This is a genomic window from Niabella beijingensis (genome assembly GCF_020034665.1).
In the GTDB taxonomy this organism is placed as follows: Bacteria; Bacteroidota; Bacteroidia; order Chitinophagales; family Chitinophagaceae; genus Niabella; species Niabella beijingensis.
This window is the reverse complement of the sequence record NZ_JAIQDI010000001.1, coordinates 2183781-2414466: the sequence shown is the minus strand read 5'-3', so window position 1 is coordinate 2414466 and position 230686 is coordinate 2183781. Positions and strand designations below refer to the sequence as shown.

The following is a 230686-nucleotide window of genomic DNA, read 5'->3' as shown; positions in this document are numbered from 1 at the left end:
AAATCCTTGCGTTCCTTAGCGTCCCTTGCGGTTGTATTGAACCGCGAAGTGCGCAAAGTATCGCAAAGGGAAAGAACCTGTAGCCCGTAGAGCGGAAAAATCCTTGCGTTCCTTAGGTCCCTTGCGGTTGTATTGAACCGCGAAGTACGCAAAGTATCGCAAAGAAAAAACAAAGACCCCGTAAAGCGTAGAACAAAGAACCTTTGCACGTCTGCACCCTATAGCATATCTTGCTGTTAGTTTAAGCGGAAAAATACGGCACCGGATAAAAGCTACACTATTTGTTAAACATCAAAATAACTGCTTGTGACAGAAAATGAATTATCAAAAATCGTATTTGATGCTGCGTTGAAAGTTCATCAGCATCTGGGACCTGGATTGTTGGAAAGCGCGTATGAAGAATGTCTATTCTTTGAATTATGCAAAAAGGGACTCTTTATTCAACGACAACGCGCGTTGCCATTGATATACGAGGACGTTAAGCTGGATGCAGGGTATCGAGTGGATCTGCTGATAGAAAATAAGCTGATTGTGGAAATAAAAGCGGTACAGGTGCTAAATGATATTCATCTTGCACAACTGCTTACGTATTTAAAACTTTCGGGTTGCAAACTTGGCCTGTTGATAAATTTTAATGTAACCCTGATTAAGAATGGAATAAAAAGAGTTGCAAATAATCTGTGAACAGGTATGATCAACCGCTAGATCTATCGTGGATAAATAAAGCAGCAGTAGGATGTAGAGCGAAAAAATTTGCGCCACCTTGCGTCCCTTGCGGTTGTATTGAACCGCGAAGTACGCAAAGTATCGCAAAGAGAAAAAAAAGAGCCTGTAGCCCCCAGAGCGAAAAAATCCTTGCGTTCCTTAGCGTCCCTTGCGGTTATAATAAACCGCGAAGTGCGCAAAGAGCCCTTGCGTTATAAACTTACCCCCTGTGTTGTTTCAGCCGCTCCACCAGTTTGGAGGACCGGTACCCGAAATCTGCTCCAAAACTGTTGATCACGGTGCCTTTGATATTGTGTTTTTGGGAAGAGATCGCAAATACAATGCTTTCATCGGCAGGATCGGTCATGCCCTCAAACCGGTAGATCTCATCGATCTCAAAATCTTCGGGGGAAAGCTCAAGAGAATTACGGTTACAATAAAGACAATCCTTTTCTTCCATCGCAAGAAAATCTTCGGTATAGCCTCTGCGGATCAGATCGTCTACTGCTTCGCTCAATGTATCATAATTGTAAAGGGGTGCCTGGGCATTCATAACAGGAATTTTTGTATGGATCAAAGATACTTCTTTTTATGCAGCGCGCAGGGCATCCGCCGGCGCAAAAAATACCCGCGAGACAGGGCTGCTGTCTCCTCAACAGAAGGCATCCGGACTGATGGCAGGAAGGGGTTACTTCAGGATCAGTTCATATTTCTTCCGGTTATCGATAATGATCCAGATAAGGATCACTGCGAGGAGTAAGGCCATTGGAAGCCCGGAAGGTTCCATAGTACCGTGGTGCAGGACAATGCCAACCATTATAGGGAAAAGGATCAGTGCGCCCAACGCCCTTGTTTTTGGAAGGATCACCAGTAAACCGCCCACCGTTTCCATTGTTCCCAGCAGGGGCATCAGCCATTTCAGTTTCATAAAAGCCCCAACAACTTCCATTTGCTCCGGAGTGAGCTTCGGAGGCGGCATGTAGTTAAAGAATTTGTTGAGGCCGAAAATAATGAATACCAATGCAAAAAGGGTAAAGAGGATTTGTTTTACAATTTTCATTTCGTTTGGTTTTTAATTTTCAAAATTAAAATCGTTTTCCTGTAAATGCTGCGTACTATACTCCGTTATAGTTAGTATATTTTAATACAGTTGTTCCTTTCTGATATAATTGAAACTGGCAATCACTCTGTTCATCCCGTCTGTAGCGGCTGAAGGGGTTTCCACGATTCCGCACAAAAATCCGGCCTGTTTTTTCATCTGGTGTAATAAATGAAAATTTACGACCCCTTCCCCCACATTTACAGCCGCCCCGCCGGCATTCACATCCCGCAGGTGCCACAGCAGGAAGCGACCGGGAAATGTATTGAACAAAGCCTCCGGAGCCTGACCGGCCTGTACCATCCAGCCCAGGTCCGGTTCAAAGAAAACGGTCTCCTTATCTGTACGCTCCAGTAAGATGTTATACGGCAATAGGCCATTGATCATTTTGAACTCATAATTGTGATTGTGATAGCCCAAGCGGATCCCTAGGGAAGCGGCGCGTTCACCAATTATATTGAGATCATCTGCGATGCGTTTATAATGATCAAGAGAATGGCGCAAATCCTCCGGTATGGCCGGAATAACCAGGCAGGATGCACCGAGAGCGGCAACGTCTTCCAGTACCGGTTCCATTTCTTCTTTTGAAAAAAAAGGAATATGTGCGCTGAGCGGTACCATTCCGCAGCCATCGAGTTGCTGCTTCATCAGTTCGGGAGAACGTCCATGTATGGTCCGGGCATCCGGGTCATAACCGGCAGTTTCTGCATAGGTATAGCCCGTGGTTGCCAGTTGGTGTAGTGTTTCGTCAAAATCACGGGCCAGGTCGTTTTTTACCGACCAGAGCTGAACACCAAGCGGGAGGGCTGCTGTATTTAAAAAACCGGACGTTGGAGGTCCGGTTGCTGAAAATGGCCTTGCTGTCATATTGTTGATCTGTTAAAGCGCGGCTAGAAATTGGTAAAATCCCAGGTTCCCCGATAGGGACGGCTGCGCAGGATGTTGGCAAAAGCATCATCAAAGGCCTCTTTTGCCGGATCCCATTTCAGTGGTCGTTGTAATTCGTAAGCGATATTTACGGCATTACAAACCGAAGCGGTCCGGTGTCCGATCTCCACATCACAGATCGGTTTGGAGCGTTTTTTTATAGCATCCACCCAATCCTGGTAATGATTATCGCTGAAATAAAGTCGTTTGTCTCCTGTTTTAAATTTCAGGGAAGCCAGGTTCTCCGGGCTGGTCCGCAGGAATCCCCTGCTTACTTCAATCTTTCCTTTATCACCCAGGAACTGGATGGCATTTCCTTCACCCCAGTTCCTGTGGTTCACTTTTATGCCATTGGCGTATACGAATGACAGGCCTTCCTTTGCACCCGGAGTTGCCGATGGAATGAATTTTACAGGGCCGGACTGATCCATACCCAGGGCCCATTGTACAATGTCGAACATGTGCGCGCCCCAGTCAGTGATATAACCACCGCCAAAGCCGCGGTAGCCCCGCCACCAGGCCCATTCCTTGGCTTCCAGCGGCGGCGCCAGGATGGCGTTATAACCCCTGAACAGGGAGGGTCCCACCCAAAGATCCCAGTCGAGATTGTCAGGGACGGGTTCTGTCGGCAGATCGCATTGCTTTACCGGTTCTCCTACTGAAACATTGATCTCGCTGATCTTGCCGATATAGCCATTGGTAACCAGTTCGGCCGCCTGCCGGAAATTAAAGGAGGAGCGCTGCATGCTGCCGGTTTGAAAAACCCGCTTGTACTTGCGGGTGGCATTCACCATGGCCCGTCCTTCGGCAATGGTAAGCGCCAGGGGCTTTTCGCAATAGATGTCCTTACCGGCCTTTGCGGCGTCTACCGCAACCTGTGCATGCCAGTGATCCGGTGTTGCAATCACAACGGCATCGATATCCTTTCGCTCAAGCAGCTCCCGGTAATGTTTATAGCCTTTTACGGGTGTGGCCACTTTTTTCTCATTTGCTTTTTGACCGAGTCCGATAAAATGATCCAGCTTCCTGGAATCCACATCGCATGCGGCCAGCACCAGGGTTTCCTTGCAGCCATTGATGGCATTTACAAGTCCATAAGATTGTTTTCCTGTACCGATATATCCCAGGTTGATACGGTCGCTCGGGGCTACAGTTCCGTTACCTCCCAGAACCGACCGGGGAATAATGGTAAATGCAAGCGCTCCTTTGGCGCTCTGGCTGATGAATTTTCTTCTTTTCATTTTTTGAATGGCATAAGCAGGCGGTACCGAATCGTTCAAGGGCTTGCCTGTTGTTTTGTTTCAAATTTAAACTGACCACTCAAAGCTACTGAATTGAATTTAAACTTCTTTTAAGAAGCCCGACTTTCTGCCAGGGCACCCCTGGCTGCAGATCCGTTTACCAACGGCTGCCGAGCAACTGGTCAACAGACCATTTTCCGCTTCCTGAAAGAACAATGGCAATGCCGAGACCAATGGCCAGCAGATGGTATTCAAAGCCTTCTCCTTTCTGGTTCCCAAACCAGTTCATAAAAAATCCATGTTGCCAGTGGTGCCCCGCAAAAACGGCTCCTGTCATCAGCAGGATGAGTAGCAACGCCATTGCACGGGAAGCGAGACCAGCTACCAGCAAGACCGGAGCAATGAACTCCGTCAGGATTACAAGAACCGCCACCAGCCAGGGTAGGTGATAATCCTGTTGCAGGTGCATCAGCGTGTTATTAAAATGGGCCATTTTCTGCCAGCCGTGTGGCAGCATTACAAGACCGAGAGTGAGCCGGAGTATCAGGGAGGTGAGCCCGGTTGTTTGTGTAAAGAGTTCCATATTCATTTTTTTTAGATGATCAAAAGGCAAAACTGTCATTTGCCGCATTTAAAAAAAATGAAGTACTACAGAAAAAATGATTGAACTGGATTAAGATCTTTTTACAGCAATACCATGACGGATCTTGCTGAGGAATTCTGCCGTCATACCCAGGTAGGCCGCCAGCTGGTATTGGGGAACACGATGCACGATCTCCGGGTACCGGTCTGCAAACTCCAGGTAGCGCTGTTCGGCGGTCTGACTTATGGTCGCGATCACCCTTTTCTGAAGCATGATAAAGCTGCGCTGATAAAGGATGCGAAAGAAGCGCTCCAGCTGCGGCACATCCCGGTAAAGGGCTTCAAGAGCCGGCCGGTCGATCTGTAACAGCGTTGTGTCTTCAAGTGCCTCAATGTTGAATTGGGAGGGGGTATTGAATAAAAAACTTTCATTGTCGTTCAGCCACCAGCCCTCAATAGCGAACTGGATTATGTGTTCCTGACCCTTTTCACTGGTGAAATAAGAACGCAGCACTCCTTTTGTAACAAAGCCCAGGTAGCGGCAGGGGTCTCCTTCCTGTACAAAGAATTGCCGGCGCTTTAGCCGTTTCTGCTGAAAGGCTGCTATGATCAGGTCCTCCTCCGCTTCCGCCAGCGGAACCAGGGCCCTGATATGTTGAATTAACAAAGTATGCATGTACCGGTTTTTCCTGTTGTGGAATAGGATCCACGGGGCGATCTCCGTTCTAAAGATAACGGATTTGGATCGGGTGCGGTACTGAAGTAATAAAAGATCATAAGAGCAAACGATCCGCCGGTTTTTAAAATGCAGGCGCGCTCCGGCGTTGTTTTAAAACGGGAAGCGTATTTTTAATCCCGGGAAGGACAGCCTCCTCAGTCCTGAAATAACAATAAACAAATACCAATATACAAATGGAACAGATCCGGAAGATTTTTGAAGAGAAAGTGCCGCTGAGTGATGCGGACTGGATGCTTTTTGCTTCAAAACTGGTAAGACAGCCGTTCAGAAAAAAGACGCTGCTTTTAAAGACCGGCCAAACAGAACGGTATTTGTCGTTTGTTGAAAAGGGCGTAGTACGTTTTTATATGGAGCGGGAGGAACGGGAACTTACGTTTTCTTTTGCCTTTGCCAACGGTTTTGTAAGCGGCTATGACTCATTCCTTACGCAATCGCCCTGCGGTTATCATATTGAAACCCTTACGGAGACGGTACTCTGGCGGCTGACCTATAAAGACCTGCAGGATGTGTACCGGCAAACAGCAGCGGGCAACGCTATTGGAAGATATGCGGGAGAGGAGCTGTTCCTTAAAAAATCCCGGCGGGAACTCTCATTGCTGAATGAAACGGCCCGGCAACGTTACCTGAATCTTTTTACCGGACAGCCGGAACTGCTGCAAAGGATCCCGTTAAAATACATTGCGTCCTACATCGGCATTACACCCCAGGCACTGAGCCGCATCCGCAAGCAGATTTATTAACCCGGGTTCATTGTCTGACGTTTCCGGGTGCCGGAACTTTGTAAAAAAACAATGAAACCAGTAATAATTTTGATAACGGTATTTGCAGGGGCCCTTGTAGCGGGGAGGATTTTTAAGGGGCATTATTCGCCTGCAGCAGCCGGCAGGATCGCAATGGCTGCGATGTTACTGTTTACCGCGGCCGGACACTTTGCTTTTGCAAAGGGGATGTCAATGATGCTGCCCGCCTTTGTTCCGGCCAGAACGGCACTTGTATATGGTACCGGCATCCTTGAGATCGCGGCAGCCGTGGCATTGCTCATACCCGCACTGAGGCTGCCGGCGGCCTGGTTCCTCATCCTGTTCCTGGCATTGCTGCTTCCGGCAAACATCTATGCAGCAGTTAAACAGGTCGATTATCAGCGGGCCACCTTTAACGGGAACGGCCCTTCCTACCTGTGGTTCCGGGTTCCCTTACAGCTGTTTTTTATGGCATGGGTTTACCTGGCGGCAATAAAGGCATAAAACCGGTTAATTTTGTAATTCAGACCCGGCAAAGGGTAACGTTAAACCTTCGCGTATGGAAATCTGCATTACAAAGACAACATCCGATGTTATTGAACCGTTGAGGATCCTTTTCCTGAATGAAGGCGGGTTTCAGTTCATCTGTAATAAATGCCATACGTATGGCTGGGCCGATACCTATCTCTTTACAGTTGACGGCACCGGGGCAGGCTATGGCGCCGTATGGGGATCGGAGCGGCGGGAGGACCGGGATACCATTTTCGAATTTTATCTGCTTCCTCCGTACCGCGGAATGGCAGGTCGTATTTTCCGGGAGTTTCAGGTTGTATGCAAGGCCGGCCTGGTTGAAAGTCAGACCAACGACCTGCTGCTTACATCTATGCTGTATGAACGTACCCGCAATATTTATGCGGAAGCGATACTTTTTGAAGACCATTATGCCACAGGCCTGACGGTACCCGGTGTCTCTTTCCGTAAACGGACTGAAGGGGATGATATGGGTGACGACGACAGTACACATGTGCTGATCCGGGACAGAATAATTGTAGCCAGCGGCGGATTGATGCTGAACTACAATATGCCTTATGCAGATATTTACATGCAGGTAAGGGAACCCTATCGCAAACAGGGCCTGGGCGCATTGATGGTACAGGAGTTAAAGAAGGAAGCGTATCGCATGAACCGGGTACCGGCTGCGCGGTGCAATATTGAAAATCCGGCATCCAAAGCAACACTGTTAAAAGCGGGATTCCGCATCTGCGGCTTTCGTATCAAAGGAGTGATCAAACCGTAAAATGAAAACAAAAAGGGAACTGAAGGAGCAGTATAAACAGAAAAAATTCCGGATGGGTGTGTTCCGGATAAGGAATACAGAGAATGAAAAGATCTTTATCGGAAGCAGCACCGACCTCGTTTCCATCTGGAACCGGCTCCGCTTCCAGCTCAATAACGGACTTTGTTCCAATGCCGGGCTCCAGGCCGACTGGAGCCGGTCCGGCGAGGAAAAATTTGTTTATGAGATCCTCAGCGAAATAAAAGAAGAGGAGCGCATAACGGATTATAAAGGAGAAACAGAACAGCTGGAGAAAATGTTTATCGAAGAACTGCAGCCATTTGGTGCCCGCGGCTACAATATAGAAAAACGCTCCGGCTGAGCGGTCACGGACCGGCAACTTGCGTGACGCAATGATTTTTTTTGTAAATTCGGGAAGTGCATGTGGTGTGGAAAGGGAACAAACCGGAATTCAGGCCCTTCCGGTTTTTATGGTAACTGTCAAACAGGTGTCAGGTTATGCTGGACTCTCTATGGGTGATCGGTATTTACATTATTTTATTGTTTCTTACCATTGCAGGTGGTATCTGGTATGCTGTCCGTTACAGGAAGCGCTTCCGTTGGGAAAGTTCGGGTATTGAAAATTCCATTGTTGGCATTTTTGGACTCATTATCTCCTTTACTTTTTTGCAGGCGGGGAATGCCCACCGCGAGCGGTATACTTATTTGCATGAGGAGGCCAATTGTATTGATGTACTTTACCGCTACAGCAAAGAGCTGCCGGACTCGTTCCACCTGTATACAAAAAATAAGCTGCAGCAATTTTTGGAGAACCACCTGGCCTACGAACAATCAGGAGACGTTCGGTTTTTCTATAAGGCCAAAGCTCAAAGCGATGAATACTGGAATAAATTTGTTGCCTATAAAAAGCAGCACAACAATGTAACAACAGATAAAATCGCAGATTATTTTGACCGGCTTCAGGCAACGGTTGCTCTTTTTGCTTATTCCAATTATGAAAGAACCCCCGCCTTTGTAGTCTTTCTTTTAATAGTGGTATCCATGCTGATCGGTTTTTTGGTCGGCTTTATGAATGGTGTAAAGGAACGGATCCACTATATGGTTCCTGTTATCTATTTTGTAATGGTATCGCTTACCATGCTGGTCATCAGTGATCTTAATAATCCCAGGGTGGGGCTGATAAGGCCGAGCTACTACCACCTCCAGTTGACGCTGGAATACATCCGGACCAGCTGATAACGGGATCTGAAATCAAACAGTACAAGCATCATGAATAGTAATACAACAAAACGCTGGCTGGTAGTTGTAATAGCCATTGTTGCCTGGTTTGCAGTAATACTCCAGGGGTACCTGATGTTCCTGAATACAAAGAACCCGCCGGGGGAAACGCTGTTACGCTTTTTCAGCTACTATACCATCCTTACGAACATACTGGTTGCGGTTTATTGTACCGTACTGCTTATAAGACCGGGGGGGCGGACCGGCACGTTTTTTTTACGACCCGGACCGGCAACGGCAGTCGCGGTATATATAACTATTGTAGGCCTGGTATATAACCTGGTATTACGTCAGTTGTGGAACCCCGGTGGCTGGCAGTGGCTGGTGGATGAGTTGCTCCATGTAGGGGTGCCGCTGTTGTTTATCCTGTACTGGCTGATAGCGGTTCCCAAGTCGGGGCTGCGTTATAAAGGCATCAGCGCGTGGCTGATCTATCCGGCGGTATACGCTGTTTGTATCTTTCTCCGGGGAGCACAGTCGGGTTTTTACCCGTATCCTTTTGTGGATGTGGTATCGCTGGGGTATCAGCGTGCGCTGCTGAACAGCATTGTTTTGGCAGGCGGTTTTCTGCTGATGTCTGCAGCATTTATTGCGCTTGGCCGGTTGCTGTCAGGAGGTGGCCGTTGATCCGGGAAGTGCGGTTCATGGTTGTATAACGGTCAGTCCCTCATGGGTCAGCTCCAGGCTTTCCATGGCCAGTTGCCCCGTTCCTGCATAAAGTACCGGTCCTGTATATTTTACCGGGAAGGCATTTTTAGCCCGCCATACAACAATAGGCTCATGATGCTCATTCAACAGGGAGATGGTAATATCCCTTCGCTGGATATTGTTCATCTGTTTGGTATTGATCCAGTCAAAAAAGTCATTGTCGCCCTTCAGTATATTTCTTTTTAGTAGGATATTAGAGTAGCTGCGCAGGCCGGGTATCTTTCGCATCTGGTCTTCCGGACTGGCACCTTCTCTGAAGAGGACCGGTTCTATTTCAATATTCAGACCGGATATTTCAGCAAACCCGGTACGGGCTCCGCCCCAGTCGGCAGTAAAATGATAGCGGGAAACAGGTTGTGACATAGCTTGTTTTTTGAGTTTATCAGGAGTATTCATTGCCTGATCTTGGGATAAAGAACCAATGTACAACAAACGGACGGGCCTGCCCATCGCTGATTTTATTGATGACCGGTCCGCACAGGCAATGCGGCCGGCTATATGTATATTTGGAAATGGGAAGTACAGAAGCAATACCATCAGATGCGCTGCTGCATGAGCTGGATGCCAATGGATTTGCGGTGGCACCGGATATCTTCATCCCCGATGAACTTGCGGCGATTGCGGGGAAGATCGAACAGGCGGACCCGTCAAAGGACACCTTCCGCAAATCAGCTGGTCTTTTTGCCATCCGGCAATTCCTGAAGGAGCTCCCGGAAACACGGGCAATGGTCTTCAACCCCCGGCTGAAACAACTCATCAGCCGCCTCTCCGGCGACAGCTTTTTCGTGGTAAAAAGTATTTATTTTGATAAACCTGCTGCATCCAACTGGTATGTCAGCTACCACCAGGATCTTACGATCTCGGTTGACAGGAAGGCTACGGTTCCCGGATATGGACCCTGGACCCTCAAGCAGAACCAGTTTGCGGTTCAGCCCCCGCTGCCCGTTCTGGAAAACATTTTTACATTACGGATACACCTGGATGATACAGATGAACGAAACGGCGCATTGAAAGTGGTCCCCGGCTCTCACCGTCATGGCATTCTCCGGCCGGAACAGATCGATTGGTCTGCAGAAGAAGAACATTCCTGTTCTGTTCCCCGGGGTGGCGTAATGATCATGAAGCCGCTGCTGCTTCACAGCTCGGGCCGAACTGTGAACAACCGGCCGCGGCGGGTGCTTCATATAGAGTTTTCAAATATGGAATTACCCGCCGGATTGAATTGGGCGGAACGGTTGGATATCGTATAACAGATCGCCGGATATGAAATGCTAAAGGGATAACGGTACCTTTACAGGATGAGACCGGTTATTGAAGAACAAATGGCCGCTGCCGGGATCCGGCTGTTGCCGGAAAAACAGGAGTTGCTGGTGACGGTAACCACGGCGCTGGCGGATGTAAAGGGTGTTGCGGCCATTGTGCTGGGCGGCTCTTATGCACAGGGTACCGCCACCGATACCTCGGATATGGATATCGGCATTTATTATACTCCGGCTGATCCGTTCGATACCAGGGATATCCGGGAGATCGCCCGGGATTTTGCAACAGAAGCACCAACAGTCACCGGCTTTTATGAATGGGGCCCCTGGGTAAATGGGGGCGCATGGATCCATACCCGGGCCGGAAAAGTCGATTTTCTTTACCGGAACATTGAACAGGTGACCCGCACGATCGGAAAGGCACAGAACGGGGAGTGGGAGCATCATTTTGAACAACAGCCCCCATATGGATTTTCTTCGGTCATTTATCTTGCAGAAACAAAATATTGTATCCCGTTACTGGATCCTTCAGGCATCATCCGGAGGCTGAAAAAGGCAGTAGCGGTCTATCCGTTCAAACTTAAGGAAACAGTAATAGGGCAATCCCTGTGGTCGGCGGCATTTACGTTGTGGAATGCAGATCATTTTGCACGATCCGGCGATGTGTACAATACTGCCGGATGCCTGACAAGAGCTGTAAAGAATATCGTTGACGCATTATTCGCGCTGAATGAACAGTACCCGATGGGCGATAAGCGGGCCGTGGCACAACTGGAAAAAATGCCGCTGACCCCCGCGAATCTTAAAGAAAAAATAGAACAGGTGCTCGGCGGCAAGAACAGTCCGGGTAAAAATGTTGCATTACTGGATGCATTGCACAAAGAAGTAACGGCGCTGGCCGGCAATCTTTATCAACCGTTGTTCCGGCTGCCATAAGCGGGGGGTATAATAACGGTAAGGAACTGGTAGTGTTCAACCGGGAATTGGGTCCGCTGTGGATTTATTGAAGAGGAACCGGCAATGCCGGCGCATTATTTGCTACCTTTACAACGTATTTTCCGGCAGGGCGGTGCACTGTTGTGCCGGGAAAACGGATATATCCATGGCCACCGTAAAACTATCATTAAATACCGATCAGATCACGGAAGAGTTTTTTGAAGACACAAAGCTCCTGGGGATCGTGACGACGGTAAAGGATTATAAGTTTTGCTGGAACCTGAATAATTTACTGGAACTGGACTTCCGGATCAATCATGATATTGAAATAAAACTGAAAAGAAAGCGGCGGCTTTATTTTTTTTCTGTTTACGAATACCGCGATCCCAACAGCTCACTTTGTCATTATTTATATAATAACCTGCACGACGGGGAATTTTTATTGCCGGAGTTTAAGCATCTTGACTTTTTGTGGCTGATGAAAAATGACACAGTTACGGACGAATACCTGGAGCAGGTAAAAGCCTGGCTGCGGGAAATACCCGGAGTGCAGCTGATCACCGAGCTGACCAATGAAAAAATAAAAAATAAGGATTACCTGATCTTTTAAAATTTTTGTTATGTGGACAGAGAACGACAACAAATTGTATAAAAGCTTTTCCTTTAAAGATTTTAATGCCGCTTTTGGTTTTATGGCCCGCGTGGCGCTTGCGGCCGAAAAAATGGACCATCATCCCACCTGGACCAATACCTATAATAAAGTGGAGATCTGGCTTTCTACACATGATGCCGGAGATATTGTTACAGAAAAAGACCATAAACTGGCAGAAAAAATAGATAAATGCCTTTAATTGCTAAATTTTTAAATAATGAGAACTATATGCTTGTTGACCGCCTGTTTGCTCACAGGTACATTTTTATATGCACAACCTCCTGCCGGTGAGGCAAAGAAAGGAGATACTTATGGTGAAACGATCACGGAAAAAGGAGCCGTTTCCCTGGATGAACTATCCCGCAAACTGGACAAGGAGGAAAAAATAACCGCCAAAATAAAGGGAACCGTTTTGGCAGTCTGTCCGAAAAAAGGCTGCTGGATGACCATGGAGCTGCCGGACAAGACCAAAATGCTGGTCAAGTTTAAGGATTATGCCTTTTTTGTACCAACTGCCGTTACCGGAAAAACCGTGGTACTGGATGGCATCGCGCGTCAGAAACTGGTGTCTGTGAACGAATTAAAACACTATGCGGAGGATGCCAAAAAGCCGCAGGCGGAGATCGACGCCATTACAAAACCGGAAAAGCAGGTGCGTTTTGAAGCCAGCGGAGTGCGGGTGCTTTAAGATTTCTTCAACCCGGAAAGCCCGGCTTTATGAATAGGATCAGGTCCTTACCGGGGGCTTGGGGGCTGTGGTTTTGCCGTAAGCTGCGCAGCTGTTTTGCGGGGTTAAAAAAGCAGATTCCCGTTAGGGGAATAAAAATGAAGATCCGGTTTATTTTTTTGTTCTGATTGTGGTAATACACTACTTTTGCAGCCTGAAAACGGGCGTTAGGCCGTTTTTTAAGAACAAAACGTATTAAATATCATTATTTATGCCGGAAATAAAACCAGACGAAATAAGTGCCATCCTGCGGGAACAGCTGAGCAACTTCAACGCCCAGGCCGATTTAGAGGAAATAGGCACCGTATTACAGGTGGGTGATGGAATTGCCCGCGTTTATGGCCTTGGAAACGTAAGGTATGGTGAGCTTGTTGAGTTTGAAGACGGTGTACGCGCAATTGCCCTGAACCTGGAAGAAGACAATGTGGGTGTGGTATTGATGGGTGAAGGAAAAGATATCAAGGAAGGTTCCAAAGTACGCCGTACCAACCAGATCGCGTCCATTAAGGTGGGCGAAGGCATGACAGGCCGTGTGGTAAACACCCTGGGTCAGCCGATTGATGGTAAAGGACCGATTTCCGGCGAGCTGTATGAAATGCCGTTAGAGCGGAAAGCACCGGGGGTTATTTTCCGGGAACCGGTAAAGGAACCGCTGCAAACCGGTATCAAAGCGATCGATGCGATGATCCCCATCGGCCGCGGGCAGCGGGAGCTGATCATCGGCGACCGTCAGACCGGTAAGACCGCGATCGCGATCGACACCATCATCAACCAGAAAGAATTTTTCAAAGCAGGTAAGCCTGTATATTGTATCTATGTAGCTATCGGACAGAAAGCATCAACCATTGCCGGTGTGATGAAAACGCTGGAAGACAACGGCGCGATGGAATATACCACCATCGTTGCGGCTTCTGCTTCTGATCCTGCTCCGCTGCAATTCTATGCTCCGTTTGCGGGTGCTGCTATCGGGGAATATTTCCGTGATACCGGCCGCCCGGCGCTGATCATCTATGATGACCTGTCCAAACAGGCGGTGGCCTACCGTGAGGTATCCCTGCTGCTGCGCCGTCCTCCGGGCCGTGAAGCCTATCCGGGTGATGTATTCTACCTGCACAGCCGTCTGCTGGAAAGAGCGGCAAAAGTGATCAATAATGATGAGATCGTTAAGAACATGAACGATCTGCCGGATTCGATCAAACACCTGGTAAAAGGTGGCGGATCTTTAACCGCCCTGCCGATCATCGAAACGCAGGCGGGTGACGTATCGGCCTACATCCCTACAAACGTGATCTCCATTACCGATGGTCAGATCTTCCTGGAATCTTCATTGTTCCTTTCCGGTATCCGTCCTGCAATCAATGTAGGTATCTCGGTAAGCCGTGTGGGTGGTAACGCACAGATCAAATCCATGAAGAAAGTTGCCGGTACCCTGAAACTGGACCAGGCGCTGTACCGCGAGCTGGAAGCCTTCTCAAAATTTGGCGGAGACCTGGATGCGGCCACCAAGAATGTAATTGATAAGGGTGCCCGTAACGTGGAGATCCTGAAACAGCCGCAGTATTCTCCCTATCCGGTGGAAAAACAAGTGGCGATCATTTACCTGGGTACCAACGGTCTGATCAAAGATGTTCTGGTAAATAAGGTAAAAGAGTTTGAAGAGCATTTCCTGCTGGAAATGGAAAATAAATACCCCGAAGTACTGGGAGAATTTAAGAAAGGGAATCTTCCGGAAGAAGGGCTGAAACAAATGGTGGAGCTGGCCAACAGCATCATCCCGCAGTATAAAAAGTAAAAAATACCCGAAATAGTTAAAAGGTCACTTATAGTGGCCTTTTTTTATGAACACAGGTGTTTTTGTATTAAAATATACTCTAATTTTAACCCGAAAGACTGTCCTAATTTTTTACAAATCATTAGTTTTTCGTAATTTTAACAAACTTTACATGTTATAAATGAATGCGAAGGGCCCTCTGATATGCTTATTGGTTGACGATAATAAAGTAGCTCGGGTTATTTTAAGAAAGATCCTTCGAAATGTGAATGCCGTGGAGGTAGTGGGGGAATGCGAAAGTGCGCTTGAGGCAAAGAGTTTTCTGGAATTCAATCATGTCGATGTGCTCTTTCTGGATGTGGAGATGCCGGAGATGAACGGATTGGAATTACTGAAGCTATTGCCGAACCGCCCGCACACAATTCTTACCACCGCAAAAGAACAATATGCCGTTGAAGCATTTGAGCTGAACGTTGTGGATTATCTTGTAAAACCTTTTACGCTTACAAGGGTGCTTGCCGCGATTGACAAGGTACAGGAGCTGATCCGGTTTAAACAATCGCAGCAGGCGGATGCCATAACTCCCAAGCATTTGTTTATAAAGGAAAACAAGGTGATCCGTAAGATAAATGTAGAAGATATCCTGTGGATGGAGGCCAAAGGCGACTATGTGCAGTTTAATTTGCCCGATAAAACCTATATGGTGCACGGAAGCCTGAAGACGATTGAGGATAAATTCTCTACAGACAAGTTTGTAAGGGTACACCGAAGCTATGTTATTGCCATTGATAAGGTGGAATACATCGAAAACAGGCTCGTTTATATTAAAAATCAACCGATACCCGTCTCTGAAAGTTATAAGGACGCACTGCTCGCAAAGCTGCATCTTTTATAAAAACAAAACGTTGAACCCTCTATAAAATTAAGCATGATGCTCCCCGGCATGATGCGTTTGAATGCCCCTGACCCTAAAAATAAACAGATTGACAAATGCTAGCAATCATGACAGAGCCCATGCCTAATAATAAAGAAGTACCATACACCAGCCTCCATTATCTGCGAGCACTGCTGGGCGATGATTCGTATGCGGTGAACGATATATTAAGGGAGATAAAAAGCCAATGGAAAAAAGACGCGTCCCAGTTAAGCACGGCCATGGCTCATCATGACATAAATGAGATGAAACGGCTGCTGCACCGGGTAAAATCCACATTTTCACCGCTGGGTCCGGGGCATGTACTTTACCACATGATACTGGGCAAAGGAGAGGCTTTTTTAGAAAAACGGGGAACACTCGATGGTGATGATGAATACTGGAGCGCGTTTTTGGAAAACATCAACACCCTGGTGAAAGACCTGAAACCAGAACCGGTTACCCGGCCTTAATTTTCCCGGATGATCTTTTGAATGTCCCGGTCCGGTTTCAGAAAATTCATTTGCTGTACAATTTGCCGGGCACGCCGGGATACTTCCGGTGCCATGGGTTTTACCTTCCGCTGTACCGGGTTGGGCAGTGCTGCGGCAATGGCAGCAGCCTCAAAGGCGGAGAGGTTTGCCGCCGGTTTATTAAAATAGTCCTGGGCTGCCTGTTCGATACCGAAGATGCCGCTGCCCATTTCTGCTACATTCAGGTACACTTCAAGGATGCGCTTTTTACCCCAGATTTTTTCGATCATAAAGGTGAAATAAGCTTCAAGACTTTTCCGGATCCAGCCCTTGCCCTGCCAGAGGAATACATTTTTTGCTGTTTGCTGGCTGATGGTGCTGGCACCCCGGATCCTGCCCGGTTTTTTCTGATTGTACTCAATCGCCTTCTGTATCTGTTTCCAGTCGAAGCCGTTATGGTCCGGAAACAGCTGGTCTTCCGATGCAATCACCGCCAGCCGGGCGTTTTCCGATACATAGGCAGCAGACCTGTTCTGCTGGTGAAAGCCCCTGCCATTCAGCATACTGCCGATCTGTGTAAGCGTAACAGGAGGATTGACCCATTTAAGCAGCACGATATAGATCAACTGGCCTACGAACAACACAACAAATAACCGCTTGCCCCATTTCCATATGCCTTTAAGAACCTTCATCTTATTTAAACAGCCCCATTGTTTTCATAAAAATAACAAAGCCGGCGCATTATTCCGTTTCTTTTTATATCACCAGCCGGATGATCAGGGCAATGCCAAAGCACATTAAAACAAAACCATTGACCCTGTTTAGTAAATGAATATTCCGTGGTGTAAGCCGCGTGCGGATTTTATTGGCCAGCATTACCTTGGCGATATCTGTAGCCAGAACAATAAGGAGTGCCGTTATAAAAATAACGATCCGTTCATTGATGGTATGTGTGATAAACGTGGTGGAAGCAGTAAGCCAGAAAATGAATATGCCGGGGTTGAGGGTATTGAGAAAAAAGCCGGAGAGGAACAGCTGCAGATAGTCGCGCTTCCGGAAAACCGGCGGCGTTCTTTTGATGCGGTCGCGGATCCGGATCTTTTTAAAAAAAGCATAGTAAATGCCCAGCACAATAAGGAAGGTGCTGCCCACTATGCTGATGGCTACCTTCTGCGAGCTGAGGCTTGTAAAAAACTGTGAAAAAAAATTGCTGATAAAGGCCAGGGTGGTGTCGCTTGCGGAAACACCCAGCACAAAGGCCAGTCCCCCGCGGTGTCCCACATTAATGCTGTGTTTGATGACTGAGAAGAGTACCGGCCCTACTGCAATGCAGAGCAGCAGACCCATGGTTATTCCTTTAATAAAGGCTTCAATCATAATTGCGTAACAATATAGCCGAAGTTTTTAAAAAGGACGTTAAATTCGTCCTGTTTTTAAAAAATTTTCCCAGTCAAGAAGCATACGGCCTTTCATCACCCTTGGAAATTTATGCTGGCTTCCGAGCTTGCCTTTGAGTTCCATAAATTTCATAAATGTTTCAGGGGGCAGCACTTCTATAAATACTTCCTTTAATGCACTGGTTCTCTCCGTGGCGTAATCATCATTGATCTCGCGAAGCTTATTATCAATAAACGCAATGAGCTCCTCATTGTTCACCGGATCACTGGTTGCTACATACCAGCGATGGGCAAAGTAGCCCTCATAGGGGAAGCCGATAACGGTATATTCCTGTATGCTGATATTAAAATGATCATTGGTATCCTGAATGGCCCGGTTCATATTCTCCACACTCAGGTGTTCGCCCACCAGGCTTAAAAAATGTTTGGTTCTTCCGGTTATGATCAGCTCAGCCTTTTCTTTATCCAGGAATTTTATGGTATCTCCGATAAGATAACGCCAGCTTCCTGCATTGGTGCTCATCAGCAGCGCGTATTCCTTCCCCACTTCCACTTCGTCGATCAGTTTTGCTTCGGGATGATCCACCATGGTGCCCTCCGCATCAAAATTGCAGTTATCAAAGGGTACAAATTCAAAAAAGATATTGTTATCGGTCACCAGCTGAATGCCGCGGTCTTCCTTCATTTTATATCCGATAAATCCCTCGCTCGACAGGTAGTTCTCCACATAAATGATCGGTTTGCCCAGCAATTTGTCAAAGGATTTTTTATAGGGCTCAAATGCTACTCCTCCGTGAACGAAAACACCAAAGTTTGGCCATATTTCATGAATATTTGCCAGTTTATATCGCTCAATGACCATTTCCATACACATTTGGCACCAGGCCGGTACACCCACAATATAACCGATATCCCATTTATGGGCATTGTCTACGATTTCATTCAGCTTCTGGTTCCAGTCGGCTATGGCTGCGATACGGCCACCGGGTTTATAAAATGTCTGAAACCAGAAAGGCCGTTTTTTGGCAAGGATACCGCTCAGATCACCGGCAAACCAGCCGGCCTCTCCCTTTTGAAGATTGGTGGCACCGCCGATAATAAGAAAATCTTTGGTCAGTGATTTTTTATTGGCCTGTTTATACCCGAAAACGCTGATCAGTTGTTTAATATAGTTGATGGTATTGCTTTTCAGCAGGTCTTCGGTTACAGGTATGTATTTGCTGGATGCTTCAGAGGTTCCGGAACTCAGTGCATAATATTTGATCTTTCCCGGCCAGGTAATATCCGGTTTGCCTTCCAGGGTTTTTACCCACCAGTGCTCATAGATCTTGTTATAATCATAAACAGGAACCAGTTTTTGAAAGCTTTTTTCGATGTTTTTTGAAAGCAGGATCTCATCAAACCGGTATTGTTGGCCAAATTCTGTAAATCTTGCCTTTTTTAAGAGTTTTTTTAGTACTCTTCGTTGCTGTGTTTTTGCATTACGCTTAGGAAGTCGCAGCGCACTGGCAATCGATCGTGGTAATTTAATATCTATTATTGATGCCATATTCTACTAACTACTGTAACCGGCAAAGATACGCTTTTGCTTGCCGATATACTAAATATAAACATAAACTGTACCGCTTGTGCATCTCCCGCTTACAGATATTGTATATTACCCTGATCTATGGCGGTATTCCCTGCAAAAGAGAACATTATAAGGGTTGCAAGGTAACTATAAAACCAATAGGAACCATACAGTTGTTAGCAACGCACGGAATTCCCGGCCGCGCAGCAGTATCCGGTAAAGGGGCCGTTCAACCTGAAGTGATCAGGCTGCGGCCGCTGTAAAAATAGAGCCGCGGGTGTTTGCTTTTTTCTGTGATCCGGATGAGCTCAGAAAAAGAAAGATCCGCTTCACACAGGTATACGGAAGCGGAGGGATCGGATCCCAACACGGTGTAAAGCTGTTCCCGACCCGGGGACAAAAGGAGAAAATCCGGCGGGACTGCAAAAAACTGCTGTGCCAGCCTTGCCGCTGTAGTTTCGGTGCCAACCACTATTTTCCGGTTTCCGGCCGGCGATGTCTTTTTCCTGGAGCGCAGTCCTTCTCTTATAAAGGTAAATGCTGCATGACCCCATATTCCGGGCTGTGCCATCAGACGAAGTCCGGCACCCTTTATACCCCGGTAATGTTTGCTGACAAAGATGCTCATGGCCCGGTAAAAATTCCTGATATACTGCAGGCTGTTCCTGGAAGTGCTTTCCCCTTTGAAATGAATGATGGACGGAGCGGAAAGATAATAGTTCTTATAACCGGCCTGCATAATGCGGTAGCTCAGGTCAATATCTTCTCCATACATAAAGAAAGCCTCATCAAACCCACCTGTTTTGTCAAGCACCCGCCTCGGGATCAGCATAAAAGCACCTGCAAGCACTTCCGTGTATTGATCTTTTTTATCGTCCAGATGTCCCAGATAATACCGGTCTGCTGTTTTTGAACCGGGAAAGAGCCGGCTGATGCCTGAGAGTTTAAAAAAAGAGGCTGAAAAGGAAGGAAAACCCCGTTTGGATTCTTTCAGGAAGGCTCCTTTGCCGTTGATCATCCGGATGCCAAGTGCTCCCACTTCTTCTTTTTGTTCAAAAACCTCCAGGCATTTTTCAAAACAATCTTCCGGGACAAGCGTATCCGGGTTAAGGAACAGCACAAAGGTTCCTTTCGAACGGCGCAGCCCCTGGTTACAGGCTTTTCCAAAACCGTAGTTTTTGCTGTTGCTGATGAACTGTACCCCGGGAAAAAGTGGTTTCAGGTACTCCGGGCTGCCATCGGCGGAGCAATTGTCGATCACGATCACCTCTGTGGCGATATCTTTTGCCGCACGTTGTACGGACAACAGGCATTGCTCTAAAAAATACTTGACATTATAACTGACTATGATAATGGAAAGGGTCATTGCTTGGCATATCAGGAGCAGTGTGCAAATGTAAATGAATTCATTCATCTGCAGGAATTGAGTATTGAGCGTTGAGATCCGGGAATTAAGCTATTTGTGTCTCAAATCTCAGCGCTCTATTCTGAAGTCTGAAAGCTAAATCGCTATCTTTGGCCCTATGTTAGCAACCGTTTTAGAAGCAGCAGTAAGGGCCGGCGCAGCAGAACTGACCCGTTATTTTCAACAGTCGTTTTCGATACAGCATAAAGAAGGGCGCAATAACCTGGTTACAGATGCCGACCATGCATCGGAAAGGGCCATTATAGAGGTGATCCGCAGCCATTATCCGGATCATTTTATTTTAACCGAGGAAAGCGGGGAACTGGTGCAGGAATCGGATTACAAATGGATCATTGATCCGCTGGACGGCACCATTAATTTTGCGCATGGGATCCCGATAAACTGTGTGTCGGTTGGAGTGGAATATAAAAAAGAGATCATTTTAGGAATGGTTTACAACCCGCACATGAATGAATTGTTCTTTGCGGAAAAAGGCAAAGGGGCAACGTTAAACGGCCTGCCTTTAAAAGTAAGTGAGGAAACAGAGGCGATGCGGTCCTGCCTGGTAACGGGATTTCCCTATGTGTATATAAATATGGAAAACGGACCATTACAGGTCTTTGAGCGGTTTATAAAGGAAGGAGTTCCGGTACGCCGGCTGGGTGCTGCGGCTATTGACCTTTGCTGGGTGGCTGCCGGCCGGTTCGACGGGTTTTATGAGCACAAGCTGGAAGCCTGGGACAGCGCGGCCGGGTACCTGATCGTGGAAGAGGCGGGTGGAAAAGTGACGGATTTTAATGGTGGTAAGTTCTCTCCGTACCAGCACCGCATCCTGGCTACGAACGGAAGGATACACGATGAGTTGCTGGCGATCATTAATAATGTTGCTGCCGCCAACGGCTGATAACCTCCCGGAAAAAGAGGAGCATTAAAAACGTATAAAAACGACCGATTAAAATGAGTGAACGTACAGAATTGTCGGAGCTGGGTGAATTTGGTCTGATCGACCACCTGACAAAAAATATAGAACTGCAGAACGTTTCCTCCCTGCTGGGGGTGGGTGATGATGCTGCTGTAATTGATCATTTTGGAAAACAGACCGTTGTTACTACCGACCTGCTTCTGGAAGGCGTCCACTTCGACCTGATGTATACGCCGTTAAAACACCTGGGGTATAAATCTGTTGTGGTGAACCTGAGCGACATATACGCGATGAATGCCACTCCTACCCAGATCATCATGGGTATCGGCATCAGCAACCGCTTCAGTCTGGAGGCACTGGATGAATTTTATGAAGGGGTATATGCCGCCTGCAGTCATTACGGAGTAGACCTGGTGGGCGGGGATACCACTACCTCTCAAAAAGGGTTTGTGATTTCTGTTACCGCCATCGGTGAAGTAACCCCCGATAAATTTGTAAAAAGAAATACAGCAAAAAAAGGAGACCTGCTCTGTGTCAGCGGCGATCTGGGAGCCGCCTATGTGGGCCTGCTGTTCCTGGAGCGCGAAAAGAAGATCTTCCTGGAAAGCCCGAAAGTGCAGCCGGATCTTGAAGGAGAAACCTATGTGATCGGCCGGTTATTGAAACCCGAAGCCCGAAAAGATATTGTTGAATTTTTTGCAGAAGAGTCCCTGTTGCCCTCGGCAATGATGGACATCAGCGATGGGTTGAGCTCGGAGATCCTGCATATCTGTAAGGACAGCCAGCTGGGTTGTGTATTGTATGAGGACAAGATACCGGTAGCCGATGAAACCCGGAATGCCGCATTCAAATTCGAAATCGATCCGACTGCCTGTGCACTGAGCGGGGGCGAGGATTATGAATTACTGTTTACCGTACCACAGGCCGACTATGAAAAAATTAACGCGAACCCGGCCATCAGCATCATCGGGTATATGACGGACGCAAGTGAAGGCGCTCATATTATTACCAAAGGAGGCAGCCGGCATGAGATCACCGCCCAGGGCTGGAACCCGATCGGGTAACCATTGGATGAAAAATAAACGATAGACAAAACCATGCTATACCTTACGGGGATCATTGTATCTGTATACCTGTTGATACTGCTGATAGCGAAGCCGCAAAAAACCACCGCCGATAAGATCCTTACGGCATGGCAGTTTCTGGCTACGATCCATCTGGGGTACCTCTACCTCTTTGTTTCGGGCAGCTACAAGAATGTGCCGGGGATATTAGGCTGGGAGCTGCCCTTTCCGTTTATCCATGGTCCGTTCCTGTATTTATATACCTTATATCTTACCAATCAGCAACAACATAAGTACCGGTGGATCTGGCATTTTCTGCCATTTTTTGCCGATTATGTATTGTGGGTTCCTTTGCTGTTAATGAACCCCGGACAAAAATTATATGCCTATGAGCATGGCGCGCCCGGGCTCAGGGGCATAATAATGGGGCATACCATCGCCCTTATCATTTCAGGAGTGGTATACATTATTGCGGCATTGGTATTGCTGAAACGTCACCGGAAAAATATTGCAGGACAGTTTTCTTACACCGGGAAAATCTCATTGAACTGGCTGCGCTACCTTATAGGAGGAATAGGGGTTATCTGGTTTTTTGTAATATTTTACCGCACTGAGCAAACCCTCTATATTTCCGTTTCCCTTTTTATATTTTTTATCGGATTTTTTGGGGTGCGGCAGGAAGGTATTTTTAACCGGAGAACTGCAGGCAGCGAACCGGCTCCGGGCCCGCCGTATGAAGATCCGGTACCCGGCGCTATGCTGCAGCCGGCAGCCCTGCTTATGAAAAATACGGTGCCTGAAAAAGTAAAATATGAAAAGTCGACACTGACCGGGGAGGAGGCAGCAGAGATACACCAGCGTCTCAATGACCTGATGCAGGATACCCGCTTATTTAAGAACGCGGAACTGACGCTGGGAGATGTGGCCGAACAACTGGATATCCATAGCGGCACCCTGTCGCAGGTCATCAACTCCCGGGTCGAAAAGAGCTTCTATGACTATATCAATGAATTGCGGGTAGAGGAGTTTAAAAAGATCGTAAGGCATCCCGATAATCAAAACTATACCCTGTTATCGCTGGCTTTTGAATGCGGCTTTAATTCCAAATCTTCTTTTAACCGGAATTTTAAAAAATTTACCGGCCAGTCACCGTCTGAGTATCTGAAAAACCGGCACATTGATTTGTGACCTGCTGACTCCGGTTTATTGTTTCAGATCAACAGCGCTCATGGATCCCCGGGGGCTTTAAGAATTCATTAACAAAAACAGTCGTTTTTAGAGGTGCCACCCTATTTGATGGGGCGATTTGCGCATTTCCGGCACCCATATTTGCAGAAAATCAATTCTTATCTCTTTTAAACTTGTTTTTGTGCAAATGAATCCGGCTGTTTTTTACAGGAGGGCAATCCTGTCTCTTTTTGCGCTGTTTTTTAGTCAATCCCTGTTGATGGCGCAAACCACCGGGACCCAGTCAGTGCGGGGGCGGGTTCTGGATGCTGTAACCCGGTTCCCGGTCGGGGATGCCACGATAGCTGTTTTGGATACTGACCCTGCAGAGTGCCGGTCTGATAAAGACGGCTATTTTAAATTGGATGTACCCCTGGGCCGGTACAGTTTTGTGATTACGCATACCGGTTATGAGTCCTATACCGTCCCGGAGGTACTGATAACCGCTGGGAAGGAGGAACAATTGACAATACTGCTGACGGAAAAAACCACCCTTTTAGATGAGGTGATCGTTCAAACCCGGGGCAAACAGGCATTGAATAATGAACTGATCGCGGTGAGCGGAACCCTATTTAATCCCGCGGATACCCGCCGTTTTGCCGGGTCGATCGGTGATCCGGCCCGTATGATCAGCGGGATGGCAGGGGTGGCCAATGCATCGGATGGCCGTAATGATATTGTGGTGCGTGGTAATTCTCCCCTGGGGCTGTTATGGCAGCTGGAGGGGATCAACATTGCCAATCCCAATCATTACGGATCCCTGGTGAGCACCGGCGGCCCCGTAAGTATCTTAAATGCCAACAACCTGGCAAAATCGGATTTTATTGCCGGTGCTTTTCCGGCGCAGTATGGAAATGCCCTGGGCGGGGTATTTGATCTGCGCCTGCGGAACGGGAATCCCGAAAGAACGGAGGCCGTTGGAGAGATCAGCTTTTCCGGGTTCGAGGCGGGCATCGAAGGCCCTTTTTCCCGGAAAAGCAAGGCCTCCTACCTGGTCAATTACCGGTATTCAACCGTTGGGATACTGCAGGCCATCGGGTTCAATGTGGGCACCGGTGCTGCCATTCCCCAGTATCAGGATCTGAACTTTAAGGTCTATATCCCGCTGTCGGCAAAGCATACGCTTTCCATTTGGGGAATGGGCGGCCCCAGCAAAATAGATTTCCTGGGCAATGAAGCCGATACGGTAAACAATAAGAATCTTTACGGGGCAGAGCATACCAATCTGTTTTCGCGTTTTTTTACAGGTATAGCCGGACTCAACCTGGAATCCAATTTCAGCCGGAGAACCTTCGGGAAGCTCAGCATTGGGGTCAACCGGGCTACAGAGAAGAACCTGGCTGACTCCATCAGTGAGCAAACCCGGGAAGCCTATCGCACCGGTGAAACTCATTTTAAAACCACCCGGTATGAGATCGCGTACACACTGGCGCATAAATTCAGCCCCAGAACAAATCTTCTTTCAGGGCTTAATGCAACTGCTTTTAAGTACCAGCTGTTTGATAAGCGGATCTATGGCGATGATGAATCAGAAACCATCCAGATCGATGAAAACACGAATACCGCACTATTACAGACATATAGCCAGCTCAAACACCGGTTTACGGAACGGTTAACCCTCATCGCCGGTTTGCATTACCAGCGGCTGATGCTGAACGGATCCGGTGCTGTTGAACCACGCGCATCCCTGCAGTACGAGCTGCCGGGCCGTCAAACGATCAGCGTTGCTTACGGGGATCATTCACAAATGCAACCCCCGGTTGTTTATTTTAAACGGTCCTATAGCAATGAGCAGCCCGTGTATACCAACCGGCAGCTGGGCTTTACCCGCAGCCGGCAATTTGTGCTGAGTTATGCCAACCGGTTCGCTCCCTCTGTGCAGCTGAAGACAGAGGCGTACTATCAACGACTGTCGCATGTGCCGGTGACGCGCTATCCTTCCGGTTTTTCGATGCTGAATGAGGGTAGTGGTTTTGGACTTATTTTAAAGGACAGCCTGGTGAATAACGGTACGGGCGCCAACTATGGTTTGGATCTTACCCTGGAAAAATCCTTCAGCCATCATTATTATTTTTTAATAACCGGCAGTTTGTTCCAGTCGAAGTACAAGGGCAGCGATGGCATAGAGCGGAACACCACTTTTAACAATAATTATGTTGCGAATATGCTTGCGGGAAAAGATTTCCGCCTGGAAGGCGATCAGCATATTTTTTCCGTAAGCCTCCGGATGACCGTTATGGGCGGGCGATATGCTTCGCCGGTGGATGTGGCTGCTTCTGCCTCGGGCAGGGGCACCATCTATGATGAGGAAAGGAACCCGTATTCCATAAAACAGGCGCCGTACTTCCGTACAGATCTTAAACTGGGAGGACGCCGGAATTTTAAACGCTCGACTCTTGAAGGCGGTGTTGACCTGCGCAACGTTACCAACCGCCAGCATCTTTTTGTACAACTGTACGACCGGAAAACACAAAGGGTAGTGAACCAGTACCAGCCGGGCATCCTGGTAGTGCCCTATTTCCGCTTTACGTTTTAGAAAATTTTTATTGTTTACACAAATTAATAGACCGAGAATGAAAAAAAGTATCCTTGTTATTACCTGCTTTGCCATAGCAGGCACCCTGTCCATTCTTTCCTGCAGAAAGAGCAAAACTGAAAAATCGGCTTTTGATAAAGTATATGAGCGGGTCAACGATCCGCAGAATCGTTATTTCTGGGAGCAGTTCCACAATGGGAGCGTTGAAAATGTAAAGACTGTGATCAGTAAGCTGGAACAGCAGTACCGGGAAGATTCCACCAACCTGATTGCCACTGCCCACCTGGGATTTGCCCGTTTCTGGCTGCTTTCCGAAGGGTTGCGGGGCGGCATACCCCCGCAGGAGATCCCCGGTCATGTGGCCGATGCCCGTAAGTATTTTGCAAAAGCGTACGAGATGAACCCCAACGACAAGCGGCTGCTGGGTTTCCTGGCAGATGCGGAAATGGCCCTGGCCTCCATTACCCAATCCGATGAACTGCAGCAGCAGGGATATGCCAAAGGGCTGGAGTCTATTACTGCCTGGCCGCAGTTTAATAAATTCACCATTGGGGTCACTTTTTCCGGCTTTCCCACACAGTCGCCTCCTTTCCAGCAGGCACTGGAATGGCAATGGACCACCCTGGAAGACTGTTATACGGCCTCTGTTGACCGGGCGAACCCGGCAATCCAGGAATTCATCAACAAGGATCTTTCGGGTCATAACCTGGGCAAAAAAAGGGCCTGCTATAACAGCTGGATCGCCCCGCATAATATTGAAGGCTATTTTTTAAACATGGGAGATATGATCGTACGAACGGGAGATCATGCAACGGCTAAAAAGATATATGCGCTGGCAAAAGCCTCGCCCAATTACAACAGCTGGGCGTTTAAGGAGGTGCTGGAAAAAAGGATTGAGAATGCCGAACGGAATACCACGGTATTTTTGGATCAGACCCAGCAGGGGATCGATAATGTCATTATCGCCAGTTCCGGCTACAACTGCTCCAGCTGTCATAAAATGAGCGCGGCTGACCAGGACCGGTTTAAGAACTATGATTGGGCAGGTTATTTTAGAACAAGGGACATCTATTCTGTTAACGGGTTAAAGCCCTGATGATATGTAACACATAAATTGTAGTTTGCACCCGTTTGAAAGGCCTCCGGCTAAAAACGTGTTTTAATGAAATGGTGGTGCATTTTACTTTTCGGATCAATGCTGGTTTCCTGTAGTACAGGCAGGCGGGCATTTGACCCCGGAAGGAAATTCAGTCCGCAGCAACTGGCGGCCGATTACCGGCTTTTCCGGAATATCCTGGAAGAACGGCATCCTTCTCTGTACTGGTACACTGCCAGGTCTTCGCTGGACAGTGTCTTTGAAGCAGGCCTCCGGCAACTGGGGGACAGTATGACGGAACAGGAGTTCCGTAAGATACTGACCCGGGTGGCTGCGCAGATACAGTGCGGGCATACCTCCGTAAGGGCATCAAAAAAATATACAAAGTATATCGATACATTGCGCAGCAAACCGGTATTTCCCCTGTATATAAAAACCTGGAACGATACGGTGGCGGTTGCCTACAATGTATTTAAGAACGACAGCAACCTGATCCGGGGTGTATTGATAGAAGCCATCGGAGACCGGCCGGTGGCCCGGGTGCTGGACAGTCTGCGGCAATACCTTTCTGCCGATGGCGGCAACCGGATCGCCCGCGATCAGCGCCTGAGCACCGGTACTTATTTCGGAACGCTGTACTCCTGGGTATACGGCTGGCCGAAAGACCTGCGTATCCGCTTCCGCGACAGCACCGGCACAGTACATGAGGATACGCTGAAGCCGTACAGGCAGCCGGTGGATACCACGCGAAAGCCGGTGGCGCAATCCAAACGCAAACAAAAACAGCCGCGCCGGGACCGGCTGAACGAACAGCGCTCGCTACAGATCGACAGCAGCGGCAGATTTGCCGTTATGGAGCTCAACAGTTTTTCGGAACATCTTGGGCTGCGCTCCTTTTTCAGAAGATCCTTCCGCCGGCTGAACCGTAAAAAAATTGAGCATCTTATTGTAGACCTGAGAAGTAATGGAGGCGGAAGGGTTAATAACTCCAACCTGTTTATAAAATACCTCAGCAGTAAGCGCTTTAAACTTGCGGACTCGCTTTATGCAGCGACAAGACACTCTGCCTATAGCAGCTTCATTAGTAACGACCGGGCCCTGAAGTGGTTCATGCGTTTTGTTACGCATAAAAAAGCGGATGGCTTTTATCATTTTTCCTGGTATGAAAAACATTATTTCCGGCCGCGGAAAACAAATCATTACAAAGGCACCGTTTACCTGCTGAGTGGCGGCAACTCCTTTTCGGCTACTTCACTTGCAATAGGCGCACTGCGGAAACAGGAAAACATCATCGTATTGGGCGAGTCTACGGGCGGCGGGGCATACGGAAATACGGCATTGCTGATACCCGATGTAACACTGCCGCATACAAAGGTCCGGTTCCGCCTGCCCTTATTCCATATGGTAGTTGATAAGACCCTTCCCAAAGACGGACAGGGTGTGCAGCCGGAGATATGGGTGGGGCCTACGGTTGAAGCCATCCGGAAGGGGATCGATTATAAAATGGAAAAAGCAAAGGAACGGATAAATAGCAGGTATAAGGAATAGCATTACGGGGCAATGAGCAGGTTGCGGATCTTTTCCGTCAACATCTTTTCTGTCTCCGGGCCCCAGCCGGTTTGCGCATAGGCCACATTCCCGGTTTTATCGAGAATGTAAAAATAGGGAGAGCCGGGCGCATTGAATTTCTTTTTGATCGCCCGCCCGTTAAAAATTATGGGATAAAGAAGGCTGTGCTGTTGTATATATGTTTGCAGGCTTTTCTTTCCGTCATCGTAAATACCAAAGATAACAAACCGGTCCGGAGCAAAGGTTGCAGCAATATGATTGATTGTCCGGATGGAAGCCTGGGCTGCCGGACAGCCGATACCAGACAAATACAGCAGTACCACTTTTCCCAAACCGCTTTCTGATGAAACGGAATCTCCTTGCACAGTTACTCCATACCAGGCTGGTGTTGGTGTACCTGCGCTTAAAAGTGTTTTCGGTACATAAGGAGTAAAGCCCGGCAGACCGGCAAAGGTTAATAAGGGATTAGTGTGAAGTTCATTGATGCGGATATTCGTATAGGAGGACTTCTCATAAAAGTCGACAAATGTGAATTCCGTCAGACCCGGCTTTTCCGCAAGGCCGCTGCCGGTGTGCAGCTGCATCAGGGGTAAGTAGCTTTTTTTATCAATGACAATTGTCTGGTTAGTGAAGTTCCGCCGGCCGTCGATGATCGAGTCAAAGCTGTTTACAAGCACCACGTAGCAGGCTTTATGCTGAATAACGGTATCTTTTTTTAACGATACACGACCGGGGTTGTTTGTAAGGATCTTTTTTAAGGAATACAACAGTGCGCCGATATCGGAAACGTTTCCCGAATACCCGTCAGATCCCGGCTTGCGGGTATAGGTACTGTCTTCAAAATCGTAAAAATATGCAGCCGAATCCGTTATGATTACTCTGTTTTTATAAAGCGCGGTACGGGTGGTTATATCTGCATTTTTTATGAAACCTTGCTCATCAAAGAAAAAAATATACCGGCTGTTAAGCAGGGTAGTATCCGTATTGAACGGGCTCTTTGATTCCCTTGTTTCTTCAAATTGCAGATTTTTGGCATCAGCAAATTTTGACAGCATCGTGTTCAGAATCTCCATTCCCTTATTTGAGCTGTTTTGTCCGTATGCATTTTCGGCATAAAGCAGGTACAAAGGGAGCAAAAAGTAAAGGCTGCGTTGCTTCATTTATTAAAGATAGAACGCATTTCATTTCATCATGATGGCGTCTGCCATGGTTTAACAAAGCCTTAAAAGGCCCCCTCTATTTTATACACCCATGCATAGGTACTGGGATTATTGGCCGGTGAAACCCCGGGAGCCTGAATGGTGATGCCGCCGGCTGTTGAACGGAATCTGACTTTTCCCCGAACGCCGAGCAACTCGATACCGGATGCTTTTTGAATGCCTTTTATCTTTAACACGTCTTTCCACGTAGTGGCAATGGCATAGAGCGTATTGCCCTTTCGTGTGAAGTAAAGGGTGGTGTCGGTTTGTCTTGGTGCCTTCTTCCAGGCGGTAGTGCCGTAAATGGCGTCCCCGTTCACTTTCAGCCAGTCGCCCATATCTTTCAGCCGCTGTTGCATGATCACCGGTATAGTGCCGTCGGCTGCCGGTCCGATATTGAGCAGGAGATTACCGCCGCGGGATACAATATCAATAAGCATATGTACCAGGCTTTGGCTGGTCTGGTACTGCTCCAGGTTTTCATTGCGGTTATACCCAAAAGATTCACCGATCCCGCGGCATTCTTCCCAGGGTTTTTCAAGACTGGCAGTACCATGACCGTATTCAGTAGTGTTAAAGCTGCCGTATTTTCTTCCGCCGCTTCCCCAGCGGTCGTTGATGACCACGGTGTTTTTTACAGGGGATTCATTATAAAGCCAGGCAATGAATTCGCGGCTTCGCCAGGTGGTGTCGGACTGGTCCCATTCCCCATCGGGCCATACGATATCCGGCTGATAACGGGTCACCAGGTCTTTCAGCTGTGGCAGCATGTGCTGGTCCACATATTTTTTTACATCGGTTTTATACAGGGGATTGTACCATTCGTACAACGAATAGTAGAAACCCATATGCAATCCGGCGTTTTTTACGGCTTTTGAAAGATCCCCGGCCAGATCGCGGTGCGGTCCCAGGTCCACGGCATTCCAGTTCCATGCTTCCGGGCTGGGCCAGAGTGTAAAACCGTCATGGTGTTTGCTGGTAAGCACAATATATCTGGCGCCGGCATCTTTAAAAATTTTTGCCCATAATGCAGGATCAAATAACTCGGCTTTAAACAGGGAGGCAAAATCCTGGTACTTAAAATCAGGTCCGTATACCCGGTTCTGAAAATCGACAAACTCTTTATGGATCTTTAGTTTGTCATTGATCAGCCGCTGCCAGTACCATTCAGCATAATTGCTGCCAAAGCCATCCGCGTTGGAGTTGGTGGCCCATGCGGGCACGCTGTACAATCCCCAATGGATAAAGATCCCGAATTTGGCATTGGTATACCATTCCGGAACAGGGCGGGTTTCCAGTGATTCCCAGGTGGGCTGGTATTGCTGGCTGTTAACGGTGGAGGCGGTTACCAGTAAGAGTGGAAGCAACATTAATTGCTGCAAAACAGGGGAGCTTCTTTTCATGACCGGCAAGTTAACAAAGAAGCGGGGTTCGGCAAAGGGAGGGATGCAGCCTGTGTTTTATGTTTTAAAGGCAAACGGATAATTAAAGCGTGCGTTCTCATAAATGGCTTTGTATGCAATATACTTTGCGAAAAAAAATAGCAGGAGTGCCACGCTGCAGCAGGCTATCAGCAGATCGAACCATAGTGCAAGTATAGGGGTCTTTAAAATGAATACCGCCAGATTATAATATAAATGAGGCAGCAGAAAAAGGACCTTCCATAACGAGGAAAGGCTCACCGCCTTCAGAGATAATAATTGCTTTTGAGGAGATCTGAATCGCACCCTTATAAAAAGATAGTAGATGGTACTTCCTGTCGCCATCAACAAGCAATAACAGATATAGAGAAGATGCGGAGCTATTTTATGCGAATGTAACAATGGATAGACCAACAGCAACAACAGGATGGTCAATAGTATTTTTGGAAATGAAAAAAAATTCTTGAATAGTCTGAACTCCAGTTTTTTGGCAGCCTTCCGGATGAAATTATACCGCTCTTCAACAATTTCCGAAAAACCGTAGCGGCCAAAAGACCGATACATTCTTTTTAGTGCGTCTTCAAATGAAAGATCCGGGTTCACGCGCAATTGCTCCTCAATGCCTTCCGCCATATGATCTACCAGCTCCTGACGCAGATCATAGTAATCGACGCCTCTTCTTACGCAAAATTGATCCAGTTTAAGTAGCTGTTCATTTGTTGTCATATGGCAACAGCTTTTATTGAAAATACATTATTCAAATGCCACCGGATACTGGTGCCGGGCATCGTTGTAAATTGTTTTGTAGGCGTGATACCGGGCCAGGGTAAACAGGATGGCCAATGTACAAAAAGCAGCCATTACAAGATGGAACCAGGGCGTACGATTAACGTCGATCTCAAATCCTTTAACCGCCAGATTAAAATAAAGATTCGGTACCTGGAAAAGCCCGATAAAAATGGTAAAGCTGCCGGTATGTTTTAATGACAAAAGTTTCTGGGCAGGTCGCTTAAAACGCCGGTGCACAAAAACCGCAGCAATGATGCTGAAGAAAAATAAGAAGAGACAATAGATACTGTATACCCCGTTTGCATTTTCTATTTTAAACAGGTATACGGGCGTGTTCAGCAACAGAAAAACCAACAGGGATACCGCTATTTTCGGAAATGTGAAGTACTCCCAGAAAAGCCGGAGCTCCTTTTGCCGGCAGGCTTTCCGGGCCGCCTCTTCCCGTTGCTGTACTACTTTTGAAAATCCCGAAATACCAAATGCCGCATACACCTGCTGTAACGCAGCGTCGAATTCCAGGCCCGGGCTGGCTGTCATTTTTTCTTCAATACCGGCTGCCAGATGGTCTACCAGTTCCATTTTAAGATCGTAATAGCGGACCCCTTTTTTCTGACAGAACTGATCCAGTGTTTGTATTTGTTCGTTTGTAAGCATATCATGCCAGTTTGGGTTGAAAAATCAGTTGCAGGGTATTCTTAAAGGCTTCCAGTTCGATCATCGACCGGGCCTGTTCTTTTTTTCCGGATGCCGTAAGGGAATAATACTTGCGTACGCGGTTGCCCAGGTTTTCCGTTTCCACTTCCAGGATGCCGGCTGCTTCCAGCCGGTGCAGGAGGGGATAAAGCGCGCCTTCGGTGATCTTTAACTCCCCTGCTGTAAGCTCTTTTACCCGCTGTGTGATCTCATAACCGTACATGCGGCCGTTTTCTTGCAGCAGCTTGAGCAGGATCGGCTCCAGGCACCCTTTATATAAACTGGTCTTATTCACAAAAAATCATTTTCAGGGCAAATATACATAAGAAATCGATACATAAGTAATTTATGTATTGATTTAATAAATCACAAAACCATCCGCATCCTTCCAGAAGGGGAATTTTGAACGGACCTCATCCAGTTTTGTTTTATGCAGGGTGATCGTAAAAATGTCTTCTTCATCCGTTTTTTCATACAAGATTTCTCCCAACGGATCGATCACCCGGCTGTCGCCGCTGTGGTAAATGCCGTTACCATCCTCACCCACACGGTTCACCCCCACCACATAACACTGGTTTTCAATGGCTCTTGCCTGCAGCAGGGTCTTCCAGGCCAGGCTCCGCCGCCGCGGCCAGTTGGCTACATTGATGAGCACGTCATATTCCGGACCGGATGCTGCGGCTTCTGGAGATGCGGGGTTCTGTCGGGTCCAAACCGGAAACCGCAGGTCATAGCAGACCTGCAGGTTTATTTTCCAGCCGTTAACGGAAGCAATGAGCCGTTTGCCCCCTGCGGCATAGTGCTGATCTTCTTTTGCAAAAGCAAAACGGTGCCGTTTGTCGTAAACCCCGTACTTACCGTTGGGCAGCATCCAGATCAGCCGGTTGTAATAATCGTTCCCGTCTTTGATGATGAGGCTCCCGGTGAGAATGATGTTCTTTTTTGCTGCGGTTTCCTTCATCCACTGTACGGAAGGGCCGTCCATGGTTTCGGCAAGCTGTTCCGGCTGCATGGAGAATCCCGTGGAAAACATTTCAGGAAGTATTACAACCTGTGTCCGTTCCTGAATGTTTTCGATCTTCTGCCGGAGCATGGCCAGGTTGGCGGCCTGATCTTCCCAGTGAAGCCGGGTTTGCACCAGTGTAATAATAAGCGACATAGGATCTAAAGTTCGGTTATTTTGAAGAAAAGCGGTCTTCAGCTTCTTCTTTTTCCATCTGCCGGCTGGTCTTGCGGCTGCCGTCATGGCTGTATCCCGGTGGCCCGAAAAGATAGCCCAGGCGTTGTTTTAACGTAAGACCGGTTTGCTTAACATCTTTATACACCTGTATCCATTCGTGAAATATGATGGAAAAAGCATTCGGATTTTCGAGATCCTTTGTAAGCCCGTACCGGACGGGACCATACTCTGCTTCCGGAAGTTCTTCCTGGAAGGTGCCAAAGAGTTTGTCCCAAACGATCAGGAACATACCCATATTCTTATCGAGGTACCGGGGATTGGAGCCGTGGTGCACCCGGTGATGGGAGGGGGTTACCAGTATTTTTTCCAGCCATCCCAGTTTTCCCACCAGCTCGGTATGCACCAGTGTACCCCATATCTGAGTGGCAGAATACATAAACAGGATGTCGAGCGGACGGAACCCCAGCCAGGCCAGGGGTATAAAGAATATAAAACGGTAGAGCGGTTCAAAGACCGAAGAGCGGAACCCGACACTGAAATTGAATTTTGTGGAGCTGTGGTGTGTAACATGCACGGCCCAGAGAAAACGGGTGGTATGGTCCATCCGGTGCAGCCAGTAATACACAAAATCTTCCAGTACCAGCAACAGCACCCAGTACAGCAATCCGTTCTTTACAGGCTGAAAATGACTGTGATGCGCTATAGCAGTAAGTACCCACAGATAGGATAATTTAAATAACATATCCACAGCGCCGTTGGCAAGGGTGAGGTAGAGATTGGTCAGTGTATCTTTTAACGTATAGATCTTCCGGTGAAAATGAAAGTTCGACAGCAGTATTTCCGCTCCGATGATGATGATATAAAAAGGAGTGGAAAACAGCAGCAGTAATTGTTCGTGGTATCCGTAACCGTTCATGACGTTGTTATTTGATCACCTGGAGCAGCGGTTGAAACAGCTCCGGTTCGTATCCCCGCTGGATAAGGAAGGCGGCTGTTTTTTTCATTTTTACAAAACGGTTGCGCTCTCCCTTCAGGCTTTGCCATTTTTGATGCAGCAACCCGGACAGGGTCTGTTCATATAGTTCTTCATCGATCTCCTTCATCCCCGACTTAATACAATACGGGCTGACCTGCTTTTGCTGCAACGCGGTTCTTATTTTATTGCGGCCCCATTTTTTCTGCCGGAAATGCCCGCCCGCAAAGGCTTTGGCAAAACGCTCCTCATTTAAGTAATGCTCTTCAATAAGGGCTGCGATGATGCCATCGTGTTCTTTTTTCCAAACCCCGAGTTCATATAATTTATTGACCACATCGCTGTGGCAGCGCTCGCTGTAGGCACAATAATGCTGTAACTTTTTTAATGCCTGCTCCGCAGAAAGCCGGGTATTCGGGGTCTCCGGTTTCATGGTCATTCCTCCAGGCGGGTGGTACAGCCAAATTCGTTCTTCAGGTAATCATCGTAATGATCGGCCTGCTCAAAAAGATTCTTAAACTCTTCAACGCCCGATTCCTTTGTCATATCCAGGTCGTAGAGCAGGCGGCTCAGCACAATATTGTTCTTATTACAACTCAGCACCAGTCCTGTGGATTTGTTGTTTTCCTGCAGAAGGTACTGGTACAGCGGTTTTATTTTAGCCGGCTCCGGTGGCATCTGGCAGAGGTAGGCATCACCGGCTATAAAATAATTATCCGGGTTATAGCTGATATTTATTTTTGCCGACCCTTGTTTTACGCTCCATTGGTTGGCGCCGTCGCGCGCCAGCCGTACATCTTTGCCCAGCTCCCTGAGAATATCTTCGATCAGTTTGGCCACACCCATCAGCTCTGCTTCCTTTTCGGGCATCTGCAGCAGTTTTACCTCTGATCCGCAATTGGGACAATATTTATTATTATCAATATTTTCTGCTGTTACCAGCGAATCGCAGCTGGGACAGCGGGTGGCCTCCCGGCCTTTGTGCGGCAGGTAAAGATCAATGGCTTCTTTGAGATAGCTCACCGGAAGGGCAAAACCCAGGTTATCGCCGCCCTTAATGATAAAGGAGTTGACGCCGATGACCTCACCGGCATAATCCACCAGCGGGCCGCCACTGTTACCGGGGTTGATGGCTGCATCGATCTGGATATACTTGAGGCCTTCGCGGATGCGGTCTACCTTTGAGATCACACCCTGTGTGGCGGAATAGCTCAGATTATAGGGGTGCCCGATAGCGATCACATTATCACCGTCCTTCATGGCCTCATAATTGCCGATGCTGATTTCCGGAAGTTCCACTCCCGCAGGCGGCTGCAAAAGCGCCAGATCGTGCTTCTGGTCGGTATACCATACATGGGAAAGTTGTTTTTCAAAAAGCTTGCCTTGTATGGTTACCTCGGGCGTATTGTTGATCACGTGATTATTGGTAACAATAAGATCATAACTCTTCAGATAAAAACCGGTACCGGTGCCGGTTTGCGTGGCAATCTGGATAATGGCCGGTTGGTATCTGTTAATGATTTCCTGTGCGTTCATAACTGTTCAATTAATAAAAAGCTAAGCCGGAACATCCATATTCAGCTTTTCTATCTGGGTGGTAAAGCTGTGGTTAAAGGCCAGCAGGCCTGTGTAGTTCAGCTGTTCTGTTTTAAAGCTCATATACGGATACCGCTCTTTCCACTGGACCTCAACCGCGCGGATGTATCGCGCAATGGCCTCTTCTTTAAAACGCCCTGTTGCGGTATCATACAGGTCTTCCTTATAACCCAGCGCTTTAAAGAAGGCCGGATAGTTCACCTGCATAAACAGGCGGAACAGCAGGGTAATGGGCCGGGGCAGGCTATAGGAGTACTGACAATAGGATAAGCCATATTCCATCAGCTTGTTTGCAAAGTATTCATATCCGTTATCCCGGTACCAGAGCATATTTTCGTTGGCCTCATGAATGGCATCTGCCAGCACTTTGTGTACCTGCGGCGTTACAATGGAAAATGTGTATTTGGAACGGAACAGGTTCCTGAAGATCTCGTCTTTGGGTTTGGCCCGCAGTTCCCGGAAGGCCTCGATCATGTCCCGGTTCTTGTCAACAATGGATCGTTCGTCCTTTTTAAAATAGATCGCCCCTATTTTTTCCAGCAGGTTCAGCAGCTGTCCTTCGGGCGTAATGAGGAAGTCGATGCGGTACACGAGGCTCAGCAGCAGGTAGGAGATCCCCCCGGAAAACTTATCGGCGTCCACCGCTGCGATCTTTTCCAGTGTTTCATCGATCCAGCTGAGGAGAAAATCACATTTTACCTGTTTTTCGCTTTCGGAAAGGGCGGAGATATGATCCTGGTCCACGGCCTCCAGGTGGGAAAAGTCTTCGATCAGCAGATCGTCCTGTTTATCGGATTTTGTCGCCAGTTCCTTCAGACCATAGTACAGTTTATTCGGATTGGCGGTGCTCAGGTCGGTGTCAAAACGCATGCACAGCTCATTGTTGCTTAATGCGAACCGGCTGTAGTAAAGGCCAAAGTTCATCTCCAGCAGGCGGCGCATCACGGGTACGGAAGGCTCTGCCATCAATGCCAGCTTCACGTCTGCAGACAGGCGGTTTTCCCGGATCTCGCCGCGGATGATCTTTGACCCCTGGAATAACTCAAACGTTGCGGTGTCTCCATTGCGGGCATACCGTACGTTTTGCACTGTATCGTCTTTCAGGTAGTCGAAAAAGGCATCCACAGAAGCCGCATAGTTTTTTTCCTTGAAAAGGTTGTCGGCTTCCTTCCAGCGGCGCACTTTACTGGAAACCTTGTTGTTATCAGAATACCGGCCAAAGTCTATGGAAGGGTTCCCCTCCGCAGCAGGTTCTTCTTTGCCCCTGACCCAATTTAAAAACTTATTAAGCATAGGTCCTTTTTTAAGTCGGGGAAGTTACTAAACCTTCACAAACTACCTAAAAAAATTTGCCCGGCGGAAAATCAGCGTTTTTCCTCCTATATTTACCGAAAAATGGGAATAGATTTTTCGAAACTTTACCTAATAAAATAGTAGTTTCGCTACCGCCATTTTGCCTTAGAGGGAACAGAAACGTAAAAATTAATATATAACAGATGAAATTTATTGCATCGTCATCGGCTTTACTGAAACAACTTCAAAATATTTCAGGGGTAATTAATGCGAATAACGTATTACCCATTTTGGAGGATTTCTTGTTTGATATTGACAAAAACCGCCTGACCATTGTAGCCACCGATCTCGAAACGGTAATGAAAACGGAGATGCAGGTAGAAGCAAAGGACAGCGGCCGCGTTTGTATCCCGGCAAAGATCCTGATCGATTCTTTAAAAAACATCCCGGAGCAACCGCTTACTTTTAATATTGATAAAAATTACAGCGTTGAAATTACCAGCGATAATGGTAAGTACAAGGTAATGGGCGAAAACCCCGATAATTTTCCCAAGGATCCTACGGCAGATGACGCTTCCCGCTTTACAATGACCTCCTCTGCCCTGGTAACAGCCATCAATAAAACGCTGTTTGCCACCAGCACGGACGATCTGCGTCCTGCAATGACCGGGGTCTTTTTTGAGCTGGATAAAAAAGGCATCCAGTTTGTAGCTACAGATGCACACCGCCTGGTACGTTATAAAAGAACAGATGTAAGTTCGCCCAATACGGACACTTTTATCGTTCCCCGTAAACCGCTCAACCTCTTGAAATCGGCCCTGCCGGATAATGAAGACGAGATCACCATTAACTATAATACCAACCATTTTTTTGTGATACATGGTACCACACAGATGAGCTGCCGTCTGATCGACGCGCGCTTTCCGGATTATAAGGTGGTGATCCCCTCTGAAAATCCTTACAGGCTTACCGTGAACCGGACAGAGTTTTTAGGGGCACTGCGCCGGGTAAGTGTATTCAGTAATAAAAGCACCTATCAGGTGGCGCTCAATATAAGCGGCAGCGAGCTGCAGCTGGCGGCGCAGGATGTGGACTTCAGCTTTGAAGGAAATGAGCGTATGAAATGCCAGTACAACGGTGAGGACCTGGTGATCGCCTTCAACGCCAAGTTCCTGATCGAAATGCTGAACGCAACAGACAGCGATGAGGTGTATATGGAGTTGAGCACACCTACAAAAGCCGGTTTGATCAAGCCGGTGGACCAGGAAGAGAACGAAGAACAGCTGATGCTGGTAATGCCGCTGATGCTGAATCAATAATGAATATACTATTTTTTAATCTGCCTGTTAGGGCGGTTGGGCCTGACAAACTTTTGCTGGTGGCGGAGTGGTCAGGCCCGGTTTATTAGAGCCTTCTGCAATGATTTCTGCTAAAGTTTGTGTTATCGGTGCCGGACCCGGAGGCGCCACAGCGGCCCTTCAATTAAATAAAGAGGGCATCGATTGTGTGGTGATTGACAAGGCGGTTTTTCCGCGGGATAAAGTATGTGGTGATGGCCTCAGCGGCAAAGTGCTGACCTGCCTCAAAAAGATCGATCCCTCGGTGGCCGAACGGATGAAAAGTGCCGGGTTTAAACTCAACAGCTGGGGCGTAAGTTTTGTTGCCCCCAACCGGCGGGTGCTGGAAGTAGGCTACCGGCCCGACTTTGATGCCGGTAACAACCAGCATAAGGAAGTGCCGATCGGCTATGTGTGCAAGCGCATGGACTTTGACCATTTCCTGGTTGAGGAACTAAAGCGCTGTGCGCACGTAACCCTTTACGAAGGCATCGCCATTACAGAATATACCCTGGAACCAGACGGGTACCTGGTGAGTGATGGTAACGGGTTTACAGTGAAGGCAGACCTGCTGATCCTTGCAAACGGGGCACATTCGTCCTTTACAAAAAAAGTGGCAGGCATCCAGATGGAACCGGCACATTATGTAGCCGGGCTCCGGGCCTATTATAAAAATGTGGAGGGACTGCACCCGGAAAATTTTATTGAGCTGCATTTTTTAAAGAGCCTGTTGCCGGGCTATTTCTGGATCTTTCCGCTGCCAAACGGACAGGCCAATGTAGGCGTGGGTATGCTCAGTGAGACCGTGAGCCGGAAAAAAGTGAACCTCAAAAAAGAATTGCTGCGTATTGTGGAAACAGATCCCGTATTTAAGGAACGGTTTAAACATGCAACGCTGGAAGGAGGAATAGAGGGATACGGGCTGCCGCTGGGAAGTAAAAAAAGAGTGCTTACGGGGGAACGGTACCTGCTGGTAGGGGATGCCGCTTTTCTTATAGACCCATTTACCGGCGAGGGCATTGGAAATGCCATGAACTCCGGACGAATGGCCGCATTGCAGGCCGCGCGGGCCATACAGGCACAGGACTATTCCGCTGCGGGTCTTGCTGCCTATGACGCGGATATCGAACGCGTACTGGGACCGGAATTGCGGCTGAGCACCCGCATTCAAAAGCTGGTCAATTATCCGCGGTTGTTTAACCTGCTGATCAATATCAGCGCGCGGAATAAGAAGGTACAGGAACTGCTCTCCTGCATGTTTTATGAGGTAGACCTTCGGAAAAAATTAACAAAGCCTTCGTTTTATATTGGGCTTTTGTTAAATAAATAAGAACCAGGGGGAAACCAATTCCGTTAATTTTGCATCAACCTAAAATCAATCTATGCAGCAAAAGGTTTTTTCCGGCATTTTGTTTTTAACACTGGGTCTGGCGTTGGCCTGCAACCCCGGCAAAAACCTGAACACGCAGGTACACAACAGAGATGCCGAAGGAAGAAAAACAAATATCCAATATCCCAAACAGCCGACCCCAACTCCGGATAACATTAATATGTCGTACGATTTTGAGCAATTATTTACCCCTGCTCAAAATCACCAGATCGACAGCCTGGTCCGGTTGTTTGAAAAAAGCAACCTGATCGCCATCAAAGTGATAACGCTTCCGGCAGATAGGGTCAGCGCGGACCAGTTTGCGAGCAACAATAAAAGCCTTCTCGAAGAGTGGGCCGGTGTACATGGCAATACCGACAAGGCCATGGTGGTCACCATCAGCAAGGCATTGAACAAAGTGGCTGTTGATTACGGCCCGTTTGTAGAGAAGTTGCTGTCAAAGGCGGAAGCCGATCAGATCATCAGCAACGACTTTCAGCCGGCACTTCAAAGTGGGGCTGTTTTTGAAGGTACCTGGAAAGGCGTGAATGATCTGATGGATACCATACGAAAAAATATTAAGTAGACCATCGCTGTCTTCAGCAGGAAAGACCTGAAAGATTTAAAACCTTTCAGGTCTTTTTGTTTTTTAATGCTACTTTTGCCGCGCATTGGTTAAATGTTCACTTCGATACGGGAACATTTATTAAAAGGGAATCAGGTGCAAATCCTGGACAGACCCGCTACTGTAAATCCCATGCAACATTCTGACAAATAGTGTCACTGTTTCTCCTCCGGAGAAATGGGAAGGCCGTTCAGAATGGGGATAAGTCAGGAGACCTGCCAACGCAGTTTTTATTTTAAGCTTTCGTGGAATAAGGCTTGGAATGCAAATGCGCAGGTAGCAATTACCCATTTGTTTTCTGGTTATTTCAGGTAAAGCTGTTTGATGAAGTCAAATAGTAATGAACCGATTTTATTTTTGGATCCGTTTTGCCGGAGTAACGGCTCTTTTGTACAGCCTTGGCTGCACGGACGGGATGGCCCAGGCCCCCGACTCTTTGGAGGCAAAGGAGCTGGATGGCGTATGGATACATTCCGGCAAAAACTCCTTTTTGCTCAACACCACCACTCCGGTTCAAACGCTTACGGGGAGCCGGCTGCAGCGGCTGAACAGTTTTTCGGTAGCGGATGCACTGCGCTATTTTTCGGGGATACAACTTAAAGACTACGGGGGTATTGGCGGATTGAAAACGCTGAATGTAAGAAGCCTTGGGGCACAGCACCTGGGTGTTTTTTATGATGGCTTACAGGTGGGAAATGCGCAGAACAGTATTGTAGACCTGGGGAAGTTCTCCCTTGATAATATTGAGGAGCTCCGCCTTTATAACAGCCAGAATACCTCCACGCTTCAATCTGCAAGAAACTTCGGCAGTGTTGCTGCGCTATATATAAAATCAAAACAGCCGGTATTTGAGCAGCACAGGAATTACAAGATAAAAGGGACATTTAAAACAGGTTCTTTTGGTTTAATAAACCCTTCGCTGCATTGGCAGCAGAAAATAACAGGGAACATTGCAGCCACCGTCAGTTTAGAAGCCATTCATGCGCACGGGAGATATAAGACGCGTTATCAGGGGCGGGCATATGACACAATCATTATCCGCCAGAATGCAGATGTGGCGTCGCAACGGGCAGAGCTTGCAGTGCAGGATCTGAATAAAGACTCCGCAACCAACTGGAAAATACAAACCTACTTTTATAATGCAGAACGGGGATTGCCCGGTGCCATTGTTGCAGAGCGGTTTTATAATTCGCAGCGGTTGTGGGACCGTAACTTCTTTACGCAGGCCATGTTGCGCAAGCAATTCAATACCCGTTATCAACTTTTACTACAGGGAAAGTATGCCAACGATGGCACCCGCTACCTGGACACCACCATCAAAAAAATCGGAGGGGCCCCGCTCCGCAATCAGTATTATCAGCAGGAATATAACGCATCATTGGTAAACGAGTATCTTGTTGCAGACGGATGGAAACTGTCCCTGGCCACCGACTGGATCGTAAATAAGATGCAGGCCAACCTCGACAATTTTGTGTATCCGGTGAGGAATACCGGACTGGTGGCCATTGCAACCGAATGGAAGCGGAAACGCCTGATTGCTGCCGGTAATCTGCTGGGAACATTTATTCATGAGAAAGTAAGATCCGGTGCGGCGGCTGAAAACAGGAACGTATTAACGCCGGCACTGAGTGTTTCCTGGAAGCCCTGGGATCAGCTGCCTTTCAGTATCCGCTCTTTCTACAAGCAGATTTTTAGGATGCCGACCTTTAATGATCTGTATTATACCATTGTTGGCAGTGTTACCCTAAAGCCGGAATACACCAGGCAATATGATATAGGGTTTCAGTATACAAAAAGCTTTGCCGACACCGGGGCCGGGATCAGCCTGCAGGCGGATGTTTACTATAGTGATATCAAAGACAAAATTATTGCCATTCCTGCTAATAACCTGTTCCGGTGGAGTATGATCAATCTGGGGAAGGTAGCAGTAAAAGGTGCGGACCTGCAGCTGACCTATACGGCTGCCATCCGGCAACGGATCTTTTTCAATGGTACCCTTACTTATTCGTTTCAAAAAGCGATCAATAAAACAGCAGGGCAACGGTCCTATGACCAGCAAATCCCCTATGCTCCGGAGCACAGCGGATCAGCCACGCTGCAAACCGCGTATCGCAGCTGGGGGCTTAATTACAGTTTTATTTATACCGGCGGGCGGTACCTGCTGCCGGAAAATGATCCGCAAAATTACCTGGAACCCTGGTATACACATGACCTGTCGCTTACAAAAACAATCCGGCTGAAACAGACACGTGCCGTACTGGCATTGGAAGTAAACAACCTTTTGAATCAATATTATGATGTGGTGGTCAACTACCCCATGCCCGGCCGTAACTGCCTGGTAAAAATTGCTTTTAACTTATAAAATAAAAAACATGAAACAAAAACAATGGCTGCCCCTTTGCATCGTTCTTGCTTGTTTACTGCTTTCAGGCGCATGCAGAAAGGAGCATGACCGGACACCTCCTCCACAGATAGCGGAGGCCGATACCACCAGCACGGGTTTCTATTTATTAAATGAGGGTGGTTGGGGTTATAATAATGCAACACTGGATTATTTTGATACCCACAATGGGGTATACGAGCGGGAGGTGTTCACAAAAGCAAACCCCGACGCGGTTTTGGGACTGGGGGATACTGGAAACGACATTGGTGTATATGGCAGCAAATTATACGTGGTGATGAACTGGTCGAAAAAAATAGAAATACTCGATGCCCGTACCGCCCGGAGAATAAAGGTGCTGACCGATCAGACACATAAGGCCATAGAAAATGCACGCTATATAACATTTGCCAATGGTTTCGCCTATCTCAGCTCTTATACCACTTCCGAAAAAGGAATGGTGCTGGAAATAGATACGGCTACACTCAGCATTACAAGAACGGTGGAAGTAGGCCGGCAGCCGGATGAGCTGGCGGTAGTGGGTAATAAATTATATGTTGCCAACAGCGGAGGCTACAGTCCGGCCAATTTGGAGCATACGGTTTCTGTAGTTGATCTGTCTGCTTTTAAAGTGATCAAAGCCATAACGGTTGCTCCTAATTTAAGACGGCTAAAAATAGACAGTAACGGATTTTTATATATCTGCCCCTGGGGTACCACCGATAAGTTGTATGTGGTAAATACCCAAACCGATCAGCTAAGCGACCCCATTCCTGTAATGGTGGAGGATTTTATCATTGTACGGGATACGGCATATATATATGGAACCGATTATGGCGGAGGGCAACATGCGTATACACGGGTGGATCTTAAAAGCAAAAGAGTAATTCCCGGATCTTTTATTACAGATGGTACAAAAATCACCATACCCTATGGTATTGCCGTGGATCCGAACAACGGCAGTATATACATAGCGGACGCCAGAAATTACAGTGAAGCGGGCGACCTGTATTGTTTTAACGCCAATGGAACATTACGCAATACCATTCAAAAAACGGGGATCATTCCCGGCCATATCGCCTTTTATAGCCGGAACGGATCATCTGCTCGTTGAACCTGTTATTTCAAACCGGAGTATTAGTATAGCAATCAAACAAAATATAAACAAATGAAACAAGTTCTCTTTTTTGCATTCCTTCTTTCGATCGTCATCATCGGTTGTAAAAAGGAAAAAGATGTAACAGCCGCTCCTGTATACGTTTTTTCTGTAACAACAGACACGATCAATACAGAAATTCAAAAGCCGGTGGCTATCGAGGCCAGCAGGACCGGTGGTACAGAAGCTGCCATCTCCTGGATGGTTGATGGTAAGGAATTGTCGGCAAACAATGCGTTTACGCATGTATTTGAGGTAGCCGGATTTTATAAAGTGCTTTTCAGGTCCCGGAATGAAGGGGGGGTATTTGAAAAGGAATTTATTATTGAGGTAACGCCGGTAGTGCGTGAAGGAGGTGAAAGCAAATATATTTCGCGGATATTAGAATATGTACCGGCTCCGGGTCAATTTATAAATGTGGCACCGGGCAATGTTGCAAGCGCCGAAGGCATTGTAGGAAAGAACAGCGGACTGGTAACATTGGGTGCTTACGGAGGGTACATCATCTTTACATTCGACCATTCCATCCAGAACAAAGAAGGGGCCGATATTGCGATTTACGGTAATCCTCTAAAGCCGCCAACGGACTGGAGCGAGCCGGGGATCGTAATGGTAAGCCGCGATGATAACGGAAACGGGATCGCCGATGATGCGTGGTATGAACTGGCCGGGAGTGAATATAATAGTGCCGAAACGATTAAGAATTACCAGATCACTTATTACAATCCTAAAAGCTACGCGAACGTACCGTGGAAAGATAACCTGGGCAATTCAGGAGCCGTAGAAGTCAATGCCTTCCATAAGCAACAATACTACCCCCTGTTTGCCGCCAACCAGGATTCCCTGGTGTTCACCGGTACGTTGCTGAAAAATACTTTTGGCCAGGCGAACGGGATCTGGATCAACGCCGGTTTCAGCTGGGGATATGCCGACTCCTATTCATCGGGAGATGACTATGATACGAAAAGATACAACTCCTTTGATATCACACGGGCGGTGGATGCCAGTGGCAAACCTGTTCAAATGAAGGCAATCGATTTTGTAAAAGTATATACCGCGCAAAACAATAAAGGAAACGCCTTAATGGGTGAGATTTCCACAGAGATCAAGGGTGCCGAAGACCTGCATTTTGGAAAATAAATTAAATAATAAAATATGTACAAAAAATTACTGCTGCAGCAATTACTACTGTTATTGACCCTTGGCTTCCTTTTGGGAGGCTGTACAAAAGATGATGACTATTTCCGGGAACCTCCCATTGTCGACCCCGTGGAAGAAGCTGGTCCTTATTCGAATGGATTTTTTATTATAACAGAAGGTTCTTACGGACAAACGGCAGGGACCGTTAATTTTTATGCCTATGGGGCCGATACCATTGTTACCCGGGCCTATGAAAAAGCAAACCCTGGCAAGATCACTGCAAATGCTTCTTTAGCCAGTACCCTGCAATTTGCCACACTCTACAATCAGAAGCTGTACCTGGCCAGCAAAATGAACGGACCCATTATCAGGCTGGATGCATCCACCCTTAAAGAAGAAGCCCGTTATAACCAGGAATCCAGCAACTGGAGAGGCCTGATCGGAGTAAAAGAGGATCAGGGACTGGTAAGCGCTGCGGATGGCGTCTATTCCATTAACCTGAATACGCTGGGAGTACAATATAAACTGACATCTGTTTCCGCTGTTAATACGGGCGACATGTTAAAAGAAGGAAATTATGTGTACCTGCTGCAAAGCAACGGTGCAAAAATAATTGATGCAGCGAATTACTCTTTTGTAAAGGGATTCACAAATATCAACCGGGGTTTTGCCCGGACACCGAATGGGAAAGTGTGGGCTTCTACCGGTACCCGTCTGATCTCCATTGACAAAAATCTGGATACAACAGGTATTACGTTGCCGGTTAGTATTGGCTCTTTCGGATTGGATGCGCCTACCCGCCTGACGGCCTCTACAAAAGAGGATGCAGTCTTTTATCATTCCGGTGCGGCTATTTATAAGTATGTAGAGGGTAATGCCGCTTCGCTCAACCAGCCATTTATTACCATCAGCGAATCGCCGTTTATGGTATACGGTGCCGTTCGGTATGACCGGAATAAAGACTACCTCGTTGTAAACGGTATTAAGGGATATGGAGGACTGGCCGGAGCGAATTTCCTTTTAATCTATAATGCTTCAACAGGAGCCCTGGTAAAGAAAATTACTTATGGAAATGATGGCTCCGTGGTGGATTTTAACCATATTTACTTCCCGGAACTTGCGGTCTTTTATTAGCCGGAAATGCGTTAAAGATGTGTTCCGGATCGTCGGAATGAACTCTTTTTAATAAACACAACCAATGCAACAATCAATAAAAAGCCGGTATCAGGTTATGATAACCGGTTTTTTGTTTTCATCCACTGCCACAAAAGAAAAGACGCCGCTGACGGCCTTTTCCCTTTGTGTGCTGTACATCTGCTCCACGTAAATATCCACCTGTACCTTCATACTGGTGTTGCCGATATGAATGATATTGCCATCCAGTTCAATGATCGTTCCGGAAGGGATCGGGTGTTTGAAGTCGATACGGTCGCTGCTTACCGTTACCATCCGCAGCCGGCTGTACCGGGTGGCGGTGATAAAAGCCACTTCATCCATCAGCTGCATGGCCATGCCACCAAACAGGGTATCATAATGATTAGTGGTGTTGGGAAAAACAGCTTTAAATATACGGGTCGCTGCCGCGGCGATCCGGTCTTGAGTATGCATGTACAATTGAATTTAAAAATAAAAGCGGAAGATAGATTTTTCAGGAGCCGGACGAATCCTTATAAAAGACGCCCAGAATGCCTTTGAGCTTGCGCTGGAATTTTTGCTTATGATAGACGGCCCTGAGCTCTTTCAGACAGGATGCACAAAGGCAATCTTCATATTGTTGATTGATAAAATCCCGTTCCTCGTCATTCAGGGACACTGTGCTGCACTGACAAAGAAGGATACTGCCCACTTTGCATTCAAAGGGTTGCTTACAACGCGGGCAGTATTTATCTTCATGTTTGCACATACTATTCCGGTACAGGGGCGATTATGTTTTTACGCAATGCTTTTGCTGCCTGTATCATCGCCGTCAACGCCTGTCGGGTCTCTTCCCAGTCCCGGGTTTTTAAACCACAGTCGGGGTTTACCCACAGGCGTTCTGCCGGGATATAGGTCAGTGCCTTTTCCATCAATGCGACCATTTCTTCTTTTGACGGAACACGGGGGGAGTGGATATCATATACGCCGGGTCCGATATCATTCGGGTACTCAAATGAAGCAAAGACGTCCAGCAGCTCCATCTGGGAACGGGAGGTCTCTATGGTGATCACATCAGCATCCATTGCTGCAATATCATTAATGATGTCATTGAATTCCGAATAACACATATGCGTGTGGATCTGCGTTTTGTCCTGAACACCGGAGGCTGCGATGCGGAAGGCGGTGACCGCCCAATCCAGGTACTCCTGCTGCTGTTCCTTTCTTAAAGGTAAGCCTTCCCGGATTGCCGGTTCGTCGATCTGGATGATTTTTATACCCGCTTTTTCCAGATCGGTCACTTCATCACGAATGGCCAGTGCTATCTGGTTGCAGGTAACACTGCGGGGCTGATCGTTCCGTACAAAGCTCCATTGCAAAATGGTTACAGGACCCGTAAGCATTCCCTTAACCGGCCTGGATGTTAATGATTGTGCGTAAGTACTCCATGCTACCGTCATGAAGTTGGGGCGGTATACATCGCCATAGATCACGGGAGGTTTTACACAGCGGCTGCCATAGCTCTGCACCCATCCGTTTTTGGTAAAAGCAAAACCTGCCAGCTGCTCCCCAAAATATTCCACCATATCATTGCGTTCAAACTCCCCGTGTACCAGTACATCCAGCCCTGTCTCCTCCTGCCATTTAATGGAGTTGCCGGTTGCTTCTTTCAGCAGTTGATAATAATCGGCATCCGAAAGCAGTTGCTTTTTCCATTGGGCCCGCCAGGCGCGTACTTCTTTTGTTTGAGGAAAAGATCCGATAGTGGTAGTAGGGAAAAGCGGAAGCCCCAGCTCCTGTTGCTGTTTCTCTTTCCGGGCAAAAAACGGGCTGTTCCTTTTGGCATCAGCGGGTGTTATGGCCGCTACACGGGTTTTTACCAGCGGGTTATGGATCAGGGGGGAACTATTGCGCGCTTCAATACAGGCAGCATTTTCACGGAGCAGTTTTTTTGAAGCGGCGGTTTCGGGGTGCAGGGTAATCTCCCTTAATGCAGCTACTTCCACCAGCTTTTGCCGGGCAAAGGCCATCCACTGCCTGATCTCCGCAGGAAGGCTTTTTTCATTGGTTTCCAGGTCCAGGTCGCAGGGTACATGAAGCAGGGAGCAGGAAGGGGCGATCCAGATACGCCCGGCGCCGATCTTATCGGTCGCCTTTCTGATCAGTGCAAGGGATCGTGTAAAGTCATTCTTCCAGATATTCCTTCCATCCACAACCCCTAGCGAGAGCAGGGTTCTTCCATTGATGAACTCCGGTTTATCAAGGATGTCATCCAGCTGTGACGGACAACGCACCAGGTCGAGGTGCAATGTATGAACCGGCAGTGAAACAACGGTTTTCAGATTGTCTCCGAAACAATCAAAATAATTGGCGAGAATAATGCGGAGATTGGGAAACCGCCGGAAAATAGCTGTATAAGCGGTTTGCAGTGCCTGTTGTGCCTTTTCGCCGAGGTTGAGTGCAAGGCAGGGCTCATCCATCTGAACATAATACGCACCGCTGTGGTCCAGCTTTTCAAGCACTTCAAAATAAACGGGCAGCAGGTTTTTCAGCAGGCCAATACGTTCAAAGCCGGGTTCTTTTTCTTTTCCCAGCAGCAGGAAGGAAACCGGACCGAGCAATACCGGCTTGCTTTTGAACCCCGCTTTTTTAGCTTCATTGAACTGATCAATGACCTTATTGCTGAACGCAGTAAATTTCTGGTCTCTTTTAAATTCCGGAACGATGTAATGGTAGTTGGTATCAAACCATTTGGTCATTTCCATTGCTGTAAGATCATATCCGTTTTTCTGATAGCCTCTTGCCATGGCAAAGAGGAGGTCAAGCGGATTGATGTGCTCTTTTTCGATCAGCGGGTGATACCGGTCCGGTATCGCACCGGTCATCAGGCAGGTGTCCAGCACCTGGTCGTAAAACGAAAAATCATTTGCCGGCAGCAGGTCCATACCGGCCTCTTGTTGCAACAGCCAGTTGCCTTCCCTGATCTTTTTTGCTGTCAGCTCCAGCTGTGCGGCGTTAATGGTGCCGGCCCAGTACAGCTCACAGGCTTTTTTCAATTCCCGGTTGCTACCAATACGCGGGTAGCCGAGGTTGTGCGTTTGCATCTCTTTTAACTTTTTTAATGAATAATAAGCTAAAAGCCCTTTGCAAGTTTCGCAATGCGATGGAGGTAAAAGATAAGAAAGACAGATGCCGGTAACCGGAACAGTGTGAGGAGGACTGACCGTTACAGAGGAGAAGATCCAAGACATCATGCAGACCCTTGCTTTATACCGCGAAAGCATTGCTCTTACGGATAAGGCAGGTCTCCTGGCTTGCAGCGGCGTTTACCGTCCTTCCCATTCCGCCAAGGCGGAGCAGTGGACATATAAGGTAAGGCCTTTTGCGCTGCTTACAGTTGCGCGACAGCTCGTGATTTTAACACGATTCCCTATTATCCCTGATCTTCATCAGGGACCTTTTCCGGTTGATGAAAAATGAAAGAACTTATTGAAGGGCAAATGTAGTTAAATCGGGGGAGTTCCGGTAGAAAAAATGCACGGAGGGTCTTCAGGCTGTCTGCAATCAGATTTGAACCGGATAAAGAGAAAGCGTAATTTTGAGTGACTGCCGGCAATGATTGCAAGCAGGTATGCCGCAACAAAACCTTAAATAAAATGAACAACACTAAACAGTTTATTTTTCTTTTTCTGCCCCTGATTGCCTTTGGTCTTTACTCCTGTAAGGATAAGCGGCACGACCTGAGCCGGGAGTACCGGCTGGATCATTACGCTTTTGTTTTGGTGTCGGCAATCAACGACCGCGAATTTTATTTAAGGATAATGCGGGAAACCCTGCAGGAGAAAAACAAAACAATACAGAACCCCAACAGGGCAGATACACTAAAGGGCGACCGGCAGCACCTTACAGCTTATGATGCCCTGTTCTCACAGTCGGAGGAACTGCTTTATGAACCGGTAAAGAAAATCAGCCCTGATGCCGTTGCTGATAATGCCCCGCCGGAGAATTTTACCCCGCAGGAAAAGGCCTGGCTGAATGAACAGACCGGGCGCCTGGTAACTGTATTCCGGCAAATAAACAATGCCTACGGACGCTTTGATCAATACTACGAAAATTCCGGTTATAAGGAAGATAAAGGCGTAAGAGGCCGGGAACTGACCGATTCGATCCGGATGCTGGACGATCAGTTCGGGGTCATCAGCGACAGCATCATACTCCGGTCGGATCGTATATTCAAAGACATCTACCGGGTACCGGAAAAGAAAAATGCGGGTGATACCACAGCGGCTTTAATGGAAAAGACCATGAAGGCCTGCAATACTTATATCCTGTTGCAGGAGCAGCTCCTGTCCGGAAAGCAACCAGGGGACATCCCGGATAAAGAACTCAGCGCTGCAAAAGATTCCATCCGGCAACAGATGGGGCAGCTGGTGCAACTGGGACTGTCCGGAACGGAACGATCAATCTGGGCAGATGTTCTGGTGCTGAGATTCCGCGACCTGCTTTTTGGCTTCAGCACCTATTCTGAGGTGCGGCTTCCCGATCCGGGTGAAAAAGGGCTTCTTCAGAAAACGGATCTGGATTTTCTGAAGGACCTGGAGAACCGGATGCGCAGGTGTTATAATGTGTTTGTGCAGTTGTAATGCCGTTGTTAACCCGTCCTACCTTGTTAAAATACGGCACCGGGGCTTTTTTTATCCGTCGTACTGCAATAACTTTAAGGTATGGACTTTATCATTGCGTCCACATATGACAGCTATATTGATGCCCATCTTGCAATGGGAAACCTGCTGAGTGAAGATATTAATTGCTGGTTAAAGGACGAGAACACCGTTACGATCGATCCTGTGCTGACCAACGCAGTGGGTGGTATAAAGCTCATGGTGGCAGCACCGCAGATCGGTCGGGCACTGGAAATACTGCAACAAACAAAACGGCAGTACCAGGAGCAGCATCCCTGTCCCAATTGCGGTTCTGCGAATGTGGAATACATCAGCACACCCAAAAAAGCATCCAACTGGCTGGGAACATTTGTGAGTGTGGTGCTTAATGCCGGCGCGCCAATGGCTGTGAAAAAAGTATATCATTGTTTTGATTGCGGTTTTGAATTCGATGATGCTGTTAAAAAGACCGAATAATGGAATCGATTGTAACTTATTTTTCTACCCTGGAACAGCGCCCGCTGGAGCGTATGGGGCTGCTGGTAGGGGGGCTGCTCCTTTTCTGGATCATAGAAGGCGCCATTCCTTTATACCAGCTGAAATACCGGAGATCGAAATTTTCGCATGCACTGGTCAATTTTGGGTTTACGGTCATCCACCTTATTATCCATACCGCCCTGGCCGTATTGATCGTGCTGTTATCCGACTGGTGCCGCGAGACCCGCTTTGGCCTGGTGTACTGGCTGCATGCCAACGTGGCGGGAGCGATCGTTATCGGCGTACTGGCGCTGGATTTCAGCAGCTGGCTGGTACACTGGAGCATGCATAAACAGGCCTATTTATGGCGGTACCACCTCATTCATCACAGCGATAACAAAGTGGATGTGACCACGGGTCTCCGGCACCATCCGGGAGACAGCCTGCTGCGGGGCATTTTTTTCCTCCTGCTGATCTTTGTGAGCGGAGCGCCGATGTACAGTGTGATGATCTACCAGACACTGGTGGTGATCACCACCGCTTTTACACACGCTAATATCCGTCTGAATCCCGGGCTGGACCGGGTACTCAGCTATGTGCTGATCTCGCCCAATATGCACAAAGTACATCATCACTGGAAGCAGCCCTATACCGATAGTAATTACGGAGCCGTTTTCTCCATATGGGACCGCCTGCTGGGAACCTATAAAGAACTGGATCCGTCTAAGATCCGGTACGGACTGGACCGCTATTATGACAATGCAAAGGATGAGGATTTTTTATCGCTGATGAAAGATCCTTTTGTAAAAAAAGACCGGTCAGCCGGTGTACCCCCGCTCAATACTGAAAAAGGAACCGCTTCAACCTGAAAGAGTTTCCTACATTTGAAAAATGATGAAACAGAAAGTTATAGCCGTCATCCCCGCCCGTTATGCCGCAACCCGGTTCCCGGCAAAATTAATGAAGCTGCTGGGCGACAGGCCGGTGATCGCACATACCTATGCCTCGGTGATCAGCAGCGGGTTGTTTGATGATGTTTTTGTAGTGACCGACAGTGAATTGATCTTTGATGAGATTGTATCACGGGGCGGTAAAGCCATTATGAGCGTTGCCGAGCATGAGAGCGGAACAGACCGGATAGCAGAAGCCGTAAAGGATATGGAGGTGGATGTGATCGTAAATGTGCAGGGCGACGAACCGTTTATGCAGAAGGATCCCCTTGAAAAAATTGTAGCGCTTTTCTGTTCTGATACAGTACAGGTGGGATCGCTGATGCGGAAGTTTGCCTCGGAAAAAGAAGCCCGGAACCCCAATGCCGTAAAAGTGGTGACCAATAAAAACGGGAAAGCACTGTACTTCAGCCGGAGTGTGATCCCTTATAAACGGGATGAAAAAATGGAAGTGCCTTATTATCTCCATATCGGTGTCTATGCTTTCCGGAAAAAAGCACTGCTGGAATTTACCGGCTGGCCGCCTTCGTTGCTGGAACAGACGGAGAAGCTGGAACAGTTGCGTTTTCTGGACAACGGAATGGATATTTACATGGCTGAAACAGACTATGAAACGGTGGCCATCGATACCCCCGAAGACCTGGAGAAGGCACTGGCACTGGTAAACCGGTAGCGTGCAATATGTGGTTAAACTATTGCTGGTAAAGGGCCGGTATCCTCAGGCCGTTGTGCATTAAAATAACTATCTTTCCTGTATGAAGATGCGCCCGGAAAAATATCTGCGGTACCTTTTTTTACCCAACCTGTTCGAATTGTTCGGAACAGAGCGTACCCGGGAGATCCTTTCGGTGAACCCGACCATTGTTCCCAAAAGGGAGGAGGCCCAACAGGTGATCATTACCGCCTACTGTTACAATAAAGAAACCATAGAGGAACGGAAGGGTATTACACTGGAAGAAGCGCTTGCACTAAAGAACTCCGATAAGATCGTATGGATCAATGTGGACGGGCTTCAGAAATCCGTTGTAGAGGAAATGGGTAGCCGGTATGGGATCCATCCCCTGTTGCAGGAAGATATTTTAAGTGTTAACCAGCGGGCCAAGATGGATGAAGTGGATGAGATCCTTTTCAGCCTCATGAATATGCTCTATTATAACGAGCAAAAGAAATCGGTAGACCAGGAGCAGATCAGCCTCGTATTGGGAAAGAATTTTGTGATCACATTCCAGGAAGACCTGAACCGGGATGTGTTCACCGCACTTCGCGAACGGCTGAAACTGCCTACCAGCAAAACACGCACCAAGGAAGCAGATTATTTGTATTATACCCTTCTGGATACCATCGTGGACCACTACTTTATTGTAATGGATAAACTGGGTGACGAGATCGAAGATCTTGAAGAGGAGATCATCCGGAGCGCCAGTAAGCGCACACTGGCCTACGTGAACTCCCTGAGAAAGGAGCTGATCGTTCTGAAACGGACCATCTATCCCGTGCGCGAAGTGATCGGCGGTATTATCAAAAGCGAGAATGCCCTGCTTGCCGAGATCAATGAGCGGTATTACAAGGATGTATACGACCATATTGTTCAGGCCATTGACCTGGTGGATAACTACCGGGATATGCTCACCGGCATGCAGGATCTTTACCTCAGCAATGTAAACCTGAAGATGAACGAAGTAATGAAAGTGATGGCGATTGTGACCTGCCTCCTGGCGCCTGCTACGGTAATAGGCGGCATCTTCGGGATGAATTTTAATGTACTGCCCCTCACTAATCAGCATTTTGGTTTCTGGATCGCTGTGGCAGCCATGATCCTGATCCCCATATGGATGCTGCTGATCTTTAAAAGGAAGGGGTGGTTTTAACCCCTTAAAATAACCGCTCTTCAGGAGGCTTTATTCCCGCCAGGCGTATATAAATGGTGGTTTGACCCCGGTGGTGGGTCTGGTGCTCAAATGTTTTGGCAATCCAGCCGGCGCGGCTTACGTTCATATTAAATAAGGAGACCTGCTCGCCCAGCTTTCCGGCATCCAGTTTTTTTAATCCATCGATCACAAAATCATAAGATGCGGTGACATAGTATACAACGGAATCCTTTGTTTGTGCGGTGCTGCTTTGCTCCAGGTCCCTTTTTCCAAAGAGCAGCGGCTGCTCAAGCGCCTTGGCGGTGAGTAATACATTGTCTGAGGCCAGGTGCAGCATCTGCCGGGCAAAGCTCCGGATACTGTCAACCGGTTTTAACGAATATTTGTCCGCCGGCATGGTGTTCAGGTATTCCAGGGTATAGGTTTTTGCCCGTTCCCAGTCTTGGATAAATTGGGCTTTGATGTCTTCGTTCGTAATGTTCTGCGCCGTTACTGTTGCCGGATAAAATATCACCAGGGCGATCACCAGAACGATCCCCAGCCGGGAAACCCTGGCAAGCATTCCCGCTAAGGCCGGATTGCTGCCTGCTGCATTGTGTTTCATAAAAATCTTTTCCTAAAATTAAGCAGAATGCCTGGCTTGCAAACAAAAAATGAGGGACTTGTTATTACCTGCCGGAAGACCGGTTTATTTCCGTTTGAATACCGGTACGGTACTGCAGGGTTCCCCGTACATAAGGCTTTTGACCACGGGCAACAGTTTCAAAGAGATCTGTGCATATGCATCTTCCGATACGGGAATATCTCCGCAACCTTTGATCACCACACGGGCATCTGTAAACTCCGCAGCATCAATGGCATCAATGCTTTTCAGCAGCCATTTGTTTTTAACCGAGGCAGCATCGCCAAGGGCTACAAATGCTGCTACCGGCTGCAGGTAACTCACAATCAGCATATATGCCCAAAGGGGAATAATGGCATCAGCGGAGCAGACGATGCCCACCAGCTGATTCTTAAAGGCCGACCAGTCCTGTTCCTTCAATGCTGCACGGAAATCTTTTTCCTTTAAGATCATACCCATAAAAAGAAAGTCCTTGATGTCGAACAAGACCACGGGCGCCGCAGGATAATACGACTCCAGGTTTAGCGTAATAATCCCGCTTTCTGCTACTTTATTTCTGATAACCGGTTCCATAATAGTAGAACAAAATTAAGCCGGCTTCGGTTTACTCCGGTAACCGGGAAGTAATTATATAATAAAAAAGCCCGCTTTTGCGGGCTTTTAAAAAGATATCAGCACTATTAATAGAATTTGCTTCTTAAATCCTTGATGGTGGCGGCTTCCCGGAGGGCCTGCATCGACAGGGACTGTGCCTGCTGCTTGGCCTGCATGTAGCGCATTTTCCGGGTCTCCTCTATATTTTCTACTGCTGCAGGCGTGCTCATCAGATTGTCTACCCGTACCACATATACACCCTGTGTTCCTGCAATGGCCTCCGGCACTACTTTTTGAAGGTTTGCTTTATTAAATGCGGCGCCAAGCACTTTGGGCTCAAAACCAACTGCAGATGGTGTTTGTCCGTTAAAGCGCAGGCTGTCGGAGGTTTCCACCTGTTTTTTAAGTGCGGTTGCGGCGGCTTCCAGGGTGGTAATCTTTCCGATTTTAGCCGTTATGATTTTTGCTTTCTTCTGGTTGATCAGGATCGGCTCTACCATCATCCGTGCTTTCGCCGGGCTCATGGTCCCTTCTTTATTGATTTCAGTTACCAGGCCTACTACATAATAATCGCCCACGCGCTCCGGCTGTACAACCGCCCCGAGGCTGGCTTTGTATACATTCTTTACAAAGTTTCGGGAGGCACCGATCCCCTGTATCATAGCACCTGTGGGAGGAATATCGGAAGCGATGGATTTCATGATGCCTTTTTCTGCCTGCAGTTTATCAGCTGCAGCATTGAAAGATTTCTGATTGGTGGCCTGGGCCGCAAAATGTGTTGCGGCATCACTTGCGGCATTATCAGTCTGCTGACTGGCCTCAATGGGTTTTGATACGTAAGCGATTTTATAACCGGTTGAACTTCCTTTGGTACCCAATACCTCAATGATATGATACCCATAATCCGTTTTTACAATACCCCGGCTGCCTACGGGATGGGTAAAGATATAGTCGTTAAAGGCAGGCATCATCTGACCGGAAGGAACATTATCATAAACACCACCATTCTGCGTACTGCCGGCATCCGTGGAGAATTTTGCCACCAGCGTATCAAAGCTGGAGCCGTTTTGTAAAGCCGTAAACAGACTGTCCGCCAGCTTCCGGGCATCAGCACTGTCCCTGATCGGGATCTGCTGGCCGGTTTGCGGATCCTGTTGTACGGTTCCTACCAGTATATGACGGATCTTCACGGTATCAGGGATGCCGGCGGTAGCAATGATTTTTGCAAGGGCATACGTATTGCCATCCACATAAGGACCATAAATATTACCGGCACCTGCTTTTAAAATGGAGTCCTTCATGGGAACCTGTATACGGCTGCTGCTGACGAATCCATCGTAATAATTGTTCACGCCTTCACTCACCAGGAAGTCCTTTACATTATGGGCGCTGTCAAACGCCGGTTTCAGATCCAGCAGGCGCTGACGGGCAGCGGTGCTGTCGGAGGCGCTGGGCTGTGCATTAAAGGCTACATAGGAAACACTGCGGCTTTCTTCCTGTTTGAAGTCGTTTTTATGTTTGTTGATGAATTCCTGGATTTCACCATCGGTTACCTTTACCGCCGAATCAGAAATGCTGGTATAAGGTTCTCTTACAAAGGATACTTTCGACAACAATGCGTTTTCTGCATTTTGCTTTTCGATCATCCATTTGGGAAAGTTAATGCTGGTGGACAGCAGGGCATTGTATTTTTCAGCGCTTTGCTGGAGTACGGTCTGGTCCAGGATCATGTTGAGCTGCTGCTTTTGTTCAGCAGTGCCCTTTGATTTGATATTCTTGATGATCTCCGATACCTGTCGGGGGTCGTACTGACCGGTTTGAGGATTTGAAAAATATTGCTGCATTACCTGTGAGGGCTCATCGCCATAGATCAGGTTATCCAGTTCTTTCCTTCCAACTTCCAGTCCCAGCTTTTTGGATTCCTGTGAAAGCAGGATCCGGTAAACCTCCTGGCCCCAGGCCATATCGTTTGCCTGCTGTGCCGCGCCTTCACCGCCGGCCATACCGCGGGACTGCATCATTTGGGTTTGCTGTTCTACTAAAGCGCTAAATTGCTGGATCTCAACTTTTTCTCCGTTAACTTTTCCTACGGTACGGACATCTCCCGTAAAAAGGCTGCCGCCGTTCTCAAAAGCAAGCATCACAACAAATATGACCAAAGCTATCCCAATGATTACGGCCATCACTTTGCCATATTTGTCCTGGATCTTCTGTATTACTGACATGTTATATAGATAGTTAATTAAAAGGTTGGCAAAAATAGCGTTTTTAAAGATATCAACAAACTGTGGAAAAAAGGCTGAAAATCGCTTAAAAACAGGCCCTCCGGGGTACCGGAAATGACCTGACCAGGTGTCTCCTAGCCCTTCCGGATCACTTCATATACATCGGTTCTCCGGTCTGCCAGGTTTTTAACGCTTCCGAATTTATGAAGGTGCCGCAACAGGTCGATGTCCACATCACCGATCACCACCATTTCTGTATTGGGGGTAGCTTCTGCTTCAATGCCATTGGAGGGGAAGGAAAAATCACAGGGGGTCAGGATCATCGATTGTGCATACTGGATGTCCATATTCTGTACCTGGGGCAGGTTGCCCACATTGCCGGCAATGGCTACATAGCATTCGTTTTCAATGGCGCGGGCCTGGGCACAGTGGCGCACCCGGAAATAGGCATTCTGGGTATCGGTAAGGAATGGCACAAACAGGATGTCCATTCCTTCATCTGCCAGCAGGCGGCTGAGCTCGGGAAATTCGGAGTCGTAACATACCAGGATGCCTACTTTGCCACAGTCTGTATCAAAGGCTTTTACCTGGCTGCCTCCCACCATGCCCCATACCCGTTCTTCATCGGGCGTTACATGGATCTTTTCATATTTATCAACAGAGCCATCCCTGTGGCAGAGATAGCCCACGTTGTAAAGGCGGCCGTCCGCCACCTCCGGCATACTGCCGGTGATTATATTTATATTATAGCTTACGGCCAGGGCGGCAAAGCGGTCTCTTATTACAGCGGTATATTTTGATACTTCCTTTACTGCATCTGCAGCGGAAAGATGGTTATATTCTGCCATCAGCGGGGCATTGAAGAATTCCGGAAATACGGCAAAATCACAACGGTAGCCGGAAACCGTGTCCACAAAGTATTCCACCTGTGTCATCATTTCTTCCAGATTGCCGTAAAGCCGCATCTGCCATTGTATCAATCCCAGCCGTACCACGCGTTTGAGAGGAAAGGCCTGTTCGCTCAGGTCTTCATAATAAATATTATCCCATTTCAGAAGAACGCCGTATTCATTCGACTGCACATCTCCGTGCAGGTAATTTTTTATAATACGCACCGGGTGAAAATCGTTGGAAAGCTGGAAGTCCAGTACCGGATCGTGGAGCTCTTTCTGCTTCACCTTCTGGATGTATTGACTGGGGGTCAGCTCCTGCGCGTATTTGTGATAGCCGGGGATGCGGCCGCCAAATACAATGCCTTTCAGGTTCAGGTGTTCCGCCAGTTCCTTCCGGTAGTCGTAGAGCCGACGCCCGAGACGCATACCGCGGAACTGGGGTTTGATGAACACATCGATACCATATAATATCTCACCCTCCGGGTCATGCGAGTTAAAGGAGTAGTTGCCGGTGATGCTTTTATAATTATGCCGGTTGTTCACCTTCTTTTCATCCACAATAATGGAAAGCGCACAGGCCGCCATTACACCATTTATATAGATCACTACCTGGCCTTCGGGAAAAAGGTTGATCAGGCGGTTGATTTGCTCCCGCTGCCAGTAGCTTTCCGGCATGCTCGGATAGCAGGCGATCATGGTTTCCTTGAGGGCATCGTACTGATCTTTCTCGAGTGCTTTTATTTCAATATTCAGGTCTGTCATGATAACAAATTTAGTGCAAATAATCTGCCTTGCGCGTTATGTATAAGTGGCCGCAGGCGTACGGATAACGATTTGTGGTAAAGGGCAATGACCGGCGGGAGTATAAAAAATCAGCGCATCAGCTGCAGCCTGTAACGAAGTGTCATTGCATCGCTTCCTGCCTGGATGAATGCAATCGGTTGAGCAGCGGAATCACGGGGTTTCACAATATATTCGCATACACACAAAAAATTACGCTTTATGAACCGTTCCGTGAAAGGATTGTTTGCAGGATTACTGCTTTTTTCTTCTGTTGTCAATGCCCAGCCGGTCACGCTGCCCATGGGAGGAAATGCCTGGGCGCAGCAAAGATCCGAAGACGGGGTACGGATACGTAATAGCGGCGTGAGCCACTGGACAAAGATCAACGATGGGTTTACTGCCTATATACGGGTAACACAGCCCGGCACCCTTAAGGTGTGGCTGGAAACCGGCGCCGTTACCGGCAACCCGGAAATCGCTGTGTCCCTGTTCGAACAGACCCGTAAGGCAACACTGAAAGACGGGGGAACTTCTTTTTACATCGGGGAATGGACCCTGAAGGACAGCGGCTATGTGCCGATCGTGGTGAAAGGGATAAAAAAAGAAGGCTGCTGTTTCCCGGATGTAACGGCCCTGAAGCTGGAGGGCACTGCGCTTACCGATAAAGCCGGTTATACCAGGAACAATGAAGGCAATTTTTTTCATTGGGGAAGAAGAGGTCCTTCTGTACATATGGGCTACCAGTTGCCAAAAGAGGTGGATGCTGAGTGGTTTTACAATGAAGTAACCGTACCGGAAGGCAATGATGTGATCGGTTCTTATTTTATGGCCAATGGCTTTGGTGAGGGCTACTTTGGAATGCAGGTGAACTCCGCAACGGAGCGCCGCATCCTGTTTTCTGTTTGGAGTCCCTACCAGACAGATGACCCCAAACAGATCCCGGAGGATCATAAGATCAAAATGCTGAAAAAAGGAGAAGGGGTTTATACCGGTGAGTTTGGTAATGAAGGCGCCGGGGGGCAAAGCATCCTGAAGTATAACTGGAAGGCGGCGGTCACCTATAAGTTTTTGCTGCATGTAGTACCGGATGGGGATAGTCATACCATTTATACCGCTTATTTTTATGACGGTGCAAAAAAGACCTGGTTACTGGTGGCCAGCTTCCGGCGTCCCAAACTGGCCACATATCTGAAGCGGCCGCATTCGTTTCTTGAAAACTTCAGTCCCAACCAGGGCGATATAGAACGGAATGTATTTTTTGGCAACCAGTGGGTGCGGGATACCAAAGGCAACTGGCAGGAGCTTACCAAGGCCCGCTTTACTGCCGACAATACGGCGCGTGTGGGTTACCGTAAAGATTATGCAGGTGGTGTAAAAGGACAACAATTCTATCTGAGGAACTGCGGCTTTTTTAATGACTATGTTCCATATGATACCATGGTGGAGCGTCAGCCTTCAGGAAAAGCACCGGAGGTGGACTTCAGCGCACTGCCATGAAACAGAATTTATATTTTATAAAGCCATCTCCGTTTAAGAGATGGCTTTTTTATGATGAGATCAGGCGCCCGGCCTGCCAACCTGAACAAGTCCGCCCGCTTCAGGCAATGCGGCTATTTCCGGCGAAGTCCCCCGTTCAGTAATTACCTGCGACTATGAAAATGAAGCCTTCATTAATAGTCTACTTATTTTGTAGAAATTTATTTTGTTAATAATAGTTTAGCAATTACCTTTGCTTTGTCTTAACGGACAACTTATCAAGAAAGACTGAGGGAAATGGCCCTGGGAAGTCTTAGCAACCACCATCAAGGAGCGGTGCTACATCCATCCAGAAAGGAAAGATAAGTGAGTGGTCAATGTTCCCTGCATTGTCTTCTATTCACGATTCTCTTTCCATAACAGATTTTTTAAAACGGCAATTTTTGAACATGAACACAAAAATGCAATCCCCGGGTCAGGACTACTGGTCTCCCAATTGCCGGCAGGCGAGCTGTCGTAACACACAAATGCTGCAACTCCTTACTATGGGTATAGGGTGTTGTTGCTGTTGATTTAATCTCTTTTTTTATTTCAGTTTCAGTTGACGGCCAGGGCCGAACGGGTTTCGTATGCCCCAGCCATCCGAATATTTTAAAATAGAATATAACAATGAACCATTTTCTAAGAAGACTCATCTACGCAGCGTTCTTTCTTTTTCCCCTGCTGGGAGCTGCTCAGTCTGTAACGGTCACAGGCACTGTACAGGAGCTTCAGTCCGGCGCGCCGCTGACAGGGGTGACCGTAGAAGTTTCAGGAACCAACCGGCGTACCTTAACCAGCGACCAGGGCCGCTTTTCAATAGCCGCCGGTCCGCATGCGGTCCTGCTTTTTTCTTATGTGGGGTATGCCAACCGCCAGGTCAATACGGACACTGTTCAGGGAGCGCTGGTAGTGCAGCTGGAAAGTTCCAGTAATGCGCTGGACGAAGTGGTGGTAACGGCCCTGGGTGTCACCAAGGCCAAAAAATCCCTGGGATATGCGACACAGGAATTAAAGGCAAAAGATATCTCCGAAGCAAAGGAAACCAATATTGTGAATGCCCTTGCAGGAAAGATCGCCGGGGTCCGTATCACCAATACACAGGGAGATATGGGCTCTTCGCGTATTGTAATAAGAGGCGAAACCTCTATCGCCGGAAATAACCAGCCGCTTTTTGTGGTGGACGGTATACCGGTAGATAACTCACAGCTGGGCGCCGGAGGCTCCCGGGATTTCCGTAATGCGATCTCGGATCTGAACCCGGAAGATATTGAAACCATCAGCGTGCTGAAAGGACCCAACGCTGCCGCACTTTATGGCTCAAGGGCCGCACAGGGAGTGGTGCTGATTAAGACCAAAACCGGGAGAAGTAAAAAAGGATTGGGGATCACCCTGAACTCAAATGTGAATGTCGCCAGTTTGCTGATCCTTCCGGAATACCAGAATGTTTTCGGACAAGGTTCGGAAGGCAAGTTCAGCTATGTAGATGGTAAAGGGGGTGGTGATAACGACGGAGTGGATGAGAGTTGGGGCCCAAAACTAGATGGCCGGCTGATCCCGCAGTTTTATTCAAACGGCCTGCCCGTACCCTTTGTGCCGCATCCCGATAATGTGCGGGATTATTTCCGTACCGGTGTCACCTACAGCAACGGGATCGCGCTGGCCAATGCCGGCGACAATTACGATTACCGGATCTCTTATAATAATGAGAAGCAGCTGGGGGTAGTGCCAAACAGCGAGGCTAAAAAAGATAACCTGTCTTTTAATGCCAACTATAATGTAACCTCAAAATTAAAAATAGGAGTAAACGCGAATTATATTCTGAATAATGCGCCCAATCTTCCGGGAGCCGGTGGCAAACGGGCAACCAGCACTATGCTTCAGTTTACCTGGTTTGGCCGGCAGGTGGATATCGACCAGTTAAAAAACTATAAAGACGCTAATGGCAACGGCATCAACTGGAACAACAGCTATTACAGCAACCCGTACTGGATCGCGTATGAAAATACGGTAAGCCAGCGGCGCAACCGGCTCATTGGTAATATCAATGTCAACTACACCATTCTCGATGGATTAAGCGCCAACTTCAGGTCGGGAACGGATTATTATAATGACCGCCGCAAGCTCCGCGTAGCTTATGGTACCAACGGTACGCCTTTTGGTTCTTATGAGGAAGATGCCTATGGTGTAAATGAGAATAATACGGAAGCAACACTCCGGTATAATAAAAATATCAGCAGCGATTTTAGCCTGGATGCCCTTGGGGGATGGAATGTGCGCACAAAAATTTATGAGGAGAATATACAGCAGGCTCCGCGCCTGGCAGTGCCGGATGTATATACCCTGGCCAATTCAAGGGATCCGCTGGTATCCAATAATTTTTATTCCAGGTCAAAGATCTATAGTGCCTTTGCTTCGGCGCAGGTGGGCTATAAAAATATTGCCTTTATTAACTTAACAGCCCGCAACGACTGGTCTTCCTCGCTGCCGGAACAGAACCTGTCCTATTTTTATCCTTCGGTAAATGCCAGCCTGATTCTGTCGGATGCGTTGAACATAAGAAGCAATACGCTGAATTTTCTGAAACTGAGGGGCGGATGGTCAAAAGTGGGCAGCTCCGCAGATCCCTACCAGCTGATCAATATCTTTAATTTTAACGCACCATTCCTGGGCAACCCGCAGCTGATCACTTCAACGGTAGATCTGAACCCCGAACTTAAATCGGAAACGACCAATTCTGCTGAGGCAGGACTGGAAGCAGCATTCTTTAATAACCGGGTGCGGCTGGATCTGAACGTGTACAATACCAATAGCATTGATCAGATATTAAAAGTCGATGTGACCGCTGCCACCGGCTATAACCAGAAACTGATGAATGCCGGCAAGATCAACAATAAGGGGATTGAAGTGCAGCTGGGCGTAATTCCTGTAAAAAATGATAATTTCCAATGGAACATCGATCTCAATTATGCTGCTAACCGCAGCCGGGTACTGATACTGGATTATGAAAAACGCTTGCAGAACTATGTACTGGGTTCCTATCGCAGCGTGCAGGTGCTTGCTTCTGTGGGACAGCCCTACGGTACCCTCTTTGGAAATGCCTACCTGCGGGACGCCAGTGGTAATATTGTGGTGAACAACAGTGGTATTCCCCTGGCCGACCCGAATAAAAAAGTGCTGGGTAAATTTACGCCGGACTGGGTAGGAGGCATCAGTAACAGCGTTTCTTATAAAAACTTTAGTCTTTCCTTCCTGGTGGATGCCAGTATCGGCGGCTCGCTGTTTGCCGGTACCAATTCTACCGGAAGCTATACCGGGGTACTGGCACTTACGCTTCCGGGACGGGATGCGGAACATGGAGGGCTTAATTATTATTATCCCGACAACAATAAGGCGAACGGCACGAGGGCCGGCGCCAGCGGGCCCAATGGCGAAACGGTGTACGACGATGGTATGATCTTTAACGGGGTTACCGCTAATGGTCAAAAGAATACGACGATCATCCCTGCCTCCCAGTATTACAAGGCGTCCCGGAGCATTGAAGAGGAATATGTGTACGATGCTTCCTATGTAAAACTGCGGGAGGTAAAACTGGGATACAACCTGCCGCAGCAATGGATCCGCAAGATCGGTTTTCAGGGTGCCTCTTTGTCTGTAGTGGGCCGTAATCTCTGGATCATTCATAAAAAAGTTCCGAACATCGATCCTGAAGTGGCGTTTAGCACCGGCAATGCCCAGGGACTGGAAGATCTCACACTTCCAACCGTAAGGAACATCGGATTTAACCTGAACCTTAAATTTTAAAACCGGCAGTTATGTATAAGAATAGATTTACCTTATTTGTTATTTTAATTACGCTTTTGATTACTGCCTGCAAAAAGAACCTGGCAGAAATCAACCGGAACCCCAATGCGGTGGAAGACCCGCAGCCGGACTATCTTTTAACGGCAGCAGAAAAAACAGCTGCGGATAATTACTGGGGTGCCGATAATAATTTTAATTCCAGTTTGCTCATCATCCAGCACTGGGCCAAGATCCAGTATACGGAACCCGACCGCTATATCTTCAGCAACAGCAGCTTTACATCGCTATGGAACGCGGGGTATGCACAGGTAATCACCAACCTGAATACGATTATCGGGTTTCCGGATGAAAAAGCGAATACAAACTATAAGGCCGTTGCCACCATTCTGAGATCCTGGACCTTCCAGCTGCTGACGGATGCCTACGGAGCCATTCCTTATAAGGAGTCCGGCAAAATAAAGGAAACGCTTACCCCGGTGTATGATTCACAGAAAGAGGTATACTTTGGACTGCTGGATGAATTGAAAACAGCTGCTGCAGCACTGAACCCGGCAGCAGGAACTATCTCCGGTGATGTTTTATACGGTGGAAGCCTGGACAACTGGAAAAAATTTGCTGGTGCGCTCCGGCTGCGTATTGCATTACGGATCGCGGACCGGGAGCCCGGAAAAGCAAAAGAGGTGATCACTGAGTTAACGGCCGACCCCTCCCTGCTGATCAGCAGCAACAGCGAATCAGCTCAGCTAAAGTATGACAAGCCGCCCCTGCAAAACCCAATGGCGGCCTGGTTCTCAACGCGGGATGATTACCGGGTGGGAAAAACGATCATCGATAAATTATATGCCCTGAACGACCCGCGGCTGGATATATATGCAGATAAACCCAGTGACACGTCCGTAAAAAAATATGTGGGAGTGCCCAGCGGACTTACCAATAGCGACGCGAATAACCTGGGATTTGCAAAAACATCCAAACCGGACTCGGTGTTTTTCCGGTCGGATGCCAATCCCGCGGTAATTATAAGCTATGCAGAAGTATTGTTTGCAAAAGCAGAGGCGGCAGCGCGCGGTTTGCTGGCCGGTACGGCTGCAGATCTGTACAAACAGGCCATTACTGCCTCATTCAATCAATACCAGATCACTGATACCGCAGCGATCAATGCGTATTTCGGTCAGCCGGCGGTAGCTTACAACCCCGCGAACTATAAAAAGTCCATCGGAGAACAAAAATGGATCGCGCTGTATGGGCAGGGACTGGAAGCCTTTGCTGAGTGGCGCCGGCTGGATTATCCGCAATTGGCACCGGGAGCATCCGGTGTGCTGGATGGAAAGATACCGGTGCGGTTTATTTATCCCGGCACGGAACAGTCGCTTAACGGCGCCAATTATAAAGCCGCAGTAGCCGCCCAGGGCACGGATGATCTGCTGACCCGGTTGTGGTTTGATGTAAAGTGATAACTTAGTGATGTAGTTCGTGCTGATGGAGATCGGGTATTCAGACCGGCATGCAATCAGATTGACCAACTAAAAGGAAACAATGTTGTTTTTTATTTTAACAGAATTAAAGATCATGCAAAAAATATATCGGCCCCTCTTTTTCCTTTTGATGCTGGCGGCGCCGGCGCTGAGTCATGCCCAACGTATAAAACCCGGTATCTGGCAGGGTGTATTACAGCGTCCCGACGGACGGCAGATCATTTTCAATTTTGAGTCGGCCACACTCAAAGGGAAGCCGGTATGGTATGTGATCAATGCAGGAGAGCGCTTACTGGTGGATGCTATAAAGCAAAAAGACGATTCGCTGTGGGTGCAGATGCCCTTTTTTGCCTCCGGATTTGCATTGAAGGTAGAGCAGGACGGTAATCTGAAAGGCGTGTATATAAAAAATTATGGTGCACGTAAGGAGGAGGTTCCCTTTTATGCGGTATATGGTGTCAAAGAACGGTATCCTCTGAAACAGCCGGCGGCAGTTGATATCAGCGGAAGATGGTCTGTAACTTTTGGTGGAAATGGAAAAAGCGAACAGGCGATTGGCGAATTTGTGCAGGAAGCCGGCGGCCGGATCACCGGAACCTTTCTTACGCCAACGGGCGATTACCGCTACCTGGAAGGATCTGTGAGCGGTGATTCCCTGCATCTCTCCGGTTTTGATGGTGGACATGCTTTTGTGTTTGCCGCATTATTGAACAATAAAGACAGCATCCGTCAGGCTGCAGTGTATTCCGGTCTGCGGGCTCCGCTGCCATGGACGGCAGTGCGGAATGATACGGCACAGTTGCCGGATGAAAATACATATACCAAATTAAGGGAAGGGGAAAGCCGGCTGAATTTCCGGTTCCGGTCTACCTCCGGCGAATGGGTATCCCTCAATGATGCCCGGTATAAGGATAAAGTGGTCATTGTTCAGATCCTTGGGTCCTGGTGCCCCAACTGTATGGATGAAACCGCTTACCTGAGCGATTATTATACCCGCAATAAGGCCGGCGGTGTGGAGATCATCGGACTGGCCTATGAACGTACCGGTGATTTTGAGGAATCGCGCAAGGCGCTGATCCCTTTTCAGAAGCGGTATGATGTAAAATATCCTTTCCTGGTTACCGGCGTTGCTGTATCCGATGAACAACGGACAGAAAAAACGCTGCCGCAGCTGGAAAGCCTCAAAGCGTTTCCAACATCCATTGTGATCGATAAAAAAGGAAATGTCCGGAAGATCCATTCCGGGTTTAACGGACCGGGCACCGGAAAACATTATGAGGAGTTCAAAAAGGAATTCGAATTTTTTATTGATGCATTGCTACGGGAACCTTCCTAAAAATGCACCATCGCCTTGATCACACCCGTGGCAGGATTGAGCCAGGAGGCAAACTGCGCGGGCACTTCATCAAAGTCAACCATGTGCGTGATATAGGTCTGCGGCCGGATGGCGCCTGCCTTCATAGACCGGATTACGTGCTCAAAATCTTCCTTTACGGCATTACGGCTGCTCATTAAGGTGGTTTCCCGTTTATGAAATTCGGGGTGACTGAAGGAAAAAGCTTCTTTCTGCAGTCCGATCAATACATAACGCCCGCCGTGTGCCAGGTATTGGATGCCGTTGTTGATGGCTCTCAGGTTGCCGGTGGCGTCAATGACCACCGTGGGAAAATCCCCGTTGGTGATGGCTTTTACCTGTTCCACTGCGTCGCTGTCCGCACCATTTACAACGGAATGTACGCCGAGCTTTTCCCTGCAAAAGCGCAGCCGGTCAGTATTGATATCCAGCGCAATTACCTGCGCACCTGCAATACGGGCCAGTTCCATAGTTCCCAGCCCGATGGGGCCGGCACCGATCACTAATACATATTCACCGGGCTGCACACCCGCCCGGCGTACTCCATGAGCCCCGATTGCCAGCGGCTCCACCAGGGCCAGTTCATCTGCATTCAATCCCTGGCCGTGCAGCAGGCTGCTGGTGGGCACAACAATCTCTTCCCGCATGCCACCGTCAACGTGCACCCCAAATACATTGATGGCAACACAGCAATTGGGCTTTCCTGCGCGGCAGGCGATACAGGTGCCGCAGCTGAAATAAGGGATAATGGTTACCAGCTCACCCGGCTCAAAACCTGCGGCTCCGCCGGCATCAATGAGCTCACCTGACAGCTCATGCCCCAGGATGCGGGGATAGCTGAAGAAGGGCTGGGTGCCTTCAAAAGCATGAAGATCCGTACCGCAGATACCTACCCGTTTCAGCCGGATACGGGCCCTACCGGCACCTGCTTCAGGGATTGGGTCTTCCCGAAACTCAAAATGACCGGGGGCTGTGCAAACAAGGGTTTTCATGTTGCAAAATTAATTGTTATTTCGACAATTGATAACATTGCGTTGAACTTGTTTCAACTTTTTGTAACAGCGTATATATGCCGCTCCTATGGAGCTTATTTCTGTATTTATTGATAATAACTACCTATATTATGCCCCTATGGGGCGCGATATATCGAAGAGCGGGCCGCGTGAGGGATTCGTTCCTTCTTTTTTTGTTATTTACTAGTGTAGCTGAAGCCTTCACCATTGCAGTGGCATCCTTTTGTGGCACTCATAGAGCAATTGGTGCAAAAACGGGGCACAGCAAAAGATACAGCGGAAAGCCCGACCAACAGGCATGCCCAAAAAATTTATTTTGATTTCGGCAACCGCTACAACCTGGCCATTATTTCAGTTTTTTTATTGCTTTACTTCCAATTAGTGATTTCATCTGGGTTATAGCCACCTGGTTCAGTTGAAGCAGTCTTTCACTTTGTGATAATCCTTGTTCTATAAGCAGCGCATTGATGCTTTCCATATTGCTCAAAACGACCAGCTGCTCCAACGTTGCGTAGTCCCTTATGTTCCCGGTTTTGCCGGGGTTCCTGTCCCGCCACTCTTTAGCCGTAATGCCAAAAAGGGCTACGCTGTAGGCTGGGGTGATAAGCTGACGAGTATGGTGCGGCCACGAAGTATGGCCGAGGACCCCCAGTCGGAAATGTGCCGTGCCTACGGCACTCTATCTCGTATTAGCGGGTTGTATCTCCGGAATAATCCGAATATTCGGATCCGGAGTTGGGAGCGGAATCAGGCCGATGGCCTTTATTGAATGCATACTGCTGCCCAGGAAAAACTGAATGACCCTTGTGAGGACGGGGAGGATTTGTGGGACAGGTGAAGGGAAGAGGCCGCGCTTCGTCTGAATGGCCAACAACAAACTGAAGTTTGTTGGTTAGCGTCATCCACAAGAAACAGAGAACCGTAGGCTCGGGTGATAAGCTGACGGGTATGGTGCGGGCACGAAGCATGGCCGAAGACCCCCAGTCGGAAATGTGCCGTGCCTACGACACTCTATCTCGTATTAGCGGGTTGTATCTCCGGAATAATCCGAATATTCGGATCCGGAGTTGGGAGCAGGGCAGGCCGATGGCCTTTATTGAAAGCATACTGCTGCCCAGGAAAAACTGAATGATCCTTTGTGAGGACGGGGGGACTTGTGGGACAGGTGAAGGAAAGAGGCCGCGCCTCGTCTGAATGGCCAACAACAAACTTCAGTTTGTTGGTTAGCGTCATCCACAAGAACCCGAGAGCCATAGGCTCGGGTCATAAGTTATAGTGCAAACACGAATCAAGGCGAAAGAACCGCTTTATCATCTTTCTTTCCTCCGCGTGAGGGATAGCAGCGGCATCCTTTTGTGAAGTGCAACGGAACAAAAGATATAGCGTATAGCCCGACCCCGGCCGTGTATTGCTTTTGCGCGCTGGCAGGGCTGGGGGCACGCCCTAAAAAATTATTTCTTTTCAATTAGTTTTTCCAGCTTGTCAATCATTTCTTTTTGCTGTTGTAACATCCGCTCGTACAGCTCAACCATTTTATCGATTGGATTAAATGTGCATTTGTATTGTCCCGCATAAGCTACTGCCTCATCAGTAAAAGTATTAGATATGATATTTACTGCCTGTTCCTCATCAAAATTCTGTATGGCCTCCGCAGGTATTTTTAAAGCAGCAGATATTTGTTGGAGCAGGGGTGCATCTATGGTTTCTTTTTGTTCCAACAGGGAGATTTTTTGCTGGTTCCTCCCGATAGCTATCGGGACATCGCCCAGCTCAAATGCAAGGGCATCCTGTTTTATACCCAGCATTTCGCGAAAGCGTTTGATGTTGCGGCCCTGATGTATTTTTTTGTCCATAGCATTTGTATTTGTCATAGGTTCAAATTTAAGCGTTAATAAGGAATGCTTCTTTTTTTAAAGATACGTAAAATACGGGGGTTAAAAACAACGCGCAGCCGGTACTTTACATCAGTTATATGGTGTTTACCTGTTACTATTTATAGTTTACAAATACGGATAATCTGCTGCGATCAATCCGTCTTCCTTTAACCGGTTCCAGAAATCGATGGGTATTTCCATATGGCCCATTTCCACATTTTTACGTACCCGGGCGGGGTTACTGCTGTTCAATGCAATGCTTTTTACCCCTGGTACATGAAGTCCGAAATAAATGGCAGCGGCGGCGGGGTCGATCTCAAACTCGCGGCAGATCTCATAATACCTATCGCGCCACTGGTAATAATGCGCATGCTCCGGGTTATTGCGATCCAGCAGGATATAATTAAAGTAATCGCTGCCCATCAGGAATCCTCCGTGGAAGACCGCAGAATTGATGATGGCAATGCCCTGCTGGTACAGGCTGTCCATAAAGGCGATCAGGTCTTTGGGATGATGGTAGATGGTAAAGCTGTTGGCAATCATTACCCAATCCAGTTTTATATCTTTTGCAATTTTTTCAATGGCCGTCCAGTCCTTTGCCCCGATGCCGATGCCGGCTACTTCTCCCTTTTCCTTTAATTCGGTAAGTGCCCGGTAGGCACCCAGGATATCATCGTACCGTTTTTGATAATCGGCCTCGTTTGTGGCGGCAGCCAGGTATTCGTCCGGATCATGCACAGAAACTAATTGTGGTATATAACCGCCCAATAATTCGTTTCCCTGCCGGAAACATTCTAAAATGCCTTCGTAACTGATCTTTTGTTCCGCATCATTCTTCAGGTTGTGCCAGATGCCTTTTTCAAAAGTGGGCTCGGGTGTGGTCAGTGGCTTTTGTACCCAGGCCAGTTTATTGCTGATTAGGACCTCATTTTTTGCAATGCCCAGGTCGTTTAAACATTTTCCAAGCTCCTCCAGGGCCAGCCCGGCGCCGTATTTGCCGGCGGAATCAAACAAGGGCGTATCACCTGCCGGTGTGGCAGCAATATATTCTTTTACAATGGCCAGCTTCTCATCATAAGGCAGTGCCCGGTACAGGTTGCCCAGCAGGCTGGTGCCGGAACACACCACAGGTAACTTTATTTGCATCTGTCAAAATTATCTGAAATGGGGAATAATCAACATTCAATATTTGCTGATTTCTATATTTAATTAACCGGTTTTGACCGTTTTGGAAGGAAGAGTTTTGATTCATCATTCTTCATTGTGGAAGTACAACTTATAAAACCGCCCTTTGTCGTCCTCGCCATGTTCGATCATGTTCCGGTCGCCGTGGATATAGATATGGAAATTCTTATCCAGCTTGATCACGCTTTTATAGGCCCGGTTCTGGCGCTTTACCGCTGCGGGGGAAATGGAGAAGTTGTCGGCTATTTCAATATCCCGCTCGGCGGAATAGTGTTGTTTATACCGGTCGAAGCTTTCCACATATTCTTTGTGGTGCAACACCTCGTTATTAAAGGTTTCCTGGTCAAAATGTTGTTTTTCTTTAAAAAAGCTGAGGCTCCGGTTCAACAGGTCTGCCTGATCTGCCTTGGTTACATTGTATTGTTCCGGCAAATGGTCCACCACATAGGATTTATACAGGGCCATGGTACTTTCTGTATTAAAATACTGGTCCTGCCGCTGCTGGATCCGGAGAAAACTGTCCGTCCAGTAACGGGCCTCCGGCGATTTATTCTTCGTATCTACAATGGAAATAATATAACCGTTTTCCTTGTCGGTATTAAAGATCATGCAGCCTTTGTCCAGTTTGTTGATGTTGATGCCTTCCTCGCTTTCTACTTCAAAGGCATCTTCTACCGGGAACACTTTTAAAAAAGGCTCCTTGTTTTCCGATTTGAACAGTCCGATGGCATCCACCGTTTCACCGTTCAGCAGCCCTTCCTTAAAATACACCACATAGAACTCGCCCCCTTTGATGCTGGGATGGGTGCCCTGGTTGTACAGGTGCTGGGCCAGGTTTTTGGATTGTGCCAGGGTCTGCTCCGGTTTTTCAAAAATGGCGGAAACATAGTTCCACGCCTCATTGGCACTGATATGTCCTTCGCTGTAAAACTGGAAATATTCTTCCGACTTGAACGGATTCAGAAAATAACGGGTCATCAGTTCCTTTACCTCGGGATCCACCGCCAGTTCCTTTTTGGAAAGGGTGAGGTATTCTTCCTCCGATTGATTACCCACTTTGTGCACGGCGATATGGGTGATTGCCGATCCTTCAAAATACTGCATGCTGCTGTTTTAAACGGCCTGCAAAATAATACAAAACCCGGGAAACCCTCGTAGGGTTGAATATTTTCAATCTCTACTACCCCAATTTGCGGGATTGGAAATAATATACTGCGCAATGCGCTGGTATTCCGCGCAGCTACGGATGATGTGATCATAATAGTCGCGTTGCCATATTTTGGCGTCGGTCGCAAAATCGTTCTCCTGTCCGCGAAACCATTTGGTAACGCCTATTTTGAATCCGCGGACAATGGACCCAATGGTTTGTGATGGTGAACGAAATGGGGTCATCCGTCGGGGTGAATCAATATGTACTCCAATATCGGGCGAATATTGATTCCCCCTGCGGTTATTTCAATAATGCCGTGAATATGATTGGGCATTACCTCCCATTCATGCAATAATGTCTGCGGAAAATGCTTGGGTATGGCCTGCCAGCAATCTGCGGCAATTTGCCCTGCTGCGTTTAATGGCATTTGTCCCTAAATGATACGTCCAAACAAATGGGCCCTGTCTTGTGTGCAGATGGTAATGAAATACAATCCTGCGCATAATCATATCCTTTCAGGCGTATGGATTGGCGGTTATTGGTCATTGTCATATGTGTTAGCTATTGTAAATATACAAAAGGATTAAAACCATTCTATCATATAGGCTATTGATAAGAGAAAAATGCTAAATTGCATTTGCAAACCTTATTCAATCGGCTATTATAACACCCAATACCGAAGCTTTTATACTAAAATACGATTATAAAAACGCATAATGCTTAACCGATGCAAACAGGAGAAATCATTATTTACCAGGCCCCGGATGGGCAAACAGCTATCGATGTACGGCTTGAAAATGAGACCGTTTGGCTAAGTCAGGCTCAAATGATCCGGTTATTTGGGCGAGACCAATCTGTAGTATCGCGGCATATTAAGAGCATTTTTAAGGAAGGAGAACTGGAGGAAAAAAGCAATATGCATTTTTTGCATATTGCAAATTCCGACAGACCAGTAGCAATATATAGTCTTGATGTAATCATTTCGGTTGGCTACCGGATAAAATCGCCCCAGGGCACCCAATTCCGCATCTGGGCCAATAAAGTGCTGAAAGATTACCTGGTAAAGGGGTATACGATAAATGAAAAACGCCTGAAAGAACAGAGCCAGCAACTGGAGCAGCTCAAACAAACAGTAAAATTGCTGGAGAATGTGCTGGAAAGCCAGCCGTTGAACTCGGATGAAGCATCCGGTCTGCTGAAGGTGATCACCGATTATACCTATGCCTTGGATGTGCTGGACCAGTACGATCACCAGGTGCTGGAAATAAAAGAAACCACCAAAGAAGAGTGGTTCCGGATCAATTATAAAGAGGCAATGGCTGCTGTTAATGGACTGCGGGAAAAATTTGGAGGCAGCTTCTTGTTTGGTAACGAAAAAGATGAATCCTTCCAGGGATCGCTGGGCGCCATTTATCAAACCTTTGGCGGGGAGTACCTGTACCCCAGCGTTGAGGAAAAAGCGGCCCACCTGTTGTATTTTGTGGTCAAAAATCACTCTTTTTCGGATGGTAATAAGCGGATTGCCGCCTTCCTGTTTGTATGGTTCCTGGAAAAAAATAAGATCCTTTATAAAGAAGATGGCTCCCGCAGGATTGCGGATAATGCACTGGTGGCCCTTACGCTGATGATAGCAGAAAGCAAACCGGAGGAAAAGGAAATGATGGTAAAAGTGGTGGTGAATCTTATTAATCTTAAAAACTAAAATAATATCAATGCAAAAGCTTATGATGATGCTCGCTCTCTTTGTTTCAGTAGGTTGCAAGGGGCAGAAGAATGATGGAACAAAAGAAACAGCTTTTAAGTTTGCAGATAGTTTAATAGGTAATAATAATTTTATATTACAGCGTTATGACCTGGTTTTTCCTGAAAAGGTACAACAGGTATTGCAAAAGGTGCAACAAGCAATGACTGAAAATAAGGGGTGGTTTCAGGAATACTTTAATAAAAATTATAAAGAGGGGGAAGGTCTACCTTATAACGAAAAGTTTGGGGTTACTGCCGAAGAGTATAAACTGATTAAAAATATTGATAAAACGCCTCCTTCTCCTGTTGCGGTTGCAGAAGATACCATTATTGTTTTAAGAACAGACTCCCGACTAAAGTTCAAATGTAAAAACAGGCTTTCTGTGCTTGATTTTCTGGAACTGGATCTTGGTAATCTTTGCCTGTTTGTGGATGCGGACATCATTCCCTACAATAAACCTATTCATGCATTACAATCTCCTTTTGGTGAATGGACAGGATATAACTGGAAATATGTTAAAACAAATCAAGAGTACGAGCTCAGAGCCGATTCCCTAACAGCCACGTTGATAGATGTAAGCGTTGGAAAGACTATCGATAACAGGAAACTTTTATTAGTGAAAGTTCAAAAGGTGAATTCAGGGATTAAAAAAGCTAATGTAGATGTTTTGGGAATATTGCTACCCTTGGTAGTGAAAACCGGCGACGGGCAACTTAAAAAATCTTTTTAACAGGGAATACTCTAATTATAACATCAGGATGGCAAAAACATCAAACTTGCAACAAATTGACCATAATAAAAGTTGGAGATTACAATATCTTATCAGGAGCAAATAAATGATAGATCTCACCAAGATACAGCCAACAGATTCTGCTACAGCAGTAGCGCTATCTTTCGTTTTCCTCCCCTCAAATTGTCGCATTCGCAACGCAAAACCCCAGGCCTTATAGGCGAGCTTTGTAATGAAAAAATTAGTTAGCTAAACTTCAAAAAGAAAGTATATGCGCAAAATAATTATATCAGAAATGATCTCACTGGATGGAGTGATGCAGGCGCCCGGCGGCCCGGAGGAAGATGTATCCGGGGGATTCAACTATGGTGGCTGGACAGCCGCTTACGGGGATGAGGAGTCGGGCAGGATTTTCCAAAAACAGATGCAGTCTGCCGACTATCTTTTGGGCAGGAAAACCTTTGAGATCTGGGAAGGTTACTGGCCGCAACATGACGATTTCTGGCCGGCTGTCAATGCGGGAACCAAATATGTGCTTTCTGCCACCCGGAAAAATTCGGATTGGAACAACTCGGTTTTCCTCGGAAATCCGGAAGAAATCAAAGCGCTCAAAAACACGGATGGTCCGGATATCCAGGTTTGGGGCAGTAGTAAGCTCGTTCAGTTGTTGCTGCAACAGGACCTGGTGGACGAGCTATGGCTCAAGATTTTTCCGGTAACGCTTGGCGCCGGGAAAAGGTTGTTTGAAGCCGGCCCCATTCCCGCGGCCTTTACATTAACAGAAGGCATCATTACCCCAAGTGGTGTGATTTTTGCTGATTACAAACGGGCAGGTGAGGTGAAGACAGGTACTGTTGGTGCCTAAAACGAAGCGTCCTGGCACCTGTAAGAAGCGCAATAATGAAGTCATATTATAACGAAATGATAATGGATAATATACTATTGCAGCCTACAGTGGTTGCTGATCTGGAACGGTTCTTTATCTTCCAGCTGGACAAAGAGGCCATCCACCTGGCGGCCTTTACACCTAAAGACCCGACAGACAAAACGGCTTACCTAACAAAGTATACAAAATTATTGAGCGAACCTACGGTACATATGCGCACGATACTGGTGGATAATGTTATTGCCGGCAGTATTTCAAAATTTGAAATGGAGGGCGATGCAGAAATTACCTACTGGATCGACCGGAGTTTCTGGGGTAAAGGAATTGGCACCACCGCACTGAAACAATTTCTGGTGCTTGAGAAAGCCCGTCCCATTTTAGGGCGGGTGGCCTTTGACAATTTCGGCTCCCAGCGGGTTTTAGAGAAAGGCGGTTTTGTAAGGATCGGCAGGGACAAAGGCTTTGCCAATGCCCGGCAGGCGGAAATTGAGGAATTTATCTATAAACTGAGCTGAAGTTGATGCATACAATACTGAGATCCTGAGTTTTCTTATGTATGTAGCAAAAAATCTAAATATTCGGATGAGGTGATGACAAGTATTTTGTCGTCACTTTGAACACAACAGGGCAGTCCCGATAAATCGGGATGAGGGGGTTTCATAATTTGAGGCGATGATTCGGCTAAGTTCAGCAGGATGAAAACAGGATCTTTAATATATGATGTAATTTGTCATTGGCAGACACAAATAAAGGGTTTAAGTTTTTTGAATAATAAACTCTATGTCACCCAGAGCGTGACGAAGGGTAATTCACGTAATAAGCTGTCCTTCAACAGACCCATCCGGGCGAACTCAGGGCAACTTCTGCGCCCATATTAAAGGAAAACAGTTGCTTGCCTCAGCAACTATTTATGAAAGGGGTAATATGAAAGGTACAACCACTGCTTCCTATGCCGCAGCAATTTATTTTATAGATCAATCCTGAAATCACTGGAAATAAAAGTAGCACATTTTAAAATTTCGCAGGAAGCGCTTAACCGACCCTGTAAATTAACAGTGCCGGAAAATGCCCATTTAAAAAATACTAGTGTTATGAACACTAAAAAGAAGCAGGCAGTTGCTGAATAATTACCGCAAATGAGTATATTTAAGCATCAGTGGCAAGACTAACGAACCCAGTAATCAAACGAAATACCCAAAATAACCTGACAAACAAATGAGATTTTTAAAAAATATTTTTAGGAAGAAAGACGAGCCGGTCAAAAATTACGCAGATTTTTGGAGTTGGTTCCAAAAGCATGAAAAAACATTTTTTAATGTAGTTAAAAACCAAAAGGATGTAGAGACGGAGTTTTTTGATAAACTTTCGCCTAAGCTTTCAGCACTTAAAGAAGGATATTTTTATTTGACAGGTATGTATGACGACAATACTGTTGAATTAATACTAACCGCGGATGGGAATACTAAAAACATCGCCTTTGTGGAAGAACTTGTAGAACAGGCACCTGATATTAATGGTTGGAAATTTACAGCGCTTAAGCCGGTATCGGACATTAAAAGTACAGCGATCAATATGGGGGGCTATCAATTTGACAGCGATAATTTATTTTTCTATTCTAATGACTATGCAGAGTATCCGGATGAAATCGATATTTCGATAGTCCATGACGATCTGACCGAAGAAAACAGGCAGCAAATTAAAACCGGAGTTTACATTTTCCTGGACAATTATTTGGGCGAACTTGATTTTGTAAACAACATAGACGACCTAAAAATCATTGGCAAACACGAGGCTGAAAAAGAGTTGATCCCGATTTTAAAACTTAAAGAATTTCTTAATTGGCGGCAAAAGGAATTTATTGAAAAATATGAAGGTGCTAGATATGATACGGAAAGTGACGAACATTCAATATTTGAAGCGGAATTGGAAAACGGAAACAATTTAATTGCAGTAATAAATACGCAACTGCTGAATTGGGACAGCAAGGCTTCACATCCCTGGATCGCTGCAATTACGTTTAAGTATGATGGAAGTAATAGCAACGGAATGCCTGATGGAAAGGACTATGAAAGTTTAAATCGAATTGAAGAAAATATATTGGAAGAACTTTCAGATAAAGAGGGGTATCTATACATTGGCCGACAAACAGCGAATAGTGAACGTGAGATTTACTTCGCCTGTAAAGATTTTCGTAAACCCTCCAAAGTATTTTTTAAAATTCAGCAAGAAAATGACTACAAATTTGAAATAGATTACGACATTTATAAAGACAAATACTGGCAATCATTTGAGCGGTTCAGATCTAACTGATAAAACCACCACCGAGTTAGAAGCTGAACCCGGGCGATCTTAAATCTAAATACCAAAACGAATGAATGTTTTAAAAAAGAAGAACCACAGATTGCCCTATTCCCGGCGAATTGCAGTACAATCCAGACTACCGGGTATCATTTGGGTATGTGCCATCCACAGTTGGCATTAATAACATATTCGTGCACCGGCCACATCCGCTACCGGATCAGATCCAGCAACACATAAATAAATAGCGCAACGGTTGCTATTGTACCGCAGATAAAAAAGCCGGCTAAAAACTGAAGATACCAGCTCTTTTTGTGTTTTAACGGGATTTCATGTTTGAGGGACATATGCTTTTGTTTTGTTTCGGCTATAAAGATCGCACGATGAACAGGCCCGCCAAATGGTAAAAGCACGGGTTTTTTATGGGGTTTTTACGGTAAACCGGGTTGAGATCCGGGAAGTTCGTTTTTAGACATTTCTACAAAGGCCCCAAGGCACTAAGACGCACAAAGAAACACATCAGCTCCCGGGCTGACTTCTGACTGCCAAAAGCTGACAGCTGATCGCTGCCTGCTACAACGCTTCTATACTCAGCACTACGCTGGTGCGGCTTGATGTTACGTTGGGATTGAACCCGATGGTCATCAGGAAATCGCCGCTATAGGTTTTGCTTTCATCCAGTGTGGTCTTTTGTTTATCGTACAGGTTGAGCTCCCTGATCCTGTATTTTTTAGCAGGATCAAGTCCCCGGAGCAGAATAGGATCAACAGCAGCTTCGCTGATATACCGGTTATTCGTCAGATAGTTGAACATAACAGCTTTGTTCCTGTCGCTGCTGACGAACATGATTGAAGCCAGGTCCTTTTCATAGGGATCGGCCAGCCGGTACATCTCGCCATGCCATACGATATCCTTAAAGTTATTGTAGTTCTTAACGGCCTGCTGACAGAAAGCCCGGTCTTCCGGTTTGAGCTCATTGGCACGGATATCGAAACCAAGCTTGCCCATGGAAGCCACATCCACCCGGTATTTCAGTGGCTGTTTGCCCCAGTCGGTCACATGGTTACACATCGCAATGGCCGGGTAATAGTAGGAGTAATTCCATTGAATAAAGACCCGTTCCAGCGGATCAGTATCATCGCTTAACCAGAATTCGGTAAAATATTTCAGGGAGCTGTAATCCGAACGGCCGCCGCCACCGGAACAAAGCATCATGGGTACAGTGGGGTATTTGTCACGGATGCGCTGCAATACCTTCTCCAGTCCGCGGGTATACTCTACATATAAATGCGATTGCGGGATCTTGTTTTTCTCCAGGTACCGGGAGTGCCCGTTAAAAACCGGCGCATTGCAATCCCATTTGATAAAAGCCAGTTCCGGATTCTTTTTAAACAGACCGTCCACTACGCCAAATACAAAATCCTGTACCTGCGGATTGGTAAGGTCCAGCACCAATTGATTGCGGTAATAGATCTCCGGACGTTGAGGCTCACGCAGTACCCAATCCAGATGTTTTTCGTACAGCTCACTTTTGGGGTTGACCATTTCCGGCTCGATCCAGATACCGAATTTGATACCCTGTTTGCCGGCTTCGTTCACGAGGTAAGGAATGCCATCGGGCAGTTTCTTTTTATTCTCCTGCCAATCGCCCAGCCCGGCATTGTCGCCATTTCTCGGATATTTATTGCCAAACCAGCCGTCGTCCAGGAGGAAGAGATCCACCCCGAGATCTTTCGCTCCCTTAAAAAGCCCCACCAGTTTTTCCTGGTCGAAATCAAAATAAGTGGCTTCCCAGTTGTTCAGCAGGGTAAGGCGCTGGCCTTTTCCATCCAGCAGCTGATGGTTGCGCAGCCAGGCCTGGAGGTTGCGGCTGCCGGTTCCGGTTCCGGTAAAAGAAAGGGTATAGGTGAACCGCGGTGTTTCAAACGAAATGCCGGGCTTTAGATCGTACGCCGACTGGTAGGGATTGATACCGGCTACCAGGTGCATCTTTTTATTGATGTCCGTTTCAAACTGTATGGAATAATTCCCGTTCCAGGCGATCTGCCCCAACAGAACCGTTCCGCTGGTTTCTGTGGCCGGTGCATCCAGCGCCAGCATAAAATTGGGTGAGCCGATCAGGTTCTCGCGGGTGCCCAGTCGCGACTGGATGGTATGCATGCCTTGTTTCAGTTGTGTATGTTCGGGCTGCATCTCTTTTGCCCAGCTGCCATTATAACTGGTAAGGTAATAGTCCTTGTTGTAAAAATAAAGATTGGCCGACGCGTACTTGTTAAGCGTTACCGTTCCTTTTTCCGTATGCCGGATCACACTCCACTGTTCAATAACATCCTCTTCCTTCCAGGCTTTGAAAAAAAGGTCCACATAAAAAGGATATACCGCATCTTTTAAAGTGATCTTTGTAAGCAGGGCACCGTCTTCATTGGTGACTGTTTTGTTCTCATAACGAAGATCGAGCGAATGATTCCCATCTGCATGTACCACGGTAATAGCTGGTTCGGAGAAATTATTATCGATACCTGCTACTGTAAAAGCGCTGTTGTTGGAACTGCCGCCATCGCCCGTAAGATGGTACATCCCGCCGGCAGCTGCATATTCTTCCGGGGTCTGTAATTTTTTTCCGGTATGGATGATCTTTAAATGGTTGTTCTTATCGGTTTGCAATACCACGGCCACATGCTGTGTTTCAACAGGAATGGTAAGGGATTGCGAGAATACCGGTACAGAAAAGATAAAAGCGGTTATAAATCCGAGAGCTTTTTTTGTGAAGTTCATGCTTGGGGTTTAATTGATTGGAATGAGCTGGAATAATTGTGCGTCTCTTGCGTTTGTGGTAACCGGAAATGCTTCCTGTTCTTTTCTCCAGGTGGCGATGACCTGGCCGGTGAAAAAATCGGCCACGGTATAATTCCTGTTCTGCAAATGCATTTGTTTCCGCGAAAATACAGTATTAAAATCCTGACTTAAATTGAAATTAAGGGTTGATAATAATATTGTGTCGCCGGGGAGGTAGAAGCTGAGTTGCTGGTCCTGGGAAAGACCGGTTGCCACTTTCAGCGGATAAAAGGCCCGGGGATGTGAGAAAAAACGGCATAGGGCGGCATTGTCAAGATAAGCCCTTCCTCTTGCTGCTGCAGTGCTGTCCCTAAAATCGGTACCATCGCCCAAAATGCTTCCCATCGTGATCATACTGATCAAGCGGGTGCGTACATCCCGTTCCGGAATGTCGGCGTTCTTCTGAAAATTTTTCATTACCACCACATCCATATTGGTATAAGGCCAGAAGGTTCCCTGTGTCCACCCCAGGTGAGAGGCGCTGATCATAGAAGACGCCGTACTTCCGTAATGCGGGAAATCCGGAAGATCATCCCGCAGGTGGGAATAAATATCGGTGGACAGGAAACGGGTATGCGCGTATTGATAAGGGAATAACGGAGAGATCGCCTGGGTGATAAAAATGTCCGGCCCAAGGATGGAATCGATCAGCGATTTCAGCATTTTCATTCCGTTGTTATAGGCCTGCATACCGGTGTGCACATTGGCATCGAAGCGGGTGGTGGATTCCAGGGACCCGGCAGACAGGAAATCGATCTTTAAAAATCTGGCGTTAATAGCCTTTGCCTTTTGCAGTTCGCCGATGATCCGCAGGCGGGTAGCGGGATGTGTGGGGTCCAGCGGGAACGCGCCAAAATCCCCGTTCTTATAAACAATGGTTTTTCCGTCATTGTCTTTTAAGGTTACCTCTTTTATGGGAGTATCTGTGTATTGCAGTTTATCCGTTTCCACAGAGCGCTTCCAGGTCCATACCGCAAAGGGGATAAAGTAAAAGCCCAGTTGCTGGTGGTGCTGCGCAGCATAGTTGCCGATCGACTGCAGCACCTCTTTTGTATAAATGCCCTGATCGTAGGAATCGATGCTTAACACCGTGCTGTTTTGTTTCGAAAAATTTGGCAGTGCCGCCAGGTAGTCTGCAATCTTTGGAACATCGGGTGGCAGCATCTTTTTTTCGTATCCCAGCACACCTTCCACACCAAAGCTGTTCCAGTAAAAAGGCGCCGGCTGCTTCCATTGCAGGGAGCCGTTAAGGCGTACATTGGCGCGGGCATAGTGTTCAAAAGCTGTAGTTCGGTCGGATGCAGCATCCATAAATACCAGCGGCGCCACAATACGCGCACCCTTCATCGCTCCATGAGGTACCCTATCATGAGTGCCGTCGTACCCGCCGTATTCTACCGGAAGTGTGGTGTTATCCGGAGTGGAGGCACCGCCGAAAATGATCAGGGAGTCCAGCCGTCCTTTGGATGCAGAAGCACCATAGCGGATACCGGTTTTCCAGAAATCGTGGTCTACAGCACCCATCACAAACCCTGAAAGCTGTTCCTGGTCGTAAAGCGAGATGAATTCATAACTGGTGCCGGATGGCGGGTGGGATTGTTCCCAACCCGTGCTCAGGATCTTTACCCAGTTGTCGTTATCAAACGGTACATCCAGCACCCGTGGCGCGTTCCCGGGGATAAGTACGGTGCCCTTTGTTTCCGGGAGTACGGCAAGCGGACTGATATAACTGGACTCCAGCGGCTGCCCGGTGGTGGATTGTACTTCGGCAGTAAGCAGCAGGCCCGGCCGGTCCTTATACATCCGGAGTTCCTGCATCAGCGTGATCCCTTTTATATTTCCATGGTGTTTAAAAACAACCCGGCTGCCGGCTCCCGTTTTATCCCTGAACGCATTCAGCGCCACCGTGTGCTGCGCGAATGCAGTGCTTGAAACCGTTCCTTTTATTTTGTCTTTAAAGATGACCTGGGTATTGAGCAGCGCTGTGCCGTTGGCAAAATGATAACTGATGGTGCCGCCCGTCTTGTTTAAAGTTATCCGGCAGCCGGTTGTATGCAGTACAACGCTGTCCTTGTATTGCTGAACCCCCTGGGCGCCGGCGGCCATGGAAAAGCCTGAAAGGAGCAGGTAACCACCAAGCTGTAGGATCGTTATTTTTTTTAATGGTATGCGCATCATTTTTTATTGATAACCGGGGTTCTGATCGGCGGGATTAATATCAGGATTCAGTTTGATCTCTACATCAGGTATCGGATACAACATATTGGATGCTTTTACCTGTCCGGTCTGGGCGGCCCATTTGTTACGGGCTTTTACCAGGGTTACAAATTTGCCGGTACGGATCAGATCAATACGCCGCCAGTCTTCTGCAAATAATTCCCGCATGCGCTCATCCATAATGGCCGTTCTGAAGGCCTCCTGCGATAAGCCGGTCCATTTTTTGTCCGCCGGAAGCGTGCCGCCCCAGGCCCTTGCGCGTACTTTGTTCACTTCATCCATCGCTTCACCTGTTCTGCCTGTTTCGTTCAGGCATTCGGCGTAAGAAAGCAATACATCCGCCAGGCGAAGTACGGGAATATTTTTTCCTGAATTCCACATATTGTCGATTTTATTGGGGGCATGTTTATCTGTTCTGAAGTCTTCATACTTTTTGATATGTGGCAACAGCTCGTCATAATCCGCACCCAGATCTTCCCAAAGTACGTATTTCAGATCGGGTGTTACGCCATAGTAAGTAAAATCATAACGGATCGCTTCTTCCCGGCGCTGATCACCGATCTCCCATACGCCGCCATCGCTTACCATAGAATAAGCATATTTGGTTGGTACCAGTTTGTCGTAGCCCGAATAATAGCACCCGTCGCCAAAATAACCCTGCACCGCCCGGGAGCCGATCTGGAACTGGATCTTATTGTTATTGGGATATACAGGACTGAACTGGAACTCGAAAATGGATTCTGCGGTATTCGGTGTATTATAATCCCACAGGTTTTTATAATCGGTTACCAGCGTGTATTGGTCTTTCATTTTCTCAAAACAGGTTGCCGCTTTGGCAAAATCACGCAGGCCGGTGGACACCGGAGCAGACATATATGCTTTGCCCAGCATGGCCCAGGCCGCGCCGTAACTTGCTCTTCCCTTTTCCGGGGTAGCGAGCACAGGGTCCCGGGGTATCAGGTCTGCCGCACGCTGAAGATCGGCAATAATAAAGGCCCATACGTCTTTGAGCGGTTGCCTGCGTGTACCCAGCTCCGCTTCCCGATCCAGGTCGCGGATGGGAATTTCGCCCCAGTACATGGCCATTTGAAAATCGAGGAAGCCGCGGATAAAGGAGGCCTCCCCCAACAGTTTGGCTGCGCGCGAACCCGCTTCCGGATTTTGTTTGCTCAATCCCTGTACGACCCTGGCGGCTTCGTTCACCAGCGGCCAGCGAAGGTTCCATTGATTGGCGATGTGGTTTAAGCTGGAGTTGAGATTTGCATCATACCGGTCAAGTCCCCCTTTACCGGGATCACTCTTCATCTGGAATGCCCCCTGCTGGGTTTCATCCGTACCCATCATCATGATGAGGCTTTGTTCATCAGTGCGGATATTTTTCCAGTTGGCATAGATGCCCTGCAGGCTGGTTTCCACCAGGTCAGGATCAGCATATACCTGGCTGATATCCAGTTTTGTTAAACTTTTTTCATCGAGGAATTTATTGCAGGAAAGGGTGAACATTCCTAAAGCGATCAATCCTGCTGCTACTATTTTACGTTGCATATGTTACTATTTAAGGTTAAAGGCTGACATTCACTCCGAATACAAACATTTTTACCGGGGGGTAGCCATAGTCGCCGGTTTCGGGATCAAATCCTTTATAAGGTGTTATACAAAACAGGTTGGACCCTGTTGCATAAAAGCGCAGGGTATTCAGCTTCCATGCATCTGTTATTCTTGAAGGAAGGGTATAGGACAGGGTTAATGCCGATAACCGGAGGAAGGAGGCGTTCTGGATGTAATAGTCCACGTCCGAAGGGGAATAACGGCTGTAGCCGGTATTGCCGATCACCCGGGGAATCGTGGCATCCGGATGCTCCGGTGTCCAGCGGTTCAGCAGGTCGGCGGAGGCCATGCTTTCGCCGATACTGCCGATCAGTCCTTCGTAATAGCTGCTGATCTTTCGTGCCCCGTGGGAGTAGGTGAAGTTGGCGTTCAGTTCAACTGTTTTGTAAGAAAGATTGGTGCCAAAACCTCCGTAGAATTTAGGGTCTGTTCCGGCTACGACTATACGGTCGTATTCTTTGCTTACGATGCCATCCGGTTTTCCATCGGGACCAGAGATATCCCTTGCAAATAGGTCGCCGGGGTTTACTGTTACTCCATTAAAGTTCAGGTGTTCCCATTCGGACCGGTTGGCTTCTGTTGCAATACCAACAGCGCTCAGGTCATAGATGGTGCGTACCGGTTTTCCAAGGAAAATGTTGCCTTCGCGCTGTATCACGTTCTCATTGATATTAAAGATCTCGGTAGCGTCTGCGTATAGTTTGGTAACCTTGTTCCGGTCGAAGGAGATGTTTCCGGATAAGGTCCAGTTCCAGTCGCTTGTACGGACCACATTCCCGGTTACGGAAAATTCCATCCCTTTGTTATTTACCCGGCCCACATTCTGCCATTCCTTCGTATAGCCCACCGTGGTGGCCAGCGACCGGTCTAATAACAGGTTGTCATTATTGATCGAATAAAAATCAGCAGTAATATTCAGCCGCGATTTTAACAGGCTCATATCCACGCCGATATTGCTTTGCTTTTGCCGTTCCCAGGTGATGTCGGGGTTCCCGCGGCGGCCATCGTTGGCAATGAGTGCGTTCCCGTTATTTACGAGCGACCCGTACAGGGTTTGAAACGCATAGTTACCAATATCCTGGTTGCCCACCACACCATAGCCGGCGCGTAATTTCAGCTGGTCAAAAATGGTTTGGTCCTTCATGAAATTTTCATTGGTAATGACCCAGGCGGCGGAAACAGAGGGAAATACCCCCCATTGATTTCCGCTGGAAAAACGGGAAGAACCATCGTAACGGGCAGTACCGGTAAGCATATACCGGTCTTTGTAATTATAAGTGGCACGTACCAGGTAAGACATCAGGCTGTAGTTATAGAAGTCGGATCCCAGTACCGATTTTTCTATGGCCGCAGCGCCCCCCAGGTCATGGTACGACAGGTCATCGCTGGCAAACCGGTCGCCCTGCGCCTTGGTATAGTTAGCGCTTCTTTTGCTGGCGCTGGTTCCCACGAGTGCCATTAACCGGTGATCGCCGGAGAAGGTGGTATTATAAGTAAGGGTATTGTCCCATTGCCAGTAAGTATCGCTCCAGCGTTCGTGTTTGGCACGGGCATCGCCGTTATAATGACGAACCGCTTCCTGTATGTTATGTGGTGTGAACTCGAACCAGTCCTGTGCGGCATAGTCCAGTGCGTAGGTAGAGCGGAACTCCCATCCCTTAGCCGGAGTGATGGCGATGAAGTTGGAAGAGGTCAGCCGGTTCCGTGAGCGGTCGCGCTGGATCTCCAGTGAGTTAAAGGGATTAAAATCGTTGTTATTCTGTTCGCCATGCGCTTTATAATACAGTGTAAGATAACCGTCGTCACCCCCGATATATCTTGTAGCCGGATCGCGATAGGGCGCAAAATCCAGCAGGGGATTTGCATTCAGCGCTTTGTTATATACATCGTCTGAAGGCATTGCGTCATTGGTGCGGGTAAATCCTGTGTTGGTACCTACTTTCAGCCATTTTTTAATGTTATAGTCTGCATTAAAACGTCCGGTGTATTTATCCTGCTTCGTATTTTCTATGATCCCCTTTATGCCTGCATAGCCGGCGCTCAGGTAAAAGGTTCCCCGGTCGGAGCCGCCTGAAAAACCAAGCACGTGATTTTGCTGCAGGCCGTTGTGGGTCACTTCATCCAGCCAGTTGTAGCTTTTGCCGCTGTTGTAAGCCGCCATTTCCTGGGCAGAAAAATATTTGTTGTCTTCATTTTTCATCAGCACATTGTCAATATAATCCTGGCGGTTGGCCCCGGGGTTGTCTTTTAAATATCCATTGGCGTAAGCGTCCAGCCGCAGTTCAAAAAGCTGCTGGGCATTCAGTCTTTCAGGGATCCGGGCAATTTTCGAAATGCCCACCCAGGCATCATAGGTGATACGCCCATCACCACCGCTGCGTGCTCCTTTTTTAGTGGTCACCACCACCACTCCGTTGGCACCGCGGGAACCGTAAAGGGCCGTGGCGGAGGCATCTTTTAACACCTGTACCGAAGCCACATCGTTCAGGTTCATCGCATTGAAGCCGCCCTGGTTATTTTCCATGACCACGCCATCCACAACAAAAATGGGCGTGGAGCCGGCATTGATCGTATTGGTACCTCTGATGCGTATAGTGGCATCATCGCCCGGGCGTGTGCCGGGACTGATGAATACACCCGGCGCATTTCCCTGCAGGGCCTGGTTGATGTTGGTCACCGGGCGCTCCATCAGCGCTTTTGTATTGACATCGGTAACGGCTCCGGTGAGGTCCGATTTACGCATACGGGCGCCCACCACTACCACTTCACCCAGGTCTTCCGGCTGCAATACCAATGCTACCTGCATTTCATCAGCCGCCGGTAATTCCTGTGTGGCATATCCTACCGATTGAAAAATAAGCGTTGCATTTGCGGGGGCAGTGATCGTAAAATTGCCCTGATCATCCGCTGCGGTTGCAGCAGTAGCACCTTTTACACTGACGGTAACTCCTGCAACCGGCTTTTTTGTCTGGGCATCTGTTATTGTTCCCCTGATGGTTTGCTGCTGCGCATAGGACGGCAGCGTCAGGCACAGGGCAATGGCCGTAAGAAAAAAGAAAAAGGCTTTCTTCGTCATAAATAGATGAATTTTTAATTGATAATAGAAAAATGGCAAACCGTTTAATGAAGCATTCAATCGCTCATCAAAACGCAGCCGGTGCACCATCCCGGCAATAGCTGCTTTTGAGATTTCTATGGATCATCGGGTGCAAATCTATGAAAATTTTCCAAAACTGTACTATTGGTATAGAATAGTATAAATTTTCACAGTGAAACCGGAAATATTGTTGTTTATTTGTCCTCAATAAATTTTGCCATGCGAAGCATCTACGACCAGATCCGGGAATTGGAACATGTACAGGGCCTTTCAAAGCACGAACGGCTGGTACAGGGGTTTATCAATGCCGTTAATGAAAAAGTGATTGTAAAAGGCGATATGCTGCCTTCCGTGAACAGCCTGATCCAGGAGCTGGGGTATGCCCGGGAAACCATCGCCAAAGCCTATAAAGAGCTGATCAGCCGGGGGCTGGTGGAATCCAAGAACCGGATCGGCTTTTTCCTGGCCCGCGAAAATACCCGCAGCCAGATACGCGTGGCACTGGTGATCTTTGCCTTCGACAGTTTCCAGGAGGTCTTTTACAAAACCTTCCGGAACAAGCTGGGGAAGAATGTCCATGTAGATCTCTACTTTCATCACAACAATATCGAAGTATTTGAAAGCATCATCGACCGGATCCGCGGAAAATACGGGATGTACGTGGTAGCACCCATTCCGGACAAAAAAGCGGCGGAGATCCTGCAGACGCTTCCCCTGGGAAAGCTGCTGATGATCGACCGTTACCTGCCCATGAAGGGTGATTTTTCCCATATCACCCAGGAGTTTTTTGACGCCTCCTATTCGGCATTTGCAACGCTGGCACCTGCGATCCGTAAGTATAAAAAGATGATCTATTATCATCGTCCCAATGCCGATACGCCGGAGGAGATCCTTCAGGCCTTTAAAAAATTTACCAAAGATTTCCGGATCAAAAGTATCATACGGCCCGAGTACATACCCGGCTCGATAGAACCCGGCTATGTTTATTTTACCATCAACAATGCGGAGCTGTGGATGATGCTGAAAGATGCAAAATCCCGGAAACTGAAACTGGGAAAGGATATCGGTATCCTGTCCCATAATGATGAGATCGTGAAGGAAATTATTTTTGACGGTATTACTACCTATTCCACCAGCTTTGAGATAATGGCGGAAAAATCGGCGCAGTTTGTATTAAAGCGGCGGAAAATACAGGAAACCCTGCCAACGGTATTGCTGCGCCGGGGGTCTTTATAAAAGCGCGGGGTATTGCAGGGTGAAAACAATATGCTTTGGCAGGTCTACTATTTAAACGTAAAAACAAACAGATGCAATAACGGCTATGAGCAACCATCCGTTTATCGGTTTCTTTTCTTTGTTACTGCTGGCGGCTGCGGTTTCCATTTATAAAACCAGGAAACAGCGCAACAATACGTCTGTCGGTTATTACCTGGGTAACCGGAGTTTTAATTTCTGGATGATCGGTTGTTCCATTTTCCTCACCAATATGAGCGCCAACCAGTTCATCGGGGAAAATGAATTTGTATATACCACCAACATGTCGGTGATCGCCTGGGGAATGAGCTCGGTGCTGGCGATGATCCTGGTGGCGGAGTTTTTAATGCCGGTGTACCTGAAGATCGGGGCGGTGACCACACCGGATTTCCTGGCGTTGCGGTTCGACCGGCAGACCCAGCGGATGGTATCGGTGATCTTCCTGCTGAGCTATATCGTGAACCTGCTGCCCACGGTACTCTATGGCTGCGCAGTGGCCATGAACGGCTTGTTTCATATTGATGAACAGCTGGGCATCAGCTATTTTGCCGCGATCCGCATCCTGGTGATCTTTTTTGGAGTGGTGGGTTGCCTGTACACGGTGCTGGGTGGATTAAAAGCCATTACCGTCACGGATGTGGTGCAGGGCATCGGCATGCTGATCGGGGGCGTCCTGATCACCTGGTTCGGATTGCACTATCTCGGCAAGGGTGACGTGTTGACCGGGGTAGACCGGCTGCTGAGCCATAATAAAGAACACCTCAATGCCATAGGAACGCCGAACAGCGTGCTGCCTTTCGGTACCCTGTTTACCGGCATGCTGCTGATCAATATCTATTACTGGGGGATGGAGCAATACATCGTACAGGAGGCATTTGCTTCCCGCAACCTGGCGGAAAGTCAGAAGGGGATATCCCTGGCCTGTGTGGGAAAGCTGATCGCCCCGCTGCTGCTGAATGTGCCCGGTCTTGTTGCGTTGCAGCTCTATCCGGGCCTGGAGAATACGGCGGCGGTTTTTCCCAAAATGGTAAGTGGTGTGCTACCCCCCCTGCTGGTAGGATTTATTGCTGCCGTGGTTTTTGGCGGGGCACTCAGCACCTTCAATGCAGGACTCAACAGCACAGGTACATTATTCACCATGAATCTTTATAAACCCTGGCTGGAAAAGAAAGGCCTGCAGCTTACCGAACAGCAGGTGCTGCGGCGGGGGAAGCTGTTCCAGGTGGGTGTTACGCTTGCAGCTGTTGTCTTCTCTCCTTATATCATGTTTTTCAGCGGAGGTTTTTACAACTACCTTCAAAAAGTGGCCAGCTTTTTCAGCGTACCGGTATTTACCATCATGATCATCGGGCTGATCACAAAACGGGTGCCGCCGGTTGCGGCAAAGGTGGGACTGGTCTTTTTCGTAACCCTCTATGTGATCACGCAGTTCGTGGTGGACCTTCCGCTGCATTACCTCCATGTGCTTGCGATTCTTTTCCTGCTCACAAGCGGTCTGATGTTGCTGATCGGCCGTTTTTATCCGCTGCGCGAACCCTTCAGCATTCCTCATATTGCTGCCATCAACATCCGGCCCTGGAGGCGCAGGCATTGGTATTATGCTGTTTTACTGATCCTCATGATCGGCATGTTCCTGATCTTTTCTCCTTTCGGACTGGCAGATTGATGACCGCCCGCTGCCGCTTCTCCCGGGTTACCTGCTGCTTAATCGCTTCTTTTTTTTAAGCAACCGCATAATTTTTTTTTTGACGATAACAATATTTTCTATATTTGATGTGGGATAGTATAGGATAGTACAGAAATCGACTGGTTGCCTGCTACGAAACCTTGCTGCTTGTATCAATTTACTTAATTGCTTTTCAATATGATAAAAGGTGCTTGCTTTTTCATAGAAAACAGGAGGGGGCTCCGTGTAAAACTAATGGCGCTGCTGTTCTCCGTATTAATGGTGGTTACTGCGGATGCGCAGCAACGAACCGTGACCGGTACGGTGCGGGATACCTCGGGAAAGGTGATGAATGGTGTTACCGTTACTGATCTGAACAGGGCCAGGGTCAGCACGCAGACCGACCAGAACGGGAAATTCGTGCTGGATGTAAGCGTAAATGATTCGCTGCAGTTCTCCTATGTGGGTTTTACAGAAGTACGGGTAAAGATTACAGAAACGGGTACTGTATTTGATATTGTGCTGGAGCCGGTGATCGCCCTGGCAGGGGATGAAGTGATCGTTACAGCATTCGGGCGAAAGGAGCGGAAAGAGGCGGTGGTGGGTTCGGTTACTACCATACAGCCGGGCGAGCTGAAGATCCCTGCCAGTAATCTTACAAATGCAATGGCGGGAAAGATTGCCGGGGTGATCTCTTTTCAGCGCGGGGGTCAGCCGGGTCTCGACAATTCCAATTTTTTTATACGGGGTGTCACGACCCTGGGTTATAGCGCCAGCCCGCTGATACTGGTGGATAACATCGAGCTCAGTGCAAATGATCTCGCGCGAATACAGGTAGACGATATCGCCAGCTTCTCCATCCTTAAAGATGCCAGTGCTGCTGCATTGTACGGGGCACGCGGGGCCAACGGTGTTATCCTGGTGACCACCAAGGAAGGTAAATCGGGGAAGGCCAAAGCGGAGATCCGTTATGAGACCTCTTATTCCATGCCCACAAAAAGCATTGAGCTGGCGGATCCGATCAGCTATATGAAAATGTATAATGAAGCGCTCACCACACGTGATCCGAATGCCACACCGCGCTACGACCCCAATAAGATCATCGGAACACAAAAGACCCTTGATGGCGCGGGAGGACTTTATCCCTATGTTTATCCGGCGGTGGACTGGATGAAGGAACTGTTCAAAGAACGCACCAATACGCAACGGGCCAATTTTTCTGTAAGTGGCGGCAATGCCTTTGCCAAATATTATATTGCCGGTTCCTACTCCAGGGATAACGGGATCCTGCAGGTAAACCCGGTGAATAATTTCAACTCGTCGATGAAATTTGAAAACTACCAGCTGCGGGCCAACACCAATATAAAGATCACGAACACAACGGAAGCGATTGTAAGGCTCTGGGGAAATTTCAATGATTATATCGGGCCGATCTCCAACGGTTCTTCCTTCGCAACAGACCTCTATTCAAGGGCATTGCATGCGAGTCCGGTAGAATTCCCGGCTTATTACCTGCCGGACAGCGCCAACCGCAATGCCCGGCACATCCTCTTCGGAAACAATATTAACAATGCAGGCTCGCTGCAAAGCAATCCCTATGCCGACCTGATGTACGGATATAAAAGCTTCTCCAACTCGCGCATGTCGGCCCAGTTTGAGCTGAACCAGAAACTGAATTTTATTACCCAGGGGCTGGCCTTTTCGGGGATGTTCAGCACCAACCGGTATTCCTATTCGGATGTAAGCCGCAATTATCTTCCCTTCTATTATGGATTGCAGCGCTATGATCTTCAGGCGGGCACTTATGCGCTCACCTGGCTGAACAACCAGCCGGGCGCCGCGCAGGAATACCTGAACTTTAACCCGGGCAGCAAGGATGTAAACACGTACCTGTATATGCAGGGCAGGCTGGATTACGACCGGAAATTCGGAGATCATGGCATTACCGGATCACTGGTGGGCACCAGGCAGCAGACCTTAAACCCCAATGCGAGTGATCCCCTTACCAATGCACCGTCGTTATTGTATTCCCTGCCTTTCCGGAACCTGGGTTTTTCAGGTCGCGCCGGGTATTCGTACAGGAACAAATACTTTTTTGAATTCAATTTCGGCTATAACGGTTCCGAACGTTTCGCTGCTGATCACCGCTGGGGATTTTTCCCGACTGTAGGCGGTGGATGGGTGGTGTCCAACGAAAAATTCTGGGAAGGCGATATCGCCAGAATTATTACCCGGTTTAAACTGAGGGGGAGCTACGGACTGGTGGGGAATGATAATATCGGAAGACAGCGGTTCTTCTATCTTTCCAGTGTGCAGCCCAATGGCGGTGCGGGTGCGGTTTTTGGTACCGGTAACAGTGTCGGCAAGAACGGCACCACCATCTATGCCTATCCTAATCCGGATGTAACCTGGGAAACATCGCAGAAATCCAATATTGCAGCAGAGTTCACATTCTTTAACAAGCTGAACATTACGGCGGAGGTCTATAAGGAATACCGCTACGACATCCTTATCAGACGAGGCTATATCCCCATTACTGTTGGTATAGAAGGGGCCGCCAATGATAACCTCCAGTCCAACCTGGGAACTGCCACATCAAAAGGGCTGGATCTGAATGTGAATTATAAACAGGATATTACTCCGGACCTGTGGGCTTCCTTTTTGGGAAACCTTACCTGGACCAGCAATAAGGTGGGGCACTGGGAAGAGCCGGAATATAAATATGATTACCGGTTCTATTCAGGCGGGCCCATCAGCCAGCCTTTCGGATACATAGCAGAGCGCCTTTTTGTGGATGATAAAGAAGCCGCCAATTCGCCTCCCCAGGTTTTTGGAAATACGTTGCCGATGGGCGGTGATATCAAATACAGGGATGTGAACAAAGACGGTGTCATCAACCAGGACGACCAGGTGCCCATCGGGCTGCCGTCCACACCGCAGGTGATCTATGGCGTTGGTTTTTCCGTGGGCTATAAGGGATTTGACCTGAGCGCCTTCTTCCAGGGATCTGCACGTTCTTCCTTTTTCATCGATCCCAGCTCGGTTACGGATTTTAACAACAACCGGTTTGGGACAGCGCCTTTTGTCAACAATGCGCAGATCCTGAAGGCGTATGCGGACGATCACTGGTCGGAAGAGAACCAGAACCTGTATGCGCTATGGCCGCGGTTGTCAACCATTGATATTGCCAACAACCAGCAACCCAGTACCTGGTGGTTAAGAGATGGCAGCTTTTTACGGTTAAAATCCCTGGAAGCCGGATACAACCTGCCATCGCGGCTGGCACGGAAACTATATATGGACAATGTACGGCTTTATTTCAGCGGGTTAAACCTGCTCACGTTCAGCAAATTCAAATTGTGGGATGTGGAGCAGGCCGGTAATGGGTTTGCTTACCCCATACAGAAAGTATATAACGTAGGATTGAAACTGGGGTTTTAGTATCAACCGGTCATTCATAACAAAAAACACTTAAAAGAATTATACCATGAAAAGAAACAGCTTAACAGCAGGTCTTTGTATTCTGATAGCCGCCATGGGGCTGGTTTTGAAAAGCGAGGCCGCCCTCTCCCGGGGAGCATTAAGAGGTACTTCGCCCGCGGCTTTTGCCGGTGATTTCAGTCAGCTGTCCGTGGGGTACTACCCGCCCGCCATGGGATACCCGGCCGGCATTCCCTATGCGTATCAATATGATTATACAGGAGGTGCCACCTATGTATATGTTACTATATCCATCAATGGCAGTCCTTATACCAGTTATTCTGTCTATAACCCTCCCACGGGAATGACACTGTATTCAAACGTAAATCTCAGCGCACCGCTGGCCAGCGGAACAACGATAAAACTGGAAGTGCAACGGCTGGGAGGCGCTGTAAACACGGTCACTTATATGGTTCTTTAAAACATTCAAGCAAAAAGATATGAAAACAGTTATAAATGGGGTACTCTTCTTATTGTTTGCTGCGGGGATACAGTCCTGCGGGAAGTACCTGGATGTAGTGCCCGATAACGTTGCCACGCTGAACAGTTCGTTCTCCAATGCCAATGAAACCGAAGCCTATCTGTTTGGCTGCTATGCCAACCTGCAGCGGCTTTCGGATGTACGGGCCAACGCCGGGTTTACCGCTTCCGGAGAAGTGCTTTTCCCCATCAACCTGCAGGATCAGACAACGCTGGGCGGCGGAGGGGGTGATGTGGGTTTTAACCTCATGCGTGGCCTGCAGAACAGTCCGAACCCGATCTATAATTTCTGGGATGGCTATAATACCGGTACACCAGGCACCGCTATTAAATTGTACGAATCGATCCGGATGTGTAACACCTTTATTGATAATATTGATCTGCCGCTGGATATACAGCCCTACCAGAAAACGCGCTGGGTGGCCGAAGCAAAGTTCCTGAAAGCTTATTATCATTACTGGCTGATACGCATGTACGGTGCAATTCCGATCGCCGATAAGGCGATCCCCATTAACGCCCCCACCGATGAAGTGCGGCAAAAACAACAGCCGGTGGACTCCTGTTTTAATTATGTGGTACGGCTGCTGGATGAAGCGGCTGCAGGGCTGCCGAATGCGATACAGAATGCTGCGGCAGAAGCGGGGCGTATTACTTCAGCAATTGCGCTGGCGGTTAAGGCAGAAGTGCTGGCTACACAGGCCAGTCCGCTTTTTAATGGCAATCCGGATTACGCATCTTTCAAAGACAAAGAGGGTGCCCCGCTTTTTTCACAGGCATACGATCCTGCTAAATGGAACCGGGCCGCCGCTGCCTGTAAAGCGGCTATAGATGCTGCGGCCGCAGCCGGCGCCGGATTTTATGAACTGCGGCTGAGCGGGAATATCGTGAACCTGTCTGATTCAACCCGCCAGCTGCTCACCTTGCAGGGAGCTTTTGTTGATGGCTGGAACCGGGAGCAGGTATGGACCCTGAACCCGCATTTTGGCTGGCAGTATATGGCTATGCCACGGGTGACCGCTGATGCTGCGGGAAATGTGTTTGCGGTATATTCGAATTTTTCAGTTCCGATGTCGGAAGCGGAACTTTTTTACAGCAGGAACGGCGTACCGATCAATGAAGACCGCAGCTGGGATTATGCAAACCGTTATAAGACCGCAGCGGGTGATGATGCGCACCAGTTCTACATACGCAAGGGCTATACCACGAATAGGGGGAACTTTAACCGTGAGCCCCGCTATTATGCCAGCGTTTCTTTCGACGGAGCGAACTGGTTTGGTTCGGGAACAACGGATGACCGAAATGCCAATTATGTGAATGCTGTCAATGGCTTTGCATCACCCCCCGACCGGCTGCGGTATAATGCTACCGGCTACTGGCCCAAAAAACTGGTACATTATCTTTCCATCCCCGGGCAGAATACGGTCTGGCAAAACTATCCCTGGCCACTTATGCGCCTGTCGGGCCTGTATCTTTTGTATGCCGAATGCCTGAATGAAGTCAATGGCCCCGGAGCGGAAGTGTATACCCTGATCGACCAGATACGGCAGCGGGCCGGTTTGCAGGGGGTGGTGGCATCATGGGCGGCCTATTCCCGTAATCCGTCAAAACCCGCTACCAAAGATGGTTTGCGCCAGATCATTCACCAGGAGCGAAGGATCGAACTGGCATTTGAAGGCCAGGCCGGCTGGGACCTGCGCCGTTGGAAGGAGTTACAGGCGGTGCTTTCCGTTCCCTTCCAGGGATGGAGTGTATTTAACCGCACGGTTGCCGGGTATTACCAGGTATCCACCGTATACCAGCCCTCATTCGGGTTGCGCGACTACCTGTTTCCGATACAGGATTATGATATGCTGACCAATCCCAATCTTGTTCAAACACCGTACTGGTGATCGAAACTTTAACTATCAATCCTTGTGCAATATGAACGCATTTGTTACCATACGAACTAAAATTGCCGGTCTGGCTTTTTGCCTGGCACTGATAAGCTCCTGCCAGAAAAAGAGTGATTATAAGGATGTCATTTCAGGAGACACATCCAAGCCGGAACCGGTTACGAACATTAAGGTATCCAACTTTAATGGAGGGGCCTATATAACGTATGATCTGCCGCAATCGGAAAACGTGCTTTACGTGCAGGCTAATTATAAAATAAACGGGACAACGGGCCGGCAGACAAAATCTTCCTTCTATTCAGACAGCATCACCGTAAGCGGGTTTGAAAAAAGTCAGGATTATCGGGTCATTTTATATACGGTGAGCAGGGCCAATGTGCTGTCGGATTCAGTGGTGGTGACGGTCCATCCGGATACGCCGCCGTACCTGGTTACCCTGCCCACCATCACCATGCAGCGCGATTTCGGAGGCATCCGGATTGAAGCGGTGAACAAACTGAAGGCCAATATCGGCATTGTAACCATTGCAAATGATCCGGTAACCAAACAATACGAGATCATCAACCAGCGGTATACCAGCAACGACAGCATTCTTTACAGTCTCAGGGGTTATGATACCCTGCCCAAACAGTTTGGTATTTATGTGACGGATCAGTGGGGGAATAAATCCGATACGGTATTTAATACCGTTACACCCATCTATGAAGTACAGATGGATAAATCGAAGTTCTCGGAATACCGGTTGTCATCGGATGCAGAGACCGGCTTTGGGTGGGTGATGTCCAATTTATGGAACAATAATACCGGGTCGCCGGGATATCATACCGAACAACCGATCCTTCCGCTGGTGTGGCCGGCTACCATTACATTTGATATGGGACAGGAAGCGAAACTGAGCCGGTACACGATCTGGGATCGGGGTATAGATGGAAGCGGCAACTGGCTCTGGCAGGCCGGCGCCCCGCTCACCTGGGTGCTCTGGGGCAGAACGACAACACCGGTGGATGAGACGATGCCGCTGGCGAATGAACTGCCGCCGGTAGGACAGGCAACGGCAAACGGATGGATCAATATGGGATTTTACCGCTTGCCCGATAAACCGTCCGGCTTGCCCAATCCGCAGTATACCAATGCCGACCTGCAATTCTGGAACGACGGGTTCAGTTATGATTTTGCACTGGACCTGCCACGGGTGAGGTATATACGCTTCCAGTGCCTGGAGAATGTTTCACTCACGAACAATTTTTTTAATATTACCGAACTCAGTTTCTGGGGCGACCCCCGGTAATGCCATTCAATAAATCATGATCATGAAATATAAATATGCGCTCTGGTTATTGCTGGTAAGCTTTATTAACACACTGTCCTGTACAACAGAACCGGATGACTTTAAATCGTTCCTGGATAAAGAAGAGATCAAATATCCGGGAGCCATTACCAATACGTTTGTTGAGCCCGGTAACAACCGCATGGTGATCGGCTGGAACCCCAGTCCCGACCCAAGTGTGAGCCGGTATGTGATCTACTGGAACAACAGTGCAGACTCGCTGGTGGTACCGGCCATTTCGCACAACCCCGATGATACGGTGCGGGCCCTGATCTCCGGTTTGCAGGAGTATACCTATTCGTTCTTTATTTATTCGTATGATGATAAGGGCAACCGTTCCATCAGGCGGGAAGTGAACAATGCCCGTGTGTATGGAAGTACCTATAAGAACAATTTATTCAACCGGTCGCTGAGCACAAGCCCCTGGGCATTTGTAAGCGATGACGGTGCACGGTTGCGTATTGAATACCTCACCCCGGACACCGTGAATGTATATACCCGCATCCGTTATACCAGTACCGCCGGAACAGAAAAGGATGCTTATTTAAGCGGTAACGACAGTGCGATCGTATTACCGGATTATCAAACAGGAAGCCTGATCACCTATCAATCGTATTATAAACCGACCGCTAACGCTATCGACACCTTTTCGGTTAATAATATTGATACGGTAGGCCGGTTCAGCCTTTCACCCGATCTTGTGGTCTGTGATAAAAAACTGTTCAAGGCCCTGGAGCTTTCTTATGATGCGGGTGTTTACAGCGATGAAACGTATGTGGAGCATTTGTGGGATGGTACTACCACGCCCCGGGATTATCCCAATATCTATCACAGCAGCGATAAAACCAAACTTCCGCATGTGCTTACTTTTGATATGGGGCATATTTATTATCTCTTAAAACAATTTGAGATCATCGGCCGGGGTTGCTGCCATAACCCGTTGTCCTTTGAGGTCTGGGGTACCGGGGATCTTACAAATGCGGCTACTACGGTACCCGGCGGTGATGCTTCCTGGAAAGATCAGATGCTGGCCAAAGGCTGGACGCTGATGGCGGATGTGAACCGCAGCGGTGATGGGGTGGCGCCTTATAAGATCGACCTCAGTGTACCTCAGGGCACACCGATCCGGTACATCCGGATCCGGACAAAGACAGTAGCTTCCGGAAGTGATAATAGCAGTAACTTCAGCCAGGTGACCTTCTGGAATAAACAATAACAGATGGAAATCCATTGCATTCATTTATCCGATCGATTAAACAGATTATGACTCCCCAAAAATACATTCCTTACCTTATTGTAGTTTTATTATCCCTCACACAGATCAGCCGGGCGCAACAGGTGCCGGGTTTGAATTTATGGTACAACCAGCCCGCCAAAATATGGGAGGAGACCTTACCATTGGGCAACGGACGGCTGGGAATGACGCCGGACGGTGGTGTTACAAAAGAGACCATTGTGCTGAATGATATCACGTTGTGGTCGGGTGGCCCGCAGGATGCCAATAACTATGAGGCCAATCGGTACCTGCCGGCTATTATGAAGCTGCTGAAGGAGGGGAAGAATGACGAAGCACAGGACCTGGTAAACAAGCATTTCATCTGTAAAGGACCTGGTTCCGGTGGGGCGCAATGGGGTTGTTTTCAAACCCTGGGCAACCTGCAGATCGATTATGATTATCCTGGTTCGAACAATAAGGACCGCCCCGGCAATTATAAACGCACCCTGTTATTAGATGAAGCCCTTGCCACCACTGCATTTGAGATGGGAGGTGTTTCCTACAGGCGCGAATATCTTACCAGTTTCGGAACGGATGTGGCCCTTGTAAAATTATCAGCAAGTAAACCCGGTATGCTGAATTGCAGGATCTCGCTGAAACGGGAGGAACGGGGAACAAGTGAAGTACAAAATAATACACTGGCCTTGTATGGGCAGCTCGACAATGGAACCGATGGTAAGGGAATGCAGTACCGTGCCGAGGTAAAAGCGGCATTGGAAGGCGGCACCCTCACAACCGGTGATGCATATCTTGAAATAAAGCAGGCTACTTCCGTTACGCTGTATATAAGCGCCGGCACCGATTTTAAGGACCGGGATTATAGGAATACCGTCTCAGCACTGCTGCATACATCCATGAAGCTCCCTTTCGAAACCGAAAAGAAGATCCACCGGCAGCAGTTCCGGAAATTATTTAACCGGGTGCAGTTTGATCTGGAGAACGGGGCAAACAGCAATCTGCCTACAAATGAGCGGCTGGATCATTTTTATCAGCATCCGGAGAAAGATAAAAATCTTGCAGCGCTTTTCTTCCAGTATGGCAGGTACCTGGCCATCAGCAGTACGCGGGTAGGCCTGTTGCCTCCCAATCTTCAGGGGCTCTGGGCACACCGGATACGTACCCCCTGGAACGGGGATTACCACCTGGATGTAAATGTGGAAATGAATCACTGGCCCATGGAAGCTGCAAACCTCTCAGAACTGAATCTGCCCCTGGCTGACCTGGTGCAGGGATTGGTTCCAAATGGCGAGAAAACCGCAAAAGCCTATTACAATGCCAATGGATGGATCGCTCATGTGATCACCAATGTATGGGGCTATACCGAGCCGGGGGAAAGCGCTTCCTGGGGATCTGCCAACTCCGGCTCCGGGTGGCTGTGCGATAACCTGTGGACGCATTATGCATACACACTAGATAAAGAGTACCTGAAAAAGATCTATCCCCTATTGAAAGGTTCCGCGGTTTTTTATAATGATGCATTGGTAAACTATCCGGGTACAAAGTGGATGGTAACAGCGCCTTCGGTCTCACCTGAAAACGCTTTCTATCTGCCCAATGGCAAAACAGCCAATGTATGTATGGGGCCTACCATCGATAACCAGATCGTGCGGGAATTATTTACGAATGTAATAGAAGCAGCGCGGATCTTAAAGGTGGATGCGGATTTAAGTGCAACGTTAAGTGAGCGGCTGGCCTTGTTGCCGCCGCCCGGCCGGATCAGTAAGGATGGCCGCATTATGGAATGGATGGAAGAGTATAAAGAAACAGACCTGCAACACCGGCATATTTCCCACCTGTGGGGCCTGTACCCCGGTACCCTGATCACAAAAACAAAAACACCGGAACTGCTGGCGCCTGCAAAAAAAACACTGGAAGTAAGAGGGGATGATGGCCCCAGCTGGACCATTGCTTATAAGTTACTTTTCTGGGCACGGTTACAGGACGGGCAACGTTCGTTCAAATTGCTGCGGGAGTTGCTGAAGCCTACGCTGCGCACGGATATCAACTACGGATCAGGTGGCGGCGTTTATCCGAACCTGCTTTCTGCCGGTCCCCCCTTCCAGATCGACGGGAATTTCGGGGCCACGGCGGGTATCGCCGAAATGCTGCTGCAAAGTCATGATGGGTACATCGAGTTGCTACCATCGGTACCGGAGTTGTGGAAAACCGGTAACGTAAAAGGATTGAAAGCGCGTGGTAATTTTACGGTAAGCTTTAAATGGAAGGAGGGAAAAGTGATCGCCTATAAAATTACTTCGCCGGTACCACGTAAGATAAAAATAAAAGTGAACGGACAGGTAAAGGAAATAAGCGCCGGCCGTTTATAGCAGGCAGTGCGCCGTGCCGGAAGCAATCGGCGCACTGCGATGTGTTTATCTGCCTGTTATAACTGCGCTTCTATATGGTGCTCTGTTCCGTCATCCTGAAGCGTGATATAACCTTCGTTTAAGAGCTGCCCGTTCTCAACAAAGCGGATGTTTCCATCCTTGTTCCTGTTTTTTATGTAAAGGAAATAAAAGGTTTGTCCGAACCGGTACCGGATCTCATAGCCTTCCCATTCATCGGGGATACAAGGATTGAGATAAAGACGATCCCCTTCCCGGTGCAAGCCCAGGATGGATCCGACTGCCAGCTGATAAGTCCACCCTGCGGAACCGGTGTACCAGGTCCATCCGCCGCGTCCTTCGTGGGGAGGTGCACCGTAAACATCTGCAGCCATTACATAGGGTTCCACTTTATATTTTTCAACATCTTGCGGCGTATGTGCATGATTGACGGGGTTGACCATGGAAAACAATTCCCATACCCGCTCCTTGTCTTTCAGCGCAGCGAATGCCATGATCGTCCAGATGGCGGCGTGGGTGTATTGTCCTCCGTTTTCCCGCACGCCGGGCACATAGCCCTTGATATAGCCGGGATACAGATCCGATTTATCAAACGGGGGTGTAAGCAGCTTGATGATCTTGTTCTGCCGGTCCACCAGATGCTCGTTCAATGCAGTCATTCCCTGCAAACTCCGTTCAGGCTCGCCGCCACCGGATAACAGCGACCAGCTCTGGGAAATGGAATCGATCTTACACTCTTCATTGGATGCGGATCCCAAGGGGGTGCCGTCATCAAAATAAGCACGACGGTACCATCCGCCATCCCAGCCGTTCTCATGAATGTTATCTTTCAGTTTTTCAGCTTCCGTATGGCACAGCGTTGTAAAATCCTTATCGCCGTAGGCTTCAGCGATGGTGGCAAAATGCGTGAGCACATCATAAAGGAAGAATGCCAGCCATACGCTTTCGCCTTTTCCATGTTCACCTACTTTGTCCATGCCGTCATTCCAGTCGCCGGATCCGATCAGTGGCAATCCATGCTGTCCGAATTTTAATCCGTAGCGGATGGCATACTTGCAGTGGTTGTATAAGGTTTCCCAGTGATTCAGGAATACCGGAAGATCATAATAGGATTCCTCATCCGGCCGCAGCGGCCGCCCGTCGATGAACGATATATACTCATTCAGTATTTCCTTATCACCCGTGGCAATGATATACCGTGAGGTAACATAGGGAAGCCAGAGGTAGTCATCCGAGCAGGTGGTGCGCACCCCGCGGCCGGTGGGCGGGTGCCACCAGTGCTGCACATCTCCCTCCCTGAACTGGCGGGAAGCAGCGAGGAGCAACTGCTCTCTTGTGATCTCGGGAGCGGTATGCATCAGCGCCAGCACGTCCTGCAGCTGATCGCGGAAGCCAAAGGCACCGCCGGACTGATAGAAGCCGCTTCTTCCCCAGATACGGCTGGCCAGGGTCTGGTACAGCCACCAGCCGTTGGTCATTACATTCATGGCCTCGTCCGGTGTTTTTACAAAAACCGCGCCCAGTACCTGGTTCCATTGATCATGTACCTTCGATAATGCTTCATGCGCAAAGGCACTCCCTTTTACGGTGGTTGCGAGCTGCCGGGTTTCCTGTTCATTCTTACCGGCACCGATCCGGAAAATGATCTCTTTTTCTTCGTCCGGGGCAAGCTGCATCATTACCTGCAATGCTGTGCAGGGATCAAGACCGGCGCCCGATCTTCCGGACAGTTGTTTTCTTGAAAGTGCTTCGGGGTTGCTTAGGGTGCCGTTCCTTCCAATGAACTCTGTGCGGTTGCAGGTAAATGTTTTTTCATTACTGTCTGTATCAAAAAAAGCAACCTTTTCTGCAAAAGCCGAATTGTAACGGTTGCGGGCAAATAGTATTTTTGTCTGCTGATCTTTATCCGCAACCACGAACATTTTGTTTTTGTGAGCAAGATCGCCCAGTACCCATTCCACATAGCCGGTCACCGAAAGGCTGCGTTCATTGCCGGAAAGGTTCCGGAGTTTTAAAACAACATATTTTACCGGCAGGTCACGGTCTACATAGGTCCATATTTCGGATGAAATCCCATTGCTGCTATGTTCGTATACTGAATAACCAAATCCATGCCGGGTGAGATAGGGTTGTTTGTCCGGAGCGGGTAATGGTGTGGGCGACCAGTAATTGCCGGATGCTTCATCGCGGATGTAATAGGCTTCGCCGCAGCGGTCGGAGACGGGATCATTCTGCCAGGGGGTAAGGCGGAAGGCCTGGGCATTGTCGACCCAGGTATAGGCGGATCCGCTTTCAGACAGCATCGATCCGATTTCTTTATTGGCAATGATATTGCACCAGGGAGCAGGTGATTTTTGCTGTTGATCTGAAAGGAGGATATACTCTTTTCCATCGCGGGTAAAGCCACCGGTGCCGTTGTTGAACTGCAGGTAGTTGGGCAGTGTCACGCCCTGTTCCTGGATGATGCGCGCGGATTTTGCGGTTACCTGCAGGGGCTCGGGAAGTCCTTTGGTGGTCTTCTTTTTCAGCACCTGTTCTGCCAGGGTACCCCTGTCGTCATCAAAGACCAGGCGGGCAACGGTTTGAAAAAGGATCCGGTCTTCATTGGAGATCTGGTCGCCGGCCCTCACAAAAATACCTCCGGGCTGATCCAGCACACCACCGCTGGTGGCAGTGATGAACCCGATCACCTGGTCCTGGAATACCTGTCGGTAGGATCCGAAATCATCGTTCCAGATCATGAGGTCGACCCGGAGTCCTTTTAACGACCAGTAGGAGTGTGCCTTGATCAGTTGTTTTACAAGATCGATATTGGAGCTGTCCTTGATGCGCACCAGTACGATCGGCAGGTCGCCGGATATAGCATAGCCCCAAAGCCCTGCCTGTCCCTTTAAATTACTTTCGATAACGGAGGGCTCGGCCCGGAAGCTATTATTGGCATAGATAATAGAACCGGCGATGGCATTAAACAGCTGTGCCTCCACTTCTGTGGCATTGATCTGCCGCAACAGTACCTGGCTGTGGGTCCAGGCCAGTTCAAATACCCTGTTCTTGATATAGCGGTCCTGGTATTTGGCGAGCAGTCCCATACAGATCTCCTTCGATTCGCCGATGCCCATTACCAGATCAAATGTTACCGTCTGCCGGGCTTTTAATATGATCCGGTGCCGGACGGCAACAACAGGATCGAGTACCGATCCCTTTGTTCCGGATAACGGACCATCCTGCTGCAGTGCGGCGGGGGTGGTTATGGATTGCCCGCGCCCTACAAACCGCATCCGGTCTGTTTCATAAGAAACTGACTCGCTTTTTGCCCCGTACAACATCAGTGTATGGAACATCCAGGGGAGTGTTTCCTGTTTGGCCCGTGGTCTTCTCGAACAAAGAATTGCACCCATGCTTTCATCAATTTCCGTTTGTACAAATAAATTGCTGAAGGCCGGATGTGCTTCATCTGCAGCAGGATCGGTGAGCACCACTTCACCAAAACTGGTGACCTCGATGGTTTTTGAAGAGGCCGACCGGTTGGTGATGCGGATGCGCCGGATCTCCACGTCATCTTCCGGGGAAATGACCACATCGGTTTTTGTTTCAAATCCATCATCCACCCGGCGGAAAACCACATGACCCTGTGAAAAAACCGTTTCATAGGATTTGCTTTTTTTTAAGGCAGGCTGATGTGTATTGGACCAGAAATGCCCGGAGCTCAGATCTTTGATGTAACAAAAAATTCCCCAGTTATCCCGAGTGGTATCTTCCCGCCAGCGGTTTAATGCGATACCCTTCCACCGGCTGTAACTGCCTCCGCTGTTGCTGATCATCAGGGAATACCTTCCGTTGGAAAGCAGCTGTATCTCCGGTACCGGTGTATTGGGGGTGGTGAGCACCCGCATGTGCGATTCATGGGAGATGGTTTGCCGGTTGATCGCATCTTCCGTATGCTCGTAAAAGTTGGTGGAACGCGGCGCTTTCTCCTGTAACAGCAGCAGTGCCGACTGGAACTGCGGATCTTTTATAAAGCGGTCCTGCATTTTTTTGCCAAGCAACAGGTAAGCCATGGAAAGAAAGCTCATTCCCTGATGGTGTACCATAAAGGATTTTATAATGGCATACGACTGACCGCGCGGCATGCGTGAGGGGGTATAATCGATGGCCTCATAAAAACCATAACGACCTTCAAACCCTTTCTGGGAAAGGGTCCGGAGGTTATCCACGGCTTCCGCGGGATCAACCATCAATGCCATCATGGTGGCATAAGGTGCAATGACAAGATCATTGGCCAGCCCTCGTTTTAAACCCAGGCCGGGTATCCCGAACGACTGGTACTGGTAATGCAGACTGGTATCCACCAGGTTGTAGCCCGATTCCGAAATACCCCAGGGAACATTGTTCTTGTTGCCATATTCGATCTGGTTCTTAACAGCACCTTTGTTGCTGCGGTCCAGCAACGTATTTTCGTAAGAGGGCATCAGTAACTGCGGCATCAGGTATTCGAACATAGAGCCGCTCCAGGATAACAGTACCGGATTGTTTCCGAGGTTGGTAACCAGCCGTCCTAGGGTAAACCAGGCCGTTTGTGGGATCTTACCCTGCGCAATGGCTGCAAAAATACCCAGGCGTGCCTCTGATGCCAGCATATCATAATAGCTTTTATCTGCGGCATCTTCACTTACGTTGTAGCCGATATGAAAAAGGTTCTGGGATTTGTTATAGAGGAAATCATAATCGACTGTTGCGAAATCAACACAGCTTTGCTTCATCTTTTCCACACCCGCCAGGAAGCTTTCTGTCTGGGCAACTCCCGTGTGCAGGTTTTTTTTCAGCAGGTGCAGCTGCCCGGTTTCCGAAGGGTCCGTGGCGGTTTCCAGGTATGCTGCGATCTGCTGGGGCAATACGAGCTGAAATTCCAGTATATTATTAAGGGAGGGGATCTCATGAAGCAGGTGCAGCCTTGTAAGCCGGGGACCAACAGGAAGTGCGGTCACCCAGGGGCAGAACATGCGGATGCACGCAATGCCATCCGTCAGCTGCATCTCCAGGCGTTCGATCCAGTGCTGCACGTCTGCCTGGCCGGACGCATCGCTGCCGGCCTTTAAGGCGGTTGTGGCCTTCTGCAAGGAGTCCAGCTGCTGCAACAGCTCATGCAAGGGAAGCGGAAAAGCGGCTTTGAGATTAGCGGTAGCTTTAATAAGCTGGCTGAGCTCCGGTGGATTTTTTTTATTGAGCAGGCTTTTGATCACGGATAATGTATCCTGAAGTCCGCTGATATGTTGCACCTTGAATAATTTTTCCTGCCGGATTTCATCAAGTCCCTGCCGGAGCAGGATCAGGGAGGCAATAAAATTACCGCTGTCTACCGTAGAAACATACTTGGGTTGCAGCGGCACCAGCGAAACGGTATCGTACCAGTTATAAAAATGGCCTTTATAACGTTCCAGTGCCGATAAGGACTCAAAGGTCTTATACGTACGTTCCGTCAGTTTATTGATGGATAAGTAGCCGAAATCATAGGCCGAGAGATTGGAAAGCAATGCCAGCCCGATATTGGTAGGAGAGGTACGGTGTGCCAGTGACTCGATGGGATGTTCCTGGTAGTTATCCGGTGCCAGCCAGTTGTCTTCTTCTGTTACAAAGTCTTCAAAATACGCCCAGGTCTTGCGTGCATAACAATGAAGGGTGTCAAGATTCCTTGCGGAAAGGGATACCACCTTTTTAGCAGAGGGCCGGCTTATGTTCCAGGCTACAAATGGCGCCAGCAGCCAGGCCGCCAGTATGGGACCGGCCACCCAAAAGGCCTCGGGGTTAAGAACAGCCAGCAAAACAGCGATGCCCGCGGGCAGCAGTACCGAAGGCCACATGTAGGCATAGGCCTGTAAGATATTCTTCTGCCGGCTGCCGGATTGTTTGGATGGCGTCCACTGTAACAGCCGCCGGTGAGAGATCAGCATGCGCCAGTTGGCCCTGAAAATGGCATCAAGGTTTTTTACTGCTTCAAAGGGCAGGCAGATAATATTGAACAGAATATGTATAAGACTGGTGATTGCATTGTCTTTTAGTTCGGAAAAATGCGCCCGCCAGTGCATGCTTTCGGGTTTATGAAACAGTTGCCAGGTAGTGGTGGCGATAAGCGGCAGCAGCCAGGCCGCAAGGAACAACAGGGTCCAGAGCTGTGCATTGGGTACAAAGGCCCAGCCGGCTATTAAAAAAGCGATCATGGCCGGCGCAACCAGGCTTCTGCGGATATTGTCCCATATTTTCCACCGGGATAAACTGGAAATAAAATTCCTGTGCAGCCGGTTTTCCTTTCCCGGCACAAACGGCGTGCCCCAGCTGGCGATCTGCCAGTCGCCCCGTATCCAACGGTGGCGGCGGCTTATATCCGACCAGTAAGTGTCTGGATACTCCTCGAATAATTCCACATCGGTAACAAGGCCCGAGCGGACATAGGAGCCTTCCAGCAGGTCATGACTTAAAATACGGTTAGGGGGGAAGGTATTACCAAGCACCTGTTCAAAAACATCAATATCATAGATCCCTTTCCCGACAAAAGAGCCCTCTGAAAAAAGATCCTGGTATACATCAGACACCAGCCGGGTATAGGGGTCAAGACCCGAATCGTTGCTGTGCATTTTTGCGTAAAAACTGCTGTTGCTGCGGGGTATGCTGACGGCGGTACGGGGCTGCAATATTCCATACCCGTCTATTACACGACAACCCTGGGTATTCAGCACGGCCTTGTTTAAGGGATGGGCCATGGTGGCCACCAGCTTCCAGGCGGCTTCGCGCGGCAGCTGGGTATCAGCATCAAGGGTAATTACATACCGGATCTGTTTGAGTGAGGATGTATCACCGGTAACAGCTGCAAAATTATGATGCCCGGTATCTCTTAAAAAGCTGTTCAGTTCAGCCAGTTTGCCCCGTTTCCGTTCCTGTCCCATCCAGATCTTTTCCCGTTCATTCCATTTTCTCGGCCGGTGAAAAAGAAAAAATTTGCTTCCGCCGTTTTCCTCTTTTACATAATGGTGGTTCAGTGCTTCGATCCTTTTTTTTGCATAAGTCAGCAGGGCATCATCGCCTGGCATCGTTTCCTGCGGGGCATCGGTAAAGTCGGTAAGTAAAGCGAAATAGAGATGTTCTTCCAGGTTGGCGAGGTACCGCACTTCGAGTTCATCTGCCAGCTCTTCAACGGCCTTTTCACTGGTGAGCATGCTGGGAACGGCCACCAGCGTGCATTGTGTTTCGGGAATGCCCTCCGAATAATCCATTTTGGGAAGGGGGCGGGGCTTTACCAGCAGCGTGGCAGCCCAGTTGATCAGGATAATGATGACCTGACTGAGCGCAATAAAACAACAAAGGCCGAACAGCAAGGGCCAGTAGATCCCCGCGCCATGCCGGTATGTATAAAAAGCGGCCCAGCAGCTTAAAACAAAGGTGAGCAGCAGCGCAGAGCCCACATAGGAAAGCAGCCGGTTGTATTTCAGCAGGTTTTTAAACCGGTGCCGGGCGGTGATCCGCATCCCTGACCGCTTTATAAGAAGCTGCTGTCCTTTTTCATCAACAAGAAAATACCCCACATGATGCTTTCTGACCGGTTCATTTTTTGCGGCGCTCTCTTTTGCCATATCAATGGCCAGCTGGGCTACCTGGTATTCTTCCAGGGCACTGTTTTTTCCAACCCATTCCACAATATGACGGTAACGGTCGCGGGTAATAAAATCCATTTGCCCGTAAACGTCATCAATATCCGTATTCAGTATTTTTTCAACAATACTTACTTCCTCAACGAACGAGCGCCAATCCGTGCTTTTGATCAGCCGGATACTTTCGATGGAATTCCGGATGGAAACCTGGTCAGTGGCCTGTTTCTGGTTTTCAGTATTTACCAGTTCAACGGAGGAGTTCCCGGTTTCGGCCAGCCGTTCTTCCAGCCAGGTCAGCGGTAGCGCAAGCCCCTGGCCCTTGCCCTGGAGCCGCCGGATGAATTCTGCAACAAAGGCACTGTCCAGCCGCAGCCTGGATTTGGCCATTTCCGCGATAAGAATGATGATGTCACGCGGGTTTTGCTGCGCGGTTTCCAGCAGCTGTTCCGACCAGTAAAAGGCGACGTTCTTATCCAGCTGGTCCACTGCCACACGCGAGGCAATGCGCCGGATGTTCTCTATAATAGCGAGCCGCAGCATAATGGGAATGGCCCAGAGCTCGCCCAGGGTCAGGCGGGTCACGGTCTGATAAGAATCGATAAATGCGGAAAGCGTGGCGATGCTGATATGTCCATCGCTGTGGGCGATCAGTTCCAGGGCGATATCATATACCCGCGGAAATCCGGCCGACCGGCCTTTTGCCAGTATGGGCAGGGTTTCGCTGTAGCCCTTTGGTAAATGGGTCCTTCCCAGCGCGATCTGCTCCTTGATCAGGTAATAATTATCCAGAAACCATTCACTGGCCGGGGCAATGGGCTGCTTGGCGCTTACGGCGTCGTTCAGCAGCTCATAGACTTTTGAAATAACTTCCTCGTTGTCATCCAGGCGGGGAAGCACTTTATCGGGTGGGTGACCAGCTGCAACCACATGCGAGCGGGCTACCTTTATACTGTGCTGCTGCATCTGGTCATGACTGAACAACTCAAGCCGGAAGGGCTCTTCTTTTTGAAATTCAGGGAGGGTCTCTCCTGTAAAAAATTCGCGCATGCGCACCACAAAGTCATCTACGGGCTTCGAAATTTTCATAGCAATTCCTGATATAAGATTACAGACCTGAAATCGTACGTATAAAGTTAATTTTTTTATCCTGTAGAAGGGTAGGATAAAACCAACGATTTTTCAGTACCAATAGTATAAAAATGGTTATGGTCTGTTGAAATACATTCGTTTATAACCACCAATAAGCATGCCATGTAAGACCGGGCAGACAGTATGAACCTGTGATCCGGTGACAGAACCGGGAACAGCTGCGAAGAAAAAATTAATGTTTTATGCTTTTACAGGAGGTGAAAATTTTAAATGAAAAAATATTATTTTACGGGTGAATTGGTGGTTATGAGACATTTTTTTCAGACAATTATTTTGCTTGGGGTGGTGCAGGGGGGTATTGTGAGCTGCCTTTTATTTTTTTCCTCCCGGCTGCGCTTGCCCAACCGGTTGCTGGCGGTACTGATCTTTTTGCTCGCGCTTGCCAGTTCCTGTTTATATGGATCCTATAATGGCTGGTTTGAATCAAAGTGGCTGAATTTATTTTCCATCCTGTTCCCGATGATCATGGTGATGCCGATGGGACCGCTGTTGTATTTTTACGTACGCGCTTTTCTGGAGCCGGAATTCCGGATCGGCAAAAACGAACGGTTGCAGTTCCTGCCGGTTCTTATTGATCTGGGCAGTCCGCTTATAGCCTGGGTATATGTGCTGGGGGTATCAACGAGGCTGCTCGAAAACAATGAACGGGTCTGGGGGGCAGCCATCGATACCTATAATGTCTATTCAGACATTCCCCGCTGGATATCCCTGACGCTGTATACTTTTCTTACACTGCGGTACCTTTCCGTTCAGAAAACAAAGAATTTACCGGGCTTCCGCTGGCTGCAGCAGGTTGCCTGGGCCTTTGTGATATTCCTTTGTATCTGGTTTGTTTACCTGGTACCCTATGTCATTCCCCGGTATACCGACTGGATGCTGGACAACCTGGACTGGTATCCGTTATATGTTCCCATTACTTTGCTGATTTACTGGCTGGGTATAAAAGGATATATGGTTTCCTGGCAGCAGCAGGTTGCGGAAAAAAAACAGGAAGCAGCCCCATTGCCCGAACAGCTGGTACATACAGCAATAGGGTTGTTAAAAAAGACCATGGAGCAGGACCGGCTTTACCTGAATGCCGCACTCACCCTTCAGATGGTGGCACAGCATACCGGACTGACCTCCAAAACCATTTCGGCCGTATTGAACCAGCACCTGCGGAAAAATTTTAACGAGTTCGTAAACGGGTACCGCGTGGCCCTGTTCAAGGAACGGCTGCTGGCCAACGGGGCGGAACAACTTACTTTTACAGGAATCGCCAACGACTGCGGGTTCAGCTCCCCGGCTACCTTTCAGCGGGTATTCAAACAGATCGCTGGTATGTCGCCCTCCGAATTCAGGAAAAATTATTCCTCATCAGGAAAATAATAGCACTCATATCCGGGATTTGAGCAGTACCGGAGTAGGTTGTTGTACACTGCCCCCGGAGCTTTGCAGTAAAAAAAACAATGATCAGATTCAGTTATATGTTTATCATATGGGTGACCCTGTTTTTTTCCTGCGGCAGCAGTAAGCCTGTTTCAGAACACAGACCCGTAAAAATGACTGACAGCACCCGCTGGAACACGCAACAGCAGACTTCCTTTGAGAAGCGGCTGGAAAAACTGCGCAGGCGGTACCACATTCCGGGCATTTCTGCAGGCATCGTAAATGAAGGACAGCTGGTATGGAAAAAGGGATTCGGTTACGCAGATGTAGAAAAAAAGATCCTGCCGGATGAGCACACCGTATACCAGATCGCTTCGGTTACAAAAACCTTTGGTGCGATCCTGCTGATGCAGCAGGCTGAAGCCGGGAAACTGAGTCTGGAAGATCCTGTAAACAAGTACGGGATCAATCTCGGCGCCCGGTGGGGCAGCGATCCGCGTATCAAATTAAAGCACCTGATGACACATACTGCTATGGGAACTTCTTTAAACGGATTCCGGCCCGGTTATGTGTTCCGGTATAACGGCGGCTGGTATGGTGCACTGGGAAAAGCTATTGAAAAAGCTTCCGGCCGCAGCTTTGGAGCCCTGTTGCGGGAAGAGATCACGATACCGCTGAACATGAAGAATACCGTACCCAGCACCGATGACAGCGCCGCTTTTGCATTGATGGGATATGATAAGGCATCCTTTTTAAAGAAGGTAGCCCTTCCTTACGACTGGAAACACCGGAAGCTGCAGCCGGTACAGTTCCGCTATGGGTTTAACCCCGGTGCGGGCATCATGAGCAATGTGACGGACCTGGCGCTTTATGCTGTTGCGATCGATGAGCGCCGTTTTCTTTCGGACAGCAGCTGGCAACGGATGCTGACACCTTATACCACACCCAAAGGGAAGACGATCCAGTACGGATTGGGATGGTTTGTGAAATATTATAAAGGAGTAAAGGTAATATGGCACACCGGGTGGTGGACGGGTTATTCCGCGCTCTTTGTGAAGATCCCTGAAAAAGACCTTACCTTGATCCTGCTGGCCAATTCCCAGGACCTCAGCCGTCCCTTTTATCATATCGTAAAACCCATCCCCGGTCTGGGCCTGGGGTTCTTCAATCCGTTCCGGCGCAACCTGAACAAGACAGTAAAGGCATCAAAATTTGCTGCAGCATTCCTGAAGTACGTGGCGGATTAAACACCTTGATTTTACCGGGATCCGTCTGAAAGCGCCTGTTTCAGGTCCGCAAGGATATCTTCTACTGCTTCGATGCCCACACTCATCCGGATCAAACCATCTGTAATGCCCGCTTTCAGGCGTTCCTCCGGTTTCATGATCGCGTGCGACATGGATGCGGGGTGGGAGATCAGCGTATCTACAGTACCCAATGAAACGGCCCGGGTACACATACGCAGCCGGTTGATAAAATGTTTTCCTGCTTCGAGGCCGCCTTTGAGTTCAAAACTCAGTACTGCGCCCGGAGCGCGCATCTGGCGGGCGCTTAAGGCATGGTCCGGATGTGTGCTTAGGCCGTTGTAATTTACTTTTGCAACCGCGGGATGCTCGTCCAGCCATGCTGCCACCTGTTGTGCATTGGCGCTGTGGCGCTGCATACGGAGCGGCAATGTTTTGATACCATTGATGAGCAAAAATGCATCAAACGCATTACTGTTAGCCCCGAGAAGTTTGAAGGTTTTTGTAGCCGTGGTGTTCATAAAATCCAGATCCTTCCCCAGTAATACCCCTCCGATGGCCGTCCCGTGCCCGTTCAGGAACTTGGTGGTGGAGTGGTAAACAAAGTCGACCCCAAAAGCAAAGGGCTGTTGCAGGTACGGTGTGGCAAATGTGTTGTCGATACTTACCTTGATTCCGTAAGTGGCGGCCAGTTTGCAGATGGCTTCTATATCCGTACATCCCATTAACGGGTTGGTGGGGGTCTCGATATGGATCAGTTTGATGGCCGGATGCTGTTTCAGTGCCTGGTCCACCGCATGCAGATCGGAAAGGTCGGTAAAATGGGTTTGTATCCCGGATTTCGGGAGCAGGTAGGCGAAGAATTCATGAGTGCCGCCGTACAGGGCAGTATTGGTAAGCACCTGGTCGCCGTTGTTCAATAAAGAGAAGCAAAGTGTTGAAAGCGCTCCCTGACCACTGGCGTGCAGCAGGGCCTTTAATTGCAGGGGGCTGCTATGCGCATCGTTTAATCCAAATGCCTCAAGGGATGCGATCAGCCTTTCAGCAGCAGCCGTGGTTGGGTTGGCAAACCGGGAATAAATATAGCCGGGTTCACTGCCGGCAAAACGGTTCATACCCTGCTCGGCACTGTCGAATACAAAGGTGGATGTGGCATAAATGGGTATGGCATGGCTGTGAAGGCTGCCTTCATCAGAAACACCATGAATGGCTGCGGAATAAACATCTTCAAAACGGGGTAAGGGTTCAGTATTCATTTAAAAAAATTTTATACAGAAGCGGCGGCTTAAAACGCTTCCTGTTTCGGGCGTGTGCCGGTCTCAGGCACCGTCTCCGTAGAGTTACATCTAAAAAAGCTTGTCTGATGAAGTTGCCGGTATTCTAAAATGCCAGGATCGGCCCGCCGCTCCTGATGGTATCTGTTTTCAGTTGCCGGAGCTCCTTGTTTGTACAAACAGCGGTTCCCCGGCGGGAGCGAAGGACCTGGCTAAAAAACCGGGTTCGCTGGTGAAGGTAACAAAAAATGAAACGACCAGGTGTTAGGGCGTTGTCGCCTTGCGAAAGACAATAAGAACGGTACCCTGGTGATACAGATCCCGAAAGAATATGAGTTTGATATAAAGCAGTACAAATATTTAAAGTTCAAAGTGTATGCTCCGGCCAAGGAGGTGTTGTCGGGAACCTATGCACCGTATCAGCGGCTCTGGCTGCGCATCATGAACAATCTTTGGGCCTTTGGCTCGGAAAGCAGCTTTGGGCAGCAATACTGGGAATACGGAAAGGATGCATTTCCCATCAGTGATGCCAACCTTCAGAAATGGACGGATATAAGTGTGAACCTGTCTGAACAAGGTGCGGATAAACACAACCGTGTGATCGTTATCAATATAGGGGGTGAACCATCGCTTACGTTCGCGCCCGAAAAGGACATCACTTATTATTTTGCCAATATCCGGTTCAGTAAGAATTAAAAACTACCAGACCCGTACCGACCCTGCCGCAGCTCGTCTGCGGCAGGGTCGTTTAGAGGGGTTTGTTTTGTGGTGTTCTTCATGCTGGGTTTTTGCAAAGAAAGATCAGCCTGTTGTGTGAAACAGTTCCAGCAGGCATTCTGCTTTGAAGTTGACTTCTGCTGTTTCCAGCAGCTGAAAAAGCTCCTCCAGTTCTTTCCGGTTCAGGATCATTCCATAACCTTCTAGCGGCGTTGGGATATAGATGTTTTTCCTTCCGCTGTTTATGTCTGCATTGTATTCCCTGTTTTCTTTAACAAGGGTATGAAAGACCTGCAGATCCTGTGCCGTCATAGTCAGGAGGGTGGTTTGAAAAGCCAGCTGAAAATGGCGGCATTCGTTGCAAACAATGAGGTAGCCGTCTTCAGCATAATAGAGTGTTTTAAAGCTGCACATGGATTTTTTTTTCAAAAATAGCCGTGCAGCACCGGCGGTGGTTTCGAGAACAGGAAAAGAAATTACGCGATCGGGAAAAAAGAAAGCGCTGCATGAAGATGCAACGCCCTTACTAACCTGTCTATATTCAAAAAATCATCCCTGCATTTCTTTGATCTTTTCACGGATCTGTGTTTCCACCTGTGCCGCCAGCTCCGGATTGTCCAGCAGCAACGCTTTTACAGCATCACGCCCCTGTCCCAGTTTATCATTATTATAGCTGTACCAGGAGCCGCTTTTTTGTAAAATGCCCAGCTCCACGCCCATGTCGATGATCTCGCCGGTTTTGGAAATGCCTTCCCCGAAGATGATGTCAAATTCGGAGGAGCGGAACGGGGGAGCCACTTTGTTCTTTACCACTTTTACCTTTACGCGGTTACCGATTGCGGCATCTCCGTCTTTGATCTGCGCGGAACGGCGGATGTCGAGCCGTACGGAAGCATAGAACTTCAGAGCATTACCACCTGTCGTCGTTTCAGGGTTACCGAACATTACCCCGATCTTTTCACGCAGCTGGTTAATGAAAATACAAATTGTGTTTGTTTTTGAAATGGTGGCTGTAAGCTTACGCAATGCCTGGCTCATCAAACGGGCATGTAAACCCATTTTGCTGTCTCCCATTTCGCCTTCTAGCTCGCTTTTAGGTACCAGGGCGGCAACAGAGTCGATCACCACTACATCCAGGGCCCCGGAAAGGATCAGCCGGTCCGCAATTTCCAGTGCCTGCTCCCCATAATCCGGCTGGGAGATCAGCAGGTTGTCGACATTTACGCCCAGTTTTTTGGCGTAGCTGCTGTCAAATGCATGCTCCGCATCTATAATGGCGCACATACCACCTTTTTTCTGTGCTTCCGCGATCACATGGGTTGCTATTGTGGTCTTACCGGAAGATTCCGGCCCGTAAATTTCAATAACGCGGCCACGGGGCAGGCCACCGATCCCAAGCGCTGTATCCAGGCCTATGGAACCGGTGGAAATCACTTCCTGGGTCACTTCAGCCTTTTCATTCATCAGCATTACACTGCCTTTCCCATAATCCTTATCAATCTTATCCATCGTAAGGCGCAATGCTTTCAGCTTCTCGCTGTTCATGTCTATTTCTGTTGTTTTGTCTGTTTTTGCCATAACCAAAATTACAATTTACCGTTGTCCGATCTGATTAACTTATCAACAACGCAAAGCTAATAAAATTAGTATTTCAAAACTAATATTTTTGGAATTATTTTTTTTTGAGACGCCTCCAAGCAGTTTGGGTCGCCGGGAAGGATTATACTACCATATTGGCAATCAGCAGTCCCAGTACGCCTGCCAGCAGTCCGAAATAGACCTCTTTGGCGGTATGATCGGAGAGCAGCAGACGGGAGGTGCTTACCAGGCCGGTGATCAGCAGGGCGATTATGATATAAAGGCTCATGCCCTGGCCATAAGTGAAGCCGAGCAGGCAGAGAAAGGATACAGCAGTGCCCAGGGCAATACCGTGCATGCTTACTTTCATGTAGATATTCAGCAGCAACCCCACAGAGGAGGCCATAAAAACGCCCATGGCAAAAATGACCATTTCCCGGGGCATCCCATCCAGCCCCCGCCATACATACCAGATCCAGAAATACCAGATATTACAGATAATAAAAGGAATGATCCGGTCCTTCCGTTCTTTGAGTTTTATAGAGGGGATGAATTTCAGGCCCCTCAGCAACAGGACAGAGACCAGTGGGAAGAAGGTATAATTGACAATGCCCTGCAACAATACCATCAAACGGCCATCTTCCGTGGTTCCGTAAAATAAAAAAGGCTCTATATACAGTAAAAAGTAAATAACGTATATCGGAACAAAAACAGGATGGAAGACATAGGAAAGGAGGGTGGCAATAATTTGCTGAAATTTTGGCTGCCGGTCAATTTTTTCCCGGAGCTCATTGTCGCCGTCTAATACCATTCTGGAGTCCATTTTGCAAAGTAAGGAAATCCGCAGGCTAAAACCGTTTCTTTTCTGCATCTTTATGACTTCATATGAAAATTGTAAGACGTTTTTTCAAAATACTGCTAAAGACCCTGCTGGTCCTGGTCCTGTTCATTGCCGGGTATGTGGTCGCCGAACGGCTTCTTTCGCGGTGGACGGTTACAGCCGCCGGTGACGAAGGCCCTAAAAAGATCACTGCTTTTCTGCTTTCCAATGGGGTGCATACCGACCTGGTGCTTCCTGTAGTAACAGATCTTAAGAACTGGAGCCAGACTTTTGCCTATCAGCATACACTCAGCAGGGACACAGTCTATCAGTGGGTAGCTGTGGGTTGGGGCGATAAAGGCTTTTACCTGAACACACCGGAATGGAAGGACCTGACCCTGTCTACCGCATTCAAAGCCGTAACAGGACTGGGAGAAACGGCCTTACATGTTACCTATTATAAACATGTATCAGAAGGGCCGCTTTGCCGGAAGCTGCAGCTTACAGAAGGACAATACCGGAAACTGGCCGGATATGTGGAAGCTGCACTCGACAGAAATGCCGGGGGTGCGCCGGTTTATATTGATACCCGGGCGCAGTACAACCGGGATGATGCCTTTTATGAAGCAAAGGGCGCCTACAGCCTGTTTCATACCTGTAACAGCTGGACCAATAACGCATTAAAGACCGCCGGACTTAAAGCCTGTAAGTGGGCGGCATTTGACAAGGGGCTGCTGTACCAGTACCGGCAACAGCAGTAGGTATGCCCTGTTTCAATGCCTGCGACGCCCGCCAAAGGGATATATTTCAGCCGGCTTTGCCGGAAGCCTGCTATATTTGTAGCATAAATTTTGATTACAGTAAAATAAAGCAGTGAAATGATGCAGTTGACAGGAACCCTGGTGCAGCTATTGCCCTTACAGAAGGGAATGGGAAAGAACGGTGAATGGAAAAAACAGGATATTATTGTGGAAACACAGGCGCAGTATCCCAAAAAAGTATGTATCTCCATCTGGGGAGATAAGATCAATGAAAGCCTGCTACAGGTTGGTAAAGCCCTTACTATTTCATTTGACGTGGAAAGCCGCGAATACAACGGACGCTGGTATACCGATGTAAAGGCATGGAAGCTGGAACCGGCGGGAGGCAGCAACAGCGGCGGCGGTCAATACACCGATAATAACCCTTCAGATACCTACAGCGATCTGAATGAAGGAACGGACGATCTTCCTTTTTAAACTATAAACAGACAGGATGCCGGCGGTATCCTAAAAACGGACAGAAGGTATGAAGAAACAATTGGTATGGTTAACAGGCGTTGGTTTTGCCCTGGGCAGTATCATTGCCGGATGTAACGGTTGTAAAGGAAAAGGTGGGAAGCCGGGGTCCGGAGATGAAGACACCAGCGGCATCGATATCTCTGAACGGCATGATTCCATGCAGCTGGTGGGCACCGACACCTTGACCTCCTTCCGGGTAACAGAAGCAAACAAGGACAGCGTGCTTTCCGCAACCACTAAGGAGATCCTTACCCTGTTCAAGAATAAGGAATACGCAAAGCTGGATTCTTTCATTCACCCGCAGGAAGGGATCCGCTTCTCACCGTATGCCACTGTTGAACCGGGAACCGATAAAAAATTCACCCGCGAAGCATTCCAGGAGCTGATCACCAGGAATAAAAACAAAAAAATAAACTGGGGCTCCTATGATGGTAGCGGTAATGCTATCTTTCTTTCACCCGCCGAGTATTTCGGAAAATTTGTATACGACGGTAATTTTTTGAATGCGAAACAGGCAGGCGTGAATGCGGTTTATGGAAAAGGCAATTCGATCAATAATCTGAAAACCGCATACCCCGGCGCAGAGTTTACAGAGAATTATCTGGACGGAACAAAAAAATACGGCGGTATGGACTGGAAGTCGGTACGGCTGGTATATAAACTGGAAAACGGCCGGTACTATCTGATCGCGATTATACACGACCAATGGACCATCTGACGGTTAAAAAATAATTTCAAAAAGGGCATCATAACGGATGCCCTTTTTTTATACCCCTTTTCTCAGCGGGGCCGTATGCTCTTATTTTAAACGTTTCAACATAAAGTTTGGCTTCATTATTGAGTACCACATCCCGTGCCCCTGACCCGGAGTGAATGATTGCGTTTGTCCCTCAAGCCCCGTATTTTTTACAGTTACTTAATATTATGGTGAACTGCCGGTAATACTGGTGCCCTTCTTTTGCAAAAACTTTCAATATGAATAAACCAATCCGTGCAGTTTTGCTGTTACTAACGATCCTGTCCCTCCAGACCGTGGTGCTTTTGGCCCAGACCACACAGGCATCTATTTCCGGAATGGTAACAGATGCAGAAAATAAACCGGTAGCCGGTGCCACCGTGCTGGTGTACAATACCTCAACCGGTTTCAAACAAACTACGCTGACCAATAATAAGGGCAGTTATATTTTTAATGAAATGCCGCTGGGCGGCCCCTATTATGTACAGATCACCTCAACCGGTTTTACTGATCAGAAAAAGGAGAACCTGTTCCTGAACCAGGGAGATGCCCTGCGGGTAAACATGCAAATGGAAACCAGTGTGCAGAACCTTGAAAATGTTACAGTGTCTTCCGGTCTTAAAGCAAAGGTGGAGAACATCGGTGCTGCCACCGCCATCGGTTCAAGACTGATGACGCAATTGCCGGTGAACGGAAGGAACTTTGCCAACCTTACCGAACTTTCCCCGCTTGCGGGCAGGGGCGGAAGTATTTCCGGTCAGCTGAACACTTCCACCAACTATACCATCGACGGGATGAATGCAAAGAACCCGACTTCGGCCGGCCCCACCACCAGCCGTAGCGGCGCGCCATACTCTATTTCCATTGAGGCCGTGCGGGAGTTTAAAGTAGTGACCAACCAGTACGATGTTACTTACGGACGAAGCGGCGGCGGAACCGTAAGTGCGGTGACCAAATCCGGTACCAATGATTTCCACGGATCTGTTTTCGGATTCGGAAGGGCCAACGAGCTTTCTTCCGGATATGATATCGTGGGTAATAAGCGGAACAATAACTATTCCACCTACCAGTATGGTTTTTCACTCGGCGGTCCCATCATTAAAAACAAACTTCATTTTTTTGTGGCCTGGGATCATCAGCTGGATCAGCGGTCGCTGGTGATCGCCGACATCCAGACCCCACAGGATGAACTGCGGCTGAAAATAAGAAAGGATACCCTGGATAAACTGATCGATTTTGCCCGTCAGCACTTTGGGCTGTCGAATCATGCGCAATACGGATCTTTTCCAAAAACACGTAATTCCGATGCCGCTTTTGCCCGGATCGACTGGCAGATCAATGACAAAAACCTGCTGACGGTCCGTAATAACTTTACCAGTGATCAGAATAAACTGGGACTGATCGACAACACCGCCATCAACTTATATGAATCGGCAGGGAATGATTACAACCGCGACAACAGCCTGCTGGCAACCTTAAGGACCTCGGTAAATTCCCGGATGACCAATGAACTCAAATTGCAGCACCTGCATACCTATCAGAGCAGCGAGCCCGGAGATGAACTGCCCCGGGAGAACATTCCCCGCGCCATCATCCGGAACATACCTTCGGTTATTGACGGCAAGGAATATAAGACCAATGTACAGTTTGGGGGGCACCGCTTTGCACAGGAAGGGTTTAAGAACAATGTGATCCAGCTGGTGGATAATTTTTACTGGAACACGGATAAGATCAAATATGTATTTGGTTTTGATCTGATGGGGACCTTTGCAAAATCCATCTATGGCAGTGAGGTGAACGGAAGATTTGAATACAACAGTCTGACCGATTTTTTCAATAACAAACCCAACCTCTACTACCGGGAAGCCCCCATCAGTCCGGACCAGGAAGTGAAGTCATCGATCTGGAATATCGGTGTTTACGGACAGCTGCAGACAAGGCTCGCGAAGGGACTGGATTTTACCGGCGGACTGCGGATCGACTATGCCAAATATCCTTCTGCGCCCTTCAACCAGCTGGTGTTTGAAGAGCTGAAATTACGTACCGACAACAAAGTGAACTCACTGATCGTACAACCCCGTCTGCAGTTCAGCTGGGATATCAATGAGGCACATACCGACTACATCCGGCTTGGGGCAGGGATCTTTGCATCGGATATAAACAATTATATGGTGATCAACAACCTGGTCTTCGACGGAACGCACCTGGCTACGGTGGATGTAAGAGGAGCGGATATACCTGTGCCCAACTTTAATGAATACCGGCAGAACCCGTCCAGCGCTCCCACGCTGCCGCAGTTCCAGGTGCCCACTATCAACATGAACGGAAAAGATGTAAAAGTGCCTACCGTTTATAAGGCGAATCTTTCTTACTCACGTTATATCACCAATCGCCTCAGGGCGGGGATCACCGGTTTTATCACCCTGGGCCGCCATAACTATTTCTACCTCGACAGGAATATGGTGGCAAACCCTTATTTCAATATTCCCAATGAAGATAACCGCGGTGTATTTATACCGCTGGAATCCATGCCGGCCAGTGGCAATGCCGACTGGAAGCAGGGCCGTATCAGCAATAAACTGGGCCGGGTACTGGAGCTGAACAGCATTGGAAAAGTAAACCAGTTCGCGGTGGTGGTGGACGCTACCTGGCAATACTTCCGGGATGGAGAGATCTCTGCCAGCTATACCTGGAATGATAATAAGGATAATGCCACTTATAACGGCAACGTGGCCAATACCGCTACACTGGTATTACCAGTCAAGGATGATCCCCGGGATCTGAGTAGCATGGCGTATTCCGATAACCAGTTCCGTCATAAAGTGGTGTTTTACGGAACATCACCCACGCTGGCCGGATTTACCATTGGCGTACGGTATACAGGAATGGGCGGCACCCGCTATACCCTGCGTTCCGGTGTGAACAGCAACGGGGATTTTGTAACCAGCGACAACGACCTGGCGTATATTTTTGATATCAATGATCCGTCCGTTCCGGAAAATATCCGCAACGGACTTAAGGCCGTGCTCGACAATCCGAACGCCAGTGAGAGCATCAAGGAGTATATCCGCAAATACAATGGTAAAATGGCCGCACGTAACGGTGGTATCAACGGGTTCTTCGGTATACTGGATCTGCACGTGGGAAAGAAGTTCCGTATTGCCGGAACGCATGCCCTCGAACTTTCGGGCGATCTGTTTAATGTGGTGAACTTCTTTGATAAATACAAAGGATCCAGCAAAACCCTGAGCAATCAGGCCATCTATTCCCCGCAAACGGGAACAGCCTTTGATGCCGCTACACGGCAGTTTCTGTATAATGTAAATACAGCTGGTGTGGTTACCCCTTCGGGGGATCCTTACCAGTTCCAGATCGGGTTGCGGTATAGCTTTTGAGAACAGCCACAAAGAGCAGAGACACGAAGAAAATGTTCTTCCGGTATCTGATCTTATTTTAAGGCCGCTCACAGATGGCATAGATTTACATGAAAGGTCTTAAGACCAGTACACCATTTAATACTTTGATGAGAGATGGCCACGAAGACTCAAAGGCTCAAAGATGCACGAAGGATTTTTTGGTATTGCTTTGCGGACCCAGTGCTTCAGAGCCTTTGTGGCAAACGGGCTGTGGCTGCTCACAGATGGCATAGATTTACATGAAAGGTCTTAAGGCCAGTACGTCATTTAGTACTTTGATAGGAGATGGCCACGAAGGCTCAAAGGCTCAAAGATGCGCGAAGGATTTTTTGGCATTGCTTTGCGGCCCCAGTGCTTCAGAGCCTCTGTGGCGAACGGGTTGTGGCGGCTCAGAGATGGCACGGATTTATACGGAAGGCTTCAGTCCGGGCAATATGTCTGTGATAGTCTGTGTCATCTGTGAGAGCAATCTTTGTATATTCTTTGTGACTTCGTGCCTTCGCTTACTTCAGTGCCTGCGGCAAACGGCCACCAAGGCTCTAAGGCCCGAAGATGCACGAAGATTTTTTTGGTGTTGCTTTGCGGACCCAGTGCTTCAGAGCCTCTGCGGCAAACAGACTGTGAGAATAACTCTTTGTGTATCCTTTGTGACTTCGTGCCTTCGCGGCAAAACACCTACAGCTTATACATCAGGCTGATGGCTACATTTCTTGGCTTCTGCGGGTTTACGGTACTCCATCCCCCGCCGTAATATTCCTCATTGGTTAAATTGTTTACATTGAAACCGACGCGAAATTTATCCGCATCATAAAAGACAGACGCGTTCAGCAGGGTATAGGAGGGGATCCGGAAAACACCCACCGAATTGTTGTTAAGCGTAAGGTTCTCGCCGGCATAGTTCCCGCCAAAGCCCAGACCCAGACCTTTCACCAGTCCGGAACTGATCTTATAAACGGCCCATAAGTTGACGAGGTTTGCAGGACCTGCCCAGAAAGGGCGGCGGCCTTCCTCCAGCCATACATCGCCTTCCCGGCCCTTTAATATTTTGCTGTCGTTATAACTGTAACCGGCGGTAACGGAAAAACCGGTAAAGGGCCTGGCATTGATGTCGACTTCCAGGCCGCGGCTGCGGCTGCTTCCGCCCTGTATGGAATTCCGCGTGTTTATGGGATCCGGCAACACCTGGTTATCCACGCGGATATCGTAATAGCTGATGGTGGAAGTAAATTTATCGCCGCCGAAATTGGTTTTGATACCAAACTCCACCTGGTTGGCATGCTCCGGTTTAAAAACCCGTACTTCGCCGGGAATAGGATTCCCTTCATCATCGCTTACCTGGGATGAAGCAATATTCTTGAAGCCATTCATATAATTCCCAAAAATGGAGAGCTTATCCGGCAGGGGCTGGTATACCACGCCAAATTTCGGGGATAATGCCCATTGATGATAATCATCGCTCTTATCGGCCGGGTTGCCTTTGGAGTCAAAATAATCGGCCCGCAAACTCACCATGGCAATAAGGGAAGGTGTAATATTCAGAACGTTGGATACATAAGTACTGTAGGCATTGTCCCTTGCGAGGAAACTGGTAGGTTCCGTGCCGGCCAGCATCTGGTCCACCGACTGCTGGGTCAGGTACACTTCCGGAAATTGTATTTCTTCCCCGGTTTCCGGATCAATATCGGTATAGTTAACTTCGCCCTGGGCGTTTACATTATGGATCTTCCCCCAGCCGGGCCCGGAGGCCGACTGATCCCTTCCGAAATAATCAAACCCCACCACGATACGGTTCCGCAGGGAGCCGATGTAAAAATCCCCGGTGAAGTTCTGCTGGATATCGGTGGTAGCTGTCCGTGCATTTTCTTTTGTGGCGAACAGCCCAAAATCCCGCCTGCCGTTTTCGTTATCGTAGAGATAGGTATAATATCCTTTCGACTCGGATTGTCCGCGCGACAGTACCGTCTGTGAGGTCCAGTTGTGCGCCAGCTTGTAGATCATCTGCCCCTGCAGGTTGAACCGCGGATTTTTCATGGTAAGATCATTACTGGTAAGCGACAGTTTGTTATTATAGTTGAGATCTTTCAGATCCTTGAATTGCATGGGCATGTCCCGGCCAAGGAAAAGCATCGTGGGATTTGTTTTTTCTTCCTGCATGAATTCCGTAAGCAACAGGAAGGACAACTTATCATTTAATTTATACGCAAGCGTGGGTGCCACAAAGAAGGATTTCCGGAATCCCTGGTCCTGGAAGCTATTTTCCTGCTGGTAAGCCGTATTGATCCTTACCGCGGTTCCTTTTTCTTTTGTAAACGGCAGGTTAACGTCCGCTGTAATGCGGTTCAGACCGAAGCTTCCGGCGATATAGTTAAAGCTGGCACCAAAATCATCATAGGGTTTCTTGGTAACATTATTCACCAGTCCGCCATAACCGATCACAGGACTTCCGAACAGGGTACCCGACGGGCCTTTCAGTACTTCAATTTTTTCCAGGTTGGCCGGGTCGAGGTTGCCGTTGGTGAGGCCGGGCAATCCGTTCACCATGGTCACCTGCGATTCAAATCCGCGCAGCGTAAAATAGGAGCCGCCGTCGCCGCCGCGCCCGGTGGATTCCCAGAGCCGGAAGATACCGGGAACATTCTTCAGGGCTTCGTCATAGGAGGTAATGGCCTGCTGGTTGAGCAGATCTGCGGAAATAGTGCTGTAGACCTGGGGGTTCTCCAGGTTCTTCAGGGGCATTTTTGCAGCATACTCACTGGCCTGTTTATCGCGCCGTGAGGAAACGACAACGGTCTGCAGTTCTTTTTCATTTTCGCTCAGCACAAAATCAACAACCAGGGTTTCACCGGAGCCTATTTTCACCGGTTTCTCCTGGGTGGTAAGACCGGTAAAGGAAACGGATAAGATATAGGAGCCGGGCGCAACATTCCGGATCTCATACAATCCCCTGGCGTTGGCTGCGGTCCCTTTTGTTGTATTGCTTAAGGATACGGTTACATCGGCCGCGGGTTTTCCATCGGAGGTAGTGATCTTTCCTTTGATGGTTCCCGGGGTTTGTGCTGCGGCAGCGATTGTCAGAAAAAAAAGCAGAAAAGGGAATAGGGCGTAACAATACCGGCTCATTTGAGGATTTTTTGTTTCAGCCTGCAAAGGTATCCTGCCCCGGATGGGATGGTTTACGCGATCGGAAAATTGATTTACGAAATGAGGAAAAAGATGGGAACAAATTTTTTGAACGGGAGCATTGTAAACAACGGTTTTGCAGCATTGCCTGCCGATCGATCACATCGACCTTACACCAGCTCTTTCCGCAGTCTTGCAACAGGTATATTCAGCTGCTCCCGGTATTTGGCTACCGTGCGGCGGGCGATGTTATAGCCTTTTTCCTGCAGCATTTCGGTCAGCTTTTCATCACTATACGGATGTTTTTTGCTTTCGTTCTCAATAAGATCCGTCAGTATTTTCTTTACCTCACGGGTGGAAACTTCTTCACCGCTGTCGGTACTGAGCGATTCGCTGAAGAAGAATTTTAACCGGTAGGTGCCAAATTCGGTTTGTACGAATTTGCTGTTGGCTACCCGGCTTACCGTGGAAATATCCAGGTTGGTCTTTTCGGCAATGTCTTTCAGGATCATGGGACGCAGGTTGGTCTCATCACCAGTAAGGAAAAATTCCTCCTGGTGCTCCATGATGGCCGACATCGTATCCAGCAGGGTATGCTGGCGCTGGCGGATGGCATCGATGAACCACTTGGCGGCATCGATCTTTTGTTTGATGAACAGTACGGCTTCTTTCTGCTGTTTGTCCTTTTTTGAACCGCGGTCGTATTCCTTCATCATATCCCGGTATCCCTCGCTGATGCGCAGTTCCGGAGCATTGCGGCTGTTCAGGGTCAGTTCCAGCTTTCCGTTATTGTTCATAATAAAAAAGTCGGGAACCACATAGCTTTCGGCCTTGTTTACCGCTCCGATGTTCCCACCGGGCTTGGGATTCAGCTTTACGATCTGCTGCATTACCTCTTTCAGTTCTTCTTCGGTAAGGCCCAGACCACGCTGTATCTTTTCGTAATGTTTCTTGGTAAACTCGTCGAAATATTTTTCAATCGCCAGGATGGCTTTATCCACTTCCTTTCCTTCCTGTTTTTGCCGTTTTAACTGCAGCAGCAGGCATTCGGTAAGATCCCGTGCGCCTACTCCCGGCGGGTCGAACTGCTGTATCTTTTGAATGATGCTTTCCACTTCGGCTGCTGTGGTCTCTATGTTCTGCCGGAAGGCCAGGTCATCCACCAGGGCAGGGGTATCACGGCGCAGGTAGCCGTCTTCATCGATGCTGCCAATGATGTGCTGCGCGATCTGGTGCTCCTTATCCGACAGGGAAAGCAGTCCCAGCTGGTTTTCCAGCGTATCGTAAAAACTGGTTTCTGTTTTAATGGGCAGCTGCCGGTTCTCATCATCCCCGTAATGGTCTTCGCGGGTTTTATAATCGGCAATATCATCATCTCCGTCGTGCACATAATCACTCACGTCAATAGTATCGTAATCGTCCTGCCCGTTATCGGAATCATCAAGACTGTCGTTCCCGTCCGTAAATTCATCTTTCAGCTCCCCGTCATCGCTATGTTTCCCTTCATCCAGTTCCAATGCCGGGTTCTCTTCCATCTCCTCCTTTATCCGCTCTTCCAGATTGGCTGTAGGCACCTGCAGCAGCTTCATAAGCTGAATCTGCTGGGGTGATAACTTCTGTAAAAGCTTTTGTTGTAATGATTGTCCTAAAGCCATTTTTAAAAATCGTGCGACGTCTCAAAAATCGCGCCGTAAATTACAAATATACCGATTTGAATTACAAAAAACTACAGATAAATCCGCTATTTTACCTAAAATTAACGATTAAATATTTGATTTATAACGGTTAGTAGTAAAAAATATCTAGAATTTTCCTTAAAACCGATATATGGTATAAACGGATTTAACAAGGACGTGATTTTATTAGAAATTATTTAGCAACAGACAGCCGATGGTTTTTCTAACAGGTGTTAGGGAAATGGTTACCTTTGGAGGTACAATTTTTTAAAAAATTAACAATCCGGACCATACAGAAGAGGAATGGCCCCAGCTGCGGCAAAAGATAGCCGGTGGTGATGAAGCGGCGTTTACACGTTTATATAATAGTTTTTATAAACGCCTGTATAATTTTTCCCTTTCCCTGGTAAGGGTGCCGGAGCTTGCCACCGATGTGGTGGAAGATGTATTTACCAAATTGTGGCTCGGCCGGTCCCGGCTGGGGGATATTGTCAACCCTTCCGTTTATTTATATGTTGCGGTAAAAAACCAGTCGCTCAACCAGCTCTCGCTTAAAGCCCGGGAATGGACGGTTTCGGGACTGGATGAAATGACCACGGCGGTTGCCTCTTTTGATGCCGACCCTTTTACACGCGTCGTCACGGCAGAAATGCTCCGGCGGGTGAACCATGCCGTGGAACAACTGCCGCCCCGTTGTAAAATGATCTTTAAGCTGGTGCGGGAGGATGGGCTTCGTTATAAGGAGGTGGCTGAAATACTGAATATCTCGGTTAATACGATCGATGTACAGATGGCGCTTGCGGTAAAGCGTATCAGTGAGTCGCTGGGGCTGCCTAAAAGCCTCCGCCAGAAACCGGCTGCGAAAAATAAATAAAAATTTTTCCCATTTATATAGTAGATCATTTTAAAATCCCTGTCCTTAATAGATAGCGACAGATGTTCGCTTATACATGAGGAATGGAGATTTTATATGGAACCTGATGGCACGTGCCATTTATGGCGAGGCAACCGAATCGGAAAAGAAGGAGCTTCAGCAATATCTGGCACAGCATCAGGACCTGCAGCAACAATATACATTGCTGTATGAAGTTCTGAAAAAAGGCAAAGAGCAACACCAGCCGGAAGATTATACAACGCAGGCAAAAGCACTGTTGGCAAGAGCCGCAGGCGGCAGCGAAGCGATACATCCGGGCCGGGCAAAACTGATCCGCAGGCGGTTTGTTTATTATGGCGCCGCTGCCGCAGTGATTGCCGGCATCTGTCTTTACTGGGGTATTAGCCGCACGCCTCAGGCGGGCTTGCGGCCTGCATACCGGATAGCCCTGGAGGCTCCCAGGGGCAGCCGGAAACAGCTGGTACTGCCGGATGGCAGCAGTGTGTGGCTCAATGGAGGCTCCCGTTTGTTTTATGTCACCGATTTCAAAGGCCGTACCCGTGAGGTAAAACTGGAGGGAGAGGCTTTTTTTGATGTGGTAAAAAAGGCGGAGCAGCCATTTATCGTGCATGCCGGGAATATGGATATAAAGGTGCTGGGAACAGCGTTTAATGTAAAGGCCTACACCGATGAAACCCTTACCACAACAGCCTTGTACCGGGGGCTGATCAGTGTTACCAAGCACGGGGGAAAAAAAGATTTTCAACCGGTATTGCTTTATCCCAACCAGAAACTGGTAGTGCCCAATACCCTGCTTGCGGAAGACAATGCCTCAGAAGATGAAGGAGGGCGCGAAGCAATAAAGATCGAGCCGATCGACAGCACGAAGACAGAAGCCGACCGTATAGAGACGGCATGGATGTATAACCGGCTGGAATTCCGTGGAGACGATTTTGTAAGTCTTGCCAGCAAATTGGAACACTGGTACAATATAACAATTCATTTTACAGATGAACGGGTAAAGGACTTAAGCTTCAACGGGTCGTTTGAAAAAGAAACACTGGTCCAGGCCCTGGAGGCGCTCCGGCTTGCAAATCCCTTTGAGTATAAAATCGAGAACCATGAAGTATTTATCAGTTCGTACCGGTAATTACCGGGAAGCAGGGCACGGCTGATACCGTTGTTCCTGATAAGGATGTGTTAACTTTACATGAAGCTATATAACGAATGCTTCATGTGATATTATTAAAAATGTAATATTTATCACATGAGATGCTTAACAAGGCGCACATGCGCTCCACTAACAAAAAAAGTTTTACTTGCTATGAAACTAACGATGCTCTTTCTGCTGTTTTTTACTCTTAATGTATGTGCCCGCGGCTTTGGACAGGAGCACATCAACCTGAGGGTGAAGAAGGTAGCGATCGCGGAGGTGTTCAAATCCATAGAAGCAAAAACATCGTATCGTTTTTTGTACAACAACGACCTGCCGGAACTGCGGTCGAAAGTTACCCTGAATGCACAGGAAGCGACCATCGACCAGATCCTGCCCATGTTGTTATTCAATACGGGCATGACCTTCCGGAAAATGGACAACAACCTGATCGTTATCCGGGAAGACTCGCTGGCCAGAAAGGACATTGCCGTCACCGGTAAGGTCACGGACAGTTCCGGTGCGCCTTTATCCGGCGTATCGGTACAGGTAAAAGGAACCACGGTTGGTACGGCTACCAATGCGGAGGGTACTTTTTCCCTTTCTGTACCGGATGCCAACAGTGTGCTGGTATTTACCGCAGTGGGGTATGAAGAGCAGGAGTACCCGCTGAATGGAAGTACCAGCGTCACCATTTCCCTGAAGCCCTCGCAGCAACTGATGGACCAGGTGGTGGTGATCGGGTATGGAACCGCCCGGAAGCGCGACCTGACAGGATCTGTGGCTTCTGTAAAAGGGGAAGAACTGGCCAAGCAGCCGGTACAGACCGCAACACAGGCGTTGCAGGGTAAGGTAGCCGGGGTACAGATCATCGGATCGGGAGAACCTAACTCGAATCCAAATGTTCGTATCCGCGGTACCGGATCTGTGATGGCTGGAGTTAATCCGCTATATGTTGTGGACGGAGTGCTTACCGATGATATCCGGAATATTAATAACGCGGACATCGTTTCCATGGACATTTTGAAGGATGCATCGGCAACTGCAATTTATGGGGTAAGGGGGGCGAACGGGGTAATCATTATTACCACAAAAAAAGGCCGGGCAGGAAAAACTGTTTTTAACTATACCGGTACGGCTGCCATAAAAGAAGCCACAAACCTGGTGGATATGGCCGGGGAAAAACAGTATGCCGGTTATCTGAACGAGGCCAGCAATTATTATGGGAGTGGGCAGAACCTTATCGACCCGGCGAAACTTGTGGGTAATAATACGGATTGGTATGACGTGATACTGCGAAAGGCCTTTCAGCAATCGCACAATCTTTCCATGTCGGGAGGGAATGATAAGTTTCTGTTTTTCATGAGTGCCGGTTATCTTTCGGATGAAGGGATCCAAAAGGACAATCAGTTTAATCGATTTACCTTAAGATCAAATAACGAATACACGCTGAATAAATGGATAAAATTTAATTCACAACTGTCGTATACCAGGGGAGATGGGAATAACCCCAATGCGGATGCTTTTGGTTTTGCCTATCGTGCGGCTCCGTATGTGGCCTCAAAAACAGGCGATAAATATGGCAATACTTCGCTGGCAGGAAATGTGTCCAATCCGCTGCTGGTAATTGACAAGAACTACAACAACTTTATTACGAATCGGATTCAGGGAAATTTTGGCATTGATCTGAAGCCGATCAAAGAGCTCACCTTCAGAACGGCATTAAATTTTGATCTGAACTTCTTCAAAAATACTACCTATGCCTATCCTTTTTTAAGTGATACATCCACATTTATTGAAGGAGGCGGCAACCAGTCGCGCACTGCCAGTACATTAACGGCAGAAAAAAACGACTGGTCGACCCTGATCTGGGACAATACACTTACCTACACCAAGACATTTAATAAACACAGCCTGACGGCCCTTGCCGGTTTTGTGGCAGAAAGGCAACGATTTAATAATTTTAAAGGATCTGCGCTCAATGTGCCGCAGAATAAAGATCAATGGTATCTGAATGCAGGCTCAGCGGGTTCGCAGACGGTACAAAATGACGGTGACCTGAGAACAAGACTTTCTTACCTGGGACGGGTATTTTACTCCTATGATAGCCGGTATTTAATTACCGCTACATTAAGGGCTGATGGCTCCTCGAAGTTTGGCAGCAACCAGCGCTATGGTTATTTTCCCTCGGTGGCGCTTGGCTGGAATATTGCTGAAGAGTCGTTTATGGAAGACCAGGAGGCATTCAATGTGTTGAAATTAAGAGCGGGATATGGCGCAAAGGGAAACGACAATATTCCGTCTGATCGATTCACTCCTGTAGCAACTCAAAACCTACCTTATTATTTTCCGTCAGGTTCTTCTGTAATCCAGGGGATCGCTTTCGACCAGGCCTCCGATCCGAATGTGCGCTGGGAGATCACAAAAGAACTGAATATTGGATTAGATTTCGCCACGCTTCAGAACCGGTTGAGTGGTACTATTGATTACTATGATAAAAAAACAAACAACGCGCTTATTGAAATAGGACTTTCGGCGATTGTTTTCGATGCGGACAACAAGTATATTACCAATGCGACTACGATATCCAACAAAGGGATAGAGCTGGGATTGAACTGGAATGACAAAATAGGGAATGACTGGACCTACTCTTTAGGGGGTAATATTGCTTACAATAAAAACAATATTGAAGAACTGAATGGCGGGCAGCCCCTTATAGGGGGGACTGCAGGTAATTATAATGTTACCCGGACGGATAATGGATACCCGATAGCAAGTTACTATGTACTACAGGCGGCGGGTATTTTCCAGAACCAGGCACAGATCGACGCATCTGCGCAGCCGGATGCCAGGGCCGGTGATCTTATTTATAAGGATCTGAGCGGGCCTAATGGTACCCCGGATGGAAAGATCGATGACTTCGACCGTGCTTTTTCCGGCTCTTATCAGCCAAAAATCACTTATGGTGTGAATGGTAATATTGCCTACAAGAATTTCGATTTGAGTTTTGGAGGATATGGCCTGTCTGGCGCCAAGATCTATAATGGGAAAAAAGCAGCAAGGGGCGTCAACCAGCTTACAGACAATGTTGAGGCATCTGTGGCAAAAAACCGATGGACGCCCAATAACACAAACACCGGGGTACCACGTGCCAATGCAGGCGCATTACCCGCTTCTACCTATTTTATTGAAAGTGGCGACTTCTTCCGTCTCAATAATCTTACAATAGGGTATACGATGAAATCTCCCTTTCTCGATCGGATAAAGGTTTCAAACTGCCGCCTTTACCTGTCTGCTCAAAACCTGTTTACCATTACGCCTTACAGCGGATTTACACCGGAGATTCTGACGGTTAATGCTGGTGATCCCCGAGCCGCGTCTTTGGATCAGGGTGTGGACTTAAATACCTATCCTTCCGTGAGGACGTATGTAATAGGAATAAACCTGGGTTTTTAGAAAACTTAAAATGATTTTAAAGATGAAACAGTATTTAAAATATATAGCATTCCTGATAGCGGCAGCAACTGTTTTTACCGGATGTAAAAGAGGCTTCCTGGATGTACCTGCACAGGGAAAGCTTACAGTCGATCAGGCACTCATAGACCCGGCGGCGGCAGACAAGCTGGTTGCCGGCGCATATAATACACTTTATTTACAGGGAACCGTTGGCTTGAAACTGGTAATAATAGGTGATGTTACCTCCGATGATGCGGACAAAGGTTCCGTAGCGTCGGATCCTGGGTTCGATGGTATTTTCCTGGATGGATTTACACAAACACCCAATACAGGAATATTTAACGACGTATGGAGAGAGTATTACAGCTCCATTGGAAGGATCAATTCTGCATTAAGCGTACTGGAGTCGGGTACCTATGATGAAACCGTGAAAAAGCAGCTGATAGGCGAAGTGCGTTTTTTAAGAGGATATTATTACTTTAATCTCGTAAGGATCTTTGGAGGAGTGCCTAAATTGACAAGGGTTGTTACTCCCGCAGAACAAAATAATGATGAGTTTCAAACAAGAGCTTCCAAAGAGGAAATATACGCTCAGATCATAGAGGATCTTTCCTATGGGGTTGAAAATTTACCGGAAAAAGGAGCAGCGGGCGCTATAGTAGGAAGGGCAACAAAAGGAGCAGCGCAGGCATTGCTATCAAAAGTGTACCTGTATCAGCAGAACTGGCAGGGCGCCTACGATCTGTCGCTGGCGGTAATAAATTCCGGTAAGTATGACCTGGCAACAGATTATGCAAAGATATTTAGAGAAAAAGCTGCTTCAGTATCAGAAGGGGGTGTCAATAATATTGAATCGATCTTTGAAGTACAAACCGGTCCCAACAGAGCCACCGATGGATCCTGTAATGCCATCAGTAAAAATTACAGCAACTTTCAGGCACCAAGAGGAACCTTCCCGAATCAGATTGTAGCGGGTCAGTCGTGGACAGGAGGCGATCTGGGCTTCGGTTTGAATACCCCTTCGGCAAATCTGGCTGCAGCATATGAAGCGAACGACAAAAGAAGGGCGGCTACCATTATTTTTACAGGAAGCACCCCAACAGTACTTTGGGATGGCTTTACGATACCGGCACAACCGGCCGTTGTTGGTGACCGATATAATTATAAAGCATACCACAGCCCGTTTTTAGAATCGCTGTCGTGCAACGGGCTGCTCACAGATAAAGATAACAGGCCAAAAAATATTCGTCTTATGAGATACGCTGAGGTGTTATTGATTAATGCTGAAGCTGCGGCTCATACCGGCAAAGACGCAATGACCCCCTTAGCAAAAGTAAGAACGCGAGCTGGTCTGACCACCTCTTCAGCAACCATCGCGGATATCTGGAAGGAACGACGTGTGGAACTGGCCATGGAAGCAGACCGCTTTTTCGATCTGGTAAGAACCGGACAGGCAGCAACGGTTATGCAGGCGCTGGGAAAACCATTTATCGCAGGTAAACACGAATTGTTCCCTATACCTCAGGTGCAGATTGATTTCAGCGGAGGTAGATTAAAACAGAATCCCAATTATTAATTAACCTGGTAAATGAAGTAAAATGAAAAAGATATATATAAAAATGTTTGCTGCTTTACTATGGATAGCAATGTATTCCTGTACCAAGGTAAATAGAGATGATGATTTTCCACCAGGGGATGTGCCGCCTGTGGCAGGAGGATATACTGCTGCAGACCAGGTTGCACCTGCTAATCTGGTGGGGTACTGGAGTTTTGACGGAGATGTTAAAGACGGTGTTACAGGTTCCAGTGGCACAAATCATGGAATGACCTTTTCGGAAGGGATTAAAGGTCAGGCATTAACAGGCTCGGCTCCTGAAAACAAGCCTTACGCCACTGCGGTTGCTTCAGATGCCATTAAAAATTTAAAGGCTTATACGATCAGTCTGTGGGTGAATACACCACAAAATGTGGGTGCTACAGGGCTGGTAAGTATCGGACATCAATCTGAATTCTGGGCCAATGTGAATATTTTTCTCGACAACGGTCCGGCAGGAGTGGCCCGGTTTAAAACAATTTTCAGGAACAATAATAATACACCGGCAAACTATCAGGCGGATAACGGCAACCAGGATGTTCCCACAGCATTTAATAACTGGACAAATTATATCATCACTTATGATTCTCTTGGAGTGGTGAAATCGTATGTTAACGGCTCATTAATGGCTACAAAAACCGGAACTCCGGTTCCGGATCAGCCTCAGTTTTCTAATGTTGGGCCGATTGTATTTGGAGCGCTCCACTTTATGACAGTGCCCAGTAGCACCACAGGTTCCGCAGGTGAAAGCTGGGCGGGATATTTATCGGGGAAGCTTGATGAAGTACGGATATTTAACAAGGCATTGACCGCTATTGAAGTATCAGCTATTGCGATACTTGAACGCCGGGGAAAATGAACGCCGGATTTTTCAAGAATAGCACGAGTCGGGGTTTGATTTTATAAAATAGCCTTTGGGTTATTATGTGTTGCGATAAAAGAGGATACTTGAACTATGTTACGTGTTTTAATATTAGGGACTGTTTTTTTATTTTCTTGTGGCAGTAAAAAGGACACTATTGCTCCACCGCCGGCATCAATTAAAAATCCTGTGCTGGATAGAATAGTAATAAATGGGCTTCGGTTGAATACTCCCTTATTAAATACTCCCGTTAACCCGAAAATCACGCTGTATTTTTCACAACCCATTAAAGCGGCCACTGTAAACGCTATTACTTTAAATGACGCCAACGGTGTTGCTGCTGCAACGAGTGCTGTGTCAGTTGATGGGGATTCTGCAATTACCATTCAACCGACGAATAATTTGGCGTTTCTCACTAGGTACACTATTAACGTAAGCACTGCATTGCAGTCTGCATCCGGTGGTACATTACAGCAGTCTGTTAATAGTAGCTTTGTTACTAAACTGGACTCCTCCAGGAAATTTCTACCGATCTCCGATGAATCGTTGTTGACCAAGGTTCAGCATCAGACCTTCAACTACTTCTGGGATTTTGCCCACCCGGTTTCCGGCATGATCCGGGAAGGATCAAAACACCCGGCAGACCTTGTTACCAGCGGTGGTACGGGTTTTGGGATAATGGCGTTGATAACAGGCATCGAACGGGGATTTATTACAAAAAATGCCGGGTTTCAACGGATGCAGAAAATCGTCGCTTTTTTAAAGAATACCGCCCAAACCTATCACGGCGCATACCCGCACTGGCTGAACGGGAGCACCGGAGTAACGATCCCCTTCAGCACCAACGATACCGGAGCAGACCTGGTGGAAACCGGCTTCCTGGTGCAGGGGCTTATTTGTGCCCGGCAGTATTTTTCCGGACCTGGAGATGAAGCAGTATTAAGAACAGCGATCAATGCGATTATCGACAACGTGGAATGGAGCTGGTTCCGGCAAAATGATCAGCCGGTATTGTACTGGCACTGGAGCCCTGATAATGCCTGGACAATGAACCTGAAGATACAGGGATGGAATGAATGCCTCATCACCTATATCCTTGCGGCCGGCTCAAAGAATTACCCGGTCCCGAAGACTGTATATGATGAAGGATGGACCCGGAACGGGGAAATAAAGAACGGGAAAAGCTTTTACACCTACCCGCTGCCCCTGGGTCCGGATTTCGGAGGCCCGCTGTTCTTTGCACATTATTCGTTCATGGGGCTGAACCCTAATGGTCTTTCCGATGCTTATGCCAACTATTTTACACAGAATAAAAACCATGCGCTGATCAATTACAGTTATTGTAAGGCCAATCCTCAGAATTATTATGGCTATAGTGACTCTGTCTGGGGGCTTACAGCAAGCAATACCAAAGATGGATATACCGCAAGTTCCCCGCTGAATGACCAGGGCGTTATTGCCCCCACAGCGGCTTTATCCTCCTTTCCCTATACACCCAAAGAGTCGATGGCGGCACTTCATTTTTTTTACTATGTACTGGGTGATAAACTCTGGAAGGAATACGGGTTTGTGGACGCCTTTTCACTGGATGTATTGAAGAATAACGGAGCATGGTTCGACGACGCATTTTTGGCGATTGATCAGGGTCCGATCATTGTAATGATTGAAAATTACAGGTCCGGCCTGCTCTGGAATCTTTTTATGAATGCGCCTGAAGTACAGACCGGTTTGAAAAAACTGGGATTTACTTTTTGAGCTGGAGAGCGGATAAAAGAAAATAACCGCATACGCTGTTTTAATTAAAAATAAATTTATTCTCGGATATGGAAATGCTAAAGGTCAGGTGTTTTATCATTGGAGTGTTGTTATCAGCTGGGAGCTTCGGTGTCCGGGGGCAAAACTCCGGAGTCAGCACCCGGCACGCCATCCCCTACACCCTTAAAATCGACCGTAATATCTCGGACTCCGCACTCGTGGATCTGGTTCAGAAACAGACCCTGCGCTATTTCTGGGACTTTGCGCATCCCGTAAGCGGTATGGCCCGAGAACGGAGCAACCAGTCGTTCGACTACGGACAGGAAGTGGTAACCACCGGCGGAACCGGCTTTGGGGTAATGGCCATTGTTGCAGGCGTGAACCGCGGCTGGATAGGAAGGGATACTGCCGCACGGTTCCTGCTGAAAATGGTAAAGTGGCTGTCGAAGGCGGATTCCTATCATGGCGTATTCCCGCACTGGTACAATGGCGCTACCGGTAAAACGATCCCCTTCAGCCGGAAAGATGACGGTGCCGACCTGGTAGAATCTTCGTTCCTGCTGCAGGGCCTGCTGTGCGTGCGGCAGTATTTTGATAAGGCCCTTCCTGTGGAGCAGGAATTACGCAACCGGATTAACTGGCTGTGGAATGATGTGGAATGGGACTGGTTCACCCGCGGAGGCCAGGAAGTGCTGTACTGGCACTGGAGCCCCAATAACGGCTGGGCCATGAATTTCCCCCTGAGAGGATTTAACGAATGCCTGATCACTTACGTGCTGGCGGCTTCCGGCGAACGTTATCCCGTGAGCCGGCGGGTCTACGACCGCGGCTGGGCGCAAAGTGATTTTTTTAAGAACGGCAAACAATTTTATAAATACACCCTGCCGCTGGGTTTTGATTATGGCGGTCCCTTGTTCTTTTCCCATTATTCATTTCTTGGGCTGAATCCTAAAGGATTAAAAGATCAATACGCCGATTACTGGATACAGAATCAGCATCACTCGCTTATTAATTACTCTTATTGTGTAGACAATCCAAAGGCATTTAAAGGCTATGGCGAAAACTGCTGGGGACTTACTGCCAGCGATGATCCCGGGGGATATGACGCCCATCAGCCTTCGAATGATAACGGAACCATTACACCAACCGCCGCATTGGCTGCCTTCCCCTATACCCCGCAGCAATCGATGAAAGCCTTGCGGCATTTTTACGTGGACCTGGGCAGCAAGATATGGAGTGAGTACGGGTTTACCGATGCTTTTAATGAAACAAAGGGCTGGTATGCAAAAAGCCACCTGGCCATCGACCAGGGACCCATCGTGGTCATGATCGAAAATTACCGTACCGGTCTGCTCTGGAATCTTTTTATGAGCTGCCCCGAAGTTCAGGGGGGCTTAAAGAAACTGGGTTTTACCAATGCCTATCAAAAATAAGCATGACAAAACAAGAACGCTTTCCATATTTAGAAGAAGCGGCGTTGCTGGACCTGGTGCAACGGCAGACCTTTTCCTACTTCTGGGACTTTGCCCACCCCGGTTGCGGCCTGCCGAAAGAAAGGGATCATGAACATTATAAAGACGTGGTAACAACAGGCGGCGCCGGATTCGGTGTAATGACCCTTATCGTGGCTGTGGAACGGAAATGGATCACCCGCATGCAGGCAGCGACACGTCTGCTGAAGATCGTTTCCTTTTTAGACAGGACGGAAAAACATCATGGCGCTTTTTCTCACTGGATCAACGGACGTACGGGTAAGACCATCCCCTTTGCAAAAAAAGATAACGGTGCCGATCTGGTAGAAACAGCATTCCTGTTTCAGGGGTTACTGACTGTGCGGCAATATTTTAAGCGCAGGAATAAGGAAGAACAAACCATCCGAACAACAATTACCCGGCTGTGGCGCCAGGTAGAGTGGAGCTGGTTTACAAGAGGACGGGATGTGTTGTACTGGCATTGGAGCCCGGAATACAGATGGGCAATGAACTTAAAGATAGAAGGATACAATGAAGCCCTCATCACCTACATACTGGCAGCGGCGGCACCGGAACATTCCGTTTCAAGGAAAGTATATGAAACCGGATGGGCCCGGGGCGGCGATATGAAAAACGGGAAATCGTTTTATAAAACAAAGCTGCCGCTGGGGCCAGACCTCGGCGGACCATTGTTCTTTGCACATTATAGTTTTACCGGGCTGGACCCGAAGGGGCTGAAAGATCGTTTTGCCGATTACGGAAAGCAGAATAAAGCGCATGTATGGATCAATTACCGGTATTGTGTGGACAATCCCAAAGGCTTTAAAAATTATGGGAAGCATTCCTGGGGATTGTCGGCATGTGATTATAAAAGAAGGTACCGGGAACATTCGCCGGTTAAAGACAATGGCACCATTTGTTGTGCGGCAGCCATTTCCAGTATACCCTACCGCCCAAAGGCATCCCTGGCGGCATTGCGTTATTTTTATGAGGTGCTGGGGCACCGCATCTGGGGCAAATACGGCTTTTCGGAAAGCTATAATGAAACAAGGAAATGGTATGCCGGCTCCCACATCGCCATCAACCAGGGCGCCATTATCCTCATGATCGAGAACTACCGCACCGGCCTATTGTGGAAATGGTTTATGAAAGATAAGGACGTGCAGCGCGGGTTGAAAAAACTGGGTTTTAAAAGTCCGCATTTGAAGTGAAGCTGCAGTCCGGCGCCTTGTTGGCAATACCGCTACACAAGGCATCGGATTATACCGGATTATTCCTGCAGTTACAACCAAGAACCGGCAATGGAAAACAGGTATTATGATAAATGGGATATATAGGCTTAGTGTTTCCTTGTGTCTTGGCGTCTTAGTGGCATGATGCATCAGCGAATCAGCGACATGAGATCAAAAACAAACAAGAATGAAAAAATATTTATTATTATCCTTCCTGATGCTTTTTGTTTTAAAATGGTCGGTTGCCCAGAAGACCTATTGCAACCCGATCAATATTGATTACGGCTACACGCCTATTCCAAACTTTAGTGAATGGGGGCGGCACCGCGCCACGGCAGATCCGGTGATCGTAAATTATAAGAACGATTACTATCTCTTCAGCACCAACCAGTGGGGATACTGGTGGAGCAGCGATCTGCTCAACTGGAACTTTGTTTCGAAAAAATTCCTGCGGCCCTGGAATACCAATACCTACGATGAACTCTGTGCACCGGCGGTGAGTATTGTCGGGGATACCATGCTGGTGTTCGGCTCTACCTATACAAAAAATTTCACCCTCTGGATGAGCACCAATCCAAAAGAGAACGAATGGAAACCCCTGGTGGATTCTTTTGAGATCGGGGGATGGGACCCCGCCTTCTTTACGGATGATGATGGCCGGTTCTATATGTACAACGGCAGCAGCAACGTGTACCCGTTGTATGGCATCGAACTGAACCGGAAAACATTTCAACCGTTAGGCACCCGTAAAGAAATGTATTTCCTGCAAAGCTGGCGGTACGGCTGGCAGCGGTTCGGGGAATATATGGACAATACTTTTTTAGATCCCTTTATCGAAGGCGCCTGGATGACAAAATACAATGGTAAGTATTATTTACAATACGGGGCACCGGGTACGGAATTCAGCGGATATGCCGATGGCGTGGTGGTGGGTGATGGTCCGCTGGGACCCTTTACCCCGCAATCAGATCCTTATAGCATCAAAACAGGCGGATTTATGAGAGGTGCCGGGCACGGAGCTACCTTCCAGGACAGTTTTAACAACTACTGGCATGTTTCCACCGGGATCATTTCTGTCAAGAATACATTTGAACGCCGTATCGGTATCTGGCCAGCAGGTTTTGACAAGGACGGGGTGATGTATTGCAACACGGCTTTTGGAGACTATCCCACTTATCTCCCCTCATCGCTGGACGGGGAGGTCGGAGATACCATGCGTACCCTGTTTACCGGCTGGATGCTGCTGAACTATAATAAGCCGGTCCAGGTCTCTTCCACCCTGGGAGATTATGTACCGAACAACGCCGTGGATGAAAAGATCAAAACCTATTGGAGCGCCAAAACAGGAGATAAAGGAGAATGGATCCAGTCCGACCTGGGAAATACCTCCACGGTGCATGCGGTACAGATCAATTATGCCGATCAGGACGTGGAGCAGGATCACCTTGGAAAGATTGGCGAACAGTATCATCAATATGTATTGTCGTATTCGGAAGATGGAAAGAAATGGAAGGTACTGGCTGATAAAAGCAACAATAAAAAAGATGTGCCGCACGACTATGTGGAACTGGAAAAGCCGGTGCAGGCACGGTTCATACGCCTGGAAAACAAACACATGCCTACAGGTAAATTTGCCATCAGCGGACTGAGGGTATTTGGCAACGGGAATGGCGCAAAACCAGAGCAGGTACAGGATTTTGTGGTACTGCGCACCGAAAAGGATAAGCGGAGCGCGTATGTCAAATGGCGCCCCGTGGATAATGCCTATGCGTACAACATCCATTACGGAACGGCACCCGATAAGCTGTATACCTGCATTATGGTGCATTCGGATAATGAATACTGGATGAAGGCGATGGATGGTCTGAAAACTTATTATTACAGTATTGAGGCCGTGAATGAGAATGGGATCAGTGAGCGAAGTAAAATCATAAAAGTGGATTAAATTCGTAGCTGGAAAAATACATAGCTCACAGATCACACAGACAGGCACAGAATTTTATGTTCTGTAATACCTGATCTACTAACCTTTGGAAAAGACGAATATGGATATAAACCAGCTTACGTATCAGATCAGAGGTGCTATATTTAAAGTGCATAAAATCTTAGGGTCTGGTCTATTAGAATCCGTTTATGAAGCTGCATTGGCACACGAATTGATTCAAAATGGGATGAATATAAAAACACAGGTAGGATTGCCTGTGATATATGAGCAGGTGCAACTTGAATTAGGTTTTAGAGTGGATATCCTGGTAGAGGATGCCGTTATAGTTGAGGTCAAATCGATAGAAGTGTTACATGATGTGCATAAAAAGCAGCTGCTGACTTATCTGAAATTATCGGGTAAAAAGGTTGGATTACTTGTTAACTTTAATTGCAATTCAATCGTAAGTAAAGAAAGTTTGATCAGGATCATCAATTAGGTGTCTGCGCCATTCTGTGGCATCAGTGAGAAAAAATAACCAACCTTCTTTTAAGCGGCAAAGTGGACTTAAATTTGGGAAAAAATAAAAGTATGAAGAAGATTTGTCTGTTGATTGGTTTACTGTTCATCCATGTAGTTGCGGTGTTAGCCCAGGATCCGCCATTTTATAAAGACATTCAGCAGTTTAAAGAACTGGACCGGAAACAGGCACCGCCGCAAAAAGCGATCCTTTTTATTGGCAGCTCCTCGTTTACCAAATGGAAGGATGTGAGCGATTATTTTCCCGGCTATACGATCATCAACCGGGGGTTTGGCGGCTCCACGTTAAAAGACCTGATCTATTATTTCAACGACCTTGTACCGGTTTACCGGCCCCGGCAGATCGTGATCTACTGCGGGGAGAATGACCTGGCAAATGATGCCACCCCGGCTGACAGTGCCGTGAGCCGCTTTAAACAACTCTATGGACTTATCAGGGGATATAACCGGAAAGTGCCGGTTGATTTTATTTCCATAAAGCCGAGCCCTGTGCGGGCAAGGTATTTTAACAAGGTACAGGAAGCCAACGAGGGAATAAAGGCGTTTATCGCAAAACAGAAAAATGTGCGCTACATCGATGTGTTTCCGGCCATGCTGGGAGAGAACGGCCGCCCGATGCCTTCCATATTCCTTGGTGATAGTCTGCATATGAATGCCGGCGGTTACCGGATCTGGCAAAATATTATCCGGCCCTATCTCAAAAAATAACCGTGATCCTTATGGAATATGCTATCAGAAAAGCAACGATAAATGATCTGAAGGAGCTGCAGGCTTTTGCCCGGCGCACATTTGCCGATACCTATAGGGCTTATAATACGCCGGAGAACATGCAGTATTATCACGATTTGGTTTTTTCGGATGAGAGCTTCAAAAAGGATTTAAACGGTACTACAGTGGTGTACTATATCGCCTGGGAAACGGAACGGATCATGGGTTATATAAAGCTGAATATAACTGCGGACCAGGGAACTGCCGGAGGTATCGAGCTCGAAAGGATCTACGTTTCAAAAGAGCAAAAAGGGAAAGGCCTGGGAAAAGCGCTGGTGCAAAAAGCGGCGGGAGTGGGCAGGGAATACGACAGGCAATACCTCTGGCTGGGTGTCTGGGAACGGAATGATGCGGCACAGGGGTTTTACCGGAAGCTGGGCTTTGAGCCATTCGGTACCCATGTGTTTATGCTGGGAACCGATCCGCAGGAAGACATCTTAATGAAAAAAAATCTGAGACCATGATAAAGAGAAATGCAATAAGCGGATATAAAAGAGCAGCAATGCTCTGCCTGCTTATAACGGCTGTAGTTGCAGGCACATACGCACAGACCGGCGGCGCGAAATCCGGCGGCATGAATACGTTTATCAGCAATCTGATGAGCAAAATGACGCTGGAGGAAAAGATCGGTCAGCTGAACCTGCCAAGTGCCGGGGAATTTACAACCGGTACGGCCACTAATTCGGATATCGGTAAAAATGTAAAAGAAGGCCGTGTGGGCGGTTTATTCAACATCAAGGGAGTGGATAAAATAAAAGCGATCCAGAAAGTGGCGGTAGAGGAAAGCCGCATGAAGATCCCGATGTTGTTTGGTATGGATGTCATCCATGGCTATGAGACCACGTTTCCGATCCCCCTGGGTCTTTCCTGCACCTGGAATATGCGGTCCATCGAGCAGTCGGCCCGGATCGCTGCTGTTGAAGCCAGCGCCGACGGCATTTCCTGGACCTTCAGCCCGATGGTGGATATCGCCCGCGACCCGCGCTGGGGAAGGGTTTCGGAAGGCAACGGCGAAGACCCCTACCTGGGCTCACAGATCGCAAAAGCAATGATAAAGGGGTATCAGGGCGACTATTCGCAGCCTACCAACATTATGGCCTGTGTGAAACATTATGCCCTGTATGGCGCCGCAGAAGCCGGCCGGGATTATAATACAGTAGATATGAGCCATATCCGCATGTACAATGAATACTTTCCGCCGTATAAAGCCGCGGTGGATGCGGGTGTTGGAAGCGTGATGGCCTCCTTTAACGTGGTGGATGGCATCCCGGCTACCGGGAACAAGTGGCTGCTGACCGATGTGCTGCGGAAACAATGGGGTTTTAATGGTTTTGTTGTAACCGATTATACCGGTATCAATGAAATGATCGATCATGGTATGGGCGACCTGCAGGCAGTTTCGGCACTGGCGTTAAAAGCAGGCGTGGATATGGATATGGTGGGGGAAGGGTTTTTAAAGACACTGAAACAATCACTGGAAGAAAAGAAGATCACCCTGGCAGAGATCAATACTGCCTGCCGCAATGTACTCGTGGCAAAATATAAATTAGGACTCTTCACCGATCCGTATAAATATTGTAATGACCAGCGTGCGAAGACCGAGATCTTCACCCCGGAGCATCGCAGCATTGCACGCCGGATCGCCGCGGAGAGCTTTGTACTTCTGAAAAATGAAAAAGAAACACTGCCCTTAAAAAAAACGAGTAAGATCGCACTGATCGGGCCGCTGGCTGATGCCGCCAACAACATGGCGGGAACCTGGAGTGTGGCCACGGTACAGGACCGTTCCATTTCCGTGCTGGCAGGTTTAAAGGCAGCAGCAGGCGACAAAGCAGCAGTACTGTATGCCAAAGGCTGCAATCTTACAGAGGACGCGGCATTGGAGGAAAGGGCCACTATGTTTGGAAAAACACTCAACCGGGAGCGGGATACCCGCACTCCGGAAGTGATGAAGGAAGAAGCGCTGAAGATCGCAAATGAGGCCGATGTGATCGTGGCGGCAATGGGTGAGTCGGCAGAATTCAGCGGGGAAAGCAGCAGCCGCACCGATCTGGATATTCCCGGAAGGCAGCAGGACCTTTTAAAGGCATTGCTGAAAACCGGTAAGCCGGTGGTGCTGGTATTGTTCACCGGCCGGCCGCTGACGCTTAACTGGGAACAACAACACCTCCCGGCCATTTTAAACGTATGGTTTGGCGGCTCGGAGGCCGGCGCTGCGATCGCAGATGTGTTGTTCGGGGATGTGAACCCTTCGGGAAAACTGACCATGTCGTTCCCGCAGAACGTAGGCCAGATCCCACTGTATTATGCGCATTTAAATACCGGGCGCCCGCTGCCGGAAGGCAAGTGGTTCCAGAAGTTCCGGTCCAATTACCTGGATGTTTCCAATGATCCGTTGTATCCGTTTGGCTATGGTATCGGGTACTCGGCTTTTACCTATGATAACCTCTCGCTGAGCAGCAAATCCCTGAAAGGGAACCAGACATTAAAAGCGTCCGTTACACTGACCAACAGCGGAAAATACGATGGTGCCGAAGTAGTGCAGCTCTACATCCGCGACCTGGTGGGCTCCGTAAGCCGTCCTGTTAAAGAATTGAAAGGATTTCAAAAGATCGGGCTGAAAGCGGGTGAATCCACGAAAGTAACGTTTGAGATCACCCCGGAAGATCTGAAATTCTACAACAGTCAGCTGAAGTACGACTGGGAGCCCGGAGCATTTGAAATAATGATCGGCGGTAATTCCAGGGACGTAAAAAAAGAACAGGTGAACTGGACGAAGTAGATTCCGTGCTCATATAGGGACACAGTACAACAGCAAAATGGTCTGTGTCGTGCCCATAGCCATCGCCTGATGGTTCGAGCCGATGGCCTCCGCTTTTATTGCCGTTTCTTTTCACCAAACCGGGGGTGATTGCTGATACATAAGTGTGAGGCAGGCCACTTGTCGCACGACCGCAGGCACCACAAAAGGCCGGCGGTCCGGGATATTCAAATAACTCCGGAACTGATTTCGGGAAACAGCAACTGATCTGCGGGCTGAGTGCCAGCGGGCGTCAATTATGGATAAAATATTACCAGTTTGAGGTAAGATTGTTTCAGTCTGGTCCCTTTTTTTCCGGATCACAAGGAATTCTTTATTTAAACGTTAAACTTTAGTAAGTTTGAAATGAGGAAACGGCCATGTGCAAGGGATTCCCCTCAACCGGATTGATCAATGATTGCGAAATACGATGGTTCATTTTTACTACAACAGGAAGATGCTGCTGGTGTTGGCCGTTCTGGTGATCACAGGAGCTGTTGCATGCTTTAACAGCCGCTCCGAAAAAGTGGATTTCAGCACGGATGTAAAACCCATTCTGAATAAGAAATGCATTTCCTGTCATGGCGGTGTGAAAGCCAAGGGCGGCTTCAGCGTATTGTTCCGGGAAGAAGCCCTTGCAAAAACAGAATCGGGAGAACCTGCTATCATACCCGGAGATCCGGATAACAGTGAAATGATCCGCCGGCTTACCGTAAAGGATCCCGAAGAACGGATGCCCTATAAACATGAACCGTTGAGTGAGGAGGAGATCGGCATCCTGCGCCGGTGGATCAAACAGGGCGCCAAATGGGGCGACCACTGGGCCTACCTGCCGGTAAAGGAAACACCGGTACCCGATAAAGATAATTCCTGGATCCGGAATGATGTGGACCGCTTCATCTACGAGAAACTGGATGAGCAGGACCTGAAACCCGCAGCGCCGGCCGATCCTCAAACCCTGCTGCGGCGGGTAAGCCTGGATCTGATCGGTATGTATCCATCCGCCGCAATCGCAGATCAATACCTCAAGAACAGCGACGATAAAGGATATGAACGGCTGGTAGATTCATTGCTGGCTTCTTCACATTTTGGCGAGAAATGGACCTCCATGTGGCTGGATCTTTCACGGTATGCCGATACAAAAGGATACGAATCGGATGGCGGGCGCAGCATCTGGCGGTACCGCGACTGGCTGATCGATGCGTTTAACAAGGATAAACCCTATAATGTCTTTTTAACCGAACAGGTTGCCGGAGATCTGTTGCCTGATCCTACAGATGCACAGTATATCGCTACCGCCTTCAGCCGGAATACCATGACCAACGATGAGGGAGGAACGGATAATGAAGAATTCCGCGTGGCAGCAGTAATGGACCGGGTAAATACCACCTGGGAATCGCTAATGGGTACCACCTTTGCCTGTGTGCAATGCCATAGCCATCCTTACGACCCTTTCCGGCATGATGAATACTATAAGTTCATGGCGTATTTTAATAATACACGTGACAATGACATCCCGGCGGAATACCCGCTTATAAGGGAATACAACGACTCTATGAAGTTGCAGCTGACACAGCTGATGCAATGGATCCGTGAAAACGGCACCGCAACGCAGACGCAGCAGCTTTACCAGTTCCTGAGAACCTGGCAGCCGGTGATCTATGCTACTACTACGGACAGTTTAAAGAACGCAATCATTATTAACAAGAATGTGGCATTGGGTATGCGCAATCATTCCCATGTGCGGCTGAAGAATGTAAAACTGGACGACGCGGAACAGGTGGTCTGGAACTTTTATTCCAACAAGCCCGGCGGAAGACTCACCTTCAGGGTTGATGCGCCCGACGGACCCATGCTGGCATCTGTCCTGATCGAGCAAAAGGACGGATGGCGGAAAGCTTCGGCTGAAATGCAGCCCCATGCCGGTACACATGATGTATACGTGGTTTATGAAAATCCTTCCATGCCCGCTGCATCGGAGGATATCCTGGGTGTATTTGAATGGTTCGGGTTTATTCCCGAGCTGCCGGCAAAGGGCAGTCCTGAATATACCGCCCGGAAAAAAACCTACTGGGACCTGATCAACGCGCCCGTTACAACAACCCCCGTTATGATGGAAAACCCCGGCTGGCTGCGGCGCGAGACCCATGTGTTTGAGCGTGGCAACCGTCTTACACTGGGGAAGGAGGTGGAGCCCTCGGTTCCGAAGTCGCTGCAGTTCGCCATGCCGGCCAATGCGCCCAAGAACCGCATGGGGCTTGCACTCTGGCTTACAGATAAACGGAACCCGCTGGTATCAAGGACCATGGTGAACCGCTTGTGGGAACAGTTGTTTGGTACCGGCATTGTGGAAACCCTGGAAGATATGGGTACCCAGGGCATGCTGCCGACGCATAAGGAGCTGCTGGATCATCTTTCCTGGAAATTCATGAACGATTATAAATGGAGTATTAAAAAGCTGATAAAAGAAATGGTGATGAGCGCCGCTTACCGGCAGGATTCGAAACTGACGAATGAACTGAAAGAAAAAGATCCGGCCAATAAATTCCTGGCCAGGGGTCCGCGGGTACGGCTCAGCGCCGAGCAACTGCGGGATCAGAACCTCTGCATCAGCGGATTGATGAGTGGTAAAATGTACGGCCCGGGAGTAATGCCCTGGCAGCCGGAAGGCATCTGGCTTTCGCCGTATAATGCGGCCAAATGGCGCAACAGTACCGGGGAAGACCAGTACCGGCGTGCCGTGTATACCTACTGGAAACGGACGGCTCCCTATCCTTCTATGATCTCATTCGATGGGGTGCAGCGCGTCCTGTGCACCGCGCGGCGGATCAAGACCAACACGCCGCTTCAGGCGCTGACCACATTGAACGACTCGGCCTATATCGATATGGCCAGGCATTTTGCCTATCGTATGGAGAAGGAGGGCGGCAGAGATGTGGCCGGTCAGATAAAAAAGGGCTATCAGCTCATGCTCTACAAACCCATTAAAGAAGATAAGCTGAAAGTATTTGAGGACCTGTACCGGCAGGCACTGAAGGAATTCAGTTCCGGGCCGGGAAAAGCAGTGGAAATGGTAGGCGGGCAGAAAGAAAAAGCAACACCCGCTACAGCGGCACTGGTGGTAGTGGCCAATGCCATGCTGAATCTTGATGAAGTGGTAGTGAAGAATTAAACAGGGCACAAAAAGAATTGCAATGACAAAAAAAGACCTTATTGATCAACGGCTGGTCCGGGAAGCAGAACAAATGGTGATGTGGACACATACCCGCCGTCACTTTCTGAAAGAGAGCGCCATGGGATTGGGTGCGCTGGCAATGGGATCACTGCTTGGCAGTTGCGGCGGCAAAAAGAAGGGGGCGCATTCTATCGTATTTGATCCTGCGCATCCGTTACTGCCAAAGGCTCCTCCGTTTGTTGGCAGAGCAAAGAGCGTGATTTTCCTGCACATGGCCGGGGCGCCTTCCCAGTTCGAGCTGTTTGATTATAAACCCGAACTGGCAAAAATGGATGGGCAGGACTGCCCGCCTTCCTTCCTGGAAGGGAAACAGTTCGCGTTCATTACCGGCGTGCCCAAAATGCTGGGACCTCAGGCTACATTCGCAAAGCATGGTCAGTCCGGTGCCTGGGTAAGCGAGCACTTCCCGCACTTCTCCCAAATGGTGGATGATGTCACTTTCCTAAAGGCTGTAACCACCGATCAGTTCAACCATGCCCCGGCACAGCTGCTGGTGCACACCGGAAGTCCGCGGCTGGGAAGACCCAGCATCGGCAGTTGGGTGACCTACGGCCTGGGCACGGAAAATCAAAACCTGCCGGGTTTTGTGGTGCTTACCAGTGGTGGCAGTTTTCCCGATGCCGGGAAAAGCGTATGGGGCAGCGGGTTCCTGCCATCGGTTTACCAGGGAGTGCAGTGCCGGAGTGAAGGCGACCCGGTATTGTTTATAAAAGATCCGGACGGTATGAGCCGCGACCTGCGCAAGGCGTCCATAGATGCGGTCAATAAGGCCAATATGCAGGAATACCAGGACTACAACGACCCCGAGATCCTTTCCCGCATCTCACAATATGAAATGGCTTACCGGATGCAGATCACGGCACCGGAGGTGATGAATATTAATGACGAGCCGCAATACATTCATGATATGTATGGTACCAAACCCGGTAAAGCCTGTTTTGCCAACAACGTATTGCTGGCACGAAAGCTGGTGGAAAAGGGGGTGCGTTTTGTACAGCTGTTCGACTGGGGCTGGGATGCGCACGGGGATAATGCAAGCAATGCCCTGAACATCGGTATTATTAATAAATACAGAAGTGTGGATAAACCGGTAACGGCATTACTGCTGGACCTGAAACAAAGAGGCCTGCTGGAGGAGACCCTTGTGGTATGGGCAGGCGAGTTCGGGCGTACGCCGATGATGGAGAACCGCAACGGGGCACAGAACCCGTTTAAAGGAAGAGATCACCATACGGAGGCCTTTACCATCTGGATGGCCGGCGGCGGTATAAAAAAGGGCTATACGCATGGTGAAACAGATGAGATCGGATATACCGCGGTAAGCGGAAAGGTAGACGCTTTTGATATACAGGCCACCATCCTAAACCAACTGGGATTCGATCACGAACAGTTTACCTATCCCTACCAGGGGCGGCCGTTCCGTCTTACTGATGTGGGCGGTAAAGTAATACAGGAAATTATTGCATAAGGATAAGAACGATGGAGAAGCATATGAATCAGAACCGGAGAAGCTTTTTAAGAACATCGTCTGCTGCTGCTATGGCGGGGATGTTTTTTCCAGCCATGGGATCAATGACAACACCCGCAGCCTTCAAAACGCCTGCCAGTGCCGGCTTCCGGCTGGTAGTAATGGCTACCAACTGGGGATTTAACGGAACCACAGATGCCTTTTGCGCCGCTGCAAAAAAAGAAGGGTACGACGGTATCGAAGTATGGTGGCCCGCGGAAGCTGCACAACAAAAAGAACTGTTTGATGCGTTGAAGAAACACGACCTGCAGGTGGGCTTTCTTTGTGGCGGATACCAGGCAGATTTTAAGGAACACCTGGATTTTTTTAAAGGGGCGGTAAAAGCGGCTGCTACCAACGGTTTCAGGCCGCCTGTATACATCAATTGCCATTCCGGAAGGGATCATTTCAGCTATGAAGAGAACAAGGCATTTATAGATGTTACTGCAGCGCTTTCCGCGCAGACGGGTATCACCATTTGTCATGAGACCCACCGTTCACGGATGTTGTTTGCGGCACATATAGCACGGCAGTTCCTGGAAAAGAATCCTTCCCTGCAATTAACACTGGATATTTCACACTGGTGCAATGTGCATGAAAGCATGCTGGGCGACCAGAAAGAAGCCGTGGCCCTTGCACTGGAGCGGACCGCACATATCCACGCACGCATCGGACATCCCGAGGGCCCGCAGGTAAATGATCCCCGGGCACCGGAATGGGAAGCCGTGGTAAAACAGCATTTCGACTGGTGGGATGTGGTGGCCGAACGGAAACGGAAACAGGGAGCGGTGATGACGGTACTTACCGAGTTCGGTCCGCCCAATTATATGCCGGTACTGCCGTATACCCGGCAACCGGTGGCGGATCAATGGGCCATTAATGTACACATGATGAAAACACTCAGAAACCGGTATCAATAACAGCGTATGATGATTCTTGCCCTTGTGGATGCGATAGGACGATTTCACCCGGTATTGGTTCACCTGCCCATCGGCGTATTGCTGGCAGCATGCCTGCTGCAGTTGTTCTCAAAGCGTTTTCCCCTGCTAAAGCCTGCTGTTCCGGTATTGCTCTTCTGGGGTGCCGTGGCTGCTGTTGCTTCCTGTGTTACCGGGTACCTGCTTTCGCTGAGCGGTGATTATGATGCAGCGCTGGTAACACAGCACCAGTGGCTGGGTATCGCCACGGCGGTGGTTTCATTATTGTATTATTTGTTGAACCGGCTTTCACTGAATGCAAGATATGCGAACCTTTCTTCCATAACAGTTATAGCGCTGATCACCGTTACCGGTCATCTGGGCGGCTCGCTGACCCATGGTTCGGATTACCTCACCGCCGGAATGACCGGTGATCCCGCGGAGGAAGCCGCAAAACCCATCCCGAATATCCAGGAAGCCGTATTGTATACTGATGTGGTGCAGCCGCTGCTGAAACGGAAATGTTACAGCTGTCATGGCACCAGCAAACAAAAAGGAAAGCTGCGTCTGGATGAAGAAGCCTATATCCTGAAAGGAGGTAAGGATGGAAAGGCCCTGGTAAGTGACAAGCCGGACGAGAGCGCGTTGATCAAACGGTTACTGTTGCCGTTGAATGATGATGATCATATGCCGCCAAAGGAAAAACCGCAACTCACTCCGAACGAAGTGGCGGTGTTGAGCTGGTGGGTCAGCACCGGCAACAGTTTTACAAAGAAGGTAAAAGAGCTGCCTCAAACCGATAAAATAAAGCCGGTACTGACAGCGTTGCAATCGGGCAATACCGGCAGCAGCGAACCAAAGCGCACGGACGTGCCCGAAGCGGAAGTAAGCGCCGCCAGTGAGGAGACAGTTCAGCAGCTGAAAGATGCGGGTGTGATAATAGTGCCGGTTTCAAATGAGAAAAATTATTTATCAGCAAATTTTGTAACTACCGGCAGCCGGGCCCGGGAGCTGGTTAAACTGCTGGAACCGTTGAAAAAACAGCTGGTCTGGCTCCGGCTGGATGGCAGCAATATGGATGATGCCGGTCTTAAAGAGATCGCAAAACTGGAAGGGCTTACAAGACTTTATCTCAGCAATACCGCAATAACCGATGCCGGGCTGCAATACCTGAAACCGCTGAAACAGCTGCAGGTACTGAACCTGGTGGGGACAAAAGTTACGGAGAAAGGTGTTTTACAATTAAAAACACTGGGGGGGCTCCGCGGGCTCTATCTTTATAAGACCAATGTGAACAAAACTGCCTGGGCACAATTAAAGCAGGCCTTTCCCAAAACGGTGCTGGACTCCGGCGGGTACAATGTACCCATCCTTGTTACCGATACCACCCTTGTTACCGCAGATCAGCAAAAAAAATAACCTGTTTTGCTTCAGGCAACATCCAGGTAATGGCTTACTTCGATAAACAGGGCATCAAAGTAAAAATAAAAACTATAGCTATCCCTTATATACCGCGGCGGATGCGCGATGGTAAGCCCGTCACCGGTTAGCTGCTGGTACAACCGGTCCACTGCTGCCGTGCTGTCAAGTATCCAGCCGATGTGGAACGCTTTGGGATAGCTGATGGCCTCTTTCTGTGCCATTAACACAAGCGTGAAATCCGCTGTATTTTTTAATATGGCAAGCTGGTGTACACCTTTTACATGTGTACAGGAAAAGCCGAAATAGGTCTCAAAAAAAGTGATCCCTTTCGGAACATCGGAAAGAACAAGGTTGAGATGATTGATCGTCATAATAACTGCTGTTTTTTAATCGAATGATCATTCGATTAATGGTTAAAAAAAATCAGGGTTTCAGTGCCTGTAATACCGGCAGGAACGCCTGTTTGAGCTTTTGCTCGGTGAGTGAGAAGGGAGTACCAGCCATGCTGCTCTGATCCAGGTGAAATTTAACGAGCGTATAAAAAGGGCCATATGCCAGCGACCAGAAGATCTCGGGGGGAAGCTGCTTCAGCGTTCCGCTGCGCACGGCATTTTTTACAAACTGGTTCATGGCGTTCCTGAAAGCCGTTGGCGCCGGCGCCTGGTGCCGGAGGAGCGGCGAATTGCGGAACTGCTCATAAAACCGGTATTCTGTGGGATTTTTGCAAATGTTTTTGAACCGGTTCTTCCACTGCAGCCACAATCCTTCCTCAAAGGGCATGGTTTCCGAAAAACCCGCCAGGGCATCCTGCTCAAATTTTTCCAGTACACCGGTATATAATTTGAGCAGCAGGTCTTCCCGGTTCTCAAAATAGACATAGAGTGTGGAGGGGGACAGGCCGGTATCTTTTGCCAGCTTCTGCATGCTGAACCCGTCAAAACCCAGCCTTACGATCAGCGCAATGGCTTTTCGCCGGATCAGTGCTTCTTTTGCGTCGTCCCTGGGTTTCATACTGCAAATATAATCGAATAGTCATTCGATTAAAAATAAAATGCGGCCGGATGCTTTGGCAGGCCCGTTTTTACCGGACGGGTACTTTTATTGCCGGGCAGGGGGTTTTCCTTATAATTTTTTGTAGCTTAGGACCCAAATTTTAGGGATGAAACGGATTCGCTTGTTGTTTATCGGTATAGCCCTGCAACTTACTGCATCGGCACAATCAAAAGTATTGGTTCCCGGGACGGCAGCAGCCAACGGTTTTTCCGGCGAACGCCTGCAGCGCATCGACCGGGTGATACAGGAATACGTACAAAAGAACTGGATCAAAGGGGCAACCGCCCTCATTGCGCACAATGGCGTGATCGTATATAATAAGGCATTCGGGCTCAATAACGCACAGAGCGGCACTCCGCTGAAATCAAACGATATCTTCCGGATCGCTTCGCAAACCAAGGCCATCACCAGCGTTGCCGTAATGATGCTTTTTGAGGAGGGAAAATTCCTGCTGGACGATCCCATTTCTAAATTCATTCCTTCCTTCGCCCGTCCAAAAGTACTGGATCAATTCAATGCAGCGGATTCTTCTTATACCACTGTTCCCGCAAAGCGGGAAATTACCATCCGGGACCTGCTGACACATACATCCGGACTGGATTATGCGCAGATCGGCTCCCCCAACATGAAGGCCATTTATGCAAAAGCCGGTCTGGAAGCCGGGTTTGTGATAAAGCCCCAAAAACTGGCGGACGCTATCGACCGGCTGGGAACGTTGCCGCTGGTGCATCAGCCGGGAGAACGGTTTACCTATGGGCTCAATACCGATGTGCTGGGTCGCCTGGTGGAGGTGGTATCGGGAAAAAGCCTGGATGCTTTTTTCCATGAACGCATCTTCGGACCGCTGGGCATGCAGGACACCTATTTTCAGCTGCCGCAGGCAAAACAGTCAAGACTGGTAAGCGTCTATACGGAAGACAGAACTACAAAGGCCGTTATTCCCTGGTCTGATACTACCTTCAGAGGCGTCACCATCGACTACCCGGTCAATAACAACGGCTATTTTGCCGGCGGGGCCGGACTGGTTTCCACCACTGCGGATTACGCCACGTTTCTGCAAATGCTGGTGAATAAAGGTGTTTATAACGGAAAACAATTGTTGTCGCGGCATACCGTAGACCTCATGACCCGGAACCAGATCGGTGACCTGATGCTGGGTAATAATAAATTCGGATTAGGGTTTGAGATCACCACGGAAAAAGGCGCTGCAAAACTCGGACAGTCCGCGGGCAGCTTTGCCTGGGGCGGGTTCTTCGGCACTTCTTACTGGGGAGATCCCAAGGAAAATATTGTGGCATTGCTGTTTGTGCAGCAATGGCCTTTCTCGCACGGAGAGATCAATGATAAGTTTAAAGCCCTGGTATACCAGGCACTGAAATAATATATTTATAAGCCCCTTTTTAAAAATCATGAAACAAATTTTACTTCCGGCTGCAATGCTGATGGTATTGCTAAGCAGTTTTGGCCTGTCTGCAACAGCACAGAAAAAAAGCAGGATCCTATTTGCAAAAAATCCCATTGTAGCGCACCGGGGTGCGTTCAAAAAGAACCAGCTCCCCGAAAACTCCATTGCCTCGCTGAGACATGCCATTCAGTTGAAATGTACCGGAAGCGAATTCGACATCCAGATGACCTCGGATGATTCGCTGGTGATCAACCATGATCCGCATTACAACAAGCTGATGATAGAGGAAACGACCTATGCGGAACTGATCAAAACGCCTTTATCCAACGGAGAGCGGCTGCCCACCCTGCGGGAGTATACCCTGGCCGGGTTAAAAGGGAACACGACGACCCGCCTGGTATTTGAAATAAAACCTTCAAAGATCAGCAAGGAAAGAGCGCAATTGGTTGCGGAACGCGTGGTGCGGCTGGTACACCAGCTGGGAGCCGCTCCCATGGCGGTCTATATCAGCTTTGACTACGATGTGTGTAAAAAAGTAAAAGCGCTGGATCCGCAGGCTCATGTACAGTACCTGAATGGTGATAAATCCCCGGAGGAAATAAAGGCAGACGGCCTGGATGGTGTGGATTATCATTATTCCGTTTTTCAGAAACACCCGGACTGGATCGCGCAGGCGAAAAAGAATCATATCGCCCTGAATGCCTGGACCGTGAATACCGTAACGGAGATGGACTGGCTCCTGGCCAACGGGTTTGAGTTTATTACTACCAATGAACCGGAACTGCTGGCGGAACGTCTGCAACAGACACCGCCTGCAAAAGGCTGGCGCCTTGTATGGAGCGATGAGTTTGATGGCACTGGTTTGCCGGATGACAGCAAATGGAATTATGATGTGGGCGGTAACGGATGGGGCAACCGGGAATTGCAATACTATACCCGTGCAGACAGCAACAACGCGGTTGTAAAGAATGGCAAACTCATTATTACGGCGCGTAAGGAGCAACGGGAGCAAAACAGCTATACCTCCGCGCGGCTGGTTACAAAAGGCAAAGGGGACTGGCAATACGGAAGGGTGGAAGTAAGCGCCAAACTGCCATCAGGCAAAGGGACCTGGCCCGCCATCTGGATGCTGCCCACAAACGGGAAATACGGCGGATGGCCCGCGAGCGGGGAAATTGACATTATGGAGCACGTAGGCTATAACCCGGATACGGTTTACAGCAGTGTACATACCAAAACATTTAATCATGTAAAAGGCACACAAAAAACAAAAGGGCTGTTACTGGGAACTGCGGATGCCGGGTTTCATTTATATGCCATCGAATGGACAAAAAACGGGATCAGTTTCTTTGTGGATGATCAGCCTTTTTTTTCTTTCAGGAATTCCGGAAAAGGTGCGGCCGAATGGCCGTTTGATCAGCCGTTCCACCTGTTGCTGAATATTGCGATGGGAGGCAACTGGGGGGGCAAATATGGCGTGGATGAAAACCTGGATACTGCTATTATGGAAGTAGAGTACGTACGCGTATTCCAGAAATAGCCTTGCTGCAGGTTATACGGACGCAACCGGTAATAAAAAAACAATATGAAAAAAATAATAACCGTACTCATCGCTGTATTGACGCTGACAGTGGTTCACGCACAGGATTATTCGCTGTTCAAAAAGTATCAGTTCATACAGAGTGGCGATACCCTTCCTTACCGGTTGCTGCTACCGGAAAATTTTGATCCTCAGAAAAAATACCCCCTTGTTTTGTTCCTCCATGGCCGTGGTGAAAGCGGCGACGACAATGAAGCACAGTTGCTGCACGGAGGTGCGTTGTTTCTGAAAGAAGCCAACCGGAAAAAATTTCCTGCGATCGTTGTCTTTCCCCAGAATGCTGTGCGCTATTACTGGAGCAATGTACAGACCGTTGCCGACTCGGGTGGTAAGCGCAGTTTTTATTTTGTAAAGGACGGACCGCCATCACCCAGTCTGCGCCTGGTGATGGAACTGCTGGGCAATCTGAACCGTCAATACAAAATAAAGGAAGACCAGGTATATGTAATGGGGCTCAGTATGGGCGGTATGGGAACCTTTGAAATTGTTAACCGCATGCCTCACACTTTTGCAGCGGCCATACCTATTTGCGGCGGCGCCAATACCGGTATTGCGCCCAACCTGAAGAACACGGCGTGGTGGGTCTTCCACGGAGGAAAGGATAACGTTGTATTACCGGAATATTCGCAGAAAATGGTGGAAGCCATGAAGGCAAACGGCATTCCGGTACGCTTTACAGTATATCCTGAAGCCGGGCATAACAGCTGGGATGCCGCATTTGCAGAACCTGGATTGCTAAACTGGTTATTCTCCAAAAAACAAAATCATAATTTTATCAAACCCTCCAACAATTGAGATCCGCGGGTGTTAATTTATTATGAATTAGCAATTGATTAAGTGGTAGTTGGCTTATTCATAAATAGTTTTGTATTTTAATAAATGGCACTGGAAGCAAACGATCATTTGTTTTGGAATGATAAAAAACAGCGCAACTTTTACCATTTATTTCATATCTTACGGGTATGAATGAATAAATATTTGAGTGATGAAGAATACGTATCGTTTAATAGGATTTGTGCTTTTAGGAATCGCTGCGTCAGCTGTTACAGGTGCGGTATGTGAAGTACGCAGAAGAAATGCGATGAAACGATTGCTGGACACTGCCAATGAAGGCTATGAAACCGCACATGATATTATCTACCCTGAAAAAGGAAATTACAAACGCGCTAAAAAGCTGCGCTACGGACCCATATATCCCGGAATGTAATGCGTCGCATCCCACATAAGTCTGTGAAATCCCTGAATATATAATTTTGAAACCATGCGTCGGTTGCTGCGGTTTCTTTTGTTACGACCTGTTTTGTGGGCTGCCAGAAAATTTGATTCCAATCCGGACAAGGCCCGGATCTATGATGCACTGACCAAACTTTTCAATAGTATATTGAAGAATCCGGATAAGCTGGGGCCGGTGCTCCCTTTTGACAGCACAGCAGACAGGATCATTATCTTTTCGGATCAGCATAAAGGTGCCCGTAATGGTGCGGACGATTTTATGATGGCGGCGACTACTTATTTGGCAGCATTGGATTACTATAATGAGCGGCAGTTCCGTTTTATCAACCTCGGCGATTGTGAGGAACTTTGGGAGAATACCCTGAACAGGGTGCGTAAAAACAACCGGGAGCAGTTTGCCGCTGAAACCGCTTTTGTACAGCGGGATGCTTTTATCAAGATTATCGGCAATCATGATCTTTACTGGGGAAATGATCCGCTTGCGGGTCTGGAGCTGGAGTCCCTTTACGGCCGGAAGCTGAAAGCCTACGAAGGGGTGATTCTGAACACGGTCATAAAGGGAAAGGAATTGCGCATCTTTTGCACCCACGGTCACCAGGGAGACGCCAACAGCGATGGGAACTGGTTTACAAAATTTTTTATCTCCAGGATCTGGGGACCTTTTCAGTCCTACCTGCGGATCAATCCCAATGAGCCGTCCAACAATGCCTATAAGAAGACCGTTCATAATGAGATCATGTATGAATGGTCGGCAGAACAGGATCATATCCTGCTGATCACCGGTCATACCCATCAGCCGGTTTTTGAATCGCTGACGCACATCGAACGGTTGTACCGCCAGCTGGACATTGCAAAAAACGCCCAGGACGAGCCCACTATACAAAAGATCCGTGAAGAGACCCATTCCTATCAGAAGCGGTTCGACCTGCTGACCTTTGATTATAAAAAAATGCTGCCTACTTATTTCAATACCGGCTGTTGTTGTTTTTCGGACGGGGATATAACGGGAATAGAACTGGAGAACGGATGGATCCGTCTGATCAAATGGAAAATGACCGGGGAGACCCCCGATCGTACAATATTGGAGGAGATGCCGCTGGAAGCGATCATGGACCGGATCAGCCGCTAGCCGGTCAGCTGAATCAGGTAGGGGCGGGGGAGGCCGCTCAGCATATCTTCATGCTCCAAAATATCGTGAGAAGCAAAAGATAAATGTGAGCGCAGGCTTATCTTTTTATATTTCACGTTTCACTTGATAGCAGTTTATCTGTTTGAAAGCACCAGGAAGCTGTGCTGTTTTCCATGATAGTGATTATAGATGATCACCTGCTTTACAGCTGCGGGAAGGGTTCCTTTTTTTAGAAAATGAGCAGGGATATTTCCCGTTTGCAGGAAATGCACGGCCAGCCATACCGCAAATGATGTTGCTGTGGGGTATTCTCCGGTTATATGTTTAAAACGGAGCACAGGAACCGGTGCTGCCAGCGACTCCAGCGCATCATAAAAATGCTGATACCTGTTGTCGCCGTTTTCCCCGGAAAGCAACAGGGTGTCACCGGTAACCGGAAGCCGGTCCAGCAGTTCACCGAACCGTACTGTTACCAGCTGTGCATCGGGCGTATGTACGGTTTCTATGGCCGTTATTTCTGCAAGTGCACCGGCAGCATTTCCGCCAAGCAGGAACAGGGCCGCACCCTCTCCTGCAATGGTGGCCGGGTGGCTGCCGGTAAACAAACCGGTGCTGGTCAGAGCAGGATCATACCATCCGGCCAGCCGGTCGATATTATAATTATAAGTGGATATTTCATCCACTGCTCCTGTCAGATAGGTATTGCCCGGGTGTTCTCTCAGGAACAGCTGTGCATCCAGCAGGGCATTTTCAAATGCCAGTCCCAGGTGCACATGCGTGGCATTATAACTCCGGTTCTTAGTGATAAGACTGAGCTGCCCGGCAATGGCATTGGGTGTACTCTGGACAAAATTGCCTGGAGTAAGCATCCCTTCCTCATAGTCAATGATCTGGTTGAGGAATTTGATGCAGTCTTCCATTCCCCCGTTGGCTGTGCCGATGATGATCCCATCGGGCATTGCTTCTTTCAGAAGGGGTAGTCCTGCGCCGATGCCCATCCGTACCGCCTTGCTCATCCTGCGCAGCATGCCTGCCGGTACCCCTTCAAGCGCCGGCTCCAGTGCAACCAGTTTTCCGTCCGCCGAAGGGATCAACTCCTCCAGGTTTACAGTGTTCGCAGTATGCTGCGGGGAGATACAGAACTGTTGATGGATATACACGCAAAAAATTTGGGCTAAGATAACAAAAAGGGGCAAACAGCGTCTGAAAAGCCGGGTGCGGCCGCTATTCAGGGTTTAACGAATCCATTAAAAAAAATATAGTTACTTCGCAGGGATAAAAGAAGCAGTACATGAATATTTTAATAACAGGAGCTTCTCAGGGCATTGGTCTTGCCATTGCCCGGGCGTTTGCAAAAAAAGAGAACAGGATCTTCATTACATCAAAAAACGAAGTAAAGCTGTACCATACCCTGGAAGCTCTTCAGCGCCAGTATCCGGATACCGAATTCCGGGCCAGGGCTTTTGATCTTTCGGTGAGGGAGCAGGCTGTGGCATTGGGAAACTGGATGCTGGAACAGGGCACACCCGATGTGCTGGTGAACAATGCGGGGCTTTTTGAGCCGGGAAACGTGAGCGATGAAGCGGATGGTGTGCTGGAAAGCCAGATGGCGCTGAATCTTTACAGTGCCTATCACCTTACGAGGACCGTTTTACCGGCAATGAAAGCGCAGAGAAAGGGCTTTATTTTTAATATCTGTTCCGTGGCCGGTCTTCAGGCGTATCCGGGAGGTGGTTCTTACAGTATCAGTAAATTTGCGCTCAACGGCTTCAGTCAGAACCTCCGCGAGGAGTTGAAGCCGCATGGCATTAAGGTTGCTGCGCTATTTCCCGGTGCGGTGATGACCGCGTCCTGGGGAGATTTCGACAACAGTCAGAAACGGATCATGGAAGCCGGCGATATTGCACTGCTGATCGAAACGGCTACACGGCTTTCGGCTGCCGCCTGCGTGGAAAGTATTATCTTAAGGCCTCAATTAGGCGATTTATAAAAACACAGGAACGTGTGCCTCTTATCAGTACCCCTGCGCACCTCCTGTAAATGCTGCCGGTTCCGGCGGAACGGAGAATAAAGAATATGAAACGATTTGGTTTATTGATGCTGCTGGTATGGGCCTCGGTTGCGGCAATGGCGCAGCGGAATGTGCTGGAGGCAAGACTGCGAAGCAATATTTACCTGAATGTGTATGCGAACAAGACCAATTGTTATATCGGGGAACCGATCATTGTGACGTATAAGCTTTATTCATCCCTGGAATCTGTTTCGGAAGTGTCAAAGGATCCGGAGTTTGCGGGATTTGATATCCGGGATCTGATCACGTCAGGAGATGGGATGGTAAGCCGCGAAACGGTTAACGGCGAAAGTTTTGACGTACATACCATTCGTAAAGTACAGCTTACCCCCCGTGAAACCGGCAGGTTGGAACTGGATCCCATGGTGATCAATAACCGCATCCGGCTGGTGGATGGCTCCGGCAACAGGAGCTCCTTGCTGGACGGTATTGATGATAACCTGCCGTTACGGAACGGGGAGTACCGGATGACGATCGCATCAGTACCCATTGCCATTACCGTGAATGATGCCCCGGCAAATGCGGCCCCAACCGTCTATAATGGTGCTGTCGGTGATTTTAAAATGAATGTGCATCTTTCCAAGATCAATTTTACACCGGGAGAGCGGGGCTCGCTGCAGATAAGCATTTCTGGTGCCGGCGACTTTGGCCAGGTGGTGCAGCCGGCTGTGGAGTGGCCCAGGGATATTGTCGTTTATCCGGCCAGCGTGCAGGAGCAATACAACCGGAACAGCAAGACCGGTCCTGGTACAAAAGTGTTTACCATTCCTTTCACCGCAGGTAAAGTAGGATCTTACACGATAATGCCCATCAGGTTCTCTTATTTCGACCTCAAGCAAAACCGGTATAATACGATCAACAATCCCCCGATCACGTTCTATTCAAGAGAGCCGGGTGCTGCCAGGCCGGGCCCGGACCGGAGCAATATCACAGTGGAACGGAATGAGGGGTTGGGCATGCTGCTGATCGGACTGGGGATTGTGGCACTCCTGTTGTTGGTATGGTTGCTCATCCGCCGGTCAAAAAGTAAACGTGCTGTTCGCAGTGCGGCGCCTCCGAAGGTGCAGCCGGCACCTGTTCCCGTGGTAAGTCCGCCGGTATCGCAGCCGGCAGCAACGGTGGAAATGCTGCTGCAACCCGCTGAAAATGCTGTTTCAAAGAGTGGCAACGCATTCTACGGATTGCTGAAGCAGGGTATGATACAGTATTTTGAACAGCGCTACCAGGTAGCTGCTGCATTGTTCAACCGGTCTGCTCTGAAAGAGAGCATGAGCCGCCGGAATGTTCCGGAGGCGTTTCAGAATGAAGTGTTCAATACGCTTACCGAGATCGAAATGAATATTTATTCTGCAGGAGGAATGGACAACGACAGGATCCGGCTGCTGGAAAAAACACGGGCCGTATTGAATAAATTATAATTCCGTATTACTGTTTGTATTCGATTTTATAAATAGTTCCTTTTACATCATCGGTTACATACAGGGAGCCATCGCTGCCCTGCGCCAGGCCACAGGGCCGGTGCTGTGCCTGCCTTGGTGAAAGCACTTCGGGAACACCGGCAAAGCCGTCTGCGAAAACCTCCCATTCCCCCGAGGGTTTACCATCCCGGAAGGGGACAAATGCCACCATAAAACCTTCCTGTTTTTCGGGTGTCCGGTTCCAGGAGCCATGGAAGGCCACAAATGCACCGTTCCTGTATTTTTCCGGGAACTGATTGCCGGTGTAAAATAAGAGTCCGTTGGGGGCCAGGTGTGCAGGGAATGCAACCACTGGGTCAATGTACTCCGCGCTGCCTTCTTTTTTGCCATCACCGCCATATTCGGGCGCCTGTATCTTTTTCTTCTGGAAGGGGTCGTAGTAAATAAACGGGAAACCGGCATTATCTCCCTTTTTAATCCGGTACATGCATTCTGCCGGCAGTTCGGCCGACTGCTTCTGGGTATACAGGTCGGGGAAAAGATCGTGCAACTGGTCCCTTCCGTGCTGCATTACAAAAAGAGTGTTGTTTTGCTGGTTCCAGTCCATCCCTACCACATTGCGGAGCCCGGTGGCATAGCGGGTACCTTCAGGATAGGATTGGTTGAGTTTGCTGGCGCTGAACTGCCAGATACCACCGGCGGAATCCAGGAGGGGGCACCCCGGGATACCCAATGAACCGGGCTGCCGGTCTTTTTCCTGGCAGGAGTTTAAAGGGAACCCGATATTGACATAGATATTACCGTCGTTATCAAGCACAATGGATTTGGTTTCGTGCTGCCGTCCCATTTTCAATCCGGAGATGACGGTCTCCGGTTGTTCCGGATTAATGACCTCATTCTTATCATTCAGCTGATACCGGAATACCGCTTCATTCGAAGAGGCAAAGAGGTACCCGTTCTTTAAATAAAGACCGGTGCCGCTGTAATTTCCAAACCCTCCGGTGACAGTCGCCTTTCCGTCCGCCCTCTCCTTTAAAACGAGGATGGCCTTGCCGTTTTTGGGCCGGGACAATTTAACATAAATGATGCCCTGGGGAGTTACCACAATATCTCTTGCTTTTGCGGAGCTATCGAGAATGGTATGCGCTGTAAAGCCCTGGGGAAGCTTTATCGGTGCGGGTGCTGCCTGCTGACCCGGCCGGGGTTTTATTTTGGAGGGAGGTACAAAAGAGATACAGAGCAATCCGCAGATCGCTGCCGCCAGAAGGGAAAATGATTTACTGAAGTTCTGTTGCATAAAAAAGTAAAAGGGTAATTAAATCCTTTTTTACGGACAGAGGGGCCATAAAAAAGCATACTGCAAATGACAAAATACTTTATAAAAAAAGTACCGGGTATTTGGCTAACCTGTAAATTATTTTAGCTTTTTGCCGGTTCGTCCCGGATGCTCACAGTGTGCTGCGGTACTTCGCTATGCAGCAGGGTGTTTTTGGCTGTTTTGGAAAGATCGCTGCTATCGAGCCGGATATTGGCTGTTTTTTGCCTTCGACTTCCATAAAAACAGCTCCTTCTTTCAATACCCTTGCTGCGCTGATAAAAACATCCCTGCAATTCCGGACGCGTACAACGGAGCGGCTTTCACGGTCTCCCTGAACATTTAATCCAAGCACCTGTACATCTTCTGTATTGTCCATCAGTACCGCCGGTCGCCGGTCAACGGCAATTGTTTTCAGCCGGATGTTATATAAGGAAAGGTTCTTTATATTCCGCGCAAACAGACCATAGGCATGAGGTGTACCGATTTCAAAATATTCGCCGGACGAATGCGGCATTTCGGCAGCGGCTTCTTCCGTTGTACCACCCCCCGGATAACAGACCTGGATCCGAGGCTGCAAATGCCCGGGTCAGGCCATAAACTCCTTCTGGTACATCATCGGGCTTTTGCCGGTAATGATTTTAAAATATTTATGAAAACTGGTAAAGTTGTTGAATCCGCTTTCAAAACAAAGCCGCTTCAGGCATTGATTGGTTTCGATCAGCAGTTTGCAGGCATGCCCCACTCTCAGTTCGATCAGGAACTGGGAATAGGTTTTCCGCGTACGCGATTTAAAAAAGCGGCAAAAGGAGTTCGGACTGATATTGGCAACATCAGCGATCTCTTCCAGTTTTATCTTGCGTCTGAAATTTTTGATAGAATAGTCAAAAACAGCCTGTATCCGTTCGTTATCCGTGGTTACACCATCCGGTTTAAACCCGATGGAAGAAAGTGTGGCGCACTTTTTCTCTTCCGAAAGGAGGGCCAGTGCTTCAAGCATCAGTATGATCCGCTGGCTGCCTTCAACTGTCAGGAGCTTTTCTAAAATAGCAGCGATTTCGCGGCGGGCGCTCCCCAGCACCTGCAGACCCCTCCGCGATTTATCCAGCAGGCTCCGGATGCCGTTATTCTCGGGAAGCTGCAGGAACTGACCACCCAGGAACAGTTCTCCGAAATGCGCTACCCGCACATCCGTGGTGCGGATGGAATCTTCGTCAAAGAACGAATCATCAAATTTCCAGTAATGGGGCAGGTTGGGGCCAACGAGCACCACGTCCCCGGAGCGGAAACGCCGGATATTGTCTCCAATGAACTGGGTGCCCTCTCCGCTTTTGATATGGATGAGCTCCAGTTCGGAATGCATGTGCCACTTGTTGTTCACATGCGGTACCAGGTCCCTCCGGACGCTGAACGAACGTTGCGGTTCGTTGGCAACTTTAAGCAACTGCGGTCTCATAGCTAAATGGATTCGTCAATCAATCATTATTATTCGTAACAAGCAAGGGAATATGAAATTAGAAGTTTATGCACTGCACAAAAAAAATAATTACGCAATCGTTGTCGGAATTTTTACTAGGAAGCTCCTTTTGGGAGTTTTTTTTATTTTTTTACCAGTCCGTCCCGTCTTTTTTTGATGGATTCAAAAAAATGCCGGCAGCCGTCAGGGCCAAAATAACTGAATATACTGCCAGACAAACTGAACGCCTCCCTGCCGGAATGGGGTTTCTTTGTATGGTCTTTCCGGTGATTTAAATTATTGCAATGAAAAAAAATTGGTTGCTGCTCTCCATCTTTATTTCGGGTATTGCAACGGCGCAGGTTCCGCGTCTTGAAAAACTATGGGAAACAGATACGATCATTCCCATCCCTGAATCCGTTTTGCCGGATGTAAAGGCAAAGGTTCTTTATGTATCCCTTATAAACGGAGGTGGATGGGATGAGGATGGAAAGGGCGGTGTTGGAAGACTGAGCCCGGACGGGAAGCAGTTCGACAGCACCTGGATTGAAGGATTGGATGCCCCCAAAGGTTTGGGACGGGTGGGTAATAAGCTATTTGTGGCCGATATCTCGGCAGTGGTCGTTATCGATATACCAACGGGTACAATAGAAAAAAAGATACATATCGATGGGGCCACCGGATTAAATGATATTGCCACGGATGCCCGGGGTGCGGTCTTTGTTGCGGATTCCCGGAAGGCCAGGATATGGAAACTGGAGGGGGAGCGACCCACCCTGTACCTGGATAGTATCAAAGGCGCAAACGGGTTGAAAGTGATCGGCCCGGACCTCTATTTTGCGGAGGGAAAAAAGCTGAAAAAGATAAATGGGCGTAAAGAAGTGACACTGGTAGCTGTGTTGCCACAGGGTATTGACGGTATTGAACCGGCAGGTAACGGCGACCTTATTGTTACCGCCTGGAGCGGTTATATCTTCTATGTGACGGCTTCCGGTAAGATCAGTCTGCTTTTGGATACACATGCAGAAAAAATGAATACGGCTGATATTGGTTATGATCCCGGTAAAAACATACTGTACGTACCCACTTTTAACGCCAGGAAGGTGGTGGCATATCAACTGGTGCGGGAATAAACCGGCAAAAGCGGATAAAAAAAGCGGCCCCGGAGTTATCCGGACCGCTTTTGAATAAGATCCAGCACCGCTGCCTAATCCCTTCTTCCCCCCAAAAATATAGAGAGGTATTGAAGCAGCAGCACCACGGCAGCCAGTGCGGCTACTACATAAGTGGTTGCAGCCCATTTTAAGGCGTCTTTTGCCATGGGATATTCCTGGCTGTTGGTAATATTCGTATGATTCAGCCAGGCCAGCGCTCTTTTGCTCGCATCAAATTCCACGGGAAGGGTGATCAATGAAAAAAGTACCGTAACGGCCATTAAAATAATACCGATCAGCAATAAGGTATAGCTGCCGGATGCTGCAAGGACCAACCCGGCCAGAAGCACCCAGTTCACAATCGTGGAGCTGAATTGTACGGCAGGAACCAGCCTGCTCCGCATTTCCAGTGGCGCATACTGTGGTGGCATGCTGCACCGCATGGCCACACTCGTGTGCCGCCACGGCAGCTGCAGCTACCGTACGTCCCTCGTACACTTCCGGACTCAGATTCACCGTTTTTTTTGACGGATCATAGTGATCGCTTAAAAATCCCTGTACGGAAGTAACCTGTACATCATGGATGCCGTTTTCCCGGAGCATTTTCTCAGCCACTTCTTTTCCGCTCAGCCCGGCAGACAGGGGCACCTTACTGTAACGGCTGAATTTACTCTTTAAAATCATCGATACTACCATGCTGATACCCATGAATAGCAACGATACCATCATAATTCCTGGTGTCATGTTTCCTGATTTTTTTTAGTATTCCCGCAAAACTCACTCCAACAGCAATATATAAAACAAACCCGACTTTTTGTCATGTAGATAAGTTTTTTTAAGGATATTTTAGGAGTGGTTTATTTAATAATTTATTGATTATTAATAAAATATGATATTTTTTAGGACTGAAATTTCAACAGTTTTTAATTTCTTAACCCGGCCTTCCCCGAATTTGATTTTTTATTTCTAAGCCAGATTTGTACCTTAGTATCAGAATTTAATGGGTTAGTAAGTATTAAGGTCAGTCGAAAGACTGGCCTTTTTACTTTTTTTGAAGGGAGACCCGGAACAGGAGCAACATAGGGTATAATGCGCATTATTTTGCTGCTTAAATCCAATAACCGGCGTTCCGGATCCCGATATTCAATTCTGTTATCTTTATTGCATGGCTAAAGTTAAAAAATCTTTTTTTTGTCAGAACTGCGGATATGAGAGTGTAAAATGGCTGGGCCAATGTCCTTCCTGCGGGCAATGGAATACGTTTGTTGAGGAAGTGATCGATAAAGGCAGCGACAAACCAAACTGGGATCAATATACCGGTACAGAAAAACGTATCAACAAAACCATTTCCCTTCAGGATATCGTAAGCAAGGATGAAAAGCGCATCACCACCAGGGATACTGAACTGAACAGGGTACTGGGAGGCGGCATTGTGAACGGAAGCATTATCCTCGTTGCGGGCGAGCCTGGTATTGGAAAAAGCACACTGTTCTTACAGTGCGGTCTGCAATTTACAGATACAAAGGTTTTATATATAAGTGGTGAGGAAAGCGAACAGCAGATAAAAATGCGTGCGGACCGTCTGATGGCAGGTGGCGGCGCCATCAATGAACAATTCTTTTTGCTGACCGAGACGTCTACCCAGACCATCTTCCAGGAAATAAAGAAACTGAGACCACAGATCGTAATAGTGGACTCTGTGCAAACGCTGCAGTCGCCGGTCATCGATGCGTCTCCCGGAAGTATCTCGCAGATCAAGGAATGCACTTCCGAATTTCAGCGGTATGCCAAGGAAACCAACACGCCTGTTTTTCTGATCGGGCATATTACCAAGGATGGCAGCATCGCCGGACCCAAGATACTGGAACATATGGTGGACGTGGTATTGCAGTTTGAAGGAGACCGGCATTATGCCTACCGTATCTTACGTACCTTAAAAAACAGGTTTGGCAGCACTTCCGAACTGGGTATTTATGAGATGACCGATGCCGGAATGCGGGGCGTACTGAATCCGTCAGAAATCCTGATCACTCAAAAAGAAGATCAGCTGAGCGGTATAGCGATCGCTGCAACCATCGAAGGAGTGCGGCCGTTGCTGATAGAAGTACAATCGCTGGTAACCCAGTCGGTTTACGGAACACCGCAACGTACCGCAACGGGATTTGATCTGCGGCGGTTGCAGTTGTTACTGGCAGTGCTGGAAAAAAGAGGCGGGTTTCATTTCGGGGTAAAAGATGTGTTCCTCAATATTGCCGGCGGCATTAAAGTGGAAGACCCGTCAATTGATCTTGCCGTACTCTGCTCATTGCTTTCTTCCTATGAAGACACGCCACTGGCCCAGACGATATGTTTTGCAGGAGAAGTGGGATTGAGCGGTGAAATAAGGGCGGTAAACAAAATTGATCAGCGGATCGCAGAAGCGGAGAAGCTGGGCTTCGAAAAAATAATCGTTTCAAAATACAATCAATCGCTGAAAAACACCAGCCGGTTCAATATTGAAGTGATCCGTATGGGCCGTGTGGAAGAAGTGTACCAGTATCTTTTTTAACGGCTCACATCATTATGTGATCTCAAAGATTTTTTAGTAGCGGATATTTATTTCAATTTTGTAACTGAAATAGAAAACTATTCTGCTATTAATTGACATTCCCCAAATTCTTTGCTATGAGTACAAAATCAACAAAAAGGGTGGTACTGGCGGCTGCCGCTTTTTTTACAGTTACCGCCGCTTCAGCACAGGCACAACTGAGAAGTATTACGGTTAATGTGGACCTCAGGGAGGTTACCGGCGTGTCTCCGGTTGCTCCTACCGGAGACGGAGTGGTGGACTTCGTTTACCAGACAGCGACAGATTATAACACAGACAAAAGCATTACGGTAACGAACCAGTTCCGGGTTACCAGCACCGCTGCCTACAGCATTGTAGTGCGTGGCTCCGGCGATTTTACCGGCAGTCCTTCCAACACGTTGTCGCTCGGTATTTTGCGACTGAGTGCAAAAGCTTCAGGAGCGGAAAATTTTTCAGGTGAAATCACACCTACTACTACGAATCAGGCGATCATCAGCGGGGCAACAGCTACGCTGGACCAGGGCTACGATGTATTGTACCGGATCCCCCAGACCGCAACCCTGCTGAATGCGGCCAAGGAAGTTTATACCACCAATATCATTTACAGCGCAACGGCGCCATAAGCGGCAGGCTGACAATGCAAAGCAGGTAATTCTTGTAATAAGGATTCCTGCTTTCTTTTTTCTTATCAAGTACCCCCAACAGTGGCCAGATATTTTTCATTATTTTTCTTATGTATGGCTGTTTGCTGCGGCAGGCTGCAGGCACAACAGCTCTCGTTCTCCCCAATGCGGCTGTTTTTTAAAGGAGCACCTGGCGAAAATGTGAGCGAGGCACTTATCATTGCCAATACCACCGCTGCCCCGTATGAATTCCTGGTCAGCATTCAGGATTGGAACCGGGACTCGCTGGGTGTAAAACATTATTTTCCGGCAAATACATTACCACGTTCCAATGCGCAGCGCATCCGCCTGCCCCAGACCAGTCTTGTTATTGCCCCGGGGGAAACAAAGACCTACCTGGTCACCATGCAGATTCCTCCTGCCGGCACGCAGCATACCACCACCAATAGTATGTTGTTCTTTACCCAAACAAATGCCCGCAGGGCGGAGTCGGGGGATAAATCGGGGATCGGTTTAAAGATCAGCCTGGAGTTCGGGATCCAGCTTTTTTATACACCCGGAACTGCAGAGAAAGGCACGCTCCGCTTCCTAGCCTTTAACTATGATCCGCCGGCGGCAGGCGATACGGCGCTGCAGCGACTGGCGATCAGATATCAGAATACAGGATCGGTTCATAAGGATGGCTTTGTACGTTTTGAGCTGACGAACAAACAGACCGGGGCAGAAATAAAACCGGATCCCATCCCGTTTGCCATAATGCCTTTAAGCGAACAGGTGGTGTATTGCAGACTGAACGATATTCCGGAAGGAGATTACCTGGCCGTAGCCATACTGGATACAAAATCCGACAATGATCTGAAAGTGGCGGAAAAAAATATTCATGTTAAAAAGTAATGCGATCTGTTCTTTTCTGTTTGTGCTGCTGACGGGCCTTTCCGGGCCGGTGATAGCGCAAAGCGCATTGCTGACCATTGATGAGGCTGCTTTGATAAACGGGCAGGCTGCAGCAGTAGCCAGCGGTTATTATTTTAACGCCGGGATTTCTGTGATACCGCAGATCACCGTAAAGGGCAACGGGGACCTGGACGCGACTTCAGGTGGTGGCAATCCCATCCCGATCGGAAAATTTACCGCGGCGGCAATCAACGGCACTACAACCGGTAATGCTGTTACGCTTACTACCAGTCCGCAGACGGTTACAGGGTCCCTTCTCGGCCTGGTGCTGCTGAGCAGCGGACCGTTTTCCATGAAATATACAGCACCCGATCTGGCAGCAACGGCATGGCAGGCCGGCTCCTATACCAAGAGCCTGACCATGGGGCTGGCGGGGATCAATCTTTTAGCTTCCGTTACCCCGGAAACACTCAATCTGACTGTGGATGTACCGGCATTTATCAAAGACATCAACGTACCTGTTGATATTACATTGCAGGTAAATAATCTGAATTTTTTTCGCAATATGCCGCTTGAAACGCAGGTGGGCATTGTTCTGCGGCATACGGTACCGGTAAAAATGAACATATCGGCCAACACGGCGCAGTTCGCCTTTTCAAACGGGTATAACGGCATCGCCGATCCGCATGCGGCAACCGGAAAGGTCCAGCTGCAACTGCTTTCTCCTGCAGGTCCCGTCATGGCACTGAGCTCCTCGGCACAGCAGCTCGTTGCCAATGCGCCGCTTACAGCAGGGAACAGCACCAGCCTGAACACAAGGTTTTTTATCAGTGCTTCTGATCTTAAAAGTAGTTTTATAAACAAGGGGAACTACACCACCACGCTAACCTTACAGGGCTCCAATGCAAGCGGTCTTGCCGCAACGTACAGCAAGCTGTTGAACCTCACCGTGGCGGTAAGTGACCTGGCGGAGCTGAACCTTGGCAGCAGCCAGGTGAACCTGGTATTCCAGACAGCGGCTGATTATAAGAACGGTGTCACGGCTGATCTGACCGGGCATTTGCTGGTCAGTAAAACCACGCCCTACGATGTCAGCGTTAAAGCACAGACACCGGAACTGACATCCGGCACAGGAGCCGCCATCCCGGTAAGTATATTACGTATCGGGCCTGCTTCCGGGCAGACAGGTGTGGCGACTGTAAATGCCCTTTCAACAACAGACCAGGTCCTGGTAAGTGCAGCAGCTCCCGTAGTTGACCGCTCTTTTGATATACGCTATCAGATCCCTGCGGGCCAGACCGCCAACCTCATCAATAAACCGGGTGGAATTTACACCGGGACGGTTATTTATACCCTCACGGCACATTGATCGCGTCAGTCGAACCGGGTGACCTCTACCTTCCGCTCCCGGTAGGTATAGTTCAGTTCGAGCGTTTTCGGATGATTGTATTGCATGGTAACCGGCTTATTTTCCGAGAGCAGCACAAAGTGAAGTCCCGCGGTCTCCATAGTAACGGTATACGTATTTTCCGGAAGATACAGCTGAAACAATCCCTGCTCATTGGTGAGCGTTGTAAACACGGCACCGCCGGCGGATGTGGCTTTTACCCGCAGGCCTGAAGGCACGGGAGGTGTATCGGAATATTTTTCGGCGGTGTACACCAGTTTTCCTGTGAGGAGCTCGGTCTTAACAAGCGGGATCTCGAGCCGGGTATTTTTTCGTAATGTTATTTCCGTTGGCTCCAGCAGGCTCCAGTTATTGTTGCTGATGACCGAAATGGTATAGCGCTTGTTTCTTTCGCCGGTGATTTTTACACTGCCCTTCTGATTGGTAACAGCCGTAATCCCGTCGACCTTTACCAGCACACTGCTGACAGCCGGTTCCCGGCGGTCGTGTTTTCCGTTGGCATTGAGATCCGCGTAGTATACGAGTTCCAGCCTGCAATTGTTCCCGTCGGAGGACTGGCCAAAGCTTTTTTCGATGCCAAGCCGTAACTGGCGGTTGTAGTACCTGAACCGGCCGGCAGGATCTCCCGGATCATAGCTGGCCCCGGATCCCTGCAATACGTTATAAGCGGTAGGTTGCAGATTGACGCCGTAAAGTACATCCGCTGCAAGTGCCCAGTTGTTTTTCAAGCGCCACCGGATATTGCTGTTCACAGAATAATTGGAGCTGTGGTTGTAGCCCGAATAATTATACATCAGGCCGGTGTTTGCAAGGACCTTTTGCCGGAAGAGTGCGAGACTGGCTGTTGGCCCCAGTGATATGAAGGTGTACCGGGGCCGCTCCAGAGGCAGTGCAAGGGCGTCTGTAAGATAGTAGCTGTTAAATTGTGCCATTGCATTAAAACCCAGTACCTGGCTTTTGTAAGAGGCGTTGATACGCGAGGAAAGAAACGGTGCTTCCGGCTTGCTGGAAGTGTTCTGAAAGGTATACCCGTTGTCCGCGTCAATAAAAACAGTATGTGATGCAAAGGAATAACTGCCGGTGAGCTTACCCCTTACAGATGCCGAACGCCATTTGACAGCCTCCTGCAGCGTGATCGTTTGTGTAAAGTAATAGGGCTTCAGCGTCAGGTTCCAGAGCCCCAGGCGTTTTGCATAGCCGATCTCGTAAACGGCATTGCCGTACTGACTGGCAGCAGAGAGGTATTCGTTGCCGAAATAGTAAAGCAGTTTGGGGTTATTGTTCAGCAGGCGTAGGGCACCGGAAACAGTGCCTTTTCCGTTCAGCGACAGTGAAACACTGTTGTCCAGTTGCAACAGCCCTCTTCTCAGGCCGCCATAGTAAGGGGAGGAAAAGTAATTGTAACTGTAGAGGTTAAACTGCCCCCGTTCCAGCAAAAATCTTATGCCTGCTGCAAACCCCGGGTGTTGCTGCTCCTTTCCCGGCTGCAGCATACTGTAACCGCCTTCCACTCCAAGAAAGATCTTTCTGGCAGTGGGTATTGTGATATTGCCGGATAACAAAGTGGTAGTGGTTTGCAGCAGGTTGTTGCTGCTTCTCAGCAGCAGCACGGAGCTGCTTCGTGCGCCGGACCGGGTATCCGTGTAATTCAAGGCAAAAGTATTGCCGTTGTTCTGGGGAAGCAGGGGATGGCTGGAATAAAGCAGGTAGTTGTTCTCCACTCCGTAAATGCTAAGGGAGCGGCCGGCCGATGGTTTGAAAGAAGCCCTGAGGCCCCTGCCGTTTAAATTGAAGTCGAGCAGGTCATAGATGGTACCCGCACGGACGCCCCATCGTTTTGATTGATAGTCGATATAGGTATCATACAGGTTGATCCCTTTTTGTTCCGGGCGATTCAGGTAATCCGCATTGATCCTGTAGCGTAATTGCTGACTGTCTGCCAGCGGGAAGGAACCGTTCCCCTGCAGCTGATAGGCCGACAAACCCGGGCTTACTGTTAAGTAACGCAATGAAATAGTGTTGGGCGGGGCCTGGGAAAAGGAGTTCCGGCGCAGCGTGAGCCGGTGGTCATCACTGATGTTCAGCATACGCAGGTTTTTTACCGCAAGCTGATTTCCGGATACATCCAGCGCGCGGATCATAATAGCGAAATCTGCAGCAACGGTACTGCGAAGCTTATTGGTGACCAGCAACACAACCTGTTGCCGGGTACCGGGCGCCAGCTCCAGTTCATCCGGATTGCCGGAGAATTCCAGTCCTTCCGGTATATGGCTTAATTCCAGGTGGAAACGGGTGGTGACCAGGCCGCTGTTGTAACAGTAGACGGTTACTTTTGTTTGCCGGGAAAGCTGGCTGAGGTATACTTCGGGTCCGTCTGTATCCAGAGCAATTCCTGATACCTGCTCCAGCCGGGTGAGAAAGCGGGCACTACCCTGAACCGGAACCGCCTGCTGCCGGCTTGCAAGCTGAATGGTAAAGGACTGTATATTGCTCTGGATGGTTTCGCGGTTGGCAAAGTATTTAAGCGGGAACCATCGTTTTTCGCGGGGCTGCAGGAAGATACTGTCCGGGAGATGCAGTAATGCTTTCTTTGTTCCGGGTGAACGGACCTCAAAAAGAACGACCGCTGCGCTGCTGTTGTTTTGAATCCAGAGGCTGTTGGAAAAAGTTTCACCGGAGCGGATCGCCACCGTATCCAGCCTGAAGCCATAAACGATAGTATGCTGCTGTGCTGCTGCAGGCAGGCTGCAAAAAAATGCCAGGATAAAAAAAATAGTACGCACAAACAGATAAGCAGTATTGAGCAGAAAGTGGTTGTTAACCTGGTACAAAAGTACATCGCCGGTGCACTAATTCGCAACCGGCAGCTACCACATAAAGATGTGATTAGAGGTAGTGGATCTTAAGCAATGCCATCAGTTCGGCCTTGCTGTTTATCTGAAAGGTTTTGTAAATATTCTTGATATGCTCGCGTACCGTATCGATGGAGATCCGGTACTTATGGGCGATGAGTTTATAGCTCAGTCCTGCAATGATTCCTTCCACGATCTGTTGTTGCCGCAGGGTCAGTTTATCCGCCAGCTCTATTGTATGATTGAGATAGTCAAATATATTGCGGGTCACTGCTGCGCTGATAAATGCCCCGCCGCTGATGACCTGCTTCAGTGCTTCATTAAACTCCGGGGCAGGAAAAGAAGGAGGGATAAACCCTCTCACTCCGATACGGATGTATTTAAGCAGAAGGCTCAGGTCCGCCACCTCGCCGAGGGCTACAAGGATGGCCCCCGGAAAAGACCGGACGAAAGTGGAGAGGCCGGCCAAGGTATCCGGAAGGGTAAGATCATTTCCGAATAAGATAAGCGGGGGCTTATCGAATGTGGTCTTGGGAATACAGAACAAACTGTTCCAGGAGTCTGCAACAACGGCGACCCTGAAGTGAAATGTGGTATGCTGTCTGAGAAAAGCCTTTACGTTTTTCTTATAGTCAGCATGTGCCGATACAACGATGGTATCGATAGAAGAGGTAGAGGACAAACCCATAATTTTCATTTATGCCACTGCATAAAGTGGACAGAATAAATTTTAATTAGTGGTCAAAAACAACTTCAAAGGTACATTAAAATTTGGGCTTTAGGTCATTTACTTGTTATATTTGATAATAAGCTAATATCAATGAATGCCTTACTGCGTTTACGCAATGCCTTGCTGCAGTTGTTCTATCCGCATGTATGTGCCGGCTGCGGAACGGATGTACTTCCGGCTGCCGGCGAGCTTTGTCTGCTTTGCCTGAATGAGCTGCCTGTTACCGGTTTTGAAGGGCATCCGGATAATCCTGTTGAAAAAATATTTGCAGGCCGGTTAAAATTAGAAGCTGCCAGCGCACAGTATTATTTTATAAAGCACACGCCGTTGCAATTCATCCTGCATCAGTTCAAATACCGGGGCAATCAGCAGCTGGGCCTTCAGTTGGGGATGCTCCTGGGAAATGCCTTACAACGGGCGCAACGTTTTCAAACCGTGGATCTTATTGTGCCCATGCCCCTTTACAGGGCCCGGATGCGCAAAAGAGGATATAACCAGGCGGCGCTGCTTTGTGAAGGTATCGCCGCAGTACTGGGCAAGCCGGTTTGTACCGACCTGGTTTACAGAAATGCATCCACTGAAACGCAAACAACGAAGAGCCGCATTGAACGCTGGGCCAATATGCAGGGAAAATTCAGCCTGGGCCACCCGGCAATCGCCGAGAACCGGCATTTGCTGCTGGTAGACGATGTCGTTACCACCGGTGCAACCCTTGAGGCCTGTGGAAGCGTCCTCTTAGAAATCCCCGGTGTGCGATTAAGTGTTGTGACCCTTTGTTTTGCCAGCAGCTGACCCGGAGGGATTAACATACCGGATAAAAAAATCCTGTTATCTTTATTAGATAAAAGCAGTTTATGAAACTATTATTAATGACATTGATGCTGGCTGCAGGTATTGCAGCAAGCTCTATCTATGATTTTAAGGTAGACGGGCTCACCGGCGGGTCTATCAATTTCAACGATTACAAAGGAAAAAAAATACTGGTGGTGAACACGGCCAGTAAATGCGGGTACACACATCAGTATGAGGGGCTTGAGGAACTGTACAAGAAATACGGGGACAAGCTGGTGATCGTGGGCTTTCCGGCAAATAATTTTAAATCGCAGGAGCCCGGCAGTAACGAAGATATCGCAGCGTTCTGCAAACGGAATTATGGGGTAAGTTTTCCAATGGCAAAAAAGGTGTCGGTCCAGGGGGATGATATGGCACCCATTTATAAGTATTTAATTGCTGAAGCAGAGAAGAAAGGCATAAAAGATCCGATCAAATGGAATTTTACGAAGTTTTTGATTGATGAAAAGGGTGCGCTGATTACTGTGTTCCCGTCGAAGGTAGAACCCATGAGTGAGGAGCTTTTAAAATACCTCAACTAAGTTTCTCATATATTTTTTCTGACAACAAGCAATTAATGGCAGCGTTTAAAAGCGCTGCTATTTTTTTATATTCGTTTTAAATTCAGACTATGCGCTCTTTATCCATGATCTTCCTGGCCTGCTGCATGATTGCGGCCTGTAAATCACAGGACAATGCCGACCTGCTGATTTATAATGCGACACTCTATACCGTCGACAGTTTATTCAGCAAAGCTGAGGCAATGGTGATACGGGATGGAAAGGTGGTGGCTACAGGTACCCGTGCAGCACTGGAAAGCCGCTACCACTGCAAAGACCGGCTGGATGCCGGCGGAAAATTTATCTACCCGGGCTTTATTGATGCCCATGCGCATTTTGCAGGATATGCAAAACGGCTCGGAACGCTGGACCTGGTGAATACCACCAGCTGGGAAGATATATTGCAGCGCCTGCAGGGATTTAAAACTAATCGTGATGCGGCTGCCTGGCTGGTGGGTGGCGGATGGGATCAGAACGACTGGCCCGTGAAACAGTTCCCCACCAATGAGGCACTGAACAAACAGTATCCGAATACCCCGGTTTATCTGACACGTATCGACGGTCATGCTGCTATCGCCAACGCAAAGGCATTGGAACTGGCTGGTGTAAAAGCGGGCGATACCATAACAGGAGGTACATATGAAACAAGGGATGGCCGGCTTACCGGTATTTTAATTGACAATGCGATGGAAAAAGTGGCTTCCGTTATACCGGACGCATCTGCTGCTGAAATGAAACAGTACCTGCTGCAGGCGCAGCAGCAATGCTTTGCAACAGGACTTACCTCGATACATGACTGCGGGCTGGATTATGAAGCGGTTGAAGCCATCGGCCGGCTGCAGCAGGCCGGTGATCTGAAGATGCGGCTTTATATTCTGCTGAGCGATGCATCAAAAAACTATGACTATCTTCTGAAAAAAGGTGTGATCAGAAATGATTACCTGCATGTACAGGGATTTAAGTTATACGCAGACGGTGCGCTGGGTTCAAGGGGCGCCTGTTTACTGGATGATTATTCGGATAAACCCGGCTGGAAAGGATTCCTGTTGAGCGCAGCGCCGCATTTCGACTCCATGGCCCGGCTCATCTCAAAGAACAACTGGCAGATGTGCACGCATGCCATCGGCGACAGTGCCAACCGCACGCTGCTGGAAATTTACGCCCGATATCTCGGAGGAAAGAATGACCTGCGCTGGCGGATCGAACATGCGCAGGTGGTGAATGAAAACGATTTTCATTTCTTCGGGGATTATTCCATTATCCCGTCCGTGCAACCGACCCATGCCACCTCCGATATGTACTGGGCCGGCGCACGGCTGGGTGAACACCGGCTGAAGGGCGCCTATGCCAACCGGCAACTGCTGAATGAGAACGGCTGGCTGCCCCTTGGTACTGATTTTCCCGTGGAAGACCTGTCGCCGTTCAAAACATTTTATGCAGCGGTGGTCCGGAAAGATGCCAAAGGATTTCCTGCAGGAGGATTCCAGGTTGACAATGCGCTAAGTCGTGAGCAGGCTCTGCGGGGAATGACCATCTGGGCCGCCCGCGCTGCTTTTGAAGAAAGGGAAAAAGGAAGTCTGGAGCCGGGAAAGCTGGCCGACTTTGTAATACTCGATCAGGACCTGATGACCGCTCCGGAGACAGCGTTGCTGAAAACAACGGTACTCCGGACCTTTTCCGGAGGACAGCAGGTATTTGAAAGGCGCTGAGAAAATCAGCAGGGTACTGTCACAAAAAAGCGGCCATCCGAAAGGGACAGCCGCTCCACTGCAATAAATCAATTTTATACGTCGTAGGTGGTAGATGCCGTATCACCACCTCTTCCGGTCCAGTTGGTATGAAAGAACTGGCCGCGGGGCTTATCTGTTCTTTCGTAGGTATGTGCCCCGAAATAATCCCGCTGTGCCTGCAGCAGGTTTGCCGGCAGCCGTTCCGACCGGTACCCGTCGTAAAAGCTGATAGCGGCACCCAGACAGGGAACCGGTATCCCGTTCTGTACGGCTGTTGCAGCCACTGTACGCAGGCCTTCCTGGCATCCCTGTATCTTTTCGGCAAAATAGGGATCCAGCAACAGGTTGGCCAGATCCGGGTTTTTGTCAAACGCTTCTTTGATATTACCAAGGAAACGGGAACGGATGATACATCCGCCGCGCCACATCAGTGCAATATTGCCATAACTGAGCTCCCAGTTGTATTCTTTGGCAGCGGCTTTCATCATCTGGTAGCCCTGTGCATACGAGATCACTTTGGCCGCATACAATGCATCCCTCAGGTAATCGATAAATGCTTTTTTATCGCCGCTGAAAGATGGTTTGGGACCTGCTGTTAATACTTTTGAAGCGGCCACCCGCTCTTCTTTTAATGCGGAAAGACAGCGTGCAAATACGGATTCGGTGATCAGTGTCAGCGGCACACCCAGTTCCAGGGCCACGGTCCCGGTCCATTTACCGGTACCTTTTTGTCCTGCCGTATCCAGGATACGGTCAACAATAGGAGTGCCGTCTTCTTCTTTATAGGCAAGGATATCGCGCGTGATCTCGATGAGATAGCTGTCCAGCTCGCCTTCGTTCCATTCTTTAAATACTTCGTGCATTTCACCGGCCGACATCCCCAGCACGTCCTTCATGATATGATACACTTCGTTGATCAGCTGCATGTCGCCGTATTCGATACCGTTGTGTACCATTTTCACAAAATGACCGGCACCACCGGTACCTACCCAGTCGCAGCAGGGAGCACCGTCGGCAACCTTCGCCGCAATACCCTGGAAGATCGGCTTTACAGCCGGCCACGCTTCTTTAGAGCCGCCGGGCATGATGGAGGGGCCCAGCAATGCGCCTTCCTCACCACCGGAAACGCCGGTGCCTATAAAATGCAATCCCTTGCTCTCTACATATTTTACACGGCGTTCAGTGTCGGGAAAATGAGAATTACCACCGTCGATAATGATATCTCCTTTATCGAGATGCGGGATCAGAAGATCGATAAAGTCATCCACAGGTTTACCGGCCTTTACCATGAGCATTACTTTTCTCGGCGATTTCAATGAACCTACCAGGTCTTCTATGGATTTAGCTCCATAGATATTTTTCCCCCTGGCACGACCGTTTACAAAATGCTCCACTTTATCTACCGAGCGGTTGAAGGCGGTTACATGAAATCCTTTACTTTCCATATTCAGGATCAGGTTTTCGCCCATTACCGCCAGACCGATAACTCCAATGTCAGATACTTCTTTCATAATTACGCAAGATTATTATATAAACTAAAAATTGTAAGTCAAGATCAAAAAGTGGTCAAATTTAATCCAGGCGGGGTGGAAAACCAATTTGTTATTGAAGATAGCGGTATAATTATAAAATTTACAATTAAACCGTTGTTTTTATAGTACTTTTTTAATCAGTACAATATACACAGGAAAGTGATCGCTGTACCCGCCGCGGTATACATCACCGGAATAGCTGCGCAGGGGATATCCTTTATAAGCGCCCCTGTTTTCAATGAGTTCGGCGGTTTTAAAGATCTCATTCTTATAAAAAAACAAGCCGGATTGCTGCTGATCCAGGAATGCTTCCGACAGGAGGATCTGGTCAAACAAACTCCAGGCATTCTGATAGGCAAGTGTGCCCTGTCCGTTCTTAAACAAACGTGCCCAGGGGTTGTACAGTGCACCCGTTTCCATTTCGGCGATATGTGATGTGGCGCGGAGTCCTTTTGTAACGCTGCTGCTGACAGGTTCATCATTCAGATCGCCCATAACCAAGATACGGGTCATGGGATCGTACCGGATCAGTGTGTCAATGATCTTTCTGAGTGTAAGGGCAGCAGCCATACGGCCGGCGGCTGATTTTTTTTCACCGCCGAAGCGGCTGGGCCAGTGGTTTACAAAGACCTGTATCTTCTGACCATTGAGCAAACCGGTTACCCAGAGGATATCGCGGGTATATATAAAATCCTTGACATCCGGCGGCAGCTTTACATAGAGGGGCCTGCTTTTTAACACCCGGAAATAACGGGGATTATAGACCAGCGCCACGTCCAGGCCCCGTGCATCCCTGGAGTCATAGTGTACGGACCGGTAACCGCGGGAGGCGATAAAAGGATGCTGCAGCAATGCATCCAGAACGGTCTGGTTTTCCACTTCAGCAACACCCAGAAGGGCCGGCCCGTCAGGATTAAAGTCGGTGCCGATGCGGGAAATGACGGATGCCAGCCGGGATAGTTTTTCCCGGAAAACAGCGCCTGTATAGGCTTTTACTCCGTCCGGCGTAAAAGCGGCGTCATCATGGGATCCATGGAAAAGGGTGTCATACAGGTTCTCCAGGTTATAAAAAGCTGCAACCGCCGTCTGATAAGGCCGGGGCTGGGCATTTAAAAGAAAACTGCAAAACGGATAAAACCCTATAAAAAGAAAAAAGCACCTGATGGTTAACATGGCGTGTGTTTAACAAAAATTATATTAATAAATATAAATATACATTGTTTTTAGTATATTTGGTTTTTACAACCTACAAAAAACTCATGCCAAATGAAAGCCGCCGTATTGCTAACGCTGCTGTTTGTCTGCATTTCAGGGAAGACACAACAGCTGTTGCCCTCCTCCGATACCCTGCCTGTTGTTGATTCCGCCGGAATACTGAACGCCGGAGACCGGGATGAACTGCCTGTTGTGCTGATTGATGATACCGGTGAAGACAACAATGCGCCCGTTTCCCCGGTCCTTTCGGCAGGAAGGGACCCTTACCTGGCGGCTGTGGCGTTTAATTTTTCGCCCCTGCGTTTCCGGCTGAGGGGCTATAATAACGGGGATGCCGTTTACCTGAACAATGCGGACTTTACAGGACCGGATAATGGCAGGATCCCTTTTGGGCTGTGGTCGGGTTTAACCAACATGATGCGCGTACGGCAACAGGTATATGGCCCGGGCGTTACCGACTTTGCGCCGGGTCGGCCGGGTCTGAATACAAATACCGATATGCGCGCCGGAGTACAACCGGTGCAGACAATGGCCGGGTACGCGCTTTCCAACCGTAATTACCGGCATCGTCTCTTGCTGACACACAGCTCGGGGTTTAATAAAAAAGGCTGGGCCTATAGTTTTATGGGGAGCGTCCGTTATGCAGCGGAAGGCTATGTGCCGGGCACTTATTACAGAAGTGCGAGCTATTATGCAGCGGCAGACAGGAGAATCGGATCCCGGCAGCTGTTGTCGCTGATTACCTTTGGAGCACCAACAGAAAGTGGCCGTCAGACGGCCAGTGTACAGGAAGCAATGGATCTTGCCGGAAGCAATTTCTACAACCCCGCATGGGGCTATCAGAACGGCAGGAAACGGAATGCTGCCATTGCCGAAACCGTTCAGCCGGTTATTATGGCTGTGCACGAATATCAACCCGGCATAACTTCAAACTGGATCACCACTCTTGCTTATAGCTCCGGAAAGCAGCGGCTGTCCGGCTTTGACTGGTACAATGCGCCGGACCCGCGTCCGGATTACTACCGCTACCTGCCTGGTTACTATGCTGCCACACAACCGGACCGGGCTTCGGATCTCCGGCAGCTGTTGCACAACGATCCCGACCGGTTGCAGATAAACTGGCACCGCCTCTACGAGGTGAACCGCAATAATAAAGTTGTAATACCTGATGCTGAAGGTATACCGGGCAATGATGCAGAAGGGCGGCGTTCGCTTTATATTTTATCCAACCGGGTGAACCGGCAGCAGCGCATTATTACCAGCTCAGTATACCGAACAACGATTTCCGGACGGATAACGGTGACAGCAGGCGGCAGTTTCCAGAAACAATCCAGTGAATATTACCAGGAGGTCAAAGATCTTCTTGGCGGTGATTTCTGGCTGAATGTAAACCAGTTTGCAGAAAGGGATTTTCCGTTGAACCGCGATGCCGCTCAATATGACCTGGATCATCCCAATCAGCTGAAGCGGGAAGGGGATCAATATGGGTATCATTATCAGCTGCTGCTGCATCGCTTCGGGGCCTGGACCCAGGTGCTGCTCAGTCTGAACCGTTTTGAGTTCTTTTTTACCGGCGGGCTTAATTATGAACAGTTCTACAGGAAGGGATACAACCGCAATGGCCTTTTTCCTGCGGCGTCTTACGGCCCGTCAAAACGGCTGCAATTCGCAACCCCTACCCTGAAGGCAGGACTTACCTATAAGTACAATGGCCGGAATTACTTTTTTATAAATGGCGGATATTATAAAACACCACCCCTGTTCGATAACGTGTTCATTTCACCGCGGACCCGGAATACCCTGCAAAGCGGCGCTATCCGGACCGAAACCACACAGTCGTTTGAAGCGGGATATAAATGGAACAGTCCGCGTATAAAGCTGTCTGTGACCGGATATTACACGACGATTGATGGTGCGTATGATGTAATGACCTTCTACCACGATCAATACCGGAATTTTGTCAATTATGCATTGAGTGGGCTGGGCACGGTTCATTTTGGCGGAGAGGCAGGGGCAGATATCAAACTGACATCCACCTGGAGCCTTAACGCTGCCATCGCAACGGGGAGGTATTATTATAACAGCCGGCCCAATGCGGTTGTTACAGTGGACAATAGCGCCGCTGTTCTTGCTGAACAGGTAGTGTATATGAAAAATTTTCGGGTACCCGGCACACCGCAGGATGCTTATAGTGCTGGTCTTTTTTACCGTTCACCCCGGTACTGGTTCGTCAGTCTTACGGGAAATTATTTCAATCATTCCTGGCTGAGCATCAATCCGATCCGGAGAACTGCGGAGGCAACAGGTGATGCGGATCCTTCCTCCCCGGAAACAGAAGGCTCCCTCAGCAGGATGACCGCACAGGAACAGCTACCGGCACAGGTCACTCTTGATCTTTTCTGCGGCTGGACAAAACGCCTGCACGGAAGTCATCCGCGCCGCAGGCAAGCCTACCTGGTCTTCAATATCGGCATTAATAATCTACTGAATACTCAAACCATGCGTTCCGGAGGATTTGAACAGTTACGGTTTGATGCTGAAAGCCGGGATGTGGACCGGTTTCCTCCCAAATATTATTACGCTTACGGACTGAACTACTACGCAAGTGTTATGGTCCGGATGAAATAAACGACCGGATCGGCCATTTTTCAACAACTAAAACAGAATTCCATGAAAACATATCTTGCCGTATCAAAAAAAAATATCATTTTATTTTGGAGCCTGCTGCTGATGGTATCCTGCAACCGGAGATTTGATATTCCCCCGGTAAATGCAGATCCAGATGTAACCGTGAATATGACGATCGCAGAGTTAAAAGAACGTTACCAGGGTGTGGGGATCTTTCAGACCATTTATGATGAAAAGATCATCAGCGGTGTAATAACTGCCAATGACCGCACAGGAAATTTTTACAAGCAGATCATAATACAGGATGAGACCGGTGCCATTCCTGTTTTAATGGATGGTAACAATGTTTATACTTCTTATCCGACGGGAAGAAGGGTTTTTATAAGGCTGCAGGGAATGATGCTGGGTGATTACGGAGGCACGATTCAGCTGGGGCTGGACTCTGTTCGCGATGGCGCGTATCTGAACCTGGGCAGGATCCCGGCAGTTCAGTTTGATCAGTTTATCCTTAAGGGCTCCTTCGGTAATGAAGTGGTTCCAAAACAGATCACGCCGGATCAGCTTTCCACAGATATCAAAAACCCGCTGCAGAGTATGCTCGTGCAGCTGAACGGCTACCAGTTCTCAGATGCCGATACGGGAAAGACCTATGCGGACCCTTTAAAGAAAATAAATGCCGTCAATTTTACGATCCGTGATTGTCAGAAGAAAACGGTTGTGTTGAGAAACAGCAGTTATGCGGGCTTTGCCGGGTTGAAAGTTCCCGAAGGCAATGGAATGATCGTTGGAATTTACAGTTTGTTTACTACCACGCAACAGCTTTTTATAAGAGATACTGCCGATGTACAGTTTCGTCAGCCCCGGTGCGGACAGGGACCACTTGCGCCGTTAACCATCGCAGCACTCCGGCAATTATATACCGGCACGGACCGTGCACTGGACCGGTACCGCACCGGAGGCACCGTGATTTCAGATGCGGCAGCTAAAAATCATCCGGAAGGATCGGTTGTGCTGCAAAGCGGCAACCGGGGCATCGTGGTGCACCTGGGTGACACCATCCGTTATCTGCCGGGAGATTCACTCGTTTTGACCCTCAGCGATGAGGACTCACTGATGGATGACAACGGAACACTGACGCTTAAAATGCATGAGGGATTTGTAAAACCCGTTCCGGTTGCCACCGGGCGTGTGGTAGTACCGGAGGTCAGGACGATCGCGGCGGTCAATGCAGCGCTGGAGCTGCCTCCGGGTGATCCCGGCAATATCGCATCCACATTAATTACAATCGCTGGTGCCGGCGCCGGCGCCGGCGTCTTTGGCGAACCGCATGTGCTCGATGATGCAACAGGTACCATTGAGCTGTTCACCAGGGAGGAAGCGTCATTTGCACAACAGCGCCTGCCTGGCGGAAGGCAGCGCTGGACGGGCTATGCAGGCGTTCATAATAGTATAAAACAATTTTCTATCCGCAATACCGAAGATGTAACGGGGTTTGTACCCGCAACGGTATTCTCCGTGGTGTTTAACTTTGGATCGGTCCATACCAAATCCGGTACCACCGATCCGACACCAATTCCGGTGATTCCTCATATCCGGTTAACGCCCTTCCGGGCAGTGAATGTAGGCGCCAACCCCAGTGCCGGCGGCCGTTTTTCATTTACCTCCTGGCCGCAGACCGGTTTTGATGCAGGGAAGTATTACGAGATCTTAATACAGCCGGAGGAGGGAAAGGCGCTCCATATTTCAACCATACGGTTCACGTTTGAAAGATCAGGAACAGGAGTGCAGCAGGTAGCGGTGCGCTCGGGAAGGGATCATTTTGCTGCTAATCTGCCGGCTGCCGTGCCGTTGCCACAGAATAATATCCATATCCTGGAGGGCACTATTTTCCAGGTGAAGAATACCTCGGGTAGTACAAGACAGGAGGGATGCACCATCCGCCCCGGTGCAACATTTACGGATCTCCGGCAACCGGTGGTGTTCCGGTTTTATGGGTTCTATGCACTGGGCAGTGGCGGCACGTTCAGTATTGACGATGTGGAGATATCGGGAAGCACGCAATAGCGGACTTCCGGGGCTGCTACTGATCGATCACTTTTATCACACGGGCGGGATTACCGGCAGCAAAGGAATTGGCGGGTATGCTGCGGGTGACAACACTTCCGGCGCCGATAACGCAGTTGTCTCCAATATGTACACCCGGCAGAATAGTAGCATTGCCGCCCACCCACACATTGTTGCCGATCACTACGGGTTGGGCGTATTCCCGGCCGCTGTTCCGTTCTGCCGCTTTCATCGGATGCAGTGGTGTATAGATCTGTACCGCGGGGCCAAACATACAATGATCGCCGATGGTAACCAGCATCGTATCGAGAATGGTACAATTGAAATTGAAGAATACGTTATCCCCGATGACAATGTTTATGCCATAGTCGCAAAAAAAAGGTCCCTCGATGTAGAGGCTTTTTCCCTGGCGGGGGATGAGCGCTTTCAGTAAGGCAGCCTTCTTTTCGTAATCAAGCGCCGGGCATTGGTTGTATTCCTGGCAGCGCCGGTGCGCCTGATCGCTCAGTGCCCGGAGCTCCGGATCCGAAGGAAGATAAAGCTCACCGGCGAGCATCTTTTCTTTTTCTGTTGCCATAGTGGTTATTGATTAAATAAAAATAACGAATTGGATGCGGATCGCAGCGTCGATGTATTCCGCGTCCGGATTCCGTTCCTGTATATTTTATAAGAACCCGTAATTTTGCCGGATTGTTTCTGTGGAGGGCGAAAAAAAATATACCGATTTAAAATGGGCACTGGCAGGACTGGTGTTTGCGGTGCTGTGGTCATCGGCGTCCACTGCTACCAAAGTGGCATTAAAGGTTTCTCAACCATTGGTGATTGCTGTTATGCGTTTTGGTGTGGCATCCCTGATCATGCTGGTCATCGCCCACCTGGTATTGCGTAAACCCTTACCCCGGCGAGGGGAATGGAAACCGCTCATCATCTATGGTATGCTGAACATTACCATTTACCTGGGATTGTATGTAATTGCCATGCAGCAGGTAACAGCCAGTATCGGTGCATTGACGGTGGCCGTAAGCCCGGTGTTCATCAGTTTTATTTCGGTATTTTTTCTAAAAAAGCCCCTGCCGGGAACGATCGCACTGGCAATATGTATCTGCCTGCTCGGTGTTCTGGTGGTGGCCTGGCCGCTGCTGGGTGGAGCTACGGTTACGCCCCTCGGACTTTTGCTGTTGCTTGCCAGTATGCTTTCTTACTCGATCGGCACTATTTATTTTTCGTCACAGAACTGGAAAGGGTTGCATCTGTTCGTGATCAACGGATGGCAGACCTTTTTCGGGGGACTGCTGATGTTGCCCGTAGCGCTGTTTACCTATAAAGCGCCGGCCAATCATTATACCTGGGAGTTCTGGGGCGGAACGCTGTGGCTGGCCATCCCCGTTTCCATTGGGGCTGTGGTACTCTGGCTGGGTTTGCTGAAACAGGATGCTGTAAAAGCAGGATTGTGGCTTTTTGTCTGTCCGGTATTTGGGATCATTATTGCCGCCCTTTGGGTACATGATCCTGTAAGCATCTATACCATCACCGGTGTGATAATGGTATTGGCCGGTCTGGCATTAAGTCAGCTGGATAAACGTAAAACCAGCCGTAAGGGTTGAGGGATCATTTTACAGAAAATTGTACCCCTTGCCGATGGAAAGTACTGCGCATATAATGGATCGGCAAACGATCGTGGAAGATGCGGTTGACAGGATCGGGAGCCTGTATTATCAGGGATACGACAGTATTATGCTGCAGACAGTAAATATAATACCGCAATTCTCTGACCTGAATACGAAGCTAGCCGGCGAAATTTTACAACAGTTCATTAATGATCGTATGTGTGTTACAATCGTCGGCAACCGGAAAACCACTGTATCAGAAAGCTGCTGTTATTATTGTCTGCCCGGCGGTGTTGTAATATTATAATGAAAGAACGGAGACGAACAACGCGGAGGAACACCGGACCGGTCATCAGCGTTGAACAACCATTCATGTAAATTTTTTGGTGGAAAAAAATCTTTTTATAATTTTATTCCACCTTTTACATCAGAACACAATAACGTTTGCACTCAGAAGGGTATCCCTGTTTTTGAGGCGCTATTATTTTATTAATAAATTTTTATTATTTGTTAATGTCATGTTAGCACAACAACGTCTACTTTCAAAAAGCGGAAGGAGAAGCATGTTCCGCTGTCTGCTGTTTTTAGCTGCAACTTTTATTTATGCTCCTGCTTCATTTTCGCAGACCACAGCCACGCACGGTGCTGCTTTTACGGCAAGGCTGATGAACCTGGAAGCCGCAGTAACGGAGACCTTCCGCTACAATGCAACATTGCACAACAGTTCCGGTCAGGCCAGGGTGTATGAGCTAACGGCCGAAGCCCCCATCGGCTGGAACGTAGCCTTTAAGGTGGAGGGCAGCCAGGTGGCTTCCTTCCGGCTCGACTCTAACAAAACACAGGACATCTCTGTGGAAGTATTGCCTTCACCGGCAGCAAGGCCGGGAAAATACACGATCCCCTTAAAGGCCGTTACGGGCACGGATACCTCAGTTCTGACGATCGAAGCAGTCGTAAAAGGTGCGTATGCAGTGGAACTGACCACACCCACAGGCCGCTTAAGTGACGAGGTAACAGAGGGCAGCAGCACCTCCCTGCACCTGGTGGTACGGAACAGCGGCACGATCGCACTCGATAACCTGGAGCTTTCAGCACAGTCCCCATCGCAATGGGAGGCTTCCTTTGAGCCTTCAAAAATAAACCGGCTGGAGCCGGGCAAGGATAAGGATGTGACCGTAACCTTAAAAGTGCCGGATAAGACCATTGCCGGTGATTATGTAACCAATTTCAATGTAAAGAACGCAAGCGCCAATGCCAGCGCTTCCTTTCGCATGACGGTAAAAACGTCTTTTCTTTCCGGATGGATCGGGTTGCTGGTCATCCTGCTGGCCATCGGTATGATCTATTACCTGATTCGTAAATACGGCAGAAGATAATTATGGAAGCTCCAATCATCGAACTGAAAGGATTGACCAAATGTTATCGATCCCTCAGGGCTGTTGACAACCTGGATCTTGAAATCAGCAAAGGGGAGATCTTTGGTTTGCTCGGACCTAACGGAGCCGGTAAATCCACAACAATACTGATGATGCTGGGTCTTACCGAGCCAACAGCCGGTACCGCTACTATTTGTGGTTTTAATGCCACAAAAAATCCGATACCGGTTAAACGGAAAGTAGGGTACATGCCGGACAGCGTCGGATTCTATAACAATCTGACCGCGCTGGAAAATTTGATTTATGTGGGCCGCCTGAACGGTATTCCGGGGCGGCAGGTGCACGACCGCGCAAAAGAAATGCTGGAAGAAGTAGGCCTGGCGGATGCCATGCACAAAAAGACGGGGGTGTTTTCAAGAGGGATGAAACAGCGGCTGGGTCTTGCGGATGTACTGATCAAACAGCCGGAAGTGATCATACTCGATGAACCCACACTGGGCATTGATCCAAGTGGTGTAAGGGATTTCCTGGCACTGATAAGACAGCTAAGCCGTCAGCAGGGGTTAACCGTATTATTGTCATCGCACCACCTGCACCAGGTACAGCAGGTATGCGACCGGGTGGGGATCTTTGTAGGAGGAAAATTACTGGCAGAAGGAAATATCGAAACACTGGCGGGCAACCTGTTTTCCAGTGACCCGTTCCTGGTGGAGGTCACCGTTAAAAACCCGGTACCACCTGCATTGAAGTCTGCCCTGCTGCAACAGCCGGACGTAAAAAATGTATCTGTGGAGGAACGGCTGCTGCGCATTTCCGGCGATGTTAACGGAACACCGGCCATTGTGCGTTTTCTTGTTGAACAGGGAATGGAGATTACCGGTGTTCATCAGCATGCCTACGGCCTCGATGAAATTTATCAACGTTATTTTGAAACCAATTTAAATGAAACCAGTTCCAATGAAAAGTCCAGCGGTTTATTTCAAAGGTCTTTTTTCAGGAAACGCCGGCAATAGAACGGCCGCTGCGGAGCAGCCTTTTTCTGCAATGGTGCGGAAAGAGGTTGCCGATCATATACGCAGCTGGCGGTTCATCGTATTACTGGCAATCGTATTGCTTACCTTTTTTGGTTCCATGTATGTATCCCTGTCGAATATATCCAAAGCAACAGGCAATGTAACGGATCCGGACCGGTTGTTCCTGTACCTGAAGCTATTGACGATAACTGATAATACCCTGCCTCCCTTTCATATTTTTGTTGGTTTCCTGGGGCCGTTACTGGGCATCGGTTTGGGATTCGACGCCGTGAATGCAGAGCAGAATAACGGAACGCTGATCCGGTTGCTGGCTCAGCCGGTATACCGGGACAACCTGCTGCTTTCAAAGTTTACCGGGGCCCTTATCGTTATCAGCGTCCTCTTTTTATCACTGGCGTTGCTGATGATCGGCGGCGGACTTATTATCACCGGTGTTAAGATCGAACCACAGGAATTTTTACGTATCCTTTGTTTTATCCTGCTCACGATCGTTTATATTGGCTTCTGGCTGAATCTTTCCATACTGCTTTCTGTAGTTTTCAGACAGGCGGCCACTTCGGCGCTGACCGCCATTGGCATCTGGTTGTTTTTTACCGTTTTTTACCAGCTGGTCATCAACCTGGCGATCAAGGCCTTTTTGCCGGACCCTGCCCTGCTGATGCCGGAAGAGATCGCCGCTTATAACGACCGGATCAATACTTTTTTCCGGCTGGCTCCCAGTCAGCTTTATGCGGATGGTACCACCACATTGCTGATGCCGTCTGTAAGAAGTCTTGGCCCCTTGTCGATGGAGCAGATGGCGGGCGCTGTTCCCTCGCCACTTCCATTGAGGGAAAGCCTGCTGATCGTATGGCCGCAGCTGTGTGGCCTGGTAGCAGCCACATTACTGTGCTTTGCCCTGGCATATTATCTTTTTATGCGCAGGGAAGTGCGGAACTAAGTGATCCTGATGTGTTGCTTTGGTTTCCCGGTCCACACGTTTTTTTTCCATTTGTAAATTCCGCCGGCATTTCAGCACCGGATAAACTAACTTCGCAATCCGGCCGGATTCAGGAACACTGTTTTTATATTCATTTAAAGTAAAAACAAGTCCGGTCCGTCTTTAGTAAAAACGGTTTCGTCTATAGTATACCGTTGTCAGTAAAAAAGTATGACACAGGAAGCAACAAAAGCCCGCGGGGCCAGGCCGAATATGTTTGCCCTATTAAAGCCCTACAGAGGACTGATTTTTCTGTTGCTGCTGCTGGCGCTTTTAAGCAACGGACTCAATCTGGTCATTCCCAAACTTATTCAAACAGCCATTGATGATTTTTCACACAGCCGGTTTGAGCTGCGGCGGGTGTTGATTTATTTTGCGGGTGCATCGGTTTTGATCCTGGTACTCACCTATCTCCAAAGCCTGGTACAGACCTACGCGTCAGAAAAAGTGGCCCGGAATCTGCGGGAACAGCTGGCCGCAAAAATTTCAAGGCAGACACATGCATTCATCCAGGAAACCGGCCCCAATAAACTGCTGACCAATATTACTTCGGATGTGAATGCGGTGAAGACCTTTGTGTCGCAGGCCATTGTCAATATTATTTCTTCCATTGTACTGATCGTGGGTACTTCGGCGCTGCTGCTGAGCATCAACTGGCGGCTGGGATTGATGGTATTGGGAGTGATACCCATTATAGGTATAACATTTATACTGGTATTCCGGAAGATCAAAACGCTTTTTAAACGGTCGCAGGAAGTGATCGACCGGCTGAATAAAGTGATCAATGAGTCGATACTGGGCGCCGCACTGATCCGTGTATTGAACGCGCAATACCAGGAATACAATAAGTTTATTGAGGCCAGCGGAGAGGCCAAAAACCTGGGGCTTGCTATTTTAAGATTGTTTGCGACCCTGATCCCTGTTATCGTATTTACTGCCAACCTGGCCATTCTGACAGTGGTGGCTGTAGGTGGTCATTATGTGATCACCGGCACCATGACCATGGGAGCTTTTGCTGCGTTTAACAGTTATATTGCTATATTGATCTTTCCTATTTTGCTGATCGGGTTTATGAGTAACCTGATCGCGCGGGCCTCCGCTTCCTATGCCCGTATCCACCAGGTACTGAGCGCGCCTGATACAGAAACCGGCGGCAGCTTTGAAAAACAACTGGATGGCCGTATTGAAGTGAAAGGGGTTACCATCGCATTCGGTGAGAAAAAGGCGCTGGATAGCGTTTCGTTTACAGTAGAACCCGGTTCGCGTACTGCCGTTATTGGTCCGACTGCTGCGGGCAAGACCCAGCTGTTTTATGCGTTGACCACATTAATAAAACCACAGGAAGGGACGATTTATTATGACGATGTTCCGATCGATGACTATAACCAGGAAATATTGTTGCGGCAGGTAGGGCTGGTATTCCAGGACGCGATCATCTTTAATATGAGCCTCCGGGAGAACATTGCCTTCAATGCTTCTGTTACAGAAGAAGCACTTGAAAAGGCCATACAGACCGCCGAACTTTCTGATTTTGTTGCCGGCCTGCCCCGGGGATTGAATACGGAGGTTTCTGAACGCGGACTGAGTTTATCCGGCGGGCAAAAACAGCGGATCATGCTGGCCCGGGCACTGGCAGGCAACCCTAAGATCCTGCTGCTGGATGAATTCACAGCACGCGTTGACCGCAATACGGAACAGCGGATCTGGAAAAATGTGGCGGAACATTATCCGGGTATCACCATTATCTCTATCACCCAGAACCTGGCGCCTGTAAAGGACTATGAGCAGATCGTGCTGCTGATGGAAGGCGAACTGGTGGCTAAAGGAACACATGAGGAATTGCTGCGATCCAACCCGGAGTACAATCAGATCCTACAGAGCCAGCAAAGTCTGAATAATTATCAAACAACAGAAGTTTAAATAATGCAGGAGGCTACTACCAGTTTGCAGATCAATTACGACCTGAACCAGGAGCAAAAAAGTTCGGCCGGCGCAGCCTTGCGTAAGATGTTCCGGTTCATGAGAGGGGAAAAAAAGAACCTGGGCATTGCTGCTTTTGTTATGCTGCTGAATGCAGGCATCACCATGCTGACGCCCTACCTGATCGGGTATATTGTGGATCATTTTATCCTGCAGAAACAATATGGCCTGCTGCTGCAATATTGCGGGGTATTGCTGGGAATTTATATTGTATGGGCCGGTACGGAATACCTGCAGGCCAAGCTGATGGGGAGTATCGGGCAACGGATGCTGTACCAGCTGAGAAATGAAGTCTTCAATAAACTGCAGGAACTGCCGGTGGCCTTTTTTAACAGGAACCGCTCGGGTGACCTGATCTCCAGGATCAATAACGATACCGATACAGTCAACCAGTTCTTCTCGCAGTCGCTGATGCGGTTCATGGACAGTATCTTTTCGATGATCGGCGTGGCCGTCTTTGTATTGTCGATTCACTGGAAGCTGGGCGTGGCTTCATTGGTGCCCGCCGTTTTTATCCTGTTGTTTGTTTTGCTGGTGTCGCCCTGGGTAAAAAAGAAGAATGCCATCAGCATGAAGGCCAATGGTGGGTTGAGTGCCGATATCCAGGAAGGACTTCATAATTTTAAAACGATCATTGCCTTTAACCGCCGCGATTATTTCCGGCAGCGCTTTGAAAAAGTAAATGCGGAAAACTACAGAACATCGGTAACCGCAGGTATTGCCAACAACCTGTTTACTCCGGTTTTTGGTTTTTTCTCCAACCTGGCGCAACTGATCGTGCTGGCCTTTGGTATCTACCTGATCATCGAAGGACAATTCACCCTGGGCTTACTGATCAGCTTTATAAGTTATGTGCAGCTTTTTTACCGTCCGCTGCGTGAGCTGGCAGCGTTGTGGGCCAGTTTCCAGACCGCGCTCGCCGCATGGGACCGCATCTCCGTTATTCTTTCCCTGCGGTCTGATCTTCCGGTTATCGAAACCGGTAATGCCGGGTCCGCTTCTGGTGATATAGTAATGGCATTTCAAAATGTGTCGTTTCAGTATCCCGATGGCAAGAAGGTATTGCATGCTATCAATTTCAAAATGCAGCGCGGCAAAACCTATGCGCTGGTAGGGCCTACCGGTGGCGGAAAAAGTACAACGGCTGCCCTGATAGCGCGGCTGTATGATCCTACGGAAGGGGCGGTGCTGCTGAATGGCCGCGATATCCGTTCTTATACCACTGAGGAGCGCACCCGGGAGATCGGGTTTATCCTGCAGGAACCGTTCCTGTTCAGCGGAACGCTGAAGGAAAATATTCTGTATGGGAACACCGCACTGCGGCGGTTAAGTGATGAAGCGCTGTTGCAGGCCATCCGTACAGCAGGACTGGAAGCGCTGCTTTCCCGGTTTGATCAGGGGCTCGATACGCCGCTGCTGAATGCTGCAGATACCGTAAGCCTGGGACAAAAGCAGCTGATCGCATTTATCCGTGCCGTATTGCGGAAGCCGCAGATCGTGATCCTGGATGAAGCTACCGCCAATATCGATACGGTGACGGAGCAACTGCTGGAAGATATTCTGAAAAAATTACCGGAAACCACCACGAAGGTGATCATTGCGCACCGGCTAAACACCATCGAAAATGCCGATGAGATCTTTTTTGTGAACGGCGGGGAAGTGATTCCAGCCGGTACCCTGGAACATGCAATGGACATGTTGCTGCAGCACAAACGGGCCAGCTAAACCTTCCGGCCGGAACCTACGCTCCGGAAATAAATATATTATTATTTAAAATAATGTATATTTGTCGGTATTCTTTTAAACCATTAAGAAGTTAAGGATAGTTAAGTTGCAGGAGTGCTTAATGCACCTTAATGCCTTAATGTTTTGTAGCTTTTTTAAACCATTGAGGAGTTAAGAATAATTAAGCTGCAGGGGCTCTTAATGGACCTTAATGCCTTAATGTTTTGTAGCTTTTTTTGAACCATTGAGGAGTTAAGAACAGTTAAGTTGCAGGAGCTCTTAATGCACCTTAATGCCTTAATGTTTTGTAGCTTTTTTGAACCATTGAGGAGTTAAGAACAATTAAGCTGCAGGAGTTCTTAATGGACCTTAACGCCTTAATGTTTTAAGCCGTTATGAATAAACAATACTAACGATGACAAAGAAAGAAGTCACGCAGCTTTCCTATGAAATTACAGGTTGCGCAATCAGCGTACATAAAGAATTGGGACCCGGTTTATTGGAAAGTGTTTACCAGCGATGCCTGGAATATGAACTTGCCCGGAATCATTATGTTGTTGTACGACAGGTTTTGGTTCCGGTTATTTATGGCAATATAACAATCGACACCGATCTGCGCCTGGACCTGTTGGTAAATGATTGTGTGGTTGTGGAGCTGAAGACGGTAGATCATTTACTGCCGGTTCATGAAGCACAATTGCTTACTTATATGAAGCTGCTGCAAAAGCCTCAGGGATTGCTGATCAACTTTTATGCAGATAATATTACAAGAGCGCTGAAGCCATTTGTAAACGAATACTTCAGCGTGTTGCCGGAGTGAAGAAGGCCGCTGTGCATCCTTTTTACTTTTTCGATGTCGGACATACAAAATCGGTGATCTTAAATTTGTCCGCCTCTTTTATGGCCTTGAAACCACCATTTATGTCAACAATATTGTCGAACCCCCGCGCTTTTAAAATCGAGGCGAAGATCATGGAACGGTAGCCACCGGCACAATGTATATAAACCGGTTTATTGCGGTTGATGGCGGCGATGTGCTGGTTAATATAATCCAGGGGCACATTTTCCGCACCATCAATATGTTCAGCCTGGTACTCGCTTTCCTTACGTACATCCAGTATCAGCGGATCGGGAACGGCTGCAAGTGTTTCAGGTGTTATACTTTCAATGCTGTCAATTTCCTTCCCCGTTTTTTTCCAGGCTTCAATGCCGCCCTCCAGGTAGCCAATGCTGTAATCGTATCCCACACGGGCCAGGCGGGTAACTACTTCCTCTTCGCGGCCCTCGTCTGCAATGATTAAGATCTCCTGTTTCAGATCCGGGATAAGGGTACCCACCCAAACCGCAAAGCTGCCATCGATACCAATATTTATGGAATTGGGAATAAACCCTTTTGCAAAGTCCTGCGGGGCACGGGTGTCCAGCATAATGGCTCCCGTATGATTGGCGGCTTCTTCAAAAGCATCCGGATCGAGCGCCCTGTTGCCGCGTTCCAACACTTCATCAACACTTTCATACCCTTCGATATTCATCTTTACATTCTGGGGAAAATATTGGGGCGGTTCTGTTAATCCGTCAGTAACGGCGGTGATGAATTGTTCACGGGTCAGTTCCGGGTTCAGCGCGTAATTTACTTTTTTCTGATGCCCCAGCGTATCGGTTGTTTCCCGGCTCATATTTTTACCGCAGGCGCTTCCGGCGCCGTGAGCAGGATACACGATCAGCTCATCCGGCAACGGCAGGATCTTGGAGCGTAAAGAATCAAATAAAAAGCCCGCCAGTTTTTCCTTTGTGAGGTCGCCGGATATCTTTTGCGCCAGATCGGGCCGTCCTACGTCGCCTATAAATAAGGTATCTCCGGTGAAAATGGCCGTATCTTTTCCGGTTTCGTCAGTCAGCAGGTAAACCGAACTTTCAAGGGTATGCCCGGGAGTGTGCAATACCTTTATGGTGGCATCGCCAATTTTAAAGGTTTCGCCATCCCTGGCAATATGTGCATCATACCCGAGATGGGCATCTGTTGGGCCCAGAACGATCTTTGCCCCCGTCTTTGCAGCCAGATCAACATGACCGCTTACAAAATCCGCGTGAAAATGTGTTTCAAATATGTATCTGATCACCACTCCGTCTTTTGCCGCCCGGTCGATATAGGGCTGCACTTCTCGTAACGGGTCAATAATTGCCGCTTCTCCTTTGGAAGAAATATAATAGGCCCCCTGGGCCAGGCATCCGGTATAGATCTGCTCAACTTTCATACACACTGATTTAACGGGTCAAAGTTCGCGTTTACTACTATATACAAACAGTAGGAAATGATTTTGGTTGCTGACTAGCTGGCCTGCTGTATAAAAAGGAACTTAAATCAATAGTTTCCAGATGCTGTTGTTGCGAAAGAGCTGGTTTGAGCGTTTTTATGAAAAATTGATTTGTGAGAAACTTTTTCATATTGTTTTTATTGGTAATCTCCTTATTATCCTGCTCCAAACAGGGAAATAAGGATAATGATGGAATGATACTCTGTGCGTTGCCGCCACCAAAGTTGAGCTTACGGCTTGTTCATGCGGAAACAGGAGCGGATCTTATTGCCGGCAAGCAGTTGGATACCGCAGCTGTAAGCATCACCAATGAAAAAGAGGAAAAATTTAAGTTTGGGATAATGGGAAATGACACACTTAAAGTAATGGTTGTGCCGCAGTTTTCATACATAAAAGGTGATAACCAGTACCTGTTGAAAGCAGATACACATTCTGTATCCATTACGGTAAACATGATCTACGGGAAATGCGGTGAATATATTGGTGAACTAAAAGCAGGCGGGGTTAAAGCATCAAGGGATACGCGCGGATTCTACATTATAAAGTTGTAGTATTTTGGAAACCCAACCCGGCCGGGTTTCTTACAGTAACGGATAACTATTACCAACGCACTCCTCCGGAACATTAAAATTCTGTGCCCCAGTGTCGCTGTGGCATTATCTTCCTACATTTGCCGCATGCAGTTTAAGGAGGTTATCGGCCAGCATTCGTTGAAAAAGGAGCTCCCCGAACTGATGAAGGAGAACCGGCTGGCGCACGCGATCTTATTTTTGGGAAAAGAAGGCAGTGGTGCCCTGCCACTGGCATTGGCTTTTGCACAATACATTGTTTGTGAACGCATCAGCCGCCCGCTTGCTGTGTCACAGGGGCCTTCACTTTTTGGAGACCCGGAACCGGAGCCGGATACGATCTCTTATGATTCCTGCGGCACCTGTCCCTCCTGTGTAAAAGCGGCTGCGTTTGCCCACCCGGACATTCATTTCAGTTATCCTGTTGTTACCAAAAAATCAGGAACACCTCCCATCAGTACCGATTATATAACAGAATGGAGGGAATTCGTAAAAGGATACCCGTACGGGAATGCCTATGACTGGCTGCAGTTCATTGGTGCCGAAAATAAACAGGGAAATATCACCGCACAGGAATGCAATGACATTATAAAAAAACTGAACCTTAAAAGCTTTGAGAGTGAGTATAAAGTGCTCATTATGTGGTTGCCGGAATACCTTGGTAATGAGGGCAACAAGCTGCTGAAGCTGATCGAGGAGCCGCCACCCAATACGGTATTCCTCTTCGTTGCTGAAAATGAAAGCCAGATACTGGCTACCATCCTGAGCCGGGTGCAGCTGATAAAAGTGCCGCTGCCGGAGGACAGGGAGATTGAAGCGGCCCTGCTGGAGCGGAATAACACGTCCCCGGAGACTGCCGCCCGCATTGCAGCTGTAAGTCAGGGTAATTATCATATGGCCCTGCAGCTGGCGCAGCATGCCGAGGAAGACTGGCAGGAGCTGCTGCGCGACTGGCTGAATGCGATTATGAAAACAGGCCCGGTGGCCCAGGCCAAATGGGTGGATGAGATCAGCAAACTGGGCCGGGAAAAACAAAAACAGTTTTTACAATATTTCAATCACCTGCTGCAGCTGGCGGTCAAGATCCAGGTTTTTGGACAGGCGGGAGAAGGATTCCCGGAAAAAGACCTGGATTTTGCAACGCGTTTCAACAAAATTACCCGCATGGAGCAGCAGGAAGCCATTATAAATGAACTGGATAACGCAGCTTATTATATTGAGCGCAATGCAAACAGCAAAATGCTGTTTATGGCACTCACCATTAAAATTTATCATATCATTAAGGACAAAATCGTATTTTTGAATGAATGAGGTGTCCGGAAATGAGGAGGAATTGATTTTTTAAAACAAATGGGGTGTAGTGGTTTTTGTGTGTTTTAAGAACTTGTTTTTTGTCGTTTATTAACCAGATATATTCATAACCGGTCAATTCTCCCGGTTATCACACAGGTAAGACCAAATATATTGTTTGGCCTGGTATAATAATATTGCATCAGCAGCGCACAGTTCTCAGCACCCTCCCTATAAAAAAGTTAGAATGGGTTGTTCAAGTTGTGGTACGGCCACCGGCGGTAAGCCGAGTGGATGTAAAAGTAACGGTGGCTGCAGTACAGGTGGGTGCAACAGGATGAATACATACGATTGGTTGCGTAATCTCCCCATGGCCAATACAGAGGATCAGTGCAATGTGGTGGAGATCAGTTTCAGTAAAGGTACCCGGAAGGATTTTTTCCGCAATACGACCCTCCAGTTATTTGAAAAAGGGGACCTGGTTACCGTGGAAGGCGTAAGTGGTTTTGATGTAGGCGAGATATCGCTGACAGGCGAGATCGTACGGCTTCAGATGAAAAAATACGGGGTAAAGGAGGAAAACCCCGATATGAAGAAGGTGTTGCGGATGGCTACAGAACGCGATCTGGATCAGCGCCGGATCAATAAGAACCGGGAACCGGAAGCCGTGATCCGCAGCCGGGCCATTGCAAAACAGCTGAACCTGAACATGAAGATCAGCCAGGTGGAAATGCAGGCGGATGGACGCAAAGCGACCTTTTTCTATATCGCCGACGGACGGGTGGATTTCCGGGAACTGATCAAAGTATATGCCCAGGAGTTCAAGGTAAAAGTGGAAATGCGGCAGATCGGCGCCCGCCAGGAGGCCGGAAAAGTAGGCGGTATCGGAAGCTGTGGCAGGGAACTGTGCTGCTCTACCTGGTTAACCGACTTTAAATCCGTCAATACCACCGTTGCCCGTTATCAGAACCTTTCCATTAATCAAACCAAATTAAGCGGCCAGTGCGGCCGGCTGAAATGCTGCCTGAACTATGAGCTGGACACCTACCTGGATGCGCTTCAGGGATTTCCCAATGACTGCGACCAGTTGCAGGTAGCAAAAGGCAATGCATTGCTGATCAAAAAAGATATCTTTAAAAACCTGATGTGGTATTCGCTGCCCGACAGCAACAAACAATACCCCCTTACCATAGACAGGGTTCGTAAAATAAAATCACTGAACCGCCAGAATGTGATCCCGGAAGAACTGGAGCCGGTGGAGGTGACCAGTTCCAAACCCGTGGAAGTGGAGCCCGAATTTGTGGATGTGGTGGGCCAGATCAGTCTGCGCAGCCTGGAACGGGCCGATAAAAAGAAACGGCAGCAAAAGAGGAACCAGCAGCAGGGGCAGCCACGCGCCCAGGGTCCAAACCCAAAACAGGGTGGAAAACAGCAGCCACCGCAGAAAAAAGAAGGCAACCGTCCCCCTCATCAGAAACATAAACCCAACCGGAGCAAACAACAACAGGACGGGAAAAAACAGGGATAGGATTTTTCCGGTTTGCTGCCGTGAATGCTGCCCGGTTGATTATAACCGGACTTTTATCACAGAGGGCATATTATTACCGTTGTAGTGATCCCTTTTTTATTGCTGATTTTTTTGCCGGAGTATACCGGAAGTCCGTCCGCCGCGGGTAAATTCAGCAGTATTTCAGCGCGGCAACAACGACAGCACCCGTATATTTGCGCTCTAAAAGGATTTTATAATGCCGGACAGAACCGTGGCGCCTCCCATAGTGGACGCAGTGAATTTCAATTTACAGTTACAACCCTATCAGAAATACATCCTGAAGAACGGAGTGGAGGTTTATGCCGTGAATGCCGGAACGGAAGAGGTGTTACAGGTGGAATGGGTGTTTGATGCCGGTAACTGGCAGGAGACAAAAAACCTGCAGGCGGCAATGACCAACCATCTTTTAAAAAACGGGACGTCTGCCAGGAGCGCTTACGAATTAAATGAGTACTTCGATTATTACGGCGCGTATCTGAACCGTAATTGCTATGCCGAAACGGCCACCCTTACCCTTCACTGTCTTTCGAAGCATATAAAAGAATTGCTGCCCGCCGTAAAAGAGGTCATTGCAGACAGCACCCTGCCCGAAAAAGAAATAGAGATCGCGGTGCAGAATATGAAACAGAAGCTGGATGTGAACCTGAAGAAAAGCAGTTTTGTGGCCGGCCGCCTGATCGATGTATACCTTTTCGGGGAAGATCATCCCTACGGACGTTTCAGCCGTCATGAGGATTTTGACCAGCTTACAAGAGAGGACCTGCTGGGCTTTTATAACGAATATTACCGGAACGGAAGTTTTAAAATATTTATTGCCGGCCATCTGCCCGACCGGATCGACCAGCTGCTGGAACAGTACTTTGGAGACCTGCCCAATAATGCGGCAGCGAAAAAGACCTTCAGCATTCTGCCTTCGGCAGAAAAAAAACATATGGTCATCAATGATGATAAGAACAACCAGGGCTCGATACGGATCGCCCGCCCGTTTTTTAACCGGCATCATCCCGATTTTCTGAAATGCCAGGTGTTGAATGTACTGTTCGGCGGGTATTTTGGCAGCCGGCTGATGGCCAATATCCGTGAGGAAAAAGGATATACCTACGGGATCCACAGCTACCTGCTGAACAACCGCTATGATAATGGCTGGATGATCTCCACAGAAGCCGGTCGTGAAGTAAGTGCCGCGGCAATAGAAGAAGTGTACCGGGAAATGGCGCTTTTAAGAGAAGAACCCGTGGATGCGGAGGAACTGCTGCTGGTGAAGAACTTTATGATGGGATCGATCCTGGGAGATCTTGACGGCCCGTTCCATATCATAGCCCGTTGGAAGAATATTATTCTGAATGACCTGAGCAATGATTTTTTCGAGCGATCCATTCAGAATATAAAAGCCATAACAGCCCGTGACCTTCAGGAAATGGCGGGTAAATACCTGCACCCGGATGCTTTTTATGAGCTGACAGTTGTGTAGCCGGATCATGGCGCTATTGACACGGGGCGGACTGTTTTAAGAAATGAGAATGGAGAAGCGAAATGCAGCTGATGGGATAATACGATCAGGACGCCCACATCTTATATCTCAATTTTGTAATCTAACCACTAATCCAGCACCCATCCGAATCCCAGATTGTTGATCGCACGGCGGCCCCAGTTGATGATTGCAGGAATGGTTTTCCCGGCATTGATGCGGCGCACATACACTAAGCGGAACTGGTCGGAATAGTTCTGATAATTCGCGTCTTTTTCATTAGAGCCGATAAAGAAGCGGTTGGAGATAATGGAAGCGGTGAGCTCCCACTTTTCCGTATTGTATCCAGCGGCGCCCCTCAGGCTGAGGTTCGGACTGAAATACCACCGTGTCCGCTCTTCTCCGGTGGTCGTTTTTTCAAAGGTCTGGGCGGCGTCCCCGTTAACAGAAACCACGCCGGTAAAAAAGAGATGCTTTTTAACCACAAATGTATGGGCATAGCCGGCGGTGGGTCCGAACATGATGTAACGCATATAACGCACTGTTGCGTTCGGGAAATGGGTTGACAGGTTGGCCGGTACAAATGCGCTGTCGCCCTGTGCATTCCCGTAAATAAATTCCCCGCCGATCAGGAAGGATCCGGCAGACCGCTGCTGCCAGCTGTCGTATACAAAGGGAGCTTTTATGGAGAACCGGTCTCCGTTCAGGATCTTCCGGAACGTGGCACCAAAAATCTGCGTTTTAATGTCCGGGCGTACATAATAATCGCCTGCTGCAAAAGAAGGGTCCTGCTGCCCGCGTAAATAAAATCCTTTATTCACCTGAAAATGAAGATCGCCGAGGAGGGAACGACCGTTTACAGACATCTGGAAGTTGGCAGAACGGGTTTTGCCTTTTTCTTTTTTATAATCCGGATCCAGGGTACCCAGTCCCACGGAACCGCTTACCGACAGCCAGTCGTACCCGATGGTCATACCGAGCCGGGTAGGGCTGTTGGTTGAATATTTCAGCGGGAACTCCCCGTCTTTTGCATGTGTGGAATAGACACTGTTCTTCTTGATCAGCAGCGGTCCCAGTGTCAGCCGGTGATTATACCGTTTATAAAAGCTGGTATCATAAGGTGATTGTGGAGTAGTAACATCCTGGCAAAAGACCAGAGCGGCGGCGCTCAGAAAAAATAAAAGGAGGATCGTTCTCTTCATGCAATCTGTTTAAAACTGTTTCAATCAAGCTGGATCAGACAGCAATAGTGTTTTTTATCATTGTCAGGGTAAAAATAGGGTTTTATACGAGTATCTGGTGTTTTAATTTCAGTCAAAAGAGACGGACGGGAATGGAAAAACCTTGAACTTTCAAACCAAAACATGCGGCGATTCATTAGGTTTGTAGTATGACAACGGACAGAAAGGGTCTGGATGCCGGCCAGTTAACAGAACTGTACCGGCAATTGCTCTATCCACGATTGATCGAGGAAAAAATGCTGGTGTTCCTGCGTCAGGGAAAGATCAGCAAATGGTTCAGTGGCATCGGGCAGGAAGCAATAGCAGTGGGGGCTACACGGGCCATGCAGCCCGATGAATGGATCATGCCTCTGCACCGGAACCTGGGTGTATTTACCGCCCGCAATATGCCGTTAAGCCAATTGTTTATGCAATGGCAGGGGATGCAGGAAGGGTATTCAAAAGGGCGGGAACGGAGTTTTCATTTTGGAAGTACGGCACATCATATCTGCGGAATGATCTCTCACCTGGGGCCACAGCTGGCGGTTGCGGATGGAGTGGCCCTGGCCTACCGGCTGGATGATGTACCCCGGGTTGCGTTGGCCTTTAGCGGTGAGGGCGGAACCAGTGAAGGGGATTTTCATGAAGCGCTGAATATAGCTGCTGTCTGGGATCTGCCGGTGATTTTTTTGGTGGAGAACAACGGGTATGCATTGAGCACGCCTGTACAGGAGCAGTTCCGCTGTATATCGCTGGCCGATAAAGCCCGGGGATACGGCATGGAAGGTGTTACCATTGATGGGAATGACCTTCTTACGGTTTATGATACCATAAAAGGTGTAAGGGAATATTGCCTGCGTTATAAAAAACCCTACCTGGTGGAATGTATGACCTTCCGCATGCGGGGACATGAGGAAGCAAGCGGTACCAAATATGTTCCGGAAGAATTGTTTGCGCTGTGGGCACAGAAAGACCCGGTAAAACAATATGAAGAATTTCTTTTAAGCGAACAGCTTATTACAGAAGAGGAAATAAATGAAACCCGGCAGCTGTTAAAACAACAGGTAGAGCAAGAACTGGAGGCCGCTGATAAGGGCAGCCTGCTGGTAATTGATACGGCCGAAGAGTTGCGGTCGGTTTATGCTGAACCGGCGGCAGCGGCTATACCGGTAACTGCCGGTATGCCCGTAACGGAAAAGCGGTTTGTGGAAGCGGTGCGGGACGGCCTGCATCAGTGCCTGGAGAAAAATGAAAACCTGGTACTGATGGGGCAGGACATTGCAGAATACGGAGGTGCCTTCAAGGTAACCGAAGGACTGTTGGCCGTTTTTGGGAAGGACCGCATCCGGAATACGCCCATCTGCGAAAGCGCCGTGGTGGGGGCTGCACTGGGCCTGAGCCTGGAAGGAAAGAAGGCGGTGGTGGAGATGCAGTTTGCAGACTTTGTATCCGTAGGGTTTAACCAGATCGTTAATAACCTGGCAAAGATCCATTACCGCTGGGGACAATCTGCCGATGTGGTGATACGCATGCCCACCGGCGGTGGTGTGGGGGCGGGGCCATTCCACAGCCAGAGCAATGAGGCCTGGTTTATGCATACACCCGGCTTAAAGGTCGTTTATCCCGCTACACCCGCTGATGCAAAAGGGCTGCTGATCGCGGCCATCAATGACCCGAACCCTGTCCTGTTTTTTGAGCACAAGGCATTGTACCGGAGCAGCAGCGGACCGGTGCCCGATGGAATGTACACGGTTGAAATTGGTAAGGCAAGAACCGTGTGTAAAGGAGAAGATATTACGATTATTACCTATGGTATGGGCGTGGTTTGGGCGGAGGAATATGCCGCGGCGCACCCGGAAATTTCCCTGGAGATACTGGACCTGCGCAGCCTGTTGCCGCTGGATTATGACGCGATCCGGGCATCGGTGAAACGCACCGGAAAAGTACTGGTATTACATGAGGACACACTTACTGCGGGAACGGGAGCAGAAATAGCCGCATGGATCGGGGAGCATTGTTTCAATATGCTGGATGCGCCCGTGCTGCGGTGCGCTTCCCTGGACACACCGGTTCCGTTCAACAAAGAACTGGAGCAGAACTTCCTGGCAAAGAAGCGGCTGGACCAGTGCATTGAGGAATTGATGAATTATTGAGTGAACAGTGAAACATGAGAAGTGGATATTGAAAAGTTTCGGGTGAAGCGCTGATAAAAGATGATACAGTATCGTTACCGGTTTCAGTCAGCAGAAACACCTGCTTATATTAGCAGCAATACAATTACTTTAAACCCTTACTACCGGGTAAATAAAAATATACGATCATGGCTACAGAGTTCCTGTTGGAGAATATTAAGAAGCACGTTACGCTGACCCCGGCGGATGAGGAAAAGCTGGCAGAAACCTGCCAGGTAAAGCGGATCAAAAAAAAGCAGTTCTTTTTACAGGAGGGCGAGGTGCAGCGGCAGCTCGTGTTTGTGATTGACGGATGCCTGAGAAGCTATTCTGTGGATGAAAATGGTTTTGAGCACATTCTTCAGTTTGCACCGCCGGGCTGGTGGATCAGTGATATGCGGAGTATGCTGGAACAAACACCCGCGTCCCTGAACATTGATGCCGTTGATGAAAGTGAAATTATCGTAATCAGTAAATCCGATCTCGACCGGCTGTATAAAGAGATCGCATCGTTCGACCGTTTCTTCCGGATTCTTTCCGAACGTTCCATCGCCACCCACCAGCACCGCCTGATCGATTCGCTCAGTCTGACAGCAAAGGAACGGTACACGAATTTCTGCCGGCAATATCCTTCTCTCATCACCTGTCTTCCCCAGAAATATGTAGCTTCCTATATCGGCATTACACCGGAGTTCCTCAGCAAAATGCTCAAAGAGCCCATCAAGAAGTAGTCTGCAGTTACCGCTTCATTTTTTGAGGGCACGATTTCTCCCTTTATTAATCGATTAAGCAATTCATGCAATGACCGGCGGATAAAAAACGGCTCGTACAGCGCACTAAAACAGCGCTGCTAATGGTACTGGCTGCTGCGGGAAGAACTGTTTATCCGGAAAAAGTGCAAGCGCAAACGTTTGCATAAAAAAGCGGCACATTAAATTTTTAATTGCACAAACGATTGCACATCATTTTTGCTTTGATTATACAATTTGTCCCTATATCTTAGCCCTGGTTATTGGAATTTAATAAAACAATAACAGTTAAGCTAGAGAGATTGATTTTACTAATGATTGACTGTTCCGGAGACGGGAGTATGTTGCGATGAGAACGAACCAAAGGACAGCAGTACGCCGGTTTTTTTTAGTAAGAAGTATAGCTTGTTTTTCAAAACATGAAAATGTTTTGACAGGGGAGTTTTTTGCCTGATCGTTTGTAGGAAAAAGTATTTAGAAACCAACTAATTTTTTCAATGGCTGTGAACAATTGTTTGAAGTATTTAAGAAGCTGGAGTTTCTTGGGGGTGTTTATTGTCCTTAACCTTCATGCTGCAGCACAGGACTCCCTGGTTACAGATGTTCCGGATACATTACCGGTAATACCGACCACTGGCCTGGAGCCGCTGCAGGTGGCGCCCTCATTCAACGGGCATTCCATCAATAAAGTTCCGCTGAAATACCTGGAGCGGCAGCCTTATATATCGGTGCAGCAGATGCTGAAAGGAAATGCCGCAGGTGTTTATGTACAGGAATCAAGCGGGGAACCGGGAACGGAACAGAACATCTTTGTCCGCGGTATCTCATCTCCGCTGCTGAGCAAAAGAGAGTTGTTCGACCAGCAGCCTGTTGTATTCGTAAACGGAATACCGGTTATCCAGGACAACCCGTTCATTTATGAAATACAGAAATATGATTTCAACCGTGAAGGGCCGGCCACCAATCTGCTGGCCAGTCTGAACCCGGATGATATTGAGTCCATTGAAGTGATCAAAGATCCGGTAACACTGGCATCCCTGGGTTCAATGGCTGCAAATGGCGCTATCTGGGTGATCACAAAAAATGCACGGTCGGGAGAAAGAAAGATCAACATCAACAGCTATTTTGGTTATGCGGCAAAACCCGATGTTTTTGCGACCAATGCCGTACGTGAAAATCAGTTCCGCCAGACATTTTACAACCGGTATGGTACTGTGGAGGACCGGTTAAATTATCCGCCGTACCTGCGTGATTCCACGAATAGGGATTATTACGGCCCCGCAGACTGGACCAACCTGTATTATGACAATGTACCGCTTTATAACGTGGATGCCAGTCTCAGCGGCGGATCCGACCGGGCGAATTTCCGTTTTATGGGCGGGCTTACAAAGAATGCCAACCCGGCGGATAAAACCTCTTTTACGCGTTATAATGGTTCTTTCTTTATCAATGTGGCGCCCATTAAATGGCTGATGGTTTCCAGTATGCTCGGGTATACCCGGCAGGAGCGGGACCGCAACCGCAACATCCGGGACCGCCTTGCGGAACAACGCTATATTCCGGATCTCACCAATCCGCTTACGCCCAACAGTTCATTGTATGGATCGTATCTCTCGCAGTTCGATAATGCGTTTGATAAGAATACCAACAACCTGGTAAGGGGATACATTGCTATTGCGGCCAAGCCTTTTGAAAAGTTTACTTATGCCGGAAGACTCGGATTTGATTACAATGAAGGCATCCGTGATGTTTTCTGGCCTACTACCCTGCTGGAAGGAAACAACTTTGTATCCAACTATTTCGGATACAACCAACGCCTGGTAATTACCAATAGCGTAGCATACGATTTTAATGTGGGCAGCTCCGGGACCCTTACATTAAAAGGAGGACAGAATTTTGTATCCGATGTGTATAAATATGATTATGCCTATGCCAACAATACTCCCAATGATTTTACCAAGATCAACGTAGTAACCGGTGATCCGAATAAAGCGGATTACCTGATTCCCCGCGGGATACTTGTAAATTATTTCCCCGGAAAGATGAGCTCCAAACTGGTATCCTTTTTCGGGAATGCTGTGTACACTTATAACGAGGTACTGAAATTAAATGCGGTTGTGAGCCGTGAAGGTTCTTCCAATATGCAGCCGGACAACCGGTGGTTCACCAACTATTCGGCCGGTGCCGAGTGGAATCTCAAAAAATCGTTGCTGGCAGATGCGCAGCAGCTGAGCTCCTTCCTGGTAACGGCTTCCTGGGGGCATATGGGAAAACTGCTGAGCGATGACCGCTTTAATGCAGGACCGGCCTACCGTGTGGATATGGGATTTACCAATGAACCCACTTTTGGATCCTATGCCGGTCTGGGCGGATTGTCAAGACCCTATACCTCCGGATGGGTAGGGTACGGCATACCATGGGCGTATACCAATCAGCTGAACGCAGGTATACGGCTGGGCCTGATCGAAGACCGTGTACAGGTAGGGCTGGATGTGTATAAAAAATCAGATAAAGACATGCTGCTGCCGGTTCCTGTAGCATTGGAATGGGGCTATACCGGCGCCTATAAAAGCGGTCTTGCGGTAAACAACACAGGCGTGGACCTTTCGGTAACAGCGGACCTGTTCCCTGCAGCGAAGCATCAGTTCAGCTGGCGGTTCACCGGCAACCTGAATTACAATAAGAATAAACTGGCTGCCTTACCCGATGGACTACGCACCGTTACAATAGGTGCCACCAAGCTTGAAATCGGAAAACCGGTTGACGGATTCTGGTTGCTCACCAATGACGGCATTTATAATACGGATGCTGAAGTGCCGGTAAACCCTTCAACAAATCAGCCCGTCACCTACAAAGGTGTTGCGCTGAAAGCCGGTGATCCGCGCTGGCGGGATATTAACGGGGACTATGTGATCAATGATGATGATAAAACGATACAGGGTAATTACCTGCCGAAAATCAGCGGCGGTTTCGGAAGCAATTTCACCTATCATAATTTTTCGCTGGATTTCCAATGCTATTTCGCCCTGGGCAGGAAGGTGCTGAACCAGTATGCTTCTTCAAGACTGGATTTCATTAATACAGAAGCCAACAACAATATCAACTCGGTTAAGGAGATCACATTCTGGGAAGAAAAACAGGACCTGACCGGCTATCCGGTATACAATCCCTGGAGCAGTGTAGTGCCTTACAGAATGGACCAGGACCTGTTCCTTGACAACGCTTCTTATCTGAAACTCCGATCGGTTTCTATTGGATATGACCTGAGCAAGGGAGGAACCAGGACAACATTTGACAGATGTCTTATTTACCTGACAGGGACCAATCTTTTAACACTGTCTCCGTTTAAAGGCGACGACCCCGAACTGGCGAATTATAACGGGATCTACAATGGGTACGGGTTACCGCTTCCCCGGTCGCTGATCGTTGGTTTGAAGCTTGATTTCTAATAATGAATGTTCAAAATCTCAGTATCAAAAGATAATTTATGAAACGGATTTTTTATATACAGGTGCCTTTTATTGTAGCTGTTTTTGTGGCTGTGCTGATGAGTGCCTGTAACAAACAGGTAGATGTGCCTTCCACCCGGCAGGCCTCTGAGGAAAACCACTGGACCCGGTATGAAGATGCGCGGGCGGGGCTGATCGGCATCTACGGCCTGTTCCGGGCCGCGCTGGCAGACAATAACAGCTATTGGGTGCTGGGAGAATTGCGGGACGGCGATTTTCAGGCTGTGAGCCGGCCCGATCTGAGGGCCGTGGTCAATGGCAACCTGAATGCCTCTTTCCCGTTGATCAGCAGTGTAAGCGACTGGCGCAGATTCTATGCTGTCATTAATGCGGCCAATATATTCATAGACCGTGTAAAGGGATGCCTGGAGGATACCCGTTATACCGAATCGTACTACAAACTGGATGTGGCCCAGGCCCGCTCGCTCCGTGCATTTGCCTACTATATGCTGGTAAGGAACTGGGGGGATGTTCCGCTTATCACATCTACCGGTGAAGGTGATTTTAAAGCGTTGCCGCGTACGGATAAGAATACCGTGTTAAGCTTTGCAAAGAATGAATTGCTGGAAGCCTCCCAGCGGCTGCCTTACCAGTATTCCATAACCGATCCGGACCTGGTGTTCCCTCCGCTCTATTATGGTAACTCTTCAGCCGACTGGAAAAACACCTTGCTGGGCAAGCTTTCTGCGTACGCCATCTTGGCCCATATCGCAGCATTGCAGGGCAGCTATGTGGATGTAGCTGTTTACTCCCAGTTTGTACTGGACAATGCCAGCAAGGCCCGGCTGACAACGGTGACCACCGACCAGCTTACCGGAGAGTTATTTCTTTTTAATACCTCTGAAGTGAGCTGGAACCAGATGATCGGGTTCAATTTTATCTATGAGCGCGGAGAATCCAGTACTTCCGGGCATATCGAGCAGCTGACACTGGCCAATACGACCAAATTCCCGATGTCGAAGCAACTGCCCGATATCTATATACCCAAGGACAGCATCGCGATATTGTTTCCCCGTGCCAACGGCAATGACGCGCGGTTCGGATTTAACCCGGACAACGGATTGCCGACGGAAGCGTATTTCGAGAATTACTCCTCTGCTATTCCTGTGTTCAAAAAAATAAGAGTGGTAGCGGGAGGCAGCGGATCCGGTCAGTTCGCAGTGTATAATTCTTCTATCGTATTTACCCGGCTGGAGGAGATCACGCTGCTGAATGCAGAAGCACTGGCCGTGCTGGGCCGGAACGAGGAAGCATTGCAGAAGGTGAACACACTCCGCGCCAACCGGAACATCGATGTGATAACATACGGCCCTGCCACCGATGTACTCAGCGAGGTTTTTGCAGAAAGAAGAAGAGAATTACTGGGAGAAGGCTGGCGTTGGTACGACCTGGTGCGTTATAACAAGATCAAACGGAATGATCCTGCCTTCAATGATCTGATCGATCGCGGGGGAATTTACTGGCCCGTTTCCCAGGAGGTGCTGAATGCCAACCCCAATATTGTTCAGAACCCGTACTGGAAGCAATAACAAATCAAGATTCATCATCCGAATAACGATATTACAATGAACATCTATTCTCAGTTTATCAGCACATGCGCCCGCCCTCTTGGTGTTTGGATACTGGCCGCCTTGATAGTGACCGCCGGTTGTTCGAAAGCGGATCAGACCTATGTGAAGTACAACAATACGGCCGGTTCCTTTAACGGCAATGCCATCGAGTACCTGCAGTCGCAGCCCGGCGTATATGATTCTATGCTGCTGGTAATTAACCGGCTTCCCGGTGTTGCAGACTCCCTGCGTAGCGGCAGCTATACCGTCTTTGCCACCAGCAACCGCTCTTATACGATCGCATTGAAGAATATCAATGATGCAAGAAGGGATTCCGTTCCGGCACTTCCTGCGGTCTCATTCAGTACCATGGATGAGGCGGTCCTGGACAGCTTCTTTTGCCGCTATATCATTCCCGGTCATATTACCACACAGCAACTGTACGACCGCGCAGACGGACTGGAATTCCCTTCCATGAAGTACGAATATAAAATGCAACTGCAGCTTCGTGCCACCAATGCATCCGGCTTCCTGGGTGGCGGACCGTCTGCCATCTTATTCAGTGATATGCGGAAATCCGTATTTGCCGTAAACTGGGTAAGGGTATACACCAACACGGTGGACATAAAAACCAGCAATGCCATCCTGCATGTACTGGATCCCGGGCACAATTTCGGATTCGGAACAGATCTGATACAGGCATTAAACAGAGATTAAAAATATTATTGAATGCGCAACAATAACAGAAAAGATATGTATTGCATCATCAGCAGGAATACCGCTTATATGTTACTGTGTTTTATGGTAGCACTATCTGCTTGTACAAAACTGGTTCCGAAAGAAAGGAATACCATCGGAGGTGATTCCGGGTTTACACTGGATACCTACGAACCCATACTGGGCAGAACGACCTATTTTACGGATAACTTTTATCAGGGAAGTACCACCTATCCCGCGGACTTTAAAATCATAAACGTACGCAGAAGAACGGGAGAACCGGCGCCGGAGCTTACGGATGCGTTCCCGGTAAAGGCGTGGAAGGCCGCCTATACGGGCGAGGAGAAATCGATAGCAGAAATAGAAGCCAAACGCAAAGAGGAATATCATTCCATTCTGGAAATGAGCCCTCATACAGGAGATATCACTTTCTGGGGTGCCGGCAAATCAGATTTTGTTTTTTCCCAGCCGGATTCCGGGTACCTGTTTGATGTGGAATTGTCCAACTCCGGTGGCCGGCGTTTTTTCAGGAACCTGAAGCTGATGCCCATGAAGGAGATCCCCACATTGCCCACCAATCTCAATAATCTGACCGGGCAACCCGTACGGGAAAATTTCGGGATTTCATTTATCGAAAATGTAACCGGAGCTAAAAACAGTAACCGCAACCTGGGTTTTGATGATGTGGATGTTTATATCCGCAAAGCAAATCCGTCTACCAGGAACACGCTTACCTTCCGTTTCTTGGATACCTTATACCAGCCGATGGATCCGGCCATCTTTAATACTACCGATTGGGAACACCTGGTGCATGGCTTCAACATGAAGAAGACCGATACCTATGTGCAGTATGACGTGGCGTATCCGATTCCGCTGGTGAACATTCCCACAAAATATACTACATCCGACGGTATAACTGCAAAGGCTGCTTTTACCTGGTCGCGCATCGGGTTTGGTGGCGCCCGGATCAATGCATCCTTCGGACTCAATTTCGCTATATATGATCCCGGTGACTGGGAGATTGTTTTTGCATTCAAAAAAGATGTACCTAAAACAACGGATGATCTGTAACAGCTGGCGGTCATGAAATTATTAAAATCAAAATCGATTGAAATGAGGTTATTTTTTTCGGTAATCGGAATATTGTTCATAACTGGGTTTTGGAACGCCGCATATGGGCAGACGAAGGTCACCCTGAAAGGGCGGGTTACCGATAAAGATCTGGGAACAGGAAAACCTGGTGTTACGATCTCTGCGGGTAAGCCGCCGGTGCCTGTTGCCCAAACAGATGAGAATGGCGGTTTTACCATTACGGTAAGCCTGGGTTCCAGCTTGCTGTTCAGTCATGCCGGATACAATGTCCGGGAATACAAGGTAACTGCAGCCGATACCAGCGATGTACTGGATATCGAACTGGAACAATCGGGTGCGGGTTCGCTTCAGGAGATAAGGGTGGAAGGATACCGTACAAAAAACCGGGATGCGGCAACGGGCTCCAGTGCCACTATCAGCGGAAAGGTGTTACAGGATGTACCGGTATCCAACGTGGTGGAATTGCTGCAGGGTAAGGTTGCGGGGCTGGATGTGCAGAACAACAACGGTTCTCCCGGCGGCATGGGAACGATCAACCTGCGCGGGTCATCCAGTTTGAGCATGACTGCCGACGGCTATTTAAGACCCACTTCCCCTTTATTTGTAGTGGATGGTACGCCTATTGATGTAAACAGTGGTTATGAATACGGGTTCCAGAGTGCCGGCCCCGGTATCAGTCCGATTGCATTGATACCGCCGCAGGATATCGAAAAGGTGGATGTGCTCCGGGATGCGGCAGCTACCGCACAGTATGGTTCCCGTGCCGCATATGGCGTAATTGTTATCACCACAAAACGTGGTCTGTCCAAAGTGCCCATCGTATCGTACTCAGCCCAGTTCTTTGCAAAGACTCCTCCGAAACTGCGCCCGATCCTCGGTGGTAAAGAGGAACGGCTCAGCCGGATACAGGCAATACTGGATTATGACTCTTCGGCGGCATCAGCCTTAGCGCTGATCAACCGGTACCCGGCACTGTCGGATAGCCTGAACCCTTTTTTCAATAATGCTACAGACTGGCAGAAATATTTCTTCCGTACCACGCTCAACCAGGATCATACCATACAGGTAAGAGGGGGTGATAAGACATTCAACTATAAAACCAACGTAAACTATTACCAGGAGGCAGGTATTATCCGCAACACCGGTTTCAAAAGGTATTCATTAAGCATGAATGCCCGCTACTGGCCGGTTGAAAACTTCCTGGCAGAAGTATCTCTTCAGGGAACATTGGGGCAGAAACAGGCGGGGAGTTCCAGCACACTGGACCAGGATAAACTCTACAATGCGATCCGGAGCTCCACACTGATGCCGGCATCGATCTATTCCGGTACGGGAGAAGTATTTAATCTTGATGCGATCCGGAGTAATAATAAATCAGCAAACATCCTGGGAGCCCTGAATCTGCAATGGGAATTTATAAAGGGCCTTACATTGCGCAACAACTTCAGCTATAATTTTAATTCCAGTACGGAAGACATGTATACGCCTTCTTATCTGAATAGCAATTCCTCTGAAGGCATCACCTACTCCGACCGGCGGTATGTGATCAACAACCGGGTTTCGCTCGATTTTGTAAAAATGATCGGGGATATGTTCCAGCTTTCCGGAGGTGCTGTAAATGAGATCAGCTCAGAAGGATTCCGGGCTTCAAGAAATATTCTTGTAGGATTTCCCAATGATCAGATCGAAGGATCCTTCGGATATAATCCGAGGTTGTCGAAAGGAGGGATCCTGGACAACCTGAGCGATAAACGGATCGTGGGTAACCTGGGATACCTGTCGTTCAACTATGACAAACGTTATGTAATCGACCTTAACTACCGCCTGGATGCCACATCGGCCAACGGACCTTCGGCGGGATACCTGAAGAATCCGTCTGTGAGTGCGCGCTGGAACTTTCAGAAAGAAAAATTCCTGTCGGGCCTCGACTGGCTGAACTATGGTGCAGTCAGGGGGAGCTGGGGACGCACCATTGCACCTACGGGAGATATTTTTGATGTGTACGGTAAATATATCATCGGTCAGCAGTATAATAACAATCCCACCGTATTCATCGATCTGAACCGGGTACCGAACATAGCCTTCCTGCCGCTCACCACTACAAAAACAAACTTTGGGGTGGAGCTGGGACTGTTTGAAGACAACCGGCTGGAGGTAAACTATGATACCTATTATGAAACGGCAGATAATGAAGGCCGGGAGATCAACCTGCCCAACACCAGCGGTTTCGTTAAGAAGATGACCAACGAAACCAGTCTGGCCAAGTTCGGACATGAGCTGACGCTTACCCTTCGTGTATTTAAGAGTGATAGGCCGGTACAGTGGACAATAAGTGCCAACGGGGCGCTCAATAGACGGGTTGTAACACGGCTGCCCGGCGGATTAAGAGAGTTTGTGTTTCCGGTTAATGATGGTGGAACCAACATACCTGTTGTATACCGGCTGGGAAGAGAGCTGACGCCATTGATATTATATAACAACGGTGTTTACGCCAGCACAGCGGATGTACCGGTGAACCCGGCAACCGGCAAACGCATGCAATTGGGAAACCAGGGCTTTTATATGCAGGGGGGTGATCCCCGCTGGGTAGATGTAAACGGCGACTATGTGATCGATGACCGTGATTTGCTGCCGCTCGGAAATCCTTTTCCCAAAGCCACGGGCGGTATCTATTCCACGGTACAGTATAAGAACTTCATGCTGGTAACACAGGTGAACTATACATTGGCAAGGGATCTGCTTAATGAAGCAGCAGCTGCAGAACTGGGCAGTTATACCACTAATATTTTCACCGGTGGTGCGGTGCCTCCCATTGAAAACTACAATTACTGGAAGGCCAATCCGGGCGACAAGACCAGCGGAACCGTAGGCGCTGTTTATCCCAATCCGTATGATTTCAGACGGGCAGGAACACTGCAACCTTTCCGTACCAATCAGTCGCTTTTCCTTGAAGACGGATCCTACTGGAAGATAAGTCAGATCACTTTGTCGTACAACTTTGCCCCGGAGTTTTTGACCCGGTTCCGTATGACCAGTGCGCGGTTAAATCTTACTGCTGCAAACGTGTATACTTTTTCCAGGTATTCGGGGCCTGATCCTGAATTGGTTACCAGCTTCGGGCGTGATAAATCAAAAGGATATCCCAATGCCCGTACGTATTCCCTCGGTTTAAGCGTTCAGTTTTAACCAAAAAACATTAATCGATGATTATGAAAAAAATTATATATAGCCTGTTGTTAGCCGCTTCGGTAGCAGGAGTTACCGGCTGTAAAAAGTTTTTGAATGTGGATCCGCCCAGTGATCTTTCCGGAAATAATTTCTGGCAGACGGTACAGGACGTGGAAAAATTCACCAACGGTAATTATGAGCTGTTCCGTGAGGCAGTGACCCGTTTGAACATGCAGGCCGGAGCTGGTGACAATGAATATCCTTACCTCCCGTTTGCCGGTGAGCTGAGAGGCGGTATGGTAAAGGAGAATACAGAGCTGGGCTGGGGCCGCGGTTATATCGCAGATCTGGCAACCAATAATATCCGCCGCTTTGTGGATTTTCAGTACAGCGGTAATAACTGGAATGAGATCTTTAATCACAAGCGGTTCACACAGTGGGATCGTTATTACCGGGTGATCGCCGCTGCGAATATCGCGGTTGACCGTATCAATGGTGTTCCTGATCCGAATATGACCGACCAGCTGAAAGCGCAATACACCGGGGAAGCTGTATTTATCCGTTGCCTGGCGTATTTCTTTATGGTGCGCCAGTTCGGGGATGTGGCCTATTATACAGAACCGTATTTCTCCGATCCCCTGAAGCGGATGCCCATGGTAGAGGTACTGAAAAACTGTATAACGGATATGAAATCCGCTTATAAAGGAATGCCGTGGAGCTACAGCGATCCTTTTTATGTGGGGATCAGGGGCATGCGCGGGGGTGCTATTGCCCTGATGATGGAGATAAATCTCTGGCTGGCCGGGTTTGATCAGCCGAATGCAGCCGCCTATTATAACGAAGTGGTTGCCCTGGCCAACGAGATCCGGAATGAGAACGGTGGGGCCTATGAGTTGTTGCCGATCAACCGGTATATTGAAATATTCAAGGGCCGCAGCAAGGAAAATCTTTTTGGGGTACCGCAGAACAGGAACTATGGTGAATCATTCGGATGGAGCGACTTTTTTGATCAGGTAAAATATGATCCGCTCCGGCCTACTTCAGCATCGATCCCCTATATGAGTTATACCGCTGATTTTATGCGGGCGCTTTATCCCGAAGGAGTGAATGATCAGCGGCTGAGTCTCTGGTTCAACCCGGCCACAGCCTATGCAGCCAACCGGAGCTTCCAGATGAAAAAATTCCTGGTAACGGCGGATCCCAACTCTATTGATTTTAATAACCGGAATGATGCCACCCAGTGTATCTACCGGTATGCAGATGTGTTTTTGATGCAGGCGGAAGCTTATTCCGGTCTTGGAGATGAAGCAAGCGCCAAAGAGATCGTAAATAATATCATAAGGAAAAGGGCCGTGGCCGACCCGATAAGTGAGAGCGGCGACGATTTTAAAGATCAGTTGTTCCTGGAACGGGCCCGTGAGCTGATTGGTGAAGGGCATTACTGGTTTGATCTGGTGCGTACCAGAAGGATCACCGATCCCCGGTTCAAATACAGCTACCACTGTTCTGTAGAACAGTTCAAACGCGGGGCGTGGACCTGGCCGATCGATCGCGCCGCACTGGTACAGAATCCGCAAATGACCTTAAACATGTATTGGGAACAATAATAAAGCATAAGTATATGTATAAAAAGTTTAAATGGTTCATGCTGCCGCTGCTGGTGTTGCTGATGGCAGGAACCTCCTGTAAAAAAGATTATTTTAAAGATACCGGTGTTCATAAAGGCGAGTTCAACGGTTCCATGCTTGCATATCTTAAGTCGCGGCCGGAGTACTTTGATTCGATCGTGAAGGTAATCGACTTCGCGGGTATGAACGATGTTTTTGAAAAAGAGCAGATCACGTTCTTTGCACCTCCGGACTCTACGATCCGCAGCACTTTTAAGATGGCGAATTTCTACCTGGACCAGGCCGGGTTGCCGCATGTTGAGCGCATCGAACAGATAAAGCCCGCCGTGTGGCGGCAGATGCTGAGCCGTTATCTCTTCAAGGGCGCCAGGTCACTGACCGATTATCCGCAACTCGACTTTGCAAATATTGCAGCGTATCCGGGGCAGATCTACAGTTCTTATGATGATCAGCTGATCAATGTCGGCGCTGTTTATGGTACGGGCGGCGGGGTTCCTTATGCCGGCTACCGCTGGCTGGCGATCTCCTATATCCCCTCACGCTCTTCGGCACGGGATCCGGCAACCTGGATCACATCTGCTGTGGCTACCGTGAACATTCACCCGACCAACGGATATATACATGTACTACAGTATACCATCGAAAGTGTCGACGGAGGACAATATACCGCACACTATTTTGGATTTGATCCGTTTAATTTTCTTGAAGTCGCGCTGTCGCAGGGTATCGACAAATAAAACTATTCACCTTCAATAATTGGAAATAAAATGATATTTAAAAAAGAATGGGTTTGGGGGTTCGTTTTAGCTGCTGCTTTTTCCGGGGCCTTTTCTTCCTGTAATAAAAATAAGGTTAGCGAAGAGGCGCTTTATCCGAAAGCACCTGCTACCCTGGTGAAATTTGAAGACGCCTCTCCGACACCGGCGCTGGTTGCGGAAAGCGCCATTGTAACGGTAAAAGTGAACGGGCTTGAGGGGAAGAAAGGCCAGTTCCGGTTCTATATCAACCAGGTGGAAGCGGAGGTGATGAATGTTACGGCCGAAGAAGTAAGCGTAAAGATCCCTATTACCGCCAGTACAGGCTCCTGTGCCGTCGAGATCGGGGGTGAGTTCTATTTCGGACCGGTGATCAGCATCCGGGGTAAACTGAATATCGATCCTTCTTTTAATACAGGATCTTCCATAGCAACCGGCGGACCAATGCGGGGGGAGATCTCCGGTATCTTAAGGCGTGCCAACGGCGGATTGTTTATCTATGGATCCTTTGCCGATTACCAGTCTACAGCAACCAGCACAACAGCGGTTAACGGAATCGCGGTGATCGATGAGAACGGTGCAGCACCTGCGAGTGAAGCCAACAGACTGAAAACGGGTGTTCAGGGTCTGGGCGGAGGCGCTTCCGTAAATACGGCATTTGAGGGTGAAGGGGGAACGCTTTATATCGCTGGATCCTTTGCCACGATGAACGAACAGGGACCGCTCAATAATGTGGCCATGCTGAGGAGTGACGGCGCATTGGACACGGCACTTTTTGATATTACCGGCGAGGGAGAACAACCTCAGAAGTACGGGCCTGTATTTCACGGAGGCGTGGGAGGCAATGTCCTGAAATTATTCAACACCGCTTCAGGGATCATTGCTGTGGGTAATTTTACCAGTCATGCAAGCATTCTTTTTGAGCGCTCCACCAGGGAAACACCTTATATAGACCGGGTGCAGATCAGTCAGGTGGTTCGCATGAAAGAGGATGGAGTGATCGATTCTTCGTTCAACCTGAACAAGGCCATGCGCCCCGTACAGGGATATACCAATGCCAATGGCCTGATCTATGATGCCGTTCAGACCGCCAACGGCAAACTGTTGCTGGCGGGCAGTTTCACAACGTTTGAGAACCAGGGAGCCGGTCGGATCATACGCATTGATACTGCTACCGGAAGAAGAGATCCTTCTTTTACCGCTGGTGGGGCCAATGGCAGCATCAATCGCATCACCTACAATCAAAAAACGGGAAAGATCCTGCTGACCGGAGGTTTTACCACTTATAATGGTCAGCCGGCGAACGGGGTGGTAATGATCGATCAGGATGGAAACGTGGACAACAGCTTTAAGTTCCGTACCGTGGAAGAAGGGATTCCCAATTATGCAGGACAACTGGACGACGGAAAGATACTGGTATCCGGCACCTTTAACAAATATGCAGGCGTGGTACGGCCCGGCTTTATGGTACTGAACCCCGATGGTACACTGGCGGTGGGCTATAATAACCTTGGCTTTTGCAATGGCTATATAAACGGATTTACCGAATATCCGAGCGCCACCGATCCAACGATCCGCTTTGTAATGATGGTGGGCAGTTTTACCCGGTTCGATGGAAAGCAGGTGGGGAATATCGTGAAACTACGGTTCCAGAATTAATGTGAATCATAAACTACAGGAGTTATTATGTATAAATTTTTTAAAACCTCAGGTCTTTTTGCCGGCATGGCGATGTTACTCGTCGCAGTGATTACATTTTCGTGCAACAAACCGTTTAAGGATACGCTCGGCAATAATGTAACCGGAAAAGACACGGTTAAAACCGGTTATAAAGTACTGTATGTGATCATGGACGGCGCCCGTGGCGAAGCATTCGGGGCCTCAGAACGTCCGGTGCTGCGGGGTATGGAAGAGAACGGTGTTTATACGACAAGCGGTTTGGGCGATTATGAGCGGAAGGACAGCAGCTTTACCAATGAAAATGCCTGGGCCAATATGTTCACCGGGGTTAGCCAGACCAAACACCTGGTAAAAGGGACTTCGTTTGCCGGCAGTGCCCTGGATCAATACCCTTCTTTTGTAAGCCGGCTGAAAGCGCTGCGACCGGATATCCGCACAGCAGCCTTTGTTTCATCCGTGGCCTTAAAGGATCATTTACTTTCGGGTGCCGCTGTGGCGCAAACCCTGTCTGACGATGCGGCCATTCAGACCGCCGCTCTCGCAGAGCTGAAGAATCCTGCTGCTGATGTGGTAATAGCACAATACACCGGCATACAAAAAGCGGGCGACCAGTTCGGATATGATAACAATGTGCCGGAATACCAGTCTGCGATACTGAAGATGGATACCTATATCGGAGCGCTGCGGGATGCGGTTGTTTCCAGGCCCGGTTTTTCACACGAGAACTGGCTGATCATCGTAGCTTCCAGTGATGGAGGACTGATCACCACGCTTCCATCGGATATTACAGCCTACGGCGATGCGCGCCGGAATACCTATGTACTTTTTTATAATCCGCGTTTTTCAACACGCCTGGTGGAAAAACCGGCGAATACGAGAGGAAGCGGTGCCTATGCAGGGAATGCGGTACGGCTTTACGGGAACCCGAATACTGCCACCGGTGGCGGAGGAACAAACGTAATTGTTCAGAATAAAGCAGGAGAAACCAACCAGTCGGTTTTAGATCCAGGTCAGGGGCCTTACACCATGGAAGCACGAATTAAACTTAACCCGAGATCAGACGGTACTTATAACTATTCTAACTCAGGAGGGATGCCATTTTTGTCCAAGGCGAGATACCGTTATAACGGAGATTACAGTGGTGTAAATTCAGGATGGTCAATTTTCAGAAACGGAACAAATACAACGCTTTGGTTTCGCAGTGACGGTGCTGTAAGTGGTACGAGGGTAAATACAGAGTTTAACACGAGTACTGCAATCAATGACGGGATCTGGCATTCGCTGGCCTTTACCATATCAAAGAATGGCACCAATATCACTATAAATGCATATGTAGATGGCCTTGCCAGCGGAACACAACAGTTATCACTTGCATCAGCAGGGGATGGGATCAGCTCCACGGCGCCGCTTACGCTCGGATATAACGATAATATTTTTGGTGGAACCAGCTATATGGATATGAGTATAGCAGATGTCAGGATCTGGAAAGCAACATTGCCCGCCGATGTGATCTATCAATACAGCTGTCTTCCGGGCCGGCCTCCTGTTGGTCATCCTTTTTTCAGTTCTCTTGTTGGTTTCTGGGAAGGTGCATCCGGCAGCGGAACTGATAATACGATACTTGATGAAACTGGGAACGGCCGTAATGCACTGGTAAATGCCAATAACGGCGGAAGTATTCAATGGAAGCCCTTTTCCCAAACGAGCAATAATATCTGTCCTGCTCCTGATGAGGCTTACTTTGAACGGGTCCCCAATACAAAGGATATTCCGTTGCAGATACTGCGATGGGTGGGCATTAACAGTGTAACAGCGCCACAGCTGGACGGACGGATCTGGTTGAGCTCATTTGATAATTTATAATGAACGCATTTAAAAGAAATAAAATGAACCGGAGATTAAGATACAACCTGCTGGTGACTGGTTTGATTATGACTGCTTTCTTCAGTTGTAAACGAAACTACGATTTTGGTTACAAGGACGGCTTCCCGGATTCGGGCAAGGACGGTGCTTCGGTAACCGTGGATACCAGTATTAAAAAGATCGATGTCAGCCGTTATGCAAAGGCCAGGGTATTCCCCGGACTGGTGTGTACCGATGAAACAAGGCTGATGAATTATACGGTGAACATGAACCTGAAGTACTTCCCGGCAGATAAGGAACAGCTGCGGATGAGTACGATTCCCGAACCGCAGTTCAGCACGGGGGTATATGCGGCTCCCGGCGAACTGGTGATCATAGATGTACCGGCCGGTGTCGGCTCCCTGTCGTACCAGATCGGTGCCTGGACCTATGATGCCTCTGCCGTGCAGAACTCCCAGCGCGATCCCGTCATCTTTACTACTAACAGCCTCGCGCCGGGACGCAATTACCTGCGCAATCCTTACGGGGGGCCGGTTTATATTATTGCAAATACATCATTTGATGCCCCGGTGCCGATCACGTTCAGCAACGTGGTTAAAATGCCGGATTTTATATTGGGACAAACCAATGAAGCCGAGTGGAAGGCCGCGATCCGGAGCTCCTGTGTTCCCTGGCTGGAACTGCGCAGCAATAACCTCATCTTTACGGTGCCCCGGGAATTTTGCGTAACGCGTAATATCAGCAACCTGGACGCGCTGATGAAGCAATGGGATGATGCGATCAATTTCGATTATTACCAGTGGATTGGTCTTAAAGCCGTTACTTCAGGAGAAGATGCCGTGGACCAGGCTCCGCTGCTTCCCTGGAGGGCAGTGCTTGACATTACCATGCCGCCGGGTGCCGGCGGTGTATCCGGTTATCCCTTCAGGGCACAATACGGCTATGGCTGGTTTGATGAATGGACCGATCCGGAATATATAAATAATGCCGCCAGTTGGGGTACCTTCCACGAACTGGGGCACAACCATCAGCAGGGGCAATACTGGAGCTGGAGCTCCCTGGGGGAGACCACCAACAACCTTTTTATTTTCAAAAATGCCAGCCGTCTGGGCGTTTATCCTGCAAAACACACCTTCCCGGTGGATGACCTGTTGCCCAAGATCAACGATGCGCTGGCCTTCGCTGCCAGCACCAGCACCACCAAGAATTTTGACGGGTCGGATCCGTTGATCAGTGATCCCTTTAAAAGGCTGACCCCGTTTTTGCAGATCTTCGATAAAGTGCCCGCAAATTATGGTTACCCGGGTCAGGAAGATGGATGGGGTTTTATGACCGCTTTGTATAAGAAAGCCCGCCGCGCAGCGCGGATCTCTACCACTGATCAGCAGAAAAGGGATTTTGTGTATGAAACCCTTTGCGAGTACACCCGCCAGGACTGGAAAGAATTCTTTAAAGCCTGGGGGATCACCATCAGCAATATCTCGCTTGCTAAAATGGCGCAATACCCCGTGATGCGACAGAAAATATGGGAATATAATCCCATTAGCCGTACCGGCGGGGATGGATTTTTTTATGCACCGCTGGTAAGGACCGGCTGGACGATCACCGCCAACTCTGAAGAGGCTGTCGGAGAAGGCGGCACCAACGGAAAAGTGGCTACATTATTAGACGGAGACCTGACTACCTTCTGGCATTCCCAATGGTACGATGGTACAGCAGAGCCGCCCTATGTTATCACCGTCGATATGAAATCCGTACAGTCGATCATCGGCATTCAGATAGCACAGCGGCAGAGCGGATCCGGAACCAGCCGCCCGGTCAAGCATATAAGAGTGGAAGTGAGTTCTGATGGTAGCAGCTGGACCGAAACGGGTAGTAGTCCGTTTACCCTGCAGAACATCCAGGGGCTGCAAAACCTGTTCTTCCCCAATTATGTATCAGCCCGGTATTTCCGGATAACGATTCCTTCAATGGCGGATAATTATGGAGGAGATGAATTTTCTGCGCTTAGTGAACTAAACGGGCTAAAGTAAAAGAATTATAAATTATTGAATTGATACAATGAAAAAGAAATTTATAACCGGCGCGCTGATCACTATTTCGATTTTTTCAACGGTATTTTTATCGTGTAAAAAATATGCGGATCCGCCTCCCTATTTCGAGGATGATATTGACTCCACCAGTGTTGCAAGCCGCAGGGTTCTGCTGATCGGCATCGACGGGGCGGTGGCCACAGAATACAAGAAGATGGCACTGCCTGCCCTGAACGGATTGCTGGCACACAGCAAATTTACCTGGGAAGGGATATCTGATGATGTAACTACCGATGCTGCTTCCTGGAAAACATTGATGACCGGTATCTCTTATATCAAACACAAGGTAAAGGACAGTACGTTTATTTATGAAGCGCCTCCGGGTGGTGATCCTCATGGCGGTGCTCCTGCCAACTATCCGTCCTTCTTTTCCTATATCCTTTCGTCTCCAAACGGAAATATGCGAACCTCCTTTATCTCTCCCTGGAATACGATGGTGAACCGCCTGGTACCGGAAGTGCTGGATCAGGTAATTGCCGCAGGCGATCAGGGGGTGAAGGACTCGGCGCTAAGCCGGATAAAGAACGGCAACCCGGAATTTATGGTGCTGAACTTTAATTCGCCTGCCATCGCCGGAAAAGCCGGGGGCTTTTCGGCAGATGATGCAGGCTATAAGAGCGCAGCAACAAAGATTGACGGATATATCAATGAGATCATGACCGCACTGAAAGCCCGCCCTGAATACAATAAGAAAGAAGAGTGGCTGGTGATTGTCAACAGCACGCACGGAGGTACAGGAAACGGCTATGGCGGAAGTTCCCTGGACGAAAGCGGTGCCTTTAGTATCTATTATAATGAAAATTTTAAACCACTGGAGCTTACAAAAGAAGGAGCTTATGTGGGGGCTTTTTTAAGTGGTAATGGTAATACAGCTGTAAAGGCAGTGATGAGCGATCCCGATGCGTATAACCCGGGCACCGGTCCAATGACCATTGAGCTGAAAGTAAGAGGAGAAAGAAAGAGTGGTAACTGGCCCGCATTTATTTCAAAGAAAGGGCCTTTTGAAGGCAGTTCAAGTTTGCTCGGTTCTGCTGATCCAGGATTTGTATGTTATTCTTCCGGCTCCAATGACGCCAATTTTGTGGTGAGGTCTGCAAGTACAGGTAATACAAAGGTCGAGGGCGGCACAACGGCCATCTTAGATGCTGTTAACTGGCATACGCTTTCTATTGTTTTCCGGCAGGACAGCGCGGGCAAACAGTGGTTTAAATTTTATAATGACGGGATCTTCCAGGATGAGCGGGATATGACCAGCTGGGGGACCATCACAAGCACAGCCCCGCTGGTACTGGGGTTTGCAAGAGCCGATGATGCTGCATGGTATACCGGTTTAAATGTGGCCGATGTCCGTATTTTTAATGTAGCGCTTTCCGGGAAAGAAGTAGCGGATAATATTTGCCTGGCTGATATTAAAAAACACCCGAAGTATGCCAATCTCACCGGGTACTGGCCTTGTAGTGATGGTTTCGGAGACCGTTTCCTGAATCACGCTCCGGGCGCAGTGAATAAAGATTTTATATTGAAGAATGCTTTTAGCTGGGCAAATGTTGCGCAACTGCCTTGCAGCTTTCCGCCTTTAAATGATCCCAACAAGCGGTCGATGCAGCTTGCCAATTCCGGCGTTGCAGCTACTGTATTTTACTGGTTAAGACTTCCAACGAAGGATGCCTGGGGATTTGAAGGCTCCAAATGGCTGGAGGATTATGAAATTGAATTTATAAAATAGTCTGGACCCTGCCGGCGGCCGCCAGTATCAATTATATTTTGGTAATGCCGTCCCGATACATCCTGTTGTGTGGACGTGTTTTTTGAAATGGATAGCGATGCACAACGACACCGGGATCGTCTTCCGGCTAAAGTTGAAATAATTTTTAACCAATAAAGAGGCCTGAAAGAGCTTAACAGGAACGGGACTATCTCAACAGTCGTTTGCAACAAAATGTCGGCGATGGCATATGCTCAGGTTAATTTTTACTATTAAAAGCTGAGACACAGCGCTAACCGTTAAAGTGAGTGGCAATAGCAGTCAATTAAGGTGCAGCGCACCGGACATAGCGTGAAGCTGTACAGGCGCCGTGCAGCAGGTTATCGCCGCGCTGCGGCTGGGAGGGGCATCAGGCACACTGGTTATAAAGATGAGTGGCGCGTTGCGCCTGTTTTTATTCGACAAATTGTAAGGGAGGTACCAGATCTGAGGGTGTTTCAGCCGGATAAAGTCTTCTTATCTTGAAGCCTATGCGATGTCGATCGGGTCAGGGTGATCCGCAAAAAAAGCAGCATCACCTCATTGATTTTGAAACACAAATTGTTTACTCAGGATGACAAAGCGCAATAAACCGTCCTTTGGGTCTGCCAATTTTTTGTTGCTTAAAATTCTGGTGCATTCCGCAGCGCCTTTCCTGCCCTTATACCTGTATGCAGCTCCTTGCTTACTGTCACCTGCCCATTCACCAGCACATATTCAAAACCTTTGGAATAAGCATGCGGCTTTTCAAACGTAGCAAGGTCCTGTACCTTTTCCGGATCAAAAATGACAATATCCGCAGCCATTCCTTCTTTAAGCAGACCACGGCCGGAGAGGTTGAATTTTTGTGCCGGCAGTGATGTCATCCGCCGGATGGCCTCTTCAAGTGAAAGCACTTTTTCATTACGCACATATTTGGCCAGCACCCTTGCATTGGTACCATAGCCGCGGGGATGCGGCATGCCCTCGTTCATAATGCGGATGGAAGCATCACTTGCAAACGTGTTGTACGGATATTTCATAATGTATTTTACATCTTCTTCGCTCATGCCGTGAAAAACAGCACTGGCCCCGCCGTTCATCATGATGTCGATAACCGTAAGCGCTTCCTCCCGGGCTTTATGCCGGCGGCCCTTCATCAAATTGATCTCCTCGATACTTTTCCCGTTATAGCTGGTATCCGGTTTATAATAAGCCACTACTGCATAGCTGAAGTGCTTCAGTTTCCGTTGCTTCAGACTTTTCAGCATATCATTGACTACATATTTCACCACGTCCGGTCGTTGCAGCCGCGCACGGATACTGTCCTGGCCGTCGGCCAGCACCTCGCTGGGGAGCAGGGTGCTGATGGAGGTACTGCTGGCGGTATAAGGGTACTGATCGATGGTCACGTCAATGCCTTCTTTGCGTGCCTGCTCTACCAGGGCAACGGTCTCTTTGCTCCGGCCCCAGTTCTGCTGCCCGCTGAGTTTAAAATGGGAGATCTCTACCGGTATATGGGCCTCGCGGCCGATCTGCAATGTTTCCCTGATGGCCTCTGCCACATTGTTCCCTTCACTCCGCATATGCGTGGCATAAACCCCATTGTACTTCGCAGCCACTTTTGCCAGCGCGATGATCTCGTCGGATTTTGAATAGGTACCCGGAATGTAGATAAGGCCGGTAGACAAACCAACCGCACCTTCTTTCATGGCGCGTTCCACCAACGCTTCCATTTGTGCCTGTTCGCCGGGCGCGGGGGGCCGGTTGGCACGTCCCATAACGGCTCTTCGTACATCGTTATGACCGATAAGTGTGGCCACATTAATGGAAAGTTTCAAGGAATCCAGCCAGTGGAAATACCGGCCGATATTGAGGTTGGAGGAGCCGCAGTTGCCCGCTACTACAGTGGTCACACCATCATATATAAAACTGTGCGCCAGCGGATCTTTGTCCTCATCGCCTTCTATATGGGTATGTACGTCGATAAAACCCGGCGCTACAACCAGACCGGAAGCGGATATCTCCGTGGCGCCGGTGTAGGGCAGGTTCTTGCCGATGGCCCGGATCTTTCCTTTATCTACCGCAATGTCTCCGTAAAACCAGTTGTTGCCGGTGCCGTTGATGATCTTTCCGTTCCGGATAAGTACATCACAGGAAGATTGTGCCCGTGCCGGAGCAGTACCGGTCAGCGCCGCAAGCAGTAATATTTTATTCAACATGATGTTAAAATACAAAAAAACACCGGTAATCACGAAGTTACCGGTGTTTTGAATAAGAGTATGCCTGTCTGCTTCAGGAAAGCAAGGGATCGGTGTAGGAGTCGTTGCCGGACTCCACACGGCCGGCAAAACGATGCCCGAAATGGTTACCGGATTTTGGCAGTACCGAAAAGTCGTACCAACCGAAACTTTTTTCCAGCAGCAGCGTGAGGCTCACGGCTGCATGAGGAGCAATGGTCCGGGACAGCTCTTTTTGGCCGTAGCTATTATCCCGGATGCGGACGTATTGCGGACCTGATGTGCTGTTGCGAATCAGCAGCTGTACCTGCCCGTATCGTTTTCCACGGCCAAAAGTATAAGTGCATTCAACCAAAGGACCGGATTCACTGGCTTTCCCGCTCAGTTCCCTGTAAAAGCCATTGGGGCCAAAGAGTTCGAGGTGATAAGTGTCACTTTCAAAACCGGCGAGTGGTATATCATAAACCAGTTGCTCCCCGGCTGCTACGGCAAAAGACCAGTTCCGGTTGATCACCCGTTTATTACCGGAGTCCGTATAAGGCAGGCGGGCATATACAGAGAAGGGGCTGCCCATGGATCGTTCTTTGAAAACCGTTGTGGCGGCTTTCATAACCAGCCGGATGGATTGCTGCTCCCTGTCCAGACTGGCATCTGCATACAATTCATAAGGCAGGGCATTGGAGGGTTTGATGCCTTTTTCCTGTTTAAAATAATTTTTTGTCGTTCCGGGGTTGGTGCGGATCGCCCGGAGTTCCTCCGGCGTCAGCGGCCGGATGCCCTGTGGAAGCGGCCGGTAGCGCGCTTCATCGATCCGTTGGAGGTAAGCGTTCCGCTCCAGGAACTGCGGTTGTTTTACCGGTTCGCCCTTATAAGGACGGAACACGGAAGAAAGATCCCCGCAGATGGCACGGCGCCATTCCGACAAATGGGGCAACTGCAGT

General features: G+C 48.6%; 176 protein-coding genes, 1 pseudogene and 3 riboswitches (1 of these 180 running past the window's edge). Of the genes and pseudogenes, 116 read left to right on the top strand and 61 right to left on the bottom strand.

The window, feature by feature from the left end:
• Positions 1-306: 306 nt before the first annotated feature.
• On the top strand, positions 307-684 hold the full coding sequence (locus K7B07_RS10100) for a GxxExxY protein (RefSeq protein ID WP_223709346.1): 378 nt from the start codon (positions 307-309) through the stop codon (positions 682-684).
• Positions 685-925: 241 nt separating this feature from the next.
• Here K7B07_RS10100 and K7B07_RS10095 read toward each other — a convergent pair whose 3' ends face one another.
• The 6 genes from K7B07_RS10095 to K7B07_RS10070 all read right to left on the bottom strand — a co-directional run bounded on the left by K7B07_RS10095 (position 926) and on the right by K7B07_RS10070 (position 5230).
• Positions 926-1282, bottom strand: a complete 357-nt coding sequence (locus tag K7B07_RS10095) for a phosphoribosylpyrophosphate synthetase (RefSeq protein ID WP_223709345.1) — start codon at positions 1280-1282, stop codon at positions 926-928.
• 111 nt (positions 1283-1393) lie between these two features.
• The gene (locus tag K7B07_RS10090; protein WP_223709344.1) at positions 1394-1765 is read right to left on the bottom strand and encodes a DoxX family protein; all 372 of its coding nucleotides are present in this window, start codon (positions 1763-1765) and stop codon (positions 1394-1396) included.
• 81 nt (positions 1766-1846) lie between these two features.
• Positions 1847-2671, bottom strand: a complete 825-nt coding sequence (locus tag K7B07_RS10085; RefSeq protein ID WP_223709343.1) for a sugar phosphate isomerase/epimerase family protein — start codon at positions 2669-2671, stop codon at positions 1847-1849.
• A 23-nt stretch (positions 2672-2694) separates the two neighbouring features.
• Positions 2695-3972 (bottom strand): Gfo/Idh/MocA family protein, encoded by a 1278-nt coding sequence (locus K7B07_RS10080; protein ID WP_223709342.1) that lies wholly within the window; start codon positions 3970-3972, stop codon positions 2695-2697.
• 157 nt (positions 3973-4129) lie between these two features.
• The gene (locus tag K7B07_RS10075) at positions 4130-4555 is read right to left on the bottom strand and encodes a DoxX family protein (protein WP_223709340.1); all 426 of its coding nucleotides are present in this window, start codon (positions 4553-4555) and stop codon (positions 4130-4132) included.
• A gap of 90 nt (positions 4556-4645) precedes the next feature.
• Positions 4646-5230: a Crp/Fnr family transcriptional regulator gene (locus K7B07_RS10070; protein WP_223709339.1), complete on the bottom strand. Its 585-nt coding sequence runs from the start codon at positions 5228-5230 to the stop codon at positions 4646-4648.
• A 236-nt stretch (positions 5231-5466) separates the two neighbouring features.
• Here K7B07_RS10070 and K7B07_RS10065 point away from each other — a divergent pair, with 236 nt between their 5' ends.
• From K7B07_RS10065 to K7B07_RS10040, 6 genes are all read left to right on the top strand, one after another.
• The gene (locus K7B07_RS10065; protein ID WP_223709338.1) at positions 5467-6033 is read left to right on the top strand and encodes a Crp/Fnr family transcriptional regulator; all 567 of its coding nucleotides are present in this window, start codon (positions 5467-5469) and stop codon (positions 6031-6033) included.
• 51 nt (positions 6034-6084) lie between these two features.
• Complete coding sequence (locus K7B07_RS10060; protein ID WP_223709337.1) at positions 6085-6537, top strand: DoxX family protein; 453 nt, start codon at positions 6085-6087, stop codon at positions 6535-6537.
• A gap of 55 nt (positions 6538-6592) precedes the next feature.
• Complete coding sequence (locus K7B07_RS10055; protein ID WP_223709336.1) at positions 6593-7330, top strand: GNAT family N-acetyltransferase; 738 nt, start codon at positions 6593-6595, stop codon at positions 7328-7330.
• Position 7331: 1 nt separating this feature from the next.
• The gene (locus tag K7B07_RS10050; RefSeq protein ID WP_223709335.1) at positions 7332-7691 is read left to right on the top strand and encodes a GIY-YIG nuclease family protein; all 360 of its coding nucleotides are present in this window, start codon (positions 7332-7334) and stop codon (positions 7689-7691) included.
• Positions 7692-7828: 137 nt separating this feature from the next.
• Complete coding sequence (locus tag K7B07_RS10045; RefSeq protein WP_223709334.1) at positions 7829-8566, top strand: bestrophin-like domain; 738 nt, start codon at positions 7829-7831, stop codon at positions 8564-8566.
• Positions 8567-8599: 33 nt separating this feature from the next.
• Positions 8600-9235, top strand: coding sequence for a Pr6Pr family membrane protein (locus K7B07_RS10040; RefSeq protein WP_223709333.1), 636 nt, complete (start codon positions 8600-8602; stop codon positions 9233-9235).
• A 15-nt stretch (positions 9236-9250) separates the two neighbouring features.
• Here K7B07_RS10040 and K7B07_RS10035 read toward each other — a convergent pair whose 3' ends face one another.
• Complete coding sequence (locus K7B07_RS10035; RefSeq protein WP_223709332.1) at positions 9251-9679, bottom strand: phage tail protein; 429 nt, start codon at positions 9677-9679, stop codon at positions 9251-9253.
• 149 nt (positions 9680-9828) lie between these two features.
• Between K7B07_RS10035 and K7B07_RS10030 the strand changes: the two genes are divergently transcribed.
• The 8 genes from K7B07_RS10030 (at position 9829) to K7B07_RS09995 (ending at position 16047) form a co-directional block, all read left to right on the top strand.
• Entirely contained in the window at positions 9829-10566 is a 738-nt protein-coding gene (locus K7B07_RS10030) for a phytanoyl-CoA dioxygenase family protein (RefSeq protein ID WP_223709330.1), read from the top strand.
• A gap of 48 nt (positions 10567-10614) precedes the next feature.
• Entirely contained in the window at positions 10615-11511 is an 897-nt protein-coding gene (locus K7B07_RS10025; RefSeq protein ID WP_223709329.1) for a nucleotidyltransferase domain-containing protein, read from the top strand.
• A 166-nt stretch (positions 11512-11677) separates the two neighbouring features.
• Positions 11678-12121: an IPExxxVDY family protein gene (locus K7B07_RS10020; RefSeq protein ID WP_223709327.1), complete on the top strand. Its 444-nt coding sequence runs from the start codon at positions 11678-11680 to the stop codon at positions 12119-12121.
• Positions 12122-12131: 10 nt separating this feature from the next.
• Positions 12132-12362 carry a 4a-hydroxytetrahydrobiopterin dehydratase gene (locus tag K7B07_RS10015; protein ID WP_223709326.1) on the top strand — a complete coding sequence of 77 codons (231 nt, stop codon included), beginning with the start codon at positions 12132-12134 and terminating at the stop codon, positions 12360-12362.
• An 18-nt stretch (positions 12363-12380) separates the two neighbouring features.
• Positions 12381-12851, top strand: coding sequence for a DUF4920 domain-containing protein (locus K7B07_RS10010; protein ID WP_223709325.1), 471 nt, complete (start codon positions 12381-12383; stop codon positions 12849-12851).
• A 250-nt stretch (positions 12852-13101) separates the two neighbouring features.
• Positions 13102-14682, top strand: a complete 1581-nt coding sequence (atpA, locus tag K7B07_RS10005) for a F0F1 ATP synthase subunit alpha (RefSeq protein ID WP_223709324.1) — start codon at positions 13102-13104, stop codon at positions 14680-14682.
• 160 nt (positions 14683-14842) lie between these two features.
• The gene (locus K7B07_RS10000; RefSeq protein WP_223709323.1) at positions 14843-15556 is read left to right on the top strand and encodes a LytR/AlgR family response regulator transcription factor; all 714 of its coding nucleotides are present in this window, start codon (positions 14843-14845) and stop codon (positions 15554-15556) included.
• A gap of 95 nt (positions 15557-15651) precedes the next feature.
• The gene (locus K7B07_RS09995) at positions 15652-16047 is read left to right on the top strand and encodes a hypothetical protein (RefSeq protein ID WP_223709322.1); all 396 of its coding nucleotides are present in this window, start codon (positions 15652-15654) and stop codon (positions 16045-16047) included.
• Here the strand turns inward: K7B07_RS09995 and mtgA are convergent.
• From mtgA to K7B07_RS09975, 4 genes are all read right to left on the bottom strand, one after another.
• Entirely contained in the window at positions 16044-16739 is a 696-nt protein-coding gene (mtgA, locus tag K7B07_RS09990; protein WP_223709321.1) for a monofunctional biosynthetic peptidoglycan transglycosylase, read from the bottom strand. The two genes, K7B07_RS09995 and mtgA, sit on opposite strands and share 4 nt — an antisense overlap.
• 64 nt (positions 16740-16803) lie before the next feature.
• Positions 16804-17424: a LysE family translocator gene (locus K7B07_RS09985; RefSeq protein WP_223709319.1), complete on the bottom strand. Its 621-nt coding sequence runs from the start codon at positions 17422-17424 to the stop codon at positions 16804-16806.
• A gap of 39 nt (positions 17425-17463) precedes the next feature.
• Positions 17464-18993, bottom strand: a complete 1530-nt coding sequence (locus tag K7B07_RS09980; protein ID WP_223709317.1) for a GH3 family acyl-acid amido synthetase — start codon at positions 18991-18993, stop codon at positions 17464-17466.
• A gap of 250 nt (positions 18994-19243) precedes the next feature.
• Entirely contained in the window at positions 19244-20380 is a 1137-nt protein-coding gene (locus K7B07_RS09975; RefSeq protein WP_223709315.1) for a glycosyltransferase family 2 protein, read from the bottom strand.
• A 157-nt stretch (positions 20381-20537) separates the two neighbouring features.
• Here K7B07_RS09975 and K7B07_RS09970 point away from each other — a divergent pair, with 157 nt between their 5' ends.
• The 6 genes from K7B07_RS09970 to K7B07_RS09945 all read left to right on the top strand — a co-directional run bounded on the left by K7B07_RS09970 (position 20538) and on the right by K7B07_RS09945 (position 28812).
• The gene (locus K7B07_RS09970) at positions 20538-21323 is read left to right on the top strand and encodes an inositol monophosphatase family protein (RefSeq protein WP_223709314.1); all 786 of its coding nucleotides are present in this window, start codon (positions 20538-20540) and stop codon (positions 21321-21323) included.
• Between the two features lie 53 nt (positions 21324-21376).
• A complete protein-coding gene (thiL, locus tag K7B07_RS09965) occupies positions 21377-22405 on the top strand; it encodes a thiamine-phosphate kinase (protein ID WP_223709312.1) in 1029 nt (342 codons plus the stop codon).
• Positions 22406-22438: 33 nt separating this feature from the next.
• Positions 22439-23593, top strand: coding sequence for a helix-turn-helix domain-containing protein (locus tag K7B07_RS09960; RefSeq protein ID WP_223709310.1), 1155 nt, complete (start codon positions 22439-22441; stop codon positions 23591-23593).
• Positions 23594-23780: 187 nt separating this feature from the next.
• A complete protein-coding gene (locus K7B07_RS09955; RefSeq protein WP_223711357.1) occupies positions 23781-26168 on the top strand; it encodes a TonB-dependent receptor in 2388 nt (795 codons plus the stop codon).
• Positions 26169-26205: 37 nt separating this feature from the next.
• Positions 26206-27264 carry a tetratricopeptide repeat protein gene (locus K7B07_RS09950; protein WP_223709309.1) on the top strand — a complete coding sequence of 353 codons (1059 nt, stop codon included), beginning with the start codon at positions 26206-26208 and terminating at the stop codon, positions 27262-27264.
• 66 nt (positions 27265-27330) lie between these two features.
• The gene (locus tag K7B07_RS09945) at positions 27331-28812 is read left to right on the top strand and encodes a S41 family peptidase (protein ID WP_223709308.1); all 1482 of its coding nucleotides are present in this window, start codon (positions 27331-27333) and stop codon (positions 28810-28812) included.
• Positions 28813-28814: 2 nt separating this feature from the next.
• Here the strand turns inward: K7B07_RS09945 and K7B07_RS09940 are convergent, their stop codons facing one another.
• The 10 genes from K7B07_RS09940 to K7B07_RS09895 all read right to left on the bottom strand — a co-directional run bounded on the left by K7B07_RS09940 (position 28815) and on the right by K7B07_RS09895 (position 37977).
• Positions 28815-29993, bottom strand: a complete 1179-nt coding sequence (locus K7B07_RS09940; protein WP_223709307.1) for a TlpA family protein disulfide reductase — start codon at positions 29991-29993, stop codon at positions 28815-28817.
• Between the two features lie 62 nt (positions 29994-30055).
• Positions 30056-31435 carry an alpha-L-fucosidase gene (locus K7B07_RS09935; protein WP_223709306.1) on the bottom strand — a complete coding sequence of 460 codons (1380 nt, stop codon included), beginning with the start codon at positions 31433-31435 and terminating at the stop codon, positions 30056-30058.
• Positions 31436-31492: 57 nt separating this feature from the next.
• A complete protein-coding gene (locus K7B07_RS09930; RefSeq protein WP_223709305.1) occupies positions 31493-32179 on the bottom strand; it encodes a hypothetical protein in 687 nt (228 codons plus the stop codon).
• A gap of 27 nt (positions 32180-32206) precedes the next feature.
• On the bottom strand, positions 32207-32896 hold the full coding sequence (locus K7B07_RS09925; RefSeq protein WP_223709304.1) for a hypothetical protein: 690 nt from the start codon (positions 32894-32896) through the stop codon (positions 32207-32209).
• 1 nt (position 32897) lies between these two features.
• The gene (locus K7B07_RS09920; protein ID WP_223709302.1) at positions 32898-33230 is read right to left on the bottom strand and encodes a PadR family transcriptional regulator; all 333 of its coding nucleotides are present in this window, start codon (positions 33228-33230) and stop codon (positions 32898-32900) included.
• A gap of 63 nt (positions 33231-33293) precedes the next feature.
• The gene (locus K7B07_RS09915; RefSeq protein ID WP_223709300.1) at positions 33294-34094 is read right to left on the bottom strand and encodes an amidohydrolase; all 801 of its coding nucleotides are present in this window, start codon (positions 34092-34094) and stop codon (positions 33294-33296) included.
• 16 nt (positions 34095-34110) lie between these two features.
• On the bottom strand, positions 34111-35031 hold the full coding sequence (locus K7B07_RS09910; RefSeq protein WP_223709298.1) for a sterol desaturase family protein: 921 nt from the start codon (positions 35029-35031) through the stop codon (positions 34111-34113).
• A 7-nt stretch (positions 35032-35038) separates the two neighbouring features.
• Positions 35039-35527: a regulatory protein RecX gene (locus K7B07_RS09905; protein ID WP_223709296.1), complete on the bottom strand. Its 489-nt coding sequence runs from the start codon at positions 35525-35527 to the stop codon at positions 35039-35041.
• Positions 35524-36624 (bottom strand): trypsin-like peptidase domain-containing protein, encoded by a 1101-nt coding sequence (locus tag K7B07_RS09900; protein ID WP_223709294.1) that lies wholly within the window; start codon positions 36622-36624, stop codon positions 35524-35526. Before K7B07_RS09900 ends, K7B07_RS09905 begins: the two co-directional genes overlap by 4 nt.
• Before the next feature lie 21 nt (positions 36625-36645).
• The gene (locus K7B07_RS09895) at positions 36646-37977 is read right to left on the bottom strand and encodes a type III secretion system chaperone family protein (RefSeq protein ID WP_223709293.1); all 1332 of its coding nucleotides are present in this window, start codon (positions 37975-37977) and stop codon (positions 36646-36648) included.
• A 203-nt stretch (positions 37978-38180) separates the two neighbouring features.
• Between K7B07_RS09895 and dnaN the strand changes: the two genes are divergently transcribed.
• The 7 genes from dnaN (at position 38181) to K7B07_RS09860 (ending at position 47118) form a co-directional block, all read left to right on the top strand.
• Positions 38181-39296 carry a DNA polymerase III subunit beta gene (gene dnaN / locus K7B07_RS09890; protein ID WP_223709292.1) on the top strand — a complete coding sequence of 372 codons (1116 nt, stop codon included), beginning with the start codon at positions 38181-38183 and terminating at the stop codon, positions 39294-39296.
• Positions 39297-39396: 100 nt separating this feature from the next.
• The gene (locus tag K7B07_RS09885; RefSeq protein ID WP_223709291.1) at positions 39397-40644 is read left to right on the top strand and encodes an NAD(P)/FAD-dependent oxidoreductase; all 1248 of its coding nucleotides are present in this window, start codon (positions 39397-39399) and stop codon (positions 40642-40644) included.
• Positions 40645-40696: 52 nt separating this feature from the next.
• Positions 40697-41269 (top strand): TPM domain-containing protein, encoded by a 573-nt coding sequence (locus tag K7B07_RS09880; RefSeq protein ID WP_223709290.1) that lies wholly within the window; start codon positions 40697-40699, stop codon positions 41267-41269.
• A gap of 69 nt (positions 41270-41338) precedes the next feature.
• Positions 41339-41545, top strand: a riboswitch (cobalamin riboswitch).
• Positions 41546-41648: 103 nt separating this feature from the next.
• Entirely contained in the window at positions 41649-43670 is a 2022-nt protein-coding gene (locus K7B07_RS09875) for a TonB-dependent receptor plug domain-containing protein (RefSeq protein ID WP_223709289.1), read from the top strand.
• A gap of 10 nt (positions 43671-43680) precedes the next feature.
• Positions 43681-44802: a YncE family protein gene (locus K7B07_RS09870; protein ID WP_223709288.1), complete on the top strand. Its 1122-nt coding sequence runs from the start codon at positions 43681-43683 to the stop codon at positions 44800-44802.
• 54 nt (positions 44803-44856) lie between these two features.
• A complete protein-coding gene (locus tag K7B07_RS09865; protein WP_223709287.1) occupies positions 44857-45984 on the top strand; it encodes a hypothetical protein in 1128 nt (375 codons plus the stop codon).
• Positions 45985-45999: 15 nt separating this feature from the next.
• Positions 46000-47118 carry a DUF5074 domain-containing protein gene (locus tag K7B07_RS09860; protein WP_223709286.1) on the top strand — a complete coding sequence of 373 codons (1119 nt, stop codon included), beginning with the start codon at positions 46000-46002 and terminating at the stop codon, positions 47116-47118.
• A gap of 90 nt (positions 47119-47208) precedes the next feature.
• Here the strand turns inward: K7B07_RS09860 and K7B07_RS09855 are convergent, their stop codons facing one another.
• Genes K7B07_RS09855 through metE form a run of 3 tightly spaced genes read right to left on the bottom strand, consistent with a single transcriptional unit; the run spans position 47209 to position 50222 of the window.
• Positions 47209-47592 (bottom strand): acyl-CoA thioesterase, encoded by a 384-nt coding sequence (locus K7B07_RS09855; RefSeq protein WP_223709285.1) that lies wholly within the window; start codon positions 47590-47592, stop codon positions 47209-47211.
• A 40-nt stretch (positions 47593-47632) separates the two neighbouring features.
• On the bottom strand, positions 47633-47887 hold the full coding sequence (locus K7B07_RS09850; RefSeq protein WP_223709284.1) for a cysteine-rich CWC family protein: 255 nt from the start codon (positions 47885-47887) through the stop codon (positions 47633-47635).
• 1 nt (position 47888) lies between these two features.
• On the bottom strand, positions 47889-50222 hold the full coding sequence (gene metE, locus K7B07_RS09845; RefSeq protein WP_223709283.1) for a 5-methyltetrahydropteroyltriglutamate--homocysteine S-methyltransferase: 2334 nt from the start codon (positions 50220-50222) through the stop codon (positions 47889-47891).
• A 178-nt stretch (positions 50223-50400) separates the two neighbouring features.
• Positions 50401-50594: riboswitch (cobalamin riboswitch) on the bottom strand.
• A gap of 180 nt (positions 50595-50774) precedes the next feature.
• On the opposite strand from metE, the gene K7B07_RS09840 reads away from it, so the two are divergent.
• The 5 genes from K7B07_RS09840 to corA all read left to right on the top strand — a co-directional run bounded on the left by K7B07_RS09840 (position 50775) and on the right by corA (position 55074).
• Entirely contained in the window at positions 50775-51761 is a 987-nt protein-coding gene (locus tag K7B07_RS09840; protein ID WP_223709282.1) for a hypothetical protein, read from the top strand.
• 81 nt (positions 51762-51842) lie between these two features.
• Positions 51843-52256, top strand: coding sequence for a putative signal transducing protein (locus K7B07_RS09835; protein ID WP_223709281.1), 414 nt, complete (start codon positions 51843-51845; stop codon positions 52254-52256).
• Positions 52256-53125: a sterol desaturase family protein gene (locus K7B07_RS09830; RefSeq protein WP_223709280.1), complete on the top strand. Its 870-nt coding sequence runs from the start codon at positions 52256-52258 to the stop codon at positions 53123-53125. The genes K7B07_RS09835 and K7B07_RS09830 overlap by 1 nt, the downstream gene beginning before the upstream one ends.
• A gap of 22 nt (positions 53126-53147) precedes the next feature.
• Positions 53148-53879: a 3-deoxy-manno-octulosonate cytidylyltransferase gene (gene kdsB, locus K7B07_RS09825; RefSeq protein ID WP_223709279.1), complete on the top strand. Its 732-nt coding sequence runs from the start codon at positions 53148-53150 to the stop codon at positions 53877-53879.
• Positions 53880-53961: 82 nt separating this feature from the next.
• Positions 53962-55074, top strand: coding sequence for a magnesium/cobalt transporter CorA (gene corA / locus K7B07_RS09820; protein WP_223709277.1), 1113 nt, complete (start codon positions 53962-53964; stop codon positions 55072-55074).
• Between the two features lie 4 nt (positions 55075-55078).
• On the opposite strand, the gene K7B07_RS09815 is transcribed toward corA, so the two are convergent.
• The 4 genes from K7B07_RS09815 to K7B07_RS09800 all read right to left on the bottom strand — a co-directional run bounded on the left by K7B07_RS09815 (position 55079) and on the right by K7B07_RS09800 (position 60170).
• On the bottom strand, positions 55079-55678 hold the full coding sequence (locus K7B07_RS09815; RefSeq protein ID WP_223709275.1) for a DinB family protein: 600 nt from the start codon (positions 55676-55678) through the stop codon (positions 55079-55081).
• Positions 55679-55762: 84 nt separating this feature from the next.
• The gene (locus K7B07_RS09810) at positions 55763-56269 is read right to left on the bottom strand and encodes a DUF2480 family protein (protein ID WP_223709274.1); all 507 of its coding nucleotides are present in this window, start codon (positions 56267-56269) and stop codon (positions 55763-55765) included.
• Between the two features lie 107 nt (positions 56270-56376).
• On the bottom strand, positions 56377-58515 hold the full coding sequence (locus K7B07_RS09805) for a peptidylprolyl isomerase (RefSeq protein WP_223709272.1): 2139 nt from the start codon (positions 58513-58515) through the stop codon (positions 56377-56379).
• 134 nt (positions 58516-58649) lie between these two features.
• The gene (locus K7B07_RS09800) at positions 58650-60170 is read right to left on the bottom strand and encodes a bifunctional GNAT family N-acetyltransferase/carbon-nitrogen hydrolase family protein (protein WP_223709270.1); all 1521 of its coding nucleotides are present in this window, start codon (positions 60168-60170) and stop codon (positions 58650-58652) included.
• A 240-nt stretch (positions 60171-60410) separates the two neighbouring features.
• Here K7B07_RS09800 and K7B07_RS09795 point away from each other — a divergent pair, with 240 nt between their 5' ends.
• The 4 genes from K7B07_RS09795 (at position 60411) to K7B07_RS09780 (ending at position 68321) form a co-directional block, all read left to right on the top strand.
• Entirely contained in the window at positions 60411-61688 is a 1278-nt protein-coding gene (locus K7B07_RS09795) for a DUF3472 domain-containing protein (protein ID WP_223709269.1), read from the top strand.
• A gap of 251 nt (positions 61689-61939) precedes the next feature.
• A riboswitch (SAM riboswitch) is annotated at positions 61940-62036 on the top strand.
• A 300-nt stretch (positions 62037-62336) separates the two neighbouring features.
• The gene (locus tag K7B07_RS09790; RefSeq protein ID WP_223709267.1) at positions 62337-65510 is read left to right on the top strand and encodes a SusC/RagA family TonB-linked outer membrane protein; all 3174 of its coding nucleotides are present in this window, start codon (positions 62337-62339) and stop codon (positions 65508-65510) included.
• Between the two features lie 11 nt (positions 65511-65521).
• Positions 65522-66964: a SusD/RagB family nutrient-binding outer membrane lipoprotein gene (locus tag K7B07_RS09785; RefSeq protein WP_223709265.1), complete on the top strand. Its 1443-nt coding sequence runs from the start codon at positions 65522-65524 to the stop codon at positions 66962-66964.
• A 115-nt stretch (positions 66965-67079) separates the two neighbouring features.
• Positions 67080-68321, top strand: coding sequence for a peroxiredoxin family protein (locus K7B07_RS09780; protein ID WP_223709264.1), 1242 nt, complete (start codon positions 67080-67082; stop codon positions 68319-68321).
• Here K7B07_RS09780 and K7B07_RS09775 read toward each other — a convergent pair.
• The 5 genes from K7B07_RS09775 to K7B07_RS09755 form a co-directional block, all read right to left on the bottom strand.
• Positions 68318-69331 (bottom strand): zinc-binding alcohol dehydrogenase family protein, encoded by a 1014-nt coding sequence (locus K7B07_RS09775; RefSeq protein WP_223709263.1) that lies wholly within the window; start codon positions 69329-69331, stop codon positions 68318-68320. The genes K7B07_RS09780 and K7B07_RS09775 overlap by 4 nt on opposite strands.
• A gap of 1472 nt (positions 69332-70803) precedes the next feature.
• On the bottom strand, positions 70804-71223 hold the full coding sequence (locus tag K7B07_RS09770; protein ID WP_223709262.1) for a helix-turn-helix transcriptional regulator: 420 nt from the start codon (positions 71221-71223) through the stop codon (positions 70804-70806).
• A gap of 129 nt (positions 71224-71352) precedes the next feature.
• Positions 71353-72372 (bottom strand): aldo/keto reductase, encoded by a 1020-nt coding sequence (locus K7B07_RS09765; RefSeq protein ID WP_223709261.1) that lies wholly within the window; start codon positions 72370-72372, stop codon positions 71353-71355.
• Between the two features lie 105 nt (positions 72373-72477).
• On the bottom strand, positions 72478-73515 hold the full coding sequence (locus tag K7B07_RS09760) for a nucleoid-associated protein (RefSeq protein WP_223709260.1): 1038 nt from the start codon (positions 73513-73515) through the stop codon (positions 72478-72480).
• Positions 73516-73581: 66 nt separating this feature from the next.
• Complete coding sequence (locus K7B07_RS09755) at positions 73582-73803, bottom strand: transposase (protein WP_223709259.1); 222 nt, start codon at positions 73801-73803, stop codon at positions 73582-73584.
• 485 nt (positions 73804-74288) lie between these two features.
• Here K7B07_RS09755 and K7B07_RS09750 point away from each other — a divergent pair, with 485 nt between their 5' ends.
• The 5 genes from K7B07_RS09750 (at position 74289) to K7B07_RS09730 (ending at position 79231) form a co-directional block, all read left to right on the top strand.
• The gene (locus tag K7B07_RS09750) at positions 74289-75263 is read left to right on the top strand and encodes a virulence RhuM family protein/type II toxin-antitoxin system death-on-curing family toxin (RefSeq protein ID WP_223709258.1); all 975 of its coding nucleotides are present in this window, start codon (positions 74289-74291) and stop codon (positions 75261-75263) included.
• A gap of 10 nt (positions 75264-75273) precedes the next feature.
• The gene (locus tag K7B07_RS09745; RefSeq protein WP_223709257.1) at positions 75274-76035 is read left to right on the top strand and encodes a hypothetical protein; all 762 of its coding nucleotides are present in this window, start codon (positions 75274-75276) and stop codon (positions 76033-76035) included.
• A 271-nt stretch (positions 76036-76306) separates the two neighbouring features.
• A complete protein-coding gene (locus tag K7B07_RS09740; protein ID WP_223709255.1) occupies positions 76307-76900 on the top strand; it encodes a dihydrofolate reductase family protein in 594 nt (197 codons plus the stop codon).
• Positions 76901-76935: 35 nt separating this feature from the next.
• Complete coding sequence (locus K7B07_RS09735; protein WP_223709252.1) at positions 76936-77436, top strand: GNAT family N-acetyltransferase; 501 nt, start codon at positions 76936-76938, stop codon at positions 77434-77436.
• A gap of 700 nt (positions 77437-78136) precedes the next feature.
• Positions 78137-79231: a DUF695 domain-containing protein gene (locus K7B07_RS09730; protein ID WP_223709250.1), complete on the top strand. Its 1095-nt coding sequence runs from the start codon at positions 78137-78139 to the stop codon at positions 79229-79231.
• Between the two features lie 561 nt (positions 79232-79792).
• Here the strand turns inward: K7B07_RS09730 and K7B07_RS09725 are convergent.
• From K7B07_RS09725 to K7B07_RS09710, 4 genes are read right to left on the bottom strand one after another with little or no spacing between them, the layout of a single operon-like run.
• Positions 79793-81994, bottom strand: coding sequence for an alpha-galactosidase (locus K7B07_RS09725; protein WP_223709248.1), 2202 nt, complete (start codon positions 81992-81994; stop codon positions 79793-79795).
• Positions 81995-82003: 9 nt separating this feature from the next.
• Positions 82004-84232, bottom strand: coding sequence for an alpha-amylase family protein (locus K7B07_RS09720; RefSeq protein ID WP_223709247.1), 2229 nt, complete (start codon positions 84230-84232; stop codon positions 82004-82006).
• Between the two features lie 3 nt (positions 84233-84235).
• Positions 84236-85816, bottom strand: coding sequence for a RagB/SusD family nutrient uptake outer membrane protein (locus tag K7B07_RS09715; RefSeq protein ID WP_223709246.1), 1581 nt, complete (start codon positions 85814-85816; stop codon positions 84236-84238).
• A gap of 16 nt (positions 85817-85832) precedes the next feature.
• Positions 85833-88955, bottom strand: a complete 3123-nt coding sequence (locus tag K7B07_RS09710) for a SusC/RagA family TonB-linked outer membrane protein (protein WP_223709245.1) — start codon at positions 88953-88955, stop codon at positions 85833-85835.
• A 240-nt stretch (positions 88956-89195) separates the two neighbouring features.
• Here K7B07_RS09710 and K7B07_RS09705 point away from each other — a divergent pair, with 240 nt between their 5' ends.
• From K7B07_RS09705 to K7B07_RS09670, 8 genes are all read left to right on the top strand, one after another.
• Entirely contained in the window at positions 89196-90212 is a 1017-nt protein-coding gene (locus tag K7B07_RS09705; RefSeq protein ID WP_223709244.1) for a GntR family transcriptional regulator, read from the top strand.
• Positions 90213-90297: 85 nt separating this feature from the next.
• The gene (locus tag K7B07_RS09700; RefSeq protein ID WP_223709243.1) at positions 90298-91896 is read left to right on the top strand and encodes a solute:sodium symporter family transporter; all 1599 of its coding nucleotides are present in this window, start codon (positions 90298-90300) and stop codon (positions 91894-91896) included.
• 198 nt (positions 91897-92094) lie between these two features.
• Entirely contained in the window at positions 92095-95337 is a 3243-nt protein-coding gene (locus tag K7B07_RS09695) for a SusC/RagA family TonB-linked outer membrane protein (protein WP_223709242.1), read from the top strand.
• A gap of 46 nt (positions 95338-95383) precedes the next feature.
• Positions 95384-95797 (top strand): hypothetical protein, encoded by a 414-nt coding sequence (locus K7B07_RS09690; protein WP_223709241.1) that lies wholly within the window; start codon positions 95384-95386, stop codon positions 95795-95797.
• Positions 95798-95816: 19 nt separating this feature from the next.
• A complete protein-coding gene (locus K7B07_RS09685; RefSeq protein WP_223709240.1) occupies positions 95817-97745 on the top strand; it encodes a RagB/SusD family nutrient uptake outer membrane protein in 1929 nt (642 codons plus the stop codon).
• A 31-nt stretch (positions 97746-97776) separates the two neighbouring features.
• A complete protein-coding gene (locus tag K7B07_RS09680) occupies positions 97777-99036 on the top strand; it encodes a DUF4959 domain-containing protein (protein WP_223709238.1) in 1260 nt (419 codons plus the stop codon).
• Between the two features lie 22 nt (positions 99037-99058).
• Entirely contained in the window at positions 99059-100291 is a 1233-nt protein-coding gene (locus tag K7B07_RS09675; protein WP_223709237.1) for a DUF4998 domain-containing protein, read from the top strand.
• A gap of 47 nt (positions 100292-100338) precedes the next feature.
• Positions 100339-102678, top strand: a complete 2340-nt coding sequence (locus K7B07_RS09670; protein ID WP_223709236.1) for a glycoside hydrolase family 95 protein — start codon at positions 100339-100341, stop codon at positions 102676-102678.
• Between the two features lie 56 nt (positions 102679-102734).
• Here the strand turns inward: K7B07_RS09670 and K7B07_RS09665 are convergent, their stop codons facing one another.
• A complete protein-coding gene (locus K7B07_RS09665; protein ID WP_223709235.1) occupies positions 102735-111422 on the bottom strand; it encodes a glycoside hydrolase family 94 protein in 8688 nt (2895 codons plus the stop codon).
• 309 nt (positions 111423-111731) lie between these two features.
• Between K7B07_RS09665 and K7B07_RS09660 the strand changes: the two genes are divergently transcribed.
• Positions 111732-112853 (top strand): helix-turn-helix domain-containing protein, encoded by a 1122-nt coding sequence (locus K7B07_RS09660; protein ID WP_223709234.1) that lies wholly within the window; start codon positions 111732-111734, stop codon positions 112851-112853.
• A gap of 80 nt (positions 112854-112933) precedes the next feature.
• Positions 112934-114100, top strand: coding sequence for a serine hydrolase domain-containing protein (locus tag K7B07_RS09655; protein WP_223709233.1), 1167 nt, complete (start codon positions 112934-112936; stop codon positions 114098-114100).
• 11 nt (positions 114101-114111) lie between these two features.
• Here the strand turns inward: K7B07_RS09655 and K7B07_RS09650 are convergent, their stop codons facing one another.
• The gene (locus K7B07_RS09650) at positions 114112-115353 is read right to left on the bottom strand and encodes a trans-sulfuration enzyme family protein (protein ID WP_223709232.1); all 1242 of its coding nucleotides are present in this window, start codon (positions 115351-115353) and stop codon (positions 114112-114114) included.
• Between the two features lie 279 nt (positions 115354-115632).
• Between K7B07_RS09650 and K7B07_RS09645 the strand changes: the two genes are divergently transcribed.
• Complete coding sequence (locus K7B07_RS09645; RefSeq protein ID WP_223709231.1) at positions 115633-116067, top strand: hypothetical protein; 435 nt, start codon at positions 115633-115635, stop codon at positions 116065-116067.
• 105 nt (positions 116068-116172) lie between these two features.
• On the opposite strand, the gene K7B07_RS09640 is transcribed toward K7B07_RS09645, so the two are convergent.
• The 3 genes from K7B07_RS09640 to K7B07_RS09630 all read right to left on the bottom strand — a co-directional run bounded on the left by K7B07_RS09640 (position 116173) and on the right by K7B07_RS09630 (position 118489).
• Positions 116173-116502, bottom strand: a complete 330-nt coding sequence (locus tag K7B07_RS09640; RefSeq protein WP_223709229.1) for a DUF6686 family protein — start codon at positions 116500-116502, stop codon at positions 116173-116175.
• A 135-nt stretch (positions 116503-116637) separates the two neighbouring features.
• Positions 116638-117666 carry a recombinase RecA gene (recA, locus tag K7B07_RS09635; RefSeq protein WP_223709227.1) on the bottom strand — a complete coding sequence of 343 codons (1029 nt, stop codon included), beginning with the start codon at positions 117664-117666 and terminating at the stop codon, positions 116638-116640.
• Positions 117667-117808: 142 nt separating this feature from the next.
• Positions 117809-118489, bottom strand: a complete 681-nt coding sequence (locus K7B07_RS09630) for a hypothetical protein (RefSeq protein ID WP_223709226.1) — start codon at positions 118487-118489, stop codon at positions 117809-117811.
• Positions 118490-118551: 62 nt separating this feature from the next.
• Between K7B07_RS09630 and K7B07_RS09625 the strand changes: the two genes are divergently transcribed.
• The 4 genes from K7B07_RS09625 (at position 118552) to K7B07_RS09610 (ending at position 123897) form a co-directional block, all read left to right on the top strand.
• Positions 118552-119247, top strand: a complete 696-nt coding sequence (locus K7B07_RS09625; RefSeq protein ID WP_223709224.1) for a TIGR02117 family protein — start codon at positions 118552-118554, stop codon at positions 119245-119247.
• 117 nt (positions 119248-119364) lie between these two features.
• A complete protein-coding gene (locus tag K7B07_RS09620; RefSeq protein ID WP_223709223.1) occupies positions 119365-119724 on the top strand; it encodes a DUF3127 domain-containing protein in 360 nt (119 codons plus the stop codon).
• A 49-nt stretch (positions 119725-119773) separates the two neighbouring features.
• Positions 119774-120484: a hypothetical protein gene (locus tag K7B07_RS09615; RefSeq protein ID WP_223709222.1), complete on the top strand. Its 711-nt coding sequence runs from the start codon at positions 119774-119776 to the stop codon at positions 120482-120484.
• 257 nt (positions 120485-120741) lie between these two features.
• Positions 120742-123897, top strand: a complete 3156-nt coding sequence (locus tag K7B07_RS09610; protein ID WP_223709221.1) for an outer membrane beta-barrel protein — start codon at positions 120742-120744, stop codon at positions 123895-123897.
• Between the two features lie 696 nt (positions 123898-124593).
• Here the strand turns inward: K7B07_RS09610 and K7B07_RS09605 are convergent.
• Both K7B07_RS09605 and rpoN read right to left on the bottom strand, forming a co-directional pair.
• The gene (locus K7B07_RS09605) at positions 124594-127038 is read right to left on the bottom strand and encodes a TonB-dependent receptor (RefSeq protein ID WP_223709220.1); all 2445 of its coding nucleotides are present in this window, start codon (positions 127036-127038) and stop codon (positions 124594-124596) included.
• A 170-nt stretch (positions 127039-127208) separates the two neighbouring features.
• Positions 127209-128693: an RNA polymerase factor sigma-54 gene (gene rpoN / locus K7B07_RS09600; protein ID WP_223709219.1), complete on the bottom strand. Its 1485-nt coding sequence runs from the start codon at positions 128691-128693 to the stop codon at positions 127209-127211.
• 295 nt (positions 128694-128988) lie between these two features.
• On the opposite strand from rpoN, the gene K7B07_RS09595 reads away from it, so the two are divergent.
• The 17 genes from K7B07_RS09595 to K7B07_RS09515 all read left to right on the top strand — a co-directional run bounded on the left by K7B07_RS09595 (position 128989) and on the right by K7B07_RS09515 (position 154222).
• Complete coding sequence (locus K7B07_RS09595; protein ID WP_223711356.1) at positions 128989-129588, top strand: RNA polymerase sigma-70 factor; 600 nt, start codon at positions 128989-128991, stop codon at positions 129586-129588.
• A 76-nt stretch (positions 129589-129664) separates the two neighbouring features.
• Positions 129665-130738, top strand: coding sequence for a FecR family protein (locus K7B07_RS09590; RefSeq protein ID WP_223709218.1), 1074 nt, complete (start codon positions 129665-129667; stop codon positions 130736-130738).
• Positions 130739-130912: 174 nt separating this feature from the next.
• Positions 130913-134197 carry a TonB-dependent receptor gene (locus tag K7B07_RS09585; RefSeq protein WP_223709217.1) on the top strand — a complete coding sequence of 1095 codons (3285 nt, stop codon included), beginning with the start codon at positions 130913-130915 and terminating at the stop codon, positions 134195-134197.
• A 22-nt stretch (positions 134198-134219) separates the two neighbouring features.
• The gene (locus K7B07_RS09580) at positions 134220-135773 is read left to right on the top strand and encodes a RagB/SusD family nutrient uptake outer membrane protein (protein WP_223709216.1); all 1554 of its coding nucleotides are present in this window, start codon (positions 134220-134222) and stop codon (positions 135771-135773) included.
• Between the two features lie 22 nt (positions 135774-135795).
• On the top strand, positions 135796-136650 hold the full coding sequence (locus K7B07_RS09575; RefSeq protein WP_223709215.1) for a LamG domain-containing protein: 855 nt from the start codon (positions 135796-135798) through the stop codon (positions 136648-136650).
• Positions 136651-136746: 96 nt separating this feature from the next.
• Positions 136747-138408, top strand: a complete 1662-nt coding sequence (locus K7B07_RS09570) for a glucoamylase family protein (RefSeq protein WP_223709214.1) — start codon at positions 136747-136749, stop codon at positions 138406-138408.
• A gap of 68 nt (positions 138409-138476) precedes the next feature.
• Positions 138477-139841, top strand: a complete 1365-nt coding sequence (locus K7B07_RS09565; protein ID WP_223709213.1) for a glucoamylase family protein — start codon at positions 138477-138479, stop codon at positions 139839-139841.
• Between the two features lie 2 nt (positions 139842-139843).
• Entirely contained in the window at positions 139844-141091 is a 1248-nt protein-coding gene (locus K7B07_RS09560) for a glucoamylase family protein (RefSeq protein ID WP_223709212.1), read from the top strand.
• 208 nt (positions 141092-141299) lie between these two features.
• Positions 141300-143057 carry a family 43 glycosylhydrolase gene (locus K7B07_RS09555; RefSeq protein ID WP_223709210.1) on the top strand — a complete coding sequence of 586 codons (1758 nt, stop codon included), beginning with the start codon at positions 141300-141302 and terminating at the stop codon, positions 143055-143057.
• A gap of 100 nt (positions 143058-143157) precedes the next feature.
• Positions 143158-143535: a GxxExxY protein gene (locus K7B07_RS09550; protein ID WP_223709209.1), complete on the top strand. Its 378-nt coding sequence runs from the start codon at positions 143158-143160 to the stop codon at positions 143533-143535.
• A gap of 92 nt (positions 143536-143627) precedes the next feature.
• Entirely contained in the window at positions 143628-144284 is a 657-nt protein-coding gene (locus K7B07_RS09545; RefSeq protein WP_223709208.1) for a GDSL-type esterase/lipase family protein, read from the top strand.
• Between the two features lie 11 nt (positions 144285-144295).
• Positions 144296-144808, top strand: coding sequence for a GNAT family N-acetyltransferase (locus K7B07_RS09540; protein WP_223709207.1), 513 nt, complete (start codon positions 144296-144298; stop codon positions 144806-144808).
• Positions 144805-147126: a beta-glucosidase BglX gene (gene bglX / locus K7B07_RS09535; protein ID WP_223709206.1), complete on the top strand. Its 2322-nt coding sequence runs from the start codon at positions 144805-144807 to the stop codon at positions 147124-147126. Before K7B07_RS09540 ends, bglX begins: the two co-directional genes overlap by 4 nt.
• A gap of 448 nt (positions 147127-147574) precedes the next feature.
• Complete coding sequence (locus tag K7B07_RS09530) at positions 147575-150316, top strand: DUF1553 domain-containing protein (RefSeq protein ID WP_223709205.1); 2742 nt, start codon at positions 147575-147577, stop codon at positions 150314-150316.
• A 22-nt stretch (positions 150317-150338) separates the two neighbouring features.
• Complete coding sequence (locus tag K7B07_RS09525; protein ID WP_223709204.1) at positions 150339-151847, top strand: DUF1501 domain-containing protein; 1509 nt, start codon at positions 150339-150341, stop codon at positions 151845-151847.
• Between the two features lie 11 nt (positions 151848-151858).
• Complete coding sequence (locus K7B07_RS09520) at positions 151859-152806, top strand: sugar phosphate isomerase/epimerase family protein (protein ID WP_223709203.1); 948 nt, start codon at positions 151859-151861, stop codon at positions 152804-152806.
• 6 nt (positions 152807-152812) lie between these two features.
• Positions 152813-154222, top strand: coding sequence for a c-type cytochrome domain-containing protein (locus K7B07_RS09515; protein WP_223709202.1), 1410 nt, complete (start codon positions 152813-152815; stop codon positions 154220-154222).
• An 11-nt stretch (positions 154223-154233) separates the two neighbouring features.
• On the opposite strand, the gene K7B07_RS09510 is transcribed toward K7B07_RS09515, so the two are convergent.
• Together K7B07_RS09510 and K7B07_RS09505 are read right to left on the bottom strand one after the other, a co-directional pair.
• Entirely contained in the window at positions 154234-154596 is a 363-nt protein-coding gene (locus K7B07_RS09510) for a VOC family protein (protein WP_223709201.1), read from the bottom strand.
• A 52-nt stretch (positions 154597-154648) separates the two neighbouring features.
• On the bottom strand, positions 154649-155236 hold the full coding sequence (locus K7B07_RS09505) for a TetR/AcrR family transcriptional regulator (RefSeq protein WP_223709200.1): 588 nt from the start codon (positions 155234-155236) through the stop codon (positions 154649-154651).
• Positions 155237-155384: 148 nt separating this feature from the next.
• Between K7B07_RS09505 and K7B07_RS09500 the strand changes: the two genes are divergently transcribed.
• The 5 genes from K7B07_RS09500 to K7B07_RS09480 all read left to right on the top strand — a co-directional run bounded on the left by K7B07_RS09500 (position 155385) and on the right by K7B07_RS09480 (position 160645).
• The gene (locus tag K7B07_RS09500) at positions 155385-156659 is read left to right on the top strand and encodes a serine hydrolase domain-containing protein (protein ID WP_223709199.1); all 1275 of its coding nucleotides are present in this window, start codon (positions 155385-155387) and stop codon (positions 156657-156659) included.
• Between the two features lie 28 nt (positions 156660-156687).
• Positions 156688-158223, top strand: a complete 1536-nt coding sequence (locus tag K7B07_RS09495; protein WP_223709198.1) for a family 16 glycosylhydrolase — start codon at positions 156688-156690, stop codon at positions 158221-158223.
• A 45-nt stretch (positions 158224-158268) separates the two neighbouring features.
• On the top strand, positions 158269-159078 hold the full coding sequence (locus tag K7B07_RS09490) for a carboxylesterase family protein (RefSeq protein WP_223709197.1): 810 nt from the start codon (positions 158269-158271) through the stop codon (positions 159076-159078).
• A gap of 190 nt (positions 159079-159268) precedes the next feature.
• Positions 159269-159490 carry a hypothetical protein gene (locus tag K7B07_RS09485; protein WP_223709195.1) on the top strand — a complete coding sequence of 74 codons (222 nt, stop codon included), beginning with the start codon at positions 159269-159271 and terminating at the stop codon, positions 159488-159490.
• 54 nt (positions 159491-159544) lie between these two features.
• The gene (locus K7B07_RS09480) at positions 159545-160645 is read left to right on the top strand and encodes a metallophosphoesterase (RefSeq protein WP_223709194.1); all 1101 of its coding nucleotides are present in this window, start codon (positions 159545-159547) and stop codon (positions 160643-160645) included.
• A gap of 134 nt (positions 160646-160779) precedes the next feature.
• On the opposite strand, the gene K7B07_RS09475 is transcribed toward K7B07_RS09480, so the two are convergent.
• On the bottom strand, positions 160780-161805 hold the full coding sequence (locus K7B07_RS09475; protein WP_223709192.1) for a beta-ketoacyl synthase chain length factor: 1026 nt from the start codon (positions 161803-161805) through the stop codon (positions 160780-160782).
• 131 nt (positions 161806-161936) lie between these two features.
• Between K7B07_RS09475 and K7B07_RS09470 the strand changes: the two genes are divergently transcribed.
• Positions 161937-162635, top strand: a complete 699-nt coding sequence (locus K7B07_RS09470; RefSeq protein WP_223709191.1) for an SDR family oxidoreductase — start codon at positions 161937-161939, stop codon at positions 162633-162635.
• 86 nt (positions 162636-162721) lie between these two features.
• Entirely contained in the window at positions 162722-164134 is a 1413-nt protein-coding gene (locus K7B07_RS09465) for a BatD family protein (protein WP_223709189.1), read from the top strand.
• 7 nt (positions 164135-164141) lie between these two features.
• Here the strand turns inward: K7B07_RS09465 and K7B07_RS09460 are convergent, their stop codons facing one another.
• The 3 genes from K7B07_RS09460 to K7B07_RS09450 all read right to left on the bottom strand — a co-directional run bounded on the left by K7B07_RS09460 (position 164142) and on the right by K7B07_RS09450 (position 166905).
• Positions 164142-165431, bottom strand: a complete 1290-nt coding sequence (locus tag K7B07_RS09460) for a PQQ-dependent sugar dehydrogenase (protein ID WP_223709187.1) — start codon at positions 165429-165431, stop codon at positions 164142-164144.
• 151 nt (positions 165432-165582) lie between these two features.
• The gene (locus tag K7B07_RS09455; protein ID WP_223709186.1) at positions 165583-166029 is read right to left on the bottom strand and encodes a hypothetical protein; all 447 of its coding nucleotides are present in this window, start codon (positions 166027-166029) and stop codon (positions 165583-165585) included.
• A 9-nt stretch (positions 166030-166038) separates the two neighbouring features.
• The gene (locus tag K7B07_RS09450; RefSeq protein ID WP_223709184.1) at positions 166039-166905 is read right to left on the bottom strand and encodes an AraC family transcriptional regulator; all 867 of its coding nucleotides are present in this window, start codon (positions 166903-166905) and stop codon (positions 166039-166041) included.
• 305 nt (positions 166906-167210) lie between these two features.
• Here K7B07_RS09450 and K7B07_RS09445 point away from each other — a divergent pair, with 305 nt between their 5' ends.
• The gene (locus K7B07_RS09445; protein WP_223709182.1) at positions 167211-168038 is read left to right on the top strand and encodes an SMP-30/gluconolactonase/LRE family protein; all 828 of its coding nucleotides are present in this window, start codon (positions 167211-167213) and stop codon (positions 168036-168038) included.
• Between the two features lie 74 nt (positions 168039-168112).
• Here K7B07_RS09445 and K7B07_RS27615 read toward each other — a convergent pair whose 3' ends face one another.
• Positions 168113-168463 (bottom strand): zinc metallopeptidase, encoded by a 351-nt coding sequence (locus K7B07_RS27615; protein ID WP_262903500.1) that lies wholly within the window; start codon positions 168461-168463, stop codon positions 168113-168115.
• A 79-nt stretch (positions 168464-168542) separates the two neighbouring features.
• Positions 168543-168743 (bottom strand): annotated as a pseudogene (locus tag K7B07_RS27610) (zinc metallopeptidase); the annotation flags it as partial.
• A 481-nt stretch (positions 168744-169224) separates the two neighbouring features.
• On the opposite strand from K7B07_RS27610, the gene radA reads away from it, so the two are divergent.
• From radA to K7B07_RS09420, 4 genes are all read left to right on the top strand, one after another.
• A complete protein-coding gene (gene radA / locus K7B07_RS09435; protein WP_223709181.1) occupies positions 169225-170607 on the top strand; it encodes a DNA repair protein RadA in 1383 nt (460 codons plus the stop codon).
• A gap of 116 nt (positions 170608-170723) precedes the next feature.
• Positions 170724-171251 carry a hypothetical protein gene (locus K7B07_RS09430; protein ID WP_223709180.1) on the top strand — a complete coding sequence of 176 codons (528 nt, stop codon included), beginning with the start codon at positions 170724-170726 and terminating at the stop codon, positions 171249-171251.
• Positions 171252-171365: 114 nt separating this feature from the next.
• Positions 171366-172145, top strand: coding sequence for a COG1470 family protein (locus K7B07_RS09425; RefSeq protein WP_223709179.1), 780 nt, complete (start codon positions 171366-171368; stop codon positions 172143-172145).
• Positions 172132-173514, top strand: coding sequence for a hypothetical protein (locus K7B07_RS09420; protein WP_223709178.1), 1383 nt, complete (start codon positions 172132-172134; stop codon positions 173512-173514). The genes K7B07_RS09425 and K7B07_RS09420 overlap by 14 nt, the downstream gene beginning before the upstream one ends.
• A gap of 5 nt (positions 173515-173519) precedes the next feature.
• Here the strand turns inward: K7B07_RS09420 and K7B07_RS09415 are convergent, their stop codons facing one another.
• On the bottom strand, positions 173520-176336 hold the full coding sequence (locus K7B07_RS09415) for a hypothetical protein (RefSeq protein WP_223709177.1): 2817 nt from the start codon (positions 176334-176336) through the stop codon (positions 173520-173522).
• Positions 176337-176439: 103 nt separating this feature from the next.
• Positions 176440-177093, bottom strand: coding sequence for a helix-turn-helix transcriptional regulator (locus tag K7B07_RS09410; protein WP_223709176.1), 654 nt, complete (start codon positions 177091-177093; stop codon positions 176440-176442).
• 132 nt (positions 177094-177225) lie between these two features.
• On the opposite strand from K7B07_RS09410, the gene K7B07_RS09405 reads away from it, so the two are divergent.
• The 3 genes from K7B07_RS09405 to K7B07_RS09395 all read left to right on the top strand — a co-directional run bounded on the left by K7B07_RS09405 (position 177226) and on the right by K7B07_RS09395 (position 180235).
• Positions 177226-177927, top strand: a complete 702-nt coding sequence (locus tag K7B07_RS09405) for a ComF family protein (RefSeq protein WP_223709175.1) — start codon at positions 177226-177228, stop codon at positions 177925-177927.
• Positions 177928-177989: 62 nt separating this feature from the next.
• Positions 177990-178508, top strand: coding sequence for a glutathione peroxidase (locus K7B07_RS09400; protein WP_223709174.1), 519 nt, complete (start codon positions 177990-177992; stop codon positions 178506-178508).
• An 89-nt stretch (positions 178509-178597) separates the two neighbouring features.
• Entirely contained in the window at positions 178598-180235 is a 1638-nt protein-coding gene (locus tag K7B07_RS09395; RefSeq protein WP_223709173.1) for an amidohydrolase, read from the top strand.
• A gap of 74 nt (positions 180236-180309) precedes the next feature.
• Here K7B07_RS09395 and gnd read toward each other — a convergent pair whose 3' ends face one another.
• Both gnd and K7B07_RS09385 read right to left on the bottom strand, forming a co-directional pair.
• Positions 180310-181767, bottom strand: coding sequence for a decarboxylating NADP(+)-dependent phosphogluconate dehydrogenase (gene gnd, locus K7B07_RS09390; protein ID WP_223709172.1), 1458 nt, complete (start codon positions 181765-181767; stop codon positions 180310-180312).
• Between the two features lie 141 nt (positions 181768-181908).
• Positions 181909-182961 carry an endonuclease/exonuclease/phosphatase family protein gene (locus K7B07_RS09385; RefSeq protein WP_223709171.1) on the bottom strand — a complete coding sequence of 351 codons (1053 nt, stop codon included), beginning with the start codon at positions 182959-182961 and terminating at the stop codon, positions 181909-181911.
• A gap of 93 nt (positions 182962-183054) precedes the next feature.
• Here K7B07_RS09385 and K7B07_RS09380 point away from each other — a divergent pair, with 93 nt between their 5' ends.
• Entirely contained in the window at positions 183055-185631 is a 2577-nt protein-coding gene (locus tag K7B07_RS09380) for a TonB-dependent receptor (RefSeq protein WP_223709170.1), read from the top strand.
• 42 nt (positions 185632-185673) lie between these two features.
• Entirely contained in the window at positions 185674-187695 is a 2022-nt protein-coding gene (locus K7B07_RS09375) for a DUF5689 domain-containing protein (RefSeq protein WP_223709169.1), read from the top strand.
• 16 nt (positions 187696-187711) lie between these two features.
• Here the strand turns inward: K7B07_RS09375 and K7B07_RS09370 are convergent, their stop codons facing one another.
• Positions 187712-188272, bottom strand: a complete 561-nt coding sequence (locus tag K7B07_RS09370) for a sugar O-acetyltransferase (protein ID WP_223709168.1) — start codon at positions 188270-188272, stop codon at positions 187712-187714.
• A gap of 121 nt (positions 188273-188393) precedes the next feature.
• On the opposite strand from K7B07_RS09370, the gene K7B07_RS09365 reads away from it, so the two are divergent.
• The 8 genes from K7B07_RS09365 to K7B07_RS09330 all read left to right on the top strand — a co-directional run bounded on the left by K7B07_RS09365 (position 188394) and on the right by K7B07_RS09330 (position 197216).
• Positions 188394-189299 (top strand): DMT family transporter, encoded by a 906-nt coding sequence (locus K7B07_RS09365; RefSeq protein WP_223709167.1) that lies wholly within the window; start codon positions 188394-188396, stop codon positions 189297-189299.
• Between the two features lie 34 nt (positions 189300-189333).
• Positions 189334-189609 (top strand): DUF4180 domain-containing protein, encoded by a 276-nt coding sequence (locus tag K7B07_RS09360; protein WP_223709165.1) that lies wholly within the window; start codon positions 189334-189336, stop codon positions 189607-189609.
• A gap of 211 nt (positions 189610-189820) precedes the next feature.
• Positions 189821-190678, top strand: coding sequence for a COG1470 family protein (locus K7B07_RS09355; RefSeq protein ID WP_223709164.1), 858 nt, complete (start codon positions 189821-189823; stop codon positions 190676-190678).
• A 2-nt stretch (positions 190679-190680) separates the two neighbouring features.
• Positions 190681-191691 (top strand): ABC transporter ATP-binding protein, encoded by a 1011-nt coding sequence (locus K7B07_RS09350; RefSeq protein ID WP_223709163.1) that lies wholly within the window; start codon positions 190681-190683, stop codon positions 191689-191691.
• Positions 191636-192652 carry an ABC transporter permease gene (locus tag K7B07_RS09345; RefSeq protein ID WP_223709162.1) on the top strand — a complete coding sequence of 339 codons (1017 nt, stop codon included), beginning with the start codon at positions 191636-191638 and terminating at the stop codon, positions 192650-192652. Before K7B07_RS09350 ends, K7B07_RS09345 begins: the two co-directional genes overlap by 56 nt.
• Positions 192653-192862: 210 nt before the next feature.
• Complete coding sequence (locus tag K7B07_RS09340; RefSeq protein WP_223709161.1) at positions 192863-194611, top strand: ABC transporter ATP-binding protein; 1749 nt, start codon at positions 192863-192865, stop codon at positions 194609-194611.
• A gap of 3 nt (positions 194612-194614) precedes the next feature.
• Positions 194615-196396, top strand: coding sequence for an ABC transporter ATP-binding protein (locus K7B07_RS09335; RefSeq protein ID WP_223709160.1), 1782 nt, complete (start codon positions 194615-194617; stop codon positions 196394-196396).
• Between the two features lie 415 nt (positions 196397-196811).
• A complete protein-coding gene (locus tag K7B07_RS09330) occupies positions 196812-197216 on the top strand; it encodes a GxxExxY protein (protein ID WP_223709159.1) in 405 nt (134 codons plus the stop codon).
• A 22-nt stretch (positions 197217-197238) separates the two neighbouring features.
• On the opposite strand, the gene K7B07_RS09325 is transcribed toward K7B07_RS09330, so the two are convergent.
• Positions 197239-198651, bottom strand: coding sequence for an MBL fold metallo-hydrolase (locus tag K7B07_RS09325; RefSeq protein WP_223709157.1), 1413 nt, complete (start codon positions 198649-198651; stop codon positions 197239-197241).
• A 173-nt stretch (positions 198652-198824) separates the two neighbouring features.
• On the opposite strand from K7B07_RS09325, the gene K7B07_RS09320 reads away from it, so the two are divergent.
• The 4 genes from K7B07_RS09320 (at position 198825) to K7B07_RS09305 (ending at position 203590) form a co-directional block, all read left to right on the top strand.
• Positions 198825-199262 (top strand): hypothetical protein, encoded by a 438-nt coding sequence (locus tag K7B07_RS09320; protein ID WP_223709155.1) that lies wholly within the window; start codon positions 198825-198827, stop codon positions 199260-199262.
• A gap of 126 nt (positions 199263-199388) precedes the next feature.
• The gene (locus tag K7B07_RS09315) at positions 199389-200591 is read left to right on the top strand and encodes a DNA polymerase III subunit (protein WP_223709154.1); all 1203 of its coding nucleotides are present in this window, start codon (positions 199389-199391) and stop codon (positions 200589-200591) included.
• A gap of 316 nt (positions 200592-200907) precedes the next feature.
• Positions 200908-202098 carry a regulatory iron-sulfur-containing complex subunit RicT gene (gene ricT / locus K7B07_RS09310; protein WP_223709152.1) on the top strand — a complete coding sequence of 397 codons (1191 nt, stop codon included), beginning with the start codon at positions 200908-200910 and terminating at the stop codon, positions 202096-202098.
• 217 nt (positions 202099-202315) lie between these two features.
• The gene (locus K7B07_RS09305; protein ID WP_223709150.1) at positions 202316-203590 is read left to right on the top strand and encodes a M16 family metallopeptidase; all 1275 of its coding nucleotides are present in this window, start codon (positions 202316-202318) and stop codon (positions 203588-203590) included.
• Positions 203591-203718: 128 nt separating this feature from the next.
• Here the strand turns inward: K7B07_RS09305 and K7B07_RS09300 are convergent, their stop codons facing one another.
• Positions 203719-204789 (bottom strand): DUF4421 family protein, encoded by a 1071-nt coding sequence (locus K7B07_RS09300; protein WP_223709148.1) that lies wholly within the window; start codon positions 204787-204789, stop codon positions 203719-203721.
• A 188-nt stretch (positions 204790-204977) separates the two neighbouring features.
• On the opposite strand from K7B07_RS09300, the gene K7B07_RS09295 reads away from it, so the two are divergent.
• The 13 genes from K7B07_RS09295 to K7B07_RS09235 all read left to right on the top strand — a co-directional run bounded on the left by K7B07_RS09295 (position 204978) and on the right by K7B07_RS09235 (position 227508).
• On the top strand, positions 204978-206960 hold the full coding sequence (locus K7B07_RS09295; RefSeq protein WP_223709147.1) for an alpha-ketoacid dehydrogenase subunit alpha/beta: 1983 nt from the start codon (positions 204978-204980) through the stop codon (positions 206958-206960).
• Positions 206961-207127: 167 nt separating this feature from the next.
• Complete coding sequence (locus K7B07_RS09290) at positions 207128-207709, top strand: Crp/Fnr family transcriptional regulator (protein WP_223709145.1); 582 nt, start codon at positions 207128-207130, stop codon at positions 207707-207709.
• Between the two features lie 515 nt (positions 207710-208224).
• The gene (locus K7B07_RS09285; RefSeq protein WP_223709143.1) at positions 208225-211176 is read left to right on the top strand and encodes a SusC/RagA family TonB-linked outer membrane protein; all 2952 of its coding nucleotides are present in this window, start codon (positions 208225-208227) and stop codon (positions 211174-211176) included.
• 38 nt (positions 211177-211214) lie between these two features.
• The gene (locus K7B07_RS09280) at positions 211215-212765 is read left to right on the top strand and encodes a RagB/SusD family nutrient uptake outer membrane protein (RefSeq protein ID WP_223709141.1); all 1551 of its coding nucleotides are present in this window, start codon (positions 211215-211217) and stop codon (positions 212763-212765) included.
• A 36-nt stretch (positions 212766-212801) separates the two neighbouring features.
• On the top strand, positions 212802-213503 hold the full coding sequence (locus K7B07_RS09275) for a fasciclin domain-containing protein (RefSeq protein WP_223709139.1): 702 nt from the start codon (positions 212802-212804) through the stop codon (positions 213501-213503).
• 12 nt (positions 213504-213515) lie between these two features.
• Positions 213516-214574 (top strand): DUF5007 domain-containing protein, encoded by a 1059-nt coding sequence (locus tag K7B07_RS09270; protein ID WP_223709138.1) that lies wholly within the window; start codon positions 213516-213518, stop codon positions 214572-214574.
• Positions 214575-214616: 42 nt separating this feature from the next.
• On the top strand, positions 214617-217781 hold the full coding sequence (locus tag K7B07_RS09265) for a SusC/RagA family TonB-linked outer membrane protein (RefSeq protein ID WP_223709136.1): 3165 nt from the start codon (positions 214617-214619) through the stop codon (positions 217779-217781).
• 23 nt (positions 217782-217804) lie between these two features.
• The gene (locus K7B07_RS09260) at positions 217805-219370 is read left to right on the top strand and encodes a RagB/SusD family nutrient uptake outer membrane protein (RefSeq protein WP_223709134.1); all 1566 of its coding nucleotides are present in this window, start codon (positions 217805-217807) and stop codon (positions 219368-219370) included.
• A 14-nt stretch (positions 219371-219384) separates the two neighbouring features.
• On the top strand, positions 219385-220128 hold the full coding sequence (locus tag K7B07_RS09255; protein ID WP_223709133.1) for a hypothetical protein: 744 nt from the start codon (positions 219385-219387) through the stop codon (positions 220126-220128).
• Between the two features lie 30 nt (positions 220129-220158).
• A complete protein-coding gene (locus K7B07_RS09250; protein WP_223709131.1) occupies positions 220159-221805 on the top strand; it encodes a DUF5008 domain-containing protein in 1647 nt (548 codons plus the stop codon).
• A 27-nt stretch (positions 221806-221832) separates the two neighbouring features.
• The gene (locus K7B07_RS09245; protein ID WP_223709129.1) at positions 221833-223689 is read left to right on the top strand and encodes a LamG-like jellyroll fold domain-containing protein; all 1857 of its coding nucleotides are present in this window, start codon (positions 221833-221835) and stop codon (positions 223687-223689) included.
• 23 nt (positions 223690-223712) lie between these two features.
• Positions 223713-225722 carry a M60 family metallopeptidase gene (locus K7B07_RS09240; RefSeq protein WP_223709128.1) on the top strand — a complete coding sequence of 670 codons (2010 nt, stop codon included), beginning with the start codon at positions 223713-223715 and terminating at the stop codon, positions 225720-225722.
• A gap of 28 nt (positions 225723-225750) precedes the next feature.
• On the top strand, positions 225751-227508 hold the full coding sequence (locus K7B07_RS09235) for a LamG-like jellyroll fold domain-containing protein (protein ID WP_223709126.1): 1758 nt from the start codon (positions 225751-225753) through the stop codon (positions 227506-227508).
• A gap of 641 nt (positions 227509-228149) precedes the next feature.
• Here the strand turns inward: K7B07_RS09235 and K7B07_RS09230 are convergent.
• Together K7B07_RS09230 and K7B07_RS09225 are read right to left on the bottom strand one after the other, a co-directional pair.
• Positions 228150-229727: an N-acyl-D-amino-acid deacylase family protein gene (locus K7B07_RS09230; RefSeq protein WP_223709124.1), complete on the bottom strand. Its 1578-nt coding sequence runs from the start codon at positions 229725-229727 to the stop codon at positions 228150-228152.
• A 73-nt stretch (positions 229728-229800) separates the two neighbouring features.
• Positions 229801-230686, bottom strand: partial view of a phosphocholine-specific phospholipase C gene (locus K7B07_RS09225; RefSeq protein ID WP_223709122.1) — the end only. It continues 1652 nt past the right edge of the window; 886 of the gene's 2538 nt are visible here — the last part of the coding sequence; the start codon falls outside the window, past its right edge — the gene reads right to left on this strand; its stop codon occupies positions 229801-229803.

Coding starts and splice junctions, on each gene's coding strand:
- K7B07_RS10045 (WP_223709334.1), top strand. CDS start 7,829: ATGCTGGACTCTCTATGGGTGATCGGTATTTACATTATTTTATTGTTT.
- K7B07_RS09245 (WP_223709129.1), top strand. CDS start 221,833: ATGTATAAATTTTTTAAAACCTCAGGTCTTTTTGCCGGCATGGCGATG.
- K7B07_RS09980 (WP_223709317.1), bottom strand. CDS start 18,993: ATGGCATCAATAATAGATATTAAATTACCACGATCGATTGCCAGTGCG.
- thiL (WP_223709312.1), top strand. CDS start 21,377: ATGAGTGAACGTACAGAATTGTCGGAGCTGGGTGAATTTGGTCTGATC.
- K7B07_RS09545 (WP_223709208.1), top strand. CDS start 143,628: ATGAAGAAGATTTGTCTGTTGATTGGTTTACTGTTCATCCATGTAGTT.
- K7B07_RS09530 (WP_223709205.1), top strand. CDS start 147,575: ATGGTTCATTTTTACTACAACAGGAAGATGCTGCTGGTGTTGGCCGTT.
- K7B07_RS10050 (WP_223709335.1), top strand. CDS start 7,332: ATGAAAACAAAAAGGGAACTGAAGGAGCAGTATAAACAGAAAAAATTC.
- corA (WP_223709277.1), top strand. CDS start 53,962: ATGAAGATGCGCCCGGAAAAATATCTGCGGTACCTTTTTTTACCCAAC.
- K7B07_RS09425 (WP_223709179.1), top strand. CDS start 171,366: ATGGCTGTTTGCTGCGGCAGGCTGCAGGCACAACAGCTCTCGTTCTCC.
- K7B07_RS09265 (WP_223709136.1), top strand. CDS start 214,617: ATGAGGTTATTTTTTTCGGTAATCGGAATATTGTTCATAACTGGGTTT.
- K7B07_RS09690 (WP_223709241.1), top strand. CDS start 95,384: ATGAAAAGAAACAGCTTAACAGCAGGTCTTTGTATTCTGATAGCCGCC.
- K7B07_RS09935 (WP_223709306.1), bottom strand. CDS start 31,435: ATGAAAAGAAGCTCCCCTGTTTTGCAGCAATTAATGTTGCTTCCACTC.
- K7B07_RS09975 (WP_223709315.1), bottom strand. CDS start 20,380: ATGACCCTTTCCATTATCATAGTCAGTTATAATGTCAAGTATTTTTTA.
- K7B07_RS09785 (WP_223709265.1), top strand. CDS start 65,522: ATGTATAAGAATAGATTTACCTTATTTGTTATTTTAATTACGCTTTTG.
- K7B07_RS09715 (WP_223709246.1), bottom strand. CDS start 85,816: ATGCAACGTAAAATAGTAGCAGCAGGATTGATCGCTTTAGGAATGTTC.
- K7B07_RS10090 (WP_223709344.1), bottom strand. CDS start 1,765: ATGAAAATTGTAAAACAAATCCTCTTTACCCTTTTTGCATTGGTATTC.
- K7B07_RS09830 (WP_223709280.1), top strand. CDS start 52,256: ATGGAATCGATTGTAACTTATTTTTCTACCCTGGAACAGCGCCCGCTG.
- K7B07_RS09445 (WP_223709182.1), top strand. CDS start 167,211: ATGAAAAAAAATTGGTTGCTGCTCTCCATCTTTATTTCGGGTATTGCA.
- K7B07_RS09700 (WP_223709243.1), top strand. CDS start 90,298: ATGAGCAACCATCCGTTTATCGGTTTCTTTTCTTTGTTACTGCTGGCG.
- K7B07_RS09740 (WP_223709255.1), top strand. CDS start 76,307: ATGCGCAAAATAATTATATCAGAAATGATCTCACTGGATGGAGTGATG.
- mtgA (WP_223709321.1), bottom strand. CDS start 16,739: ATGAAGGTTCTTAAAGGCATATGGAAATGGGGCAAGCGGTTATTTGTT.
- atpA (WP_223709324.1), top strand. CDS start 13,102: ATGCCGGAAATAAAACCAGACGAAATAAGTGCCATCCTGCGGGAACAG.
- K7B07_RS09770 (WP_223709262.1), bottom strand. CDS start 71,223: ATGACAAATACAAATGCTATGGACAAAAAAATACATCAGGGCCGCAAC.
- K7B07_RS10075 (WP_223709340.1), bottom strand. CDS start 4,555: ATGGAACTCTTTACACAAACAACCGGGCTCACCTCCCTGATACTCCGG.
- K7B07_RS09685 (WP_223709240.1), top strand. CDS start 95,817: ATGAAAACAGTTATAAATGGGGTACTCTTCTTATTGTTTGCTGCGGGG.
- K7B07_RS09250 (WP_223709131.1), top strand. CDS start 220,159: ATGATATTTAAAAAAGAATGGGTTTGGGGGTTCGTTTTAGCTGCTGCT.
- K7B07_RS09465 (WP_223709189.1), top strand. CDS start 162,722: ATGAAACGATTTGGTTTATTGATGCTGCTGGTATGGGCCTCGGTTGCG.
- K7B07_RS10025 (WP_223709329.1), top strand. CDS start 10,615: ATGAGACCGGTTATTGAAGAACAAATGGCCGCTGCCGGGATCCGGCTG.
- K7B07_RS09840 (WP_223709282.1), top strand. CDS start 50,775: ATGAACAACACTAAACAGTTTATTTTTCTTTTTCTGCCCCTGATTGCC.
- K7B07_RS09805 (WP_223709272.1), bottom strand. CDS start 58,515: ATGTCAGTAATACAGAAGATCCAGGACAAATATGGCAAAGTGATGGCC.
- K7B07_RS10040 (WP_223709333.1), top strand. CDS start 8,600: ATGAATAGTAATACAACAAAACGCTGGCTGGTAGTTGTAATAGCCATT.
- K7B07_RS09620 (WP_223709223.1), top strand. CDS start 119,365: ATGATGCAGTTGACAGGAACCCTGGTGCAGCTATTGCCCTTACAGAAG.
- K7B07_RS09330 (WP_223709159.1), top strand. CDS start 196,812: ATGACAAAGAAAGAAGTCACGCAGCTTTCCTATGAAATTACAGGTTGC.
- K7B07_RS09940 (WP_223709307.1), bottom strand. CDS start 29,993: ATGAAGCAACGCAGCCTTTACTTTTTGCTCCCTTTGTACCTGCTTTAT.
- K7B07_RS09930 (WP_223709305.1), bottom strand. CDS start 32,179: ATGACAACAAATGAACAGCTACTTAAACTGGATCAATTTTGCGTAAGA.
- K7B07_RS10020 (WP_223709327.1), top strand. CDS start 11,678: ATGGCCACCGTAAAACTATCATTAAATACCGATCAGATCACGGAAGAG.
- recA (WP_223709227.1), bottom strand. CDS start 117,666: ATGGCAAAAACAGACAAAACAACAGAAATAGACATGAACAGCGAGAAG.
- K7B07_RS09230 (WP_223709124.1), bottom strand. CDS start 229,727: ATGTTGAATAAAATATTACTGCTTGCGGCGCTGACCGGTACTGCTCCG.
- K7B07_RS09495 (WP_223709198.1), top strand. CDS start 156,688: ATGAAACAAATTTTACTTCCGGCTGCAATGCTGATGGTATTGCTAAGC.
- K7B07_RS09675 (WP_223709237.1), top strand. CDS start 99,059: ATGAAATATAAATATGCGCTCTGGTTATTGCTGGTAAGCTTTATTAAC.
- K7B07_RS09625 (WP_223709224.1), top strand. CDS start 118,552: ATGAAAATTGTAAGACGTTTTTTCAAAATACTGCTAAAGACCCTGCTG.
- K7B07_RS09315 (WP_223709154.1), top strand. CDS start 199,389: ATGCAGTTTAAGGAGGTTATCGGCCAGCATTCGTTGAAAAAGGAGCTC.
- kdsB (WP_223709279.1), top strand. CDS start 53,148: ATGATGAAACAGAAAGTTATAGCCGTCATCCCCGCCCGTTATGCCGCA.
- K7B07_RS09335 (WP_223709160.1), top strand. CDS start 194,615: ATGCAGGAGGCTACTACCAGTTTGCAGATCAATTACGACCTGAACCAG.
- K7B07_RS10055 (WP_223709336.1), top strand. CDS start 6,593: ATGGAAATCTGCATTACAAAGACAACATCCGATGTTATTGAACCGTTG.
- K7B07_RS09385 (WP_223709171.1), bottom strand. CDS start 182,961: ATGTTAACCATCAGGTGCTTTTTTCTTTTTATAGGGTTTTATCCGTTT.
- K7B07_RS09905 (WP_223709296.1), bottom strand. CDS start 35,527: ATGACCATGAAACCGGAGACCCCGAATACCCGGCTTTCTGCGGAGCAG.
- K7B07_RS09260 (WP_223709134.1), top strand. CDS start 217,805: ATGAAAAAAATTATATATAGCCTGTTGTTAGCCGCTTCGGTAGCAGGA.
- K7B07_RS09860 (WP_223709286.1), top strand. CDS start 46,000: ATGTACAAAAAATTACTGCTGCAGCAATTACTACTGTTATTGACCCTT.
- K7B07_RS09375 (WP_223709169.1), top strand. CDS start 185,674: ATGAAAACATATCTTGCCGTATCAAAAAAAAATATCATTTTATTTTGG.
- K7B07_RS09295 (WP_223709147.1), top strand. CDS start 204,978: ATGACAACGGACAGAAAGGGTCTGGATGCCGGCCAGTTAACAGAACTG.
- K7B07_RS09795 (WP_223709269.1), top strand. CDS start 60,411: ATGAACCGTTCCGTGAAAGGATTGTTTGCAGGATTACTGCTTTTTTCT.
- K7B07_RS09745 (WP_223709257.1), top strand. CDS start 75,274: ATGCAAAAGCTTATGATGATGCTCGCTCTCTTTGTTTCAGTAGGTTGC.
- K7B07_RS09285 (WP_223709143.1), top strand. CDS start 208,225: ATGGCTGTGAACAATTGTTTGAAGTATTTAAGAAGCTGGAGTTTCTTG.
- K7B07_RS09835 (WP_223709281.1), top strand. CDS start 51,843: ATGGACTTTATCATTGCGTCCACATATGACAGCTATATTGATGCCCAT.
- K7B07_RS10070 (WP_223709339.1), bottom strand. CDS start 5,230: ATGCATACTTTGTTAATTCAACATATCAGGGCCCTGGTTCCGCTGGCG.
- K7B07_RS09355 (WP_223709164.1), top strand. CDS start 189,821: ATGTTAGCACAACAACGTCTACTTTCAAAAAGCGGAAGGAGAAGCATG.
- K7B07_RS09505 (WP_223709200.1), bottom strand. CDS start 155,236: ATGAAACCCAGGGACGACGCAAAAGAAGCACTGATCCGGCGAAAAGCC.
- gnd (WP_223709172.1), bottom strand. CDS start 181,767: ATGAAAGAAGTATCTGACATTGGAGTTATCGGTCTGGCGGTAATGGGC.
- K7B07_RS09510 (WP_223709201.1), bottom strand. CDS start 154,596: ATGACGATCAATCATCTCAACCTTGTTCTTTCCGATGTTCCGAAAGGG.
- K7B07_RS09790 (WP_223709267.1), top strand. CDS start 62,337: ATGAACCATTTTCTAAGAAGACTCATCTACGCAGCGTTCTTTCTTTTT.
- K7B07_RS10000 (WP_223709323.1), top strand. CDS start 14,843: ATGAATGCGAAGGGCCCTCTGATATGCTTATTGGTTGACGATAATAAA.
- K7B07_RS09420 (WP_223709178.1), top strand. CDS start 172,132: ATGTTAAAAAGTAATGCGATCTGTTCTTTTCTGTTTGTGCTGCTGACG.
- K7B07_RS09345 (WP_223709162.1), top strand. CDS start 191,636: ATGAAAAGTCCAGCGGTTTATTTCAAAGGTCTTTTTTCAGGAAACGCC.
- K7B07_RS09900 (WP_223709294.1), bottom strand. CDS start 36,624: ATGAACGCACAGGAAATCATTAACAGATACCAACCGGCCATTATCCAG.
- K7B07_RS09485 (WP_223709195.1), top strand. CDS start 159,269: ATGAAGAATACGTATCGTTTAATAGGATTTGTGCTTTTAGGAATCGCT.
- K7B07_RS10010 (WP_223709325.1), top strand. CDS start 12,381: ATGAGAACTATATGCTTGTTGACCGCCTGTTTGCTCACAGGTACATTT.
- K7B07_RS09960 (WP_223709310.1), top strand. CDS start 22,439: ATGCTATACCTTACGGGGATCATTGTATCTGTATACCTGTTGATACTG.
- K7B07_RS09995 (WP_223709322.1), top strand. CDS start 15,652: ATGCTAGCAATCATGACAGAGCCCATGCCTAATAATAAAGAAGTACCA.
- K7B07_RS09480 (WP_223709194.1), top strand. CDS start 159,545: ATGCGTCGGTTGCTGCGGTTTCTTTTGTTACGACCTGTTTTGTGGGCT.
- K7B07_RS09370 (WP_223709168.1), bottom strand. CDS start 188,272: ATGGCAACAGAAAAAGAAAAGATGCTCGCCGGTGAGCTTTATCTTCCT.
- K7B07_RS09800 (WP_223709270.1), bottom strand. CDS start 60,170: ATGACAGACCTGAATATTGAAATAAAAGCACTCGAGAAAGATCAGTAC.
- K7B07_RS09815 (WP_223709275.1), bottom strand. CDS start 55,678: ATGAAACACAATGCAGCAGGCAGCAATCCGGCCTTAGCGGGAATGCTT.
- K7B07_RS09290 (WP_223709145.1), top strand. CDS start 207,128: ATGGCTACAGAGTTCCTGTTGGAGAATATTAAGAAGCACGTTACGCTG.
- K7B07_RS09565 (WP_223709213.1), top strand. CDS start 138,477: ATGGAAATGCTAAAGGTCAGGTGTTTTATCATTGGAGTGTTGTTATCA.
- K7B07_RS09270 (WP_223709138.1), top strand. CDS start 213,516: ATGCGCAACAATAACAGAAAAGATATGTATTGCATCATCAGCAGGAAT.
- K7B07_RS09945 (WP_223709308.1), top strand. CDS start 27,331: ATGAAATGGTGGTGCATTTTACTTTTCGGATCAATGCTGGTTTCCTGT.
- K7B07_RS09400 (WP_223709174.1), top strand. CDS start 177,990: ATGAAACTATTATTAATGACATTGATGCTGGCTGCAGGTATTGCAGCA.
- K7B07_RS09350 (WP_223709163.1), top strand. CDS start 190,681: ATGGAAGCTCCAATCATCGAACTGAAAGGATTGACCAAATGTTATCGA.
- K7B07_RS09650 (WP_223709232.1), bottom strand. CDS start 115,353: ATGAATACTGAACCCTTACCCCGTTTTGAAGATGTTTATTCCGCAGCC.
- K7B07_RS09710 (WP_223709245.1), bottom strand. CDS start 88,955: ATGACGAAGAAAGCCTTTTTCTTTTTTCTTACGGCCATTGCCCTGTGC.
- K7B07_RS09955 (WP_223711357.1), top strand. CDS start 23,781: ATGAATCCGGCTGTTTTTTACAGGAGGGCAATCCTGTCTCTTTTTGCG.
- K7B07_RS09810 (WP_223709274.1), bottom strand. CDS start 56,269: ATGGAACCGGTTATCAGAAATAAAGTAGCAGAAAGCGGGATTATTACG.
- K7B07_RS09360 (WP_223709165.1), top strand. CDS start 189,334: ATGGAAAGTACTGCGCATATAATGGATCGGCAAACGATCGTGGAAGAT.
- K7B07_RS09470 (WP_223709191.1), top strand. CDS start 161,937: ATGAATATTTTAATAACAGGAGCTTCTCAGGGCATTGGTCTTGCCATT.
- K7B07_RS09460 (WP_223709187.1), bottom strand. CDS start 165,431: ATGCAACAGAACTTCAGTAAATCATTTTCCCTTCTGGCGGCAGCGATC.
- K7B07_RS10030 (WP_223709330.1), top strand. CDS start 9,829: ATGGGAAGTACAGAAGCAATACCATCAGATGCGCTGCTGCATGAGCTG.
- K7B07_RS09695 (WP_223709242.1), top strand. CDS start 92,095: ATGATAAAAGGTGCTTGCTTTTTCATAGAAAACAGGAGGGGGCTCCGT.
- K7B07_RS09540 (WP_223709207.1), top strand. CDS start 144,296: ATGGAATATGCTATCAGAAAAGCAACGATAAATGATCTGAAGGAGCTG.
- K7B07_RS09755 (WP_223709259.1), bottom strand. CDS start 73,803: ATGACCCCATTTCGTTCACCATCACAAACCATTGGGTCCATTGTCCGC.
- K7B07_RS10035 (WP_223709332.1), bottom strand. CDS start 9,679: ATGTCACAACCTGTTTCCCGCTATCATTTTACTGCCGACTGGGGCGGA.
- K7B07_RS09240 (WP_223709128.1), top strand. CDS start 223,713: ATGAACCGGAGATTAAGATACAACCTGCTGGTGACTGGTTTGATTATG.
- K7B07_RS10080 (WP_223709342.1), bottom strand. CDS start 3,972: ATGAAAAGAAGAAAATTCATCAGCCAGAGCGCCAAAGGAGCGCTTGCA.
- K7B07_RS09410 (WP_223709176.1), bottom strand. CDS start 177,093: ATGGGTTTGTCCTCTACCTCTTCTATCGATACCATCGTTGTATCGGCA.
- K7B07_RS09515 (WP_223709202.1), top strand. CDS start 152,813: ATGATGATTCTTGCCCTTGTGGATGCGATAGGACGATTTCACCCGGTA.
- K7B07_RS09760 (WP_223709260.1), bottom strand. CDS start 73,515: ATGCAGTATTTTGAAGGATCGGCAATCACCCATATCGCCGTGCACAAA.
- K7B07_RS09520 (WP_223709203.1), top strand. CDS start 151,859: ATGGAGAAGCATATGAATCAGAACCGGAGAAGCTTTTTAAGAACATCG.
- K7B07_RS09750 (WP_223709258.1), top strand. CDS start 74,289: ATGCAAACAGGAGAAATCATTATTTACCAGGCCCCGGATGGGCAAACA.
- K7B07_RS09610 (WP_223709221.1), top strand. CDS start 120,742: ATGAATAAACCAATCCGTGCAGTTTTGCTGTTACTAACGATCCTGTCC.
- K7B07_RS09950 (WP_223709309.1), top strand. CDS start 26,206: ATGAAAAAAAGTATCCTTGTTATTACCTGCTTTGCCATAGCAGGCACC.
- K7B07_RS09560 (WP_223709212.1), top strand. CDS start 139,844: ATGACAAAACAAGAACGCTTTCCATATTTAGAAGAAGCGGCGTTGCTG.
- K7B07_RS09605 (WP_223709220.1), bottom strand. CDS start 127,038: ATGAGCCGGTATTGTTACGCCCTATTCCCTTTTCTGCTTTTTTTTCTG.
- K7B07_RS09500 (WP_223709199.1), top strand. CDS start 155,385: ATGAAACGGATTCGCTTGTTGTTTATCGGTATAGCCCTGCAACTTACT.
- K7B07_RS09235 (WP_223709126.1), top strand. CDS start 225,751: ATGAAAAAGAAATTTATAACCGGCGCGCTGATCACTATTTCGATTTTT.
- K7B07_RS09670 (WP_223709236.1), top strand. CDS start 100,339: ATGACTCCCCAAAAATACATTCCTTACCTTATTGTAGTTTTATTATCC.
- K7B07_RS09665 (WP_223709235.1), bottom strand. CDS start 111,422: ATGAAAATTTCGAAGCCCGTAGATGACTTTGTGGTGCGCATGCGCGAA.
- K7B07_RS09680 (WP_223709238.1), top strand. CDS start 97,777: ATGAACGCATTTGTTACCATACGAACTAAAATTGCCGGTCTGGCTTTT.
- K7B07_RS09580 (WP_223709216.1), top strand. CDS start 134,220: ATGAAACAGTATTTAAAATATATAGCATTCCTGATAGCGGCAGCAACT.
- K7B07_RS09655 (WP_223709233.1), top strand. CDS start 112,934: ATGATCAGATTCAGTTATATGTTTATCATATGGGTGACCCTGTTTTTT.
- K7B07_RS09405 (WP_223709175.1), top strand. CDS start 177,226: ATGAATGCCTTACTGCGTTTACGCAATGCCTTGCTGCAGTTGTTCTAT.
- K7B07_RS09660 (WP_223709234.1), top strand. CDS start 111,732: ATGAGACATTTTTTTCAGACAATTATTTTGCTTGGGGTGGTGCAGGGG.
- K7B07_RS09730 (WP_223709250.1), top strand. CDS start 78,137: ATGAGATTTTTAAAAAATATTTTTAGGAAGAAAGACGAGCCGGTCAAA.
- K7B07_RS09255 (WP_223709133.1), top strand. CDS start 219,385: ATGTATAAAAAGTTTAAATGGTTCATGCTGCCGCTGCTGGTGTTGCTG.
- K7B07_RS09880 (WP_223709290.1), top strand. CDS start 40,697: ATGCAGCAAAAGGTTTTTTCCGGCATTTTGTTTTTAACACTGGGTCTG.
- K7B07_RS09490 (WP_223709197.1), top strand. CDS start 158,269: ATGAAAAAAATAATAACCGTACTCATCGCTGTATTGACGCTGACAGTG.
- K7B07_RS09340 (WP_223709161.1), top strand. CDS start 192,863: ATGACACAGGAAGCAACAAAAGCCCGCGGGGCCAGGCCGAATATGTTT.
- radA (WP_223709181.1), top strand. CDS start 169,225: ATGGCTAAAGTTAAAAAATCTTTTTTTTGTCAGAACTGCGGATATGAG.
- K7B07_RS09525 (WP_223709204.1), top strand. CDS start 150,339: ATGACAAAAAAAGACCTTATTGATCAACGGCTGGTCCGGGAAGCAGAA.
- K7B07_RS09640 (WP_223709229.1), bottom strand. CDS start 116,502: ATGTGCAGCTTTAAAACACTCTATTATGCTGAAGACGGCTACCTCATT.
- K7B07_RS10060 (WP_223709337.1), top strand. CDS start 6,085: ATGAAACCAGTAATAATTTTGATAACGGTATTTGCAGGGGCCCTTGTA.
- K7B07_RS09615 (WP_223709222.1), top strand. CDS start 119,774: ATGAAGAAACAATTGGTATGGTTAACAGGCGTTGGTTTTGCCCTGGGC.
- K7B07_RS09300 (WP_223709148.1), bottom strand. CDS start 204,789: ATGAAGAGAACGATCCTCCTTTTATTTTTTCTGAGCGCCGCCGCTCTG.
- K7B07_RS09865 (WP_223709287.1), top strand. CDS start 44,857: ATGAAACAAGTTCTCTTTTTTGCATTCCTTCTTTCGATCGTCATCATC.
- K7B07_RS09875 (WP_223709289.1), top strand. CDS start 41,649: ATGAACCGATTTTATTTTTGGATCCGTTTTGCCGGAGTAACGGCTCTT.
- K7B07_RS09925 (WP_223709304.1), bottom strand. CDS start 32,896: ATGCTTACAAACGAACAAATACAAACACTGGATCAGTTCTGTCAGAAA.
- K7B07_RS09775 (WP_223709263.1), bottom strand. CDS start 69,331: ATGAAAACCCTTGTTTGCACAGCCCCCGGTCATTTTGAGTTTCGGGAA.
- K7B07_RS09855 (WP_223709285.1), bottom strand. CDS start 47,592: ATGCATACTCAAGACCGGATCGCCGCGGCAGCGACCCGTATATTTAAA.
- K7B07_RS09910 (WP_223709298.1), bottom strand. CDS start 35,031: ATGAACGGTTACGGATACCACGAACAATTACTGCTGCTGTTTTCCACT.
- K7B07_RS09725 (WP_223709248.1), bottom strand. CDS start 81,994: ATGAACTTCACAAAAAAAGCTCTCGGATTTATAACCGCTTTTATCTTT.
- K7B07_RS09280 (WP_223709141.1), top strand. CDS start 211,215: ATGAAACGGATTTTTTATATACAGGTGCCTTTTATTGTAGCTGTTTTT.
- K7B07_RS09735 (WP_223709252.1), top strand. CDS start 76,936: ATGAAGTCATATTATAACGAAATGATAATGGATAATATACTATTGCAG.
- K7B07_RS09870 (WP_223709288.1), top strand. CDS start 43,681: ATGAAACAAAAACAATGGCTGCCCCTTTGCATCGTTCTTGCTTGTTTA.
- K7B07_RS09915 (WP_223709300.1), bottom strand. CDS start 34,094: ATGTCGCTTATTATTACACTGGTGCAAACCCGGCTTCACTGGGAAGAT.
- metE (WP_223709283.1), bottom strand. CDS start 50,222: ATGCAAACGCACAACCTCGGCTACCCGCGTATTGGTAGCAACCGGGAA.
- ricT (WP_223709152.1), top strand. CDS start 200,908: ATGAATACATACGATTGGTTGCGTAATCTCCCCATGGCCAATACAGAG.
- K7B07_RS09575 (WP_223709215.1), top strand. CDS start 135,796: ATGAAAAAGATATATATAAAAATGTTTGCTGCTTTACTATGGATAGCA.
- K7B07_RS09325 (WP_223709157.1), bottom strand. CDS start 198,651: ATGAAAGTTGAGCAGATCTATACCGGATGCCTGGCCCAGGGGGCCTAT.
- K7B07_RS27615 (WP_262903500.1), bottom strand. CDS start 168,463: ATGCGGAGCAGGCTGGTTCCTGCCGTACAATTCAGCTCCACGATTGTG.
- K7B07_RS09885 (WP_223709291.1), top strand. CDS start 39,397: ATGATTTCTGCTAAAGTTTGTGTTATCGGTGCCGGACCCGGAGGCGCC.
- rpoN (WP_223709219.1), bottom strand. CDS start 128,693: ATGGCTTTAGGACAATCATTACAACAAAAGCTTTTACAGAAGTTATCA.
- K7B07_RS09765 (WP_223709261.1), bottom strand. CDS start 72,372: ATGCAAATAAAGTTACCTGTGGTGTGTTCCGGCACCAGCCTGCTGGGC.
- K7B07_RS09985 (WP_223709319.1), bottom strand. CDS start 17,424: ATGATTGAAGCCTTTATTAAAGGAATAACCATGGGTCTGCTGCTCTGC.
- K7B07_RS09550 (WP_223709209.1), top strand. CDS start 143,158: ATGGATATAAACCAGCTTACGTATCAGATCAGAGGTGCTATATTTAAA.
- K7B07_RS09705 (WP_223709244.1), top strand. CDS start 89,196: ATGCGAAGCATCTACGACCAGATCCGGGAATTGGAACATGTACAGGGC.
- K7B07_RS09585 (WP_223709217.1), top strand. CDS start 130,913: ATGAAACTAACGATGCTCTTTCTGCTGTTTTTTACTCTTAATGTATGT.
- K7B07_RS10065 (WP_223709338.1), top strand. CDS start 5,467: ATGGAACAGATCCGGAAGATTTTTGAAGAGAAAGTGCCGCTGAGTGAT.
- bglX (WP_223709206.1), top strand. CDS start 144,805: ATGATAAAGAGAAATGCAATAAGCGGATATAAAAGAGCAGCAATGCTC.
- K7B07_RS09380 (WP_223709170.1), top strand. CDS start 183,055: ATGAAAGCCGCCGTATTGCTAACGCTGCTGTTTGTCTGCATTTCAGGG.
- K7B07_RS09970 (WP_223709314.1), top strand. CDS start 20,538: ATGTTAGCAACCGTTTTAGAAGCAGCAGTAAGGGCCGGCGCAGCAGAA.
- K7B07_RS09895 (WP_223709293.1), bottom strand. CDS start 37,977: ATGCTTAATAAGTTTTTAAATTGGGTCAGGGGCAAAGAAGAACCTGCT.
- K7B07_RS09430 (WP_223709180.1), top strand. CDS start 170,724: ATGAGTACAAAATCAACAAAAAGGGTGGTACTGGCGGCTGCCGCTTTT.
- K7B07_RS09395 (WP_223709173.1), top strand. CDS start 178,598: ATGCGCTCTTTATCCATGATCTTCCTGGCCTGCTGCATGATTGCGGCC.
- K7B07_RS09590 (WP_223709218.1), top strand. CDS start 129,665: ATGAGGAATGGAGATTTTATATGGAACCTGATGGCACGTGCCATTTAT.
- dnaN (WP_223709292.1), top strand. CDS start 38,181: ATGAAATTTATTGCATCGTCATCGGCTTTACTGAAACAACTTCAAAAT.
- K7B07_RS09850 (WP_223709284.1), bottom strand. CDS start 47,887: ATGTGCAAACATGAAGATAAATACTGCCCGCGTTGTAAGCAACCCTTT.
- K7B07_RS09780 (WP_223709264.1), top strand. CDS start 67,080: ATGCAAAAAATATATCGGCCCCTCTTTTTCCTTTTGATGCTGGCGGCG.
- K7B07_RS10015 (WP_223709326.1), top strand. CDS start 12,132: ATGTGGACAGAGAACGACAACAAATTGTATAAAAGCTTTTCCTTTAAA.
- K7B07_RS09275 (WP_223709139.1), top strand. CDS start 212,802: ATGAACATCTATTCTCAGTTTATCAGCACATGCGCCCGCCCTCTTGGT.
- K7B07_RS09630 (WP_223709226.1), bottom strand. CDS start 118,489: ATGGACTCCAGAATGGTATTAGACGGCGACAATGAGCTCCGGGAAAAA.
- K7B07_RS10085 (WP_223709343.1), bottom strand. CDS start 2,671: ATGACAGCAAGGCCATTTTCAGCAACCGGACCTCCAACGTCCGGTTTT.
- K7B07_RS09570 (WP_223709214.1), top strand. CDS start 136,747: ATGTTACGTGTTTTAATATTAGGGACTGTTTTTTTATTTTCTTGTGGC.
- K7B07_RS09720 (WP_223709247.1), bottom strand. CDS start 84,232: ATGATGCGCATACCATTAAAAAAAATAACGATCCTACAGCTTGGTGGT.
- K7B07_RS09305 (WP_223709150.1), top strand. CDS start 202,316: ATGCCGGACAGAACCGTGGCGCCTCCCATAGTGGACGCAGTGAATTTC.
- K7B07_RS09555 (WP_223709210.1), top strand. CDS start 141,300: ATGAAAAAATATTTATTATTATCCTTCCTGATGCTTTTTGTTTTAAAA.
- K7B07_RS09450 (WP_223709184.1), bottom strand. CDS start 166,905: ATGAGACCGCAGTTGCTTAAAGTTGCCAACGAACCGCAACGTTCGTTC.